The organism is Desulfovibrio sp. JC022 (assembly GCF_010470665.1).
GTDB lineage: Bacteria > Desulfobacterota > Desulfovibrionia > Desulfovibrionales > Desulfovibrionaceae > Maridesulfovibrio.
In genome coordinates this window covers 1-225,879 of sequence record NZ_VOPZ01000008.1, presented here as the reverse complement: position 1 = coordinate 225,879, position 225,879 = coordinate 1, and the positions used below count along the sequence as shown (strand labels likewise).

The following is a 225,879-nucleotide window of genomic DNA, read 5'->3' as shown; positions in this document are numbered from 1 at the left end:
CGAACATAGTCATAGCCGGACAGCCCGAAGGCGTGGTAAAGCAAACTTGTGGACATGGCGGTTCATCCTCCCGATGGTTGGTGGTACTTCCACCGGTTGGACGCCATGTCCTATTTTTTGTCAAAAGTATCCTTGAGCCGGATGAACCATAAAAAAGCTGGGTATCCTTGCGGATTGCCCAGCTTTTAAAATTTCTAGTGTTGGAAGAAGCTATTCCTTCTCCACAACTTCCCGAATCTGGTAAGTCTTAGTCCCCATGACAGCGTCATAGGTGTTAGCAAGCGATTCGAGGATAAATCCGGTGGACATGAAGCCCAGCGAACTCAGGTAGAGCAGGATGCAGCCCATGAATGGCGGGCGGGTGCCCATGTGGACCCCGAAGAAGACTTTTTCATAAAGCAGCCAGACTATGACCAGTGAGGCGAGCATGAACATGACCAGACTGATGCGTCCGAAAAGATAGATGGGACGCTGTTTGAATGAGGACTGGAACCAGAGCATGACGATGTCGAAGAGGACATCAATGGAACGGGACAGTCCGTAATGGCTTTCCCCGGCAAAGCGCGGGGGCGCGGAGATGGGTACTTCGGATGTGGAGCCGCCCATGCCGTAAACCAGTGCGGGGATGAGCCTGTGCTGACCTTCGCGCAGGGTCATGGAGCGGGCCAGTTTGCCTTTGAGTACGGAAAGACCGCCCATATCCTTAACCTGACAGCCGCTGGTCGCGCGCATGAGGTAGTTGGCTATTTTGCTGGGCAGCTTGCGTTTGATCATGGATTCGCCGCGATTGGTGCGGCAACCGGAAACAAGGTCGTAGCCTTTGCGGATTTCTTCGATTAGGGATGGCACTTCTTCAGGCTTGTGCTGAAGGTCTCCATCCATGATAACTACATAGCATCCTTTGCTTTCCTGAATGCCGGCATAGATTGCGGTACATTGTCCACGGTTGCGGGCCAGCATGACTCCCTTAAGGTTGGGGTCATCTGCGGCAAGCTCGCGGATAATGGATTCGGTGCTGTCGGTGGAACCGTCGTTGACCAACAGGATTTCATAGGTGGTATTCATTCCCTGCAATGCGGCGGTTATGCGTTTGTGAAATTCACGCACGCAGCCTTCTTCATTGTGCATGGGAGTGACAATGCTGACTTCTATATCTCTTTTACATTCTTCTGCTTGTTGCATTATTTAATTTCTCCGCTACGGGGATCGATCTGTCCGTAGTTGGCGGGGGTGGCCCCCAGTTCTTTAAATATTTCCAGCCATTCCTTATGCAGCAGGGATTCGGATTCCTCTTTCCACTGTGCTTCCACCCGCATGGGACCGAATTCTGACGGCAGCGGGCCGTCTCCCTCCTGCGGAAGACCGGGATGGCAGACAATTTCAACTATTTCAGGTCGATACATTTCGACGTATTTCTTAAAAAGATACGGATCCAGATTTTCCTTCTGGTCACCAATTCCCCATACGCAATCAGCCGTGCGCGGCTCTTTGCCGGGAAAACTTGCCCCAAGGCAGAGTTGTAGAAAACGGGTACGCAGCATGCCTTTGTCAAAGCGGTTTAAGGGGGCATGTTCAAAGGGACGGCGTATCCATTTGATCCCGTATTTGCAGGCAATCCTGCCTGCCAGATTGTAAAGTCCGGGCCAGGCATGAATATGTTTTTCGCTGTCAAAATGGGTCAGGCGGATCTTGTGGTCGAGTAGATATTCCACCTGCGCGGACCATTCTTTTTCCACTTCGGAAAGCTTGATGCGTCCGGTTGCGTAACGCAGCAGCAGGGATGTGTAGTTGCCGAAAAGCAGCCCGTCATCATCCACAAGACTGGGGATGTGGTCCGGGTTGGAGATGGGTTTGCCGCGCAGCAAATTCAGGTGCGCTCCCAGTCCCAGTCCTTCATGTTTATCCTGCAAAAGCACGGATTCGGACAAATCCGGTCCGTTGGCAAGTACCGTGGACGAGGTTACAACCCCGGCTTCGGCAAGCTGGTCCACTGCCCGGCGTACTGCCGGATGCAGCCCGAGATCATCCACATTGATTACAACTAGCATCATACCTCCGGTTTCAGACCCGGCAGTTTAAATGCATGTGGCACGAAGGTAAAGTAAAATGGTGCGGCAATGCGCGAGATCAGCCGAAACCGCTGATTTTGGCTTCGGAGCGGACCAGATTGATGGCGATCTCGCCGATGGCAGGGCGATAGGTCCCGGCCCGGATCTGGTCGCGGAGTTTGGTGAGCTTTTCCTGCCGTTCAGTCGAGTCTTCTTCATTGAAAGAAGAAGCCTGTTCTTCAGGCGTAAGGGTGCAGGACAGCATAATGCCGTCTATATCAGTCTTGTCGAAAGTCATCTCCCCTCCCGGAGTGTATTTTTCAACTATACTGGTTATGGTTCTTGTGTGTGGTTATAAATCCTATCGTCCGTTTGCCGGGGATATTTAGAGCTGATGGAAAGAAAAAAGCGAAACCGTAAGTGTACGGTTTCGCTTGGTTTTTATTGTGTTGTGGTATGAATGATCGCGCTGCAACTATCTAAAACTATTAAAAGTTTTTGAAGAGTCCAGAGAAACTTTTTCCAAAAAGTTTCTCTGGTCCCCGAAGGGCCGCCGGAGGCATTTTACAATACATCCACCAGATCCAGATCAAGGCCGGATTCTTCCATGGCTTTCTTGCTACCCAGAACCACGACATCTCCATGTTCAGCCACAGACTTGGCAGCAGCACCGAAATTGCGGAAATCCTGTTCACTGCAACCGAGCACCTGATCACGAATAGTCTGCCTGAAAGCAGCATCTTCACCGCTCAGATGGCGTACCATGGAGGTGAAGCCCTTGGCATCGGGAAGCATGTAATTGTCGATCTCCCCGATCCCGCCGAGAACAGCTTTCTCAAGCTCATCGCTGTTTACTTCGAGAGTGTTCAGGTATTCAGCAACTCCGTCGTAGGTATCGAGAGTGCGGTTAAGATTGGGATCGCGGTAGGAAACGAAGCTCAGGCTGCCGGAAGAACGGTCGAACATGGAGAAAGAGCCGTAAGCCCCGCCCTGTACGCGGACCTTGTCCCAGAGATAACCGGTACGCAGATAACGGCTGATTACGTGCGCTGCACCGGAATATTCATAACCGTGTTCATATACATCGGCACCCTTGGCAACATAGTTGACCTGCGCGGGAATGCACAAACCTTCAGCTTTTGAAAAGGAGGTGCGTTTACGCTGGGCAACGGTTTTGCTGCCAGCAGGTAGGGTTCCAAGCATGTCTGCAATGGAATTTTCAACAGAACCGAAGGTCTTGGAGTCAATAGTTACGTTGGTGAGCAGATTGGCCTGATTGAGGATGGTGGCCCGGATTTCTTCAAGATCAGCGACCACGGAATCAAAATCATTATCCATGCGCTGGGCCAGTTCACGCAGGAACTCAAGGCCGGAAATACCGTTCATAAGCTCGTTGATGTATCCGGCTTCGTTGAAGCGGGCTTTCATGCGCGTGGCAGCCATAATGTGCCCGGATGGAACAAGGGCCTGCTCCTTGCGGGCCTTGGATTCAAGTACCAGCTGGCGGATGCGCTCCTTGTTGTCTAAAGATGCTTCACGCAGCAGTTCACCCATGATGGAAAGCAGATCGGCACTGCGTTCGGCTGTGGACTTACCGCGTAGCACAAAGCGGGTGTAACTTTCGTCCACGCCGTGCTTGGAGTTGACGATGGAGGAGGGTGAAATTCCCCCGGTCTTGGCTGCCATGCGTCTGGTCATGGTCACGAAATCGGTGGATTTTGTTCCGGTCTGGACCAATGCCCGCCCGAAAAGAGGCAGGTAAGGGAGCAGCCTGTCTTCCAATCCTGCAAAATCAAAGGCGAGGTCAAGGTAGACAATGGAGTTGGTGTCCAGATCGTGGAAAAGCATTTCGGATTTTTCTTCGCTGACGATTTCCTTTCCTTCCTTGTCGAGATCGGAAACCTTGAGCCGGGGGATGGTATCCAGTGCTTCAGGAGCGTCGTGCGCTTCCTGCTCCTTCTGGAGTTCTTCGGCCTTGGCTACTACGGCTTTGTATTCGGTCTCGTCCATATCTGCACGGGCAGCGGCGAGCTTTGCTTTTTCCCTTTCCTCGCGCTCAGGGCCGACTTTGCTGTCAGGGGTGAGCAGCACAGAGGAACGGTAATTGTTGTTCAGGAAAATTTCTTCGATGAGTGGTTCGAAAATCTTTTCACCTTTTTCAATGCGGGCTTTGAGTTCAGCCAGCGGCTGCTCGTAACGTACATACTCAAGGGGATGTTCATCGTATAACCATGAGGTCATGGAGGTGATCATCACTGAAAGGCCGCGAGGGTAGGAGCCGGTGTTGTTCTCGCGCAGCTGGAATTCAATGGTGTTCAGGGCCGCATCAATGTCTTCACGGGCAATGCCTTTTGCAGCCAGGTCTTTCAGGGTGGTGAAGACCAATTCTTCAACCTTGGGTGCATCTTCAGCTTCAATGCCTTTGAGTCCGGTGGAAAAGTAGAGCTGACGTAGTTCGTTTTCCAGCCCGACCCCGGCCATATCTTCACCAAGCCCGGAATCATTGAGGGATTTGCGCAGAGGAGAGGAGGGCAGTCCGATAAGGATCTGCTCCAGCACGCTCAGCTCAAGGTCGGTCATGGAATCGCGGCCCCGACTGATACCGAAGTTGAGAGTGAACATGGCTTTCTGGTTGCCGTCATCGGAAGCAGCGTATTTCTTTTCTACTGTAACCGGTGCAGAGAAGGGAGTCTGAACTCCGATCTCGGATTTGGGATCAATTTTTTCAAACTGGGAAAAATATTCATCCAGCATAGCCAGACGATGCTGTGGATCATCATCCCCGTAGAAAAATGCGTAAGCATTGGAGGGGTGGTAGTACTTCCCGTGAAAATCCATGAATTCATCAAAGGTAAGCTCGGGGATCACTTCCGGGTCACCGCCGGAATCAAGGCCGTAGGTGATATCCGGGAACAGGGAGTGCTGGGTGGCTTCGTAAAGAAGGCTGTCCGGTGAAGAATACGCACCTTTCATTTCATTGAATACAACACCTTTATAGCTGAGCGTGCCGTCTTCTTCGGGAACGTAATGCCAGCCTTCCTGCATGAGGGTGTTGGGGGTCAGGTTGGGGAAGAAAACCGCATCAAGATAGACGCCCACCAGATTGCGGAAGTCCTGCTCATTAGGGCTGGCTACCGGGTAGACGGTCTTGTCCGGGTAGGTCATGGCATTGAGGAAGGTCTGCAAGGAGCATTTCAGCAGTTCTACAAAAGGTTCTTTGACCGGATATTTTTTTGAACCGCAAAGTACGGAATGTTCTAAAATGTGCGGCAGCCCGGTAGAGTTTTCCGGGGGAGTGCGGAAGCTGATGCCGAAGGTCTTGTTTTCATCATTATTGATTACGGACAGAACCCGTCCGCCGGTTTTTTCATGTTCGTAGATAACGGCCTCGCCGTTAAGTTCATTAAGATATTCGCGTGATATTTCTTTGAAGCCATGTGAATTGGTCATTTATATCTCCATAAGTTTGATGATCAACGGAAATTACCTAAAAAGTTTTCAGTTGGCAACGAACTAAACATTGTTTTCAAAGAAGTTCTACTACATAAAATCAGCTGTTTAAGAATTAATTAGTAAAGATTACGATTATTGTTGACAGGTGAAAAAGATTTTCATAGTCTGCTTTCAACAGATGAGAAAAAAATGTTACTAAAATACTGATTCTGAATTTAACCAATGTAGGAGATAGAAAATGAGCTGCACAGAAATTTTTGAAGAAGTCATTACCACAGCATCCATCGGCGAAACAGTTCCTGACTTTACTATGGAAGCATACGATCCCGAGGATTGCGGTTTTACTGAAGTGAAATTTGAAGAAGTACGCAAGGCGGGCAAGTGGCTGGTACTTTTCTTTTACCCTGCCGACTTTACTTTTGTCTGCCCTACTGAACTTGCTGACCTCGCGGACAAACATGCCGAGCTGGAAAAGCTGGGTTGCGAAGTGGTCTCCGTATCCACTGATACAAAGTTTACCCATCTGGCATGGAAAAATGACGAAAGGCTGCTCCAGAATGTGAAGTATAAGATGGCAGCAGACCCCACCGGTGAAGTTTCAGATTTCTTCGGTGTCTACGATCACAATACCGGTCTGGCCTTGCGCGGAACATTTGTTATCAACCCTGACGGCATGCTGGTTTCTTCTGAAATCAACTTCTACAACGTAGGCCGTAATGCAGAAGAGTTGCTGCGCAAGATCGAAGCCAATGTATATCTCAAGGATCATCCGGAAGAAGCCTGCCCCGCCAAGTGGACTCCCGGTGCAAAGACCCTGACTCCCAGTGAGAAGCTGGTAGGTAAGGTCTATGAAGAATTGAATGGTGAATAGGAAGGAGTTATCCTAGTTAACCCCTCTCTATGAATAAGCATAGTTAACCAATTACAGTCTATCCCAAGGTTAACCTCGAATAAAACATCATACCTAGTTTCCTCATAACTACAGCAGTACGCCCGGATTCCCCCATGATCCGGGCGTACTTGTTTTTTGCTTTACCGGATCATTCTTGCAGTTTATCCTGAAAGGCAGGGTGGAATTGTTCGATTAAATTTGAGGTAAATATGATTTGGGACGGCTTTGACGCGGAAAAATTTGAAACATGGTTCAAAACTTCTGCGGGGCAGTTTGCCCTTGAGCAGGAAGTGAGGCTTATGGACCATCTTATTTCCGGCTGGCCTAGGCGTAAAAGAAAATTGCTGGAAGTGGGATGCGGAACAGGGTTGTTTCTCGATCATCTTTACCGCTGCGGTTTTGATGTGAGCGGAGTGGACCATTCTCCGGTAATGCTCGATGCAGCTCACAAGCGGCTGGGAAACCGTGCTTCCCTCTATCTTTGCAATGGGGAGCATCTTCCTTTTACCGATAATGAATTCGACTTTACCGTGCTCTGGACCGTATTGGAGTTTTGTTCCAATCCAGAAGAAATGTTGCGCGAGGCTGCAAGGGTTTCAGCCGGAGGAATTCTGATTGGTTTTCTCAACCGCCATTCAATCTATTTTTTCACCCATGGCAGGATGTGGCCTTGGGCTTCTTCCTCAACCCTGCGCAATGCACATTGGTTTTCACCTTCGGAAATGCGCAGGGGGGTTAAGGATGCCTGCGGATACAGCCCGGTCATGACCCGTTCCGTATTGCCCGGTCCTATGTGGAGTTGGAAGAACAGGACCCCATTAAAGCAGTTGAATGGAATTATTTATCCTCCGTATTTTGGAGCCTTTACCGGATGCAGAGTTGATTTCCGTAACCGCCGGCCCATGAATCCGCTGCATGCATGGAAGCATATGCCTTCAGCAGCTACTTCCACTAAAAGGAAAACCCTGAAACCGGAATGCTTCAGGGGTTTAAAGTAAATTCGCCAAGGAGATTTCAGATGAAAAAGCTGGTTTCATTGTTGATTGTTTGTATTCTTTTTGTTGCTTCCGGTTGTGCCAATAAAGCCCAGTCCGGTGCCGGGATCGGAGCTTTGGCCGGGGCCACTATCGGTGCCCTTACCTTTAAAAATAAGGCTTCAGGGGCAGCCATCGGTGCGGGAATCGGCGCACTTATGGGTTATGTGGTCGGGAACGAGTGGGATAAAAAAGATGAGCAGCAGGTTTCAAAAACTTTGGAAAACAACCATTCTGGCGAGACTTCCAGCTGGACTAACCCCGATACCGGAAAATCTTACAGTGCCACTCCTTCGCCGGCTTATGTGAATCAGGGTAATGTCTGCCGTGATGTGACCATCACCGAAGACGGCGGCGAGAAGATTATGGCCAAGGCCTGCCGAGGTGAGGATGGGGTCTGGAGGCTGCAAGAATAGCTTTCGAATCTTGATGATAAAAAAGCGCGAATCCAGTGGGATTCGCGCTTTTTCTTAATTTTATAGAGAAGTGAGTGCTGATTATAATTAATAGAATAGGTTGCACTGACATTAAATGGAAGCTAAAGGAAGTGCTTGCTCCTATCCGGTTGGAAAGAAGACCACTCCCTGGGGAAGTGGAAGAATGGAAGCGGTCTTCTTTTCAGCGGAATCCCGCCAACTAATTAACGATCAGCAATTGGACGTCGCAGACGTTAGTGTTGGTGGGGCCTGTTTTATACAAGGCTCCTACCATTTGAAGGAAGTGGTAGGAGTCGTTGTTTTTTAAATATTCGGCAATGGAAATTCCCATTTCGCGGGATTTTTCCAGAACCGCAGAGTCGGCAAAACCTCCGGCCGCGTCAGTGGGGCCGTCGTTACCGTCAGTTGATGCGGCAAGGAAGTGGATGGATTCGCCGTTTCGTTCATCCTGTCCCAGCCGCATGAGAAATTGCAGGGCCATTTCCTGATTACGGCCGCCCTTGCCGTCTCCTTTCAAAGTCACCACTGTTTCGCCGCCTACGATTATGCAGGCCGGTTTCTTTTCCAGCAGTTCCCATTCGCGTTCATCCTGAGCCACAGCCCAGAGCATGTCGGCAGCATCAGCAGCTTCTCCCTGCAAACGGGAGGTCAGCATGCGCACATTGTAACCCAGTTCTTCAGCCTTATCTCGTGCACCGAGCAGGGCGATGCGGTTAGTGCCGATAAGGATGTTCTCGGCTCTGATTTCACTGAATTCATTTTTTTTCAGAGTCTCGAGCAGTTTTCCTGTGTTGCCCAGTTCAAGGGCCCGGACCACATTGGCCGGGATTTTATCCCGCAGTTTGTAATTATCAATGATGGACATAGCATCGCAATAAGTACTGCGGTCATAACTGGTCAGCCCGGAGGCGATGGTATCAAGGTTGTCGCCGACAACATCCGAAAGAATAAAGTTCAGGCTGCGGGCCGGACGTAAACAACGCAAAAGCCGTCCGCCCTTGAGGGATGAAAGATGTTTGCGGATACAGTTGATCTCGCTGATGTCAGCACCGCAGGCCAGCAGGGCTTTGGTGGTGTTCTGTTTATCCTCAAGGGTTACTTCGATTTTTTCTCCGTCCACCTCGGCATGCATGGGGCTGGAGAGCAGGGCGGAACCGCCGCCTGAAATAAGGTTGATAACCAGAGTCTTCTCGGTGGTAGAGCAGGCCAGTTCTTCTATTTCGCGGGCCGCACGGACACTGTTGTCATCCGGTACCGGGTGGGCCGCTTCAATGGTCGTGATAAATTTGAGTTCTTCAGTGTGACCGTATTTTACCGAGATCAGTCCGGATTCAATGCGCGAGCCTAAAATTTTTTCTATGGCAAGGGCCATTTTAGCGGTGGCTTTACCCGCACCGATAACCACAATCCGTTCGAATTCCTGAAGATCAACAACCACATCACCTTCGTCCATGCTGACGGTCAAAATTTCGCCTGCAAGGAATACTTTGTTGGTGATGATTTTATATGGATCAACGCGGTCCAGTGCTTCGGCAAAAATCTGCCGGAGATGTTCCTGTTCGCTGGTCATCATATCTTGTTCCTCAGAATCGTTATTTGCGAAAAGGCAATGCGTGTCCCTGCCTTATTACACAACCTTGCCGCATGCAGGGTTGCAACACCTTCCGGCAGAGAATGCCCGCTAAGCGCGCATTGCCTATTTATTCAAACCGGCATCTCCCAGAGCCTTTAACGCCTCACTAAGGTGAGAAGTCATCAGCCGGGCAGCCAGTTCGCCATCTTTGTTCTTGATCGCGGCCAGAATTTCTTCGTGCTCTTTCAAGCTCTTGTTCGGTTGCCCCGGAATTTTCAAAGGAGCCTTCCAGCCTTCAATCATTGATTTGTACAGCGCATCCATAATGGATGAGAGAACCTTGTTGCCGGTAGCCTTGCCGATGAGTCTGTGAAATTCGGCATCGACCATGATGGCCCGGGGCAGGTCCTCTTCTTCAACTGTTTTTTTGAATTCTTCGTGGGTCTTTAAAAGTTCCTCAAAGTCTTCATCTGAAATTCGTTCCGAAGCCATGCGCGCTGTGCTTGGTTCCAGCAGGGAACGGACTTCGAAAAAATGGCGCAGTGCTTCGTAATTATCTGTCAGCCAGGTGGACAGAGGGCTGAAAATATCCCCTTCGTAGCTTTTTACAAAAGCCCCGATGCCGGGCTGTGTTTCAATGAATCCCTTGATTTCAAGGATGCGCAATGCTTCACGGATAGACCCGCGGCCAACTTGCAATTCCTTCATGAGCTGTCGTTCGGAAGGAAGCGGTTCGCCTTCAGTAAAAGTCTTGTTCTGGATCAGTTCTTCCAATTGCTTGGCTGCTGTTTCCGAAACTCTGACTTTCTTAATGGGTTTAAACATTTTTGCGCACATATAATAATTCTGGCCTGTTACATGTCTTTGAGGCCGGGATTCCTTTTATTGCTGGTCTGACATCTTACTGTCTGCTGGTCCTACCAGTATAACTGAGAGGGGAAATAGTCAAGTAATGCCTCGCTTAAAAGTATGGAATGCCCATAACATTTTTTAAATAGTTCCTTTGGATGGGGCACTGTGTTATGCTTAAAGCATCGTTAAAAGAATGTCGTTCCCGGAGTGGTGTGATTTAGAGGGAAAATTTTCATAGGAGAGTTTGTCATGAGTTGGAAAGATTTGAGGCTGGCCTATAAATTTGCAGTAGGTTTCGGGGCAGTATTATTATTGTTGGTTCTACTTGGAGGTTGGTCCATATCCGGTATCGGCACTATCGTTTTTGATGCTGAAGAAGTTATCGCAGGTAACAAACTTCGTGGCGATTTTGTCCAGAAAATTGTGGATCATTTAAATTGGGCTAATGAAGTAAACAGACTGCTGACCGATAAAGATGTCCATGAAATCGATGTGCAGACCGATCCCCACAAGTGCGGCTTCGGTAAATGGTACTACAGTGAAGAACGCAAAAAAGCGGAAGAGCTGGTTCCGGAAATCAAGCCTCTGCTGGCAAAGATAGAATCCCACCATAATAAGCTGCACAAATCTGCAATTGCGATTGAAGAAAAGTATGAAGATGTAGACCCTACCATGGGCAGCTTTTTAAGAGAGAAGAAGGCGGATCATCTTAATTGGATGATCGCCGTGCTCAAGCAGCTTATGAATCCGGAGTCCAGATCAATAACTGTGCAGGCCAATCCTCATAAGTGTGGGTTGGGTAAGTGGCTTTACTCCGCAAAAGTAAAGGATATGGCCAAACAGCATCCTGAATTCGGTGAACTTTTAGCTAAAGTTTATAAGCCGCATACAAAGCTTCATGAAACAGTTCAGGTCTTGAATGAATACCTTGCTCGCGGGGACCGTGTCGGGGCGCAGAGATATTTTTCTGAGCATGTTGAAAAATTCGCGTTGGAAACTCTGGGCAGGATTGATGCCCTGATTGACTGGCATGAGGGTGAGCTTAAGATTCTTGCCGAGGCAACAAATATTTACGCTACGGTAACAGCTCCCGCGCTTGTTGCTGTACAGGATATTTTGACCGAAGTGCGCGGAGTCGTAGCTGAAAATATCATGACCGATCAGGAAATGCTTGATGCCGCAGCGGCTACAAGGCAGGGGATTGTTGTTGTAAGTGCGGTGGCCCTTATCATCGGTATTCTCATGGCCTGGATTATTGCCAAGGGAATTCTCGGTCCTCTCAATAAGGGATTGGATTTTGTGGCTGAGGTCAGTGATGGTGATCTTTCCGCAGATGTTGATCTACAACGTAAGGATGAACTTGGTAAGCTTGCAGATGGCATGCGCAACATGGTTCACAGGCTGCGCAATGTTGTGGGTGATGTGAATAACGCTTCCGACAGTGTGGCCAGCGGCAGTGAAGAGCTTTCCGCTTCAGCTGAAAGTTTGTCACAGGGGGCTACCGAACAGGCTGCCTCCATTGAAGAGGTTTCATCTTCCATGGAAGAGATGGCTGCCAACATCAAGCAGAATGCTGAAAATGCCGTCCAGACTGAAGGTGTTGCTGAAAAATCCCAGTCTCAGGCTTCTCAGAGTGCCGATGCTGTGGGTGAGGCTGTGTTGGCTATGAAGAGCATTGCTGAAAAGATTATGATAATTGAAGAGATTGCCCGTCAGACCAACCTGCTGGCTCTTAATGCGGCAATTGAAGCTGCAAGGGCAGGGGAGCACGGCAAGGGATTCGCCGTTGTTGCGGCCGAGGTTCGCAAACTTGCCGAGCGCAGTGGGATAGCCGCTGCTGAAATCAGCGAGCTTTCCTCCTCTTCCGTTGTAGTGGCGGAAAAGGCCGGGGGCATGCTTCAGGAGTTGGTCCCCAGTATCAGTAGGACTGCTGAGCTGGTCCAGGAAATCGCAGCAGCCAGCAATGAGCAGAATAGCGGTGTCAGCCAGATCAACAAGGCAATCCAGCAGCTTGATACGGTTATCCAGCAGAATGCTTCCGCTTCTGAGGAAATGGCTTCCACCTCTGAAGAGCTTTCCCGTCAAGGACAGCTTTTGCAGCAGGCCATGTCCTTCTTTAAACTGAGCAGTCGTCCGACCCCCATGCTTCCCGCAGGCAGTTCATCTCCTGAAGATGACGGGTTTGATCGGTTTTAAAATTCCAAAAACTTTTAATAAGCTTCGCCCCGTTAATGATTGGTGTCATTAACGGGGCTTTCTTTTTTGATTTCAGGTTGATTGTCAGACTTTGCCCTATATGCTAGCTTGTAGTATATAGACAATGCGATTGCGGGGAGGGTGATTATGAATTTTGTTCGATTTGTCCGGGAATTTTTCAGGATCATAAAAGATAACTTTTTTTTGATCTTGATATTTTACGGCTTACTTGTCGCTAACTCTTATAGTGATGAGGATGCTATGATGATGGGGTCGGAGACAGGTTCGATAATATCGGTCATGCTTGTTCTGATTTCTACACGCAAAAATTTCTCATTCTGTTTTGAATACTTAGGCATGGTTGTCACCCGCGCTTTGACTGTTGCTTTTGCAATTGTCATTTTGCATGGGCTGGCCTTCGTCGTGGCTTTTTTTACGTCTTCATACTGGGTAGGAGCGGCTCTAGTTCCAGTTCTGCTGTCTTTATTCTCAAGTTTTATTTTTATCGCCACTGCTAAGAATTACGAAGATATTAAAACCGCTCCGATGAAAGGCTGGTCGTGGGTGTTGAAGCTCGTGCTGGCTGTTTTTGCAAATGTTTTGTTCTTTGGCCCTTCAGTCTATCTGATGCTCAAAGAAAAAATTGATTTTATACCGTTTATGGCTGCTTCCATAATACTTGTGGCTCTGACTTATTACGTCATGGGCAAAATTACATATGAAGATGAATTCAAGGAAGTTTACGAAAACTCTCCGCCTCTTCAAGAGTCTGTTAATTGAAGCAATATTGATGGTTAATTAATTTACTCATGTGGTGCCATAGTAAGAGGTGGCTGAAGACTATTGTGGGATAAAAATGTATCTGATTCGATTTTTCGGGGAATTTTTTACAACGATATGGATGAATATCCTCTTGATATTGATTTCCTATGGAACAATTCTCTTAGTTCTTTACTCCTATGAGGATGAAAGCGTAATTCAAATCTCACTTGTCCTTCTAACGGTCTCTGCAATGTTCGTTCTGATCGGTTCCCGGCCGGACGTTTCGCTGAGTTGGAAATATTTCAAGACAGTCATTGGCCGGATCATCTCGGTAGCCTGCCACATTGTTTTTATGTTTTTTCAGGCTGGCTTGGCCGCCTTTTTAACTGGATCATATTGGCTCGGTCTGCTGTTGCTCCCGGTTATATTTTTGTTCAATTCAAATTCTATTTATCTCACCACCTCCATGAGCGATGATGAGATACGGTTTTTGCCGTTGAAAGAAGGCTATTGGCTGGAAAGATTCGTGCTGGCTGCTTTTGCAGGTTTATTCATCTTTATCTTGAAAATTTTTATCGTTATTAAGCCGGTCCTGGCGGCAGGCATTGTGCTTACGGCACTCATCTATTTCATTATGGGTAAAGTTTCATACGAAGAAGGATTGAGAAAGATTTGTGAAAACGGGCCGCCGCTGCCAAAGTTTCTTTGGAAGAAAGCAACGCTGATCGAAAAATTTATTATGTTTATGGAGCATCATGCCAGAAAAGGGGTGGGTGTCTGAAGGCTGATCACAAACAGAAAAAGGGCATTTCATCTTTAGATGAAATGCCCTTTTCTTTCAAAATGGTGGGTCGTGCTGGGCTCGAACCAGCGACTCTCTGCTTAAAAGGCAGATACTCTACCAACTGAGTTAACGACCCATATATTTTAAAGCGCGTCTATCAAGATTAGCAATTGGCTTAATGTCTGTCAAGCTTTTTTTGTAATCAATTTAATGACCGCTGTTTTGAAAGATCATTTCCGCATTTTGCGGAGTGTGTTCGCCGAATGTTAAGTGGTGGGTCGTGCTGGGCTCGAACCAGCGACTCTCTGCTTAAAAGGCAGATACTCTACCAACTGAGTTAACGACCCATCCGTGCGAACGAAGAAGCTTTTATCCAGACAGCATCTTTCTGTCAACAAAAAAAATGAAAAAGTTTATTTTTTTTGTTTTGGTGTTAGAATTATGTTTCCTCAATATACCTTGAGAAAACGTCGTTTTGAGTTATTGTACTGAAATTAATGGATAAAAGTTATGAAAGTTGACAAATGAGTTAATTTTACATATGTTGTCTAAGCTGAGTGGAGTGCCGACTCCTTGCTCAGCAATAAATTATGGAGGAAATCTATAAATGACACGTAAAGACCGTACCGAAGGCATCTACAGCCGTCGCGAAGTACTTGATGAAGGTGAAAGACGCCAATATTGCGCTTTGCAGCTCAAAGAACTTCTGACCTATGCCTACCGTTATTCTGAAGATGTCAAAAAACGCTTCGACAGAGCACAGTTTCAGGTCGATAAGTTTAAAGAACTTGCTGACCTTAAACATATACCTATCTTAAAAAAGAAAGAATTGATCTTTCTGCAATCCATGGGACCCCGTCTCGGCGGACTCCTGACCAAAGATCTCGGTGAACTACGCCGTATCTTTTTGTCTCCCGGTCCCATCTTCGATCCCGAAGACCGTTCCGAAGATTACTGGGGATGGACTGAAGGTTTCTACGCTGCGGGTTTCCGTTCCGGAGACGTAGCCCAGATTACCTTTAACTATCATCTGGCTCCCGCAGGACTCATGTTTGAAGAACCTCTGCGCAATCTGAATTGTGCGGTTGTTCCTGCTGGTCCCGGTTCTACCAACAGCCAGCTTGAAATTATGCAGAAACTGCGCGTTACCGGCTATGTCGGTACCCCCAGCTACCTTATGCATCTGGCTCAGAAGGCGGAAGAAGCCGGTTTGAACCTGCGTAAGGATCTGTACCTTGAAGTTGCATTTGTCACCGGGGAAAAATTCTCCGAGAAAATGCGTTCCGATCTGGAGAAGAAATTCGACCTGATCATGCGTCAGGGCTACGGAACCGCAGATGTCGGTTGTATCGGTTACGAGTGCTACCACAAAAATGGTCTGCACATCACCAACCGTGCTTTTGTTGAAATCTGCCATCCTGATACCGGTATTCCGCTCAAGGACGGCGAGGTTGGCGAAATCGTAATCACCGCTTTCAACAAAACCTACCCGCTGATCAGACTCGCCACCGGCGATCTGAGCTACATCGACCGCAGCCCATGTCCTTGCGGACGTTCCACACCGCGTCTCGGCAATATTGTCGGTCGCGTGGATACCACCGCACGTATCAAGGGGATGTTCGTATACCCCCATCAGGTGGAGCAGGTTATGGCTCACTTCGAAGAAGTCAAACGCTGGCAGATCGAAGTTACCAACCCCGGCGGCATTGATGAGATGACCCTGAATATTGAGGTCTCCAACTTTAAGCGTGAAGATGAGCTGCTGCACATGTTCCGTGAAAAGATCAAGCTGCGCCCCATCCTCAAGGTTCTGACTCCCGGCTCACTGCCTCCGCAGATCAGACCCATTGAAGATAAGCGTAACTGGGACTAGCCCAGTATGGCTTGCAATATAGTTAACAAGTGCGCAAGGACCGTTCTGGTCCTTTGCGCACTTTTTTTTGTGCTCGGCGGATGTGTGAAAAAGAGTCTTCCACCTGAAATGGCTGTCTCATTCCTGCCTTGTTCCGGGGATTATCTTGACCCGGTAGGCGATTCCCTGCCGTTTGATAAGCTCATGGCCGAAGCGTCAAAGGCCGATTACGTGCTTGTCGGGGAAGGGCATACCTCCATCTGTGATCACAAAGCCCAGTTTGAAATTATCGAAGGGTTGACCCGTGGGCATCAAAAGGTTGCTATCGGTCTTGAAATGGTCACTGCACAGAAGCAGGATGTCCTCAACCGTTTCAATCTCGGACAGATTCCGGTCGCGGAACTTTCTAAAGAACTGGATTGGAAAAATGGCTGGCGGTACGATTTCAACATGTTCAAGCCCATTTTCGATTTGGCGGAAAAACGCAGGCTGACTATGGGTGGGCTTAATTTTCCCTTCCGTCTGGTCAAAGAGGTTCGCGAAAAGGGGCTTGATGGTTTGTCCGTTGAAGATAGGGCCATGCTGCCGAGCGAAGTTATCTCTCCCGCGCCTGAACAGGAGGAGGGATTAAAAGAAGTCCTTGCCATGCATCAGGGCCGTGATGCTACTGATTCCAAGCAGATAGAACGTTTCTTTCTTGTCCAGTCCCTCTGGGATACTGGTATGGCTGAAAAAGCTGTTGAGCTGCGCAAGAGTACCGGTAATCCGGTGGTTATACTTGCCGGAGGCGGGCACGTTGAGCATGGCTGGGGGATTCCCCGCAGGCTGAAAACACTTGACCCGCAGGCCAAGGTTATGACCATCATGCCCTGGCGGGGTGGTGAATTTTATCCCACAGCGGCGGATTCTTTTTTTTACTGTCCGCCGTCCTATGAAAGCCGTATGGGTATGACCATTGAAATTCGTCAGGGAAGGGCTGTAATCACCGCTGTGAAAAGGGACCTTAAGGGTTACAAGAAAGGTTTGCGTCCCGGTGATATCATTGCCAAGGCACAGGGGATTCCCGTAACCAGCCTTGCAGCCATGCACATGGCCGGATCAAAAGCCCATAAGGAAGATAAGCCGCTTATCTTTACCATTGATCGTCGCGGCGAACTCTTTGATCTTGATATGGGCCGGCTGACCCGCATGAAGAAAGATAAATAAGATATTTCAGGAAGTGTAAAATGCCAGAATTGCCGGAAGTAGAAGTAATATCCCGTGGTCTTGCCAAGTCTCTTGAAGGCAAGACAATTGAATCTGTTAAAATTCTCAACCACAGTTCTGTGAAAATGCCGTGGTATCTTTTTTCCTCCCGTGTTGCCGGGGAGAAGATTACCCGCATCCATCGCCGGGCCAAGTTGCTTATTATGGATCTTGGCGAAGATCTGCACGTAACCTTTCATCTCAAGATGACTGGACGGGTATTGGCTCATGAAGGTCCGACCACTCCTGAACCGCACACTCGCGTTGTTTTTGGACTCACTGACGGCGGTTCAATAGAATTTCACGATACCCGCAAGTTTGGTGAAGTGCGCGCCCTGAACAATGAAGAGCTTCAGGAATGGGATTTTTACAAAACACTCGGTCCCGAACCGCTTGAAGTAACAGCTGAGGAGCTTGCCGAACGCATCACCGGACGCAAGGCCCAGATCAAGGGCTTGCTGCTCAATCAGTCCGTGGTTGCCGGGTGCGGCAATATTTACGCCGATGAATCCCTGTTTCGTTCCGGTATCCACCCCAAGGCCAAGGCTTCTGATCTTTCGCAGGAATCTCTGATCAAGCTTTTTATTGAATTGCAGGCCGTACTCAAGCTGGCCATTCAGGAAAACGGCAGCTCCATTCGCGATTACGTAGATGCCGGAGGCGATGCCGGGGGATTTCAGAACAGCTTCAAAGTATACGGCAAAAAAGGTGAATCCTGCCCCGATTGCGGTAAAATATTTGAATCCGCTACTGTAGCTGGAAGAAGTTCTACTTATTGCAGTAATTGCCAGAAAATGAGTGATTAGTAATTTATGACAGCTGAATCCAGCAAAATAGTGCGCAATGCCTCGGTAGTAGCCGGGGCAACTTTGCTTTCAAGGGTCCTTGGCTTTGCCAGGGACCTTATTGTTGCGTTCGCCCTTGGTGCGGGCTTGCCTGCGGATGCATTCTTTGTGGCCTTTCGCATTCCTAACCTGCTGCGCCGTTTGTTCGGGGAAGGGTCGCTGACTATGGCTTTTGTCCCGGTTTTCAGCCGGGTGCGCAAAGAAAAGGGCGAAGGCGCGGCCTTTGAAATGGCTAGATCAGCCATGCTTTGGCTGCTGCTCATCCTCGGCGTACTGACCGTGCTTGCAATTGTGGGCGCGAAATATCTGGTCCTGCTCATTGCACCGGGCTTTGGCGACAACCCCGTGTTGATGTCTCTTACAGTTGATCTGGTAAGAGTCTGTTTCCCTTATGTTATTTTTATTTGCGGTGTTGCGCTTTGCATGGGCATCCTGAACAGCATGGGCCATTTTCTGGCTCCGGCACTGGCTCCGTGCATGCTCAACGTGGCCCTGATTAGCTCGGCCTTGATCGGTTATTTTACCGGGAACAGCGTAGCCCTGTTCATGGCTTGGGGTGTACTCATTGGCGGAGTGCTGCAATGGATGCTGCAACAGCCCTATCTCAAGCGTATGGGGCTGCATTGGCGTGGTAAGGCAGAACTGGACAACCCCGGCGTGAAGCGCATGGGCAAGCTCATGCTGCCCACGGTACTGGGCGCGGCGGTCTATCAGATCAACGTGGTTCTCGGTACGCTGCTGGCCTCTTTTTTACCCGTGGGATCGGTTTCCTATCTTTATTATGCCGACCGTCTGGTGCAGTTTCCGCTTGGTGTGTTTGGAATCGCGGTAGGCACTGCAGCCCTGCCAAGTCTGGCAAAGCTTTATGTGGAAGGGCAGCATGATGATTTTGCCCAGACCCTCAAGCAGAGTGTGGGCCTCATCCTGTTCATTTCCCTGCCCGCCATGGCTGGCCTTGTTTCCCTTGCTGAGCCGCTTATAGGATTGCTTTTTGAGCGCGGGGCCTTTGATGCAAAGGCGGTTTCTGCCACAGCGCAGGCTCTTATGGCTTACGGAATCGGTTTGCCGTTCATTGCTATGTCCCGGCCTCTCGTTTCAGCTTTCTATGCGCAGGAAGATACCCGGACCCCGGTTAAGGTTGCTATTCTCTGTCTGCTGGTTAACGTTGGTGTCGGCTATTTTCTCATGCAGCATATCGCCCATGTGGGGCTGGCCTTGGCGGTTTCTTTGTCATCCATGCTTAATTGCTTGTTTCTCGCAATAATTATGGGTCGCAGGACGGGCCTGTTTCCATTGCCGTTTGTCAGCGTGGCAAAGAGTGTGCTGCTCAGTGCATTGATCGGGGCAGGCGCATGGTATTCCACACGGTATGATATTTTATGGTGCGCACTTATCCCGGTCTGGGTGGCGGTGTACGGGGCTGGTTCGCTGTTGCTCAAGTCAGACGATGCCCGCATGTTGATTGGGGCATTACGCCGCAGGCAAGGGTAGGTAGGCCTCCGGCGGCTCTCCGAGGGCCAAAGAAACTTTTTGAAAAAAGTTTCTCTGGACTCTTCAAAAACTTTTGTTAGGGCTTCGCCGCTTTGTTTCGCACAATTTTGCGCTGTAAAAAATATGTCTGAAGAATCAAGAAAATATTTTCCCCGTGGACTTGTGCAGCCTGAAACTGGCTTTCGATTTTCTACTGATTCTCTTTTAATCAGCAGCTTCGTCTCTGTTCCGAAGAATGCCCGAATTCTCGATCTCGGTACCGGAAGCGGGGTTATACCGTTAGGCATCATGCTGTTCCACCCGGATAAGGGGCTGACTATCACCGGACTGGAAATCAACCCGGAAATGGTTGCGGCTGCTGGAGAGAACGTGCGGCGGCTGGGTTTTGCTGAAGAAATCGGCATCGTACAGGGCAATGTCTGTGAGCCGGACTTTGCGCCCGCCGGGAGTTACGATCTGGTTGTTTCCAACCCGCCTTACCGCAGCGAGGGCAGGGGCAAAGCATGCCCGGACGATTCCCGCAACAAGGCCCGCTTCGAGGTTGATTGTGATCTTGATGCGTTTGTCGCTACGGCCTCACGCATGGTCCGTAATCGGGGCAGGGTCTGCTTTGTTTTTCTAGCCGAACGGCTGACCGAATTGGTTAACTCTTTCACCCGCCATAAGCTGGAACCTAAGCGCATGAAATTTATTCACGGGCGTATAGATGCGCCGTCCAAAGTGGTGATGCTTGAAGCTGTGAAGGGCGGCAAGCCGGGCTTGATTATGGAAGCTCCGGTGATTCTATTTGAGAAAGATAATTCTCTGACTGAATCTGCTGTTGAGTATTGTCCATTCATTGCCAAGTAGATCATCCATAGGTAAAGAATTACCAGAACAAATTTTGAAAGCCTCTTTTTCGAAAAGGCCAGAAGCTTAACTAAAACGTCTTTGAAAGAGAGGGGATGGGGTCTGGGGAAGGGGAGAGAAAATCTTTGGGCGTTAGCAAAGTTTTTTCTCCCCTTCCCCAGCCGCCGGAGGCACATTGATCAAAAAAATTCTTCTAGAAAATTTCTTAGCCCATGCGGAAACTGAGATTGAACTCGGTCCGGGCATGACCGTGCTGACCGGTCCTAACAACAGCGGTAAATCTTCCGTTGTTGAGGCTTTGCGCTGCATTGCTACCAACCCGTTGCCCAAACATTTTATTCGTCACGGAGCCAAGAAAGCCCGTGTTGAGCTGGAAATGGACGACGGCGTGCGTGTGGCGTGGATTCGTAAGAAGGCTACTGCCTGGTACGAAGTGCTGCGTCCCGGCGAAGAAGAATGGGAAGTCTATGCCAAATTCGGGCGCAACACCCCGGAAGATATTCTGAATATTTTAAGGCTCAATCAGGTTCCGCTGGAAGGCGGTAAATCGCTGGACGTGCACATCGGTAATCAGCGCAATCCTATTTTTCTGCTTGATCAGCCATCGTCCGTTGCGGCCCAGTTCTTTGCGTCATCATCTGAGGCTTCGCATCTGCTGGCTATGCAGACGGAACTTAAAAATCGGGTCCGGGCTGCTAAGCGTGAAAAGAAATTTCAACAGCAGAAGCTGGATGAAATTCGCGTAGAGCTGGATGAATTGCAAACCCTGCCGGATGTGAATCTGGAACTGGAAACGGCCCGCGAACTCAAAGGGCAGATGGATATTCTGGAGAAGGAAATCCCGGCGGTTGAAGGAGTTTTGCAGCGTAAAGGCGAGCTTGAAAACTATAAAGCCAGCCTCAGCGCGCGGGAAAAAGAGTTGTCGGAATTGCGGGAAGCACCGGAGTTGTTCCCTTCCGGTCCGCTGGAACGGATCGTTTCGGGCATGCAGAATCTACGTGTCCACGGGGTAAGTCTTAAAGCAAGATCTGAGTCTTTGGATAGGTTGGAAGTACCGCCGGAACTTTTTCCGGTACAGCAGTTGGAATCGGACCTAGCGCAGCAAAACCAATTGTCTTTCGCAGAAAAAAATCAGTCCGTACGGCGTAAGATTTTGGAACCACTCGCTTCTCCGCCAGATCTGGAAGACCTTTCGGTTCTTTCTGCAACCATCAGCAACCTGACCCGCAGCCATGCTTTTCGGGAGAATATTTCACGCAGGGTAGATGTTTTGGCTCCCTTGGATGATCCGCCGGAACTTCATGATTTTTCGCCGCTTATGCAGGTTATGGACAATCTTTCTTCTTTACGAAAAGCGCAGGCGGATGCGCAAAAGAATTTGCATGAGCTGGAGCAGTCTGAAACAGAGCTTAAGGAACGTATTGAAGTGCGGCTTACTGAGATCGGCAATTGTCCGCTCTGCGGCGGAGATCTGGATGCGCAGAAAATGATCGGGGACAGCCATGAGTCTTGAAAAAGTTGAAGCTAAAGGGCTTTTCCTGATCGGGGACCCGCATATTGCCTCCACTCCTCCGGGGCAGCGGCTGGGTGATTTTGCGGCAGATGTGCTGGATAAGCTTGAAGCCTGTTTCAAGCGTGCGGAAGAGCTGGATATGGTCCCGCTTATTCTTGGTGACCTCTTTCATTGGCCGCGTGATAACGGCAATTCCCTGCTGGTGGATATGATCGGGTTGTTCGCGCAGTACAAACCGTTCGTGCTGGTGGGTAATCATGATAAATATCAGGCCCGATTCACCCCGGATGTTTCCATGGCAGTACTTGATGCCGCAGGTGTAATCCGGATGGTGAGTGAGCAGGGTCCGGCCTTTGAGCTGCAAACTCCGCAAGGGCTGGTGCTGGTCGGTGCTTCTCCTGATTCCACTCCCATTCCCAAGGAATTTGAGCGCGAAGATGGCAAATATATTAAAGTGGTCTGGGTGACCCATCACAATATTTCTTTTCCTGAGTGCGAGAAAAAACAGCATGCCATTAAAGAAAAATCGGGCATAGATTGGATTATCAACGGGCATATCCATCGCCCGCGTGAATCGATCACCAAAGGCATGACCACGTGGGCCAACCCCGGTAACATCACCCGGCTGGTTTTTTCCCGGTTGGCCCTTGAGCGTAAACCGCAGGGAGCAATCTGGACCCCGGAGTGCGAGGATCTTGAAAAATGGGAAATCCCACACCGCTATTTTTATGAGGTATTCCCGAATCAGGAATTTTTACCTGAAGCTGAAGATGCGGAAGCAGCGGAATCAAAATTTTTACAGGGCCTTGAGCGGCTGGCATGGAAAAGGACCCATGAGGGCGAGGGCTTGAAGCAGTTTTTAACAGATAATATTGACCCGGAAGAGCCGGAAAGCACGCTCATCTGGGAATTGTATACGGAGGTTACCGATGGCAATGAATAACGGTGCAAATCAGCCCGCTAACGGTCTTGAGCAGGAATTGAATCTACTCAAAGAGCAACATAAATGGTTGCATGATAAGAAAATCCGTACTGAGCAGGAATTAGCCAGTACCACCAGCCAGCTTGCCTCTCTCGAAGAAGAAGCCAAAGCGCAGTACGGAACTAGCGACCCGCAGGAGCTTGCCAAGCTGCTGGAAGAAAAAAAGTCCGAAAACGCACGGCTGGTCACCGAATACCGTGCGCACATCATGTCGATTAAAGAGGGCTTGGATAATCTAGAGCAGGGGTAAGAATGCCTCCGGCGGCTTAAACCCTTTTGCAAAAGGGTTTAAGAATCCCAAAACCTTTTGATAGTTTTAATCTCTTTGGTAATGGAAAATTGTGCAAATAAAAACGGCGAAGCCCTACTAAAAGTTTTTGGAGAGTCCAGAGAAACTTTTTCCAAAAAGTTTCTTTGGCCCTCGGAGAGCCGCCGGAGGCATTCATGACAGATATTCCTACTCTTGAATCTCTAGAACGTAGAGCTGACCGTTTAAGCGCTAAGGCTTCGTCACGTTTGGACGATTGGCTATCCTTGCGTGAAGACGGGCGTAAAATCGATGACTTTTTAGAGCTGGCACCGGGTGCGGCTGAGCGGCTGGAAGAGCTTTCTACGGCTCTGTTTGGCGAACTGCTGAGCGAACTGGAGACCAATCTGACTCATGCCATCCGTGAAATTCTGGGACAGGATCGCGAAGTTAAGGCCGTTGCATCTATCCGCGATAAGAAATTGCAGGTCGATTTCCAGATTATGAATCAGGGCGGCGAAGAAGATATTATGGTCGGGCAGGGCGGTTCGGTGTGTAATATTTTGTCCGTGGGGTTGCGGCTCATCGCTTTGTCGAGGCTAAATCCTGAAGCGCATCGACCTTTTCTGGTGCTGGATGAGCAGGACTGCTGGCTCCGTCCTGACCTTGTGCCCGGATTTATGGAGCTGATCAGGACCATTGCCGAGCGGCTGGGTTTTCAGGTGCTGGTTATCAGTCATCATCCGCTGGATCTGTTTTCTGAAAGCGCGGACGGTATTCTGGCTTTGCAACCACAAAAGGATGGCGGACCTATAGTGGAGCGGGTCAAGTAAGGTCCTGAAATTAAAGAGCCGGGCTTTTGCTGGTTGTTTGCGGATTTTTGCTGTATCCTGCCCCCAGTTAATTAAGATTTTTAGTGGAGTTTATATAAATGGCTGAGCAAAGTCTGAAACGTATTCTGGACATCCCCCTTGAAGTTAAGGTTGAGATGGGGCGGACCAAACTTCTGGTCAATGAAATTATCCAGTTCGGTCAGGGTACCGTTATCGAGCTGCATAAGCTGGCCGGGGAACCGCTGGACATGTATGTGGAAGGTCGGTTGGTTGCGCGCGGTGAATTAGTTGTAATCAATGAAAATTTTGGGTTCAGGGTCACTGAGATTATCAAGCCTGAAGACAGGATCAAAAAGCTGGGCCTGTAACTGGGAACAGCCGGAATCCGTGAAAAGATTTTCCTGAATTTTCCGCCCCCTGCTAACGGGGGCTTTGTTTTTGGGCGTATCTGCCGTAAAACGGGCTGTTGTCTTCTCATGCAGCCTCGGATAAGAAGTTTCCTCGCAAGGAGGTCACATTAAGTGTCATCGTTAAATGATTCGTTTAAAAGCAAGCCCGTAATCTGGGCTGTAGCCATAATTTTCATAAGTACTTTTGCCCGTCTCTGGTTTCTGGGAACCGGACAGCTCAACCTTGTGCAGGATGAATCCCAGTATTGGGATTGGACCCGGCACATGCAGCTCACTTATTACTCCAAGGGGCCGCTCATTGCCTGGATTATCGGGCTGTGGACTTCCGTTTTCGGTAATACTGAATTCGGGGTACGCTTCGGCTCGGTGGTCGGTTCATTTTTAACCCAGATTGTGCTTTTCTGGGGCGTCGCCCGGATGTGGAAAAGACCCATCGCGGCAATTTGGACCCTGATCATCTATAATTCCATGCCTGTTTATCTGGCTCTTGGAATCCTGATGACCACGGATAATCCATTTATTCTCTGCTGGAGTTGCGCTCTTTTCGCTTTGTACAAGGCTTCTATTCCGCATCCTCCGGGATTGGAGCGTGATTCCAATGAATCACAGACCAAGCCTTTTGTTCTGATTAGTCTTTTTTTCGGAGTCGGCATTCTGGCTAAGTACACCATGCTCGGTTTTGCCGGGCTTTCGGTTATGTACGGGCTGCTGCTTATGCGTCGGGAAAGGCTGCCACGCGGTTTCTGGCGCAAGCTGTTTCTTTCTCTGGGCGGAGGACTTTTCCTTGGCTTCCTGCCGACCTTGATCTGGAACATGCAAAATAGTTTTGTTGGCTATAAGCATGTGCTGCACCTGATCGGAGCTTCCGGGAATAAGGCTTCGCACTTGCTGCGTTTTGACCGTTTTCTGCCGTTTTTCGGCGAACAGGTCGGTATGGCTACTCCATGGTGGCTGGTATTCATGTTTATCGGCGGATTTGCTGCTTTGTTTTTTGTTCTTAAAGGCAAAGGGCGTAACCTGATGAATCTGAATCACAGGCAGAGTGCTTTGCTTTCTGTTTTTTTTCTGCCGGTCTGGATTTTCTTTTTTGTCTGGAGTTTTCACGCCAAGGTACTCGGCAACTGGGCGGTGATCTCTTATGTCAGCGGCGTAATGATTGCCGGGTTTGCATTTGAGAGCTTCTGGGGCCGCAGAGGACGTTTTCGCTCCCTGTGGATGACCTTGAGTCTTGTGATTTTTGTGGTTCTTCACTTCCAGAATCTGGTACCCCTGCCGGACCACCTCAACCCCACCCATCGCCTTAAAGGCTGGACCGACCTCGGCCAGCAGGTGGTGGAGCTGGAAAAGACCCAGTTTAAAGATCCTTCTAAGGTCTTCGTCATGAGTGACGAGTATGACATGACTGCTGCTCTGGCTTTCTATGTACCGGGCCAGCCGCGCACTTACTGCGCATGGATTGATCGTCGCATGAATCAGTATGACCTCTGGCCCGGTCCTGAAGATAAGATCGGCTGGGATTGCGTATATGTGATCAAAAAATTTCACAGCAATACAAACGAAGAGATGAAGGAGATGTTCGAGCGGGTCAGCTCGCCCATCCATATCCAGACTACTTTTCGGGGAAAACCGGCTCGTAAATTTACCGTTTATCTTTGCTACGGTTACAACGGCAAATGGCCCCGTGATCCTAGATTGAGATTTTAGTATTTATTTGCAGCCAGATGTCTGCATTCTAGGGTGTTTCTGTGTGAGTAAGTTTAATCTGGGTTGATGTTGCGGAGAGCGTATATAGCTTTCACGCGACATCAACCCAAACTATTTTCAAGCGAAAGTGCTGTCTTGACATATCGATAAAACGCGATATTGTGATATCTATGAACATTGACGACACTTTTAGAGCGCTAGCTAACCCTATGCGTCTTAACATACTTAAATGGTTGAAAGAGCCTGAGATTCATTTTGAAAAAATGGAACACCTGCCTGAAGAAGAGCAGGGAAAGGGTTATGTTTGTGTTTCCCTGATCAAGAAAAAGGCGAATATCACACAGTCTACTACCTCCAGCTATCTTGCAATTCTGAAAAAGGCCGGATTGCTTAATTGTAAGCGAATCGGACAGTGGACGTATTATCAGCGAAACGAGGAAGGTATTCAGCAGTTGGCTGGGTTTATTAGCTCAGAACTGTAGTTGGCGGAGTCGTGGCACTCTGTCACACCAAAGAATATCGTTTATTCGCGATATTTGATTATTTAATTGGAGGACATAATGAAATTCATTCACATAAATATGACTACAGCTGTGATCGAAGAAAGACCCGTTCCGAAACAGTATGCCATGCTGGGCGGCCGGGGGCTGACTTCAATCATGATAAATGACTTGGTTCCTGCTGACTGTGATCCTTTTGGCAAGGAAAATATACTTATATTTGCCCCGGGACTGCTAAGCGGTACTCCTTTGGTTAATACGGGCAGATTATCCATCGGAGCCAAAAGCCCGTTGACCGGAGGCATCAAGGAATCCAATGTCGGCGGAACTATGGCTCTGGCTTTGGCTCGGCACGGAATTCGCGGAATTATCGTTGAAGGCCAGCCCGAAGATAGCGGCTTACATCACATAGTTATCGACGAAAAAGGTTCTGTCAGCCTTGTCGATGCCGGGCAGCATGCAGGAATGCATAACTATGCCCTTACCCAAGCGCTCATCAAGCAGCATGGAGATCAAATATCCATTGCATGCGCCGGGCCGGCTGCAGAACGCAGCCTTCATTCAGCTTCCATTCAGGTAACAGACCCCAATGGCAATCCAAGCCGGGCTGCGGCTCGGGGGGGGCTTGGAGCAGTTATGGCTTCAAAGGGGCTGAAGAGTTTGATTGTTTCCCGGCAAGGCAAGTCGATGATGGAAGTAAGCGATGCTGCGCTTATGAATGAAACAGCCAGAAATTTTGTCCGTGGAATACAAAGTGATGGATGGGCAAGTCAGGTCTTGCCGCAGTTCGGAACCGCTTCCATTCTTGCCAGCACCAATGCCGGCGGAGCATTGCCGACTCGAAATGCACGGCAGGGCAGTTTTGAAGGAGCAGACGCGATTAACGGTGACAGTATGGCCCGGATTATCCGAAAACGCGGAGGGCAGACCACTCATAAGGGATGCAGCAAATGCATCATCAACTGCTCCAATGTCTATGTAGATGCTGTTGGCAACGCGATTACTTCTGGTTTGGAATATGAAACCATGTGGGCCATGGGTGCTATGATCGGCGTGGATGACCTTGATGTAGTGGCAAAGCTTGATTTCCTTTGCGACGACATAGGGTTGGACACCATGAATACCGGGACAGCCATTGCGGTTGCTATGGATGCTGGACATCTTGAGTTTGGTGATGGAGCCGGAGCGATTGCTCTTGTGGAAGAAGTTGCTGAGGGGACCAGCATGGGAGACCTTGTCGGACACGGCCCGGAAGCTGTCGGAGCTCATTTCAATCATCCTCGCGTGCCTAGTATCAAAGGGCAATCTATTGCGGGCTATGACCCCCGCGCCATGCCGGGCATGGGAGTGACCTACGCAACTTCGCCACAGGGAGGTGACCATACTGCCGGTTTTGTGGGTGGAGCACGCGGGGCCACGAAAATGCTCATGAATATGTCCGAATCATCTCAGGTCAACATGGCTGCGGTGGATGCCACGGGTATTTGCATGTTCGCGCAATCTGGCGGTCAGGAAAACATGTACAAAGCAATTTCTGCTATCACAGGAAGATCCTTTAATTCTAGTGATTGGGCTCAACTCGGACATCGAATTATGAAGGCGGAGCTTGATTTCAACAGGCGGGCGGGTTTGAAAAAAGAAGACAATGTGCTGCCGGACATGTTTTATGACGAGCCTCTTTCACCCATGTACGATGTCGTTCCCTACAGTAAAAATGAACTGGAAGATGCCTTCTTATCTTTCGAAGGCGGGAGCTGATAATGCGTTCCATTGAACAATACACAGGGGTGGAGCAAGGGCCAATCCGTCCTCCCAGTGAGGCTGGAAGCATGTTGCTCAGGTTGACGCGCAATTGCCCTTGGAATCAGTGCACATTTTGCGGACTTTACAAAGGGACTAAGTTTTCCGTGCGGCCCGTCGAGCACGTGCTGCAAGACATCGACACTATGCGCCGGGCAGTGGATCTTATCGAGGAAGCACAAAAGAGCGGACAGCGCATAACCTATGGAATGTTCGCAGAGTTTGATCAACATGTCGCCCATGCAGCGATGAATTTTGTCAACAACGGTATGATGCGATCCATTTTTTTGCAGGACGGCAACAGTTTGATCATGCCGCCTGATGATCTTATTCAGATATTAGAACATGTTCGAAAATGTTTTCCAAATGTGGATCGTATTACTTCTTATGCCCGTTCCCAATCCATAGCCAAAATCAGCGACGAAGATATGCAACGGATCTCCGATGCAGGATTGAACCGTATCCATATCGGCATGGAGTCTGGTTCGGATGCAGTGCTGAAAGCCGTAAAAAAGGGAGTGGATAAAGCGAGGCAGATAGAAGCGGGGCAAAAAGTCAAGCGTGCAGGGGTGGAGCTTTCCGAGTATTTCATGCCGGGGCTTGGGGGGAAGGAGTTGTCTCGTGAAAATGCTCTGGAAACAGCAGACTGCATGAACCGGATAAATCCAGACTTCATACGGATGCGCACACTGGCTTTGCCGGATTCCACGCCTCTGGCTAAGCAGAATAAAGAAGGATCTTTTCAGAAGATGGGAGAAGTTGATACTGCCAAAGAACTCCTGCTTTTTTTGGATTCTCTGGAGGGGATTACAAGTACGATCCGTAGCGACCATGTTCTTAACCTGTTTTCCGAGGTAGACGGGACTCTTCCCCATGACAAAGATAAAATGACGGAACCTATACGAAAGTTTTTGAGCCTCTCGCCTGAAGATCAGCTTGTTTTTTGTATTGGTCGAAGAACACACTCTCTTTCTACGGTGGCTGATCTCAGTGACAAAGTTAAAAGGTTCCATGCTGAGCAAACTTGCGCAGGTATGGGGGCCACCGTCGAAAACATGGATGAAATAATTGATTCGATTATCAAGCGATTCATCTAGCAACATTGGAGTCGGAATTTACCGTTTATTTTTGTTACGGTTTCAACGGCAAATGGCCCCGTGATCCTAGATTGAGATTTTAAATCTGTCCCTGTGATGGTGCAATTTAGCCCTTTCGGTTCTGCCGGAAGGGCTTTTTTTGCGTGTTTTTAAGAAAAAAGGACAATTTTTTTCGGCAGTGGGTTGCGGATTAATTCAAAGAGGGAACGGTGAGCGCGTTATTTTTTCTGTAATTTCGGTTGATTTGATGCTTGTTGGAGTATTGTTGCAGAAAAGAAGTGACTTGAATGAGTTTCTTTGACATTTTTTGACAAATAGTGTCATAACGTCTACATCGTAGTGTAATTTTGAAAAATCAGGATAAATCTTTGACACCCTCGCCTACGCTATACACGGTACGTGAGATTGCCGACACGCTGAGAATCCACCCAAGAACAGCCTACAGGCTGGTTCAGGAGGGAAAGATTCGCGGTATCAAGGTTGGCAGTCAGTGGCGTGTGCCGGAAAGTTCCCTGCTGGAATATATTGAATCCGGCTTGCAGGCGGCTCCCAAGAAGGGGAAGGACGATAAGAAAGGTTCTGAGCAACTGAAACTGCCCATTTGAGAAAACATCGGTGGACAAGGATCATGAAAAAGTCAGCTGCCCTTAAACGGGTGACTCTGGAAAATGATTTTGGCGGCCAGATTTCCTTTGTCGGAAAGCTTGAAAATGAATCCCTCAACTACAATGAGGACAGCGGGGAGCTGGTCTCGGAAAAGATTTTCAGTACCGAGAAGGGGCGCACAGGATACTCCATTGCAACCAGAAACGGTCGGGAACGTGATAAAAGAGCGTACTTGATGGAAGATCAGGGCGAGACTTGCATTGTTTCCAATGGCTCCATTCTGCTGGGTCTGGATACGGACGTGATGCTTACATTCTGCGCTCAGGCACTGGCTGAGCAGGCTGCTGGAAAATCTGAAAACGAATTGGAATTTGTAAAAAAACAGTTGCAGGTGGTTAACGGTTAAGCCGTTTTTCGCTGCAAAAAGACTTAACAAGCGCGAAAAAATCCCCGGAGTGTACTCACTTCGGGGATTTTTTCGTTGTTAATCCAAGTGGCTATTGGGTGTATAGAGCGGCGAAGCTTTATTAAGAGGTTTTGGGATTCTTAAAACCTTTTGCAAAAGGGTTTAAGTCGCCAGAGGCGAAATTTTTTAATAAAATCGCGAAGCGCATCTAGCTTTTCTTCAGCTCTTTAATAAAGGCGTCGGCCTCATCAATGGAACGCTGCATTTCCTTGATCAGCCTGCCGATGTCCGCTTCAAGGGTGTTCAGTTCAGACTTGAGTGAGGCAATGGCCTGCGCATTCAGATTATGCTTCAGGTAGAGCACCTGATCCCGGAAGACGTTGAGTACGGGGGCGATTTTCTTTTCAGCCTTGCGCATGGCGGAGAGCAGACGCTTGAACTTGCTTTTGGTCTTGGAAAGCTTGACCCGGCTCTCGTTGCGCAGCTTTCTGCTGGTGTACTGGTCAAGTTCAGTATTCCATTCATCAAAAAGGTCATTCCCCACTTCTTCAACTGAGTCGATTCTTTTACGTACTTCCAGAGCCGCGGCTTCGCTGTGCTCGTATTCATCATTGAGGCGTTCGTAAGTTTCCTGAAGGTCGCCACCGTGAAACCCGGTCAGGGCACTGAATTTGTCCAGCGCGCTCTTGAATTGCTCGCTGGCTTCTTCTTGTGATTCACGGGCCTTTTCCACGTTGGAAACAAGGATGTCGCGCTTGTGGTAGCCGAAGCTTTCCATGGTTTTATAATAGGCGGACTGACAGCCTGCCAGCCCAAGAGTCAGGGCGATGATTAGGCAAAGGGGTATTTTATTCTTCAGGTGCATGAAATTCCTCCGAGTGAATTTAGAAGCTTGTAGTATGCACTTACATAAAAGTTCGAGGGGGGGTTGTCAAAAGGTGAGAGCTTAGTGGTTATCGATAACTACTAATTATGAATGAATCACCTACCGTCTTGAGCTCTTCTAATAGTTGCCCGGTAAATTTTGAATTTGACTATCTCAGCAAAGAAATTGCAACTTGGCGTAAAGAAACTTTTTTTTACAGATGGTTAAATATATTGCTGTTCTGGGCTTGTAAGGTGGTTGTCCCTGCTGGAGCTTTACTCGTAGCTATTAATATGGTGTCAGAGTTGGTGGGCGATGGACTAATTAATACGAAACATGCTTCCGTTATAGCGATCATCGTTACAGTCATGGCCAGCTTAGAAGCTCTGTTAAATCCCGCAGCAAAAAAAAGACTAGCGTTTACTCTGAATAACAATCTAAGAGCTCTGGAAATCAAGATTAATATTTGTAAAAATACAATGTGCGAAGAGGAATTCATTAAAGAATTGAATAAGGCAAACGAACACTTCCGAGACCTTCTCAATCATTACTCTGAAAATGGATATTAACTTTTTTTAGGGGCAAAAATATGTGCAACAATCAGAATAAACGTAGCTACGCTTAAAAATACCGAGTTTGTCTGAGGCATAACAGAAACAGTCAACAGTAGTAGAAAGCTCAAAGTCTTCCAGTCTCCAAATATCATTGCTGTTTTAATCAATTTTTTAACTTTAGTTGTGCAAAATTTATTTTTCGCACTCCATTCAGGAGCTTTCTTTCCGCTTATTTTGTACTTGGCTATGGCTGAATCTAAATACTCAAGGACATTAACTCCTTGAGATTTCATTAGTAACTTAAGATAATTGTTCGCATAGTACCGATGTTTGCTGAAATGAATGTATGCACATCTACCAATTTCGATCTCAGCATAAATTTTGTCATTTCTAAAGAATCGAACATGAAGTTCAAGAGAACCTTTACAAAAAGTTTTAATTAATCCTCCTATTTGTTCAGGGTACACATATTGCCAATATGTTTCGCTAAACCCTTTCTTAAGCAATGTGTCGTAAATGCATACCATTCTGTGGTTAGCACCTAGCTCTGAACAAATATAATCTCGCTTACACTGTTTTCTTTTAAAAACACCCCAATTCCACGGTGGTTCCCAGTTGTCATTCATAATTAGTAGTTATCGATAAAGGATTAATGTTATTTAAAATACGCAACATATAGTCTTGTATATTGAATATATATTTTAATCAATAAAAATAGTTCAATGTGTACGAAGGGCAAATGAAAAGCCCCAAAAGTTATACTTTAGGGGCTTTGTTATATAGTTTAGGTCTAATTAAGTCTTACTGCTTGAGCTCTTCAGCCTTAATAATAGTGATTGGTTTTACCGGAACATCATCAAAGTGGCCTTTGCGGAAGGTCACAGTTTTGGCGATCTTGTCGACAACTTTCTTGCCGCCGATGACTTTGCCGAAAACAGCGTAGCCCCAGCCGGAGCCTGATTCGGACTTGAAGTTGAGGAAGTTGTTGTCGTTCACATTAATAAAGAACTGGTCGGTTGCGGAGTGTGGATCATTGGTACGGGCCATGGCTACGGTATACTTGTCGTTATACAAACCGTTGCGGGCTTCATTTTCAATAGGAGCGTGAGTGGGACGTTTCTTCATGTTTTTATCGAAGTTACCGCCCTGAACCATGAACCCGTCAATTACGCGGTGAAAAATGGTTCCGTCATAATGTCCTTCGTTTACATAGCGCAAAAAGTTTTCCACAGTGACGGGAGCTTTGCCTTTATCCAGCTCCAGCACAACGTTACCCATGTTAGTCTGCAATTTAACGAAAACCTTGGACCCGGCAGCATTGGCGGTTCCTGCAAAAAGGGCTACGCAAAAAAGGGCACTGACCAGCAATATTTTGAAAAGTTTCATTTTAAGATTTCCTCCTTGGAAGGGTTTAGTGCGGTTTACCAGAAAGAGTCGGAGCGGGCAAACTTAAGAAAGCAGGAAAGTGTGTTTTTGTTTCATGAAAAATGGTAAGTGAATACTTAAACTTTGTATGAATTTATGGGTCGAAGAGTTATTATCTGAAATTATAAGGAGCAGTTATGCCGATTTTGGAATGGAGTGAGGATCTGTCTGTTGGCGTTCGGGTCATTGATACTGAGCATATGCAGCTTATCAACATGATTAACAAGGCTTACGACTCGGTAAAAAATATGGAAGAGGAGAAGGTTCTCAAAGAGCTGGTAAAGGATATGTACGACTATGCGCTAAGCCACTTTTCCACTGAAGACAGGTTGATGGAGAAACATGGGTATCCTGCTTTAGAGGGACATGGAAAAATGCATCATGACTTTACCATGAAGGCTGAAGCTCTCAATCTGCTGGTAACATCCGGGAACCCTGTTGAGCCGGTCAAGGTGTTCAAATATCTTGCCGACTGGCTGACTGACCATATTTTGAAAACAGATAAGGAATTAGGAAAGTTTTTGAATGAGAAAGGTGTAGAATAGCGATAAATGGAAAGGGCTCCCCGTGGCAAGGGAGCCCTTTTCGAGGGGTGTATGAAGGAGTGAGGCTTTTTTATTCGCTGGTAATATTAATCTTGCGGGGCTGCACTTCCGGCATTTTGGGCAGGAAGAGTTCCAGCACACCGTTTTTTAGATTGGCCTTGATGTTTTCGCGGTCAACAACATCTGCGATGGTGAACCTGCGGGTGTATTCGCCTTCGCAGAATTCCTGATCAATGAATTTTTCGTCTTTACTAAGTACTGCTGCGGCTTTGCCGGAAACAATTAGCGTGTTTTCATCAAGGTCTATTTCAAGCTCTTCTTTGCTTACGCCGGGTAGATCCATGTACATGTAGAAACCCTGTTCGCTTTCAACAATGTCAGTTGCGGGGCTGAATTTTTCTATATTTCTTTCAGTACTCATATTGATCCCCCTTATTCGATAGTAATACCGACTTTTTTGTGTAAGGACGCTTCCATTTTAGGAAGGGCGATGTTTAGTATTCCATTTTTTACAGATGCAGTAACTTTATCAATATCTATAGTTGTGTTGATGGATACTATTCTTTGAAATACTCCAGATGGTCTTTCCTGACGAAAATATCTTCCTTGTGGAAGTTTACGTTCTCCCTTTATGACAAGGTCTTTTGCTGTAATATTAATTTCCATGTCTTCAATGGAAATACCCGGAACTTCAGCGCGAACATATATGTTGTGTCCGTCTTCACTGATGTTTAACGGAGGGTATGAAGCCTTTCTTCTTCTCTGGTGATGAGGATTAAAGACATCGCTAAATATTTTATCAAACTCATACGGAAAGTTATAGAATGAACCAAAGTCGATAACCATAAATAACCTCCTGTTCTGTTCGTCTGAATTACAAATATACATTCAAAATTACTTGTCAACATTCTGGAAAATAAAATTTACATAAAATCGTTACATACACTTCATATCGTCTTGATATAAAAGAAAAATCCCCCGCGCGAAAAATCGTGCAGGGGATTTGTATTCCTGTGCAGGGCGCAAGCCCCATAAAAATTAGGACAGGATTTCAAGCAATTCGATTTCAAAGATCATGGTCTGACCGGCGAGGGGGTGGTTGCCGTCGAGAACAACTTTTTCATCGCTGACGGACTTGATGGTTACGTTGGTTACGCCCTGATCGGTGTTAACCTGAAGCATCATGCCCACTTCGGGGTTGATCTCCGGCGGAATCTGGTTGCGGTCCACTTCAAAAGTGTGTTCTTCATGGTAAGGACCGTAGCCTTCTTCGGGGCTGATGGTTGTTTTTACCTTTTCGCCAGCGGTGAGGCCTGTGACAGCGTCTTCAAAACCCTTGATCAGCATTCCCTGACCGAGAACGATTTCAAGAGGCTCGCCTCTTTTATAAGATGAATCAAATTCAGTTCCATCTTCAAGGGAACCTGCATAATGAACGCGGATTTTGTCGCCGTCTTTGGCTTGGGACATGGAAACTCCTTGTTGTTCGCGGGTAGCCGACTGGCTGTTGTCCGCATTGTTTGTATTTTAAATTATTTGTTTTCCCACTTGTCAGCGGGAACAGCTTCATCAACGAGCATGATCGGAATTTCATCCTTGACCGGGTAGATAACATTGCAGGCATCACATTTAAGGCCTGTTTCCCCGTTCAGGAGTTCCAGCTCGTTTTTGCACTTGGGACAGACAAGTATATCCACCAGTTCTTTATTCAAAGACATAAAGGTACTCCTTGCGCATTGTTTGATCACTACCCTATAACTATAGAAAACAAATTCCTCAAGTCCGCATTTCCCACTGCGCTGAAGATGATTATATAGAGTTAAGGATTATCACTGGAGATCATTATGTCTGCTATTGACCTACATACCCATTCCACTGCCTCGGACGGAACTTTCAGCCCCGCCGAACTTGTCAGGGCTGCGAAAGAAGCCGGGCTGACCGCTATGGCCCTGACTGACCATGATACCATGGCAGGGCTTCCGGAAGCCCTCGAGACCGGAGTGAAGGCGGGAATTGAAGTTATCCCCGGATGTGAACTAAGCGTGGAGAGCATGGTCGGGGTGTTGCATGTTGTCGGCCTTTGGGTGGACCCCTATTCGGAGCGATTAAAACGCGTCTTCGAGCAGGTTCGAGCACGCCGTGTTGAGCGTAACGAGGCAGTGGTGACAAAATTGCAGAAACTCGGCTTTGACATCTCTATGGAAGAGGTGCAGGGTCAGGCCGCCGGAACCATCGGCAGGCCGCATATGGCCCGGATCATGCTCGAAAAAGGGTATGTGAAGAGTTTTGATGAGGCTTTTACTGAATACCTTGGAAAAAAGGGAAAAGCTTATTTTCCCAAGAATAACATGTCAGCCGAAGAAGCCTTCGATCTGCTGCGCTCCACGGATGCGACTCCCATACTGGCCCATCCGTTTTTATTAAGCTCTGATGAAGATGTGCTGGACCGTGAGGTCGGTCGTTTGCAGGAAATGGGCTTGCAGGGAATCGAAGTATATTACAGTTCCCACACTATTGAGATGACCGGGATCGCTAAAGGGCTGGCCCGTAAATATGACCTGCTGCCCAGCGGAGGTTCGGATTTTCACGGCTCTGTGAAACCGGATATCCAGCTCGGCAAAGGGGCCGGAAAGCTCTTTGTGCATCATAGTGTACTTGACGAGATCAAGGCCTTCAGGCAGTCCAGAGGGCTCAAAATTTAACACTTTTTTAATCAGACCATGAATACATCTACTGAAAATAAAACCGACAATCCTGAAATAGCCCGCCCTATTCTTGGCGAAATGCCGGAACTGCTTTGTCCGGCCGGGAATATGGAAAAACTTGAAACTGCCGTCACTTACGGTGCGGATGCCGTATATCTCGGTGCCGGGGATTTGAACCTGCGTTCCGCCGGGGCCGGATTCAAGTGGGAAGAGCTTCCCGCCGCTTTTGAACTCTGCCGCAATAACAATGTGCAGGCTTATTTTTGCGTCAATGCCTACCCCAAGGAAAAGGATCTCGCCAAGGTCCGGGCTGACCTTGAAAAGCTGGCCCAATGCCCCCCGGACGGGCTGATCATTGCCGATCCCGGTGTGCTTATGCTTGCTGCTGAAATCCTGCCCGATATCCCGGTGCACATCAGCACTCAGGCTAATACCGGAAACAGTGAAGCTGCAAAATTCTGGCAGAAATTCGGGGCCTCAAGGGTTAACCTTGCCCGTGAGCTTTCCGCATCCGATGTGTCCGACATTGCTGAAAAATGTCCGGGCATAGAGCTGGAGATGTTCGTACACGGAGCCATGTGCATGGCAATTTCAGGACGTTGTTTCCTGAGTGCGTGGCTCAATGACCGCTCTGCAAATATGGGCCGCTGCACCCATCCCTGCCGTTTTGAGTATAAGGCCACCGGATTGCGCGTTGAAGAAAAGACCCGCCCCGGTCAGGATGTCTGGGAAGCGGTGGAACATGACGGTTATACTGAATTTTTCGCAGCCGAGGATCTTTGTCTTGTGCATTACGTCCGCATGCTGGCCAAGCTGGGTATTGCTTCCCTTAAAATTGAGGGGCGCACCAAGAGTTCTTCTTATCTGGCACAGGTGGTAGATGTTTACCGCACAGTCATCGACAAAGCCAAAGAAGGCGGACCATTGCCCGCAAATACCATGACTGAGCTGACCAATGCCGCCACCCGTCCGTTGACTACCGCATTTTTCAAAAAATCCGGCCCCAGTACCATTGCACTGCCTCCGACCAAGGAAGAGCGCAAACCCGTTGTTGCCCGAGTTTTGGAACAACGCGAAGATGGAAGCTGGCTGCTTTCAGTAAAAGCCCGCTGGGAAAATGATTGCGACGTGCAGATTCTCGTTCCCGGCCTTCAGAGGGCTCTTGTGAAGGCCGGCAGTTATTCCTTTGAGGCAACCAACGGTGAACCCAAGGATGTTGTTCATTCCGGTACGCAGGCTATTCTGCATTCTGATAATCCTGAAATCGCACCGGGACTGTTTTTTCGTAAAGCTTGATCCTCTTTCCCCCGGTGAGGGGATGCATGAATTTAATTCTGCTGCAAAAATGTATAGTCTCTGCATTTTAAGTTTATGATCATTGACCGCAGAGCTTTGTTTATATAATCATATAAGTAGGAAAATGGAGAATTTTAGTATCAAGCGGAATTGAACTGCATTGTTCAACTGATCATCTTATAGAAACATCACAGGCCCACGGCCCCTAAGGAGGTTCCCTATGCTGGTTAAGAACTGGATGTCCAAAGACATTGTCACCCTTACCCATGACCGTTCCATGATGAAAGCAGCAAAGCTGCTTAAGGATAACGACATCAGTAGATTGCCCATCGTTGATGACGAAGGCGTTCTGGTCGGCATAGTTTCAGACAGGGACATCAAGGAAGCTTCCCCCTCAAAGGCTACCACCCTTGATATGCATGAGCTTTATTATCTGCTCTCGGAAATCAAGGTTAAGGATATCATGTCCCGCAAGGTGATTACCGTATCCGTTGAAGATACTGTGGAAAAAGCCGCAGTTGTCATGGAAGAGAACAAAATCGGCGGACTCCCGATTGTAGATGCTGAGAATAAGTGCGTGGGCATCATCACCAATACCGATGTTTTCAAGGTTCTGATCAACATCACAGGTGTTCTTGACGGTGGTGTGCAGGTCGGTCTGGCTCTTTCCAATGAGCCGGGATCGCTCAATGGCGTGCTGGATTACCTCAAGGATAACGGCGGACGGGTCATGTCCATTTTGACCTCCTATGAGCCGGAGCAGGAAAACATGCGCCATGTATTTATCCGCATCCACGACATGGACAAAGCCACCCTGAACAAGATCAAGGAAGGCCTTGCCGAGAATTTCAATCTACTCTTCTGGGTCCGCGATTCCGTTCACGGGCTGACTTCATAAGTCTTAAGAGAAATTTGTTTGAGAAAATAAAACCCCCGTTCCAAGGAACGGGGGTTTTATCATATTCAGACTTGCAGAAGTTTGCGCTTAACCGCAGCACTTCTTGTATTTCTTGCCGCTGCCGCAGGGACAGGGCTCGTTGCGTCCTACTTTCTTATCTTTTTTGATCGGCATGGGAGGTACGATATCACCTTCAAGGTAGAGCCAGTGGCCGTCCCTTTTTTCGAAGCGGCTGGCTTCATGATGGGTGTGGATCGCTCCCTGCTGCCTGAATTTGGCGATGAATTCCACTTCGCCGGTTTCGTCGTCAACAAGACCCTTGGAGGTAGAAACAATTTCAAGGCCGAGCCATGTGGATGTTTCCGCCCAGTTTTTAACCTGATTTTCGTCGTAATCATGCTTGCTTTCCGGGGCGAGGGTATCACCGAGGTAGTCGACATTTTTTACAGCGAATGCACTGTAGCGGGAACGCATGAGTGCTTCAGCAGTGGGTGCAGGCTCTTTTCCTGTGATGTAAGGTTCGCAGCAGCTTTCATAGGCATTGCCGGAACCGCAGGGACATTCATTCATGTTTCTATCTCCAAATATTTATTTGCGGGCTTTGGACTAAATTTTAATTCTAGTGGTTGCCGCAGGAACCGTGGTCGTCGCAGACAGTTGCGGAGTCGGTGATGTTTCCTGCTGCCCATTGGGCAACTGCATCTTTGAGTTCGCCGCCACAACCGCGGATAACCTGAATGCCGTTGTTCTGCAAGAGATTCACTGCTCCCTGACCCATGTTGCCTGCCAACAGGACTTTTACGCCCATTTCAGCGAGGGTGGGCACGATGCTGGATTTGCATCCGCACCCCGGAGGAGGTGTGATTTTTTCTTCTTCGATGATATTTTTGGACTCATCAAGAGTGAAAATGGTGAAAGCTTCACAATGACCAAAGTGACCGTCGACCATTCCATCTCTGGAGGGAAGTGCGATTTTCATAATAGATTCTCCTTGAAAAAAAGTAAGAACGATGCAAGACCCGAAGCATCGTACTTAAAGACTGCGTACGCCACATACGCATACAAAAGACAGAATATCCAGCCGTAAGCTATGATAAGTATCACTCCCGCATTGTCCATACCTGACAGTGAAATTAGTTTTTTCGCCAGTCGCAGTTCCGGTCCCGGCGGACAGCATGTTAACAAGACTTCATCCAAGGTGACTCTTGTGTTTAATGTGCAGGATTCTTCCAGCCTGAGTGACCGCCAGAAGTATTTAATCAAAACCCGGCTGTCCGGGCGCATTAATTCCAGAGGTGAGTTGCATGTTTCCTGCGAAGAACATCGCAGTCAGTTCCGCAACAAGGAAGAGGCTGTTTCCCGTTTTGCCAAACTTATTGCTGATGTTTTGAAGCCGGTGCGCAAAAGAAAGAAAACCAAAGTTCCATATTCTGCAAAGCGTAAAAGGATGGATGGTAAGAAGAAGCGTTCTGATTTAAAGAAGAGCCGTTCCAAACCCGGATATTAAAACAGCCTGAGTCTACATATTTTTACAGCGGTCTCCTGTGGACTGAAACCCTTGCCCCAAAGCTGTGGACAGGGTATTTTAGTACTATCCCTTAAACTTTGTTTGGAGGTCTCCATGAAAAAACTAATTTTCCTGTTCATATTAATTTTTAGTTGCGTTCCTTTTGCCTATGCCGGACAGGACGGCTTTGCTGCGGATTCAGATGACATTCTGCGTATGATAACCGATCCGGGCGGTCGGGCGTTTCTGAAAATTGAATTCAAGGTCAACTCAGCCAAGATCAGCAAGAAGGCTTATCCGGTGGTGGATTCCCTCGGTACAGCCCTTACATCCGGTCCGGGATCGTCCATGCAGGTTAAGCTGGTAGGGCATACGGATTCCGCCGGGAAGAGCGAATATAACCGTTCTTTGAGTCTCAAGAGAGCAGAAGCAGTAAAGAATTACCTTGCGGTCCATTTTAATGTTGATCCCGCCCGTATTGAAGTTGAAGGAGCAGGAGAGGACCAGCCCATTGTTTCCAATGACAGCGCACAAGGCAGAGCCCGGAATCGCCGGGTGGAAGTCATCAATATCAGCAAAAAATCTGATGCGCCCAAGGTTCTTAAGGAGTTAAATCCCAATGATCTGGAACCTGAGGCATTGGACACCAAGGATCTCTGGTAGGATATTTCATTTAAGAAAAATTAATCAACTGATTGACATTTGTTAATCGGATGATTAATTGGGTCTCATGACAAAACGCGAAAAGATTTTCCATGCCGGGGCCAAGCTCTTTGCTGAGCGTTCTTACAATTCAGTTGGAATCAGGGATATTGCCCGCGAAGCTGATGTGAACAGTGCCATGATCTCTTATTACTTCGGTGGTAAGACCGGATTGTTGCGTGAGATTTTTACCTGTTTCAGTGAACGGATGGTTACTGTTATCAGGAATTCCATGTCCGAAGCTAAAGACCACGGAGAGCTGGTTGAACTGAATGTGGCTGCTTTTCTTAATGATGCCCGCCAGAACCGGGATGTGTATCTTGTTGGGCTACGCGAGCTTAATCACGACAGTGAAGAGTTGCAGGATCTGCGGGACACTCTTTACAAAACAGGGTGGGAGTATTTTACGGAATTTCTAGGCAAAACCGGAGCCAAAGCCGAGCATCCCGAGGAAGTGAAAGATATTTGCTTTACTGCGGTCTTGGGTACTATTTTTTCCGACTACCTGCTTGGCGGTGGACACTACATAGATGATGATCAAAAGGTTGAAGCTTACCGGAAGACTGTGACGATTCTTTTAAAGGCAGGCAGCCCTTCACTCTGGAAATAATTTTTTTTACCCAGCGATTAATCAACTGATTGATTAGTAGGTACAAACCAAAAGCAAGAGGGGAGAACCATGCGTAACAAATTGTTATTTTTGATATTGGCTATGATGATTTTACCGGGATGTAAGGAGGAGGTTCATGTTGAACAGCCTGTACGTCCGGTCAGGGTTATGGAAATTTCAGATCAAAATGCGCCGGAATTGCGAAAATTTCCCGGTAAGGTCAAGGCTACCCGTGAAGCAACACTGGCTTTTCGCGTTCCCGGGCAGATTGAGCGTTTTGTGGTGAAAGAAGGGGATTATGTAAAAAAAGGTCAACTCATTGCTGTGTTGGATCAGCGTGATTTTCAGGCCGCAGTGGCCGATCTTGAAGCCAAGCTGATTGGTGCCCGTTCGGTTATGAAGGAAGCCAAACTTAACTTTGAGCGTAATGGAAAACTGCTTGCTTCCGACACAGTAGCCCAGTCTTCCTTTGATTCGGCTCAGAGTACTTTTGAAAGCAGCCGTGCTTCGGTTAACTCATTGATTCAGGAACTGCGCCGGGCCAAGCTGAATTTTCAATACACCCGTCTGGTGGCTCCTTTTAGTGGGACCATTGCTCTTAAGTCCGTGGATAACCATGAATTTGTTCAAGCCAAGGAATCCATTGTCCAACTCGAGGACACCTCAGCCCTAGATGTGGTTGTAGATGTGCCGGAAAGCATCTGGGTTCGCGGATTCATCACAAAAGACAGCCATGACTTCAAGGCTCTTGCAAAGTTTGAGACCTATCCCGGTCGTGATTTCAAGCTGGAGCTTAAGGAGTTTCAGACTAAGGCCAACGCCGAGACCCAGACCTATGAAGTGACCCTGAAGATGGAGAATCCACAGGGGCTGTCCATTCATCCGGGTATGACTGCTGAAGTTGTAGCCAGCATGCCGGAAAATAAAGCTGTGAAAGTTGTTTCCGTGCCTATTTCGGCTGTAGTTGGGTACCCGGATCAGGATAAATTTGTCTGGGTATATGAAAAGGGTGCAGTGAAAAAACGCAATGTTCAGGTCGGCAGGATTGTTAATAGCAATTTTGAAATTCACGAGGGTATCAAGCCCGGTGAACAGGTCGTTGTTTCCGGGGCGCATTACCTGCGTGACGGGCAGGAAGTTAAAATTCTCAAAGGTAGAATCGGGGGCCGCGGATGAGTCTTGCAAGGCTGACTATTGAGAAGAAGACCGTTTCAATAGTCCTGACAATTGTTTTCTTCCTCGGCGGTATAAAAGCGTTTCTGGACATGCCCCGTCTTGAAGACCCGGAATTTACGATCAAGGAAGCACTGGTTGTTACCAACTATCCCGGTGCAAATCCTTCGGAAGTGGCAGATGAAGTCACGGACGTGATTGAAGGGGCTGCCCAGCAACTTAAACAACTCAAGAAGGTAACCTCCATTTCAGATAGGGGACAATCCATTGTCACCGTGGAAGTGCAGGACCAATACGATAAGGAAACCCTGCCCCAGGTCTGGGACGAACTTCGCCGTAAGGTAGGTGATGCCCAGTCCTCCCTCCCCCCAGGGGCAGGGCCTTCCCTTGTTATCGATGATTTCAGCGATGTTTACGGCATGCTGCTCTCGGTAACCGGGGACGGTTATTCTCAGCAGGATTTGCAGGATTATGTGACTTTTTTGCGTAAGCAGCTTCTGCTGGTGGACAATGTCGCAAAGATTTCTGTCTGGGGGGAGCAGCAGGAGACGGTTTTTGTGGAGATCTCACGGGCCCGAATGGCCCAGCTTGGGGTCTCCCTGGATTCTGTCTACAAGACTCTTTCCAACCGCAACCTTGTGGTTAAATCCGGTAACGTGAAGGTTGGCAGGGAGTATCTCGAGATCGCGCCTTCCGGCGGGGTGGAATCAGTTGAAGATCTAGGTGATCTGTTCATCCGTGACGGTTCCGGCAGGCTGGTTCCGCTGCGCGATGTGGCGGAAATCCATCGTGGCTACCAGAGTCCTCCATCCCAGATAATGAGCTTTAACGGACACAATGCCGTAGCCATCGGTATTGCCGGGAATCCTGCTGCCAACGTGGTTGAATTGGGCCATGCAATCAATGCCAAGCTACAGCAGTTGCAGGGCCAGACCCCGGTAGGTGTTAATGTAGAAGAGGTCTATTTCCAGCCCAGCAGGGTGGATAATGCGGTTAATTCCTTTGTTATCAACCTTGCCGAGGCAGTGGCTATCGTCATCATCGTGCTGCTGCTTTTCATGGGTATACAGTCCGGGTTGCTGATCGGGGCCATTCTGCTGATTACTATTTGCGGATCATTCATATTTATTCAGATGGCCGGGGTCGCGCTGGAGCGTATTTCCCTTGGAGCGTTGATTATCGCGCTGGGTATGTTGGTTGATAACGCTATTGTGGTCATTGAGGGTATCCTGATCCGTTACCAAAAGGGTATGGATCGTATTCAGGCTGCTGTGGATGTTGTGGAGCAGAGCAAATGGCCGCTTCTGGGCGGTACCATCATCGCCATTATGGCTTTTGCCGGAATTGGTTTCAGCCCGGATAAGGTTGGTGAATTTTGTCGTTCCCTGTTCATTGTCCTGTTCATCTCGTTGATGATGAGTTGGATTACCGCTGTGACCGTGACTCCGCTGCTTTGCGAGATGTTCCTGCGCCCCAAGATCAGCGAAGAGGGAGATCCTTACGGGGGAATCATTTTCCGTCTCTATCGTGGTATTCTTGAATTCTGTTTGCGTCATAGGGTTCTAACCATGACAACTCTGGTGATTATGTTGGCTGGGTCGATTTACGGGTTCGGATTTGTAAAGCAGAGTTTTTTCCCGGATTCTACTCAGCCCCGTTTTTATATTCACTACTGGCTTCCACAAGGAGCCGACATCCGAGCTACGGCTGATGATGTGAATGAACTTGCCGGAGTGATTCTAAAAGATGAGCAGGTCAAGAATGTGTCTACTTTTACCGGGCAGGGGGCTCCTCGTTTTATCCTTACCTATTCTCCGGAAAAGACCGCATCATCCTACGGCTTGCTGCTGGTTGAAGTGAAGGATTACGAGACTACCGGTGAGGTCATGTCTCGCTATAAAAAATATGTGAACGCTAATTATCCTGATGCGGAAGCTAAGGTTAAAAAATTCAAGCTTGGTCCCGGACGTGCGGCTTCCATTGAAGTCCGTTTCAGCGGGCCAGATACCAAAGAGCTGCGCCGCCTTTCCCGTGAAGCACAAGGCATAATGCTTAGTACCGGACATGCTGAGTCCATCCGCGATGACTGGCGGCAGGATGTGAAAGTTCTCAGCCCGGTTATCATGGAAGCGCAGGCAAAGAGAGCGGGGATTTCTCGCCCGGATCTTGCCAAGGCTATGAACATGTTTTTTACCGGAACCAACATCGGGGTCTACCGTGAAGGAGACAAGCTCCTGCCCATCGTGGCCCGTCCTCCCGCTAAGGAACGATTGGACGTGAACCAGATCGGGGACGTGCAGATCTTCAGTCCGGTTGCCGGACGTATGATCCCGGTGGAAGAGGTTGTTTCAGGGTTTGAAACCAAAATTGAATCAGGCAAGTTGCAGACCCGTAACCGCATGCTGACTATAACTGCATCCTGCGAACCCATTGTGGGATTGCCTTCGGTTCTTTTTAATGAATTGCGACCTCAAATAGAGAACATGAAAATTCCTGCCGGGTATACCATGGAGTGGGGCGGTGAGTATGAGGATTCAAGGGATGCTCAGACCAGCCTTGCAGCCAGCCTTGGCGGGCCGTTTCTGATTATGATCCTTGCAACTGTAATGCTTTTCAACAACCTGCGAATCCCGGCCATTATCTGGCTGACCGTGCCCCTGTCCATCATCGGGGTCAGTTGCGGTCTGCTCACGACCGGGGAACCTTTCGGGTTTATGGCTCTGCTGGGATTTCTTTCCCTTTCAGGGATGTTGATCAAGAATGCTATTGTGCTGCTGGATCAGATCAATATTGAACTTGCAGAAGGCAAGGAACCGTATCGCGCGGTTGTGGATTCAGCTCTCAGTCGTATCCGCCCGGTTGCCATGGCTGCCGGGACCACCATTCTCGGTATGCTTCCGCTGGTGACTGATGCTTTCTTCTCAGCCATGGCAGTAACCATTATGGCCGGTCTGGCCTTTGCCACTGTGCTGACCCTGCTTGTCGTTCCGGTGCTTTATACCATGTTCTACAAGGTTAAGACTCCAGCTTAATCGTTAGGATTACAGCTTAGAAAGAAACCGGGCTTCTGTCGTTATGACGGAAGCCCGGTTTTTATTACATTTTCTGTTCAACCTTTTCGAAACAGGTCAAACACAAGGTACGTCCTGCAAATCTCCGGGAGCGCGATTCCATGTGTATCTCCCCGCAATTTTCACAGGTAAGCGATTGCAGTATTGCCGCAGGGCGGGGCATTTTAATCTGCGGTTCCTGTTTGATGAACATGTCTGCAAGTTTGGCTGCGTAATATTGTTTTTCGCATTCCGCACGGACCTGTGTGCATTGCTCTTTTTCTTCGGCGGTAGGTTCAGCAAGCCCCATGAGTCGGCCCATGTCTGCCCGCAATTCTCCGATAAAATCAGGATTAAGCATGGCCCGGATTCCCTTGCCGTCTTTGCGGCGGTAAAAAGTAAAGGCCATTTTACCGTGATCTTTAAGGATGAGGTTGCCTTTACCCACGGAACATCCGGTCAGGAACTGGATGGCGTCCACTCCGCACATGTCTGTTTCGCAGATGGCGACAATGGGGGAATCATCATGGTGTCCCAGTTCACGCAAGCAGAGTTCTGCCGCACGGATGCCGATGGCAAGGCCGGGGCACTGGTGACCGTGAAATTCAATGGTGCGTTTTATTTGGTCTTTAGAAAAATAAGTAGTCATTGTATGCCTCCGGCGGCTCTCCGAGGGCTTAAACCCTTTTGCAAAAGGGTTTAAGAATCCCAAAACCTTTTATTAGTTTTAATTTTTATTGTGCAGTCTGATGAGTGTGGATGTGCCCATGAGAGTGTTCGTGCTCGTAATCCAGTGCTTCAAGGTCTTCCACTGGATGAATAACCGGACAGCCCTTGCGCATTTCGATTTCCACTTCCACGCCGTAAACCTGCTCGATTATTTCCGGGCTGACAGAGTCCTTACCGCCGCAACCGCAAACCGTGCCGTTCTTGAGAAAGATGAACTTGTCCGCATAACGCAGAGCCGTGTTCAGGTCATGCATGGTCATGATCGCTGAAACTTTATGTCCTTTGACTACTGCACGGACTGTACGCAGGATTTCCAGCTGGTTTTTGAGATCAAGGGAGCTGGTCGGTTCGTCCAGCAAAAGCACTTCCGGTTCCTGCACAAGGGCGCGGGCGATGCTGACTTTTTGAAGTTCCCCGCCGCTGAGCAGATCGATGTAGCGCAGGGAAAGATGGTTCAGGGAAAGCCGTTTCAGGGCCGCATCTACAATACAAATATCATGGTCGCGGACCCGCCACTTGATGTGCGGTTTGCGGCCCATGAGCACGGCATCAAAGACTGTTAAGCGGGCAGGCTCCACCCGTTGCGGCACATAGCCTATCAAACGGGCGATGTCGTCTGAAGCGAGCTTAAATACATCCTTGTCCTTGACCAGTACCGATCCGCCTTCCGGCCTGTGGATAGCGTTCATGCACTTGAGCAGGGTTGTTTTGCCTGCTCCGTTGGGGCCGAGGATTGCCAGCAGTTCGCCTTGCTCTACTTGAAAATCGACCCCTTCAAGAACGGGGGTGTTGTTGTAGCTGAAATTTATACCGTTTACCTTGATGTTCATTTGCTCCCCCTGATGATCAGCCAGATGAAAACCGGGGCACCGAGAAACGCAGTCAGTACCGAGACGGGCAGTACGTTGGGTGCCAGCATGAGCCTCGCCGCAGTGTCCGCAGCAAGCAGCAACACTGCCCCTACAATGCAGGAGGCCGGGAGCAGGAAGCGGTAATCATCCCCGATTATGCGCCGGACCATGTGCGGACAGACCAGCCCCACAAATCCGATAATGCCGAGAAATGAAACAATGACCGCCGTAACCAGTGAGGCCAGCAGCATCCCGGTTAAGCGGACCCTTTCAACTTTGACGCCTAACCCTTTGGCTGTTTCGTCTCCGGCTTCAATGGCATTGAAATTCCAGCGGTTGGCGGTGAACCAGATGTAGGCGATGACTGTCACCGCGCTGATTATTCCCAGTTCGGTCCATGTTGCGCGGGCCACGTCCCCGAAGGTCCAGAAGACCATAGCCGCCAGCTGCACATCATCGGCGAAATATTGCAGGAACATGGTTCCCGCAGTGAAAAGCGCGCCAAGGGCTACCCCGGTCAGGACCATAACCTCCGGCGTGGCCCGCCGGGTGCGCGAAATCGCGATAATAGCGAAGGTGGCGACGAGGCTGAATCCGAAGGCAACCATGGTGGTCAGGTAAGGGGAGTTGATAGTCACCGCCCCTACATTGGAGCTGGCCATGGTGCCGAGGTCCAGCAGCATGACCGATACAGCGGCCCCGAAGGCGGCAGCATGGGAAATGCCCAGCGTAAAAGGTGAACCCAGCGGATTGCGCAGGATAGCCTGCATGACTGCCCCGGCCACGGATAGCCCGGCCCCGGCCGCAAGAGCTGTCAGGGCTTGCGGAAGCCTGATGTTCCAGATGATCAGGTCGAACCGTTTGGAAACAGTATCTCCCAGCAGGGTCAGCAGGGCTTCAGGGGCGGAGATAGAGACCGGCCCCATGCCGATGGAGGTAACCAGCATGGCTCCGGCCAACAGCAGCCCTGCGGCGATAAAGAACGTCTTCTGCCTGATATGCCGTGAATATTCAGCGGGTATCTGCCCGTCGTCAAAATGCATGGCCTAGTTCAGCTCCAGCTTTTCAAAACCTTTTACGCTGAAGGCTTTGGTCATGGTCGCTAAAACCGGCGCGCCAACCATGAAGTTGTAGATATCGTCAGCCTCAGCGGCAGGATCGATATCTTCGAACCTTTCCGGGTAGAGCACCTTACCTACATAGTAGGCATCTGCAATGATGGAGCCGTAGTTTCGGGAATACCAGTTGTAGGGCAGTACAGTGTAAACCTTGTCTGAAGTTACCGCATCAAGGGACTGGTAAGCCGGGTCGGTCTTGATTTCATGGATGGCTCCTGCATTTTCTCCCAGCTGTGAGGTGGAAATATCTACAAAGAGGATTTCCGGGTTCCAGGCCACAATCTGTTCTTTGGAAACAGTGGCATGCTGCAAAGGCTTGCCTTTACCCTTGGGCGGGCAGGCCACGTTTAAAGCATTCACAAAACGGAAGGGCGGATAGGCGGGTTCGGTTGACTGGAAGCCGTGCGGTCCTTTCTTAGCAATACCTCCCACGTAGCAATTTCTGCGTTTGTCTTTGGGGATGTCTGCGGTTCTGGACTTCAAGTCAGTAATCTTGCTTTCCATGAACTCACATACTTCCTTGGCCCGTTCCTGCTTGCCGATGACTTCGCCCATGAGTTGCAGAGATTTGTAGATGGCCTCGCGTTTGGCTGCCAGACTGGCATATGAAAGACAGACGACAGGGATACCTGTCTTGGCCTGAAGCTCGTCCGGGTCGTAACCCATATCTTTGTACGTTTTGAAGATAACCTGCGGCTGCGGCTCAAGTCCGAGAATCAGTTCCGGGTTATCATGTCCCCGGAATTCACCGATCAGGGGCATCTTTTTGAATTGCGGATTGGCGATAGCGTAGGGGCGGGCGTCGAATCTGGTCTTGCGGTGTTCGATGGAGTCCACACCGACGATCATATCCTGTCCTTGAATATAGGTCAGGTAGCGCAGGCAACCGGGACCGGAACAGATCACCCGGTCCACTTTATCTGGAATCTCTACCGTTCTTCCGGCCATATCGGTGATAACCCGTGTTCCTGCAAAGGCTGGCAGTGAGATGCAGAGGGTGATGAGCAGGGACAATAGAGCGGAGAAGAACTTGTTCATAGCTACCTCAAGTTTACGGTTTGGTCAGCGGTTGTTGCGGTATTATTATGTTTCGATATGTGTTTGGTGTATACGGATTAAAAAAACGTGTCAATGTGGATGCGAAAAAAGCCCGCTTGAAGTAATCTTCAAGCGGGCTTTTTCATTGTTATGAAGGGCTATTATGCAGCTTTGTTGACTAGATATGTTGTGCAAGCAACCCGTAGCAGGGACGCGAAGTTGGAGATCTCTCCGTTCAGGCTGTACGCTTCGTTGTGAAGTGATGAAATGAATTTACCGGTACTGGTTTCTTCTTCTACTGCAAGTTCATCTAATATATTCCAGAATCGTTGCTCCAGCCGAATGCTGGTCACTGCACCGTTAATTCTTATGGATTTGGTTACTTGTTCATATTCAGGCGGCGGGGTGGAAGCATATAATTCGCACATTGCTCTACCTCTTGTGTTCGTTTGCTCCCCCCTTTTGTGCATCGCTTGGATGAAGGGATTAACCGATCCGGTCAACCAGCAGGCGCAGCCATTTAGGGTGGGCCGGCCATGCGGGAGCGGTTATGAGATTGCCATCGCAAATGGCATCATCAAGTCCAATTTCAACATACTCCCCTCCGGCGAGACGCACTTCGGGAGCGCAGGCCGGGTAGGCGGATACTTTTTTACCTTTGAGTATTCCGGTTGCAACAAGGAGCTGTGGTCCGTGACAGACTGCTGCAATGGGGCGGTCGGAAAAATCTCGAACCATATCGAGCACTTTTTCGTTAAGGCGCAGGTATTCCGGAGCTCTGCCGCCGGGAATCACCAAAGCAGCATAATCCCCTGTATTCACGCTGTCAAAGTCGGCATTGAGAGTGAAGTTGTGTCCGGGCCGTTCAAGATAGGTCTGCTGGGCTTCAAAGTCATGCACTGCCGTGGCGACCTGTTCTCCGGCTTTCTTTTCCGGGCAGACAGCATCTACATTAAAGCCCATGGCTTGCAGGGCCTGAAAGGGAACCATCACTTCGTAGTCTTCCACAAAGTCGCCAACGATCATCAGAATTTTTTTAGCCATTGTCTGTCTCCTGTTTTGTTGTGTTGATTGGAGCAGATTAACAAACGACACAACGGAGGGGGTAGCATCCCTGTACTACAGGTTTCTAATGTATTGAGAAGGAAGTACTGACGTTGTTCCTGAAAAACTCTGCGATTGGTGCTGGTTATGGTTCTGAGTGCTGGAATGATAATTGCTTTAGTTTTCTTAATGTTTTCTGTCAGGCAATTATTACCGTCCGTTAAGTGCGGATTAACCAGGAGTATTTAGATGAGTATTTCAGGAATTGACGGTCCTGAAAGTTCGCAGCTGAGTGCGGGCTACGCTCCCGATGAATCAAGAATTTCAGAGCAAAGACAGCAGGGTGATTTTCTTGATTCCTTAATGATTTCCAAAGATAAGGATAGCAATGGCGTCCTTAGCTTTGATGAGTCAGGGCTGACCAAGGAGAAGTTCTCCAAGCTTGATGCTGATGGCAATGGTCAGGTTTCTCCTTCTGAAGTTCAGGCTGTTCTTGATAAGCTGCAAAAGGAAAAAGGTGAGCTTGGCAAGCTGGATGTCCAGATGCAGCAGGCGGAAGAAGTTGCCGCCAAGGCCCCTAATCCTGCAGCTCAGCAGATGGTCGGCTTTGAAGAGAGCGGTCTGGATGAAGATACATTCAACATGCTTGATTCAGACGGAGACGGGAAAGTCTCGCAGGCTGACATAGACTCTGTAGTAGGTGAAGAGCAACAGCCAGAGGAGCAGGGGGATGGAAGTTTATTCTCCGAGGCTTTGTCTGAGTTCGAAAAGAATTTTTTCCGCAAGGAAGAAGATGAAGAAGAAAAGGATCTGAATAAAGACGGAGTTGTTTCTGAGGAAGAAGAACTGCAGGCCGAAAAGCTGGCTGGGATCAACGCTGAAAAAACTGATGAATCTGAACAGAAAGAACAGCAGCAAGGTCCTTCTGCAAGACACATGGCGGGAATTCGTGCCTACCAGAATCAGGCTTCGGAATTTTTTGCTGCCGCCTCTCAATCTTCGGTAAAATTCCAATATTAAGCTGATTAATAATTCTTAATGATCTGATCCACAAAGCCCCTGAAGTTCTGCTTCAGGGGCTTTGTGCGTTTTTAGATAAGGTATTGATAAATAAGCCGTTTATTTGTTTTTTCACGGGAATTCACGTGGAAATCTTTTGACAAATTACAAGCCTGAAGGATTTGGTAAAATTGTAGTTTTAAGTGCGGAGGCTGTTTTCGAACAGGTCTGTTTACCAAAGTTTAAATTTGTCTGTCAGGAGTCCCGTTGTGAAAAAGCTGATTCTTTCCCTGATTTTTTTGGGGGTGATTTTGTGTCCCGCCTTTTGCCCTGCAGCCCCTTCGGTGGAATTGCTTAAAAAGATTACTGCCGCTGATCACGATCCGGGGTCGCTCAAAGCTAATGCCAACTATGGGCGTATGTCCGTTATTAGCAATGACACTCTTGTCGTTTCGGCTATAGGCGAAGATATTGCCGGGGAGACTGCCAGAGGTGCTGTTTATATTTATTACAAGGATTCCGGGGGAGCAGGTACTTGGGGATTTTTCAAGAAAATCACAGCTGCTGATCTCGGGATTACGGAAGCGAGTACCAATTTCGGCATGGCTATGGCTTTATCCGGTAACTATCTGATTATCTCCGCCATGGCTGAAGATTATGACGGCACCACCAATGCAGGAAGAGTTTATATTCTCGGCAGGAATAAGGGTGGTGACGATGAATGGGGACTTATGCAGGTTATCAATCCTGTGACTCCTGCCAGTTGGGGTCAGTTCGGGAACAGCGTTGCTGTTTGTGGAGATACAATAGTTATTGGCTGTAGATTATTGGAGGTTGCCACAATAGCGGATGTGGGAAGTGCCTATGTTTATGAGCCTGACCCGGATAATCCCGGACAATGGAAGCTCGACAAGACACTTGTTGCCCAAGATGAAAATGGGGTCGTAGAAAGGGAAGCTTCCTTGCAGTTCGGTTCTTCTGTTGACGTTTCGGGAGATTTGATTGCTGTCGGCGGCCGGGGCAAGGAAGCTGGCGGAAAGGTCGAGGCCGGGGCGGTTTATGTTTTTAGCAGGAATGTCGGTGCTGGCGGATGGGGGATTGTCAAGAAACTTACAGCTCGAAAGGATAATGGCGAATCTGATGTTCTGGCGGGAATGTATTTCGGGTACGATGTTGATTTTTCCGCTGATCTTCTCCTCGTAGGGGCAGCGCGTACGCCCGTAGGCAGTGATAACTATGTAGGGTCTGCCTATATCTTTTCCAAGGATAAGAACGGGGCTGATCAATGGGGCATAGTAAAGAAACTGACCGCAGTGCGCGGGGACGGAACTCAGTATACTTATGAAGGTTCCTTTTTTGGTAAGGAATTGTCTATTTCCGGAGATCTGGCCTTAGTGGCTTCAGATCGCGGAGCATACCTGTTCTCAAAAAGTCAATCCGATGTCGGCTCTTGGGGAATTGTAAAAATTATAAACGATAGCGAGACTGAGCCGGATTCCAAGCTGGCTACAGCTGTATCCATCCACGGAGATTACAGTGTCGTCAGCACAAAATCCAAAACAGAAGAGACTTTCAATAATGCCGGAGCGGCATATATTTTTAAAGCTTCCAACATAGTCAGCCCTGACAGCTGCACTGACAAAACAGTCAGCCCTACAGCAACACAGCCTTCAGGTACCAGTGCGACCGTGACTTCGGTTGCAAAACAAGTGAAGACAACAGCAGAGGTCAAAAAAGAGCACCAGACCCCGGGTATGAATTCCATGCTCGGTGCTAATGTCTATGAATTTACCGCCACCGTTACTGCCGGGAAAGTAGCCTACTTTTGTTTTAACAGTTCCAGTCTCGGTGAGCGCGCAGCAGGGGATGTTTCCCTCTTCAAGCTCTTCCCGGATAAGGAATCCAAGAGCTTTACCTACAGTTCCGGTAAGAATCCTTCGGAAGAAGGTTACTTCTGGATAACCGATGAAGGCAACAGCGGGCAGTATATCGACCCGAAGATGATTCTTGAGGGCGCGCGGACTTACACGGTTAACTACTCCGTAAAAGATAACGGTGACTACGATCTCGATGATACCCCGGGGGTGATTAACGACCCGGTCGTTCCGGGGACTTCCGGTGGATCGGGCGGTACCGGGTGTGTGCTGAATCCGCAGGCGGGATTCTCTGTGGAGCTTTGCATGCTGTTTGTGGTCGGTTTGCTGGGGATCATTGTACGTGGAGTAGGCAGAAAACGTGCCCTAAAAGAGATGGCTTTTTCTTTGTTGCTTTTAGGATTGATCGCAAGTCCTGTCGTTTCTGTGGCTTCTCCCCCGGTAGAGTTGATTCAAAAAATACAATCTAATTCAGCTTTGGCGGCTGATTCTCAGTTTGGGGAAAGGATTGCAATTAATAATGATACGTTAGCAATCTGCGCTCCATTTGAGGATTCAGGAGCTGTCCCAAGAGCCGGAGCCGTATACCTTTATTTAAAGGATAGAGGCGGAACGGGAAAATGGGGATTCCTGAAGAGAATTGTTTTAGCTTCGGAAGAGAGTAATCCTTGGGAGATGTCTTTGGGCAGTGCTGTTGCTATATCAAATAATTATTTGGTCATAACTGCTAAGGGACTTAACTCTGATTTGGATAGGCGTGCTGGGGCCGCGTATGTATTTGGGAGGAATATTGGGGGCAATAATAATTGGGGATTTGTTCAGAAGATTGTTCCACAGTTATCGGAGCATGGTGGAGAATTCGGTAACAGTGTAGTCCTTTGTGACGATCTTATGGTTATAGGTCAAAGCAGTCATGATTATGCAGGACGTGAAAATTCGGGAAGAGCTGAGGTCTATTTACCTGATCAGGAGAATCAAGGGCAATGGAAGCATCATCAAACATTAATGCCGCAGAATGAGGATGGCCTCTTGGAGGCTCAGGACAGCCTGAGGTTTGCAGAATCATTAGCTATAGTCGATAGGAAAATTATCGTAGGTGCCTCAGGTAAAAGAATAGGCTGGGAGAAGATAAGGGCCGGATGTGTATATATTTACTCCAGAGATGCAGAGATAGACAAGGATTGGAAAACAGAAAGAAAGATTCATGCTCAAAATGACGACGGTAGTAGTGATACTACGAAAAATTTACGCTTCGGTTATAGTCTTTCTACTTCAGGAGATCTGCTTTTGGTTGGCTCTCGAGGTTATACAGTTGAGGGTGCTGCCTATGTTTATTCCAAAGATAAAGGAGGGGCGGATCAATGGGGAATAGTGAAAAAGTTTAAGCCCGTGTTGAATGATGGAACTCTTTATTCCTATGCAGATGACGAATTTGGTCACGATGTTTCTCTTTCAGGAGATCTTGCTCTTATTGGATCAGGTAATGGAGCTTATCTGTTTTCCAAAAGTCAATCTGATATAGGTACTTGGGGTATAGTCAAAAGGATTTCAGATGTAGAGACCGAGCCGGGATCTAAAGTTGATTGCGCTGTAGCCATTCAAGGAGATTATTGTGTTGCAGGGGGAGATTTAGCTGTCCCCGATTTTTTGAAGTATGGAAGACATAGAGCTGCATACCTTTTTAAAACGAGCAATATTAGCGGTCCTGATATATGCGCAGACAAAACTGTAAGCCCTGTTACAACACAGCCCACAGGCACCAGAGCAATCGTGACTTCGGTAACTAAAAAGGTGAAGACCGCAGCGGAAATCAAGGATGAGCACCAGACACCGGGCATGAACTCTATGCTCGGGGCAAATGTCTATGAATTTACAGCCTCAGTAACAGCCGGGAAAGTCGCGTATTTCTGTTTCAACAGCTCAAGCCTTGGTGAGCGCAAGGCTGAAGAAGTCGCTCTTTTCAAACTTTTTCCCAATAAAGAATCCAAGAGCTTTACCTACAGCTCCGGCAAGAATCCTTCTGAAGAAGGTTATTTCTGGATCACCGATGAAGGCAACAGCGGGCAGTATATTGACCCGAAGACGATCCTCGTGGGCGCGCGGACTTACACAATTAATTATTCAGTGAAAGATAACGGCGACTACGATCTTGATGACACACCCGGTGTGATTCTTGATCCTGTGGTTCCCGGAACGGTTTCATCTGGTGGATCAAGCGGATCTTCCGGTGGCAGTACCGGATGTGTAATGAACCCACAGGGTGGAATGTCTATGGAGCTTTGCGGATTGTTTTTCGTCGCTTTGTTGGGGATTTGTGTTCGCAGGATAAGCGGATGAAATAGTTAATTTAAGGATTGTGATTAGATGTCGTGATCGGAAATTTTCGGTCACGACATCTTTTTTAGCTGATTGAGATTTTTTTCAAGCTGGGCGGTTGATTCAGCCTTCTGCGAACAATTGCTGATGACGAATTCCGCAGTAGCATAGATGTTTTTCAAGCGCGGGCGTTCGGGCAGGGTCTCTATGCTCAGATAGCGGTCAAGGGTCTGGGTCCGGGCGTATCCGTCTTTCTCAAAGTAGATATTCCAGATTCCTGACTCCGAAGCCAGATCGGCTTTGCTTTTGCCTGTACATTTTTCCCAGCATTCAAGGGATTCATTCATTAGCCGGACAGCCAGATCACGCTTGTCCGGCTTTTTTTCTTCCGTTTTTCGGGCAAGCACATTGGTCAGCTCGCGGTTGACGGCGATGGTTTCTTTCTCCAGCGAGTCGAGCTTTCTGGAAAGGTGTTGCTGGACCATTTTATGATTCTGTTCTTTTTTCTTGTGAACCTCCAATTCTTCGCTGACCAGTTCATAGCGGGACAAGGTCTCTGCAAAGCGGGCCGACATGAGCAGGGAATATGAGAGGATGAAGATAAAAGTGCCGTAGGGCGTGAAGTCAGCCGATCCGAAAATATTCAGGTCAAAGAGGATTTCATCGAATTCTGCCAAAAAAAGAGCCAGATATCCCGGAGCGAGATAGATTGCCCCTTTTCTTTTTCTGCGCAGGTCATTCAGGAAAGATGCAATCAGGTAAATGTACGCCGTCCGGGTAATCAGGAAGTAGGCGAAAGCAGCTGCGGAATATGCCCCCGGCGGGGTGATGAGAGTGTAAACACAATAGATTCCGCCGATTGATGAGTACAACCAGCAGATTTGTTTTCCGTATTTCTGGGGGAAAATTGAGTTATAAAAGACCAGCAAAAGGGGAATGGCCAGCCCGGTGGGCAGCAGACATATTTTTATATACCAGCTCCAGTCTAAGGATAGAATCTCTTCGGCCAGAAAGCCTGAGGGCGGATTAAAAATCGTGGCAATGCACCAGACAAAGCAGAATCCGCCGAAGTAAAGATTTTCCCGGCTGGCCCTACGCATGCTGAAAATTACAAGATGGAAAATGCCCATGATCAGCAATGCGCCGCCGATAATGGCTCCTGAAATGCGCCGGTAATTGATCAGGTCTTCAATCTGTTCATGGCTGCCGAAAAGTATGCTGGAATTGATGCCACCTTCCTTGTTGTGAAAGTTTGATACTTCAATGGCGATATCTACAATTCCGTTGTCGTGAGCAAATGACGGGGTGATAAGATGTTTTTCGGGTTTTTCAGATTGGACATCAGAACCGACTGTCCCGGATGAACCGACCTGTTTTCCGTTTACCAGCACATTGCACACCGAAAGTACCCCTGAAATATAGAACGAATCTGCAATTGATTCAGGGCTAAGTTTTAATTTCAGGCGGTATAGAGCTTTTCCTTTGCTGTGGACAGGGCTGCCCTGTGTTGTTTCGCCTTTCCATAAAGAGGGGATGGAGAAAAAATCTTTTGGAGATGCGTTCTTGTAATCAGATTCGCCAGTAATAAATTCCCATTCCCCGTCAAGTGCGGCAGGCCCTTGTTTCTCGAAATTCCATTCGCTGAGATCAAGACAGCCACTCACTGCTTTAGTTTCGCTCTCGCCCGTTGTCTGGACGCACGCGCTTACCATGAACAATAGGGTAAGGAGCAGTATCTTTATATATGTGGACTTGTGTTCTTGCATTATGCGTGAGGATTGTATGTTTATTAGCGCGTGTATATTGGCTGATTTTTCCAACAAAATAAATGAGAATGATTAAAGGCATAAAAAAACGGCCTTACCCTCAAATTGAATCGGGGGTAAGGCCGTTTAGAGTCTGTGCAGAAACAGGGATTACTCAGCGGGTGCGTTAAATACGCGGGTGCTAAGTTCCTTATCAAGGATGAACATGCCGTTGCCTTCTCCGTTGAGCAGGCGTAGCTTGTTCAGTACTGCGTTCACGCTGTCTTCTTCTTCAACCTGCTCGGTTACGAACCATTGCAGGAAGATGTTGGTAGCGTGATCTCTTTCGTCGATTGCGAGGTTTACGAGATTGTTGATCAGTGAAGTAACATGCTTCTCGTGCTCAAGCACAGCCTCAATGCATGCCAGCGGGGAATCCCATTCGGTTTTGGGAGCTTCGATGGCAGTGAGGAGTACACGGCCGCCGCGTTCATTGATGTAATCGTAGAACTTCATGGCGTGGAATTGCTCTTCCTTGGCCTGTACCCGCATCCAAGTGGCAAAGCCGTCCAGTCCGATGTCGCTGAAGTAGGCGGACATGGAAAGGTAAAGGTATGCAGAGTACATTTCAGCGTTGAGCTGTTCGTTAAGTGCTTTTTCAAGAACCTTGTTAGACATTTCAGTTGTTCTCCGTAATTGGATTCAGTTTGCTAGTAGCCCAGATCTTCGTCGGTGATCTTGGTTGCAAATACTTTATGCATCCAGAACTGGTAACCGATGACGATGGGGACCATGATAAGTGCAACCGTCAGCATGATCTTCAGGGTCAGCTGACTTGATGCAGCATTCTGGATGGTGATGGAATATGCCGGATTGATGCTGGAAGGCAGCAGGGCCGGGAATAGTCCAATTATACCGAACATGGTGGTGGATACAATAAGGACAGCAGAGCAGGCCCATGCTTTCCACCACTTGCGTGCTGCGATAAGGGTGCGAACCTTGACGATTGCAAAGATCGGGATCAACAGGATCAGCATCAGGGCCGGGTAGGCCAAGTAATTGCTGAGCAGCTGAGTGTATACCCCGGTAAGGGCCAGGAAGGCAATATAAACTGCCGCCAGAATCGGCCAGATGGTTGCAGCAAGGTTGCCGGCACGTTCATTGAGTTCACCTTCAGTACGCACTGCAAGCCAGAGGCAACCGTGCTGGGCGAAAAGCAGAACAAAAAGAATACCGCCGCCGAGACCGTAAGGGTTGAGCAGGGTAAACAGGTTGCCCTGAAATACGCCGTTTTCATCGATGGGGATACCCATGAAGATGTTGGCAAAGGCAACGCCGAGGAGCAGTCCGGGCAGGAAGCTGCTTACAACCATGGCTTTATCCCATAATTTGCGGGACCATTCGCTTTCAACCAGTCCTCTGAATTCAAAGGATACACCGCGGATGATCAGGGCGATGAGCAGCAGCATGAGTGCGGTATAAAGACCGCTGAACATTACCGCATATGCCTTGGGGAATGCGGCAAAAGTTACACCACCGGCGGTGATGAGCCATACTTCGTTACCGTCCCAGAAGGGGCCTATGGATTTATAAATTGCTTTTCTGTCTTTTTCGTCCTTGGCCAGAAAGGGCATCATGGACCCCAGACCCAGATCATACCCGTCGAGCATGAAATAGATGGCCCAGAGTAAGCCCCATAACAAGAACCATATGGTTTCTAACATAGTAATCTCCTTGTCTTACAGCTTCTTAAGGCTTGGTGGGTTCAGGGCCTCTGCGGGCAAATCTCGCCAGGAGATATATCTCACACGCTCCCAGAAGAGTGTACAGAGAGGTCAGGGCGATAAAAGAAAATGCTACCTGACTTGTGGCAATGGGCGAAACCGCATCGCTGGTCTTCATTATGCCGTAGACGATCCATGGCTGGCGACCTACTTCTGCAACTGCCCAGCCGGCCCAGATGGCGATGTATGGCAGAGGAATTGCGTAAAGCATGAGGCGCAGGTAAAGCTTATTTTCAAGCAGGTCTTTGCGTTTCATCCAGCCCCAGATGCACAGCAGCGGGAAGAGGGTTCCCAGTCCGACCATGATGCGGAAGGCAAGGAAAGTAATTGTCACAGGAGGACGGTCTTCCTTGGGCCATTCTTTGAGGCCCTTTACCGGAGCATCAAAATCGTTGAAAGCAAGGAAGCTGAGTGCGCCGGGCAGTCCGAGGAATTCAATGGAGTTTTTCTCATTCTTTTCGTCGGGCATTGCCAACAGGTACATGGGAGCGCCGTCTTCATGGGTATCCCAGAGGGCTTCCATGGCAGCGAGCTTTTCAGGCTGCATCTTGGCTACAGTCTGGGCATGGTGGTGACCCTGCGCAGCAACAAGAATGGAAAAGATGAATGCTACGATCAAGCCCATTTTGAAAGACTTGCTGAAGAATTCAACTTCGTTTTTACGCAGCAGGTGATAGGCACTGATACCCATGACAAAGAAGCTGGCAACCATGAAAGCGGCAAAGCCGTTGTGCAGGAACTGGCCCCATGCAAAGGGGTTGGTGATAACTTCTGTGAAGTTGTCCAGTTCCGCGCGGCCGTTTCTGATTACGTAGCCTACAGGATTTTGCATCCAGCCGTTGGCAAGGATAATCCAGATCGCGGAAATATTGGAAGCGATCGCAACAATCCAGATACAGGCTGCGTGCATTTTGGGGGAAAGTTTTTTCCAGCCGAAAATCCAGGCAGCGAGAAATGTTGATTCCATAAAGAAGGCCACTGTGGCTTCAATCGCCAGCAGCGAACCGAAAATATCACCCACGTATTCGGAATAGCGGGACCAGTTGGTACCGAACTGGAATTCAAGTGTGATTCCGGTCACGATTCCGAGAACAAAGTTAATGACGAACAGCTTTCCCCAGAATTTGGTCATGCGCAGGTAAATGTCTTTTTTAGTGCGCACATACATGGTTTCCATAATGGCAACCATGACGGAAAGCCCCAGTGTGAGCGGTACGAAAATGAAGTGGAACATTGTTGCCATGGCAAATTGCAGCCTTGACAGCATCAGAACATCCATCATCCCTCTCCTTGTTCAAGTTGTTGATTTAAACGGAAATTCTTTCCAGAGCTTCCTGTGCCAGCCTTCCCACCGTTACAGACTGCAATAACGAGTCTTTATAAATTTCTATAACAGTATCATTATCCGCCAAAGCTTCAAGCTTTTTAACGGACTTGGCCGCTTTCAAGCCACCCAGAGCCCAACAGGCGGTTCCCTGTATGACCGGGTCAGGGTAGGAAAGAAAACGGATCATATCATCCGTAGCCTGCGCCGCAATCTGCGGGCGGTCCTGCGCCATGCGGGCAACTCCCCAGACCGCACCCCGGAGCAGGGTGGGGAATTCAAGGTAGTTTTCCGGGCCTTCTTCGTCCTCATGGCTGTAGCTAAGCAGAATTTTTCCATATTCGGCACCCATAAGGTCGTTTACAGCAGAGATTTCTCCCATGGCTTCGGGAACACCCCAGGCACACCCTCCTGATTCTTCATTGAGCATCCACATGATTCTGCGCATGACAACGCGAGCTTTGGCTGTGTCTTCCTCCACCATACGGGAGATGACCTTGCCGAAACAGGTTACACCGTGCCAGCGGACCATTACCGTGGTCGCACAAAGGGATGCGAAAAGCGGGGCCACAAGGTTTTGCATGGAATATTTTTCCATTAATTCTTCAAACCTGTTTTCCCAGTTCTCATCAGCCAGTACGGCCATGACTTCTTTTTTGATCCTACGTCCGACAGCCATTTGCGATCCTCCTTGATAAGGGTGACGCTAAAAAAAACTATTATCGATAATATTGTAACAGCTTCCTATTTTTACATTTTCAACTTCTTGATAACATAAAATGAAAGGCTTTGTGAATTAGTTTTTATTTAAACACGATAATCCCCGGACAGACAAAGGCCTGTCCGGGGATATAATTATTTAGCGGTCTTTGCCTTGATAGCAGCGGCAATGGTAACGCCGAGCTGGAAACACTCTTTGAGGGTGTCGTGGTTAGGACGGTTTTTGGCCTTGATCTGGGGTTCGATGATATCGCAGCCCATTTTTTCAAGCCATTCATTGAGGATTTTTACACACTCACCGGACCAGCCGAAAGAACCTACTGCGGCACCAATTTTACCTTGAGGGCGCAGACCCTTAACGTAGGTCAGGGCGTCGGCCATACCGGGCAGAATGCCGTTATTGTGGGTCGGGGAGCCGATGACAACAGCGGCGGAGTCGAAAACTTCGCTCATGATGTCACTGTGGTGGTTGGCCTTAACGGACATAACTTTAACAGAGATGCCTTCGGACACCAGGCCGGAAGCAACTGCACTGATCATGCGTTCGGTGGAGCTCCACATGGTATCGTAAAACAGGGTTGCCTTGTTCTTGGGTTCCTGTTTTGCGAATTCCATGTATTTTTCAAGGGCGAATGCGCAGTCATCACCACGGAACATGAGGCCATGGTCCGGGCAGATCATGTCCACATCAAGGTTAAGGCCTGCAAAAGTCTCGAGGGTTTTGATAACCTTGGAAGAGTAAGGGGTGATGATGTTGGCGTAGTACTGCTGCATGTGATCAGCAACCATTTCTTTGCTCATTTCATCAACCCAGCGTTCACTGGCGGCAATGTTCTGACCGAATGCGTCACTGGTGAAGAGCAGTTTGTCTTCGGGGCAATAGGTGAACATGTTGTCGGGCCAGTGCAGCATGCGGGTTTCGTAAAAGCGCAGGGTGCGTTTACCGATGGAAACTTCTTCACCGGGCTTTACTACGTGTACGGGCCAGTCCTTGCTGTCAAAGAAAGTGGCAATGTTTTTGCCGCCCATGACGGAAACAAAGATTTTCTCGGGTTTGCAAAGTTCAACCATTTTTTCGAGACAACCGGCGTGGTCTGGTTCGAGATGGTTGACCACGATGTAATCAATTTCTTCAGGCTTGGTCAGGTGGGCAAGAGAGCAGAGAAACTGACTCTCAGATCCTTTGGAAACAGTATCTACCAGCACTTTCTTTTCATCTTCAATGTAGAAAGCGTTGTAGGTGGTTCCGTTAGCGGAACGGGCATAGCCGTGAAAGTTACGGCAGTTCCAATCCACTACTCCGATCCAATGTACGCCTTCTTTAATTTCAACAGGTCTCACTTGAATATTCCTAATATAATTTGTTGATTTATTTATGCGCAGAAAGCCGGGCATGCCCGGCTTTCTGTTGTCATTTTCACATTAAACACATCCGTAAAGAGCGGATGCAGCAAGTGATGCGAGCTTATTCTTCAGGCTCGAAATCATCCTTGCCAGCACCGCAGACCGGGCATTCCCAATCTTCAGGGATGTCTTCGAATTTGGTTCCGGGAGCGATGCCGCCGTCCGGGTCGCCTTCAGCAGGATCGTAAACCCATCCACAAATAGTACATACGTATTTCATGTTCCTATCTCCGTATTAAAAAAGTTAGCCAAGAGGCTTGAAAGCTTTTTTACTTGCGCCGCAGACCGGGCATTTCCAGTCTTCGGGCAGGTCGGCAAAAGCGGTTCCTTTGGGGGTTTTGCTTTTGCGGTCCCCCTTGTCTGGATTGTATATGTACCCGCAATTGCTTACCTGGCACTGGTACATGTCTTTTGGTTCAGCCATATTGACCCGACCTTTCTATGCTTTCCAAAGGCCGTGCAGGTTACAGTATGCGCGGGCAGTAACCGGGCCATCATCGAATTTACAGCCGCAGAATTCAGCTTCAGGTGCTTCACCGGGATTGAGCTGTTTGAAGTAGCGATTGTTGCCGGAAACCAGCTCAATCCATTCGATCCAGTGTTTTTCATCCATGGGGTGGGCTACTTCGCCGACTTTGACTTTGTAGCCGCCATCGATTTTTTCGATGACAGGGACATGTTTTTCTTTAGCAGCATCAACAGTATTTTCTGCCATGAGGACCATGTCAGATCCGCAGCAAGCGAGGTTGCCGGGACCGGCATGGAGAACCATAGTGATATTACCGCAAGCTTCACATTTATAAACTTCGTACAATTCAGCCATTTTAAATCTCCACCGGGTTAAGGTTATCGACTACCAGTTCTCACAGACGACTTGAAAATGTGCCTGAGGATGGTCACATGCGGGGCATTTATGAAGAGCATTGTCCCCTTCGTGAGTGTATCCACAGTTCTGACACTGCCAGATAATAGCGGTGTCTTTTTTAAATACTTTGCCGTCTTCAATGTTCTTGGCGAGGGCAAGATATCTTTTTTCGTGAAATTCTTCGGCTACAGCAATTGCGCGGAAAACAGCGGCAATGGCGGTGAATCCTTCTTCTTCAGCAATTTTGGCGAATTCGGGATACATTTCTTCCCATTCATGTCTTTCTCCGCCTGCTGCTTCTTTGAGGTTTTCTACGGTGGAACCGATTACCCCTGCGGGGAAGGATGCGGTAACTTCCACTTCGCCGCCTTCAAGGAGTTTGAACAGCCTTTTGGCGTGTTCTTTTTCCTGATTTGCGGTTTCTTCGAAAACTTTGGAAATCTGCACAAAACCTTCCTTCTTGGCTTTGGAAGCAAAGTAGGTGTAACGGTTGCGTGCCTGTGACTCGCCTGCAAACGCGGTCAGGATGTTTTTTTCTGTTCTGGAACCTTTGAGTTGGGACATGGATATCTCCTTATTGGACTACTTTTTGAGATAGAATTTAAATAGATTGGCACTGTAGTATTTAACAGTTAATAACGCCGCTGTCAGGGTTTTTTGGCAAAAAAATAACATCTCCATATTTAAGTACGGGTATTAAATGAAGATGTTATTTAAAAAAAATTAATGTACTTTTGTCCGGCACTCCGGGCAATATCCGAAGTACTCAATAGAGCATCCTTTTACATCGTACCCTCTGGCTTCAGTTTCGCTGATTTCAGGGGGGGGGGCTTCGTTCATGACATCGTCAACCTTGCCGCACTGCAAGCACCTGATGTGCGGGTGCGGTTCTGCAGTCCCGTCAAACCTGTTCTTGCCGCTTGTTTCTATTTTGAGGATGACTCCGTTGTCCGCCATCAATTCAAGATTGCGGTAAACAGTTCCAAGGCTGATATTAGGGAGTCTTTTACGTACTCTTTCGTATAACTCATCAGCGGTGGGGTGGCAGGTCAGCCCCTTGAGTTCCTCAAGGATGAGTTCTCTTTGTTTTGATCTTCTTTGTCCTATTTTCATGTGCACCTCTCGCACATAAAGTAGTAATAGTTCTCGTTTGTGTCAACTCTTTTAAGCATGCAAAGATAATTTCTTTGTTGTGCGGCAAATTATCACACTCGAAAGGTATGATAAAGAGATATTGTCATGCCGGAAGACTTGCAGTCAGGCAGATTTCAAGCTATCCCTTGAATAATTGGATTAATTGTAATTCCCGGAGATCCTGTTGCCCAGCCTGAAAACCCTGATTCTTCATCCGGACGCCGAGGTCCGTTCCGCCATCCGTGAGGTTCTCAGCGGGGTAAAGCTGGTGCGTGTCCTTGGTGAAACAGTCAGTGCTGATGAAGCTTTGGAATTGCATAAGGCTGTGGGCTACGGGATTATTTTTCTGGGTTTTGAATTTGCTGAAGGCATGAGCGGTGCCGAGTTGGCGCAGGCTCTCGGAGCCAGCAAGCATAAGCCCGGCCTGATCTTCATTGCCGGAGATGAGACCAAAGCCTACGAAGCCTTTGAGCTTGGGGCAGTTGATTACCTTATCTGGCCTCCGGAAGAAGAGCGCATGCAGAAGACGCTGGAGCGCATTGCCCGATTTAAGAGTCATTTCCGGGAGATTCCCGAACCTTCGGATTGGAAGGAGTCCGGCACCGGAGTGGAGACCGGGGAAGAGACTTTGCAGCTTTCCCTTGGTGAAGATGAGCAGGACAAATTTCTTTCCGCCCTTAAGAATGCATGGGATTTCTCCCAGACCCGTCAGCCGGAGATAGAAAAGCTTCCGGTCAACCAGGACGGGCGCATGATACTTATTCCCTACACTCAGATTATCTTTGTGGAAGCCTACGAAGATTACTCCTACGTACATACCGCCAATCAGAAATTTCTCACTTCCCACAGATTGAAAAATCTTGAGGAGCGGCTGGGGCCGCACCGCTTTTTCAGGGTCCATCGCAAATATCTGGTCAATCTGGAAATGGTCACCGAGATCGCATCCCTGCCGGGTAGTAACTTCATGCTCCGTACTGCCGGGCGTACAAGGATTGAGCTGCCCATCAGCCGCAGGCGGATCAGCAAACTCAAGCAGATTCTGGGGATGTGATCATGACTATGCCGTTTACCGATATACCTGCACCGTTTGCCGAATATGGGCTGCTTTGTCCGCGCCGGGGGCGTACATATAAAATCGGACAACCCGTTCTTGGGGTTAAGCAAGTTTTAAATTTCGAGGTGTCTTTGGCTGGATTAACGAACGGAGGGCGTAGTGGATCATAAGGAAACACTGGACAGCCTGCTGCATGAAGAAAGGGTCTTCCGCCCCTTGCCTCAGATGTTAATTGAGGCCGGGGTTAATCCGCAGGACCTGCGCGCTGCGCGGGAACTGGCGGAGGTCGATCTCTGTTCCTATTGGGAGGAAGCCGCCGAAGAGCTGGACTGGTTCACCAAGTGGGAACAGGTCTGTGATATTTCTGATGCCCCTAATTACCGCTGGTTCAGCGGTGCGCGCTGCAACATCGTCTACAACGCCCTTGACCGTCACATCGAGACTGTCAACAAAAACCGTCTGGCCCTGATCTGGGAAGGCGAACCGGGTGATTCCCGCCAATATACCTATTACGAACTTTACCGGGCAGTGAACCGTTTTGCCAATGGGCTGCGCGGGCTTGGCGTAGGAAAGGGCGACCGGGTTGTTCTGTACATGCCCCAGCTCCCTGAAACCGTCATCGCCATGTTGGCCTGTGCCCGTATCGGGGCTGTCCATTCCATGGTTTTTTCCGGATTCTCAGCCCGGCTTTTGCGTGAGCGGGTTCGGGAGGTCAATCCCCGAGTTGTGGTTACTGTGGATGGTTTTTACCGCAACGGTCAGGTTATCCGCCTCAAGGAGGAAGTTGACCGTGCCCTGCTGGATGACCCTGCGGAAGCTTTAGAGTCTGTAGTTGTGGTTCACCGGGCCAATGTGGATGTGAACATGGATTCCGCCCGCGACTGCTGGTACGAGGATCTCGTGCGTCATGAGCGTCCCCATGCCCCGGCTGAAATCATGGCTGCGGACGATCCCCTGTTCATCCTGCACACTTCTGGCACCACCGGGAAACCCAAGGGGCTGGTCCATTCCCACGGCGGTTACATGGTCGGGGTGCATCGGACTTTCAAATGGGTTTTTGATCTCAAGCCTACAGATATTTTCTGGTGTTCCGCTGATCCGGGCTGGATTACCGGGCATAGTTATCTTGTCTACGGCCCGCTTTTGGCCGGGACCACTACGGTCATGTACGAGGGGCATTCCCTCTATCCGCAGGCCGACCGCCTCTGGAATATCGTCTCCAAGTATGGGGTCACAATTTTCTACACCTCGCCCACCCAAATCAGGACCCTCATGCGTTTCGGGCACCGTTACCCGGAACAGCACGACCTTTCTTCCCTGCGTATTCTCGGCGCGGTGGGTGAACCGTTCAATACCGAAGCATGGCTTTGGCTGTATGAGAATATCGGCAAGAGCCAGTGTCCGGTATTGGATACATGGTGGCAGACCGAGACCGGAATGATCATGATCAGCCCCATGCCTGTATCCGTACTTAAGCCCGGTTCCGTAACCCGGCCCCTGCCCGGTATTGATGCCGATGTGGTGGACGGTGAAGGCAACCCTGTGCCGGATGGAAAGGGCGGGCTGCTGGTTATCAAAAAACCGTGGCCTGCCATGTTCAGCGATGTGATCGGAGATCGTCAGGAGGTTATGGATCATTACTGGAAGCGCATTCCGGGTATGTTCTATGCCGGGGATGTGGCCCGCAAGGATGAAGATGGTTATTTCTGGATTCAGGGCCGTGCCGACGATGTTCTCAATATTTCAGGCCACCGCATCGGAACCGCTGAAGTTGAATGCGCATTGACCAAGCATCCGCAGGTTGCGGAAGCCGTTGTGGTCGGGGTTGTGGACAAAATCAAGGGGCAGGTTGCCAAGGCTTATGTGACCCTCAATCATGGTTTTGTGGAATCCGATGAACTGCACCGGGAATTGAAAGAGCAGGTCCGAAGCGAGCTCGGTCCCATAGTGATCGTGCGTTCTATTGAATTTAGGGACGAGCTGCCCAAGACCTCCAGCGGGAAGATTAAGCGGACTGAATTGTGTTGATGGGGAGACGGGTCTTCGCCGCTTCGTTCGAGAATATTTGTATTGAAACAGCCATTGCGGTTTATATCGCGATGGCTTTTTTATCTCCGCTTGTTTGACTTCGCAAAAATAACACAAGGCTTCCCCTGTGCGGGAAGGTATTGACAAAGCTACGGATTCAGAAGCATGAAGCCTCTATTAAATATCTTGTTTAACCCAGATAGAAATAGGGGATTAAAATGACCGCTGCTTATATATATCTTGTTGTGGCAATTGTATTCGAGGTAATTGCTACCAGTGCTTTGAAGGCGTGTGAGGGCTTTACCAAGGTGGGCCCCAGCAGCATCGTGGTTCTCGGCTATATGGCTTCCTTCTACTTTTTTTCCATTGTCCTCAAGACTATGCCCGTAGGGGTGGCTTATGCCATCTGGTGCGGACTGGGAATCATAATGGTCACACTTGTGGGTGTTTTTCTCTATGGTCAGACTCCGGATTTACCGGCAGTTCTGGGCATGGTGCTTATTATGTCCGGAGTTGGCGTGATTAACTATTTTTCAAAAACCATTGTGCATTAATAGATTCTGCTTTTTCAACGATAAAGCCCCTCTCCGCTGGTTCTGCGGAGAGGGGCTTTTATTTTACTGAATATGAATTGTGCTTATCTGGAAATCATAGCCCGCAGCATGTCGGCGCAGGTTTCAGCCTGATGCGCCATTTCGTTGAGGCAATCTACGAAATGGGTGAGCTGGTAGATATCTTTGAAATCCATATCGGAATTGTAGATACGTTTGGAGAGTTCCTTGCGCAGTTCCATGGAACGTGCGTAGTGCTTACGCACTTTGCGGAATTTGTTCTTGGTGCCTTCACGGTCAATGGATTTTCCGTCGTTCAGGGCAATGGTGGCCTTGAGCGCGGGGCCGAGGCTGGTTGTTGTGTCGTTTACTTCGGAGAGCAGCAGGATAAGGTCTTTCTGGTACTCTGCGGGGATGGCTACTTTGCGGATAGCCAGCCAGTGCAGTGCTTCCTGTGCGTAGTCCAGCACGTTGTCCTGACTGCGGGTGTAGTTGAAGAAAAGAACCTTATCCACGGACATGAACATGGAATGCGGCAGGTGGTTGCGGATGGAGCGCTTGATTTTATCAGCCTGTGCTTCAACGGTATCGATCTGTTCGATCAGTTCGGTGAATTCGCGGCAGGTCTCGTTTCCGGCAACATAGCATTCAACGGAATCGTTGATGATGTGAATACACTCGGCGATTTTATCGTAGTGTTTGACCAGCCCGTCCATGGGGTTCTTGTTTACAATAAGGCCTAAGAAAGGAAGACGAAAGTGCATAATGTTCTCCTTGTTTTATCTAAATGAAAGCCCATTTAAGCAGGCTGAAAATGGTTATACTTGTGAATGCGGCTATGGGAACGGTGAGCACCCAGTAAAGCACGATTCTTCCGAGAATTTTAAAGTTGACTGCTGAGAAGCCTCTTGCGAGTCCTACTCCGACCACCGCACCAACAGCTGCGTGAGTTGATGATACGGGCAGCCCCATATTGGATGCTGTCAATACTGTTGTAGCAGCTCCGAAGTCAACGGCAAAGCCTCTTGTGTTGGTAAGCACGGTAATCTTTTCACCAACAGTTGACATTACCTTGTGCCCAAGAAGGGAAATACCGATGGCAATTCCAAGTCCGCCCATGACCAGAAGGCTGATGGGGACATCTGCCTTGGCAAGCAGAACATGTTCCTTGGATATAAGGTAGATTGCTGCAACAGGGCCGATGGCATTTGCTACATCGTTAGCTCCCTGTGAAAGAGCAACATAACAGGAAGTGCCGACCTGAAGTTTGCGGAATGTGCTTTCTACTGCTTCTGCGCCTTCTTCAGGGTCACCGACCAGCTTGTTAACTGCAAGCCTTCCTGCAAACCATACTGCCCCGGCAATGGCAAAAGCCAAAGCTAATGATCCGAAAAAGGGCAGTTCAAGTCCTTTTCCTACCGGTGTTTTGTATAGAAATGATAGGGATATCAGCAGAACAGTCAATCCCATCCAGATTGGAGCCCATTTTTTGGCCTGATGGATAAAATCCTTTTTAAAGAGGATAGTTTTCCTTATGTGGGTGAAGATGGCAAAGGCGATGGTTGCGGCAAAGAATGGTGAAATAATCCATGACATTACAATGCCAACCATTTTTAGCCAGTTGACCACATCAGGACCACCTGCAACGAGGCCGAAACCGAGAATCGCACCGACAATTGAATGTGTTGAGGAAACTGGCAGTGCCGTCAGGGTTGAAATAAGGACCCAGACCCCCGCAGCCAGCAGGGCCGAGAACATGCCGACCATGATAATTTTGGGGTCGGCAATGGCCGCCGGGTTGATGATACCCTTGCTGACCGTTGCGGTTACATGTGAGCCGAGGAACACCGCACCAGCGAAGTTAAGCGTCCCTGCGATGAATACTGCCTGCCGGATGGTGATGGCTTTCGCGCCCACAGCCGAGGCCATGGAGTTGGCAACGTCGTTTGCGCCAAGGTTGAAGGCCATCATGAACCCTGCAAACAGGGACATGTAAAAAAACAGATCGTAAATATCCATTAGAGATAATCCCCTTATTGTGAATCCTGAGCGGATTCAGAAGCTTGTTCAGCTGTTACCGGGAGTTTCACACAAAATGAAGATCCGGTACCTGTTGTTGCGTCAACCGGGCTTTCCACCCAGATGTCGCCGTTAAAGTTTCGTGCAAGACTGCGGCACAGTGCCAGTCCCAGTCCGGAACTGCCGTGTCCCACAGCGTTTTCATCAAGTTTGAAAAATCTTTCGAAAATACGTTCTTTGTCAGCGGTAGCAATCCCCGGTCCTTCATCTACAACTTTGATTATAGCAAACTCATCATCCGTGTCAGCATGGACTACCACTTCGGTGTTTTCCGGTGCATATTTGATGGCGTTTTCAATCAGGTTGTCGAAAATCTGGACCAGTCCTTCTCCGGTTCCGGTGACATTTATCTGCGGTATTTCATCATTGCTCAGGCTGATGTTCTTCTTTTCCGCGAGAGATTTAAGGTTTGCCATGCTCAGTCCAACGCTTTTTTGCAGATCCGTCGGCTTGGTACGCAATTTTTTCCCTGAATATTCACTGCGGGCAAGGGCGAACATGCCGGTAATTACCTTGGACATATGGTCGGCATTATCGCGAATGGTTCCAAGGAAATTTTTGAGTATTTTTTCGTCTTGCGGAGGAGTGTCGATCAGGGTTTCGGCATAGCCTTTGATGCTGGTCAGAGGGGTGCGCAATTGATGAGAGGCATTGGATACAAAGTCGCGGAGTATTTTTTCTATGCGGCGGACTTCGCTGATGTCGTGGAAAACAAGGATAAGTTTGCGGCGGCTTTTGTAATCATTGTAAGAGCAGATGGTCACATTCATGGACCGTCCATCCGCAAGGTCCACAATCAGGGCATCAGAATCCTTTTCGCTACCGTGCTTGATTATTTTATCAACCGCATCCTGGATTTCATGGCGGGTCAGCACTTCCAGGGGCATTCGGCCTACAAATTCCTGAGTGCCTGGAACCAGCCTGGTCATGGATTTATTAACGGATTCGATTTTTCCTTGCGGGTCGAGGACCATGATGCCTTCGGTCATGTTTTCGAACATGGCGTCAAGCTGGTTGCGCTGGTCTTCAATTATGCGGATATGGCCCTTGATTTTTTTAGCCATGGTGTTGATGGAATTGGCCATCAGTTTGTATTCCCCGCCGGGAATGACCCTGATCCGCTTGCTGTAGTCGCCTTCCCCGATAGCCTGTGCAGTGGCGGAGACTTCCCTCACAGCAGAAGTGGTGCGTTTGCCGATGAAAACCAATAATATTGCTGAACCCACAGCCAGCAAAGCGAGAAGTATTGAAAAGTGAATCATGACCCGGTCCAGCCTTTCCCCGATCACCGAGTAGGGCAGAGCCAGTCGGATGAACCCTCCGTTGTTGCCCATGGATTTAGCAACGTAGAGCATACGTGTTTGCAGGGTTTTGCTGTAGCGGGTGTCTTTCCCGGTTCCGCTGGTTTCGGCAGCAATGACTTCCGGGCGGTTGGAATGGTCGTCCAGTTCGGGCAGCCTGCTGGCTTCAACGTCGGAGTCAGCCAGAACCTTGCCGTTCATGATGTATGTAATGCGGATATCGAGATGGGAGCCGAGTTCGGTGATTTCATTTTGGAATGCGGGAGTGCCGGGATTGACCGGGCTGTGGCTGATTTTCCAGCGCACATAGTTCAGGAGGCGGGAAGTGTTTTGCCTGCTGGAAGCGGTCAGTTCTTTTGAAACCGTTCCATAGTAAAACCAGAAGGTCAGCAGCAGGGCGAAGAGCAGTACAGCCCAACCCCAAAGCAGAATCTTCATGTGTAGTGATGTTTTAGGCAAAAAAAGTCCTCCCTGAGGATTTTCCTGAGCAGAAACAGAGTCCCTTTGTCGTTACAGGGGAGTAACAAGCATGATAATATGGTTAGGTCAAGTTTTGTTACAAAAGTGTGTTTTTGTGTTAACTTTTTGATTTTTAATGAAAAATGTCCGTAAAAAGTGTTCTGTGAAACCGAAAATGATTGTTACAATACAGTGACAATTGGCTTTTGTCAGCAGGGTATTCATGTGATGAGTTGAATCATTACGGTATTTTTGAAACGTTAAGATGGTATGTTGAATGGTGTTTCGTTTTAGTTTATTAGTCCACAAACAGATGTGCAAACTGATAATGAACAAGGTTGAAGGTAATGTCTGCAAAAGTTGAAAAAGCAATACAGGATCTGGTTATGAACGGCCCGGTGCCTCTGGAGGAGTTGGCCGAGCGGCTTGGGAAGACTCCCAAAACATTGGCCCGCGAAGTTAATCCGGATGATAAAAAAGCCAAGCTCGGTGCGGAGACTCTGGTAGAGATCATGCGCATTACCGGAGCAGTAGAACCCTTGCGGCTTATGGCTGAAGAGTTGGATTTTACAATTGAATCATCTGGTTAGCGCGATTGTTCTGCTGTGTTTAGCTGTGTCGGTAAGAGCCAGATGTTGCTTTTGTATTTAAAAATTATGGATAGCCCGGTGTAATTATCATATCCGGTGACAATCTTCCTGTTTTCATTAAGATATATTCCCATCATACCTGCGGAAGAATTACTTTCCGGTCCGGCTGTGCTGTTTGACGTGCCGTTCAGTTTGATAGCGGCTCCTTTGAGCTGTTGCGAAATGTTTTTTGCAGCAAATTTCTCTAATGCGTGCATTCTTTCTTCACCGGAAAGTGATGAGACCAGCTTGCCCATTTCAACAACTTCCCCGGCTTCCGGGTAACTGTCCAGAGCTTCATCGTAAAGATCGTCCGCTTCTTCAACTCTGCCCAGTGCGAGATTCACGCAGGCAAGGTTGTTGAGCAGTCTGCCGTTGTTTCCTTCGTTTAAATCCACAGCAAGGGTATACAGAGATTCCGCTCTTTCAAGTGTTGATGCGGAATTTGTATACAGTCCTGCAACCGCGAGGGCGTCCGCTTTCAGGGCCACAGCCTCCTCCCTGCTTTCGGTATCTGAGAAACTGGATCTCCCGGCCTGTTCCAGAGCTTTGGAAAGCTCTGCGGAAGGAGTAAGGGCCATTTCCCGGATCAGCAGATTAAGTTGCAGGAATCTCGGTTTCAACCCGGCCTTAACAGACATGGGCCGGGATATGAGCTTGCGGGCCTCAGTCCTGTCTGTTGAATTTGTGGAAAAGTAAAGGCTGGCCGCAAGAATTTCCGGCTGGTTGCCTGTCTCGGAATCAAGTCTTAAAGTCTGGCGGAACATGTTATCAAATGCTTCTGCCGTACTCATGGCAGGGTAAGCCAGCCATTCTCCGAGAACGTCAACTCCGGCCTTGATCAATTTTGCCTGTGGGCGGTTGAATCTTTCATACCCTTGGGCATATTCCAGAGTTTTAGGCAGGAGGAATCTGGTGGCTGAAGCTTCTTCGGAATTGCGTCCGTCAATCCTGATGGTCGGGAGTGCTTCGGCGATGATCCGTTCCAGCTTGTAGGCCAGAGCCAGTTCGTAAAAAAAACGGTCTTTGTTTTTCATGTGCTCAGCCCTTTCAAGGTAGGGCCTTACTGAGAGCAGATTCTCTGTCCGCTGGAAAGCGAGGCGTCCGAACCCGGTGAAAGGACGTGCGTCATCCGGTCTTAGCCCGTGCAGTTTGTGGAAAAGAGGTTCTGCAAGATCTGGTCGGTCCAGCAGGATTAGCGCATTCCCTTTTTTCAGTTGTAACTCAAAACTATCCTGACCGGTTATGGAAGTGGCTGTTTCACAGAGCTCAGCTCTGCGGGGCAGGGAACTTATTTGGCGGCGCAGTTCACTCTCCAGATCGGGATTGGCCAGCAGTGGTTTTAGCTGGGCCCCGGCCGCTCCCCCGGATTCAATGTCAAGGTTGCTGTATTGGGCCATGGCTGTTGTCAGGAGCATTTCAGGTGAGACCGGAAGTGATGAAACCGCAATGGCTCCGCTCAGCAGGGGGGCCGCACGGGTGATGTCTTCTGCTTGCAGAGCCTGTTCGCCGAGGGAGTACAGAATCCACGGGACAACCGGGGAGTGAATGCGGTCATGAAAAATACGGGAAGAAAGTATTAATTGCGCTTCCTGCGCCGCTCCGTATGCTTGCGTGATAAACTCAATGCGTTCGAGATTTTTTTCAAGAGTGTGCGGTCCTGTTTCAGTCAGCTCAATGTTCTGTTGCAGCTTTTCAGATATGGTACGGATTGTCTGTGAGTCCAGCATGGAGCAGAGTTTCATCAGGATTATGCACATATCACGGCAGGAAGCATCATAAGTGGAGATGTTGTTTCTGATGCTTGCGGCAACGGCAACCAGCTCTTCTACATCGTCTACGTTGAAGCGGTGATCGTTATTGCGCATTCGGGCCAGAATGCTTTCAGCTCTGTAAGCAAGGTATCCTCCGCAGGTGGCGTTGCTCAGGCCGGGAAAACGTTTTTCAGTAATGGCAGGAAATTCGGGCAGGGTGGTGTCTTGGGGACCCAAAATATTATCCAGAACTGCTTTGCCGGGCCCGGGCATGTTGGCGGGTAGAATTGAGTCCCTTTCCCTGACTGATATTTTTACCTTGCGGCCTTCAGGTCCGGGGGTCAGGTAAATGCGGACTTTTTCAAATAAGCCGCAATTCTCAAGGATAATCCGGGCTGCGATGATTTTTTGCGGTGATGCATCCTCGCCGGGCAGGATCTGGGCCAGTGCCATAACCGCATTGGGGGTCATCCGGGAGTCTCCGCTGACTTCAATGGAAGCTACAGACTGGTTGGAGATGAGTTCGGCTGCGGATTCGGCCAGCTCCCTTGCTGCCGGCTTAGAGCTGGTTCCACCTATCTGTTTGCCTTTGATGAAGACATCAGGTTCAAGATGGAAATTGTCGGTCAGTAATGCTGAAAATGAAGTCCCTTTGTCATCCTTAACCATCAGGCCGGAAAGTTTATATCTCGATTTTGGTGATGATTCAGTGCAGTTAGCACAACTGAGTCCGGCTTCAGTCAGTTGTTGTGTAATAACATTTTTGAATTCCGGGGAGGGCATTCCTGAAGGGGTCAGGAAATCACCAATCGATATGAGCGATGGAGATGCGTTTACTGTTGCAGGCAGCAGGGAAATGGTGATTGCTAAAAAAAGAAGTCTTATGGAAATTGAAAAACGCATCTAAGCCTCTTGGTATACAGAATAGGTTATGTCTAATTCAGTAACTCATCATGCCCATTTAATCCAGCCCCGCATATTTCGACTTGCCGGAAGAACTCTGGTACTAGGTGTCTTTCCGCGAAACAAAAACATTATGGATTTGGAATTAAAAAATGGAATATAGACAGGATTCAGGAATAGACGGGTTTTGCCGCAAGAATTGGTTTTTGCTGCTCGGCTTGCTGCTTTTATTTTCCGCCGCAGTTTCCTTTTACGGAACATGGCTGAATTATTTTTATGATATTGATGAACCCAAGTATGCCCGTGCCGTATATGAAATGATCCATAGCGGGAATCTGCTGGCCCCCATGTTTGACGGTATGCCGCGCATGGAGAAGCCGCCGCTGACCTATTGGGTAATGTATCCTTTTGCGTGGCTGGCTTCCCTTGACGGTTTCAGCGGCAATGTTCTTACCCTGCTGCGTTTACCCACGGTAATCTGTTCTGTGCTCATGGTGCTGGGAACCGCACTCACCGGACGTAAACTGTTCGGCCCGGCTACCGGGCTGCTGGCCGGAGTTATCCTGCAAAGTTCAGTGCTTTTCAAGTTCATGTCCGTGATGATGAAGGTGGACGTGGTTTTTGCCTGCTGCGTAACTTGGGCCACGTATTTTTATCTACAGCGTTATCTTGGTGAAAAAAGTGCCCGTGTTGCTCTTGGCGGGGCCGTGCTTACCGCGCTGGGTGTGCTGGCCAAGGGGCCTTTCGCTTTTTTGCCTATGGCCGGGTATGCGCTGGCTGTGGGTATCCGCCACAATGTTAATAAAAAGCATGAATCCGCTGAGCCCGCATCTTTTCTTTCAGCCTTGAATCTCAAAGGGCTGGTCGCTGCCAAGTGGGAAGACCGTAACATCCTGCTGCTCTGGTTTATTGCCGGTTGCGCACCTTTTTTTCTCTGGCTGTATTTCGCGTGGTTAAGCAGCGGTTTTGATTATACCCAAGGGTTGCTCGGGCAGTTTTTCCATAATACTGCCTCCACCAGTACCAAGGTTACGAATAAGTTGAGTCATCTTGATCCTTATTTCGATACCCTGACGGTCATATTCTTCCCTTGGGGAGGTTATGTTTTTGGCACTGTCTACGGAATCTGGCGTTCGGTCAGGGAAAAATTCAATGAAAAGTATGTCTTCATGGCCTGCGTTTTTCTGGTTTACCTGATAGTTTTTACCCTGCTTTTTAAGCTCAAATCCAACCGCTACATGCTGCCGATCTTGCCGCTGCTCTCCATTCTGGTTTGTGACTGGCTGGTCAATGCCAAGCGGGATAAAGCATACCGCACTCTCTTTGAGATGGGTTTTGTCTGGATGTTGTCTATGGCGGCTATGCTCGGTTACCGTTCCTTTAAATCCATGAGTGTTTCGGTGAACCTTGCGGACCGGGTCCCTGTGGGCCAGTATATGGAATTAATGTTTCCTTTTTTTGTCGCCCTTGGTGGTTTTTTTCTGGTGCTGCTTATCGTTAGTATCAGGCAGTCCCAGCGTCCGGCCCTGCACATTGTGGTCGGTTCATTGGCGATTACAGCTGTAATGCCTTTTTATTACAATGCCCTCCCAGCTTACTCCTCCCTGAATGAAAATCGCCCTCTGCCCATACTGGGGCAGGGACTGACTGACAGGATAGTGGAATTTGCAGGCGGGGACACCCTTGTGCTGCACCGCCCGTTTTTTATCAAGACATTCCCCGACGTGGCCTACTATCTTAAAAAGCTTGATAAGGATGGGAACTGCATGTACTCGCTCGGTCTCGGAGTTCGTGCAGGTGATTTGATACAGGCGTTGGCAACACCTCAAATTGCGGCGGAGCTTTTCAAGAAGGAACATCCGGATGCGGAAAAATATCCGGTTTACCAGTACTTGAAAAATAAAGAATTTAAGAATGCGGTTTTGCTGCTTTCTTCAATTGATTATTATAAAGTGAAATCTTTCATAGATTCCCTTCCTCCCATGGTCAAAAATCTTGTGGAAATCGAGGAGCGGGAGTTTTTGACCATAAAATGGATTAAGGACAAGGTTTATATTGTCCGCTTTAATCCCGGTAAAATGAAATAATGTCAGATAAAAATAGAATGATAGACATACTTGATTTGGAATACAGCGAGCTTGAATCCTTTGTCTCGCAGGAACTTAAGGCTCCCCGTTTTCGTACTGACCAGATCTGGCAGTGGCTCTGGCAGAAGGGTGTTGCGGATTTTGATTCCATGACCAATCTTGCCAAGAATCTGCGTGAAGCTTTGAAGAGCAAAGCGGTCATCAATCATCCGCAGGTTGATCTGGTCCAGACCAGCAAGGATGGCACAATTAAGATGCTCCTGCGTCTTAATGACGGTGCCTTAGTTGAGACTGTGCTTATTCCCATGGAAGGGCGTTACACCCAGTGTCTGTCTACTCAGGTGGGCTGTGCCATGGCCTGCACCTTCTGTAGTACCGGACTGATGGGGTTTGAACGCAACATGAGTATGTCCGAGATGCTCGGGCAGGTGTTGGCGGGGCGCAAATACCTGCGTGAAAACAATCTTGATCCGCTCAAGAACCTTGTTTTTATGGGTATGGGCGAACCACTGCTCAACCTTGAAAATCTTATCCGTACCTTGCGAAATCTGAACAATCAGGACGGACTTTCTTTCGTGCCCCGGCGTATAACCGTCTCCTCTGTCGGCTTCGTCAAGCAACTTGAAGAGTTGGGTGAGACCGGGCTGACTCTTCCGGCAATCTCCCTGCATGCCCCTACTCAGGAGCTGCGTGAAAAAATCATGCCCAAGGCAGCCAAGACTCATATTAATGATCTGCTGGCAGCCATGGATAAATTTCCGCTTAAGCCGAGGGAAAAGGTCACCTACGAATATTTGCTGCTGGGCGGGGTTAACGATTCCATTGAGCATGCCAAGCAGTTGGTAAAGCTGCTCGGGCATCGCCGCTGCAAAGTCAACCTTATTGCTTATAACCCCGGTGATGATCCCCTTTATGAGGCCCCTTCGAGGAACAAGGTGCTGGCATTTGAAAAATATCTCTGGGATAAGAAGATAACCGCAACCATCCGCAGGTCCATGGGTCAGGACATAAAAGCGGCATGCGGGCAGCTTAAGGCTGATCAGATAAAATAAATAAAAAAGCGGGGTAGTTAAAACTGCCCCGCTTTTTTTATTATACTTCAATAACCAGCATAGTCTCAGCCTGATCCGGTCGCAGATGCAAGCGTAGACCTTCTTTGGTCATGATGATTATCCGTCCGGCATTACCCATGCGTACGTCTTTGGCCGGTTCCACGGACTCAATGAATATTTCGGCTCCCTTCTTGATCCCGATATCGGTTATAGCCTTGGATGCTCTTGGCCCGCCCAGTATGTTTTTAACAGCAAAAGGGCGTCCTTTACCACAGGTTGCCAGCTGGCAGGATGTTTCGTCACATTCCCCCCAGACTTTTGCGGCCATACCTTCGGTAAGGGAGGCTTGTTTACCGTCTACTACAGCTTTATAGGTCATGGGAGGCAGGCAGCGGATCAGTTCCACGTTATCTCCTTCAGCAATGCCGAGGATTTTGAGACTTTTTTCCAGCTGTGATCCGGCGGTCAGTCCTTCCACGTGGCCTTTTTCACCCGGATTCATTTCAAAGACCGGGGTTTTATGCCCGTCATCGTGGTGGACAATAACTTTGGAAGCCATGCCGGCAGCAAGGAGGACTTCACCTTGCGGACCCTTAACTCTTACCGGGTGCTGTACCGAATCCTCAGACATGATTTCCAGTTCCGAACCTATATGTAGTCCCATGCGTTCAAGGCGGTTTTTCAAGTTGTCGCTGGTTACAGCTTTGAGCATCAGGTTTTTTTCTACAGGCGCGTTTCTTAATGTCAGGGACATTATTGATTCTCCTTTGCGGACTCTTGCGGTTTGTTCGTAGCTGAAGTTTTCATGGCGGCGTAGCCGAGGATACCCACGGTGCTCAGGTTGTGGGTCATGGCCGCAGCAAGAGTTGATATTTTACCCATACCGGCCAGCAGCAGGGTGGCGGAGTTGATGCCTACCGCAGACCACAGGCAGTTACTCAGGGTTTCGCGGTTGGTCAGTGCAATGCGGTGGGCTTCCACAAGGGTGAGCATATCTTCGTTGAGCATGACCACCTGCGCTGATTCACGGGCAAGGTCGGCTCCGGAAGGCATGCAGATGCCTACATCAGCACTGACAAGGGCCGGGGTGTCGTTGACCCCGTCTCCGGCAAAGGCGACTTTGGCCCCGCCGTCCTTGAGTTCTTTGACGATGTCGGCTTTATCTTCGGGCTTGAGTTCCCAGTGCACTCCGTCCACCGGGGGAAGCTGGGCCGCCAAGGCCATAGCTGTGGAACGGTGGTCCCCGGTGAGAATTTCAATACGTTTAATCCCGGCGTCTTTGAAAGCTTCGAGGGCTTCAAGAGCTTCGGGGCGCAGCTCATCGCGCATGGCAATTACTCCGATAAGTTCCTCATCCATGGCTACGAAAAGCAGGTTTTTGCCTGCGTTGCGTAGCTGGCGGGCTTTCTTTTCCATGTAGGAGCAGTCCACATGCTCGTCTTCTTCAACAAAATGCTGGCTGCCCACAAGTACCCGTTTGCCGTCAACGTATGCGGAAACACCATGGGCCACGATAAAGTCGACCCCGCTGACTTCCGGCAGTTCGATTCCCTGCTCTTTGGCTTCGTTAACTACAGCCTTGGCAACCGGGTGGGCATAATGTTCCTCGGCTCCGGCAGCTATTGAAAGCAGCTCTTCCTCTTCATAGAGGGGCATGGGTACGATGTCGGTGACTTTCAGTTCCCCTTTGGTCAGGGTTCCGGTCTTGTCAAAGACCAGTGTATCCACGGCGGCGAGGTTGTCGAGGGCCTGCCCGCCCTTGAGCAGGACCCCGGCTTTGCTGGCGGTGTACATGGACGTACGGGTGGCTACCGGGGTGGAAAGCTTGATGGCGCAGGAGTAATCCACAGTCAGCACCGATGCCGCACGGGCAAGGTCTCCGGTCAGGGCGTAAACGCCAAGTCCGGCCCCGAAGGTCAGGGGAACCAGCTTGTCGGCCAGTTCTGCGGACTGGATCTGGCTCTTGGATTGTGAACGCAGGGAACTTTCCAGATAGCGGTTGATGCGGGCCATGCCTGTTTCAGCACCGACCTTGTCAGCCCTGATCTTGAGGGTTCCCTCTTCAACTACCGCACCGGAAAGGGTTGCGTCTCCGGGTTGCAGGTGCACAGGTACGGATTCCCCGGTGATGGAACTCTGGTTCACAGAGCCGTCGCCCTCGACGATTGTTCCTTCAATGGGGATAAGCTCACCGGGACCGCAAACAACAATGTCACCTACTTGTAGAGCATTAAAGTCGATCTCAAGTTCGCGTCCGTCTTTCTCAATCCAGATTTTTTCAACCTGCGGTTTGAGCAAGGTTTTGAGCAGGTCTGTTGATTTCTGTTCGGACTGGTCTTCAAGGTATTCGCCGAGGCTCAGCAGGGCACCTACGGAGTTGGAGGTGAAGTAGTCACCGCGCAGCAGGGAAAGTGCTTTGACTGTACCATCCAGTACCTCAATTTTGACCCCTCGGGTGAACAGAGTTTCAAGCCCTCCCACAATTCCGGGTATGCCCAGCATCCAGCTTGTTGCCGCCTGTACAGGCAGGGGCAGGAAAGGAGTCGCCGCAGCGGCTGCGGTCCGGGCGCCGACCTCAATCAGGTCGGTATCGTGTTCGCGTTCACTTCCTTTGAGAAAAGCTTCCTGCGGAATGTCGTCCAGTGTCGCAATAATAGCTGCACGGACTTCGGGAGCACCGTCATACTCCACGGCAATGGAAAAGGCCGGGCCGTTGATCCTGACCGATTCAACTCCGCCCAGAGATTCCACGCTGGCTTGCAGATAGTTGTGGTCCAGATCAGGAGTAAGCAGAATCAGAGATTTTAGCCTGATTCTTTTCGGCAGTTCATGAACTATTTTAAATCTTTTTCTTGTATTCGGAGTTCCGATCATCTGGTTGTCCTCTGCGGTTTTCTGGAAACCGCCCAGTGCAAAGCTGTAAAACCGACAAAGGCAAAAGAAGCCCAGAGATGCAATGGCTTCGCACCCTTGAACTTGAGTACACCGGAAGCCGCTGAGGCCCCAAGCGTGGCAACCATTCCGACTTTTGCCGCAGTCTTGGTCTTACTGGGGGTAAGCGGACAGTCTTTACATTGGCGGAATGGCTTTTTGTCTTTGGTTCTGATTCGGTCTGTATTTTCAGGTAAGGCGTTCATCTTAGTAACCCTCCGGGGGCTATGCGTACTCGCACAATCAATCTTGAATAGTGGCGAAGCCCTGCTAAAAGTTTTGGGAGAGTCCAGAGAACCTTTTTTCAAAAAGGTTCTCTGGTCCCCGAAGGGCCGCCGGAGGCTTCTTACTCAGACTGCGCTTCGGCTTTGATATCGTGGATTTTTTCTTTCGCTTCCTCGATGCCGCCCTGAACAGCGGACCATGTTTTTACGGCACCGGAAACAACCGCTTTCTGGACTTTGGGGTTTGAGGCTACCAGAGCCAGCCCTGCACCGATCAGAAACCCTTTCAGGTAACGGGAGTCGGTGACATTAACCCAGCTTTTTACGGAACTGTCCTGCTGTACAGGTGTAACCTGCTGCTGGGAATCAATACGCTGCTGCTCAGTAAGCTGCGGGTCCTGATAATTGTATACGTAATCGTTGTTGTAATCCTGACTCATTATTTACTCCTTTTCCGCTGCTTCTTTGGCAGCCTGTGCGGCCATGTATTCTTGTTCAGCCTTGAGATCTTCCATTCTTTCCATTTCTTCTGCGGACATTTCTTCCTTGCCGCCTCCGGCATTAAAGATGGATCTTACGGTCTTGCTGGTGCAGACAAAGGTGATTCCCGCACCTACGAGCAGCCCTTTCCAGAATCCATCGTCAATGCCGTTAAAAAAACTGAGAAAACTTGCAGGGTCGGCTTTGCCTTCTGCTGTATCTTTGACCAGATCTACAAATTGTTTAACCTGTTCTTCAGATGTGTTGGGGTTGACCGTAGTAGCCTGCTGAACCGGTTGCTGGACGGGCTGTTGAATTGGCTGTTGCAGGGGCTGTTGTACAGGCTGCTGCATCGGCTGCTGGTAAACCTGACCGTATACGGGCTGACCATAGACTGGTTGGCCGTACACGGGTTGGCCGTAATATACGGGCTGCCCGTAAACAGGCTGGGTAGGTTGCTGGGGAGCCTGTTGTGGCGGTTGCTGGTATACGGGCTGCTGTACATTCCCGGCAACAGGGGCACCCTGATAGGGATCACCGGGAGTGGTATAGGAAAAATGGGGCTGGCCCTGATCCGGACCCATTACCGGCTGGGCGGTGTTGGGTTGCTGTGGTGCGGCCTGCTGTGTTTCGGGGGCGGTATTTTCGGTGCTCATTTTTAATAACTCCTCAAATAATGGTATTTCTTAACAATTATTCATCAGCCTGCCGTAGAGGTCGCAGACGATTTGTGCTTTCTTGTCTTTGTCTGTTCCCTGAATCAGTTCTTCAACCAGTTCCGGTTGAATCTGTTCGGGGTCGTATTCAATAACCACTGAGCGGGCGGACATGTTGACCCGGGCATCCCTGATAGCATCGGGCATTTCGGAATGTTCCTTCATTGCCGCCAATGCAACGGGCTTGGTTAAAATGAGAGGGCTGAATTTAATTCTGATCCGGCCCGGTATGTGGTGGGCCACATCAAGATATTTTTCCAATTCAACGATTTTACGAAAGTTCATAAATTTTGCCTTGCTTGGATTCGATTGCTTCAGGTGAATGGCTGAGGAGTCTGGACGAGTTGGCTATAACTCCCATGGTATGCAGAATGTGCAGGAATCCGGCCATAACCGGGGAGAGATATCCGGTCGCGCCCATGATGACTCCCGCTATATTTGAGCCTGTTGCCAGCCAGAAATTCTGGTAGGCGATTTTTACAGTGTCCTGACTGAGTTGCTGGACGTACATGAGACCTTTGAGGTCATCATCGACTAAAGCGATATCTGCCGCTTCAACAGCTACTTCCGCGCCCCCGGTGCCCATGGCGACCCCCACATCGGCCTGCGCCAGAGCAAGGGCATCGTTGATACCGTCACCGACCATCATGACTTTGCCTCCTTCGCTTTGCAGGGTGCGTACAAGGGTGGCTTTTTCTTCCGGCATGGCTGAGGCGTGTATTTCCGGGATGTTTAAGGTCAGCGCAAGGTCGTTGGCGGTTGCGGGTTCATCCCCGGTGACCAGTACGGTGCGTTCGACCCCGCCTGCCCCGAGAGCATTAAGGACTGTTGCTGATTCTTCGCGGATGGTGTTGGCAAAGGCCAGCAATCCGATCGGTCCCTTGTCTTTGACAACGTATAGTACGGTCAGTCCCTTACGTTTGAGGACTGAAACCTGTCTGCTAAGGCTGCCGATGCGCACATCGAACTGTTCGGTAAGTTTTTTGTTACCCACCAAAATTTCCATAGAATGGTTTTCATTTTCAATTAGTTCCGCGCGCATACCCTTGCCTAGGAAATATTCGCAAACAGTGTGAGGCAGAGGGGGCAGTTTCCGCTGTTCGGCTTCATGTTTAATAGCTTGGGCTAGCGGGTGATGGTTGTGGGTTTCCACGGAAACCGCGTAGGTCAGCAATTCACTTTCGCTTACGCCTTCGACGACATGGATATGCTCGAGACTAGGTTCGCTTCCGGTCAGGGTTCCGGTCTTATCAAAGCAGGCCATATCGCAACGGCCAACTTCTTCAAGATACCTTCCGCCTTTGATAAGAATATTGTTTTTGGCTGCGGTACTGATGGCTGCACTAATGGGCGTGGAAGCCGAAAGTACAGTGGCGCAGGGGCAAGCCATAACCAGCAGTACGGTAAAAGCACGCCATGGATCTGCGGTGAGCAGCAGGGTACCTACTGTGCAGGCAAAGCCGATTTTGACCAGTCTTACCGAAAGTTTGTCCGCAGTGGATTCAATGTCCGTTTTGTTTTCGAGGGAGTCTTCAACCTTGTGGAGGATACGGGCCAGATAGGTCTTATCTCCCACTTCTTCAGCTTTGACGTAGATGACGCCCTCGCGCACAAATGTCCCGGCGAAAACCTGATCATCCTGCTGTTTGTGGATGAAATCGGCCCGTCCGGTGATGGGTGCTTCGTTGATCAACCCCTGACCGTCTACAATGGTTCCGTCCACGCAGATCTTTTCCCCGGTATGCAGAACAACAACATCACCTTTGCGGAGATTGTTGATCTCAACTTCCACTTCCACTCCGTCTTTGAGGACAAAGGTATGGTGGGTGGTGTTGTCCAGAATGCCGGAAATTGCCCGGCGGGAACGTTCGGTTATCCATGCGGTAAGCAGTTCCGCTCCGGCATTGATCCAGAGGATTTCAAAGGCGGTCATGGCTTCCCCGGCAATTACCGCAGCCACAATCCCGCCAGCCAGAATACCTTCAAGGCCGAATTTCTTTTCGCGTATTTTGCTGACGGCTTCTTTAACCAGCGGCACCGCCGCAAGGACGGTCAGGAAACCCAGCGGGCTGAGCAGTGTTTGGGCCACGGTAATTCCCAGCAGGGATTCGCTGACCAGCACGGCTCCACCCACAGCGGAGACAAAGGAAAAATAGCGCAGGGCACCCTTAACCTGCGGACATCCGCATTCGTTCTTGTCTTTGATGGGACAGATTTTAGTCGTATGTACGGCGACTATTTCTCTGAGTGTTTCAAAAACATGTTCGGGTGTAATGAACTCGGGGTTGTAGCGAATAACCAGTGTTGCACATTTGTTATTCGAACGGGTCCGGGTGATCCCGGAAATTTTTCCCAAATTTCGCTCAACGGTGCTGCAAAGAATTTTGTTCTTTCTCAGATCCGGCACCTTGAACCTGATCCTGCCCGGTATTGAATGCTTTATGCGTGCATATGTTTTTTCTGTTTTCACGTGAAAGTCCTGTGTTTACTGGATTCTCAGATGGACATCCTGTGAAATTGAAATTGAGTATCAACTCCACAGAAAAGGGAAATACAAATGAGTTATCCCTTTGTCAACGAAAACTTGGTTTTTGCTGAGCGTTGCCATGAAAAGGGCAGCCCTTCGTATATACTTAAGGCTGCCTTATATGCTTAAATAAACAGAGTATGATTAGTTTGCTTCTTCAAGTTGTTTGGGCTGTTTTTTGTCCAGTGCATTGGGAACTGCTTTGTCCCAGAGCATTTTAGCTCCGGTGGCTACTACTGTGAAACCGAGTATTCCGGTCAGTCCGCCAAGACCGAGAATCCCTGTAGCGGCAACTCCGGCAGCAGTGGCAAGGCCGGTTCCTGCTGATTCGCTGGCTACGGTTTTGGCTGCATCACAGCTGCTCATTCTTCCTTCTTTTACGGCAATGGTTGAGCGGACAGCCGCAACTGTGCCGCCCACCAGTGCTCCTGTGGCAGCGGCGGAAGCAGTAATTACCGGAAGGATTCTGGTTGTTGTAGGTGTGGTCATTATTTACTCCTGTCTTTAGACGGCAGGCCGTCGGTTTTTTATCGGGTACAGAGTTAATTACTGTTTTGCTACTTTTTAGAAAGCAGCACAATTGAGTTTCAATTGCATGATTTATCTAATGTGAGTGAGTACTTAGCTCTTGACAATCGTTTTCACTTGAGAATAGTCATCAGTGTCATTTTCACAAAAACCACAATGGAGGAAAGGATGTCAAGCCCGCAAACTCAATTTTTGGAGTATCTCACCAGGAATAAAATGGCTGCTACTGAGCAGCGTCGCGTTGTTCTGGAAGTGTTCTTAGGAACCCAAGGTCATCATTCATGTGAAGAGCTTTATGTGCATGTCAGTAAATGCGACTCTTCAATCAGTCCGGCTACAGTATACCGGACCATCAAGCTCCTTGCAGAGAGCGGTATTGCCGAGTCAATGGATTTCGGCGATGGGGTGACCCGCTTTGAGTGCCGTCATGACCGGGATCACCATGATCATCTTGTCTGTATCCGTTGCAACCGCAGGATTGAAGTTGTTGAAGAACGCATTGAAGAGTTGCAGGATAAACTGGCCAGAAAACATGATTTTGCTGTGAATCGGCATAAAATGATTCTCTATGGTATTTGTCCTGATTGCCGAAAGCAGTAATTGTTAATTGCGAATAATTCTCAATCGCACTGTTTTCCCTTGTAATGCGGATGTCATATTCAGCCTTTAAATCAATTTGTTTTAGGGTTCTTTAAGGAGAATAAAAATGAGTTTCAATATCGGAAAGTTGTTGCTGGTTTCAACAGCAGCAACAGCAGTCGGTGTGGCTGCATATGCTGTTTACAAAGCTGGAGGCGTAAAGCCTGCGGTTACCAAGGCCGTAAAGGGCGGTGTGAAGGCTGGAAGCTGGGCTTCGAAACAGTATGGTTCAGCTAAAGATGAAGTGGCTCGCCTTGTTGATGAAGCAAAGGCGGACATGGCCGGATAGGCGTACGCATATATTAAGGGTCACATGGCTGCGGGCTCTCTTTGTATTGGGCTGGGCTTATAATTTTATCCCGCCCGGTGTTTTTTGCAAAGTACAGGGCTTTGTCAGCAGCAGCAACCAACTGTTCCGCTTCGGTTTCGGGGTCCATAGCCTGATAGCAGAGTTTGGAAATGCCTATGCTTAAGCTGGCCCGGCCCAGTTTAATCTGTGCAAAGCGGTCTCGGATGCGTTCAGCGATTTGTTCACAGCGGGTTGAATCCACGCCGACAAGAATCGCTCCAAATTCGTCTCCTCCGAAACGGAAGGGGAAATCCGTACCGCCTCGAACAGATGAACTGATGATCCGGCCCAGTTCTGCAAGAATTCTGTCTCCCTCCTGATGCCCGTAGATATCGTTGACCTCTTTAAAGTGGTCGCAGTCAATAAGCATAAGGTGGAGTGGAGTTTTGCAGGAAATGCATCTGGAGCATGCTTCCACCAGTTTCAGTTCGAAAAAGCGTTTATTGAACAGTCCGGTAAGATGGTCAGTGTAGGAAAGCAGATTGAGTCTTTCCTTGTCTTTGCGGGTTTTTGCCAGTGATTCCGTAAACTTGGACTCCCGCTTGGCAACTGAGTGGGCCAGCCAGTTCAGGTTATGTTGCAATAGGCACAGTTCGTCAGTGGAGGCAGCTGATTTATTGGAATAAAGTTCCAAGCGTTGATTCAGTTTGCCTTGCTTGAGTTTGACGCAGAAGCTGTTCATTTTTTGCACTTCCCTGTTGACCATCCAGTTCTCAAGCCAGTTTGCAATGGGCATGCACAGGGCAATACACAAACTGAAATGCAGGCAGATGTACATGGCAAGGGAATCTCTGTCCGCGAATTCGGCAGCAGCCATCATGGCCCCGGCAGGCAGGATCAGAATTAGAAGCACAGCAATAAATGATTTTGCCCTCAGTTTGTTCCTGCTGTTGGGTCTACGGTGTAGGTTGCCAGTGTTTTTAAGCTTGTTTTTTATGTAAATAATCAATGTTTTTCCTCCCCGGCAATATCTGACCTGAAGATGCTCCAGCTTACTTTAGGTTCAGAGGGAGCACTGTCAGACTAGGGTTGCCGTTTCCTGTAGTCATCTGTTCGTTAATGAAAACGAATGTCAATATCAAGCATAAAAAGGGACAGTTTGAATTAGTTTGGTAATCGTAGCAAGAGTTTTTAATTCTTGTTGACAAGAGAAATTTGGATCTATACTAATTGATTTCGAAATTCATTTGCAAAATCGAATGCAAAATAAGAGGCAATTAAATGTTAAACAAGTTTGATTTCTTTAACCGTGAGTCTGTTTCCGTAAGGAAAAGGCATCGTGGTGCCGGCGGAAGAAGACAGGGCAAGCCTTGCCATATGCGTGGTAAAAGCCTTCTGGACATTCCCATAGGCGAAAAAGCTGTGATCCGTGGGCACTTTTCAAGTGGCGCGGTAAGGCAAAGATTGCTTGATCTGGGTTTTGTTCCCGGCAGGGAGATCGAAGTGGTCCGTGTGGCAACGCTGGGCTGCCCTCTTGAATTGCGTGTTGCCGGTTACTGCGTAACCCTGCGACGCACTGAGGCTTATCAGATTGAGGTGGAAGATGAACGCTGAGGGGAAAAAGGCACTGAAAGATAACTTTCTCGTCGCTCTTGCCGGGCAGCAGAATGCCGGTAAATCGACAACATATAATATGGTCACCGGTGCCAACCAGCATGTGGCCAACTATCCGGGTGTGACCGTAGATAAAAAGGTCGGCAGCTACCGTGAAGGTAAGACCCGCTACGAGGTGGTTGACCTTCCCGGAACCTACAGCCTGACTTCTTTCTCTCTTGAGGAAAGGGTTTCTCGTGAATTTCTGTTGGAAGAAAAGCCTGATGTGGTTGTAAACGTCATGGATGCGACCTGCTTGCGTCGCAGTCTGTACTTTACCTTTCAGGTTTTGGAGATGAATTTTCCGGTCACCGTTGCCTTGAACATGATGGACGTTGCCGAAAGTCAGGGGCTGTCTATTGATTTGAAAGAATTGACCAAACGTCTCGGCGTGGATGTAGTCGCTACAGTAGGACGAAAAGGCAAAGGTAAACAGGCCTTGAAGGCAGCCATCCGCAAGGCTGTTAACCAGGAGTCCTACACTCGCCCGGTGGTTATTGATTACGGTGATCTCGAGGTACATGCAAAAGCCCTTGAAGAGCAGCTTGCCGCAGATGCCAGCCTTGGTGTGCTTTATCCTTTACGCTGGCTGGCGATCAAGCTTTTGGAGAATGATTCTGAAGCCCGGAAGATTGTTGAAACAAAGCATACAGCCGGTAAGTCCATTATTGAAGATGCGCTTTCCCGCAGGATGGAATTTGAAGATGAGACCGGTGTTAACACCAGTGATTATATTGTTGCCTGCCGCGACAGGGTGGCTGGTGAGATCGTTGATGCCTGCGTGACCAAGGAGGCTGATTCCGGGCAACCCATCTCTGAAAGGATTGACCGCTGGGTTTTGAATCGCGCCCTTGCTCCGTTTTTTCTGCTGGCTACAGTCTACCTTATATATGAACTTTCCATTGTTCAGGGGTACGAACTTACCAAGTACACTTGGCCGTTTCTTGCCAAGTTCAGGGATATTGTAGCCGGAGTTTTGCCTCCGGCAGGATTGATTGAGGATTCGCTGCTGCGCTCCATGGTCCTCTGGATGGTGGATAGTGCCAATACTCTGCTCAACTATGTCCCAATCTTTCTGATCCTTTTTGCACTGATCGCAATACTTGAAGACTCAGGATATATGGCCCGTATCGCTTTTATTCTGGACCGTATCTTCCACAGTTTCGGACTGCACGGGCAATCAACCCTGCCGTTTATTCTGGGCGGCGTATTTGCCGGGGGCTGCGCTGTCCCGGGAATTATGTCCACCAAGGGGATTCCTGATGAAAGATCAAGACTGGCAACGATTCTGACTGTTCCGTTCATGAACTGCCTTGCCAAGATCCCTCTGTACACGCTTTTGGTGAATATTTATTTTGCGGACCACAAGTCATGGGCAATGTTCTTTATCTCGACCATTACCATCATTATGGCTTTGATCATTGCCAAGATCCTGACCACAACAGTCCTTAAAGGTCGTGAAACCGCGCCCTTTATTATGGAAATGCCCAACTACCATGCACCCACTTTCTTCGGTGTGGCCCAGAGGGCTTTGGAAAGAACTTGGGAGTACATTAAAAAAGTCGGTTCTATTGTTGTTGCGGTTTCTCTTTGCGTATTTTCTCTCTTGCAGTTTCCCGGTCTCACCGATGGACGCATGGATTATTACGAAACTGAGATGAGTAAGGCCGTTGCAACTTATGATTCCAAGGTGGCAGGCAATGCATACTCCGGGCTTGCTACAGGCGATAAAATGTTGCCGTTGCTTAATCTTTACGATGATTACAAGCGCGCCCGCATGAACTCATCCGGCAAAGAAGGTGCGGCACGGGTGGACCATTCTTTCAAGAAAGCCAACCCGGAAACCTTTGTTTTGATCAAGCCTCGTGGTGATAAAGCAGCCAAGGTTGTTAACCGTGCTGTGCGTAAGCTTTCATCCAAAAGAAAGTCCCTGCGCCGCAAGATCAAAGAGGAAAAGATCAAGACATCCTTCTTCGGCATGATCGGGCGTTCCCTTGAGCCTGTTACCAAGTATGCCGGTTTTGATTGGAAAGTTAATATCGCTTTGATCAGTTCTTTTGCAGCTCGCGAATCTTCTGTCGCGACTATGGGTGTGTTGTATCAGCAGGGTGCTGATGACAACCAGACCCTTGAGCAGAGAATGGATAATGAAAGCCAGAGCAGCGGTATGAATTCCCTACATGCCCTTGCGGTTCTCCTTTTCTTTGCCCTTTATCCTCCCTGCCTTGCAGCCACCATCATGGTCAAAGTGCAGACCGGGTCTTACAAGTGGATGGCTTTCGCCATTTTCTTTCCCACTGCGGTGGGCTTCGGGGTGGCATCCGCAGTCTTCACTTTGGGCAATGTTCTGGGAGCGAGCGGCATAACCATGATGAAAGGGTTTTATGTGTTTGCCTTGTCCGTGGCTCTGCTTATCGCACTGGCGCACAAGATCGCATCGGATAAGGTTTCGGCTTCCTATGAATATCAACCAAGTAACCAATAAATCTCTCAGGAGACAGCTATGAAAAAGATAATTTCTAAACTCGTTGTGGCTGCCGGATTGATCGTTCTTTCCGCTACTGCTGCTTTGGCCCATTCCCCTTTGTGCAGCTGCTTTGATAACGGTGACGGCACCGTTCTTTGTGAAGGTGGCTTCTCGGACGGTTCTTCAGCTTCCGGCGTAAAAATGTTTGTTCGTGACGATTCCGGTGCAGTTGTTCTTAAGGGTGCTATGAACGAAGACAGCGAATTTGAGTTCAAAAAACCCGCAGGTCACTACACTGTTACTTTTGATGGCGGCGAAGGTCATTCCATTGAAATCGACGGTTCCGATATTGTTGAATAGTTAGTTTTTGCACGTATCGTGAGCGTTTCACGGTGTGTGCAGTTGACCAAAAATAAAAAATTTTCTTTATCTTTTGATAAAGAGGATCAAAGTCATAATCAGGAGAAGTAAAATGAAGATGAAGGTAGTTTTCCTTAACTTGTTGTTGGTTGTTGCTATGGCAGTCCCCGCTTCTGCCCACTTTCAGATGATCTACACCCCCGAAATCGCGAAGAATAAGGGTGCTGAAACCGATGTGAAGCTTGTTTTCACCCACCCCTTTGAAGCAGGGCACACTATGAAGATGGGCATGCCGGAAGAGTTTTTTATGCTGCATCAGAAAGGTGAAGAGGGTAAAATTAAAAAGTACGACCTCAAAAAGTTGCTCAAGCCCATCACCTGGACCAGCCTGACAAATTCCGGTGAAGCTTATGAAGCAAAGCTGCCCAAGAAAATTGTTCGTTCCATGGGCGACTACACCCTGGTTCTGGTGCCCGCTCCCTACTACGAAGGTGAAGAAGACATTTACATCCAGCAGATCACCAAGACTTACATGAACGTCGGCGGCCTGCCCGGTAACTGGGCTGCTCCCGCAGGTCTCAAGACTGAATGGGTTCCCCTTGTTAAGCCTTATGCCATGTGGACCGGTATGACCTTCAAAGCTCAGCTCCTTTCCGACGGCAAGCCCGTTCCCAATGCTGATGTTGAAGTTGAGTACATGAACCACGAGCCCGACATGAAAAACAATGCTTTCAAAAAAGAAGAAAAAGCTCATGCTCCTCACGATGCTTTCGTAACCATGGGTGTTAAAACCGATGCTCAGGGTTACGTAACCTTCGCCATCCCCAAAGCCGGCTGGTGGGGTTTCTGCGCACTGGGTTCCGGTCCTGACAAAGAGTTCAAAGGTAAAGAACTCTCTCAGGATGCTGTAATCTGGATCAAAGCAGTAGATATGTAATTCCTGCTGATTCTTTAGGCATGATAAAAGCCCCGTAGGAGTGATCCTGCGGGGCTTGTTTTGTTCTGATATAAGGCAAATATTATTTACGAAGCGGCGAAGCCTAATCCGTATCCCTGTCGCGTAATCCGATCAGATAGAGAATGGAATCCAGCCCGAAATGGGAGATGGACTGGCGGGCATCCTGTTTGACCTTGGGCTTGGCGTGAAACGCGATACCCAGCCCGGCAATGGAGAGCATGGGCAGGTCATTGGCTCCGTCCCCCACGGCAATGGATTGTTGCAGGCTGATCTGTTCCTTCTCTGCGATTTTGCGCAGCAGTTCGGCCTTCTTGGCACCGTCAACAATATCTCCGATAACTCCGCCGGTCAGTTTGCCGTCTTTTATTTCAAGGCGGTTGGCATAAACATAATCCACGCCCAGTTTTTCTTGCAGCTTTTCTCCGAAATAGGTGAATCCACCGGATATGATGGCGGTCTTGTAGCCGAATTTCTTCAGGTTGGTAATGAGTCGTTCGGCCCCTTCGGTCATGGGCAGGGTGCGGGCGATATCTTCCATTACGGATTCATCAAGGCCTTTGAGGGTTGCCAGACGCTGGCGCAGGCTTTCCTTAAAATCAATTTCTCCGCGCATGGCTGATTCGGTGATCCGGCTGACTATCTCGCCTGATCCGGCTGCCTTAGCCAGTTCGTCAATGACTTCCGCCTGAATGAGGGTGGAGTCCATGTCAAAGGCTACCAGCCTTCTGTTTCTGCGGAAAACATTGTCTTCCTGCAAGGCTATGTCCACCTGATCTTCGGCGGCCATTTCCAGAAAATTTGAGCGCATGCGGTCCAGATCTTCAGGCACACCGCGAACAGAAAATTCAACGCAGGCATGGCGCGGTGCAGGCTCTCCGTTCATGGGAATTCGACCGGACAAACGATGGATCATATCAATATTGAGTCCGTTGTCCGCAATGATCTGTGAAATTCTTGAAATGTGCGCCCCGGTAACCTTGTGGCCCACAAGGGTGGCAATGTGTCTGGGCTTGCCTTGGGCGGCGACCCAGTCCATGTATTTGTCAGCTTCAGTGGGCTTGAATTTGACGTTGACCCCCAGTTCGTAACCCTTGAACATGATGTCTTTGAGCACAGGAGCGGACTCGGCTTCACGGGGAATGCGGATCAAAATGCCAAGCACCAGCTGGCTGTGGATTACACTCTGGCCGATATCAAGAATATCAATGCCGTAGCCCGCCAGAACTCCTGTCAGAGCAGAAGTCAGGCCGGGTTTGTCCTCGCCGGATATTTGAATGAGAATTATTTCGGGCATGGTTGTTTCCCTGAATAGGTTTGATGGCGGACTTTCTCATAAAATGGAGTCGCAGTAAACATTCAGGCTGCGCATAAAGCATATGAACGTTAAGGAGTCGCAAAAAATCATCTTCTGGCTTGCTCCTTTTCCTCCGGGGCCGTATGATACAGGGAAGCCCCTTTCTATATTGAACCCCGGATAGATTGTTATGAGCAGCGAAAATAAAAGCGCAGACGTGTCGTCCTATGAAACAGAAGGTCCGCTGGGAGAAGGATTTCATCTTTCTACCGGTCCGGGACCAGAGAAGATGTTGCAGATACAGCGGCGTATCCATGAGAAAATGGATGACTATAAAGATTACAGCTTTTCTGCAACTGAAAAGCGGGCCTTGATGATTTTTTTTGATCTAGCTCAGGAATTTGATTCCCTTGAGGATTTTTTTGCTGTTTGCACCGCAGTGCCTAGGTCCCTTTTTAATCTTGATTGCAGACTTTATCTGGCCATGGGGCCGGATGAATTCATTCCTGTGGGCCGTACAGAAAGCCGTGCGCCGGTGTGCAGTTCTGTTCCCCTTGAAAAAACTTTCCGTGCCGGACATCTTTTTATTCCTATTCGCGGTAATCTGGAATTGGTGGACCAGCTTCCCTTTAAACCGGCCGGAGATGTTATCGGCTGTTTTGAATTTTACAAAATGGATGATCTTTCCGATCACCAATCTCTATTTTTTGAAAAATTCGTTAACCGGGTCGGTTTTCAGCTGCATAGTAAAATCCTGCGCCGCAAGGGGCAGGAACACTTGGAATTTGTGCGCAATCTGGTCAAAGACGTCGGGCATAATGTCATTGTTCCCAATATGTATTTTAAGCTTTTTTACAACAGATTGCGTGACCGTATTGAAAATATCCGCAAGCTTGAATCCGAAGTAGAAGGAAAGAGCATTCAGGATATCCGCAATGAATTGGAGCAACTTTATAGTGGATTGGTCAGTCAGTTCAATGAAATACACAGCCACTATGAACAGACCAGTCTTTTTTTGGAAACCCTGTTACGCAGGCAGCATTTTGAGGAAGGGCGTTACATTGTAGAGAAGCGGCCTTGCAATCTGCTCAAACAGATCATTGAGCCGCAACTTGAGCGCTACCGTTCCCGGTTTGAGGATCGGGGAATCAGGCTGGATATCAGCATGGGCGGTGTGCCGGACCGTGAAGTGCGCATTGTTGCTGATGTGGGGCTTATTTCACAGGTTTACGCAAATCTTTTTTCCAATGCCGTAAAATACACCCGCAATGAAACAATGTGTGACGGGCGCAGGGATAAATTCGCTGCTTACGGTTGGGATATGGTAAAAGATTATTTCCGTAACGGCTGGGATGGTTTAAAGCTAAACGTTTATACCACCGGGCCGCACATTCAGGAGCGGGACCGGAAGGAGCTTTTCCAGCCCGGATTTCGCAGCGCAAACGTAGGTAATGAGTATGGTTCCGGGCATGGTCTGTTCTTTGTGCGTCAGGTTGTGGAACTGCATGGGGGCGAGGTCGGCTATGAGCCGCAGGACGGTGGCAATAATTTCTTCTTTATTCTTCCGCTGGGCGAAAATTAATATTCGTATTTCTTATTCGAAATAGATTGTTCTGTTTTATGTAGGTTTGTTTTACAATAAAATAGAGTGATTGTTTGGTGTGATGTGTTTTCACCGATGTTTATAATGTGTAAGTTAATATGAAGTACAGTTGTACGCATTCTTTTAGTACATGTGATTAGTTTATCTTGATCGTTTTACATTCTTATTAGTCTGTATCGGAGTGTGTTGTTTTAAAGTTTTGCCAGTTTATAAATTTCATGATAGCCCTTTATTAAATTGATAGTAAAAGAATAGATTGTGTGCATAAAACGATCTTCTTTATAGGGTTATTTGATTTCAATGTGATTAATAGTTGTTTTTGACTTTGCTTTCACAGGAGGTAAGCGTGTCAAAGTGGTTTGATGAAAGCTTGGAGAGAATCAAAAAGGCTACCGGAACAAGAACTCAGGTTCAGCTTGCCGAAATTCTGAATATTAGACAGTCCAGCATCTCCGATGCCAAAAGAAGAAGCTCTATTCCTGCTGAATGGTTCATCAAGCTGTACAGGACCCACGGACTGAACCCTGAATGGCTTTCCGATGGAATTGAGCCTGTCTACCTTAAGCCGGGCAAGGGAAAAATTGCTGCTGACCAGATTCTGAGTGAAACAACTGCTCAGTACGGTCAGGTGCAGTCCAGAGGCAGGATCGTACCGGTCTCGTCCATGGCCGGAGAAGATGCAGGTGCGGAAATCTGGAAACCGCAGCAGGTTTCTGAACTGAATATTCCTGAAACCTACTACCGTTCTTCCCTGGTGGTTCTCAGAGCTGAAGGTTCTTCTATGGAACCGTCTGTACGCAGGAATGCCTTTGTAGGAATCGATGATTCCCAGAAAAGGCTGATGGCAGGTGATATCTATGCCATTCACGTTCCTTATCAGGGAGTGGTTATCCGCAGGGTCTTTTTTGATCCTGAAAATGCCCGTTTTATCCTTCGTCCGGATGATTCGCAGCATCCTGAACAGTATATCCCGGTTGAAAACCACGAAAAGAACGTGGTCGGACGGGTCGTCTGGGTAATGCAAGAGCTTTAATTGTTCTTTATTTTGATTGGTTGAGAGGTCCGGTGTCTGCCGGACCTCTTTTTTTATGCACAATGATATATTTTTCACTAGACTTGATTTAGTTTTATACTGCCCATATCAAGAAGCTGCACCTTAAACCCTTCCTTAATCAGTCCACATTTAATCTGTGAGGAAAAGAATGAAAAAAATTACAGCTCCAGACATCACCGCCCTAAAAGGGCAGCGCAAAATTTCCATGGTAACCGCTTATGATTATCCTTCCGGTCAGATCGCTGACGGAGCTGAGGTGGATATGATTTTGGTAGGGGATTCATTGGGTATGGTTGTACTCGGCTACGAAGACACTCTTTCCGTGACCATGGAAGATATGCTCCATCATGCAGCAGCAGTTTCCCGAGGGGCGAAAAGGGCACTTATCGTTGGTGACCTTCCTTTTATGTCTTATCAGCCTTCGGTGCAGATGGCGGTGGAAAATGCGGGAAAATTCCTCAGCCGCACCGGAGCGCGTGCGGTGAAGCTGGAGGGCGGATTTCCTTTTCTGGAGCATGTGCGGGCTATCATTGATTCCGGTGTTCCGGTGCAGGGCCATATTGGACTGACCCCGCAGCATGTAGCCCGTTTCGGTGGGTTCAAGGCGCAGGGCAAGAATGCCCGTTCCGCTGCCGCTCTTGTTGACGAAGCTTTGGCTCTTGAAGCTGCTGGCTGCTTCTCCATAGTTCTGGAAGCGGTCCCCCATGAAGTGGCGCAGGAGATTACCGCGAGGCTTTCAATTCCCACCATCGGCATCGGTGCCGGGCCGGATACGGACGGACAGGTGCTTGTCTACCACGACATCCTTGGCCTTTTTGATCGTTTTGTTCCCATGTTCGTAAAGAAATTCGCCCAATTGCGTGGGGAAAGCATTGATGCCATCAAGTGCTACATTGCAGAAGTGGGAGATGGATCTTTTCCCGCAGAAGGAAATTTCAGTCGTATGGATATTGAAGAACTTAAGCAGTTTAAAGCCTTGATGCAGGAAAAAGTTTAACAGTCATTCAGCATTGGAATCCTTTTTTTCACTGGCCCTCGGGGCTGTTCAAGTATACTTTCATTGTATCACTAACCAATTAAGGAGGAAGCGATGGCTGTTTCTATTTTTGATCTCGGACTTTCCGTTGAAGCGAATTCACTTTTCCTGCTGATCGAAGGCATGTTGGGCAGTAAGATTGATCCTGACAAAAATTGCAAAGCTGCTCCGGGCAGCGTAACCATCGAAGGCTGTCTTGAAAAATGGAATGGTGAGGAAAATGATTTTCTGGTTGCCATGAAGGAACTCGTTGATGCAGGGGTTGTTGCTGAGAATGATTCTGAACTCAAGGTAGCCACTGTTGAAAATTGGAAGAAAAAGTAGGTTTAATTGTCTCTCGAAATTCTCTGGAATGGTTTGGGCTGGCCTCTGATCAGGCTGGTGCTTTTTATCAGTCTTGGTTTGTTGGTTGGTAATATTGTCGAGGGATTGCGCTGGACACGGGCCATGGGACGGTTGGCAAATCCGCTTATCCGGGCCGGAAGGCTCAAGGAGATCAGCGGGGCCAGTTTTGCCTTGGCCTTTTTTTCCGGTGTAGCTGCAAACTCCATGCTTTCCGAGGCCTATGAAAATGGGGAAATAAATGACCGTGAACTGGTTATTTCCAACCTTTTTAACAGCCTGCCCACATATTTTCTGCATATGCCCACGGTCTTTTTCATTGCCGCTCCGTTTATCGGTCGGGTGGCTTTTATTTATGTAGGTTTGACTCTTCTGGCTGCTTTTGTGCGTACCGGGGCCATTGTGCTTTGGGGACGTTTTTCCCTGCCTGCCGATGGTGGTTGCGGTGATGTTGCCCAGCGGCTTAAGGGTCAGGAACCGAAGTCTTTCCGCGAGGTGCTGGACAAAGCGGTTAAAAGGCTAAAGCGCAGGTTGCCGAGAGTTATCTATCTGACTGTTCCCATTTATACGGCGTTTTTCTTTCTCCGTCATTATGGCGTGTTCACTTCTTTTCAGACCTACCTGAGTGAACATCTTTCTTTTCTTTCGTGGCTTGATCCGCAGGTTTTCGGGATCATTGCTTTTAGTCTGGCAGCAGAATTCATCGCCGGGCTTGCTGCCGCCGGGTCCTTGCTCGGAACCGGTGCTATCGATCCCCGTGGAATTGTGTTGGCTCTTGTGGTCGGCAACCTGCTTTCCACCCCGGTTCGCGCCCTGCGCCACCAGCTCCCGTATTATGCCGGAATCTTCCGGGGCAAAATGGCCCTGAAGCTGATCGTTTACAATCAGGGATTGCGGGCGGCGAGTCTTGTTCTGGTGGGTAGTATTTATTTTGTGCTGACTATGTAGATTTAATTTTACAGACAACAAAAAAGGTGAGGCTGCATTTGCAACCTCACCTTTTGTTTTTTGATGAAAGCTAAAATTACTGCCTAAAAGTGCAGCGGAAATTTCCGCAGGAAATGGTTCCCAATGTTTTACCGGCAGAGCTTTTAAGTACGCACTTTTTGTAGGCGTATCCGCTTGTGGCGTAGAATTCGGTGAGCAGTTTGAAAAGTTTTCGGTTGGCGGAAGTGGATTTCCCGGCAAGGGCTTCATTGCTGATGGTTGCATATAGGGTTGAGCCACGGTTGCTGTTCTTGCTGACCAGTTTTTCGCCTGAAACAGTTCTGAGGTTCAGGAATCTCTGTAATCCCTCTTGCTTGGATTCATATGCGCTCAGCTTTTTGGTGTAAAGAGTGGAGTTGGGGTTGATTTTTTTCAACGCTTTGTAGCCGTTGATGTTCTGCTGCACTTTGAATCCGGGCAGGGACTGAACATGGCGCATGAGCAACTCTTCCTCGTTGGAGTTCAGGAGTTCCTGATACTCAACAGGGCAGCTGGTCTGTCTTGTGTTGAGATCCGCAGTGTAAGCGATGACGCACATTTTCTTTTCCGGTCTCGGAGTTTCCTGTGCAATTTTATCCATGAAAGCTTCAGCTGTCTTGAGGGGTGTATCACCGGCGACCACGAAGAGATAAAAATCCCTTTTGATCTTGAGATTAAGGATGCTCTTGTCCTTGGAAGAATCATTAAGGCAGCGGGCGATGTATTGGGCGCGTGCTTTTACCAGCTCAGCCCTTTTAGCATAATGTTTCTTGCGGGCTTTGTAGTAGTTGTTCTGTGGTGCCAGTTCGGAAAGCTTTTCATATCCCTTCAGGTTTTCTTCAACCTGAACCGGGCTAAGCTTGTAGACGTAGTCGTAAAGAAGTTTAGTCAGTTCGCTCTTAGATAACGATGCTGAAGACTTGCTTTTAATCTGGTCAAGTTCGCTGTCCATGATGGCGACGGCAACACCTGAAAAGTCACATTCACCTGTTTCATTTTTGCGTAGCTTGTTAATATTTGAAACAACGCTGACCGCTTTTTTCCTGCTTGTATCCTTGAGGATGGCAAGAAATCCGCTTTGATTACGGATCACGGTATCTACGCCGGAAATGTTCTCAAGTTCGGCTTTAAATAGGTCCGGGCAGTCTTCCTGTGCAAAAACCGGAAGTGCTGAGATTATCAGAATGCAAAGTGAGAAGAGTATAAATCTGGCTTTCATGGTGATCCTGGTCCTTTCCGGTAGCAAATGTTTACCTGCGAAAAAAAGTTAAAGTACTCCGAGTTCCCGGAATTTAAGGTAAATTTCACGGCTTACCCATGCATCCGTTGCCGCGTAGGTGATCTGTTGCGGTGTCAGTTCCTTGCGGCCCCAGTTGGAGCACTGCACGCCTTTGGAGATGCGGAACCCGAGCAGGTTGGCGGCAAGGTTGCGCAGCCCGTTGGTCTGCATTTCCAGTGATCTGGCAAGGTCGCCAAGATCTACGAACCCTTTGCCTTCAAAAGGGGAGACATCGCGTAATTCTTTGACATCATTGATTACCGCTACCCCGGTTTTGATTATATCGGCAGAAGAAAGCAGTTCTTTAATATGCCCTGAAAGAGAGATGTGGTTGAGGTGCAGCAGATATACACAATCTTCAGTTGCCAATTGAATCAGGGAAGGGGGGTAGGAAACACCTTTGCGGAAGACCGGACGGGTTTCGGTATCAAACCCCAGCAATTCGCAGCGGCTCAGTTCTTCAATAGCCGTAGGGACGTCTTCTTCGCGGTCAATGAGTTTGATCGGCCCTTCATATTGGCGTAGGGGCAGCTCGTTTATTTCATCTTTGGTGAATTTTTTCTTATATTGTTCAGGTACTTGCATATAATATTAAGCCTGGTAGTAATTACATTTCCTTACATGGAAACAAAGAATTCCTACCGGCCCGTGATGCTTCAGGTCAAAATTAAGTCCTGAAAAACCACGGGCGGGCAGGATGAAAGTATCACATCTGAATATTAAGCTATCAAAGCTTCGTCAACCCCCAGACCGTTTATAAAGCACCATCTGCGGCACGATGTTTATCCCGCAAGACTTACAAACAGAGTGAGCGAAGCCCGGTAGGGATTCCAAAGGGCTGCTAGCCCTTTGGTCGCCGGAGGCGAAATCCCATAAAAAGCGCGCAGAGCATCAAATCTTTTTTATTGATGCTCACGGGTTTTGTTAAAAGTAATTTTAGGCCATTCCTCTTCAGCCTGTTGCAGCCGCCACTGGCTGGGGGCGAGGAAGGTCAGGTTGTCATCACCGTCAAGGGCTACGAAGCGGGGATAGCGTTTCTTGATCCCGTCAATTTCGCGGGTTTCCTCACTGCTGAGCCAGCGCGCGGTGTGGTATTCTACCGGTTCATAAAGAGCGGCAACTCCGTACTCGTCTTTCAAACGGGACATGATCACGTCAAACTGGAGCAGACCGACCGCGCCGAGAATTTTGTCGTTGTTGCCCAGCGGCTTAAAGAGCTGCACTGCACCTTCTTCAGCGAGCTGATGCAACCCTTTGTCGAGCTGCTTGCTCTTCAGCGGGTCCTTGAGGATTACGCGGCGGAAATGTTCGGGCGCGAAGTTGGGGATTCCGGTGAATTTCAGCTCTTCCTTGGTTCCGGTGAATGTGTCACCGATCTTGATGGTCCCGTGGTTGTGTACCCCGATAATGTCGCCGGGATACGCTTCTTCGACCCCGGTACGGTCCTGAGCCATGAAGATTGTTGCGTTGGCGATCTGCACATCCTTGCCGATGCGGTGGTGGCGGACCTTCATGCCGCGTTTGAACTTACCGGAACAGATACGCATGAAAGCGATGCGGTCACGGTGTGCCGGGTCCATGTTAGCCTGAATCTTAAAGGCCACAGCGGAAAAATCGGGTTCAAAAGGGGAGACTTCGCGGGAGGTGGTGGCACGCGGCTTGGGGTGCGGAGCCAGTTCCACAAAGGAATCCAGCATTTCCTGTACCCCGAAGTTGTTGATGGCACTGCCGAAAAATACCGGGGTCTGTTTACCCGCAAGATAGCGTTCTTTGTCAAAAGGGTATCCTGCGCCATCAAGCAGCTCCAGTTCCTCGCGCAGCTGGTCGGCCTGATCGCCGAGTAACTCATCAAGGCGGGAGTCGGAAAGGTCTTTGATTACCTCACCCTGCTGGATGCCTCCACCGTGAACAGCGGAGAAAAGGTGCAGTTCCCCTTTGTGTATATTGTAGGTTCCTTTGAAATCAGACCCCATACCGATGGGCCAGCTCAGCGGCGCGCATTCGATCTGCAGGGTATCTTCAATGTCCTGCAAGAGGTCGAAGGGATCGACACCTTCGCGGTCCATTTTGTTGATGAAGGTAATGATGGGGGTGTCGCGCATGCGGCAGACTTCCATCAACTTCTTGGTCTGAACCTCAACACCTTTTGCACAGTCAATGACCATGAGCGCGGAGTCCACAGCGGTGAGCACGCGGTAGGTATCTTCGGAAAAATCCTGGTGACCGGGAGTATCGAGCAGGTTTACTTCGTAGTCGTGGTAATTGAATTTCATGACCGAGGTGGTTACGGAAATACCACGTTCCTGCTCCATGGCCATCCAGTCCGAGGTGGCATGGCGGTTGGCTTTACGGGATTTTACAGTCCCGGCCATCTGGATCGCCCCACCGTAGAGGAGCAGTTTTTCGGTCAGGGTGGTTTTACCGGCATCCGGGTGACTGATGATGCCGAAAGTCCTGCGGCGTTCGACTTCTTTTTTGATATTGGCGTCTATATTCTGGGACATGCTAGTTCCTGCGTCTTGATTATATTTTGATAGTGGCGGCGAACTCTGGTAATGGCTTTTTGCCATTAGTTATAGATGCGTTCACCGCAAGTGCTGGATTGTCCGTATCAGGATTAGCGCAAAGGTCAAGTACAAGATATGTCTCCCCGGTCCCATTTCAGTGGTAATGGATTGTAAAAAACGGTATATTTGACTTTCATCAGCAGTAAAAAAAATAAGGCAGGTATGGGTAATGATCAAAAAAGCCAGTTTGCGTTTATTACAGCGTCCGGCAATGGAAGAGACTGTTCTGCCGGGAGAAATTTATCGTCGGACTTCACTTAATGAGGACCTTGTCGAAGCCGGAGATCCAGCAGTGGAGCTGGACGGGCCTTTGCTGCTGAATATCATGGTTAAATTTTTTCATGCCTATGTTTATCCCGGTTCCCACGAACAGGTTCTTGAGCTTGGGGAAGTCTCGTTGCTTTTCGACCGTTTTGTGCATCGCAGGCTGGGTAGTGATGTGCTGGAGAACTGCCTTAAGTTACGCAAAGAGCTTTTGTCATACGGCTTTGCCCTGTGCATGCTGGCCGATCTGCCCAAGAGTGTTCATCTCTTCAAAGCTATTGCCGAGGCAAAGCCGTTACTGGGCGGGGAACCTTTCACCGGGCTGGATATCGGTTCCGGTACCGGCATTCTCATGCTGGCCATGGATGTGCAGGCCCGGCGTAACGGATTTGAAGGGAGCTCGTTGGTGGGCATTGAGCGCAACCAGATAGTTGCGGAGCGGACCAATGAAGTTCTGGGACACATGGGGCTGGGTAATGTACTTGTTGCCGACGCCAAGAAAGTGGACAGCTACGGATTTCTGGAAGGGCGCAAGCTTCATTTTATCTGCAATGAGACTCTTCCCGGAGCCGGGCGCAGTCTGTGGAAGGAAGATTTTATTTTTATCAGCAAAACCCTTTTTGACGGTTTGAAAGAGCATACTTCAGGAGCTGGATTTTTCCCGGAGGCTGTGCTTGTGGGCCGTTCCCCGGAAGAAATGTTGACCGTGCTGAACAGTTCTACCGGATTTCAGCTGGAAGACGAACAATATCCTCTGCGGCTTATGAAGCCGTTCGCCATAAGCCTGTCCGGAAAAATGACCGGACTTGAGGAAGTCGGGCGGGATTACGAAACACTGGTCCCCGCCAGCTGGCGATCTGTTTTGACCCGCCGCTGGTAGTAGTTAGCGGTTTGTTCCGAGATATTCCTCAAGAGTCCGGAGCAGCTTTTTCTTTTTAACCGGTTTAGCCATATGGGCCGTGCATCCGTAATCAAGTGCGCGCTGTTCATCATCCTGAAAAGCATTGGCGGTCAGGGCCATAATCGGAGTCTGTTCGAGGTTGTTTTCCTCTTCATATTGCCTGATGGCTTTTGTGGCTTCATAGCCGTCCATTATCGGCATCTGGATGTCCATGAGCACGATGCCGTATTTTCCTTCTTTGTACTTCTCAAGACCTTCCTGCCCGTTTTCGGCATAAGTTATTTTGTAAGGGGTTTCTTTGAGGAACAGGTCGATGACCATGCGGTTGTCTTCAGAATCTTCTACCAAAAGAATGGAAAGGTTTTCGGGGGAGACCGATTCTTTTGTCGTTGAATTCTCCATCATCTCAATCTGTTCCGGGTCGAGTTCGTATTCTGTTTCTTCATTGTGTTCATAAGAAGCTTCACAAGTGTGCGCATATCGAATGTCTTCCACAATTGCCTGCGGATGGACCGGACGGTGGACATAAGTTGCGCAAAGCTGTTTGGCCCGTGCTGTTGCGCGCGGCTGGGGCTTTGCCTCCATGATCATCATCAGCTTCCAGCCTTGGCAGGGACCGTGTTTGAGCTTTTTCAGTATTTCGAAACGGTCGTCTTCCCCTTCGGGCTGCCCGACCAGAAGGATGTTGTTTTCATAACTTGAAAGGGAAATCTCCGCTGCATGAGCCGAGGATTCTCCAAGGCTCTCCGCTGGATACACTTTTGCCCCGAGGTCGCTCAGGCTGTGGCTGAGGTAATCCCGGCATATGGATTCGTGATCCACAAGGAGTATGGCGCAGCTTTCGAGTGGGGGAGACTGTTCCGGCTGCATGGGAAATTCCGCGCTGATGGTGAAGACGAAAGCTGATCCTTTCTCCTCTACGCTGGAAACGAAAATCCCTCCGTGCATGCTTTCCACCATGCGCGAGCAGATGGAAAGCCCGAGGCCTGTTCCGCCAAAGTTTCGTGTGGTGGATGAATCTGCTTGCGAAAAGGTGTCGAAAATAGAATTCATTTTTTCTTTGGGGATACCTACACCGGTATCTTTGATCATAAAGCGCAGATATCCGGCTTCAGTTATGCCCGCCTCAAAAGTTATGGTCCCTTTCTCCGTGAATTTTAGTGAGTTACCCACCAGGTTTACGATGATCTGGCGAAGTCTTGTCGGGTCTCCGGTTATTATCCGGGGTACGTCCGGGTCGATATACCAGCAGAAATTAATATTTTTAATCTGGGCTCTGAGAGCGAAGATGGAACCGATTTCTTCAAACAATTCTTCAAGGTTGAAATCAATTTCTTCAAGGTCGATCTGTCCGGCTTCAATTTTTGAGAGGTCAAGAATGTCATTGATTAGCAGGAGCAGGTTTTCTCCTGCATTTCGGAATATTTTTACGTAGTTACGCTGAGTTTTGCTAAGTCTTGATTCCCAGAGCATATCAGCCATGCCTAAAATGGCGTTCATGGGTGTCCTGATTTCATGGGACATGCTGGCCAGAAAGTCGCTTTTGGCTTTGTTGGCCGCGTCTGCCGCAACCTTGGCTCTTTCAAATTCCTGAGCTTTTCTTTTTTCGGTGATGTCTTCAAGGACTCCTTCAAGGCAGTGATTCTTGTTGCCGTCTTTTTCCATTGATACGGTCATGTTCACCCAGATAGGGGTCCCGTCCTGCTTGCGCATGTTGATTTCGCGGTCACGCACGATTCCGCCTTCAAGAAGTTCCCGAACAATATTTTGATGCATTTCATTATCAACATACAAAGATCTGACCTGAGTTTTACGGAATTCATTCCAACCCCGGTAGCCGAATATTTCCGCGAGGGCTCTGTTGGCTTTAAGCAGTAAGCCGTCAGTGTCAGCTTCAGCCCTGAAAACCCCGACATTGATACTTTCCAGCAGGGTGCGGTGCTGGGTTTCCGAGTCTCGCAGGTCGGAATAGAGCCGGGCATTCTGGATGGAGATTGCTGCCTGTGAACATAGCAGGTTCAGTACTTCCAAACGGTCATCAGTAAAGACTCCCGGACTGAGATTGTTTTCAAGGTACAGAACTCCGCGCATAAGCTGCTGGTTGATGACCGGCATGGCCAGAATTGATTTCGGCTTGGTCCTGATGATGTAGCTGTCGATGGAAAATGGTCCCTGGGTCCCGGCATCGCGCAGCACGATATTATCCTTGGAGCGGAGCACATAGTTTACGATGCTCTTGCAGTATAATTCCTGTTCCGGGTCGGGATTGGGCTGGGTGGTGATGCCATGCTCGGAAACAAAGGCATGGGCCGTGAGTTCCAGACTGTTTTTATTATTCAGGAGCAAGGTGGCTTTTTGCGCTCCTGCGTTTTCAATTACAATGCGCATCAATTTGTCCAGCAAGCGGTCAAGGACAATCTCTCCGGAAATGGCCTGCGAGGCTTTGACTACCGCAGAAATATCAAGTGACCGGCTGCCTTTTACTTCGGCAGAGCTGTTATGTGAAAATATATCTTCAGGTGTTTTGCGCAATTGCGGAAATTCATTGAGTATGCGCTGAACCTTGGAGGATGCTCCCCATTCAGTGTAGAAATGGCAGGCTTCTGAAAGCATGGCTATGGCGGATCGGTTTCCGCCGATGCTTAAATGGAATTTCCCGGCCAGTTCGCAGGCAAGGGCTGCAAAATTTTTGTATCCGGCACCGGAGCTGAACCTGATGGCGGACTCATATAAGCCAAGAGCCTTGCTGTTTTCTCCTCTCAGCCTCGCCAGTTCCGCACTGCCGATCAGATACAGGTGGCGGAAATTCTCCGGACAGTTTTTTTCCCATTGTGCCAGCCGGGAAAGGGAATGGTTGATGCGTTTCTGATACAGGCTGCGTTTCTTGGGTGGGGAGTTTTCATAAAGGGCAGCCATATTGACAATGCTGAGCAGGTGAAAGACTGGAACAGCATACATGCCGAAGAGTGCTTCTTCCACGGTGTCATACAATGAATTGACATATTCTATTGCCTTGGCATGGTACCCGAAAAAGGAAAGTGTTATCAGTTTGGAGATGGCTGTCCAGTTTGCAACAACAGCGGAACCTGTGCTTTTTGCAATGCTCAGGAGTTTGCCTTCACGGAAATTGTCATCGTCCAGATAGCCGGGGGTGTATGTTTTTCCCTGCATGCTTTTACACATTTGCAGAGGAAGGTTGATGGCTCCGGAACTCAATGAAGTTTTGTTTTTTTGAATGAAATTAAGATAGCGGTCCGCAAGACTGTATACTTCGGTAAGAGTATGTCCTTGCATAAATTTAAGCTGCACGGCGAAGTAGCCGGCGTAGCGGGCAAAGGTGTTATCCCCGTGCATGATTCCGTTATGGAAGGCTTTATCAAGGGTGCTGATATTCTCTTGCAGGGGAACATGCCAATGGTCATGCATGCCTCCCCGGAGCATGTTGATTTTTGTTTCCAGTTCGCTGTTGCTGAATTTCTTGTTCAGTTCAACTGCCAGCCGTGTAAATTCTCGTGATTTTTTGAATGAAAAGTCCTTGGAGGCCAGAAACATGGCGTAAAACATATAACCGAACGGAGAGAACGGGCTGTTGCCGTTTTTTATTGAGAAACGGATCATCCGCAAGACAATGAAAAACACAAGTGTTTTGTTAAACATGTATGCCGGGGTAATGGTATGCATCAACAAGCGCATGATTTCCAGATTGCTTTCGGATTTCACTTCCGGCAGGTCATATAATTTCTGCGTACTCTTGTTGCTCAGCATTGCTTTTGTTTTCAGCAATTCCGTTGCAATGGAAAATTTCCCCGGATGTTCGGGAATGGTGAGGCCATATTGTTGCAGGGTGCCCAGTCCTATTTTTACAGCTTCGTGATATTTTCCTCGATCTGAGAACAGTTGCAGTCTGGACAGCTGTGCCTTTGTGGTGTCCCTGCGGTTCTGTGAGTGTTCAATCATGGTCTTGAACACATTGTCCGATTGCTTAGCTCCCCCGTTCAGGAATTCGCATTCATACCAATCCAGATGCAGGTCAAAGTTTGCCCTGTAGCTTGTTTCCCAGCCGCTTTCTCCCATCAGGCGTGCTGCGGTGGATAGGTATCCGGCGGCAGTTTCAAAGGCGGAACTCCTTTTGGCCTTACGTCCGGCTTTTAAAAAAATGTAGGATATGTTTTTTCGTTCTTCCGGGTCCTTCAGCGCGCTGATGCAAAGGCTGTATTGGGCTGCAATTTCAAAATAGGCATCATCAATTTCTTCGGCAGAATAGAGGGAAAGCATGGCCCTGCCGATGTCCAGGTGGAGATTGGTTTTAGCTGCGGCATTGAGCATGGAATATGCCGCTTGCTGAACCCGGTCGTGCATGAAGGTAAGGTAGCGGGGGCCGGACTGATTGCTTGTGTCTGTGTCAAAGGAATTTATGCCCTCATCAGAGACGATTAAGCCTTCATGCAGGGCCAGACTCAGGTAATCCAGAACAATTTGAGTGGGCAGCTCCACGATTTCCATAAGAATCCGCAAGTCGAACTTGCATCCTATCCCTGAAGCTGCTTTTAGGATTTCCTGACCTTCGTTGGGTTGGGTCATAATTTTCTCCGCCATCAATTCCACGAGATTTCCGTCCATGGAAATGCTTCTGATGGCGTTAAGGTCCCAATCCCAGCGGTTTTTTTCGTTGTCAAAGGTGATGAGTTCCGCCCGGTACATGTTAAGCAGATATTCGCGGACGAAGAGAGGGTTACCGCCTGTTCGGCTGTAGACCATACGGGCAAGATCTTCAGTTCGCTGGCGGTCTGTCCTTAAGGTTCTGCTGATAAATCCATGAACGTGATGCAGTTTTAATCTGCCCAGCTTCAGGCTGCGTACCTTGGGGCTGGTCTCTTCAATGCTGCTTATCCGGGATTTAATGCCGTCGTTCATAGGCAGGTTGGTTCTGTAGGCGCAGATAAGCATCAGGTGGGAGGTTTCTTGATCCTCAAACAGCCGTTGTAGAAGCTGTAGAGTGGAAATATCCGCCCATTGCAGGTCGTCCAGAAAAAGAACCAGAGGCTTATCTATACTGGGAAAAACCTTAATGAAATTTTTGAATGCTAGATTGAATCTGTTTCGGGATTCCGTAGACCCCAATTCCGTTGGCGGTTGTTGTTTGCCGATCAGGAGTTCCAGTTCCGGGAGAACGTCAGTTATCAGGCTGGCATTTTGCTCCAGAACGCTGGTGATTCTTTTTTTCCAGGCGTTTATGATCGGGGTCGGGCTGGAAAGTCTTTTGCGCAACAGTTCCTGAAAGGCTTGAATCAGGGCACTGTAAGGGCGGTTACGCCTGAACTGGTCGAATTTGCCGGAAATGAATTCTCCTTTTTCTTTGTAGACCTGTTCGCTGAAAGACTGAATCAGGGAGGTCTTTCCGGTTCCGGCCTCACCGCCGATGAAGACTATTTCACAGCTTCCCAGCATGACCTTGCTAAAAGCATCCTTCAATTCAGAAAGTTCATCTTTTCTCCCGAAAAGTTTGCGTGAAAGAGTGAAGGTCTCAGAAATATCCTGATAGCCCGGTGTGAATTTTACAGGGCTTGTTTTGGTTCCTCCCATGATATTGAGGCATGCTTTGAGATCTTGTTTTATGCCGTGGGCGGACTGATAGCGGTCGCCGGGGTTTTTGGCGAGCAGCTTCATGATCACTGCGGACAGTGGAGTGGGAATCTCAGGAGTGATGCTTTGCGGATTCGGCGGTTCTTTGGCCAGATGGCTGTGAATCAGTTCAAGGTCGTCTTTGGCGATAAAGGGTTTACGTCCGGTAAAAAGTTCAAACAGGGTAATCCCCAGTGAATAAAAGTCGGATCTTCGGTCCAGTTCTGTGCTGACCCTGCCGCTTTGTTCCGGTGAAATATAATATATGTTGTCTGCTGAAAGGATTTCCGAGGAAGATTGAGTGTAAAGGTCTGTAATGCGGGTGCTGTTTTGCAGGTTTGTCAGCAAAGCTTCCCTGTAATCCGGGGCAAGTACTATGCTGTCCGGACGGATATTGCGATGCAGGAACCCTTTGGTGTGAATGCGGCTGATGGAGCCGGCTATCTTCAGTGCTATCTTCAATTTTTGTTTGAGATCAGCTTTTGACTCAGGGATAAGTGAACTTAAGAGACTGTACCCCTTATCCTCAAGAATAAGGGCCAGTGAATTGTCGGTACGGTGCAGGGTTACCGCTTGGACTATGGCGGTATTACCGATTTCCTGAGAGGTGGCGTATTCGTTTTTCAGACCGGTTAAGAGTCTGGGGGAGGGTAATTCTGCATTGGGATATTTGATGAGAACCGGAAGGTCATCATATTCTCTGACAGCTCTGCACAGAGTCATGTCATTCCCTTCGTACATGGGGGTAACATTTTCATATCCCACAAGATTAATCATCGTTTGAGATTCTCCCATAGCGAAAACTGGATATATGCCGCGTACTGATAATTTTGCGCATATTTAGCGGTTATCGTATTATTCTGTAGTCCTGTTAGCTGCTCCGTTGTAGGGGGCTGGTTATATTGGTATCACTATTGAGGTAATCTGTCATGGGTGGATTTTAAAATACGTGCAGGTTTTGCCTTCAGGAAATATGCGCAAAAAGCATGAGCAGCCCGAAGCCGGAAATTACCGTTGCTCCGAGCAGTGAGAGTATCGAATAGGCAAGACGTAACCGCCGGGCAAAGGGGCTGCTGTCCATTGCGTTGCGGGCCTTGGCTGCCACAAGGGCAAAAGCTGAGGTGGTTACGGCCATTCCGGTAGCCAGAAAGACCATGGCCGCAAGTCCTGCCGCAAGTATACCGGTGGAGAGGGTGTAAACCAGTATAATGGCTGCTCCCGGACAGGGCACTATCCCGGTTACAAAAGCCACGGTGGCAATTTCTTTAAGTGAGCCGCGGCTTTTGACTTCGCATTCTGCGCGATCATTTTTTTTGAATGAACGCAGGGCTTCAATAATCAGCCAGAATCCGATCACTGCGACCAATCCGTAGCTGGCGGTCTGCAACTGACGGTTGAAATTTTCAAAGCCGGACATACCGCTTTCCAGAAACAAATAGGCAAGGCAGACCGCAACGGTTGCTGAGCCGACATGGACAAGGGTTATGACCCAGGACATGAATGAAGCCGCGAACATGGACCCGCCCCGTGATATGAAATAGGCACAAACCACGGACTTGCCGTGTCCCGGACCAACCGCGTGGACTATCCCGTACATGAAGGCAAAGACTAGGAACATCCAGAGAGATTTGCCGAAAGGATCCTTCTTAATGTCCCGTGCAAATCCGGTCAGCTTGGCCCTGATTTCCTTTTGGAGCAGGGTCACCTTGAGCATGACCATGCTGTAGATTCCACCACCTCCTTTTTTTACAATCTGTTTGGCTGGTTTGGCCCCGGAAAAAGGAGAAGGTGCGGCTTGTGTTGCTGCATTGTCTTTTTTGGGTGAGGACAGGAAAGGGTTGTTCGCCTGTGCATCGGCTTCAGTTGCAACTAATGCGAAAGCGAAAGTAATAGTCAATATCAGAGTAAAAAGGATGCTTATTTTTTTCATGGTGTCCTTACTTGGGGAGCATGGTCAGTACTGCTGCTTCAGGGGTTATCTGGTCATAAAAGTAGGCCATTTCCGCAACAGGTTCCAGCTCAAGGCTGGTTTTGAATTTCTGGATCGGTCCGCGAACCTTGTTCTGGGGATCCATCTGGACTGAAGTGTAAAAGCTTTCATCGTAAATAGCGACCATAACAACATGCTTGGCATCGTCAGTTATGTCGAGGGGAACAAAGAACTCGTAAACAAGGGTGCCGTCTTCAATGGAGGGCTTGAATTCAAGAGCCTCTACAGGGGTGCGTTCATTGCCGTCCACGAGGATACGCGTGAAGTAATTGAAATTCTTCAGATTAACAAACGCCCCGTTTTCAAGGGCCGTAGCTTCTTCCTCATTGAGTTTGTTGTCGTGGTTTTTATCAAAGTCGCCAAGGATCATAGCCGCGAACATTTCATCAAACCACCATTTCTGGCGCACTCCGCTAAGGCCGTTGTCATTGAATTCAAAGGTCAGGGAACAGTCTACAAATACATGCGGATGGGCGGATGCTTTTTGGGGGGCAAGCAGGCAGAAAAGCATTGCGCCCAGCAGTATAAAGAGTGGGAAAGGCGTTTTGGATTTTTCGAAGTAGTGTTCTGGATAGCTTTGCATGCAGGCAAGATGATTTATGAACCGAAAACTGTCAAGTTCAGCAGCAAAAAAGCCGCGCAACCTTTGGGTTGCGCGGCTTTTTTGTAGAAAAAGATGAAGCCTAATCCCTGGCTCGGATGCTGCGGACTACAAAGTCGGTGGTTTCCTCGTAGAGGTTGGGCAGGTCGTAGGGAGAAAGGAATCTGGTCCTGACCGTACCGACAATGTTGGAGTAGACAATAGTGGTGGTGTCATCAACGGACAGGTCACGTATAGAACCGTCCTCAATTCCGCGTTCTACGGATTCGCGGATGACATTCAAGAGCTGCTGAAATTTAACCGCAATGCGTGAGCGGTCCAGTTCGATCTGGACATCAGAGAACGGTGAGCAGCGCAACAGCACCGGGAAGGTGTTGCGATGTTGCAGGGTATAGCTCAGGTAACTGCGCATGAAGGTCTGGATACCTTCCAGTCCATTTGATGCCTTGCGGGTTTCCGCGCTCAGATATTCTGTGAGGTCTTCAACAATGCCTACCCCGGCGGTGATGAAAAGCTCTTCTTTTGATCCGAAATAGTGTGAGACAAGACCGAATGCCACGCCTGCCCGTTCGGAGATCATCTTCACGGTGGTCCCGGCATAGCCGTACCGACCGAAAATCTCCTGAGCCGCATATAGGATCGCGTCTTTTTTGTTTTTACCTTTCATGGCCCCTCGCTGGCACGTTAAAGGTTCACGTTCAGGCTTTATCTTGGAATGGACCGGACAAAGTCTGCCGTCATATGTTTGCTCGCTTGCGGTTTTATAGGCTGGATTGATTGTGCGGTCAAATAGGGGGGGGCGGACCTGAGTCGGGTAACTCAGGTCCGTCCTTATTTGTATCCATTGTTTTTGAATTCGAGGCAATGCGCATGAATCAATGGATTCTGCGCATTCTGGATTAATTTGAACAATGGAGTTTATTTATGAGTTTTAGAAATGATTTTACGCTGCGGCCCAAAAAACGGGAAGATTTGAACCTTGCCCTGCGGATGTATGGCGAAAATGAACCGCCGGAAATGCAGATCGAAAATATGTGGGAGGTTTATTCCCCGTCCACAGGCATGGCCTTGCCGGAACCACTGGCTGATTTTTCGGAATTTTCACGCGGTGACCGCATGTATCCGTCCATGATGAAACCGGAAGTTAAAGTGCGCTGGGAGCAGAAGAACAAAGAATGGGAAATCGAGAAAGAGCGCTACGCATGGCGTAAACGTCTGGCCCATCTGCGTTTCATGCGTGAGAACCCCGACCTGCCGTTGGCGCAGGATTTAGCGCAGACCGACTACGGCAAAGCCCTCATTGAGGAATTTATCCCGGAACACCCCGAACCGCAACAACCGCAAACGGGCACAGGTGAAGACCTGCACGATGAATTCGAGCGTGATGGCGTTGAGTTTGATCCCGAAGATGCAATTCGCGTGACCTCGTTTATTGTGCCGGGTACGGAAGAACCGTTTTCCGTACTGGCAACCGCAAGAGATGAAGACGGGCGCATTGTGGGTAAATTGTGTTCCCTTGAGCCTAAAGATCATCTTCTACAATATGAATATGACGCAGGCGGAAGGCTTTGCAATGTTTGGAAAGATGAACGGCTTATTGAGGAGTACAAGTACGGCAAACAGGGCGAACGTTACTTCGGTTCCACTCCCCAAACTGGGCAATGCCGTTTCACTTACGGTCCGGGGGTACGGCTGGAACGGGCCGGGGAAGTGAAATATTCCTACGACGGCGAGGGCCGCTTGGTCATGAAGCAGGATGGTTTGGATGTGACAACCTACGAATACCATCATTCTGGGCAGCTTGAGCAGGTAAATTTGCCTGACGGTCGTCGTATTTCATACGTTATTGATCCGCAGGGCAGACGCATGGCTAAGTCGGTGAACGGTAAAGTTGCGGAAACTTACAGCTGGTATGATTTCACTACCCTTGCCGTTGTTGCGTTTGAAGACGGGAGCCGTATGGAGTTTGCTTACGACAATGAAGGCGATCCCGTTGCCATGCGCTACAATGGCGAAGTTTACTGCTTCGCTTCCGACCAGGTCGGTACAATTTATATGGTTGCTAACGAAGCTGGTCATGAGGTAAAGCGGATTATTCGCGATTCGTTCGGAAATCTGATTGTCGATACCAATGAGCGCATGAATATCCCGCTTGGTTTTGCTGCCGGACTCTATGACCGCGATACCGGCCTCGTTCATTTCGGTCACCGCGAATACGATCCTTCCATAGGACGCTTCATCACCCCCGATCCCCTCGGCCTTGAGGGCGGCGATGTGGATGTTTACGGGTACTGCCATGATGATCCGGTTAATTTTGTGGATCGGGTGGGGTTGAAGAAGGAGAGTGAACAGGGACATGGTGGGACAGGAGGTAGTAGATCATCAAGTTCCCGTGGTTATTCAGGAGGAGATTTTGGGCTGGGCTATGACGGAACAAGCGGAAGTGCCTACGGCCCCACAAATGGGGGTTGGGGCTACAACACTGATCCGGGAGGCTCGCACTACGGTGGGGGTAATACCCTTGGCGGTGAAGGTCAGAGTCGAAATGCGAGGAATAATGCTCGTTTTGATCAACAAAGTCTACAGTCTTTGGAACAACTGAACAAAGCAAATCAACAACAGGCTCGGAAAACGGAAAAGCGTGCTCAAGAGTTGGCGAATAAACAGACACAATTTGATGCACAGGAGCAGGCGAAACAGGATCGTAGAGATCGTGCTCGTGCAGAGCGTATAGAGGGGCAGCGGCGTGCGGCTGTTGTTGCCAATAAAGATGAGAAAAAGGGAAAGGGATTTTTTGAGAAAGTAGGAAATTATGTAGAAGATGGCATTAAAGAAGCGAGAGATTTTACAGGATATGATAAGGCAAAGGAAATCGCCAGAGAAGAATTAGCTAAGCGGGGCAGAGGAAGTCATAATAATGAAGGAGATGCAATGCGTCATGCTGAATGGAGCAGGCGTATGACTGAAGACCTTGGCCCTGCTAGAGCTTGGGCTTTTGGAACTGCGCATGAAATAGATGGTTTAATAAATAAAAACCAACCATGGAATGAAGCGATGATGGATATACATAATAATGCAGTAGGCAGGGCCGCAGGCAAAGCAAAAAGGGCTGTAAATAATAATAATCTACAAAAAAGTCCTAAGCAAGGTTCTCAAATTAATCCTTACAGCAATTAGAGGTTGTAAATGAAGAAATTTCTTTGCTTTTCATTAATGTTGTTATGTTTATTATTAGGTGCGCTTTTAGGTGAACTTCGTCCTAATAAAAGTCATGGTTTTGTAATTGTTGAAAATAAGTCCAACGAGGTTGTGCATGAAGTAGAAATAAAAATTATGGATTTACAAATTAAGATACCTGAAATGGATATAAATGGTCATGTAGTGGGTCGGTTTGAAATTCCTGGCGATAGTCATTATGATATTCTTGTTTTATTCAAATCAGGAAAAAAAATGGACTTATCATCAGGTTATATGACCAATGGTTTAGATTCATATGATTTATTCGTTATCACTCAGGACGGTATTGAGCATCATTCGATACCTCCATTCAACATAAATAGTAGTTCTATATCGAATTAAACTTCGCTTCCAAAAACAAAAACCCCCGCTCCAAATGAAGCGGGGGTTTCATCATATTCAGACTTGTGGAAGTTTGCGGTTAGCCGCAGCATTTCTTGTATTTCTTACCGCTGCCGCAGGGATAGGGTTCGTTGCGTCTTACTTACTTGTTCTTTTGGATTGGATATCGTGAATACGATCCTTGCCCGCAAAAGCCCTAGCTGCTAGCTTTTGCCAATTACACCACCCTAACAGGAGTACCACCCACATGGACGCATCCACACTCAATATAATCCTCACCGCGATCATCATCCTCGGCGCAACTGTGCTCCCGTTCATTCTTGGCACGAGGCTCCGCAAATCAAGACCGAATGTGCTTTGGATCGGCCTCTTGCTTTGTTTTATCTTCGGCCCTGCGGGACAGGTTTATGTGGCGGGCTGGATTCCGTGGTTTCTGATTGTGCTCGGTGTATGCATCGGCACGCAGCAGTTTCTGTCCCCGGAGATAGCCTTGATTGCCATGGTGGTTTCATCTCCGCTGGTCATGTTTTTCAGGATGCGTAGATAAACGAAGAGGTGAGTTTTGCTGGAAAATTACTCCAGAGTTTCCGGCTTCAGACAAAGCAGCCCGCGTAACATGTTCTGCATTGCTGCTTCCATGCGGTCCCAGCCTACTTCGTCCTGCAGGCTGACTCCGCCGAAATGTTTGGTGTTCAGGGAGCGGATGGACAGATAGGAAATGGCCCCGCCTAAGATGGCTACTGCGGCTGCCAGATCCACGTCATCGGGCACGTCCGGGGTCATGTGTTCGAAAAATTCCAACGCCGTGCGTACCCGCACATCTTCCAGTAATTCCGAAAGCGGGGTGCGCTCCAGCATTTCCCAAGCCAGCAGACGCAGGGTATCCGGCCTTGTTTCCAGAGTCCGGCGCAGCGCGGTGAAAAATGCTGCTACCTGTTTTTCCGGTTCGATCTCGGGGAACTCGGATGGAGCATTGGCCAGCAGTTCCTCGGTGGTAGGCCAGTATATGCCCGATACAGCCAACTCACTCATCAGGTTTTCCAGCCCGTTAAAGTAGCTGTAGAGGGTCTTGCGGGTTACCCCGGCCTTGTTCGTTATTTCATCCACATCAAGATTGTTGAATCCGGTTTTGGCGGCACATTTGTAAGCTGCATGCAGAATCTTTCTGCGTGTGGCGGTGAGGGTATTGATGGGAACTACTTTTAAAGTCATAACGGCGGCCTTTTGCTGAGTGGTGTTGTTTGTATTTGTAATTATACCATATTTTAGAATGTAACTCTCTCTTGATTTTAGTCAAGGAGTCCGGGAACGTAGGGTGTTACTTTTGTTTTTCTCCATTTTAGCACATAATGCGGAAACTCAAACTTGCAGCAAACTTACGGAGATCATGAATGGGTTCGAGAATTCTTGTAATCAATCCCGGATCAACATCAACCAAAGTGGCAATCTTCGACGATGAAAAAGTCTGTTTTGACGCTGAAGTAAGCCATCCCCGTGAAAGTATAGATAAATTTTCCACTGTAATGGATCAAAAAGAGTTCCGCAGTACAGCTGTTATGGAGCTTATTAAAGATGAGCTTGAAAAAGGAACACCGGATATGGTTGTAGGGCGGGGCGGTTTGCTTAAACCCATCCCCGGCGGACCTTACTCCATAAATGATGAGATGATTTCCGATTTGGAAAGCGGTCAATACGGTGTCCATCCCTGCAATCTGGGGGCAATGATTGCCCGTGAATTTGCAGAGCAGTGGGGTGTGCCGTCCATGATCATGGACCCGGTGGTTACCGATGAAATGGACCCTGTCGCCAAGGTTACCGGGCTTCCTGAAATCAAACGGCGTAGTGTTTTTCATGCCTTGAGTCAGCGTGGCGCGGCTCGTAGTGTTGCTGCAAAAATGGGCTTGGAATACGAGCAGGCAAAGTTCATAGTCGGGCATATGGGCGGCGGGGTTTCTATCGGGGCACACAGGGACGGAAAGGTGGTTGATGTCATCAACGCTCTTGACGGCGAAGGACCGTTCAGCCCGGAACGTTCCGGGACTCTGCCTGTCCTTCCTGTACTCAATCTTGTGGAATCAGGTCAGTATACTTTTGATGAAATGCGCAAGGTTGTTACTTCCCGGTCCGGAGTTCTCGGACTGCTTGGAACCAACGACATGCGCGAAGTTCAGGCCCGCATGGAAGACGGGGATGAGGATGCCCGTCTGGTGCTGGAAGCGTTGGTTTACAATGCATCCAAGCATATCTGTTCCTTTATTCCTGCTCTAATGAAGGGCGATCCGCAAAAACGTCCTATCGATGCCATTATTCTCACCGGAGGCGTTGCCCGCAGTGAGCTGCTGGTCAAGGCAGTGGAGGATGTGGTCGGGTTTATTGCTCCGGTGAAGGTTGTCACCGGTCTTGAAGAAATGGAAGTCATGGGGCGCGGCGGTCTGGCTGTTCTGCGCGGTGATATGCAGCCGCAGGAATACATGAATTGATGCGCTACGCGTGTTTGATGAATAGAGTTTGCCTCCGGCGGCCCTGCCGGGGGCCTTAAACCCTTTGAAAAGGGTTTAAGAATCCCAAACTTTTTTAATAAGGCTTCGCCGCTTTTTATCGAAAAGTGTATCGTCTTTTTATGGTTTTAGCGGGTAAGTTCACCTTTCCCCTCTTGTCATTTAAAATTTACAACCTAATATCTACGGTGAAAGTATAAAAAACTTGCTAAGCATGGGCCTTGAGCGTAGAATAAATCATACCAAAATGGTATGAAATTTTGTTGAAAAATAGAAGGCAGACCGTTTTTCTTTCGAAAATATTCGGAAGAGGGTATGCTTAAGATATTTCTTATAAACCTGATTCACGCAATAGAGATGCGGAGGATAATATGTGGGAATATACTAATAAAGTACAGGAACATTTTCTCAACCCTCAGAACGTAGGGGTTATTGAAGATGCGGATGCTATCGGCGAAGTAGGTTCTCTTTCCTGTGGTGATGCCCTGCGGCTCTTTCTTAAGATAGATGATGAAGAGCGCATTGTGGATGCCAAGTTTCAGACTTTCGGCTGCGCCAGTGCTATTGCTTCCAGTTCCGTACTTACAGAACTGATCAAGGGCATGACTCTTGATGAAGCTTCCAAGGTCAGTAACAAGGACATTGCTGAGGCCCTTGGCGGTCTGCCCAAGGAAAAAATGCACTGTTCTGTTATGGGACAGGAAGCCCTTGAAGATGCCATTCGTAAGTATCGCGGTCTTGAAGCTGCGCCCGCACCGGAAGGTGAAATCGTCTGTAAGTGCTTTGGCGTCACCGACGTTCAGATCAAGCGCGCTGTGCAGGAGAACAAGCTGACCACCCTTGAAGAAGTGACCAACTTCACCAAGGCCGGTGGCGGCTGTGAGGACTGTCACGGACGCATTGAGGAAATCATTACTGAAATCCTTACCGGGGAAGCTGCCAAGCCCGCGCCGGAGCCGGAAAAGCCTGCCAGGCTGACCAACATCAAGCGCTTTCAGCTGGTGACCAAGGTTATTGATGAGGAAATCCGCCCGGCCCTGAACAAGGACGGCGGAGATATTGAACTCATCGACATTGATGGTCATAAAGTGATTGTTTCCCTGCGCGGGGCCTGCGTCGGCTGCCCGTCTAGCGGGCGTACTCTCAAGGATTTTGTGGAACGCCGCCTCAAGGAAACCGTGGAACCTGAAATCAGCGTGCTGGAGGGCTAGTCATGTCAGCATATCTTGATAACAACGCTACTACCATGGTGGCACCGGAAGTGCGTGAAGCCATTCTGCCCCTGCTCGGCGATGAGTTCGGTAACCCTTCGTCCATGCACCGTCTCGGCGGACAATCCGGTATGCTCATGGAGCAGGCCCGCCAGAAAATTGCTGCCGGGCTGAATTGCGATCCCGATGAAATTATTTTTACCTCCTGTGGCACCGAGGGTGATAACACTGCTATTTTCTCCGCCCTCGAAGCTCAGCCGGAAAAACGTCACATAATCACTACCCGCGTGGAACACCCGGCAGTACTCAATGTTGCCAAACATTATGAGCGCAAGGGTTACGCTGTGACCTACCTGTCCGTGGATTCCAACGGTTTGTTCGATATGGATCAGTACCGGACAGCGTTCCGTCCTGATACCGCTCTTGTCTCAATCATGTATGCCAACAATGAATCCGGCGTGATTTCGCCCATTCAGGAAATGGCTGAAATAGCTAAGAAGCACGGCGTTCTTTTTCATACTGACGCTGTGCAGGCCGTGGGTAAAATTGCCATTGACCTCAAGACCCTGCCTGTGGATTATCTGGTCCTTTCCGGGCATAAGATTCACGCACCCAAGGGTGTGGGAGCTTTGTTCGTGCGTAAGAATGCGCCGTTCCGTCCTTTCATGCTTGGCGGGCATCAGGAACACGGACGCCGTGGCGGTACCGAGAATCTGCCCGGTATCGTCGGCTTAGGCGTAGCCATGGAGCTTGCGGTTGAGCATATTGATGACGAAAACACCCGCGTGCGGGCTATGCGTGATCGTCTTGAAAAGGGACTTATTGCAGCTATTCCCGATGCCATCGTCAACGGCGATATGGAAAAGAGGTTGCCTAATACTTCTTCTATCGCTTTCAAGTACATTGAAGGCGAAGCCATGCTGCTCATGCTGGACCAGTTCGGCATTGCCGCCAGCTCCGGTTCGGCCTGTACTTCCGGTTCCCTTGAGCCGTCCCACGTACTCCGGGCCATGGGTGTTCCCTTTACTTTTGCTCACGGTTCGCTCCGTTTTTCCCTGTCCACCTACAATACTGACGAGGATATTGATCTGGTGCTCAAAGAGCTGCCGCCGATCATCAGCCGTCTGCGCGAGATGTCTCCCTTCCGTCGCGGTGATGAAGGTTTAGACTGGGTAGACGATCACGATCATTAAGATTTGATGGGTGGAATTTTATTTATTTTAAAATTTCACCCATATTTTGATTTTTGCATTGAATTAAGGCAGGGATTTAGAAAACAAGTGAGTTTAACATGAATATTCATGATTCCATGATTTCTTTAGTGGGTAATACTCCTTTGGTCAGGCTGAACAAAGTCACTGAAGGGTGCGTGGCTAACGTTGTTGCCAAGCTGGAGTTCTTCAACCCCTGTTCCTCGGTCAAAGACCGCATCGGTGCATCCATGATTGAGGAAGCGGAAAAGCGCGGTGACTTGAAACCGGGTGCTACCGTGGTTGAACCGACCAGTGGTAATACCGGCATCGGGCTGGCTTTTGTCTGTGCGGTGAAAGGCTATAAACTATTGCTGACCATGCCGGAATCCATGAGTCAGGAACGCCGGGACCTGCTGAAAGGTTTCGGTGCTGAATTGGTATTGACCCCTGCCAGTGAGGGCATGACCGGAGCAGTTAACAAGGCCAAAGAGATTGCCGACAGCGACCCGGACGCATTTTTGCCCATGCAGTTTGCAAACACCGATAATCCGCTGGCTCATCGCAGGAAAACCGTCAACGAAATCTGGGAAGATACAGACGCTAAAATCGATATTTTTGTAGCCGGAGTCGGCACTGGTGGCACGATCACCGGGGTCGGTTCTGAGCTGAAGAAGCGTAACCCGGCAATTAAGGTTGTTGCGGTTGAGCCTGAGAAGTCTCCGGTTATCTCCGGTGGCAAGGCCGGACCGCACGGCATTCAGGGTATCGGGGCCGGATTTGTGCCTGATGTGTTGCAGACCGAGGTGATCGACGAAATAGTCAAGGTTGCGGACGAGGACTCTGTGGCTATGGCCCGCAGGCTTATGCAGGAAGAAGGTATTTTGTGCGGAATCTCAGCCGGGGCTGCGGCCCATGCGGCTGTGGAGATTGCGAAACGTGAAGAAAACAAAGATAAACTTGTGGTGTTTGTTGTTCCCGATACCGGGGAGCGTTACTTAAGCACTGCATTGTTCAAGGACTGAGGTTTAGAAAATGGTTAGTAAGATCGGCGGCTCCGTGCTGACGAAGGTTGTGGACGCCTTGTGCGAGGAAGAGTCATATCAGACTGTGTATCACATGCCTGAACATGACCGTCCCATGCCTTCTATTACCGCATTGGGCGAGTTTGTGGAAAGGCTGCGGGCGGTTCTGTTTCCCGGTTACTTCGGGGATTCCGAAATCCGGCCCGAGACTATGCGCTACCACATCGGGGGTAATCTTGATGCGGCTTACAGGATTCTGGAAGAGCAGATTCTGCGCGGACATTGTTTTTTCTGCAAGGCCGATGAATTCAATTGTACCAACTGTGAGGCCGATGCCCAGCGCATCGCCTCTGATTTCATGGAAAAGTTGCCGGAAATTCGCCGACTGCTCGCTACCGATGTGCAGGCTGCCTACGTGGGCGACCCTGCGTCCAAGAGTCCGGGCGAGACAATTTTCTGTTACCCCAGTATCATCGCCATGACCCATCACCGCATTGCCCATGAGCTTTACAAGCTTAATGTGGATCTCATTCCGCGCATTATCGGTGAGATGGCCCATTCCAAGACCGGGATTGATATCCACCCCGGCGCGCAGGTGGGCGAGCATTTCTTTATCGACCACGGAACCGGTACTGTTATCGGCGAAACCTGTATTATCGGCCGCAACGTGCGCCTCTATCAGGGCGTAACCTTGGGCGCGAAGAGCTTCCCCTCTGATGATTCAGGGCAGCTGATCAAGGGCATTCCACGTCATCCCATTGTGGAAGACGATGTCATAGTTTATTCCGGGGCCACGATCCTCGGACGCGTAACCATCGGCACAGGTTCGGTCATCGGCGGTAACGTCTGGGTGACCAAGTCAGTTGATGCGGGTGCGAGACTTCTTCAGAGATAGTACTTTCATTTCTTGCAAATATAAAACGGGAGAATCGAGCCATCGATTCTCCCGTTTCTGTTTATTGAGATAGATAAACTAATTCAACATCATATCCAAAACTTCATCACTTTTGTTCTTCTTGGGCTTCGGCCTCGGCTTGGGGGCAGGGGCCGGAGTCTGCTGTTGTTGTGTTGTGGCAGGTTGGCTTGAAGCCTGCGATGAAGATGACGAAGCTGATGATCCTTTACCGGAGAAGTAGAAGTCACCTACCAGCGAGGAGGATTCCCAGGGAACCTGTTTGCGGCTGGTGTCTTTGATTACGCCTTGGCGGACTTTTTTGAAGAATTGCTCAATGGTTACGCCCTTGCGGTTCATGTTGCTGAGCATGTGGGTCACGTAGGGGCTGTTGTTGCCGCGTCCGTCAAGAGCGGTCTTGCCCGGAGCTGTCGCAAAGGCGATAAATGATCCGGTGGGGGCATCCATCTGGGCCAGACCGTTGCGCATGGAGCGGAAGCTGCGCTTGAAGGGGTTGTTGCGGCAGGCATCGAGGATGACGATGTTCATGCGGTTCCCGGCGTCTTCCATTTTAGCCAGCACCTTTCCGGCATCGACTGCTTCATACTGCACATCGGACTGTCCCTGAATGGACATGCCCAGCGGGCAAAGATAGTTGATCCCGTTGACCTGCAATCCGTGTCCTGAAAAGTAAAACAATCCCACATCATAATTTTTGAGCTTGCGCCCGAAATCATCAATCGCTCTGCCCATGGTGGTCCGGTCGGCGTTTTTCACCATCATGACATTGAAGCCCGCTTTTTTCAGTGAGCGGTTCATGGCGACGACGTCATTAACCGGGTTTTTGAGTGCCCCGATTTTTGTGTAAGCCGAGTTGCCGATAAGCAGTGCCAGCCGTTTCTGGGCCAGACAGTCGCTGGCGGAAAGCAGCATGATTGACATAGCTGCCACAAAGAAAGAGCAGAGCAGCTTGAGTGAGAATGCTTTTTTCATTTAGGAACCCCCTTCAAAATGTAAGTGCTTTTTTCTTTATACCATAACTTGATGGAAAGAAAAAATAAAAGCACTGCCAAAGAAAAGGGACATGAAGAAGATCCAGAGCGGTTGCAGGAAAAAGCAGACCAGCCCGACAATTTTTACCCAGCCGTGAACCCCTCCGGTATCACGCATGATTATCGAAGCTCCGCCTACCGGGGCGGTGGATTTGATGGCTCCGATTTTGGCTGTGCTGTCGCGGTAATAGAAAAAATTTGCACTTAAGCCGTAGCCGATCTGGGCAATGAAGTTTCCGAAGGGCAGGAAGCCGACCAAAAAAGTGATTGCAGCCCAGAAGTACATTTTGCGGTACAGGAACCACCAGAACCCGAACAGGAATGCGGGCCAGTGCCATGTTATGGTGAAACCGTCATGCAGCTGCTGGAATTTTGCAAAGTTAAAAAGGTATTTGCCCGCATTGGGGCCGATGTATTCTTGGTAATCCTGTGAAGTGATCATTTCCATAATGTTTAATCTCCTGAGCCTTTAATGCCGCAGCTTGAACTAATTAGCAACCAGACAGCTGATAAAGCACCATCTGCTGCTTAATAGTGAAAAGGTGCATCTGGCTACTTTCTGAGCTGTCTGGAATTTTGAAGCGTGGTCTCACACGGCTGTTAGCTCATAACGCTTTTTGACATTTATATGATAATGGACTAACGAAATTTGGTTCCACGCTCCGTGCCGGGGGCGGACTACCAATATCAGCATTCCCCGGAAATTCGCAAAGAGAAGAGAAATGGCAAAAATACAAAAAATCAAAGGCGTTGCAGACCTCTTTCCAGAGGATAGTGCAAGATATGCGTTCATGGAGAAGACCGCAAGAGATGTTTTCACCTCTTACGGTTTCGGCGAACTGAGGACTCCCATCCTTGAAAAGACCGAACTTTTCTGCCGCTCCATCGGTGAAGAAACCGATGTTGTACAGAAAGAAATGTACACCTTCCCCGACCGCAAGGGCCGCTCTCTGACTATGCGCCCCGAAGCTACTGCCGGGGTTGTCCGCGCTTACGTGGAAAATAAAATCTACCAGCCGGGCAAGGTCAGCAAATTTTTCACCTTCGGTCCCATGTTCCGCTACGAAAGGCCGCAGGCCGGACGTATGCGCCAGTTTCACCAGATCAATGCCGAGGTCTTCGGTGCATCCGAGCCGCAGGCCGATGCTGAAGTTCTGCTCATGCTTTCCGGATTCCTTAAAGGAATAGGTCTGGAAAAACTTTCCTTTGAGCTGAACTCTCTTGGCTGCCCTGAGTGCCGTCCAAAATACAATCAGGCTTTGAAGGATTTCTTCAATTCTCTCGACAAGAGCAAGCTTTGTGATGACTGCCAGCGTCGCGTGGATACCAATCCCCTGCGCGTACTCGACTGCAAGGTCAAGAGATGTAAGGAGCTGACCAAGGATGCTCCCTCCATTCCCGATCACCTCTGCACAGAGTGCCGCGAGCATTTTGATGTGGTTATCGGTCTTATCGATGAAGCAGGACTGGAATACACCCTCAATCCCCGCCTTGTGCGCGGACTTGATTACTACCAGCGGACCACCTTCGAAGTTACTTCCGGTGACATCGGTGCCCAGACTGCTGTTGCAGGCGGCGGCCGTTATGACGGCCTTGTTGAAAGTCTCGGTGGCCCCAAGAAGGTGCCGGGTATCGGCTTTGCCTGCGGAATGGAACGTCTTGCCATGCTGCTGGAAGGTGAGTACGAACCGTCCACTGATTTTTATGTGGCCCTTGTGGACGAAAGGTCTGCCAAGGATTCACTTATCTTCGGCGAGAAGTTACGCAGAAGTGGCCTTAAAGGCGAGGTTGGATTCACTGCCAAGAGCATGAAAGCCCAGCTGCGCCATGCCAATAAAATTAACGCGCAGAAGTGTTTCATCTTCGGTGCGGACGAATTCGAGAACGGAACGGTCACCATTAAGGATATGACCGAAGGCGGCGAGCAGGAAACTGTCAGCCGCAGCGAATATTTTAAGTAGAAAATTTCAAATAATATCGGGAGAGACTAAAAAATGTCTGAACAGATTGAAGAACGCGATTACGACGAATACCGGGTGATTGAATCTCTTGGCGATTGGAAACGTACCCACAGCTGCAACGAGATCACCGCAGCAAATATGGGCGAAAAAGTCCTGATCATGGGTTGGGTTCAGTTCCGCCGTGACCATGGCGGTCTGATCTTCATCGACCTGCGTGACCGTGAAGGTCTTACTCAGGTTGTATTCAGCCCCGAGCACAACACTGAGGCTCACGAGCGCGCTCACGCTATTCGTTCCGAATACGTGGTTGCCATCAAAGGTGAAGTTCGCGAACGCCCCGAAGGCATGCGCAACACCAACCTGACCACCGGTGAGATCGAAATCGTTGTTGACGAGTGGAAGCTGCTCAACACTTCCGAAACTCCCCCGTTTGCCATTGAAGACCGCAGTGATGCTTCTGAAATGCTGCGTCTGAAATACCGTTTTCTGGATCTGCGCCGCCCCAGTCTTGCCAAGAACTTCATCCTGCGCAACAAGGCTGCCCAGTCCGTACGTCGTTACCTCGACAACCTCGGTTTCCTTGAAATCGAAACCCCGGTACTGACCAAGTCCACTCCTGAAGGTGCACGCGACTTTCTCGTACCCAGCCGCATGAATAACGGCGATTTTTACGCCCTGCCGCAGTCCCCGCAGCTGTTCAAGCAGATGCTCATGGTTTCCGGCATGGACCGCTACTTCCAGATTGTTAAATGTTTCCGTGACGAAGACCTGCGTGCCGATCGCCAGCCTGAATTTACCCAGATCGATATCGAAATGAGCTTCGTAAACGAAGAGCAGGTCATGGGCATGGCTGAAGAAATGGTCCGCACTGTATTCACAGAGACCATCGAGACCGAACTTCCCGCATCTTTCCCCCGCATGACTTACGCTGATGCCATGCGTGATTACGGTTGTGATAAACCGGATGTTCGTTTCGATCTCAAGCTTCAGGAAGCTACCGACATCTTCAAGGGTTCCGACTTCAAGGTTTTCGCCAGCTCCGAGCTGATTAAGATCTTGCGTGTACCTAATGGTGCCCAGCTTTCCCGTAAGGAAATCGACGAGTACACCAAATTTGTTGAGATATACGGTTCCAAGGGCCTTGCTTGGATCAAGGTCAAGGAAGACGGCGAATGGCAGTCTCCTATCGTAAAATTCTTTTCCGAAGAAGAATGCGCCAAGCTGCGTGAGCTTACTAATTGCCAGCCCGGTGACATTCTTTTCTTCCAGGCCGGAGCAGCAGACATCGTCAACGCCGCTCTCGCCGCCCTGCGTATCAAGCTTGGTGAACGTTTTGAACTCATTGACGAGTCCAAGTACGCCCCTCTCTGGGTTACCGACTTCCCGCTGCTTGAGTACAACGCCGATGAAAAACGTTACGTTGCCCGTCACCATCCCTTTACCTCTCCGCAGGAAGGGCAGATTGATGAACTTGGTGAAAAGCCCGGCGAAGCTCTCGCCCGTGCTTATGACCTCGTTGTGAACGGTTACGAAGTAGGTGGCGGTTCCATCCGTATTCACACCCCGGAAATGCAGGAAAAAATGTTTGCTGCTCTGGGCATCGACGAAGAAGAAGCCCGCGCCAAGTTCGGCTTCCTCATGGATGCGCTCCAGTTCGGCGCACCGCCGCATGGTGGTATTGCTTTTGGTCTGGACAGACTTATTATGATTCTGTGCGGCGCAAAATCCATCAGGGACGTTATCGCTTTCCCCAAAACTCAGAAAGCCACCTGCCTGATGACCGAAGCTCCTTCCAGCGTCGCCAGCACTCAGCTCAGAGAACTGGGTGTGCGTCTGAGAGAAAAGAAAGAAGCATAAGAATTTAAGAAAGCCTCCGGCGGCCCTGCCGGGGGCCTTAAACCCTTTTGGGAAAAGGGTTTAAGAATCCCAAAACTTTTTAATAGTTTTGTTTTGGGGTAATTTTAAAAAATTGTGCTTGCTTGATATGCAAAGAAAAAGTTTACGCTAACGATGGCGAAGCCCCGATAAAAAGTTTTTTTGGAGAGTCCAGAGAACCTTTTTTTCCCAAAAAAAGGTTCTCTGGTCCCCGAAGGGCCGCCGGAGGCATCTATAATGAAAATGGAAATTTTAGCTTATCCTGAAGCTTCTTTAAAAGAAGTATGTGCCAGAGTTGAGGAAGTCACTCCTGAGTTGAAGGAGCAGATCGATAACATGATCGAGACCATGTACGAGGACGACGGCGTGGGCCTTGCTGCCCCGCAGGTCGGAATCCAGAAACGTCTCATTGTTATTGATCCTTCCGGCCCGAAAGAACGCACTGATTTGCAGGTTATCATCAACCCTGAAATCGTTGAAAAAAGCAGCCAGAAGGTGGATTCCGAGGAAGCCTGCCTTTCCTGCCCCGCTTTCAAATGCGTGATCAAACGTCACGAGACAGTTACCGTCACCGGTACTGACCCTGAAGGTAATGATATCCGCATTGAAGCTGACGATTTTCTCGCTATTGTGCTTCAGCATGAAATAGATCATCTGGATGGAACTCTCATTGTCGACCGTGTAGGCCGCCTGAAACGTGCAATGTACGATAAGAAGGTAAAAAAATGGCTGAAAAGCGCTGGAAAATAGTTTTCATGGGAACACCGGACTTTGCGTCCACCATTCTTGAATATCTTGTAGAATGGGACGGATGTGAAGTCATTGCAGCTTACACCCAGCCTGACCGCAAAAGCGGTCGCGGGCAGAAGGTGCATTGTTCCGCTGTAAAGAATGTTGCTGTAAAGAATGACATCCCGGTTTACCAGCCCTTGAATTTCAAGGACGAAAAGGATGTTGAAGAGCTGCGCGCGCTGGAGCCTGACTTTCTGGTGGTTGCGGCCTACGGGCTGATCCTGCCCCAGTCGGTGCTGGATATCCCCGCTGTCATGCCCATCAACGTGCATGGCTCCCTGCTTCCCAAGTATCGCGGCGCGGCTCCCATTCACCGGGCAGTTGCCAACGGCGACCATGCCACCGGGATTACCATCATGAAGATGGAAGCCGGCCTTGATACCGGTCCCATGCTCGTGCAGCAGGCCCTTGGTATCGCTTGGGATGATTATACCGGGAAAATTCATGATGAACTGGCTGACATGGGCGGCCCGCTGGTTATGGAAACCCTGCTGCGCTATCAGGATGGTCGTTTGACTGTTATGGAGCAGGACGATTCCATTGCCACTTATGCTGCAAAGCTGAGCAAGGAAGAAGGGCTGATCGATTGGGATCTTCCGGTCAAGGAAGTGCACAACAAGATCAGGGGCATGTACCCATGGCCCGGAGCCTTCTACTTCTGGACTCCCGAAGGCAAAAATCCCATCCGCCTCGTTCTTTCTCCCGGCAAACCCGGTGATGAAGAAGTCGGTGATCACGCGCCTGGAGCCATCGTTGGTGAATTTGACGGCATGCTCGGCATTGCCTGCAAAGATAAAATTTACCTCGCATCCAAGGTCAAGCCGGCCGGAAAGAAAGAAATGGACGGCAAGGCTTTTGTCTGTGGTTATTTGAATAAATGCTAACGGCGAAGCGCATCAAATTGGAATTTAATAAATGAGTGTAGAAAAAGATAACAAAAAGCGTCTTTTCATCGGTCTGATCACCGGAACCTGTGTTCTGCTTTGTGCTTTTCTGGGTCTGCTTTGGTACGTTCCATATGCAGGGCTGGATTCTTTTGGTGCGTGGGCCTCGTGGAGCTGGGGACTGTTCATTTTCGCGCTCATCGTGCTGGTCGGCTGGGGGTATGTTGGTCTGCTTACCAACGTTGTGCTTCAGCGGACTTTTCCTTTCTCCCAGAAAGCGCGGGGGCTGAGCGTTAAGCTTTTTTTGCCCCTGATGACCATTCTGGGTCGTGTGTTCGGGCTTTCCAAGCGCAAGATTCGCGGGTCTTTTATCAAGGTCAATAACGAGTTGGTCCTTTCCGAGGTCGGCCGTTTTGATCCTGCAAAGATCATGATCCTGACCCCGCATTGTTTGCAGGCCAGCCGTTGCGATATGCGTCTGACTTACGATATTGATAACTGCAAGCGTTGCGGCCTGTGTACCATTAAAGGTCTGCTTGAATTGCGTGACAAATACGGGGTTCATTTCCATGTTGCCACCGGGGGCACCATTGCCCGCCGTCTGGTTGTGCAGAACCGCCCGCGTATGATCATTGCAATTGCCTGTGAACGTGACCTTGCCAGCGGTATTCAGGATACCTATCCGCTTCCTGTTTACGGCGTGCTTAATGAACGCCCTAACGGACCCTGCCTTGATACGCAGGTTTCACTCATTGATGTAGAGAATGCTCTGCGCCGTTTCATCAAGGAAGATAAGCTTCCTGAAGATGCGGAGAAGAATGTTGCTTTGACTCCTCTTACCGGGCTTTAAGCCGGGATTCCGCTGATGAAAAAAAATATTTTGCCCGGCCCCAGAGGGATTGCTTTTGATTGCGTAACCCGCGCCATTGATGGCGGTGCGGATGCACAGGCTGTTCTGGACGATGCCCTTACAGCTTCGAAGCTGGATGCGCGTGACCGTGGATTTGTTACTGAAATCCTTTATGGTTACCTGCGTATGCGATTGAGGCTGCAATCGGTCCTTAGCTGCTTTCTTTCCCGTCCTGACGGGCTGCCGCAGCCTATAATGCGAGTGCTGGGCATGGCTGCTTATGAGATCCTGCATATGGATGTCCCTCCTTATGCGTCCGTGGACTGGGGTGTGGATTCCGCAAAGCGTCTTTCCCGCGGTAAACTTGGCGGTCTGGCAAATGCTGTACTGCGCAAAGTAGCCAGTCTGGCAGAAGACGGAGCGGATGAAGATTTTTTCCGTCGCCGCTGTGATTCTGAAATAGAATTTCTTTCCGCCTATTATTCCTGTCCTGAATGGATTGTAGAACTTTGGGTGGATAGCTATGGCCGTGATAAGGCTGAGCAGTATCTGGAAGCCCAGATTTGTCCGCCCGCAGCAGGCTTTGTTCTCGATACCACAGACAGCAAGGCTAAAGCTGCAGCCGAGCAGCTGCTGGAAGAGGGCGACCATATCGCATCTGACGGTCAGGCATTTGCTTTCTATTCCGGTTATTGGCCGCTGGCTTTCAAGGAAGTGAAAGAGTTTGTAATTCGTCAGAGTTATGCTGCCCGCGAAGCTCTTGCCGTGCTGGAGCCTTCCAAGTGGCCTGTTCCGGTCTGGGATGCTTGTTCCGGGCGTGGCGGTAAATCAAGATTCCTTCATTCAAAGAAAATTTCACCGATCATTGCCAGTGATCCCCATAAGCGCAGGCTGGCGGCTTTGAAAAGGGATGTTCCTTCGGTGGCGGCTTTCCGTGCTTCGGCTATTAAGCCGCCGCTGGCAGCGGAGTCCATCGGCACAGCTTTACTTGATGTTCCCTGTTCCGGGCTGGGAGTACTTTCCCGCAGGCCGGATACCAAGTTTAAGCGCACCCCGGAAGATGTGAACTCTCTGGTTCAGCTGCAATCCCGCATTCTTGATAATAGCTGGGAAACCATACGCAAGGGCGGTCAACTGGCCTACATCACCTGCACGCTCAACCCGGACGAGAATGAACGCCAGATCGCGGCCTTTCTCAAACGGCACAAGGACGCAGTCCCGCTCAAGGAATGGACCACGCCGCCGGATTCGGAACTGCATGAATTTTTCTATTCAGCTTTGCTGGAAAAGAAGTAGATACGAAAAACTCCCCTTTCATCATTTGATGGAAGGGGAGTTTTCTTGTCTGTGATGTAGTCTCTACGCCTGATCAGGATGATGTTTCTTTAAAAATTCAAGAAATTTTGCAGCCTCTGTGTGGTCTTTGTTCAGGTCGAGGGCTTTTTTCAGGTGGGTGGAGCACTTGTCGAGTACGCCTTTTTCAAAATAGGCACGGGCAATGTTGTAGTGCAGATTTTCGTCGTTGCTGGTCATTTCAAGTGCACGTTCATAGTAATCAATGGCCTGATCCTGCATACCTGTTTTGCGCAGGTTGATGCCGAATTCGTTGAACAGGTGCTTGTGTTCGGTCTGGAAGGCCGCATCAAGCTTGACCAGTCTGTTAAAAATATCGTTGGCCTTGTTGCTTTCCCCGCGTTCCATGTAGGTCAGCCCGAGGCCGAAGTTGGCTTTTACATTCTCTTCATCCACATCCAGCGCGTTCTGGAATTCAAATTCCGCACTGTAGGTGGCTCCGGCCTGTCTTGCTTTTTCTCCACGCTCAATGGTGTTGCCCAGCTCTTTTATCTTGGGATACACAGTAGAAACGTAGAATTCTGGCTCGGGGGAGTATTTGGATAGGAACTCTTCCATGGTAACCACGGATTTGGGGCCGGCAGGTACGTAGCTTGTGTTCAGGGCCTGAACTTCTACATTCTCAGGATTAAGTTCTTCAGCCATCCAGTACATTTTGCTGATGGTCCGGCGCACGGTGGTGCCTGTGCCGATCTTTTGCACATTCTGGCTGGAGAAGACACCTTTTATTGTCTGTCTGTCTGTATTATGATCTGCCGCGGCCATTGATTGTTCCTTTTGATATCCTGAAATTTATGCGCACTATAGATAATATTTACGAAAAATTCTACTAGCAAAATATTGCATCGGCGCACAATTATAACATTCTTTGCCAATGTTGAAAAAAACCTGTTAAGGGCTATTTTTGTTCTTCATTTTTTTTAAAGGAAGATTTAGGCTGACTGCCGCTTTGATGATTGTTAAAAATAAGTGTTTCAATGTTGGTATTGATGACAAATGACCGATATTAATGTAAGTACTCATTTTTAGATTTTTTTCGTAAGTTTATCAAAATGCCGTAAAAACGGGTTCAGACCAGTAGAGGGAGTTATGAGCACAGCAAAAGTAGGACATCGCATTAAGACATTCAGGGAAAAGCAGGGCATCAGTCTTGAAGAGTTTTCCAAACGTACCGGCCTTGGAATTGATTTCCTTGAAGCTGTAGAAGAAAAAGAAAAATACCCCTCTCTAGGTCCCCTACTTAAGATTGCCAGAGCCCTTGGCGTAAGACTCGGCACTTTTCTTGATGATCAGGTCAGCAAAGATCCCCTTATCGTAAAGCTCGGTGAACGTAAGGAAGAGTTCACCATGCATTCTGATCAGGAAAAGACTGCTTCCATGAAGTATTTCTCACTTGCCAAGGGCAAGAGCGATCGCCATATGGAACCGTTCTTTATTGAAATTCAGCCTGAAGATGCCGATCCTAAAATGACCTCCCATGAAGGTGAGGAATTTATCATCGTTGTTTCCGGTAAACTCAAGGTTGTTTACGGTAAGGAAGAGAGCGTACTTGAAGCTGGCGACAGCGTTTATTTCAATTCCGTGGTTCCGCACTATGTTGCTGCTGAAGGTAACGAGAAGTGTGATATCTACGCGGTTCTTTATTTCCCGGAATAAGAGAGGAATTTCATGGAACAATCACATCTCAGGGAAATTACACTCGGAGCGTTGCTGGACGAGGCTGTTGAAAAATGGCCCGATCAGGAAGCCGTTGTTTATGTGGATCGCGATTTCCGCCTGACTTACCGTGAGTTCGGTGAGCTGGTGGATGACCTCGCCATGGGGCTGATGGCTCTTGGGATCAAAAAAGGCGAGAAGGTTGCTGTCTGGGCCACCAATGTGCCTTATTGGGTGGCCTTGCAGTTCGCCACCGCCAAGATCGGGGCCATTCTGCTGACTGTTAATACTTTTTATCGCACCACTGAGCTGGAATACCTGCTCAAGCAGTCCGAGTGCGAGAACCTTGTCATCATCGATGGTTTCAGGGAGATCGATTACCTCCAGACCGCTTATGAACTTATTCCTGAACTTAAAACTCAGGAACGCGGTTACCTTAAGAGCGAGAAATTTCCAGACCTTAAAAGGGTTTTCTTTCTCGGTCAGGAAAAGCACCGCGGCATGTATTCCATGGCCGAGGTGGTTAACCTTTCCGCTGTTACCACTGAAGAAGACTATGAAGAACGTCAGGCGACTCTTGATCCTCATGACGTGGTCAACATGCAGTACACTTCCGGAACCACCGGGTTCCCCAAGGGTGTACAGCTGACCCATTACAACATCGGCAACAACGGGTTCTGGATCGGTGAAAACCAGGCTTTCAAACCCGGTGACCGTCTCTGTCTGCCTGTACCTCTGTTTCATTGTTTCGGTTGCGTTCTCGGCGTACTTGCCGCAGTGAACCACGGAACCACCATGGTCATTCTTGAAGGGTTCGATCCGCTGCTGGTCATGGCTTCAATTGATCAGGAAAAGTGTACCGCCCTTTACGGCGTACCGACCATGTTTATCGCTATTCTCGAACATAAGCTTTTCAGTAAGTTCGATTATTCTTCATTGCGGACCGGGATTATGGCCGGGTCGCCCTGTCCTATCGAGGTCATGAAGAAGGTTATGGACAAGATGAACATGACCGACATCACCATCTGTTACGGTTTGACCGAGGCTTCCCCGGTTATGACCCAGACCCGTATGACCGATAATCTTCAACGTCGTACCGAGACAGTCGGGCAGGCCATGCCTGAAATCGAAGTCGCTATCATCCATCCTGAAACAGGCGAGATGTGCGCGGCTGGTGAAACCGGTGAAATCTGTTGTCGCGGTTACAATGTCATGAAGGGTTACTACAACAACCCCGAAGCCACCAATTCCGCTATCGATATGGAAGGATGGCTCCATTCTGGTGACTTAGGCACCATGGATGAAGAAGGGTACGTTGATGTAACAGGACGTCTTAAAGATATGATCATCCGTGGCGGCGAGAACATCTATCCCCGTGAAATCGAGGAATTCCTCTACACTATGGACGGCATTCTCGACGTACAGGTGGCCGGTGTTCCCAGTGAAAAGTACGGGGAGCAGGTCGGCGCATTTATCATCCTCAAGGATGGCGTGGAAATGACCCAGCAGGATGTAATCGACTTTTGTCGCGGACAGATTTCCCGCTACAAGATTCCTAAGTATATCACTTTCCTTGACGCTTACCCGATGACCGCAAGCGGCAAGATTCAGAAATACAAACTTCGGGATATGGCTGAAGAGCTTTACCCTGACGCATAAAAACGCAAAGGGGCCTTGCTCCCGCAAGGCCCCTTTTTTATAGACCAAACTACCGCCAACAACGGCGAAGCCCTAATAAAAGTTTTTGGGATTCTTAAACCCTTTTTACAAAAAGGGTTTAAGGCCCCCGGCAGGGCCGCCGGAGGCATGGAGGCTTTATGAGTAACGAACAGGCTTATAAGGAAATTGCACCGAGGCTGGCCGGCCTGCGTGATGCAGTGGACATGAGCGTTGAAGAACTGGCCGAGAAGGTTGGGGTGACCCCTGAACGTGCCGCGCAGTATGAATCCGGTACTGTGGAAATCCCGGTCAGTTACCTGATGGATGTGGCTCACCTTTGCGGAGTCAGCCTGACAGTGCTGATTTCCGGCAGCGAGGCCCATTTGACCAATTACGCATTGGTGCGCAACGGCAAAGGATTTAATGTAGATCGCCGCAAGGACTACGATTACAAAAACCTTGCATCCACATTTGTGGGCCGTCGCATGGAACCCTTCATGGTTGAAGTTCCGTCCAAAGAGGTTTCCGAGATGAATTTCACCACCCATCGCGGGCAGGAGTTCATTTACGTGCTCGAAGGACGCCTTGAATTGAGGTTGGATGATTCCATCCTTGAGCTTGAAGAGGGTGATTCCCTGTACTTTGATTCCAACACTCCCCACGCCCTGCGAGGTCTTGACGGCAAATCCGCACGGATGCTTGACGTAATTCTATAGCGTGGCGCCCGTTAAATTCATCAAGATGAATTTAAAAAAAATAAATATGGATTTATTTTTGGACGTCACGCTACAGGTCGCCAGTGTTATACGCGTAATTGCGACACGCGGCCTGCGGTAAAAAGCACGGTTTTTACATTTGAGGATTTACGTCAAACAACAGCAATGGGATGCTAGTGCATCCTCCGTGGAGATATAAGAAAATGGAAAAGCAGAAATACGGCTCTCACGAAGAGTTCTGTGCCGAATACAAGACCGAAGTTCCCGATAATTATAACTTTGCCTTTGATTGTGTGGATGTTATCGCTGCCGATGATCCCAACAGGCTGGCAATGATCCACATCGGACCGGATGGTGCCCGCACTGAAAAAGATTTCGACTTTTTTTCCAAAAAGTCAGCACGTCTCGCCAATGCATTGAGCAAGGCCGGAGTGGAGAAGGGCGACCGGATTATGGTTATCCTTTACCGCCGCATTGATTGGTGGGTGACCATGCTGGCCTGCCACAAGATCGGAGCTGTACCTGTTCCTTCTCCCAATCTGCTTACTGTGAAGGACATTGATTTCCGGGTGAATTTTGCCAAGATCAAGGGAATTATTGCCGAAGATTCCGTGGCTGACCGTGCTGATGAAGCACGCAAAAACTGTCCCTCTCTTCAGGTGATGGTTCAGGCCGGAGAAAGCGAATTGCACGACGGATGGCTCGATTTCGAAACCATTTGTGATGAAGCGTCTGATACATTTCCCCGCCCGTCTGATTGCGCTGGCGGAGATGATTCTCTGCTCATCTTCTTTTCTTCCGGTACCACCGGACAGCCCAAGATGGTCGAGCACACCCACAACTATCCGTTGGGCCACTATGTGACCGGGGCTTACTGGCATGACCTTGAGCCCGGTGACGTTCATCTGACTCTCGCTGATACCGGTTGGGGTAAGGCTGTCTGGGGTAAGTATTACGGTCAGTGGATGGCCGGTGCTGTTGTTTTTGTCTGGGATTTCCGCGGCAAGTTCGAACCTTCCGAGCTGCTCAGGGTTCTTGCGGATAACAAGGTTACCTCTTTTTGTGCACCGCCCACAGTTTACCGTTTCATGATTCGCGAAGATCTTTCAAAGTATGACCTTTCCGCGCTCAAGCATTGCACCACAGCAGGTGAGCTGCTCAATGCTTCCGTGTTTGAAGCATGGAAGGAAGCCACAGGTCTGCCTCTCTACGAAGGTTACGGTCAAACCGAGTCCGTGCTTCAGATCGCAACTTTTCCCAACATGAAGCCCAAGCCGGGCTCCATCGGCAAACCCTGTCCGGGCTGGGATATTGCGCTTATCGACACTGAAGGTAATCTCTGTTCTCCCGGTGAGGAAGGCCAGATCTGCGTGAAGCTTGATCCCCGTCCTGTGGGATTGTTTACTGGATATCTTGACGAACCGCAGAAGACCGAGAACGTCATGGTCGATGGTTACTACCAGACCGGTGACAAGGCTTGGATGGACGAGGACGGCTATTACTGGTTCCTCGGACGTACCGATGACCTGATCAAAAGTTCCGGTTACCGCATCGGGCCCTTTGAGGTTGAATCCGCGCTGATCACTCATGATGCAATTGTGGAAGCCGCCGTAACTGGCGTGCCCTGCGATGTGCGCGGTCAGGCCGTAAAGGCTACCGTCGTTCTCGCGCCTGAATATGAAGGCAGCGATGAGTTGACCAAGGAATTGCAGAATCATGTCAAGAAGGTCACCGCGCCCTATAAATACCCGCGCATCATTAATTACGTTAAAGAGCTGCCCAAGACCATCAGCGGCAAGATCAAGCGTGCCGAGATCCGCGCCAAGGACGAGGCTGACGCCAAGGCTTAAGAATGCCTCCGGCGGCTCTACCGGGAGTTCCTCCGGGGGCTAAAACCCTTTGAAAAGGGTTTTAGAATCCCAAACTTTTTTAGTTGGGCTTCGCCGGTTAGTTTATAAAATATGTCTAGCAAAAAGCCTGCAATATCTTTCGATATATTGCAGGCTTTTCTTATTTCTTAGTCTAGAAAAGCTATATGCGAAGCTTATTGAAAGGTTTTGAAGGGTTGGGGGCTTGGGAAGGGAACTTTTGCAAAAGTTTCCCTTCCCAAGCCGCCGGAGGCATCAAAAAACTCGTTGACCTGTCTATAACTTCATAGTTCATGTTAGGTTTATGGCATAGCTATGCATGGAGTTAATTATGGTTAAAACATCATCAGGTTTGACTGTGGGGCGATTGGCTAAGAAATACGGCCTCTCGCGCAGTACGCTGCTTTATTACGATTCAATCGGGCTGCTTTCCCCGTCCAAACATATGAAAGGTGAATATCGTTCATATGGCGAAGAGGAAGAAAAGCGGCTGGCTCAGATCTGCCATTACCGCAAGGCCGGGATACCGCTTAAGGAGATCAAGGTGATTCTTGATTCTCCGGTGAGCGGCATAAGCGGGGTGCTGCAAGCGCGTCTCAAGGAGCTTAATGAGGAGATCGCCTCGCTCCATGAACAGCGGCAGTTTATTTCCGGGATTCTGAAAAGTTCCCCGGATGTGAAATCCGCAAAGATGGACAAGGCTGCGTGGGTCGAAGTGCTGCGTTCTTCCGGGTTCAATGAAAAGGACATGGAAGACTGGCATAAAGCATTCGAGCGCACCCACCCGGATAGACACCAGCAGTTTCTGGAATATTTGCAGATACCTGATGATGAAATACGCTTGATCCGCAAATGGTCGGCAGGACCGCAACGGATACAGAAAATACAAAAAGCAAGTGAGAGATATATGGAATTATTCTTTGAATTTTTTTCGACACTTTCCAGACTGGGACCGGGCAGTAGTGAGACAACTAGACGGGCTTTGTCATGCGTGAGCGGATTAGCGGACAATGCGCAGGTGCTTGATGTGGGGTGTGGAACTGGTTTGCAGACCCTCGCTCTCTGCGACGGTACGGATTTCGCGGTTACAGCTGTGGATAATTGGCAGCTTGCGTTAGATAAGCTGACAATTAGTGCTGAAAATGCCGGGTTTGCGCAGCGCATTACAGTGCAGCAGGGTGATATGAATGAGCTGGACTATGCGCCCGGTTCTTTTGATCTGATCTGGAGCGAAGGCGCAATTTATCTGATGGGTTTTGAAAACGGAATTTCCAAATGGAAAGAGTTCCTGAAGCCCGGAGGCTGGATGGCCGTTAGCGAAATGACTTGGACCGCAGAAGAACGGCCCGAAGAAGCCGCAGGGTTTTGGAATGAAGGTTACCCGGAAATGAAATCAACTGCCGAGAATGTTGCTATTCTTGAGCAGCAGGGCTTTGAGGTTGTAGCCCGTTTCATCCTTCCGCAAGCTGATTGGTGGGATGTTTTTTACAAGGAAATTGCGGAAGCCACCCCCGCGTTTATTGAAAAACATTCCGGTTCAGCTGAGGCGCAGGCTGTTGTGGATAGCAATGAAAAGGAAATGGAAATTATGCGTAAGTACCATGATTACCTTGGGTATGTTTTTTACATTGCCCGCAAGAAATAAATAAGCAGAAGTGATCTATAGATTAATATAAACCGCAGCCATGCAGGCCACATGGTTGCAGAGCATGAGTAGGACACTAAAATGGATAAAGAAAAATGGACTGAAATTTTCCGTGAGGCTGGATTCAATGACAAGGACATGCACAACTGGCACAAGGCTTTTGAGAAGCTCTACCCGGAAAAGCATCAGGCTTTCTTGGAGCATATCCAGGTGGGACAGGAAGAAATCAACAAGATCAGGGAATGGTCGAAGTAGGTTCGGCTGTTGTTTGAGTGTGAAAAGCCCCGGTGCACATGTGTCGGGGCATTGTTGTTTTGCGTGAATAAGACTTGAAGTTTTTTCGTGATAAGGAGAAAAGGAATAGACTGCTATCTGCAATTATGTGAATGGCAGGTCCATAAACTTTGGAGATAAAAATGAGAACACTTGGAAACATATTATGGTATTTCCCTTTCTTCGGATTCATCAACGCGATTATGTTTTTCCTGCTCGGCTCCCTGCTGGTGCTGACCGTAGTAGCTTCCCCGCTGGGTTTGGGGCTGATCCAGTACAGTAAATTCCTTTTCGCGCCGTTCAGCTGGTCCATGGTGTCCAAAGAGGACCTCAATGTGGAATCCAACCCCGCGTGGGAGGCCTATTCCGCAATCATCATGATCCTCTGGATTCCCTTCGGGATCATCTTCGCGCTGATCACCATCACCCAGATAGTGGGCCTCGCCATATCAATTGTCGGTATCCCGGTGGCCTTGGTCCTGGCCAAGTCCCTGCGGACCATCTTCAACCCGGTCAACATGGTCTGCGTGCCCGCTGTGGTTGCGCAGGAAGTGCAGCGCCGCAAGGATGAGGATGCTATTAACAGGCATATCCGTTAGTTGTTGAAGTTTAGTTGGAGATTTGAAAGCCCCGTACTCGGATGAGTGCGGGGCTTTATGATTGGGAGTGAACGGAAATTAAAGATCAGCAGAGTGCCCGCTGTCGATGCGGTTGGCGATCCATGTCTTGATGACAGCCTGCCTGTTGATGCCGAGCCGTTCAGCTTCGCGATCAAGAGCTATAACCATCCATGCGGGGAAGTCTACATTTACCCGTTTGGTGCTTTTGTTGGGTCTAGTCGCTTTTGCCATATCCAGATGCTCAGTGATGTCCTGATCAGATTCAAATGCTTCATCAAATTCCTTAGCTTTCATAGAGTTCCACCTCCTTCTTTCTGGAGCGGCGCACCAAAATTATACGAATAGCTCCATTGCGGGGAGTTGTTACGGCAGACCAATGTTTGCCGTTAATCATGCCGATATAAAAATTGCGCGGTTCATCCTGAGTGCGGGCCGGGATTTTTAATAGGTTCGGGTCCTTCCACAGAGCTTGCGCGTCTTCGAAATTAATTCCGTGTTTTTCTAGATTGGTTGCGCTTTTGTTTTCATCATATTCAAATGGCATACTCATATTGTATATTGTGAGGAGAAGTTGTCAAGTTGATCAGAAGTTGACGAAGTAGAGTTGCCCTAATTGAGTTGGTCCGTTTTAGGATTGATTGCCCACCATAGGCTAAGCAAACAGTTTGTGATAAACAAATGTACATGACTGCTGATTACCTAAAATCCGAATCCCTGACCGCGTTGCTTGGCGAAATTGACGAGCGTAAAGCGCAGCTTGACGCCTGCCGCGATACCGTCAGTTCCCAAATCGTGGACGCCCTGAACATAGAATACACCTACGACAGCAACCGCATTGAGGGAAACACTCTTACTCTGCGCGAGACCGACCTTGTAATCAATAAGGGGCTGACCATCGGCGGCAAGTCCATGCAGGAGCATCTTGAAGCGGTAAACCATTACGAAGCCATTCAGTACGTTCGTGAGTTGTCCGCAGAATCCATTTTTTCAGAGAAGGTCATCAAGGACATTCACGGCATCATCTTACAAGGCATAGACCGCGAAAACGCAGGCAGGTACCGCAGTGTTCCGGTGGCGATTTCGGGTAGTCGTCATATCCCTCCGCAGCCGTGGCAGGTTCCGATATTAATGGAGCAGCTGGTCGCATGGTACGATAAGAACGAACCTGTTCTGCATCCCGTTGTGCTTGCTGCGGAAGTGCATGAACGTATCGCCACAATTCACCCATTCATTGACGGCAATGGTCGTACTGCTCGGTTAGTAATGAACTTAATTTTGATGCAGCGCGGCTATTTGGTCGTTAACATTGCCGGGGATACTGATAGTCGTCTGGCTTATTATGGAGCATTGGAGAAATGTAATCTTGAGGACGAGAAGGGCGATTTTATTGAGTTGATTGCCGGGTATGTTTTGAAGAGTTTGTGTGGGGTTTTGGAGCGGGTTAAATAAATATTAATTAGGTTTGGTGCTATATGGAATCAATTACAACGAAAGCTATTGCGAGTGCGCTCGGTGGAATTAAAAGTGCTATCGATATAGCCTCGAAATTAAGTGATGCCAGCGAGGCAATTAAGCAGGCTGATTGGAAATTGCAGCTGGCGGAATTGGTTGAAAAATTAGCTGATGCAAGGATTCAAATTTCAAGAGTTAAAGCGGAACTTAATGACAAGGAAGAAGAGATAAATGAACTGAAACAATCTTTAAAAATGAAAAAGAAGCTGAAGTTTAATGAGAAGTATGGGCTATATGAGGCTGAAGAAGACGGGAAAACTGTGAGATATTGTACAAAATGCTACGCAGAAGAGAAGCTCGTTCCTGTTCGTGAAGAAGAGCGTCTTTTTGTGTGTAAAAGGTGTGAGCAATTTTATCATAGGCCAGAGTATAAAAGTAAAAACGAAGGGCCACCTAGAATTGTTTCTCGACCAATGAATAGGGGTAATTTGTGGTGATTTAAAAAGCTGGTCCTCCTCACATCATAATTCATATCTGTAACCTCTTCACCACCTCAAATGAGATTGAAACTCCTCATGGTTTTAGCTATATTTATCCAGTAAGAAGGAGCCATATAATGATTGACCTTACCACCATTACTGATCAGGCCCTGCAACTGGCACCTGTGCAACGAGCAGAGCTGATTGAGGCTTTACTGGCCAGCTTTGATTCAAGGCGTAAGTCCATTGACAGCAAATGGGCCGTTGAGGCTGAAAGCCGGATAGATGCTTATGAGCAGGGGAAAATTGATTCAGTTTCTGCTGATGAAGTCTTTGACCGCATTGGACGGCAGGAATAATGATCAGATTTCTTTCCTGTGCGCAGCAGGAATTAAATGAAGCAGTCTCTTGGTATAATGAGCAGAGTGCCGGGTTAGGATTTGATTTTGCGGCTGAAGTCAAGCGTGCTCTTTCCCGCATGGAGGAGCATCCTGAAGCCTGGTCTTTGATTTCAAGAAGAACACGGCGGATACGTATTTCACGATTTCCTTATGGTGTCATTTACCAAATTCGGGAGGACTGTTTGTTGGTAGTAGCCATTATGCATATGAGCAGAAATCCCATACACTGGAAAAGTCGTATTTAATCAAAGCAAAAAAAAGCCGGGCCTCCTCACGGAGACCCGGCTTTCATCATTAATATCTTCAACTATCTACAACCGAAACTATTCAGCCTTATCCTCACCGGATTCAGCTTTTTTCTCTTCGGCAGGAGCAGATGTTTCTTCAACATCCTTCTTAGCGTGAATCATGTCCTTGCGATCAACATGATACTTGTCAGCTGCGGGCTTGCCGCGATTCTGACGCTTTTTCTTGGGCGGCTCTACGCTCATTTCGCAACCAGCCATGTTACGGGCGAAGACGAGGAAACCGGTGTGACCGACCATGCGGTCTTCGGGGCGTAAGCGTTCTGCAACGGGCTTGTAGTTACGTACGAAAATTTCACAGACTTCCTGCTCTTCGAAGGGCATGTCTTCCATGGCCTTGAGGAGATCGCTGACCTGATTGGTGGTCGGCAGCAGGAAACCGCACATTGCGCCGGGGATTACTGCTTTGGGAATGTGGTGCAGGTAGTCCCACGGGTTGGGTACGTCGAGGAAGAGGGCATCGCAATCGCTGGCGAGGAAACCGTCTTCGATGTTCAGGTTGAACTGTTCAACGCGGTGCTCAAGTCCGGCCCATTCAAGGTTCTTGCGGACCAGCTTATAAAATTCGGGGCGTTTCTCGTGGGTGTATACCTTACCGGTATCACCTACGTAGTAGGCCAGTGCGGTGGTCAGGCCACCGGAACCGGAGCCGGATTCGACCACTCTTGTGCCGGGACCGATACCCAGTTTGAGCAGCAGGTAGCTGATCTCTTTGGGGTACATGATCTGGGTCTGGCGTTTCAGACCCTTGATGATATCGTATATGGTGGGTTTCAGAATCTGGTATTTGTGGCCCAAGTGGGTTTCCACAACCTTTCCGAACCCGCCGGCGAGGATGTTGTCGGTCAACATCATGCCGTCATGTGTGTGTATTTCTTCCCCGGGATTGATCATGCGCAGGTAGCGCTTGCCCTTGGGGTTGATAAGCAAAATTAATTGTCCAGCTTCAAGCATTAGACTTCCTCCTGAATTGATCTATCGCCCGATTACGGATGAAACAGCATAAAGTCAAGGTCGCATACAAAGCACCATCTGCGTCATCATATATAACTTGAGTTTTTTGACATTTAAGCATAAGTGCTTAACTACCGCATTGAATGGAATTTATCTTCGCGCAGCTATTTTTACACATCTCCCGCAAAAATCACAGTTGGAATTATGACAGGTCATTCTTTTGTTTGTCCTATATCCCAGCAATTAGGGATTCCAAAGGGGCTTAGTCCCTTTGGCCGCCGGAGGCGAAATCAGATCAAAAACCGCGAAGCGCATCAAATTTAATTGATTTTTTTGCTTCTTGATGAGGCCGTTATGGGTTATAGCTATATCTTCGGGCCGGTTTTTTCCGGCAGAATAGGGCGTTCACTGGGGCTGGACCTGCTTGGACGCAGGGTTTGCTCCATGGATTGTGTATATTGCGAAGTGGGCAAGACTGATCTGCTCACCGGTGAACGCGATGTTTATGTACCTGCGGCTGATATTCTTAATGAACTTGAGAAATGGAAGCAGGAGGGGCATCAGCCGCCCGAGGTGATTACCCTTGGAGGACTCGGGGAACCGACCCTCAACTCTGAAATGCCCGAAATTATTCGCGGCGTAAAAAAACTTTTCCCGTCCATGCCTGTGGCCGTGCTGACAAACGCGACCGCCATGACGGACACCGAAGTGAGAAAGGAACTGCTGGAAGCCGATGTGGTGCTTCCTTCAATGGATTCCCTTGTTGCTTCGGAATTCAGGGCCATAAACAGACCTTGTAGGGGAATTGACCCTACTTCGATTGCTAAAGCCCTGATCGAATTCCGCAAGGAGTTCAACGGTAAGATTTTTCTGGAAGTGCTCCTTTCACGGGGATACAACGATTCGGATGAAAACCTAACTCTTATGAAGGAATTCTGTACCGAACTTGCCCCGGACCGCATTGATGTGGTCACTCTTTCGCGTCCAGGTACTCTGGAGAAGGCCGGTCCGGTTGATTCCGAGACCCTAGGCCGCTGGAAAAAGGTTCTTGATGCCGCGCCCTGTAAAGATAGGGATTGCGAACCAGATACCGACGCAAAGAAAAGGAGCGGTGATGAGACCATAGCCCATGTGCAGGGCGATGGCTCCCACGCATTTGACCGGATTCAGGCTTCTATCATGCGCAGGCCGCAGACAGCGCAACAGCTCGCCGGAGCACTTGATATTCCCTTGGAGAGGGTGGAACAGGTACTCACGGAACTGGAAAAAAGCGGCAGACTGCACGTCAAGCAGACAGGAAATGAGATCTATTACGATTGCAGGCTTGACGGAGATACATGATTCCAGCTTCTGGGTCCGGAGAAAATTTACAACTTTTCTTTGGATTAGAACATGACAGGTAAAAAAATTAAGAAAAAAGAGAAAATGTTTATCAGCGTTCTCCCCGGTGAACAGGTGGAAGTCGCGCTGACTCAGGAAGGTCAGGTCATTGAGTATTACGTAGAAATGCTCCATCAGGCCAAGACCAAAGGTAACATTTACAAAGGTTACATCCACAATATCGATGCCGCATTACAGGCGGCTTTTATCAACTACGGAGCCGAACGTAACGGTTTTCTGCAAGTTGATGAGGTGCATCCTGAATATTATCAGGGCACCTACAAGCTTAAGAAAGGACATCGCTACCCCCTGCTCCAGAAGGTTTTAAAACCGGGGCAGGAAATTTTTGTGCAGGTGGTTAAAGAACCTACCGGCAAGAAGGGTGCATTTCTTTCCTCCTATCTTTCCATTCCGGGCCGCTATTTTGTGCTGACCCCCGGACGTGAGCAGATCGGTATTTCCCGTAAGATTGAAGATGAAAAGGAACGCGAAAGGCTTAAGGAACTGATCGATGAGGTCAATCCCGGAGCCGGGGTGGGCGTTATTGTACGTACCGCCAGCAAAGGCCAGAGCAAATCCGCTCTGCGGCGCGATTTCAAATTCCTGACTCGTCTCTGGAATGATATCCGCGAAAAAGGACAGGATGCCAAGCCGCCGTCCCTCGTTTACGAAGAAATGGGACTGGCTGCCCGTTCCGTGCGTGATTACCTTTCTTCTGACGTTGTTGAAATTTGGGTTGATGACAAGGAAACCCTTGAGCAGGTTAAGAAGCTTGCTACACTTTCTTTTCCCCGGCGCAATAATCTGGTCAAACTGCATTCCGATACGGATAAGTCCCTTTGGGAACGGTTCAATCTGGTCAAGCAGATCGAGCAGATCTACGGCCGCGAGGTCAACCTGCCTTCCGGCGGACGTCTTGTTTTTGACCAGACCGAAGCTTTGACCGCAATCGACATCAACTCCGGTAAAATAGGCGGCGAGCGCAATTTCAAGGAAATGGCTCTCAAGACCAACAAGGAGAGTGCCGAGATGATCGCCCGTCAGCTCAAGTTGCGCGACCTCGGCGGTCAGGTGGTTATCGATTTTATTGAAATGAAGGACCCCAAGCATTGCCGCGAGGTTGAAAAGACCATGCGCGCCGCGCTTAAGGGTGACCGTGCCCGTACCGATGTGGGCCGTATTTCCCGTTTCGGACTCATGGAGCTGGTCCGCCAGCGTCTGGGATCATCCGCAATTGCGGTATCCACTGAATCCTGCCCCTGCTGTGATGGAACTGGTATCCGCCGCAATATGGAATGGCAGTCCATGCAGGCTCTCAAAGAAATTTATCGCATGCTTAGAAAGCCGGGTAATGAATCCTCACTGGTCTACGAGGCTGAAGAGGAACTCGCGCTCTACCTGCTTAACCACAAGCGTGACGCAATCATTGAGTATGAAAAGATGTTCGATACCAAAATCAACATCGAGATTCAGTGGAACGAATAGTTTTTTGGCCTCTGGCAGCCCTGCCGGGGGCCTTAAACCCTTTTGTTAGGGCTTTGCCGGGGAATGCTTGTTCAGTCCCCGGAGGGATATATGTCTAAAAGAGTACTTCTTCACGCCTGTTGCGGTCCTTGTTCTATTACCACTATCGATGCTTTGCGTGATCAGGGCTTTGAAGTTTCCGCATTTTTCTACAATCCCAATATTCACCCCTTGCAGGAATACCTGCGCCGCCGCGACGGCTTTCTCGAAGTCTGCGAGAAGATGAACGTAAAGGTCATCGGCAGGCTGGATGAGTACGATTCCAAAAAATGGTTCCGTAATGCAGCTTTCCGCGAAGCCAACCGTTGCTTTCATTGCTATGCGGATCGTCTGGAGCGAACCCTTTCCCTTGCCAGACGCGGCAACTTTGATTTCTACACCACGACTTTGCTCTATAGTAAATTCCAACAGCATGAGCGTATTGCCGAACTCGGAAAAGATATGGCCGGGAAAAGCAAATGCGAGTTCTATTACTATGACTTCCGTGAAGGCTGGAAAGACGGCATTGAACGCTCCAAGGAAATGGGTATCTACCGCCAGCAGTACTGCGGTTGTTTGTTCAGCGAAAATGAGCGTTATGAGAATGATTTGAAAAAATCTTAGCTTGTTTAATTTTTTTACAGTGGTTATCTTGTTCTAAGCTTCTGTATTTAAAAAGCAGTACTCCTGCTTCTTGCTATATTTCGACAGCAACAGGATAAGGTGAACATGGAAAAGCATCTACTGGTTTGTGTTCGTGCGGATTGCACCGCGTCATATGCGGTCAGATTTATAAAGAATTTTTTTCATTCTCCTTGTGATGTGCGTATCACCCTTTTTAATGTTGCCCCCCCGAAGAGCTCATGGAGTAAGGGGGCACTGGGCAAGGGACGCAAACTTCTTGAAGAGACTCGTCAATGGTTCATTGATCACAGCTTTTGCGCAGAAAGCCATATCGATATCAAGAGCATCTACTCGCGGGGCAATACCGCTCGCGAGATAGTACAGGAAGGGCATAAGGGCATGTATGACGCTGTCATACTGGGGCGGCAGTCTCAGTCCGTGCTTGAAGAGTTTTTCGATTACAGCGTGGGGTCTAAGGTTATCTGGGAAGAAGTTGATTTTCCGCTCTGGTTCTGCAAGTGTCCGCAGGAGATTCCGGGTAAGGATGTCCTGCTCTGCGTGGATGAGGATGCCCCTTCGCAGAGGATTGCGGATCATGTGGGGTTCGTGCTTGGCGATAATCCCAACCATGACATAACCATGCTCCATGTACATGATTCCAGAGAGAAGGGCGCAGCGACCTCGGAAGATATTTTTGAGATTACTCGTCAGCACCTTGAAGATAACGGCGTTGCGCCGGAGCGCATCAAAGAACTGGTTGTAGACGGTGATGATGTTGCCAAGGCCATTCTGGAGCAGGTCGCCAAAAAGCCCTACGCCGCAGTTGCAGCAGGGCGCGGCAAGCACGACAAGACCGCAATTGAAAAGCTGTTTCCCCGTTCGCTTAGTGTGAAATTATTGCACCAGCTCGAAGGGGCGGCTCTCTGGGTAAGCAGGTAGGTCTTTTAAGAGTAAATTTTTGCTAGTGCTTTTTTTTAAAATGACTGTTTGTAATTAAATACGGCGAAGCCATAATAAAAGTTTTAGGAGAGTCCAGAGAACCCTTTTTCAAAAGGGTTCTCTGGTCCCCGAAGGGCCGCCGGAGGCAAAATCATTTTATCCAAAAGCGCAAAGCGCATCCAATAAGGTTTTCATATGGGAATGCCCCCAGCTTTTTTCAATGCCCCGCTGCTGCGCGGTGACGGCAGTGAGGCCAGAAACCTCCTGCTCTACATTCATGTGCCTTTCTGCAAACGCAAATGCAACTATTGCGCGTTTCATTCCCAGCCGTTCGAGCAGGTCAGTTTTGCATGGTACATGAAAACCCTGCTGTCCGAGATTGAGCTTTGGGGCAAGCGGCTCAAGAACCCCAATATCGGTACAGTCTATTTCGGCGGCGGTACTCCCAGTCTGATTCCGCCGTTTCAGCTTGAGCTGATCATGGATGCCCTGCGCAAGAATTTCAGCTTCACCAAGGGTATGGAAATTACCCTTGAAGCCAATCCTGATTCAGCCAATGATCTTTCCTACTTCAAGGCCCTCTACGATATGGGCATCAACCGGCTCAGTCTCGGCTTCCAGTCTCTAGACGACCGTAACCTTGAAACCCTCGGTCGTCCCCATTCCGCAAGGCAGGCAACTGAATCATATTACGTGGCCCGCAAGGCCGGGTTCGGCAACATCAGCATTGATTTGATCTGGGGACTGCCGCGCCAGAAGGTCAAGGATTGGAACGATGAATTAAAAGCTGTGGTCCAGCTTAAGCCGGAACATATGTCTTGTTACGGTTTGTCCATTGAACCGGGTACTGTCTTCGGACAGCGGGCCAAGGATCTGGATATGGAACTGCCGCCTGACGGGGAGCAGGCCCGCATGTTTATCTACGGGGCTGAATATCTGGAATCCATGGGCTATATTCAGTACGAGATTTCAAATTTCGCGCGTATGGGTTTTATTTCCCGCCATAATCAGGGCTATTGGGATCGCATGGATTACCTTGGTCTCGGGCCTTCCGCAGTATCCACAATCGGTAATCGCAGGTTCACCAATCCGCGCTATATGGATGAGTATGACGCAGCTGTACGAGGAGCTTTTGCCGGGGAGGATTTCGAGGAACTCACTGATGAAATCAAGGCACAAGAGTTGATTATGCTCTGTTTGCGGACATCAAAGGGACTTAAACTCTCTGACTATACGGAACTCACCGGGCGTGATCTGACCAAGGAAAAAGGGTCCGTCATAAGTGCCTTGCATAAGAACGGACTGGTGCGCATGAGCGCGGGCTACCTGCGCTTGACCAAGAACGGTATGTTGGTTTCCAATTCTATTTTGGAGTCCCTTGCGTTTGATTAGAGATTATCACAAAATTCCAGCGCAGCCAGTACGGCCTTGTCCATATCATAATATTTGTATTGGCCCAGCCTGCCGAGGAAGTGCACATTCTCCTGCTTTCCGGCTTTAATCTGATATAGCTCAAGTCGTTTGCGGTCGTCGTTTGTATTGACCGGGTAGTACGGCTCGTCACCCTGTTTCCATTTCATGGAGAATTCGCGTGCAGTTATGCTCCTGCCGCTTGTGTTCTTCCTTTCCGGGTGTAGGTGCTGGTATTCATGAATACGGGTGTATGGAACGTCAATATCGGCGTAATTCATGACCGATGTACCTTGATAGTCATCCACATCTTCCACCTGATAATCAAAGCGCAGGGAACGCCATGTAAGTTCCCCGTGGCAGTAATCAAAATACCGGTCCACCGGGCCAGTGTAGTAGATATTGCAATCTTTGGGGATAATTCGTTTCAGGTCAAAGAAATCTGCGTTCAGTTTAGTCTCGATTAATTCGTGGTCCAGCATGCGTTCGAACAGTTTCGTATAGCCGTTCCATGGCAGCCCTTGATAGCGGTCGGTAAAGTAGTCGCATTCATAGGTGTGCCTGAAGGGCAGACGGGTGATAATTGATGCATCCAGCTCTTTGGGATCGCATTCCCATTGTTTGAGGGTGTAGCCCTTAACAAAAGCTTCGTACAATTCCCGCCCGATGAGGCTGATAGCCTTTTCTTCAAGGTTCTGTGGGGCAGTGATGTTCTCTTGCGCGCTTTTACTTTGGATGAAGTCTTCAACCTCGTGCGGTTTCAGGCTGATCCCGAAGAAAGAATTAATGGTCTGCAAGTTGACCGGCATATGGAATGTGCGGCCTTGATAGGTGGTCACAACTTTATGCCTATAGCCGTTGAATTCTGTGAAGCGGTTCAAAAAGTCCCAGACTCTGCGTTCTTTGGTATGAAAAATATGGGTGCCGTAGGTGTGGACTTCAATGCCCGTTTCTTCATTGATGCGGCTGTGGCAGTTGCCGCCGATGTGGCCTCGTTTGTCAATGACCAGCACTTTTTCATTTAAGTTGTCTGCAATGTGTCTGGCAACGGTACAGCCGGTAATCCCGGCACCGACGATAAGATGTCTGCAATTTTCCATATGAAGCCTCCAAAAATAAAGCCCGTAATATCTCGTGAGATACTACGGGCTTATTAGTGTCATGTCGAGTTTGCTGAGAAACTACTTCATATACTTTAAGAACGGGTTGTCCTGTGAGAGGATCAGCTTCGTTTTTCCAGCCCTGAATCCTTTTTCGTAGGCTTCGAGAGATTTCTGGAATTCATAGAAGCGCGGGTCTTTGCCGAAGCTTTCGGCATAGGTTTTGGTCGCGATTGCATCACCTTCACCACGCAGGATGTCGGACTTGAGGTTCGCATCAGCAAACAGGATGGTTCTTTCCTTGTCAGCCTGTGCTGTGATGCGGGCCGCTGCTTCGCTACCCTGTGAGCGGTACTGCTTGGCCATACGTTCACGTTCTGCCCTCATACGTCCGTAAATAGCACGGGCGTTTTCAGGCGGCAGATCGGTACGCTTGATGCGAACATCAAGGACTTCAATACCGTAAGGCTTGAGCAGACTGTTCGAGGTATGGCTTACCTCTTCCATGATGGAAGTACGGTCACTGGAGATGATCTCGATCAGCGTGTAGCGACCAAGGGCAACGCGCAGTTCCGCGTAGATAATATCATCCAACCGTGCCTGAGCGCGGGGGATGGAACGTACGGTGCGGTAAAACAACAAGGGGTCGGCAATGCGCCACTTGGAGTAGTTATCCACAACCATGTTTTTCTTGTCTTTGGTCAGGATTTCAGCCGGGCGGGCATCATATTCCAGAAGTCGTGAATCAAAATAGATTACGTTCTGGACAAAGGGCAGCTTGAAATGCAACCCCGGTCCCATTGGCCCGGATTTGGGCTTACCGAGCTGAAGCACAATGGCCTTTTCGGTCTGCTTTACGATATATGCACTCTGTGCAATCCCCAGTACGGCAACAATGATCAGAATTGCCAGGGGAGCGGAACTTTTTTTGAGTAAACTCATATTCTTATCCCCTATTTTTTACCGGTTTGAATGGGAAGAGCCTTTCCGTCCAGAGAAAGGAAAGGAAGTGTTTTCTGAGCCGCATCATCGGAAAGAATCACTTTCTCTATGCTCGGATAGGAAAGGATGTTCTGCATGGTTTCAAGGTACATACGTTTAACAGTGATGTCCTTGGCATTTTTGTATTCCTTGTACACAGCCATGAAACGCTTGGCCTGACCTTCTGCAAGGCGGATTTTGGATTCCTTATAGGCTTCCGCTTTGTTAACCATGACCGCTGCTTGACCTCTTGCTTTGGGCAGGATGTCATTGCGGTAGGCTTCCGCTTCGTTGATGTAGCGGCTCTTGTCCTCACGGGCGGAGGCTACGTCCTTAAAGGCGTCCACAACCTCGTTCGGTGGATGCACGTTTTGCAGCTGCACTGCCAGCACATTTACTCCGAGTTTGTAGCGGTCCACAATTGTCTGTAACAGATCACGTGTTTCAGTCTGAATCTGGAGTTTACCGGTGGTCAGTGCCAGTTCGATCTTGGTTTTACCGATGATCTCACGCATGGCCGCTTCGGCAGCATCCTGAATGGTCTTAGGCTGGTTGCTGACTTCAAAGAGATAGTTCACCGGATCTTTGATCTGGTATTGTACGATGAATTGAACATCAACGATGTTTTCATCACCGGTCAGCATGAGAGATTCCTCGGGCACATTACGCGACTGACCTTGGGTAAAGGAGCGCGAAGAGCCATAGGAACGGAAACCCACTTCCACACGTCTGATCTGTGTGACTTTAGGCTTCATAACCGATTCAATGGGAATCGGAAGGTGGTAGTGCGGTCCGGGGGTCGTGGTGTCCACGTACTTACCGAATCTGGTTACCACACCGACTTCATCCGGTTCTACAATGTAGACCCCGGAAAGAAACCAGAGCAGGATGATGCCGATGATTAAAAATTTTCCGCCCGGCAAGCCGGTTCCGCGGAGTTTTTTGATTGTGGAGTTGATATCGTCCACATTCGGCGGTTTCGGAGCACCTCCGCCGCCTTTGTTCCTCTGCCGTTGTTCGGATAATTTGTCCCAGTCCCAGTTCATGTAAATTTGATAGGTGAGATAGACCGACATATCAAGGAAAATCGGATATGCAGGTCAATATGTTAATGAAATAATAACTTCCGCACGAACGTTTTGTAGCAGCAAGCGGGGAGAGTTATCCGGTCATCCTGTAACGCATTAATAAATATACACAGATTAGATCAATTTCTGTTAAAGATAAAACTTTTTCTGAATATTGAATCCTGTTCAGGATGGTTTTACCTGTCGGCGCACCAGATCAAGGAAATATTTGGCCTCTGCATTATCCGGGTCCTGCTGCAAGGCGGCAGAGAATGCTTCAAGGCTTCCGGTTAAATCTCCGTGCTGTGAGGCAATGAGACCCTTGATTACATTAATTTGCGGCTGTTCGCCGTAGTTGTTGCGGATGAATTCGGTTCTGTTTTGCGCGTCCGCAAAACTTTCCTGAATGATCATGTTTTTGGCCAGATTGTAGTGGTAGCTGATTTCATAATCCGTATTAAAAGGCTTATGACCCTTTTCCACTTTCCAGCCTACCGATGGGGTGCGGTCGGAAAAATTGCAGTAGGAGCAGGCTTCAAGGGGATAGCGGGACCGCCAGAGCACAAAATCGTTGTAATCAAAATTTTTAAGGTCGTAGGACATGTGCGGGCAGTTTTTAAAGCCATCACTAAGCATTTCGTCAGGGGCAAACCGTTGGTACCCGCCGGCTCCGCAGCGGTGTACGGTCATGTCGCGCAGCAAAGCCATGCAATGTGAGTTGCCGCAAAAACGTTTTACTTCCCTTGGCTTTGCAAAGGTCTCAAGTTTGTTAAAAACAGCCTTCTGTGGGAATTCAATCCTTACATGGGGGTTGTATTCTTTGATCAGCATGGCTATGCGATAGGCTTCATCGTATCCGCCGAGCTGTTTCTCAATGGTCGGGTAGCGGGAAATTTTGACCAGTGCCATGAGCTTCCAGAGGTCTTTGTAGGCCCGCACAGCATCTTCGGAAAGCCAGAATCCGTTGCTGGTGATGACAATGGGGCTTTCATATCTTTCCCAGATATGGAAAGCAAAGCGGGTTATGTCAGAATGCAGAAATGGTTCCCCGCCCATGAGTGAAATGGCCCCAAGATGGAAGTTGTCTCCGTTGAGGATATCAAGGCCGGGGAAATAGTCACTGGCCTCATATTCCTTTTCCGGGCAGAAAGGGGAGTAGTTGTGGCACCAGCGGCAGTTGTTGTTGCAATGGTCGACCGTATGTACTTCAACGTATGGAATATTAAACATGGCTTGCTGTGTGGTTCTCTTTTTTATAAATTATAGAGTGATACCTGCTTTAGACTCATACTCGCAATCTGTTCTTACCGCAAGAATGGGTTGATTCTTATGAAGCCGGAAAAGAATTATGGTTAACGGAGAAGTGTAATGAAGGAAATCAGGAAAGAGATATTTAGGGCTTACGATATCCGCGGGGTTGTGGATCAGGATTTTGATGAAGAGTGGGTTGAACGGTTAGGGCGGGCCTGCGGAACATGGTTTCGTGCCAAGGGCTGGGACCGGGCCGTACTTGGTCATGATTGCCGCCACAGTTCTCCTGCCTATCAACAGGCCGTGGGGCGGGGGCTGAATAAATCCGGTGTGGATGTGCTTTTCCTGAACCTTATTCCCACCCCTGCATTATATTTTGCCGCAAAAAAGCTGGGTTATAAAGCCGGGGTAATGATCACCGCCAGCCACAATCCCCCGGAATTTAACGGGTTTAAGGTCTGGGGTGGCGAGACCACTATCCATACCGATGATATTCAGGAAATCTACAACATAATGGAGTCCGGTGATTTCATTGATGGAAGCGGAATGGCTTCTTATCATAATATTGTTCCCTATTATATCGAAGATCTGCTTTCCGGCATTAAGCTTAAACGTCCCCTCAAGGTGGTTCTGGATGGCGGTAACGGGGCCGGGGGGCATATTGCTCTTGAAATGCTCCGTCAGGCCGGGGCCGAGGTCGTCCCCCAGTATTGTGAACCGGATGGGGATTTTCCCAACCACCACCCGGACCCGGTGGTTGCAGAGTACATGGGCGACCTGTTCAAAGCCGTGGTTGAACATGGTGCGGAAGTGGGTATCGGCCTTGACGGTGATGCCGATCGTATCGGGGCGGTGGATGAGCTGGGTAATCTTGTGCCCGGAGATAGGCTTGTGGCTCTGTATGCGCGTGAAATGTTGGAGCGCAAACCCGGTGAAACTGTGGTGGCCGATGTAAAGTGCAGCCATCTCCTTTTTGATGATATTTCCAAGCACGGCGGCGAACCGCTTATGGCCCGCACGGGTCATTCGGTCATGAAGGCCAAGATGATTGAAACCGGAGCCGGACTGGGCGGCGAGATGAGCGGGCACATTTTCTTTTCCGACCGTTTCTACGGATTTGACGATGGCCTTTATTCCGCCTTGCGGTTGTTGGAGATTTTATCCGCTACTGAAGTTCCGCTTTCGAAAATGTGGGATGAATGGCCCCGGACTTTCTTTACCCCGGAGCTGCGTGTTGAGTATCCCGAAGAAATTAAGTTCAAGCTGGTTGAAAATGCGGCGCAGGAGCTTGCCAAGGATTATGAAGTTATAAGCATCGATGGCGTACGTGTTGTTTTCGAGGGCGGCTGGGCCCTTGTGCGGGCGTCCAATACTCAGGCTGCTCTGACACTTCGTTTTGAGGCTTCCTCGCAAGAACAGCTCTCTGAAATAAAGAATACTGTGGAAGCCTTGCTGGAGCGGCTGGCTGCGGAGCTTTGCTCATAGTTGCCATTTTTACATGAAAGCAAATACTTGATACCATCGGCCCATACAGGTAAACGTTCTATCCTGTTTTAAATTCATCAAGCAGCACAAGGTATGAATCATGGCATTGTTTATAAAACCACATGGTAAGACTGGATCGGAACGGTTTTTCAGAATGATCGGGATGGTCATAATTCTCGGCCTCGTAATCTATGCGTTCTGGATGAACAACCAGTCAACACTGGAAAAGATTCAGGCCCGTAACGCTCTCTGGGACCAGACCAAGATTTTGGACCGTTCCGAGCGTGATTACATTCAGGGTTTTATCAGGAGTATGCGCAATGAATTCGGGGTTAAGGTTCGGATTCAGATCATTCTCGACCCGATCACGGAACAGGAAGTAGATCCTAAAGAACTTCTGATTGTTCTTTCTCCTCCTCAGCAGGAGGTAGGAATGTATTTTCCCGGTCTTGTGCGTCATGCCTTGGGAAATGAATTTATTTCCGAGCTTGAGAATAAACATTTTGAAAATCATTTTGCTGATGAGGAATGGCCCGCATCGCTTATGACATCTCTGTCCATGATCTGGGAGCGATTGGTTAATGTTGAATCCAAACAGCCCGTTCCTGAAGTGCACGCAGAGGAAAACGACAGTCAGCCTGATCCTGAATCATCAGCCCACGAGGAATAAAGTAATCAATGTCTAAAAAGCAAATGACCATTTATACGGACGGTTCCTGTCTCGGTAATCCCGGCAAGGGCGGTTACGGTGCGGTTCTTCTGTTCAACGAACACCGCAAGGAACTTGCTCAGGGCTACAAGAGAACAACCAACAACCGCATGGAAATGCGTGCGGTAATCGCAGCCCTTACCGAACTCAAAGAGCCTTGTGAGATTACCCTGTATACTGACTCCCAGTACGTGAAGAACGCCTTCACCAAGAAGTGGATCGACAATTGGCAGAGAAACGGTTGGAAGACCGCAGCCAAGAAGCCGGTTAAAAACAAGGATCTCTGGTTGCAGTTTATCCCCCTGCTGGAGAAGCACGATGTAACTTTTCGCTGGGTAAAGGGGCATTCCGGTGACCCGGAGAACGAACGTTGCGACGATCTGGCCCGCAATGCGGCCTTGTCCGGTGATTTGATTGTAGATGAGGGGGCTTAAGCTTCGCATATAGTTTTAAAAAGTGTCTTATCAATAAAGGCCGCAATACCTTGATAGATATTGCGGCCTTTGTTTGTGGGTGAACTTGGAAAGCTAATTGGCGAAGCCCTAACAAAAAAGTTTTGGGATTCTTAAACCCTTTTCCAAAAGGGTTTAAGGCCCCCGGCAGGGTCGCCGAAGGCTTATTTAACTATATTTGATATATCGTTGTAGATTGAAGTCTGCTTCACAAAGCGGGGCTTGCCGTCGAGGCTGCTGTCTATGGCGGATGCATCCACAAAGTCTATGCCCGGTAGATCGGCATTGTTGACCACGTCTCCCAGCCTTACCCCGTTACGCTGCTTGTGCGCTAGGGCCAGTTTGTCATCCCGGCTGGAGGTGTAGACCGTGATGCGTGCTCTGGTATTATGCAATTTGGGAAAGATCTTTTCGGCAAATTTATTGCGGTTGATGTCCGGGGTAATGAGGATCAGTTCTTTGATGCGATCCATATCCTCAGAGCTTAAATTCAGATCTGCAAGGGCTTCACAAAGCGGCTCACAACCCATGCTGCTGCCGATGAGGTAGATATTTTCCGCAGTGGATTTTTCCGCCACTTCTTTCAGAAATTCAGTGAGCTGTGGGACGGTGTGATCCGCTCTCTGTTCATCCTCAAGATAATCAAGTTTGTCGCCTTGTGCCGGCCAGCTGAAAAAGAGAGGTGCGCCCTGATATTGCAGCTGGTAGCTCATGCGTGCGGTGAGTACGGCTGCTTCTTCAAATGAGTTGTTGAATCCATGCACGAAAATGAGGGCAGAATTGTCGGGATTGCCGTCCAGACGTTTTGGCAGGGTCGTTCCAAATGAGCGCAGAGGAAGTTGGCGGATATCTGTAATTTTGTATCCGCAGGCCGGACTCAACCCGTAGGAGGTCATGGTGAAGTGTGATTTTTGCAGGTCTTTGATTTCTTTATCGTAGGGAATGGTGACCGAGCAGGCTCCCCAGCTCAGCTTCCCTTGTTCATCGCCAAAGGCTTTGTCCGGAACAGTGCTTCCTGTGGCCTTGCGGTCAGTTGCATAGAAAAGTTCGATTTCCTGAAAGGGTCTTTCGGTGGTGAGAGCCTTGGTCAGGTCATCGCTCCATTTGTTGAACGTGTCGGTACTGTTTTTGGAACAGCCTGCGGCAAGCAATAATGAGAGAAAGGTCAGTGCAATTAATGCTGTTTTGGAAAGGTGGAATTTTTTCATGCCGGAGCGACCTCCTTGAAATGTACGAAAAAGGATCAGATTTATATGTCTGATCTTTATAGCATAACCAAGGAAAGTCGCAACCGGACTTAAAAAGAGTGCTTATTCGTAAGTCGCCAGCCAGTTGTGAGGGATGGACCAGCAGCCGTCCTGCGCGGAATCCACAAGGGCGTCCAGAAGGCGGGCAACCCCGTATTCATTACAGGCCGGAATATGCAGATCTGCTGCGGGCAATGCTTCGGGAGCTGCGTTGGCAACCACTGCGCTTAAACCCACATGGCCGAACATGGTCAGGTCATTTTCGCTGTCGCCGATGGCAATGGAGTTGAGGTCTGACCAACCTGCTTCTTTCATGATCTGCATCATGGCGGAGTGTTTACCGTGATCCGCTGGGCCGATTTCAAGGAAATCTTCACCTGTCCGAACACAGCTCAGACCATACTTTTCCGCAAGGCTGCGTACAAGTTCGCACTGCTGGGTCTGCTCACGGCTGGAAAAGGTCAGGATCTTGATGGCTGTCTTTTCTTCCGGGGTTTCACCTGTCCGGGGCAGGGTTTCACCTACTTTTACAAAATCATTAATTTCTTTGTCCGTGAGTTCGGCCTGAGTCCAGATTCCGTCACTTACATAGGTTGTGTAGTTTACTCCGGCATCAAGCAGGGTATCTTCAATGGCTTTGAACGGCCCTACATCTTCCCCGAATACTTCCAGCTTACCGTTGCGCGCGATGACCGATCCGTTGACCCCGGCGTGGGGTGTCTGGCTGCCTACGCTGCTGATCAGGTGCGGTAAGCTGATCAGGTGTTTCCCGGTGATAAGTGAAAAGTGGCCGCCAGCTGTGGTGTAGCGGTTAATGGCGTTGAGTGTGCGGCGGTCGATACTTTCACCGGGGGTGATCAGGGTGTTGTCGATATCGCAGAATACCCAAGGCAGACTTTTGTTCTGTGCGCAGGCAATGGTTCTTGCAAAATCGTGCTGGTTCTTGCGGGAGTAAGGCAAGGTTTTGCGGGCGATAGCCGGAGGCACGGAGTCTGTGCCGAATCTGTTTTCAAGTTCCACTATGCGTTGCCCGAAAGAATAAGATTCTCCAACGGGAGAGGTGCGGAAATCACAATAAGCCACAGCTTTATGTATGGGGCAATCGTAATTTGGGCCGGGGAACTGGGAGTAGATTTCCTTCATTTCAGGCATACTCTCAATCTCTACCGGTGTGCTGGAATGCCAGAGAACGGCCCTGATCAGGTCTTCGGGAGCATTGCAGTGGGCGAGGTAGGCCGCACCGTCAAGGGGATGGAATCCTGTCTTGTTCAGCTTTTCAGAATACCCCACATCATGGAAGAGGGCTGCGGTGATAATTTTCCGGGCTGTTTCAGCATCATAATCTATCTGGGCAGTCAATCTGCGGGCAGTACTGCCGGCCTGACGCATGTGAGCCAGTCTGGTTGAGTCTGCCGGGAAAAAGGATGCTGCCAGTTCATCGGTCAGGTTTTCGGAAACCGGGCCGAGTGGTTCAGGGAATATTTTTTTCAGAATAGAAGATATTTTCACGGAAAGCTCCGTTTGGGCTGGTTGATGATTCATGGAGTAAGTAGGTAGTCTTTGAGAAGCTAAAGTCAAGCAACATTTGGGTCGCTGAAAGAAACAGGCCGCATGGGAAACTCCCAAGCGGCCTGAAATATTTGTATTTGAGTTTTCGTTTCTATTTAACTTTTTTTTCAGTTTCGAAAACAAGCTTATCAAAAACTCCGTCAATATCGAGTCTTGTCGTATCTACGATAATGGAATCTTCAGCGGGTTTGAGCGGAGCCACCTTGCGGTTGCGGTCCTGATCATCACGGGTGCTGATCTGTTCAATTAGTTCTGCCATTTCTGCGGGTTTGCCCATTTCTTTAAGCTGTTCGAACCGCCTGCGGGCACGTTCTTCAAGATCAGCATCAAGAAAGAATTTACAGGGGGCCTGCGGGAAGATGACCGTACCCATGTCGCGTCCTTCAGCAATGAGTGATGTTGTTTCACCTATTGCCCGCTGGGCGATTTTCTGGAGTTCGCGCACTGCCGGTATTTTAGCCATGTTGGAGGCCCACATACCCACGGTCTCGGTGCGGATTTCATCAGTGAGCGGTATTCCGTTCAGGCTGAGAATGGAATTACTACCGCTGCCGGAAAGGGTGAAATCGAGTCCTTTCAAAGCTTCGTTAAGTTGTTCCGCTTCCCAATCCCATGAACCTTCGCCCAGTTTCCAAGCTGTGCCGCGAAACATGGCCCCGGTATCGAGGTATGCTATTTCAAAGCGGTCAGCCAGACGTTTGGCAAGGGTGGATTTCCCAACACCAGCCGGGCCATCAAGAGTTATGATAAAAGGTGTGTCCATTAAAGGACCTCCTTGAGTGTTTTCAGAAATTTTTTGTTTTCCTGGTCAGTGCCCATGTTGACCCGGATGTATTCGCCAAGGCCGAAGCTCTTCAGCGGGCGGACAATTATGCCCTGTTTGAGGAGTTGCTCAAACACTTCCATTGCATCTCGGGTCGGCTTGAACATAATGAAGTTGGCTTGGGAATCAAGTACTTCGCAGCCCATTTCGCGGATTGATTCCGTGAAAAGTTTGCGTCCGCGCAGAACAACATCCATGGTGGTCTGGAAGAATGCTTCATCTTCCAGCACCGCGATGGCCGCTTCTTCTGCCAGCAGGTTAACGGTAAAGGGTGCGCGGGCACTCTTGATGTATCCGGCCAGTTGCGGACTCATTATACCGTAACCGATGCGCAGTCCGGCCAGTCCGTAAGCCTTGGAGAAGGTGCGGGTCAGCACTATATTAGGAAATTCGTCGAGCAGGCCGCGCATATCGTATTTTTTAGCGGGGCGGGCAAACTCTATGTACGCTTCATCAATGACCAGCAGGGTCTGTTCGGGGATGGAGGCCGCCATTTCTCGTACTTCATCAACAGTTACCGCCAGACCGGTGGGGTTATCCGGGGAAGTCATGAACACGATGGCGGTCTTTTCTGTAACTGCTTCAGTCAGGGCTTTCAGGGGCTGTTTGTGTCCTGCATCGCGGGGAATCTGACGAAAATTGATGGCGCAAAGATGGGACATGAGCCGATACATGCTGAAGCAGGATTCGTAGGTCAGCACTTCATCCTGACCGGGATTGGCTTTGATGCGCACCAGCAGGTCGAGGATTTCATCTGAGCCGTTACCGCTGATAATCTGGTCTTCAGACACGCCTGTGCGTTTGGCAATGGCTGTGTTTAAGCGAGGGTTGCCGTTGTGCGGATAGCGGAAAACTGAGGGCGCGTGACGGGTGATGGCTTTTTGGGCCATGGGAGAAGTGCCCAGCGGGTTTTCGTTGCTGGCGAGTTTAATGACAGTATCGAGACCGTATTTTTCTTTGATTTCTTCGATGGTCAGGCCCGGTGCATAGGGCTTTGAATTCATCATATCAGAGCGGACTTTGATGGCGGACATGCTGGAATCCTTATTTGAATTGATGCGCTGCGCGCTTTGATTATTTGATTTCGCCCCCGGCGGCTACAGGAGATAATCCCTATAGGGCCTCGCTCTTGGCGCAGTAAAGACAGGGACAAATTTAAAAGGAAAGCACGGTTTTATTAGTTTGGAACGAAGAATTTGTCAAAATTAATGCTGTTGACAAGGCATATTCATGGAAGTATGAATTTCCAAAATAAGTGATAATTCTTTTAAGGAGTTTTTATGTTGATGAGATCATTGGAGATTGTGCCGCACGTTGCCGACAACGGGTAATAAGCCGGTAGCAGGATGATCTGGTTCTGCCTTGCGCAGAACCCCCACTCCATCTGAGGAGCTTTTCTGTTTCCTTCTCGGCTTACGCCGTATCGGACCTCTATTCAGAGTTCCGCCTCTATTGCTGTTCCCAATTTTTGTCGGTGACATACCATTCGCTGTTATTCATGACCTGTATGTATCGTTCAGGTTGTCGGACTCTTGCATCCTTTGCGTGCGTCCGTAACCAGATACATAGATTTAAATGAACATTGCTTGATCTATGACGGTTTTGTTGTGTCTGAACTGTCATGGGTCAGGTTATTAATAAGATGGTAATACCAAATGAAAATTTTTTACGAATTAGCAGAATCTTTCTCAAGTGATACGAGCCTTAAAGCCTTGGGCTGGGCTGAGTTTTTTCAGGAAAATATAAGGGACACAGACGTTCCCGCTCGCGTTGTCAGCGTAAACAAGGACCTGTTTCTTTTGAATCAGGGTGGTAAGGATTTACAGGCCACCCTTTCCGGCAAAGTCCGTTACAATGCAGGTCTGCCGTGTTCAGGGGAATTGTTCCCTGTTACGGGAGACTGGGTGCTTATCCGGGACTCGGTCATCACGAGGGTTTTGCCGCGGCGTAATACCTTATCGCGCGGTGCTGCCGGGGGGCGCGGCAAGAATAATGACGCAGCAACCGAAGAGCAGATTATGGCTGCCAATCTTGATACTGTGCTCATTGTTTGCGGTCTGGATCGTGATTACAATGTCCGTCGTATCGAGCGTTATCTAACCTTAGTTTACAATTGCAATTTGACCCCCGCTATAGTCCTGACCAAGGCCGATTTGCATGAAGATCCACTAGGCTGCGTCGACGAGGTGGAGGGAGTTGCTTTCGGTGTTCCTGTACATCTCGTTTCTGCTGAGGATGAAAGTGGAGTTCTGGAGTTGGAGCAATATCTGTTACCGGGAAAGACCGTATCCATGATCGGGTCATCCGGTGCGGGTAAATCAACGCTTTTAAACAGGCTTTACGGCGAGTCCGTGCAGCAGACCGGGGCTATCAGCCAGAGCGTGGGGAAAGGGCGGCATACCACTACGGGACGTGATTTGATTCGTATGCCCCAAGGCGGGATGCTGATAGATAATCCGGGTATCCGTGAAATCGCCTTTTACACTGATGACGGCGGCATGGATAACGCTTTTGCTGATATAGAACAATTCGCGCGCTTCTGCCGTTTTTCGGATTGTGATCACCTTAACGATCCGGGATGCAATGTGTTGGAAGCTGTTGCAAGTGGAGAGCTTTCAGCTGAACGTCTTGAAAGTTATTATAAGATGAAACGTGAATTAGGTTATCTCTTGCAGCGGGAACATAAATCTGCTGACCGAGTGGAAAAAGAACGCTGGCGTGATGTTGCTCTGCATATAAAGAAGATGAAGAAGATTCGGAAAAAAGGTTAAGATCAGCCCTTTGTTCATGGTTGTCACACTTGAATAAATCACATTTATTCAAAAAAGAATAAAGTCAGCACCGCGTTCATGCTTGTAATATTTGAGTAAACCTAGTTTAGTCAGAAAATAAATAAAATTAGCCCCCCGTTCATGGCATGACGGGGGGCTTTTTGAGGTTAGTGAGGTCGACCTTCAGACCGGGGTGCTGGTCTTCAGGCCAGTTATGAGGTTATTCTTAGGAGGGTCTTACTGTCAGAACCGGACTCTTGGCGGACTTAACCACCTTTTCTGCTACAGAACCGAACAGGATGCGGTCAATTCCCGCACGCCCGTGGGTGCCCATGACGATCATGTCCGCGTTCTCGCTTTCGGCAATGGCGAGGATCTCCTCGGCTGCATAGCCGGTGACGACCTTGCCGTCGGCAGGTACGTCCTTGAAGTTTTCAGTGATGAAAGTTTCCATTGTTGAATCCGCACCGGTTACAATTTCACCGACAAAGTTTTCAATGGAGCTGGGCGGTACATGGAAACCCACGTACTGATCCAGCGATGGAGCCACGTAGAGGCAGATAATGTCAGCACCCAGTGTCTTGGCAAGGGTGCTTGCGTATTCTGCTACAACGGGGCTGTGATCCGAAAAGTCCACTGCACAGAGTATCTTCTTGATTTCAGCCATATCCATACCTCCGTAATTCAAGGGTTGTGCATGGAAAGAAAGTGCATTCTTAAAATTTCTTACTTCCAATATTATCCGATTATTGCCACCATGGACAAGCTTTTTCTTATACTTTATCCTGCAGGAGGAAAAAATGTCTCATTAAGGGCTGAGTTCCGGTGGATGTGGCATTATTTTCCGAGTACTTAAGAATTCTAAAGTTAGTTAAATCAGCCTATTGAGCGAAAGTCTAGACTTTGGCAAGGTCATTGCATAGTCTGATGTGAAACCAAAGGCTGAGGAGTAAAATATGAAGATAAGTCCTGAACAGATTGAAGCCTTAAAGCTGCAACAGCAGCAGGAAAACAAGGCAAAGAAGGTTGACGGGGCAGCGTTCGGCGAATTCCTGAATCAGGAAGTTCAGCAGGGCGGCGCGCAGCAAAGCGGCGCAGCTTCTGCACCGCCGGTGCCGGGTCTTCAGGCCATGAATCCCCTGTTGCAGGTGCAACAGGCCGCTCAGGTTCAGCAGACCTCTAAGGTCAGCGAGAATGAGTTTGTCGGCAAGGTGGAAGACCTTTTCGGAAAGCTTGAAAGTTACGCACAGCAGCTCGGTTCCTCCGGTGAGGGCGGACTGAAGCAGGCCTATTCGACTCTTGAAGGCATTCAAGGTGGAGTTGAGTCCCTCAAGAAGGATTGGCCCGGTGTACAAAGCGAGAATCCGGAACTCGGTTCCATCGTATCCGAACTGGAAACAGTGGCCGTGACCGAACAGATCAAATTTAACCGGGGAGACTACGTATAGTCGCTCATACGTAGTCTTCCCGCGTAAGAATTTTTCTTACGCGAGAAAGCCGCACATCTTTAGGCTGTGCGGCTTTTTATTTGATTAAACGGGTCTGTTCTTATACGTAAAGATCGATAACTGACGAGCTTGATTTTCGTTAACTGGCGTTGTTTTTTTATTTGTTTGTTGAGTCGGATAATGTTTGCTTGTTCACGGCTATTATGTTTGCCGATGATCAAAAAGAAGCCCCCTGCCTCGTAAGAAGCAAAGGCATTACTGATTATTCAGCTTTTCTGCGTAATTCTGCCCGCCGTAAAAGACACCCAAGATTGCAACCCGTTCTTCGAAAACAGCGTAAGCGATGCTCGTTCTCTTTTTATAATGGATTACCCTCAAATCTTTGCTGATGTCGTCTCGTTTATTACCACGAAAAGGTAATTTTTGAAGGCTTTCGCAGAAATCAATAATAGCATTTGTGAATTTTGCCGCAATTTCAGCAGATTCAACCTCAGAGATGTAGTGGTATATTTTTAGTATTTGATCTTCTGCTTCGGGAGCAAAAATAACATGGTAGGTTATTTCCTTATGAGTCTCCGACTTCCTGCATAATTTTAGCCTTGAGGTCTTTTGTGTTGATGCCCCGTGCGGGATCTGCCTTCATTGCATCGTAGGCTGGACCTACCTGTTCTTTGAGCCAGCTGTTTACTGCTTTGTCACGCGCAAGCAAGGCACGCAGTCCATCGCGGATGACTTCACTTTCAGTGGCGTATTCCCCGGATGCGACTTTGTCTTTGATAGCCTTAGCCATTTCCAAGGGCAGAGTTATGCTCATTTGTTTAGTTGATCTCATCTTTCGACTCCGTTTTTGTGTGTAGGATTAAATCCTACTCTTTAAAAACAAGCGGTGCAAATGTTTTTGCACTAAGCGGAGAATCCCTATTGAAAAGGCTTGATAGGGCCACCGGCCAAAAGAAGCCCCCTGCCTCGTGAGAAGCAGGGGGCTTTCAATTTCGGTAAACCGATACTGACTAGTCTTCGGTAGTCAGCTGGCCGGTTTCGCGCTTTACGTCTGTGGCAATCTTGTAAAGGAATGTCAGAGTAAGTGCGCCGAGTGCGTAAACCATGAAGGAAATCATGAGCTCTTTACCGGTGGGCCAGTAAACAGTGATTTCGTTGAAGGGGTTCGGTGTTTGACCACCGATCAGCAGACCGAGGCCCTTATCAATCCAGGTTGCAATAACGAGGATAGCGAGGGACCAGGGCAGCAGCTTCTGGTTGTAACGCAGTTTGGGCGGGATGAGCAACGCAAGGCTGATAATAGCGAAGGTTGCAGCTGTCCACATCCAGGGCACCAGTTCGTGGTGGCCGTGGCTGCCAGCGAAGAGGTATGCGATGGAGTGGATATGACCCGGCATATTGGAGTAGAATGCGGTGAACACTTCAAGCATGAAGAAGAAAACGTTCACGCACATTGCGTAAGTGATAATAGTTGTGAGTGTGCCGATTGCGCCTTTGCCCGGCTCGTATTTGGTGATCTTGCGAACAAGGAAAACCACGAGGAGCAGAATTGCAGGTCCGGAACAGAACGCAGAAGCCAGAAAACGGGCAGCCAGAATAGCGGTGAGCCAGTAATGGCGGCCGGGAAGGCCTGCGTACAGGAACGCGGTAACGGTGTGAATGGAGAACGCCCAAATAATGGAGGTATAAACCAGAGGCTTAACCCAATTGGGGTGAGACACACGCTGACGGTCACATTCAAGACAGGTCCAACCGATAACAACGTTCAGGATCAGGTAACCGTTAAGAACGATCATGTCCCAGAACAGGATAGAGTTAGGGGTCGGGTGGAATATAATGTTGAGCATGCGCTGAGGCTGTCCGATGTCTACGATAATGAAACCGAGACACATGACAACTGCTGCGATAGCCATGAATTCACCCATGATTACCATGCCTTTGAACTTCTTGTAATGATGGAAGTAGTAAGGCAGCACGATCATAACACCGGAGGCGGCGAGACCGACTAAGTAGGTAAACTGGGCAATATAAAAGCCCCAGGCAACATCGCGGCTGAGACCGGTGATGGTCAAGCCTTCCTGAAGCTGTCCAATGTATGTGCAGAAACCGGCACCGATGATGAGCAGCAGGAAACCAATCCAGGCCCAGTACTTCGGTCCGCCTTTTAGAGCTTTTTCGAGCATATCAAGCTTCCCCCCTAGATGATGTAGTAAACGCCCGGCTCGGTGCCTGCGGCAGGTTTCCTACGGATGGTGAAGTTCTCACGCAGAGCCTTTCTCACGTTGGAGTCAGGGTCTTGCAGATCGCCGAAAACAATAGCGCCACCGGATTTTTCCGCACATGCGGGCATTTCACCCACAGCCAGACGTTCAACGCAGAAGTTGCATTTTTCTACAACACCGCGCATGCGGGTGGGGAACTTCTTATTGATGTTGTCCATGTCCAGATGAGGTCTGGGGTCCATGAAGTTAAAACTACGTGAACCGTACGGACAAGCAGCCATGCAGTAACGGCAACCGATGCAGCGATGGTAATCCATTGCTACGATGCCGTCGGGGCGTACGAAAGTCGCCTTTGTGGGGCAGACACGTACACAGGAGGGATGCTCGCAGTGGTTACAGAGCAGGGGGAACCTGCGTTTTTCCTGCGCTTCGGAGGGGAAGTTGTTTTCCTGTTCGGGAAAGACTTCACCATAGGTTCCGCTCCACAGCCATTTGATGTCCTGATCGGAATCAATAGTGGGCACGTTATGGATGTGGTGGCAGGTTTCAGCCAGAGCTTCAATTGCTTCTTCAGTATTAAGCTTGCGGGTGTCAACGACCATTGCCCAGCGCTTAGCATGCTTGGTATTGGCGTTCACTTCATAATGGGCTCCACCGCTGGGTCCACCGGATGCCATGACAGCGGTGGGTGCGATGCAGAGTCCGGCAGCGGAAAGGCCTGCAAACTTAAGGAAGTTTCTTCTACTCTGTTTCATTATTTAGCCTCCTTGGGAGGTACGTGGCAATCCCAGCAGTAGGGAGTTACACTCGCATCAACGTGGCACTTGTCGCAGAACTGTTCCTTGCTGGTGTGGCACTGCATACAGGTGTTCTGAAGGCTGATGGTGTATTTATCGCCTTTAGCACTGATGTAAGTCCTTTTGCCTTCACGAAGAGCCATATCTCTCCACTCATCAAGAAGCTTCATGTGGTTCTCACGCATGTTCTGGGTGGGAGCAACACATACTTTAGCGTTCTTGGGCAGTTCAACCTTCGGCTCTTCATAGCTTCCGCCGATGTTGAACCAGAAAGGCATGGATACCAGGCCAAGGAAGATGACCAGTCCGGTTATAATTTTTCCACCGTAGTGCATGATTTAACCCTCCTTCCCGGGCAGAGGATTGAAGCGAAGGTCTGTTTCCCTTTCCTTTTCGCCGTTAAGAATGAGGGCGTTACCAACCAGTTCATGAACACCGCAGACGTCTACGCCGGGTGCCCAGTAGTTGGCCAGGGGAAGCAGGGTTGCACGGTCGATAGCGCAGATACAGGAAAGCATGTTTACATCGTGCTGTTCCTGAACTGATTTCAGTGCGTTACCACGGGGCAGCCCGCCGCGCATACGAATTTCCATGATCTCGTCTGTGTTCAGACCGGAACCACCTGCGCAGCAGAATGTTTGTTCACGGATGGTCTGTTCAGGCATTTCAAAGAAGTTCTTAACAACGTTCTTGATAACGTAACGAGGCTCGTCCATGAGACCCATGGCACGGGCGGGGTTACAGGAATCGTGGAAGGTTGCGCGGATATGGTCGTTTCTGCTGGGATCAAGCTTCAGCTTGTTGTGCTTGAGCAGGTCAGCGGTAAACTCGGTGATGTGAACCATCTTGGTCTGGCGTGCGTTTTCGAACACGGTACCGGTGATGGGGCTCTTGGGAACTTCGAGGAAGTTCGCGGGGCCGTTCATGGTATCCATGTACTGGTTGATTACACGCCACATGTGACCGCACTCACCGCCCAGAATCCATTTTGCGCCGAGGCGTTCAGCTTCAGCGTACATCTTGGCGTTCAACTTCTTCATCATGTCCGCAGATGTGAACAGACCGAAGTTACCGCCTTCAGATGCGTAGGTGGACAGGGTGTAGTCAAGACCGATGTGATCGAAGAGCATCAGGTAACCCATGAAGGTGTAGATGCCCGGATCCGCGAAAACGTCACCGGAAGGAGTGATGAAGATAACTTCATGACCCTTTTCGTTGATGGGAACGTTGATGCGTTTACCGGTAATTTCTTCGATATCGTCAACCATGAAGTCGACGATGTCTTTGAATGCGTGGGGCTGGATACCGAGGTGGTTACCTGTACGGTTACAGTTGGAAACCGGTTCGAGAATCCAGTTGATGTTCACACCGCAGAGGTGCAGCAGTTCACGCGCCATCATAGTGATTTCCGCTGTGTCGATACCGTAAGGGCAGAACAGGGAACAACGGCGGCACTCTGTGCACTGGTAGAAGTAAATGAACCATTCTTTGAGAACATCTTCGGTCATGACTCTGGACCCGGTCAGGGTGGAGAGAATCTTACCGGCCATGGTGAAGTCCTTGCGGTAAATGGAACGCATAAGTTCCGCACGCAGGACGGGCATGTTCTTGGGATCACCGGAACCGATGAAAAAGTGACACTTGTCTGCACAAGCACCACAACGAACACAGATGTCCATGAATACTTTCAGTGAACGGTATTTATCGAGTCTTTCCTTAAAACCTTCGTGGACAATGTCCTGCCAGTTTTCAGGAAGTTTCCAATCCACGTCAGCGGGATTCCACTCACGGGGGTTGGGCATACCTAAGTACTCGAGTTTTTCCGCTTTAGCGGGATAACACCAGTTACCCGGAGAGGTATCTACCGGGGTGTCCATCCACCCTGTGGACGGCGGTGTATAATTAATGCTTTTAAAAAGCTCATCAGCTTTTGGGAGGTCAGCCATGTCAACTCCTCATCAAAAGATATTTAAGGTCTGTCCGGCATAGGTCTTAAAAGACCTCTATGCCTTTTTGTCCACCGGGAGACCCGCTTCAATCATTGGCTCCCTGAACTCATCTTCATAAGCCTCATAGCTGTGGGGCTTGATGTTAGGATCGTTCCAGGGGTTCTCGTGATGGTTGATACGGGTATCGTTGGGCATGTTCCTTGTGGGAGACAGGAATACGCCGCCCGCATGCATCAGTTTGCTGAAGGGGAAGTACATCAGCAGCACGCAAACGAGGAAGAGGTGGATATAAAATACCACACTGATTCCTGCGGGAATGACGGGGCTGAAGGTTACAAGACCCATGCTCAGCTTCTTGATGGCAATGATATCCACGTGCGCGAAGTAGCGCATGTAGATGCCGGAAAGGGCTATGCCGATGATGAGAAGCAGCGGGAAGTAGTCGGTTACCAGAGAAATGTAACGCAGTTTGGGGTCCTGAAGTCTGCGGCTGAGCAGGAAGCCGAGGCCGGCAAGAATCAGGAGGTCTGACATGTACAGTCTGGGAACACCGATCTGCATAATACCGTCGAGCATCTCAACGAAAGCAATACATTCGGGAACCGGTTCGAAGAAGAGTCTCATGTGCCTGATCACGATGAGCAGGAATGAGTAGTGGAAGAGCAGAGAAAACAGCCACAAGAATTTTGATGAGGCGTAAGTTACTCTTCCGTCCCTGAGTTCTACTTTGGTGTTCCTGAAGAGGGAACGAAAGCAACAGATCTCAAGGATCATACGGATAAAAGTTTGACCCGGGGTCACGGGGTTGTCAAAGCGGTCATGCTGGATGAAATCCAGTGACTTCTGCTGTCCGCCCGTGGTCGGGATACGGAAAGGAACCGGGCTTTTGGCCCAGCCAATAATCCGGCTGGCAAAGCCTGCCAGAAATACGGCAACTGCTACATACGGTAACAGCGTGCCGAACAGTCCTGCCATGTGTGCGGAACCCACTCCGAAGAGTGCGATGAGCACCAGGGCAAAAACTAAAACGAGTGAGTACAAAGCGTTCATCTACCTTCACCTCGCTTATAACGTTTGGCTTCCGGGGAAGCCGGCCACTACACCTGTCCGGCCCCTTTGGCCGAAGCGTCCTCGATTTTGTTGACCCGCCGAAGGAGCATGTGATGAGATCTTTTGACCTCTTCAATTCTCATTTGCGCAATCAAATCCCTATTCTTGGTATAGATGTCGAACGCGATAAGTCCCAGATTATCAATCCGGGCCTCAAACGCGAGCAACTCATCAAGTTTACCTTCACTTTTCAGTTCCTCCATGAACTCGTCTCTCAGGAGTTTCTTAAAAAGGAAGACAAAGCTTAAAGCTTTAGATGGTGCAAAGTCCTGAACGGTCCTGATTTTGATCAGTTCCTCAAGGGACTTGGCAAGATCGTCGGCACTTTTCCATTCAAGGATCAGGTCAAAAAGTTCACCTGCGACCTTTTTGATGGTGACGCCGACAGGGTTTGTGAACCGATCTTTATTGGATCTCCATACATCCTGAGTTTCTTTAGGATATGAAGAAAGAATCAGTTCGTACCATTTTTCTGTCAGGTCTTCTTTTCTTTCCGACAATTTTTGTACAAGACTCATTTTAATACCTGTCTTTGTAAACAATAATAAATTTCAGGCCACTGCATCACTTTGGTGCAGGGTCCGGAAATTGAGAGCGGCTTTCAAACAAAGCCAAAAATGTGAATTCTGTCACACTGTGACTAACAGGACGATATTCCAGATACCTAGTGATTCGTCAAGGGGTTTTAGCCCTTAGTTCGGCTATCAGATGGCATGAAAATCATTGTCAAACCAAGCTTTATTGCAGCATATGAAAGTGCTGCTCCGCTGGTTGTGAAAGTTCAACCTTCCCCTTAACAGGAAGCAACCCTCTTTGATTCTTAGCTTTGTTGCCAGACAAATGTTAAGGCGGCCCGTCCCTGTAAAGCTATAATCACATACGGAAAGGAATGTAAAATGTCAGAACCGTTAATATTTTATCCGCAAGGATGCCGCAGGGCTATTTTCATACGCCGCTATAAACGTTTCACCGTAGAAGCCATGCTCGATGGTGAAGTTGTCGGTGTGCATACGAATAATACCGGTTCCATGCTCGGACTGCTGCGGGAAGGGCAGGAAATCTATATTTCTCCGGCTCAGAATCCTAAGCGCAAGCTTAAGTGGACTCTGGAAGCAGTCCTGCCGTTTGGTGAAATGATCGGAGTTAATACTTCCGTACCTAACAAGATGCTGCAAGCTGCGTTCGAGGCTGAGCAGCTCGCTGAAGCCGAGGGGTATACATCACTCAAGCGTGAGGCCAAAGTGGGCAGCAGCCGTCTCGATGGTCTTTTTACGGATGATGCCGGCAAGCTCCCCAGGTTATGGGTAGAGTGCAAAAACGTAACCCTTGTGGAAGACGAGGTGGCCTGTTTTCCCGATGCCCAGACCGAGCGCGGGCGCAAGCATCTCATGGAGCTGATGGATTTGGCGGCCAAAGGTGACCGGGTCGCGCTGTTCTTTTTTGTGCAGCGCAGTGATGGAAAATGTTTCGGGCCTGCTGATTTTATCGATCCCGAATACGCGGAGCTTTTTTACAAAGCCCTTGATGCCGGAGTTGAGTGCTGGGCCTATGAAGCTGCTCTAAGTGAACAAGGGATAGGGCTGGGACGCAGGATGCGGCTTGTTTCAAAGCCGTAGGCAGCTGCTAAGCTAGTTGGTACTGAACTTGTATTCACGACGCAGTTTGTAGTATTCTTCAATCAATTCTTCATCCAGCCAATAGGTATAATATGATGCAAATATATCCGTGGCATTGGTCTGTTCCAAAAGTTTATTGATTTTGCGAACCATGCTGTAGCCGAATTTGTTTTGAGGCGCGCCAAAGTATACCGGGGTGATCGGCGGCATGTCGGCTACTTTGCAAAATACGAGTTCTTTGTTCAAGCGAGCGTACTTAATTTCAACGGGAAATCCGAAAGCTGCGTCCACTCTTTTTCGCTTTAGCATTTTGAGAACGCCGAGATGATCCGATGATAGCCTGATCGTAAATGTCCGACCATAGTTGTATTTTTGTATTATCTTATCGATGACACCGGAGTATGAGCGGCCCGAGCTTATGCCTATGCGGAATCTCTTTGATTTGCAGAGGGCTTCAAGGTCTATTGTGCCGTCCTTGAGCAGGAATGGAGAGTACTTCTTTTTGTCAGTCCGGTTGAATATAATTCCATTGGAAAAGACAAAATAGCTTGGACGTGATGTGTAGCGTACAAACTTTTCTCTTGCCGTGGTCTTGAAGAGCGGCGTGATTATACCATGGGTTCCTTTTTTGAGTTCTTCAAGTATGCGGCCATAGTTGGCTGTTTTGAACGAGGAGGCATTCATGGAGAGATGTTCAGATACATACTCGATTATGCGGTTATCGATACCGAATTTTTTGTCCGCCCCTTTAGTGATGGCGTATGGCGGGAAGTCGGGCTGGAACCATATTGTCGGTTCCGCCAAAACAGCAGTGTTGCCGAACGCGATAAAGAGGATGAAAAATATGAATTGCAGATAGTGTCTGTTTGGCATTTACTTTGTTGCTTTTAGTGAGTCTGGTGAATGTCTTCTTCAATCGTACTTTATAATGGCATAATTTGCATAATGTTTTTGTCTTGTAAGCAGAATAAGCGTGGAAAGCCCCCTCATGCGAACGTTCACATGAGGGGGCTTTCCGGCCTTTACGGTGTTGAAAAAGGGCGAGGCGTCCGGCCGGGACCGGGTTAATCCCGGTCGGACGCCCTAGGAGCAGGATGCCGAAATTTTTAGCCGGGAGGGTGGAGCTCCCGGCCAGAAACCAGACTCGGAGTAGCTTGCAATCTGCTGGTAGATGCAATCAGTACGGATTCGGCTGACTTCGGACGTAATCCGTGCTGTTCGAGCTGTGTATGATGAGATTTATTCTCTGCTCCCGTTCTGCGCTGCTGAAGCGGTTTCCCGCATTTTTTCTTCCTTGCGCATAGCCCGTCTTTCCGTGGCTTCCCTGTTGCGCCTATGGTCCACACCGGTCTCAAGGATCAGGGATGGAACCGGGGAAGGTTTACCGTTTTCCCCCATGGCGACAAAGGTAAGATAGGCAGAGTTGGTGTGCCTTATCTCGCCGGTTAAAAGATTTTCCGCTTCAACCCGGACCCCGATTTCCATGGAGGTCCTGCCGACCATATTAACGTTGGCATGCAGGTTGATAAGCTCTCCTACATAAGCGGGTCGCAGGAAGTTCATGCGGTCAATGGAAGCTGTAACCACCGGCTTGCGCGCATGGCGCATGGCACAAGTGGCAGCGACCAGATCCAATTGCTTCAGCAGAACTCCGCCGTGCAGGTTTCCGGCAGGGTTGGTGTCCTGCGGTAAGACCCGGTAGGTCATTAAGGTTCTGCTCTTGCTGATCTTTTTTGCTTTCATAATGGCAACCCTGATCTTTGGTTTTGATCGAATATATTGTGTAATACGTTTTGTTTACTTTTTGTATTACGAAGATAAAATCTATTTGATTTTACCATACTCGACTCTGGCTTCCCATATCATTTTAGCAATTCTCTTTCCCAAATCCAGTTGCCTTGTCTTGATCAGGGCTTCCGCTGCATCACGGTTGCCTTCTTGTTTCAGCAAAGTGGCAGATTCAAGGTCTCTGAGGTAGTTCTCAAATTCCCTTATCAGTTTGGAAAGATTCAGAGTTTCCAGTTCAAGGGGAACTCTCACGGATTTAACTTTTCTGCTCATTTTGCCTGTTTTACCTGTTGTGTTTGAAATGGATCTTACTGTTTAAAAGACAAATGTCAATACATTTGTATTACAAAATGAAATTAAATAAATAGTGAGTTCTACTTGGTTAAGAGTCGAAATTGAAATTTAATTTATATCGATTAGAAATACAATTGTAATACGTTTGTAGGTCAAAAGAATATCGTAAAGTAATAATTAAATAAAAAAAGCAGTTAAAGATTGGGAGAGCGGGAGTGAAGGTTGTTTTTAGTTGCTACTCAAATCTGAAGGATTGTACTTCCGGGCTGCTGGCAGTGATAAAAGCCGGGAAAAGAACCAGCGCGCACGCAGGGTGATAGAATAGCGGAGAGAAGAATCCACAGAGAACAATGGTCGTGAGTAGTCCTGCCAGCATGTTTGAGGGAAACCGTCTGTAGAAAGCAGTTCCCGCTGCGGCGGCAAGGCAGGGGCCGGCAAGTCCCCAGGCGCTGAGCAGATGCAGCCAGAAGGGCAGAATATGAAACATGTATATGCCTGAGCCGGTCCATACGTGCTGCTGTCCGTGCCAGATGGTCCACAATGAAGCCGGAACATTAAGGGGCAAGGGTACGGAAAGAGAGAAGCCGCTGAGCAGCAGTTCCGGGTTATTTGTAAACAGTTCCAGTATGGAGAACCACAGCCAGTAGGAAGGAAGGTCCTGCCTGTTCATAAAGGTCATTTCCTGCACTTGTAGAGAGAGGTAGCTGAAAAAGAGCATGCAGAGAATCAATAGAAATTTCTTCAGGCCGCCTTTGGGGCCGGAGATAAGCAGGATCAGCACAGCGGTTAAGGCAATGTCCCGGCCGAGAGAGCAGAATATCCCGGCCAGAATCAGCAGTCGGGGAAACGTACTCTTTTCGGAATTGTGCAGGGTGGCGCATAGCCCAACCAGAAGGATTGGGCCTGTAATGCTTGATATGCCTGAAAGGGATGGCATTGCCGGCTCGTGAAGCAGGAAAAAGCGCAGCCCGAATTCAGCGCAGATGAGCAGGGCCAGCCAGCTGGCCCAGAAGGAAATTTGTCTGGGCTTCGGCGGAGGGAATAGGTTCAGCCAAAGGACGGTTACCAGCAAGAAAAGCAGGGGCTTTGCTTCCATGAGCAGTGGTAGTTGGTCAAGCAGTGGACGGGTTAATCCGGTAAAGCACTGGAATGAAATCCAGGTGATGAGCAGGGCTGGTATTCCGGCCTTGAACCAGATTGGGGCAACACTGTCATCGTCACCGCGAAGAATTTCGAGGAGCAGACCCAGTACAGCCAGTCCGGTGGCAAGAATCACTGCCAGATTGTCGGGAACTCCGTATCCGCTGAGGCTGAAAGCTGCCATGGTTAAAGGCAGTCCCAGACTGAACAGGGCAAGAGGGAAATCTGAGGCCGTAAAGGTGGTATTGTCTGAACTCATTAGCAATTGTGTTACATGGATATGTTCAGGATTAGAAGGTCCGGAGTTAAAAAAACGTTTGATTGTCATCGCCTGCTGAATCTGACGATTAAACGGTTGAGGTAATTGAAAGGAAAAACAACAGGCTTCGGTATTCTTTTGCGCTTAACCAGCAGCAGGTCCAGCACATGGGCGGTCGGATACTTGAAGCCAAGAAAATTAACGCATCCCGCGCAATAGGTAACCATGGGCACCCCTGTTCTCTGGGCTTCGGTTATTCTTTTGCGTGACCAGTATTTGGCGTAGGCTTTTCTGTAAAAATGAGTTGCTCCGCCCTCGCCGCAGCAAAGGGTTTTTTTACGGTTGTGACGCATTTCTACAACCCTGATTCCGAGAGACTTAAGCAGGGTGCGCACATGTTTGTGCATTTCTGTTTCATCACGGATCACACAGGGGTCATGAACAGTGACCTCTTTTAAGTTCGGCCTGACCGGGATGAACTTCGAAAAGCGCAGCCTTTTATATATAGAAATGATTTCCAGCTTGGAATTGAATTCCTTGAATGTCACGTGGCAGTTGGGGCAGGCTGTCAGGATTTTTTTTATTCCTTTGCGTTCCAATCTGTTGATGAGTCCGGCAAGAGCTTCTTCGTGCCTGCTTTTACGGCCCAGCATTTTGGATGGTTTGGAGCAGCAGTTCAGGATCAATCCCATAGCGGGATCTTCGCGTTTAAGAATTTTATAGGTGATTCTGGTGGCGTCCGGGTGCATGGCCGGGAGGGTGCACCCCGGAAAAAAAACGGTTGTGCAGTTATCAGGAATAAATTCGCCCTTGAACGGGAAGCGTTGGCCGAGCCGTTCATAGTTGAGAAGCGGTTCGTATTTGTCCAGGCGGAAAATGGCATTGGTCTGGGCGTGGTTGCGCAGTTCCTTGAACATTCGGTCCGGTTCTGCTGCCACCGGGCAGATAGCCGAACATAGTCCGCAGGTGGAACAGGCGTATGAGCGAATCGCAACGCTGTCCGCATCTTCATCAGATGAAAGTGCCCGCAGGGCAATTGAAACGGGTGAGCCGCTTTCTGCTAGAAAACGGCACTTCGTCATACATTTACCGCAATCAATGCATTCGTCAGCTGTGTGCTGTAGTTCTTTTTTTAATTGCTTTGATACTGGCATAGGCGTTTATGAAGACTCCGGCCTATAGTAGTTGGCAACCCCAGATTTTGACTCTCTTGTTGACGTATTCAGTGCATTTTCCTTTGATGCGCACTTTTACGCCCGGCTTGAGGTTGCTGACCACCGGAATCTGATCTTCGGTAAAATGACAGATTACTTCGGCGGTAAAGTTGGAAATTCCCTTGAGTCCTACGTGCAGGTCGCCGAATCCTTTAGTGGAAACATCTACTATTTCGCCGGAAACTTCAATTACTTCATTCTGATACTTGCCGCTGGCCATGGTGTTGTTCTCCACAAAATCGATGTAGAGTTTGTATGAACCGACATGCAGTTTGGACTGGCTCAGCTTGACTTCGTTTGCTATGCGCGCGTGCCATGCTCCTAATGTTTCTTTTTTGTGCGGAGCTACATTCTGGTGGGCGGTGGGGCCGAGTTTGACGTTTTTTTGCAGGTCGACCCGATTGTTCAACTGTCCTGTGGAATCGTAAATGTCAGCTACTACTCTTCCTTCATTTGAAATATATATTTTTGATCTTAATCTTCCCATGGGGTCAACAAGATGAAATTCTTCTGCCTTGACGATGTTGGGCATTTCTTTTCTCCCTGCGCTGTATAAATAAAGTTATGTAAGAATATACAATTAAACGGTTCATTGCTGAAAAAAGCAAGGAATATTGCAAGTAATTTTTTCCGGGTGTACGATAAGTGTTTGTGATTTTCCAAAAAGTTGATATGAGTCTTCTCTTGACTTGGGAAAATAAAAGCTTTAACAGACAATCCCTTTCTTTACGCAACCAGCATCAATCGAGGAAAGGTGGAGCTTTTGAGATTTTTGCGCGTAAAAATGCTTAGCCGGCGGAGTAAGAGAATTGTTCGACAGCCTATCAGATAGACTTTCCGAAGCCTTTAAGAATTTCAAGGGGCAGGGACGGCTGGATGAGAAAAACATCCAGGCCGGAATGCGTGAAGTGCGCCTTGCTCTTCTCGAAGCAGACGTTAACTACAAGGTCGTTAAAGATTTTGTGGAGAAGGTAAAGGAGCGTGCTCTCGGGCAGGAGGTCCAGAAATCACTTTCTCCCGGTCAGCAGGTAATCAAGGTCGTTAACGAGGAGCTTACCGAGCTGCTCGGTGGCGAACAGGAAGGGTTGCAGCTCACCAAGGGCAAACTTTCCAAGATCATGATGGTCGGCCTTCAGGGTTCCGGTAAGACCACTTCTTCAGCCAAGATAGCCTTATATCTGCGGCGCAAGAAGTTCAAACCCTACCTTGTCCCTGCCGACGTCTACCGTCCCGCTGCAATTGATCAGCTTCATGTGCTGGCCAAGCAGCTGGATATGCCGGCTTACCCGTCCACAACGGAAATGAACCCCGTGGACATCTGCCGTGACGCTATGGTCAAGGCGGAAGAAGCCGGATGTGATGTTCTGCTTTTCGATACAGCCGGACGACTGCATATTGACGAACCCCTGATGGATGAGCTTGCCTCCATCAAGGAAGAATGCACTCCGGATGAAATCCTTTTCGTGGCAGACGCAATGACAGGGCAGGACGCTGTCAATGTTGCTTCCACTTTTGACGACAAACTTGATGTTACCGGTGTAGTCCTTACCAAGATGGATGGTGATGCCCGAGGCGGTGCGGCGCTCTCCATCAAATCCGTCACCGGTAAGTCCGTTAAGTTTGTTGGTGTGGGTGAAAAGCTTTCTGAGCTTGAACTCTTCTACCCGGACAGGGCCGCTTCAAGAATTCTCGGTATGGGGGATGTACTTTCCCTGATCGAGAAAGCCCAGTCTGTGATGGATGAGGGAGAGGCTGAAAAGCTGACTGAAAAGTTTCGCAAGGCCGAATTCGACCTTGAGGATTTTCGCACCCAGATGCGCAGAATGAAGAAGATCGGTTCCATGGGTTCGATCATGAAAATGATCCCCGGACTCGGCGGGCTTACTAAACAGCTCGGCGATATGGAGATTCCGGATAAGGAACTGAACAGGATAGAAGCCATCATCTCGTCCATGACCATGGAAGAGCGCAGGCGGCCCAAGCTTATTAATCCCAGCCGTAGGCAGAGGATTGCAAAAGGGTCCGGCGTGAAGCTCGAAGAGGTCAATCAGATGCTCAAGAATTTTGAGCAGATGAGCAAGATGATGAAGAAAATGATGGGCGGCAAAGGCGGAAAGGGCAAAATGCCCAAGATGCCGAATCTGCCCGGAATGCCCGGACTTGGCGGCGGCGCAGGAATGCCGGGAATGCCCGGTATGGAAGGATTGGAAGGCATGGAAGGCATGGAAGGAATGGGCGGAATGGCCCAGCCTTCAAAGGCCAAAAGCAAAAAGACCCTTCAGGCCCGCAAAAAGAAAAAGCTTAAAAAGCAGGCTCGCAAGAAAAAGAAGAAATAGTTTTTTTGTGGGCATTTGCTTGCAATTTATTAACGAACCACTTAATTTAAGATTATATGGGGGAAAGTAGACAATGGCTATTAAACTCAGATTGACCCGTATGGGCTCCAAAAAGCGCCCTTTTTACAGAATCGTAGCAATTAACAGCGAAACCAGACGTGACGGTCGTCCTTTGGACTTCTGCGGTTATTACAACCCCATGGTTGAGCCTGTTGAAGTGAAAATTGACAAGGAAAAAGTAGAGAAGTGGCTTGAGAGAGGCGCAGAGCCTAGCGACACTGTTAAATCTCTCCTCAAAGCAAATTCCTAGGGTTCGTATCTCACCAGGTTCGAATTCTTCTTCACTACTCACGGTACACACTCGAAATCAGAAGCGGAGGTTGTTGGCATGTTGAAGGATTTAGTAGAGTACATCGCGAAATCGCTTGTTGACAATCCGGATGAAGTAGTTGTCACCGAAATCGAAGGGGAGCAGACTTCCGTAATCGAACTCAAGGTCGCTAAAGAAGATCTTGGTAAGGTTATCGGCAAGCAGGGCCGCACCGCGCGTGCCATGAGAACCCTGCTCGGTGCTGCATCAACCAAGGTGAGAAAACGCTCTGTTCTGGAAATTCTGGAATAAGAGTCCTCGAACCTGACCATACCTACAGGCTGCTATGGAAATGCTCGTAGTCGCCGAGGTGGTCAAACCACATGGTCTCAGGGGGGAAGTTTGCATTGAATCTCATGCGGACTCCCCTTTTCTGTTCGACGAGGTTCCCTGTCTTTATCTGGCAAAGAAAGGACAGAAGCCCCGGCGTTTTGTTGTGCGCTCTTCACGAAAGCACAAAGGGCGCATGCTGATTACTTTTAAGGGTATTGAAGGTCGTGATGAGGCGGAAAGCCTGCGCGGCATGGAAATACTCGTGCGTGAAGCGGATCTTCCCGAAGTCGGGGATGATGAAGTCTACATGCACGATCTTGAAGGTATGAGCGTCGAGCTTGAAGACGGGACTGTGGTTGGCACCATTTCGGATTTTATTCTTGCCCCGGGGCAGGAAACTTGGGTGATTTCTTCTTCAGAGGGTAAGGAAATCCTTTTCCCTGCTGTGGAGGAATTTGTTTTGTCTGTTGATCTGGACGCGGAAAAAGTTGTTGTGGCTCCCCCTGAAGGGTTGCTCGACATCTATCTCGTCGAGAGCAGTCAGAAAGATAACGGGAAGAAAAAGAAATAGGGCAGAGTGCCGCTTTTTTAAATTCCAAGGCTGGACATAGTGAAATTTAATCTGGTTACACTCTTTCCGGAGTTCTTTGATTCCCCGCTGTCTCACGGGCTCATGGGTAAAGGCGTTGAAAAGGGCATAGTCTCTTTCAATAAAGTCGATCCCCGCGAGTTTACAACAGACCGCCATAAATCCGTTGATGACCGTCCCTACGGAGGCGGGCCGGGCATGGTCATGTTTATTGACCCTATTGCCAAGGCTCTCGATTCCGTAGGTATACGTCCTTCAAAGGAAGGTGGCTGCCCCAAAGGTAAAAGGCTGATCATGCTTTCGCCCAAGGGTAAACCTCTGACTCAAAAGCTGGCTGTGGAACTTTCCAAAGAAGAGGAGCTGACTCTCGTCTGTGGAAGGTACGAAGGAATCGATGCCCGCTTTGAAGATATTTTTCCCGTTGAAACGGTCTCCGTAGGGGATTTCGTGCTTAACGGGGGTGAAGCCGGGGCCATGTGCCTTGTTGAAGCTGTAGCACGCCTGCTGCCGGATTTTATGGGCCATTCCGATTCCGGCACTGAGGAGAGCTTTTCTTCCGGTCTTCTGGAGTATCCGCACTACACCCGTCCCCCGGAATTTGAGGGGCAGGCCGTGCCGGAAATTCTCTCTTCAGGGAATCACGCCCTGATCGAAGAATGGCGGAGAAAAAAGTCTCTGGACGAGACCTTGGAAGGGCGTCCGGAGCTTTTAGCTGAAGCAGAAGGGCTAAAAAAAGATGATGTGCGTTATTTGCGCACAATACCCCGAAAACGTTTGGGAAAAAATCTTTATATGGCTCTGGTGCACTATCCGGTGCTAAATAAATTTGGAGAAAAGGCCGCCGTTTCTTTGACAAACCTCGATATTCACGATATGTCCCGCGTTTCCCGCTCGTATTCACTTAGTGGATTTTTTGCGGTGACTCCCATCGAGGATCAGAAGAAACTGGCCGAAAGGATTATTTCTCACTGGACCTCGGGACCGGGCAGCAAGTTCAACCCGGACAGAGCCGCAGCTTTTTCCAAGGTAGGTGTGAAAGATTCCCTGCAAGATGTGGTGGAGCATATTGAGTCGGGAACGGGTAAGAAGCCGATACTGGTGACCACCAGCGCACGGGGCGCGGGCAGTACGACCATGAACAATGTTCGTGAAATGCTGCAAGAAAATCCCGTCCTGCTTGTCTTCGGTACCGGTCACGGGTTGGCTCCCGAAATTCTGGACATGGCAGAAGGCAGCTTACGGCCTATCAGGTTCATGGACGGATACAACCATTTATCAGTAAGAAGTGCGGTGGCGATCACGGTTGACAGGCTATTGGGAGACGCCTGGTAGAGTCCGCCTTCGGGTGCCGCATAAGAATTTATATAAGGAGTAGCGAAATGAGCAACGTAATTGCAAACATCGAACGCGAACAGATGCGTGTTGATATGCCCGCTTTCAAAGCAGGCGACACAGTAAAGGTACACCTGCGTATTATCGAAGGTGAAAAAGAACGTATCCAGGTTTTCCAGGGTGCTGTTCTGCGTTACCGTAATGGTACCACCAACTCCACCTTCACCGTCCGCAAAATTTCTGACGGTATCGGCGTTGAGCGTGTTTTCCCCGTACACTCCCCCTACATCGAGCGTGTAGAGGTAGTTGCTGAAGGTAAAGTACGCCGCAGCCGCATCTACTACCTGCGTGGCCTTAAAGGTAAGGCTGCACGTATCAAGTCCAAACAGGCTTGGTAGGCCACGAAGCTTTATGCTTCGCGGTTACGCCCGGAAGGACTTACAGTCCGCAACGGGTACGCAATATAGTGTTGAAAACCGTCATTCCCGGACTGAATCAGTTCGGGTATGGCGGTTTTTTACTTTTTTAATGCCTCCGGCGGCTTAAACCCTTTTGCAAAAGGGTTTGTTTCACTGTCGCTATCTCTAAGGCTCACGGGAAAACGCTCGCCTAAGAGCTAGTGCAAGAATCCCAAAACTTTTTATTAAGGCTTCGCCACCTATGTCTGAAAATATGTTGCCGGGGATGGAAACACAGAGCCTCATTACTGCTGGTATCGACGAAGCCGGGCGCGGTTGCTTGGCTGGTCCTGTCGTAGCCGGTGCGGTGATTCTGCCCGAAGAATATGATCTGCCGGGGCTGACTGATTCCAAGAAATTGGATGAAGCTGCGCGGGATCGGCTTGCTGTTGAAATTAAGAAGCAGGCCGTCTGCTGGGCACTCGGTATGAGCCGTGCGCAGGTTGTGGATCAGATAAATATTTTGCAGGCCACCTTTCGGGCTATGGGCCGTTCTGTTCTTCATCTCAAGGTCAAGCCTCAAATGCTGCTGGTCGACGGCAACAAGACCATCCCTGCGCCGCATTTGAATGGTGTAGCAGGGTTCAGGCAGGAAGCGGTGGTCAAGGGTGACTTGAAAATTCCGGCAATCTCGGCTGCTTCCATTCTGGCCAAGACTTTTCGGGATAAGCTCATGGTGCAGCTGGCCAAGCGTTATGCTGATTATGGATTTGAAATTCATAAGGGGTACGGCACCAAAGTTCATCTGGATGCTTTGAAAGAGCACGGCCCTTGCGCGGTGCACCGTATGACTTTTAAAGGCGTGCTGCCTGAAAAGAAGAAGCCCAAGCAGGAGCGTATGTGTCTGCCCGGCATTTAGATTTCGGTCAGGCGGGCGAGGATTACGCGGTTCGTTTTCTGGAAAATCGCGGTTACTCAGTGCGGCAGCGCAATTGGCGCTGGAAGCAGTGGGAGCTGGATATTATCTGTGAAAAGGGCGATGAACTTATTTTTGTGGAAGTGAAGACCAGAAGGGGTCGCAATACCCGGTCCGGCATAGAAGCGGTGACCCCGGCCAAACAGAAGAAACTGATCAAGGCTGCGACCCGCTACCTTTCAGCATTTGGTTATTGGGAGCGGCCCTGCCGATTTGATTTAATTATTGTAACCGACGACGGAACCGGATTCCGGGCGGAGCACATAGAAAATGCATTCGACCTCAACTCTATGGGTGGTGGCAACACCGCTTGGCAACCTTGGTGATATCACCGAGCGGGCTAAAAAAATTCTGGCTTCTGCCGACCTCATTTTTGCGGAAGATACCCGTCGCACAGGCAAGCTGCTCCAGTCGCTGGATATCTGCGGCAAGAGTTTCGTCAGCCTGCATGAGCACAACGAGGAAAAGCGCATCAAAAAAGTGCTGGCTCACTTTGATGATGGCAATGACGCAGCTCTTGTCTCCGATGCCGGAACCCCGCTTATGAGCGATCCCGGTTACCGGGTGGTTCGGGCCTGTCGCGAACATGGTGTGCGGGTTGTTCCTGTTCCCGGTCCCAGTGCCCCGGTCACGGCTCTTTCCGGCTGCGGTCTGCCGCCGTACCCGTTTTCCTTTCTCGGTTTTCTGCCGCGTAAGGAAGGGCAGATGCGCAAACTCTTCGAAGTCTACGGCCAGACCGGAGCCACAATAGTTTTCTTCGAGCGTAAATCCAGATTGCGGGAAACCATGCATCTGGCTTATGAATCCCTCGGTAACCGCGAATTTTCCATCTGCCGGGAACTGACCAAGGACTACGAGGAGTTCATCAACGGCAACCTCGAAGACTGGGCGGAAGTATCCGAAGAGCTGCGCGGCGAAATCACCGTGGTCATCGGCCCTCCGGTAAATGAAGGTCCGGCTTCCGAAGAAGATATTTTTCAGATGATCGACGCGGAAATGGAGTCCGGCGACAAGCCGAAAGTCATTGCCAGACGCATCGCCGAAAAGGTCGAAGGCTGGACAGCTAAAGCGGTCTATGAAAAGGTAACTGAAAGGAAAAAGCGCACTTAGACGTTGTGCGTCAGCAGTGGCGAAGCCCTAATAGAAGTTTTGGGGATTCTTAAACCCTTTTTACAAAAAGGGTTTAAGCCGTCGGAGGCGAAATCTTTTAATAAAAAGCGCGAAGCGCATCAAATAATTTAAATGGATAAAGCAGCAGAACAGAAACCATTAGGTCTGGCCTTTGCCAGATGCTTTCTGCGTTCCTATTTTGTAGGGGCGGGCTTCAACACCCGCGGCTTGCAGAATATTGGCTTTTCCTATGCTATGCAGCCCGGTCTTGAGGCTATTTATGACGACCCGGCAGAGCTGTCCAAGGCTCGCAGGCGTTATGTGAAGCATTACAATTCGCATCCGTTCTGGGCTCCGCTGCTGGTGGCGATATTCCTGTCTGTGGAAGTGCAGATCAGGGACGGGCGATTCCCGGTCCAATTGCTGGACAAGTTGAAAAATACCACCAGTTACACACTTTCAGCCATCGGCGACTCGGTTTTCTCCGGCAGCGCGTTGATCTTCTGGGCTTTGGCGACAGTGAATATGCTGCTGGCTGGTCATCATGTGCAGGCTATGCTACTCGGTTTAGTGTCGTTTGCGGTGCTGCAATCTTTCAAGGCATTCACCTTCTGGTCCGGTATTAATAAGGGGCTGGGATTCTTGGATGAACTTAAACGATGGGACTTGATCAACTGGGGAGAGCGGCTTAAGTACGCCAACGCTTTCCTTGTGCTGCTGATCTGGTTTCAGCTCTGGCCCCGCCCGTTACATGGATTTGAATGGTACGGGGGGACCGCGGTTCTTGGAGTGCTGGGCTGGCTGGTAGCCACCGGCAAAATTGCCCGTGAAATAGTTGCGGTTCTGGTCGTTGTTATCGGACTGCTGACTTTGCATATGCTGTGATTTTTTCTTTTGAAAAAATAAGATATAAGGATTAATGAGAAATGACTGAAGAGAGCGCGCTTCGCGAAGGAGCCCCGGTAGACGGGGAGGTCGTAGCCCGGACAGTGGTTGTGACCAACCAGTTGGGGTTGCATGCCCGTCCGGCAGCCAAACTTGCGCAGGAAGCCCAGAATTTTGCAGCGGACATCATGGTTGTCTGCGAATCTCAGGAAGTGGACGCCAAAAGCATTCTGGATGTGCTTACTCTGGCGGCAGCGCAGGGCTGTGTCCTTGAACTGCGGGCTGATGGCTCTGATGCCTCAGCTGCCCTTGATTGTCTTGAGGAACTTTTTAAAAACAGATTCGGCGAGGAAAAGTAAGTGGCCAGAGCGGTCGTCAGCGGAATTTCCGTCTCAACAGGTATAGCCATAGGCAAGGCCTTTTTTCTTAACCGCAGCATCTCGTCCAGACTGCCGAGGCAGACTGTGCCCACCCATATGGTGGAGGGCGAGAAAGAGCGGATGAAAAAAGGGTTCAGTGATGCCGTGGAAGAGCTTGCAGCTATCCGGGAAAAGGTGCCTGAAGAGCTTAAGGAACACCAGCTGATCATCGATTCCCATCTGATGATGCTCAAGGATCCCAAACTTCAATCCTCGGCCCTGAAATATATTGACGAGCTCAAGATCAATGCCGAATGGGCAATGGACAAGGCCGTAAATGACCTTGGAAAAGCCTTTGGCGCACTTGAGGACGTCTACATCCGTGAACGCATGCAGGACGTGCGTCAGGTAGCCCTGCGGGTGCAGGCCAAGCTCATTGGCGGCGAAGCCAACCTGCGTCCTGTGGAAGGGCGTGTGGTGCTTATGGCCCATGACCTTAGCCCCGCAGATACTATTGAGCTTGAAGTAAACAAGCTTATGGCTTTTGTGACCACCCTTGGCGGTAAAACCTCACATACAGGTATTCTGGCCCGTACCCTCAATATCCCCGCTCTGGTTGGGGCTGAGGAGCTGGAAAATTCCGTTGTGGACGGCGATCTGGTCATTATTGACGGTCTGGCCGGAAAGGTGCTGGTTGATCCCACTGATGATGAGCTTGAGCACTATTACACCCTTGAAACCCAATTTGATGATTACCAGCGGACCATTATCCGCGGTTGTCAGCTTCCGGCTGAGACAGAAGACGGCTACCGGGTTCAAGTCAATGCAAATATTGAACTTTTCGAAGAGGTTGCGGCGGTTATAGACAACGGCGGTGAGGGTATTGGTCTGTTCAGGACCGAATATGCCTACTTGAACCGCACCGATCTGCCCACTGAGGATGAACTGGCTGAAAAGTATTCAGAACTTGCGGCGATTATGTCCCCGCGTCCGGTTACCCTGCGTACTCTTGATCTCGGATCGGACAAATTCATGTCCCATTTCGGAGCACTTGATGAAGCCAATCCGGCTCTGGGATTACGGGCCATGCGCTTTTGTCTCAAGCATGAGGAGCTTTTCAAGACCCAGCTTAGGGCCATGCTTAGGGCCAGTGTCCACGGCAATGTGTCCATGATGTTTCCCATGATCTGCGGACTGAAAGAAGTTTTGCAGGCCAAGAGTGCCCTTGCCCGAGCACAGCAGGAGCTGCGTGAAGAGGGTATCCCTTTTGATGAAAATATGCCCATCGGGGTCATGATTGAGCTGCCCGCAGCGGTTATGATTGCCGAAATTCTGGCGCAGGAAGTGGATTTCTTCAGCATCGGCACCAATGACCTGATTCAGTACAGTCTTGGTATTGACCGTACCAACCCGCATGTTTCTTATCTTTATCAGCCGCTGCATCCGGCGGTGGTGAGATCTATTAAGTACGTTGTCGATGCCGGGCACCGGGCCGGTATCGGGGTCAGCCTCTGCGGCGAGGTGGCTTCCGATCCTTATTGCGTACCCATCCTGATGGGTATGCAGATTGACAGCCTGAGTCTTACCCCGCAGGCTATCCCCGGCATCAAGCGTATCCTCCGGCAGCTTAATATGCAGGAATGCAAGCAATTGCTTAAAGACGTACTCGGTTGCCGCACTGTAAGCAGAATCAACCGTCTTGTTACGGACAATATTTATAAAAAGTATCCCGAAGAGTTGACCTTTTTTGCGTCGCTTCTGGATAACGAAGAGATCACAGGTTAATCATAAATCATGGCTAGAAAGAAAAAGAAGAAGAGCCCTTCTTCCATTGCGCTCAATAAACAGGCCCGCCGTAATTACGAATTCGTGGAAACCATGGAAGCCGGGCTGGTGCTCAAGGGAACCGAGGTCAAGTCCCTGCGTCAGGGGCAAGTTAGTTTCATGGACGGCTATATTAATTTTAAGGATGGAGAAGCATGGTTGATCGGCATCCATATTGCTCCTTATGATCACGCAGGCCACACCCAGCACGAGCCGGACCGCCCGCGTAAGCTGCTGCTTCACGCACGTGAAATAGAAAAATTGCAGACAAGAGTAGACCAGAAAGGCTTGACCGTTGTTCCGGTGAAGCTGTACTTCTCAAGAGGGAAAATCAAGCTTGAGATCGCTCTTGCCAAGGGCCGCAATGTCCATAACCGCAAGGAAGAACTCAAGCGCAGGGATATAGCAAGAGATACGGCCCGTCAGCTGGCTAATTACTAGCCGGCCAACGAGCCGCATAAAGTTCTCATCCACCCCTTGCCGGTGGGTGGAGAAAGCATGATAAGGGTATAGTAACCTTAATGAATCAAGGCTTGTTTACTGGAGACCGGAAACAAGAATGGTGAAAACCATTGCTGCGCCGACCCAGAAAATTGTTTTAACCGTTCCGGTTACGGGGTCGAGTTTCCTTTCGCGGCCAACTTCGCTGTTTTCAGGGGTGAAAATCTCAGTCATAAATGCGCTGATGCTACTCATGGTCGTTCTCCTGTATGCGTGATCAAGATTATAAAATCACGTGGTCGATGAATCCTTATTGCCCGTTTTCATGTTTTCAATCCAATGGGAATAATCGAACCCTCCCTTTAAAATTTCTGATACCATTTCCCGGTTATTGAAATGGCGCAGTTAAGTGGCTAAAAAATATGGAACTATATCAGATTAAGACATTCGTGGTGGTGGTTGAAGAGGGGAATATGACCCGTGCGGCTAAACGGTTGCACGCCAGCCAGTCCACCATCAGCCTGCATATCAAGTCCCTTGAAGAAGAATTTGACGTGCGCCTTTTTCTACGCACCCCCAAGGGCATGCAGCCTACAGCTGAAGGCAAGCTGTTATTGGAAAAAGCCCGTGATATTCTAGATTCTGTTGAGAAATTTGAATCCGAGGCCCTGAGCCTGAAGGGGGAGCTTTCCGGTGAAGCCCGATTAGGCTTGCAAACATCTCCAGTGTATCTCAGGACTCCGCAGCTCATTAAATTGATCAAGGAAGAGTTTCCGGGTTTATCTGTGCGTCTGGTGCAGATGCCCACTTGGACAATCCGCAGTGATATTGCCGCCCGCAAGCTTGATGGCGGCTTTTTTTATTCCAATTGCGCGCCCGAAGAGGTGGACGGTATTCTGCTGGAGAACACCATGTTGCACGTGGTCGGTCCGGCTTCATGGAAGGATCGCATGGCCGATGCCAATTGGGAAGACCTTTCCAAACTGGACTGGATCTGGACCCCGGAAGAATGTTCTTTTAACGTCAAGCTCGAAGAAACTTTTTCCTCCCGCGATCTCGAAGTTTCCAAGTCCATGATTGCTGACAGCGAAGATACCCACAACGCGCTGGTCAAGTCCGGTAACGGCATTACCGTCATGCGCGCTGACGAAGCCGCCGAAGGGGTCGAAAAGGGCGAATTTTTCATTTGGCCCGGCGGGCATATCGAAGTGGGATTATATTTTGGTTTTCCACGCAATAAAGCGGACGATCCGGTTGTTAGAGCGTTATTGGATTGCGTTGAAAAGGTTTGGGAAAAGGCGTAGCCCTAATAAAACGTTTTGGGATTCTTAAACCCTTTTGGAAAAGGGTTTAAGCCGCCGGAGGCCAAACATATGAAACAATATCCAGAACAATTATCCCGTTCCCATAAAAGATTTCTCAAAAATCTATTCCCCGGCAGGGAATCGAGCTTTGATGACGGAACTTTGCTGGCCTGCGGCGTGGATGCCAGCCAGAGACACGCAAAACCGCTGGCTTTGGTGCGTCCGCAAGATACCGCACAAGTTGCGGAGCTACTCAAGTGGGCACAGACAGAACGGGTGCCGATTTATCCGCGTGCACGGGCGACCAATAAAGTTGGCAACTGCGTTCCGGTCCACCACGGGGTGGTGGTCTCTATGCTTGATATGAATTCTATTCTGGATATTGACGGGCGTGATTTTGTCGCTGTTACCCAGCCGGGAGTGATTACCGCTGACTTGCAGAGGGCTGTGGAAGCGCAGGGGCTGTTTTATCCGCCTGATCCGGCAAGCATGAAAATTTCTACCATCGGCGGCAATATATCCACTTGCGCCGGGGGGATGCGGGCCGTGAAATACGGAGTGACTCGCGATTACGTGCTCGGCCTTGAAGTTGTCCTGCCCGGAGGTGAAGTCATTCGCACTGGAGGCCGCACCCAGAAGAATGTAGTCGGGCTGGACCTGACCCGGCTTATGGTCGGCTCTGCCGGAACATTGGGGTTGGTTACCGAGGCAACCCTTAAGCTGTTGCTCCTGCCGGAAACATCGGCATCTGTGCTGGTGGGATTCAAGGATCTTGATGGCTGCCTGAATGGAGCTGAGGCTGTGTTCGGTTGCGGAATTCTGCCCACAGCCATGGAGCTCATGGACCGCAATACCATCCGGGCCTTGGAGATGCATTCGGATATTCCGTGGCCTGAAGGAACCGGGGGATTGCTTCTGCTTAAAATCGACGGTTCTGCGGAGTCTGTGAAAACCGATCTTTTACGCATTGAAGAGGCTTTGCGGAATGTTGCGGTTACCTTTGTGGAAAAAGGCGGCGGCGAGGATCAGGAACGGCTCTGGGAATTGCGCCGGGTCATCAGTCCGGCGGCGTTTAATCTTGCTCCCAACAAGCAGGGCGAAGATGTTGCCGTACCCCGCGGACGAGTTGCCGAGGCCATTAAGGGCTACCATGCCATTGGGGAGCAGCTTGGGGTTGTTGTTCTCTGTTTTGGGCATCTGGGAGACGGCAATATTCATGTCAGCACCATGTATGACAAAAACGCTCCCGGACAACAGGAGAACGCACTCAAAGCCAAGCAGCAGATTTTCAGCCTGACCCTTGATCTGGGCGGCACTCTTTCCGGTGAACACGGTATAGGGTTGACCAAGGCCCAATATATCAACATGCAGCTGGATAAAACTCAGCAGCGGCTCATGAGTGGTATTAAGAAAACTTTCGATCCTTTGAAGATCATGAATTCCGGGAAGGTGGTCTGATGGCTGCCCCTAAAAGTTGCGTACAATGCGGAAAATGCCTTGAGGTTTGCCCTTTATTCAAAGTTACCGGGCGTGAAGAACTGACTCCACGGGCCAAGTTCTTTCTTGAGTCTCTTGATTCGGAGGAAGGGCTTAGTGAGCGGGATTTTAAGTCTCTTGCTTCGCTTTGTTTGTCTTGCGGACGATGTGAAAAGAATTGCCCTCAGAATATGTCCGGCCCGGAACTGGTTTCCGACCTGCGCGCTAAATCAAAAGGTTTTACTCAATCCTGTTGGGATTTGTGGCTGAAAAGTCCCGGCCTTCTCTGGCCCATGGCTGCTGCGGTCTCAAGGTTCTCCCCTGAAATTTTACCGGAACCTTTCGGTTCGGCTCGGAAACGGATGGAGGCCCTTTTTGCCAAGAGCCCTGAACCGTGGGTGGAGTTGCTGCCGCAGGTTAAATTTGAAAAGCGCAAAGTGATGTTGTTCAAGGGCTGTGTGGGCCGTTTCGCCCGCAAGGATTGGACAACAAAGGCTGAGCGTCTCATGGATTCCATGGGTTTGATCCGGGCCGAAGGCGGGCAGTTCTACTGTTGCGGTTCTTCCTATGGCAGTGCCGGACTGCTGGAGCGTCAGGCCGATTCTCGGGCGAAAAATATTGAAGTCTGGAAAGATGCGGACTGTCCGTTGCTGATTATATTTTGCGCTACTTGCTTGAAGGGTTTGAAAGAGTATGCTCTGAATGATTTTGCGGGGGATGAGGAGCTTTATGCTCGTTGGCAAGAATCCCTGACCACATTATCCTTTCTGTTACTCGATGCGGAAGTTGCGTTGCTTGATAATGCTCCGTCTCAGGTTGCTTATCATAAACCCTGCCATGCTCCGGAAGTCGATTCAGACCGCAAGCTGGTTGAATTGATAGCCGGGGAGAGGCTGCTTCCGGTGCAGGGCGATCTTTGCTGTGGTTTCGGCGGGATCATGCAGTTGGGCGCACCGGAGCTTTCAAGGCAGGTGGGAAAACACTGCCTTGAGCAGCTGACGATGAACATGCAACCGGGCGGGCAGATTGTGAGTGGTTGCTCTGCCTGCGTGATTCAACTTGCCACTCTTGTAAAAGATGATTATTTTGCCTGCCATTGGCTTGATATTTTGAAATAAAGCCTTATTAAATATCATCCGCTACTAAAAAATATGCCTACTTGATGGGCTTTTTTAAAGAAATTAAATATATAGGGATTCCAAAGGCCCATAGCCGTTAGGTGAGAAGTTGTACTTCTAGTCTTACGGATATGGAGAGCAGAGCTGCTTGATCCTTTGGCTGCCGGAGGCGAAATTACCCGGCAAAAGCGCGTCGCGCATCAAATTTTCTTGCATACGAAATAAGGAAAAGATTTAGATGTTTAATTTGATTGTTTCCAAGATCTTCGGTTCACGAAATGAAAGATTTATTAAAAAGCTGAAACCGCAGATTGATCAGATAGCGGCCCTTGAGCCGGAAATGCAAAAGCTCACCGACGAGCAGTTTCCGCAGAAGATTGCTGAATATAAAGAACAGGTGGCCGCAGGCACTTCTCTTGATGACATCCTGTCTGAAGTTTTCGCCCTTGTGCGCGAAGCCGGTATTCGTTCCCTTGAAATGCGCCATTATGACGTACAGATGGTCGGTGGTATGGTGCTGCACAGCGGACGTATCGCAGAGATGAAAACAGGTGAAGGTAAAACCCTTGTGGCGACCCTTGCCGCTGTTCTGAACGCCCTATCCGGTAAAGGTGTGCACCTGATCACTGTTAACGATTATCTCGCCAAGCGTGATGCCGAGTGGATGGGCAAGCTTTACAATTTCCTCGGCCTGACTGTTGGTGTCGTTGTGCACGGGTTGACTGATGAAGAGCGTCAGGAAGCTTACGGCTGCGATATTACCTATGGTACCAACAATGAGTTCGGTTTCGATTACCTGCGCGACAACATGAAGTTCTACAAGGAACAGCTGGTTCAGCGCGAACTTAATTTTTGTATTGTGGATGAAGTTGACTCCATCCTCATTGATGAAGCCCGCACTCCGCTCATTATTTCCGGTGCATCTGATGATGCTACCTCCATGTACGGCCGGGTCAACTCCATGATTCCCCTGCTTAAGCGGGATGAGGATTTTGAGGTTGACGAAAAGGGCCGTTCCATCACCATGACCGATGACGGGGTCATGAAATGTGAACAGATTCTGGGCATCGACAACCTCTACGACTCCCAGCATATCTCTTTCCAGCATCACATCATGCAGGGCATTAAGGCCCACCATCTTTTTGGTCGTGATGTTGATTACATTGTCAAAGACGGTCAGGTGGTCATTGTTGACGAATTTACCGGACGCCTCATGCCCGGACGCCGCTTCTCCGATGGTCTGCATCAGGCCCTTGAAGCGAAAGAAGGCGTAAAGGTCGAGTCTGAGAACCAGACACTGGCTTCAATTACCTTTCAGAACTATTTCCGCATGTACAACAAATTGGCCGGTATGACCGGTACTGCGGATACCGAATCTGTTGAATTTGCACAGATTTACGAGCTGGAAGTAATCGTCATCCCCACCAACACCGCAATGATCCGTAAAGACCATCCTGACTCTATCTACAAGACTCAGCAGGAAAAATACAACGCCATTGCTGATGATATTGCCGCCAAGTACAAGAAAGGTCAGCCTGTGCTGGTCGGTACTGTTTCCATCGAGAAGTCGGAACTTGTTTCCAATCTGCTCAAGAAACGCAAGATTCCCCATAATGTACTTAACGCCAAGCATCACCAGCAGGAAGCTGAAATCGTTGCTGAGGCCGGGTTCAAAGGCCATGTAACCATCGCCACCAACATGGCCGGTCGTGGTACTGATATCAAACTCGGTGAAGGTGTTCTTGAGGCTGGCGGGCTGCATATTATAGGTACTGAGCGTCATGAATCACGCCGTATTGATAACCAGCTGCGCGGTCGTTCCGGTCGTCAGGGAGACCCCGGTTCCACTCGCTTTTATCTTGCTCTTGATGATGACCTTATGCGTCTGTTCGGTTCCGAGCGTATCGCCGGGATCATGGACAAGCTGGGCATGGAAGAAGGCGAGCCTATTGAGAACGGCATGGTCACCAAAGCCATTGAGAACTCGCAGAAGAAAGTTGAAGGCCATAACTTTGAAATCCGCAAACAGCTCCTTGATTACGATAACGTTATGAACCAGCAGCGTGAGGTTATCTACTCCCTGCGCCGTGACGTGATGTATTCTGAAGACATGAGCGAAATGACTGCCGAGTTTGTGGAAGAACTTTTTGACGACGCTTATTACCCGGTTGAAGAAGCCAAGGGTAAGCCCCTTGATGAAGAGACCGAGGAAATGGTTCGTGTCCGTCTTGATGAACTGTTCGGCTTCAGCCGCAATGATGAGTTTAAGGAAAAACTGCCTGCCCGTGAACAGGCTGAAGAATGGGTCGGTGATATTCTTGGCACCCTTAAGGAAAGTGCTGGCGATCATTACCATGAAATTCAGCGTTATTTCCTGCTTGAAGCTCTTGATCGTAACTGGAAAGAGCATCTGCTGAATATGGACCACCTGCGTGAAGGTATCGGACTGCGCGGTTACGGTCAGAAGGACCCCAAGCATGAGTATAAGAAAGAAGGTTTCGAACTTTTCCGCGAAATGCTTGACCGTCTCAAGGAAAATACTGTGCGCGCTCTCTGCCACCTGCGTATTGAAACCGAGGTCCGCGAGGACGAGTTCCAGCACAAGGAAAGCAAGTCCGACCTTGAGTATTCCGATTCCGAGAATACCGAAACCAAGAAGAAACCCAAACGCCGCAGCGAACCCAAAGTGGGCCGTAACGATCCCTGCCCCTGTGGTAGCGGCAAGAAATACAAGAAGTGCTGCGGTAAATAAGTCCGGCAGTCATAAGTAAATAAATTAAGCCCCCCGACACACTGTGTCGGGGGGCTTTTTGAGTGTGCGTCAACCTCAATTAAAACTTTTTAAAATCACTGTCTGCGAAATCATTACCCATATCCAGAGCCAGTCCTGGTGAAGAAGCGGGTTCTGATTTCTGATTGTATTCATCTTGAGCAGAAGCGGGCAGGGCGCGGGGTATGTGGGCATTGCCATTGTTGTTGACCCTGAAGAACCCCATAGTCTGTTGCAGTTCTTCGGCCTGACTGGAAAGCTCTTCAGAAGTGGAAGCCATTTCTTCGGATGCTGAGGCATTCTGCTGGGTAACCTGATCAAGTTGCTGCACGGCTTTGTTAATCTGCTCCGCTCCAGTAAGCTGCTCGCTGCTTCCCGCAGTTATTTCCTGAACCAGTTCCGCTGTGCGTTTGATGTCCGGGACCAGTTGGACCAGCATTTCCCCGGCTTTTTCCGCTACACTGACAGTGCCGGAAGAAAGGTCGCCTATCTCTCGAGCAGCTTCACCGCTGCGCTCGGCAAGTTTGCGCACTTCTGCGGCGACAACAGCAAAGCCCTTGCCGTGTTCTCCCGCTCGAGCAGCCTCGATTGCAGCATTCAGGGCCAGCAGGTTCGTCTGGCGGGCGATTTCTTCAATGATGGAAATCTTTTCTGCAATATTTTTCATGGCTTCCACGGCCTGTGTCACTGCTTTTCCGCTTTCTTCTGCCTGCTGAGCGGACTGGACCGCAATGCTTTCTGTCTGCTGGGCATTTTCCGCGTTCTGCCTGATATTACCGGTCATTTGCTCCATGGATGAAGAGACCTCTTCCACATTGGCGGCCTGTTCTGTGGAGGATTGTGAAAGAGATTCTGCTGTGGCAGAGAGTTCTTCGCTGCCGGAAGCCACGTTCTCACTTGCACTGCCTACTTCACCGACAACCACGGAAAGACGGTTGACCATGTTGTTTAGGGCTGCGGCAAGGATGCCCACTTCATCTTTCTGGTCAATATTAAGTGTACGGGTAAAGTCGCCTTCAGACATACGTTGTGCAAAGCGAACCCCCATTTGGATCGGCCCGGTGATGGCTCTGGTTAGGACGAACGCGATTAATATACCGATAAGAAGGGCAATCAGTGTGCCGCTGAAAAGAATTGCGGTGGAGGTTTCCATTTGGCTTAGCATTTTAGCTTTCTGGTCCGCCCGTGCCGCACGGCATTGCGCGTCGGCAGCTCTTGCTGATTCAACCATATTTTTTTCAGCATCAACCTGTAGGGCCATCAATTCGGTATAGTTTTGGAAGTTGCCGAAGTAACCTGAAATGCTCGTAAGCACTCCCTGAACCTGTGCAATATTGGTTGGATTGTTGAATCTCTGTTTGAGGTCCTTAATGAGTTCGTCAATCCGTACGATGTCGGATTTTACCATTTCAAGATATTTGGGATTTGATGAAATTATGTATTCTTTCTCATTTTTCCGGGCGGTGATAAACCATTTGATGGCCCTGTTGGCATCATCTGCTTTGGCCAGCTTGTCTTCAATGTTCTGTTGGCCTGCGTTGTAAAGCGCGCCGATACTTTGAAATTCAGATCTGCCGATTCCGTTCATGATATTCATTTTGGTATTAACAAGTATAGATTCCAATTGTTCTTTTTGCTCGGAACGCACTTTCTCCAGTTCTGCGAGAGCCGTTCGTGCATCAGTGCGCATCAGCTCCATGGTCTCAGACCGTTTTTTGACCAAGTCCACATAGTTTTCAAAGGCTTTGTTATAATTCTCTACAGCCGTATTCAGCTCGGCCATCTGGTCATGGTTTATTTTTTGAGAGAATTTTGAGTTAGTGTTTTTCACCTGCGACTCGAGAGTGCTGATCAGTTCCTTATGTTTTTGCAGGTAGGAGTCATCAGAACGCAGCATGTAGTTTTTTTCACTCATGCGGGTCTCAAGAATTATGCGTACCATACGGTTGACGTCATCAGCTTTATCAACGCGATCTCCGATGCCTGCCATGCCGTTATGCCCTACATAGGCCATTGCAACGGCCAATAAGATCATTATGGCAAAACTCAGTCCTAACTTCATTGCCAGTTTCAGGTTTTTAAGCATATGAACCTCTCCGAATGTAAATGGGTGTGTTATGGTAGTTATAGCTATGGTGCTTCGTATATTAGTAACATAGCTCAAAAGTAGAAAGAAAGGGGAATCGCAAAGAAACAGATTTTATATTGGATATCGCAAAGGCTGGAAGAATTTTGTTTTGGGTTAAAATTATGTTGATTGTCTAATCAATGAGCGTTAAAGAGCTGCATCAATTTTGAACAACAGGTGATTTTACCTTTTAATAATCAAAAATTTAACAGTGAGTTAAAGCCATGCTCGCAACATTCTTTCAAACTTATTTAAAGCTGTTCTTTGTTTTGACCCCGTTTTTTGCTATCTCAGCGTTCATATCCCTGACTCAGGAGATGAGTCCTGCTGAGCGTAAAAAAACGGCAGTGAAGGTCACTGTGGCGGTTATTGTCAGCTCTGTGATACTTTACCTTTATGGTAGGTACATTTTCGATCTGTTCGGTATAACTCTTGATGCGTTCAGGATCGGTGCCGGTGCGGTTCTATTTCTTTCCGCCCTGAACATGGTCAACGGGGGCGGTAAGAAATTCGATCCGGGCAATGAGGATGACGATATTGCCGTTGTCCCGCTGGCTATCCCCATTGTGGTCGGTCCGGGGACCATCGGCGCGTTGCTGGTTATGGGCTCTTCCGTGCAGGGTTATCAGGATATGCTTCTGGCCTGCGGTTCTCTTGTTGCCGCTGTATTAACTGTAGGAATTCTGTTATTCATATCCTCAAGCCTAAAACGTCTTTTGGGAAGAAGGGGGCTTAACATAATGAGTCGTTTGACGGGACTTTTTGTCGCGTCCATCGCTGCCCAGATATTCTTTACCGGGGTGCGGAATTTCATGCTCAATTAGTTGATTCAGACAGGAGGATTTGCATATGGCAAGAGTAAAGAAGCTGACCGAAAAATTTCTGGTAGCACTGTTCAAGAGAGGCAAGGCCGATTATCTGCCACCGTCCTATTTGAAGATGGAAGGCGGGAAGGTCCTTGCTCCGGGCGAAAGCGATAAGCTTTTGAATATGCTTGCCGAAATGGCCGGGAAAGGAATTGTCGAGGAAAAGAACGGGGAATATAAACTGCTTACTGATCCATACGCATAATCAAACCATAATTTTTATTTCACAAAAAAAATGGGGTGTAGAAGTTTTTACTTCTACACCCCATTTTTTTGAAATTTATGATTAATCTACAGGTACGAAAGAGCATTCCATGTTCTGTTCCTCATCGACTTCCACGATCGCTACGCAGGGAGGCCGTTCATCGCGGGGCGAAGTGAGGCTTCCGGGATTGAGCATCTGCACGCCGCTCACAATGGACCAGTCCTGAATATGGGTGTGCCCGTAACAGACCAGATCAAAATTCGGCCCAAAGGAGTCTGCTACGTTTCTGGACACTTGTGAACGTGATCCCCAGCCGTGGGCTATGCCGATGCGTAATCCGTGGAAATTTACGGATTCCAACGGTTGCAGGTAGTCGGAAAGTGCCCATTCATCGCAATTGCCGAGGGCTGCATGAAAATTGGGATGCTGGCAGAAGAACTGCCACATGGAAAAAGAGGTCATGTCCCCGCAATGCAGGAGCAGGTCCGCCTCTGCGAGGTACTTATTAAAAACCTCCGTGAGCCTTTGATCAGGCTCACGGAGGTGTGTGTCAGATATAACTGCGATTTTCACGGGAATTACTTCTGCGGAGCTGCATCCGGGTTGGTAGTCATCTGCGGCTTGGGTTTATTGGGGTCTATCTTGGCGTCCCTGACCTGTTTGGCCCGGTAGCTAAGGTATGCATCTCTAAGAGCGAGATACGGATCAATGGAGCCTTCCTTGAGGGATTCATACTCCCCGATGTGAAATGAAAGTTTGTTGATCTGGTTGTAAGCACCGGCGGATGCGGAGTAGTACCAGGGAATGCCGAACCACCAGAAGGGGTTGAGCACAAAAGTGTCGATTCCAAGGCCCACTGAATCACGGATAGTGGAAGGGCCGAAGAAAGGCAGCACAAAGTAGGGGCCGTTAGGAATGCCCCAGACACCGAAGGTCTGACCTAAGTCTTCATCACCGAGGTAGAGGGGCATGGTGGATTGTGCTTCACCTACAACATTGCCGAGTCCGCCCATTCCGAAGAGAGAGTTGGCAATGAATTTGGATGTTTCAGCACCGGCTGTATAAAATTTACCCTGTAGCAGACAGCTTGTCAGACGTACGGGGTAAAGCATGTTCTGGAAAAAGTTGTTGGTCCAGGTTCTAGGTCTGAGAGGAACCGCCCACATGTAGCCTTTAGTTATGGGCTTCATGATGTTGAAGTACAAGTAATCGTTGAACTTGAACATGGCACGGTTGTAGCCCTGCCACGGATCAGAGGCGTAAGCCTCTTCGTGGTGTTCGGAATCGCCCCACATATCCTCACTGAATTCATCGTCGGGGTATTCTTCAGGATTGTTTTTTACGGCCCCGATCACACCGGACCCGACCTGAGCTACCATTACCGGGTTCTGCGTATCCGCTGATCTAACCTGTGAAGGGAAGGTCAGCAGGATCATTGTCAGAACCAGAAAGGCGAGAATTGTTGTGGAGTAGTTCCTGGTCATGGTTATTTTCCGTTATTCAATGCCGTTATCAGTAGCGGCTTTGGGGTTAGCTTTAAGTTCAGCACATTTTTTCTCAAGGCGTTTGAAAAGTTCTTTCTTGCCTGCCTCGAGTGTTTTGTCGTTTGTAGTGTCGAGAATGCCGGTAAACTGAGTGCGGTAGTTTTTGACCAGACTTACGCCCTCGATTTTTACATCATAAACATCCCATTCGCCGTCAGTCAGCTTCATGCGGTAGAATACAGGAATATCCTGTTTACCGGTCAGCAAACGTGTGTCGACCTGAGCATATTTTCCCTTAATAATGGTCTCTTTGTCAAATGCGACCTTTTCGCCGGAATATTCTCCGACACGTCCGAGGTAAGTCTGCTCCAGCAGGTTGGTGAAAAGAGATACGAATCTTTCCTTTTCTTCAGGGGTGAACTTGAGCCAGGGACGGCCTACTGATCGCTTGGATAATTCTTCGAAATTAAAAAAATCCTTTATGGTTTCACGGATTTTGTGAGCTTTCTCAGCTTCCATGGCAGGGTCGCCTTTGTACTCAGGGTCGTTGAGAATTGCAATTACTCCCTGAATTCCCGAGCGCAAACGGACCATAGGGGAATTCTCTGCTGCAAATCCGGCTCCGGCTGAAAGACAGAGGAGCACGACTATAACTAATATTGATAATGTTCTTTTCATTTTTGAGAACCGATTATTTATTTTGTTCATTTTTAGATTTTGCCAAAAACATAGTTGCTGATCAAGTCTTCAATATCAATTGCGGACTCAGTTTCAATTATAACTCCACCTGGTTCAATGGGATCACCCACTCCGCCGGGAGTTATCTTGATATATTTGTCCCCGATCAAACCGCTGGTTTTTACCGAAGCAATGGCGTCATCAGTAAGGCTGAGACGTTTTTCAATGCTCAAGGTCAGCACGGCTTTCTGTTTTTCAAGATCAAGATCGATTTTATTCACATAACCGATAGGAACGCCCATCATTTCAATAGGTGAATTCACCCTTAATCCGGTCACGTCGTTAAAGCTGGCAGTCACATGGTAATGGTCGTCCGAAAACATATGCACATCACCAAGTTTTACGCTCATGTAAATAATACAGAGCAGGCCGAGAATGACAAATATGCCGACTGCTGTTTCTTTGGGGTATTTTTTCATGCCGGATTCCGTATCAATTTAATTGCTGTTCAAGTCGCCAATGTATTTGGCGCAATTCATTTTCATAACCGAAGGATCTAAGGGAGCCATGGTCAGGCGTGGGTTTTCACGCTTTTCCCCTGCTCGATCCAGAAATTGACGCAGGTAAGGTTCATCGGTTGTCAGAAGTTCTTTCTTCTGTCCCTTGAAAAGTGTTTTGCCTTCGCCGAGAACAACAACGTAATCGGCAATGGTTTTCATGCTGGCCAGATCGTGGCTGACCACCACTATGGTCATGTCGAACCTTTCCTTGAGTTCGAGAAGCAGCCCGTCAAGTTCCGCCGAGTTGATGGGGTCAAGTCCTGATGTAGGTTCGTCGCAGAAAAGGATATCCGGGTCCATGACCATGGCCCGGGCCAGTCCGGCCCTTTTGCGCATGCCTCCTGAGAGTTCGTTGGGATAGTAATCCATAAACTTTTCGAGTCCCACGAGGCTGAGCTTGGCCTTGACCACTTCGTATATTTCCGGCTGCCCCAGCCGGGTGTGTTCACGAAGCGGCAGAGCCACATTATCAAAAAGATTCAGGGCTCCGAGTAGTGCCCCGTCCTGAAAAAGCACGCCGATGCGCTGCTTGAGGCAACGGAAAGCCTTGCGCTTGAGTTCGTAAATATTGTGCCTGCCCAGGTAGACTGCACCGCCCATGGGAGTATTCAGTTTGAGGATGTTCTTGAGCAGGGTGGACTTCCCGCAGCCTGAGCGTCCGAGGATAACAGAAATTCCTCCGCCGGGAAGGGTGGCGTTGATATCGGTAACTACAGGATTGCCATCATAGCCGATGGTCAGGTTCTCGATTTTGATATCCGGTGCTGTTGAACTCATGCGATACCTCTAGAGAAGTAAGGAGGTTATGATGTAGTCTGCTACGAGAACCAGCACACAGGACATAACTACTGCGGTAGTAGTTGCCTGACTTACGCCTTCGGGGCCTTTACCGTCTTTACGGTGGTGGGTGAAATAACCCTGAAAGCAGCATACGGTACAGACCAGCACTGCAAAAACAAGGGATTTGTTGAACCCTGCGGAAATATCATCCCAGCCGAGGGCGGTGTGCACCCGGTGCCAATACACTCCTGCATTGCCGCCCATCAGGCTTACTCCGGTCATGTAGCCGCCAGCTATGCCGATCAGGTCAAAAAGTGCGGTCAGGATGGGGAAGGAAATGATTGAGGCCAGCAACTTGGGGCTGACCAGATAGTTCATGGGGTTTATATCCATGAGCTCAAGAGCGTCGATTTGTTCAGAAATACGCATAACCCCGATTTCTGCAGTCATGGATGATCCAGCTCGTCCGGTGAGCATTATGGCGGTAAGGACAGGCCCGAGTTCGCGCACAAGTGAAAGAGCAACAGCAGCCCCTAAAAAACCGTCGGAGCCGAATTTGGATAGGGCATACTGGGTTTGAAGGCCGACAACCATGCCTGTGAAAAGGCCGATCAGGGATATTACGGTAATGGACTTCACTCCGATGAAGTAAAGTTCCTTGATGGTTTTGTTGAAGATGCCCAGAGAGCTGAAAATATGAAGCAACCCGTCCATGAGGAAAATGAACATGGCTCCTGCTTCAGCAAGGATATTCATGCAGCACTTACCGATCATATTGAACGGGAGAAGTAATTTATTTTCAGTTTCAGCTTGGGACATCGTCAGTTGATTACCATAAAATTTAAAATATATTATTAATGAAAAAGCAGCCTAAACGATACACTTAGCACAATGATCTGCAAAATAAAAGAGTGAAAAGGTTCCGGGAGCAGTATTAAATCTTGCTCGGCTGATTTTATGCGGTCTTGTTTCAATCTTCGTCATCAAGGCCGTTTTTGTTTTCCCACCAGCTGGGCGGCGGTCCGAGATACCACCAGTCCTTGTGATCGGTCTCAGCTATTTTATCGGCCAGTTTCTGGCCTTCTTCAGTGCGCAATCTCTTTAATGCCGATTCCAGCCATTTCCCGGCATAAGGATTGCCCATATCAAGTTCTTCTTTGAGGTTGAGGATGAAGTCCAGCTGGTCAGCGTCCTGAGCCAGTTTGGATTCAATTGTTTCGCATTCTTCAAGCTCTTCCCAATGGGGAAAGACTTTGTCTTCCAGCCCCGTCCCGGCCAGTGTGTGACGCAGGGCTTTATCACGGTAGCTGCGGTTGTATATCCGGTTTACGTAGTTGAAGTCTCCGGTACGGGCTTCGTGCAGGTCATGGAAAAGGCACATGAAAACAGTGCGGGCCATATCAGCCCCGGCCATGTCGGCCAGCACATACCCCAGTACCGCCACCCGGTAAGAATGGTCGGCAACAGATTCAGAGCCTGTGCCCAGAAACTGATATCCGGTACGCGGTGTTTTGCGCAGCATGCCGACCTCAAAGAGGAAGTCGGCAAGTCTGGTCATCTTGTCGCGGTTTTTAAGGTTTTTCATCATATAAATATCTGGTTGTATCTTAAAATTGTAAGATTGTTACGATCTGTAATCGGCGTTGATGCTGATGTATTCGCGGGTCAGGTCGGAAGCCTGAAGCACGGAAGAACCATTACCGTCACCGAGGGTGATGTTCACTTCAACATCCTGTTTACGCATGATTGGTTCGAGCAGGGCGTCCATGTCCCCTTCGACGGGTTTTCCTTTTTCAAAGACGACGATTTTGCCGAAACTCAGGGTCAATTTATCAGGGTCGAATTCAGCGCCGCTGCGTCCGGCTGCCGCGACAATTCTGCCCCAGTTGGGGTCTTCGCCGAAAAGAGCTGTCTTGACCAGCGGAGAATTGCCCACTGCGCGGACCATGAGTTCCGCATCTTCATCTGAAGTTGCTCCGCTGACATTTATGTGCATGACCTTGGTTCCGCCTTCGGCATCCTGCACGATCATGTAGGAAAGCTGTTGGCAGATATCAAGCAACAGGGCTTCTATTGCAGCTTTTTTTTCGTCGGTGTCAGCTTTGACTTCGGAAGTACCGTTGGCAAGGGCCATGACTGTATCGTTAGTGCTGGTGTCGCCGTCAACTGTTACGCAGTTGAAGCTTTTGTCGATGCAGCGGTGCAGGGTTTCCTGCCACCATTTGGGATCTACTTCAGCATCGCAGGTAATGAATCCGAGCATAGTGGCCATGTTCGGGGATATCATGCCCGCGCCTTTGCACATGCCGAGCATGCGCAAGGGTTTACCGTCGCATTCAATCTCACCCCAGGCCAGTTTGGGAAATTTGTCGGTGGTCATGATGGCCTTAGCCGCCTTGACCGGATCGTTTTCAGCAAGTGCACCTTTTAGTTTCGGTGCTGCTTCACGCCATCTATCCATATTAAAGCGCGGGCCGATGACCCCGGTGGAGGAGGGGAGCAGGTCACGGGAATTCAAGCCCAGATACTTTGCGACCAGCACAAGACTTTCCCGGCAGTCTTCAATTCCTTCAGCCCCTGTGCAGGCATTAGCCAGACCGGCATTGATTATGGCACCGCGGACAGTTTGAGATTCAGCAAGAATTTCCTTACCAACAGTTACCGGAGCGGCTTGAAATTTGTTCTTTGTGAAAACCGCAGCGGCGACCGCAGGCATATCACTTAGGATCAGGGCCAGATCATTCCGGCCGTGGTACTTGAAGCCAGCCTCAAGGGCTGCAAATTTATATCCTTTGGGAGTGTTGAGCATGGTCTGTTATCCTATGAAATCTCTGCCAGTATAGCTGTGACAGTAGTTTTTAGTTGTTACTCTGTAGGAAAAAACTGTGCAAGATAAAAGAGGTGTTTAAAACAAAGATATGTACGTAACGAAAAAAAGGGTCTGTTCCCGCAAGAACAGACCCTTTGATTTAATCTGAGTGTGTTCAGACTAGTTCAGGAGGTCCTTGCGGACGTACTCAACCTGAGCTTTGGATCGCAGTTCAGCAAGGAATGCGTTGAACACTTCGTTGGCACGCTGCTGGAACAGGGCGTTCATGACCATCTCTTTCTGGGTTTCCCAAGCTTCTTCTTTGGGAGGAATACGGTCATCAACACGGGCAACAATGAATCCGCCGGGAAGCTCGAAAACATCAGACATCCACTGGTCTTGCTTGGTTGCAAAAGCAGCCTGAGCCAGTTTGGGGTTCATCCCCAGACCGGGAACAAAACCGTCACGACCGAAAGGTTCGGAGGTCTTGAGATCTTTCTTGATGGATTTGAGTTCCTTGGCAGCAGTCTTTTGGTCCGCAAGTTTAGCCCTGATGGCCATGGCTTTGACTCTAGCCAGCTGCATGGCTTTCTGCTGAGAAAGGAAGCTTTCGATGTCCTGTTTCTGATCCTTGAGCGGGCTCAGGGTCGGGGGAACATCTTCCTCTTTCTCAACGAGGATGTAGCCGCCGTCAATGGCAACAGGCATTTCAGTTGCGCTGCCTTTAGGCAGGGCGATGATGGTCTGAGCTGCGCTTTCGGTCATGCCGAAGGCACGGGAAAGGTTCTGCACAGTCGCCTGTTCGCTTTTCTTGAATGCTACGCCGATTTCTTCTGATACTTTGTCCAGTTTGAGGCCGGAAGCAAGAAGGTCGATGGCGTGGTCAAGCTTGTCAGTGATGGAGTCAGCAGCTTTTTCCTGAGCGATCATGGAGCTGATTTCATCCTTGACCTGATCAAGTTTTTTCTGACCGGCTTCGCGTACATCATCAATTTTGATCAGGTGCCAGCCGAAGCGGGTACGGACGGGTTTGCTGACTTCACCTTTTTTGAGTGCGAATGCTGCATCTTCAAAAGGTTTAACCATGGCACCGTGTCCGAACCAGCCCAGTTCGCCGCCCTTAGAGCTGCTGGGGCCTTCGGAGTATTTCTTTGCCAGTTTGCCGAAATCCTGACCGGATTTCGCTTTGGCGAGAACTTTTTTGATTTTCTTTTCCGCAGCAGCCACGTCCTTTTCCGCAGCATTTTCATCTACAGCGATAAGGATGTGGCGGGCCTTAAGCTGTTCTTCCTGCTGGAAAGATTCCTTGTTTGCTGCGTAGTAAGCATTGATTTCTTCGGGAGTTACAGTTTCGTTGATGGAGAGTTCTTCCGGTGTGAAAGCAATGTACTTTACAATAGCGCGTCCCGGAATGGTGAACTTGTCCGGGTTGGCTTTGTAGAAATCTTCAATTTCCTTGTCGCTGATTTTCATGTTTTTAACGAAATCAGCACCGGAAACATAGTAATAGTCGATCTGAACTTTCTCAGAAGCGGAGTCGAATAGGGCACGGGCTTCGGCTTCAGTGGGTTTGACCGGCAGGGTCACATATTCCTGAAGTTTCTGAATCAACGCGCTGTTACGCATGTCGTTTTCAAAGGTGGCAGCGGACATTTGTCTGCTTTGCAGGAAAGCCTGATAAAGATTCATGTCGAATTTGCCGTCTTGGTCAGCAAATGCGGGAATCTGCCTGATGCCGTAGGAAAGTTCGCTGTTGGAAACAGAAAGACCGAGTTTCAGTGCTTCAGCTTCCAGAAGTTTTTTGCTGACCAGCTGCTCAAGAACTGCTTTCTTGAATTCAGGTGCCTGAAGCTGATCGGAGTCAATGGTGGGATTCTGGGCCCGTAATGCTTCAGCGGTTTCGCGGTAGACCTGCATGAATTCCTGAGTGGGCACAGGCTGGTCGTTAACATAAGCGATTACCGGGTCGGTGTTGCCGTTGAAACCGCCGGCGCCGAAGGCAAAAATAAAAACTGCGATAATGATACCGAAAGCGATTTTGATGCCCCAGCTCTGGGCATTTTGGCGCAGAATGTCCATCATGGCTTCTTCCGTCTCCGTTTGCAGCAGGTGCTGCTTTCTAATGTTGATTCTATTTACACTGGCAGGGCCAGCGCACAAGCGCAAGCCCTGCCATACTCATTTACAATAGGTTGCCGACGTAGTTAAGCAGGCCGCCGGCCTTGATTATATCCAGTTCTTTTTCCGAAAGGTCATTCTTGACTTTGATTTCAGCACCGTCAGCCACTGCGACACTTTCGCCGCCGGGGGTGATGGAAGTGGTATCGAGGGTCAATTTACTACCTTCCGACAGTATGTCGTAATCACTCTTTTCAGAGAGTACAAGGGGTAGAATGCCAAAATTGATAAGATTTGCACGGTGAATGCGTGCAAGAGACTTGGTGATAACGGCAACAACCCCGAGATGACGGGGGCCGAGAGCAGCATGTTCACGGCTGGAACCCTGTCCGTAATTTTCACCGCCGAGGATGATTCCGTTGTCGGATTCTTTCATGCGACCCACAAATCCTTCATCAACCCGGCTGAAAATGTATTCGCTGATTGCCGGGATGTTGGAACGGAGTGCTGTGATCTGCGCTCCGGCAGGAAGAATGTGGTCGGTGGTGATGTCATCTTCGACCTTGAGGCGGATTTCCGAAGAAATTTCATCCGGCAATGCGGAGAAGCTTTCAAGGGGGATGATGTTTGGTCCGCGTACAATTTCAATTGCCTCACCGTTTTCAGGGGGAAAGATGAAAAGATGGCGGATAGAGGGAACATCGGACGGGAATTCGATCTTGGCAGGAGGGGTACCCCAGGTTGCAGGATCAGTGAATTCCCCGGCAAGAGCCAGTTTGGCAGCGGTCTGAGGGCTGGCGAGGTAAACCTGCGCATCCTGTGTTCCACTGCGTCCTTCAAAGTTGCGGTTGAAGGTACGTACGCTTACTCCGGCAGAGGTGGGGGAACCGCCCATGCCGATGCAGGGGCCGCAGGTACATTCGAGCAGTCTTGCTCCTGAATCAAGGAAATTACCGATCAGCCCATCTGAAGCAAGCATCTTGAGAACCTGCTTGGAACCGGGGGAGATCATTAGGTCCACACCTTCAGGCAACTGCTGATCTTGCAGGATCAGTGCAGTCGTCTTCAGGTCGGAGTAAGAGGAGTTGGTGCAGGAACCGATGGCAGACTGGTTGACCTTAAGTCCCGCAAGGGATTTAACGGTCACGACCCGGTCCGGCATATGCGGCTGGGCCACCAAAGGTTCAAGTTCGGAAAGATTTATTTCAACGACTTCGGCGTAGGTTGCATCTGCATCGGCGATAAGTTCGGACCAGTCCTCTTCACGGCCCATGGCCTTAAGAAAAGTTTTGGTATTTTCATCACTGGGGAAGATGGATGTGGTCGCACCCAGTTCCGCGCCCATATTAGTGATAACTGCACGTTCAGGAACGGAAAGAGTTTTTACGCCTTCACCCGCGAATTCAAATACAATGCCCACTCCGCCTTTGACTGTTTTGAGTTCAAGCAGCTTGAGGATTATATCTTTAGCAGAGGCCCAGCCGGTCAGTTTGCCGGAAAGCTCCACTTTGACCACTTTGGGCATGGGAATGGAGTAAGGCTGTCCGGCCATAGCCAGAGCAACTGAGAGGCCGCCCGCGCCCATGGCCAGCATGCCGAGTCCGCCTGCTGTGGGTGTGTGGCTGTCGGAGCCGATCAGGGTTTTGCCGGGTTTGGCAAAGTTTTCCAGATGCAGCTGGTGACAGATACCGGTTCCGGCAGGGGAGAAGACTACGCCGTGCTTGGCTGCAACAGTACGCAGATACTGATGGTCATCGGGATTGCGAAAACCCATTTGCAGGGTGTTATGGTCCACGTAACTTACAGAAAGTTCGGTCTGGACTTTATCGATCCCCATTGCTTCAAATTGCAGATAAGCCATGGTGCCGGTGGCATCCTGAGTCAGAGTTTGATCAATTCGTAGCCCGACTTCTGTTCCCGGCTTCATTTCGCCGTCCAAAAGATGTGCTGATATGATCTTTTCAGTAATATTTAAACCCATGATTCCTCCGGTGTGATTGTGCTTTTCATAAGCTGATTTGAAACTAAGTGTCCTGTTGTACGTAGCTATCCCGCGTACTTCATAAAGTGCCCGCTAAAGCTGTTATGAGGACGGGATTCTGTTATCCTTCCATTCCGAGGCGCATTCGGTTTATTTTCCGTTGACGGATGTCAATTTCTGCTTCCAGACGCAGTTTACCCTGCTTGGATTCGAAGATTTCTTTGGCAAAAAAGATCCCTTCAGAAGGATCTTCACTTTCCATCAGCGTTTTTACCCGCTCTTTGCAAAGTGTAAGTTCCTTCTTAAAGTTCTCAATTTCTACTTCGATCTCAGGGATACTAATCGATTTTGATTCTTCTTCGGGTTGTTGATTCATCTTTTTTCCTAATCTCTGGGTCTTTTAGTCCGTCGACTTCCGGCAGGCTGTTGTAGAGGGTCCAGTAACGAGGCCAGAGTTCTGTTAGATCGCCGGGGTTTTCAATGGCAATACCCGGACGAATCCAGGCCATAAGACCGAGAGCAATACCGAAGAAAGGAGATGGTGCGGACCATGCTTCATCCCATTTGAGTCTGCCGGGAATAACGGTCAGTTCATCATCTCCACGTTCGTATCTGATGCCGAGGCGTTCGAGAAGTTCAATACCTTGTTCGAACATAACTGCGTCAGCAATGTTGCTGATTTTGCATTCAGAGCGGGAGTTGACCGCGAGGGCCAGGCCAATGGGGAAGAGGCCATTTGCATTTCCGAAATCAAAAAAAGCTTCAGTCGCGGTTTCACCCTTGGTTGCGGTGATGCTTCCTTTGGAAATTTCAATATCAACACCACCAGACTTCAATGTCTTGAGTGCATCTTCGGCTACAACGTTCTTCGGCCAGTCACCATTAATGGTAACCTGTCCGCCACTAAAGGCGGGGATTGCCAGCAGAGCGGCGCAGAGTTCAGGTTCCAGTGCAATGACAGGCTGTTCAGGAACTGAAATTTCTTTTGTGGCGGGAACGCTACATTCCGTATTATTCAGTTTCGCTTTTATGCCGCATATTCCTAGAACTTCCACAACCTCCTGAAGGAGATACATACCATGCCAGCCTTCAGCGAATTTAATGGTCAAGCCCTGCGGATAGGTCCATGCAGCAAGCGCGAGAGCAGCAACAAATTCCGCAGGTGTGTCTTCAGAAATTTCAATAGAGGAAGCCATGCGTCCGCCGCATTCAAGGCGTGCAGGTAATCCGTGGCTCTGCAGATCAAGAGTATTAAGTCTTGCTCCCAGCGGAGAAAGGATTTCTGCCAGAGGACGGGAATCATATTGCTTGAGGATCGGACCTCCGGCAATCTTGAATTTGCCCACTGTTTTAAGACCAAAAGCAATGGCCAGATACATGGTCATGGGATTGTCACCGGCAAAGACGAGTTTTTCCTCAAAGTCGATTCCGTCTCCGGCGCGGGATTCAATGGTTTCACCATCCCATGAGATATGGGCACCGGACTGGTTGAAGGCTTTGATCAGTTCGGTGATCTCATCGTTGACGCACAGGGGGCCCATCTGAGCTTCAGCTCCGGCAGCAGCACTGAGTGCGATCCAGAGTTTAGACTGAAAAAGCGAACCGGGGCCGTCAAAATTGACATTAACCGGCTTTTGGGGCGGAGAAAGAACATATGTAGAAAGCTTGCGGTTTTCGGGTTTGGCAACTCCTGCGTAAGCAAGGTTGTTGAGCTGATCGAAAACACGACGTGCAGTTTTAAGGTCGAATTTTTTGCTACCGGCTTCAGCGGTCCATGTTTCAAAGATGCGTCTTTCCATATCCGGGTCACCAAGGGGCAAACCTTTCTGTTTGCGCTTGGATGCAGCTTTACCCATGAGGTAATTTCTGCGGGATACGATGGAAAGAAGTCTTGCGTCCAGCTCTTTGATTTCGTCGAGCAGGGACTGTCTACGCGGTGCGGAACCGCCGGAACGGTCAAATTTTTTATATTCGGGCATTATTTTTGTTTCCTGAAATGTGATATAGAGAAGTCCACCTTAATAGCGCGATTTTATATAATGAGCAACCCCTCTGTCTGGGGGTGAAAAAGCTTCTCTATCCGCCAGTAAAAAAACAAAAAAAGGGAGGAAGCGTTGCCGCCTCCTCCCTGAATATGCAAGTAGTGATACTACTTTAATTACATTGCGTCGCCGGAAGCTGCGCCCTGCATTTTGACTTCAACCTTTTCGGTGAGGCCTTCGTAGTATTCACGGAGCTGTACGATTACTTCGTCGCGACCGAAGTGGTCTACGATTTCAGCACCGTCGGAGAGAGCTTTACGCAGTTTGGTACCGGAAAGGATTACGCGCTCTTCTTTGTTGTGAGGGCAGGTTCTCAGGGAAGCCATGCCGTCACATTTGTAGCAGTAGAAAGTCCAGTCAATTTTCATGGGCTCGCAAAGCAGTGCTTTACCGGGCTCAGGACAAGCTTCGGTTGCGTAAGGAATCTTGTTGAAGATATCCTGAGCTTCGAACAGACCGTAGAAGTCACCAACACCAGCGTGGTCACGACCGATCAGCATGCGGTTAACACCGTAGTTCTGACGGAAGGTAGCGTGGAGGAGGCCTTCACGGGGACCTGCGTAACGCATATCAAGGGGGTAACCAGCCTGGATAACGTTTTCTTTAACAAAGTAGTGCTCAACGAGAGTGTCGATAGCTTTAACACGTACTTCAGCAGGAATGTCTCCGGGCTTGAGGTTACCGATCAGGGAGTGGATCAGACAACCGTCACAAACTTCGATGGAGATCTTTGCGAGGAACTCGTGAGAGCGGTGCATGGGGTTACGGAGCTGGAGAGCGGAAACTGTGGACCAGCCTTTTTCGTCGAACATGGCACGAGTTTCTGCGGGGCGCAGGTAAACGCCTTTGTACTGCTCGGGGTATTCGCCTTCGGAGAGGACTTTAACGGGACCAGCGAGGTTGTATTTCTTCTGAGCCATAACCATCTGAACACCGGGGTGATCTTCAAGTGCGGTCTTCCAGAAGATGGAATCTTCAGATTCTTCGCCTTCGCCTTTGAATACTTCGTAGCATTCCCATTTTTTGTCTTCTTCGGTCATTTCGTATTTTTCAGTGATCTGCATGGTAGCATATACTTCACCGTCATTTACGAGAGCGATTTCGTCGCCGACTTTAACGCTTTCGTCGTCGGAATCGAGGGTAACCGGAACAGGCCAGAAAGTGCCGTCTTCCATGAGAAATTTTTCGCAAACGCCTTTCCAGTCTGCTTTACCCATGAAACCGTTCAGGGGAGAGAAACCACCACAACCCATCATGATGAGGTCGCCTTTAGCGCGGGCGGAAATTTCGATTTTGGGAAGATCAGCAGCTTTTTTCTGTTCTGCTGCGAGTTCTGCGCCTTCGAGAAGGCAGCATACGAGACCTTTACCACCGTGAGGGGCTACGAGCTTAGACATGTTTACGTCTCCTTGTAGTAATTATTTTTTCAACACCTTGGCCCTTCCGCAAGACCTCCGGAATCTAGTCTTCGGCCTCCGGGTTTTGGATGGAGGCAACGCTTCAAATAAATATGAAGCGGGTCTGCGGAACGAAATATCGTAAAAACCAATATCATGGAGTGAGCTTGTGGGATAGTCCAAAAACTCAATTTCTCCATAAAGCTTAAGAGGGGTTATGAATGGTTTGTGAAAGAAATGTCAAGGGCAAAATTGAAATGGAGTGAAATTTTTCACGTTCTCTTTTGTGTTGGAGGGATTTCTGGGGGAGATTTGCAGGAGAATCGTGTGGAATTGTAGTGTCTTGTATTGGATGGAGCAGGGTTCGAAGCTGGTTTGCTGATAAATGGGGTGGGTTGGTTTGGTCTGCTATTAAGGTCTGCTTGTGTGGTCTGAGTGCTTACTTGCATATTTCATGTTGGGTCGCTGTTTGAGGGTAACATATAAGATTGGGGTTGAATTCGGAGTTAGTCTAGAGAAAATCCGGTGAAAGTCTATGGTCTTGCCTTGTAAAATCGGTTTGTTAGAACAGTTGTGAAGAAAATCCCACAATATGAAAAAAAGGCTTGCAATTAAAGGCTAGATTGAACTAAATACCAATCCATGATGGAACACATTATTGTTTTGTCGCAATAGTTCGAGTCTGTTTATAAGTACTCGGAAAGTTTGGCGGCGGTGTTTCAGAACCATTTATATAGCGGATTTGAAATTAGCTTGTTCTAAATTTCACTTTCGCCTTGACACCGAGAATCGGGCTTGATAGTTACTATTTTCACGAGCCTGAAATATTAGGCTGTTATGAATGGTTTTTAGGATGTCGGTGATTGATAACATTAAACCCTTTTAGGAGGACTAGGTATGCCGACCTTTGTCAATCCGGAAAAGTGTGATGGCTGTAAAGGTGGAGAAAAGACCGCCTGCATGTACATCTGCCCTAACGATCTTATGATCCTGGACCCTGAAGAAATGCGCGCTTACAACCAGGAGCCTGAAGGCTGTTGGGAGTGCTATTCCTGCGTAAAAATTTGTCCTCAGGGCGCTATCGAAGCTCGCCCCTACGGTGACTTCGCACCCATGGGCGGTACTTCTATCCCCATGCGTTCTGCTGAAGACATCATGTGGACTGTGAAGTTCCGTAACGGTGACGTTAAGCGCTTCAAGTTCCCCATCCGTACTACACCTGAAGGTTCCATTAAACCTTATGAAGGTAAGCCCGAGCCTACTGACCTCGACAACGAACTTCTCTTCACCGAGACTGAACTTACTACTCCTAAAGAAGTAGTTGGTCTTAAAGTTGATGTTGCCGATGCAGACAAGACTACTGCTTGGAAGGATCTGGATTAATTAACTCCCCTTCTCTAAATTTGAAAGAAGTCGGACTTATTAATTCGTGCAATCAAAAACCTAAGTAAGGAGGAAACATGCCTCTTCTCCCTAGTAAAGAAGCCTCTAAAGGTGTTGCTCTCGCAGAACCTGAGCTTATAGAAAAAGACGTGGACCTGCTCCTCGTCGGTGGTGGTATGGGTAACTGCGGTGTTGCTTATGAAGCATGCCGTTGGATCGAAAAAGTTGGTGGCGACCTTTCCATCATGCTGCTTGATAAAGCTGCTATGGAACGTTCCGGTGCTATCGCACAGGGTCTGTCCGCTATTAACACATACCTCGGCGAAAACGATGCTGATGACTACGTACGCATGGTTCGTACTGACCTCATGGGCCTCGTTCGCGAAGACCTTATTTATGACCTCGGCCGTCACGTTGATGATTCCGTTCACCTTTTTGAAGAGTGGGGCCTGCCTTGCTGGATCAAAAAAGACGGTAAAAACCTCGACGGTGCAGCTGCTAAAGCAGCTGGTCTCTCCCTGCGTAACGGCGACGCTTGCGTTCGTTCCGGTCGCTGGCAGATGATGATTAACGGTGAGTCCTACAAGTGCATCGTCGCTGAAGCAGCTAAGCTTGCTCTCGGCGAAGACAACTACATGGAACGTATTTTCATCGTTAAAATGCTCCTCGACGCTAATGAGCCTAACCGCATCGCTGGTGCAGTTGGTTTCTCCACACGCGAAAACAAAGTATACGTTTTCAAATGTAACGCAGCTGTTGTAGCTTGCGGTGGTGCTGTAAACGTTTACCGTCCTCGCTCTACTGGTGAAGGTCTCGGTCGTGCATGGTACCCCGTATGGAACGCAGGTTCCACCTACACCATGTGTGCTCAGGTTGGCGCTGAAATGACCATGATGGAAAACCGTTTCGTACCCGCTCGTTTTAAAGACGGTTACGGTCCTGTTGGCGCATGGTTCCTGCTTTTCAAAGCAAAAGCTACCAACTACAAAGGCGAAGACTACTGCGAAACTAACCGCGCAATGCTCAAGCCTTACGAAGATCGCGGCTACGCTAAAGGTCACGTTATCCCGACCTGTCTGCGTAACCACATGATGCTCCGTGAAATGCGTGAAGGCCGCGGCCCCATCTACATGGACACCGCTACCGCACTGCAGAACACCTTCAAAGAGCTGTCCCCCGCTGAGCAGAAACACCTCGAGTCCGAAGCTTGGGAAGATTTCCTCGATATGTGTGTTGGTCAGGCTAACCTCTGGGCTTGTCAGAACATCAAGCCTGAAGAGTCCGGCTCTGAAATCATGCCTACCGAACCTTACCTCCTCGGCTCCCACTCCGGTTGCTGTGGTATCTGGACTTCCGGTCCTGATGAAGAATGGGTTCCCGAAGATTACAAAGTGAAAGCTGACAACGGTAAAGTCTACAACCGTATGACTACTGTTAACGGCCTCTGGACATGTGCTGACGGTGTTGGCGCTTCCGGTCACAAGTTCTCCTCCGGTTCTCACGCTGAAGGTCGTATCGTTGGTAAGCAGATGGTACGCTGGTGTGTAGATCACAAAGACTTCAAGCCGACTTTGAAAATTGACGGCCCTGCTCTTTTGAAAGAAATCTACCAGCCTTGGTACACCTACGAAGAAGGTAAAGCTCTCTCTACCGACCCCGTAGTTAACCCCAACTACATCACTCCTAAGAACTTCATGATGCGCCTGATGAAGGCTACTGATGAATACGGTGGTGGTGTTGGTACCATGTACGTGACTTCCAAGTCCCTGCTGCACACTGGTTTCCACCTCCTCGAAATGCTCGAAGAAGATTCCAGAAAACTGGCAGCTCGTGACCTCCACGAACTCATGCGTTGTTGGGAACAGTTCCACAGACTGTGGACTGTACGCCTGCACATGCAGCACATTGAATTCCGTGAAGAGTCCCGTTACCCCGGTTTCTACTACCGTGGTGACTTCATGGGTCTCGATGACTCCAAGTGGAAATGCTTCGTCAACTCCAAGTATGACGTAGAAAAAGGCGAAACTAACGTCTTCAAAAAAGCATACCACCAGATCATCCCCACCTAAGCCGGGAATGACTATATGCGGCTGCGGGCTTAATGCCCGCAGCCGTTCTTTCTCGGAATGCATTGAAATGGTCTGAATCCGAATTGCGACCGAGACCGGTCGGTGTCCGGGTTTGGGCCATTTTATGGCTTGGGCCTCAAAGAGTTCAGGAGGATAGAGAATGTCAAATAGCATACTTGTCGTGGGCGGCGGGTTCAGTGGGATTACCGCTGCACTCGAAGCCGCTGAAGTAGGCCATGAAGTCTTCATCGTGGAGAAGGCGCCTTATCTGGGTGGCCGGGTGATGCAGCTGAATAAATATTTTCCGAAGCTGTGTCCTCCTTCCTGCGGACTGGAGATTCAGTTTCAGAGAATCAAAAACAATAAGAACGTTAAGTTCTTTACCTTGGCTGAAGTGGAATCCATTGGCGGTTCCAAAGGCAATTACGAAGTCAAGGTTCGCATCAAACCCAGATATGTTGGTCCCGGTAGTGTTGATCTCACAGAAGTCATCGAGAAATTGTCTAATGACATTACCGATGAATTTGAGTTCAAACTCTGTGACCGCAAGGCTCTTTACATGGACGTTCCTTTTGCGTTTCCCGCAAGGTACGTTCTTGAAAAAGAAAATTGCACCGATGAAGACCTCAAGATCCTTGGTGATATCGATGCTATCGATCTCAAAGAAGAGGAAAAGGTCATCACACTTAACGTGGGTTCCATCGTCTACGCTACCGGCTGGAAGCCTTACGATGTTACCAAACTTTCCAACCTCGGCGCAGGTACTGTAAAGAACTGTATTTCCAACATGGCGATGGAAAGACTTGCAGCTCCAAGCGGACCTACCGACGGTCAGATTGTGCGCCCCTCAGACGGTGCACAGCCCAAAAACATCGCATTCGTACAGTGTGCGGGTTCCCGCGATGAAAATCACCTCAATTTCTGTTCATACATCTGTTGCATGGCTTCTTTGAAGCAGGCCGCTTATGTTCGCGAACAGTATCCCGATGCAAAGGTCACTATTTACTACATCGATCTGCGTACTCCGGGACGTTACGACAAGTTTGCCAAGCGCATTCTTTCCGATGACAGGATCAACGCCGTTAAAGGTAAGGTCGCTGATGTTATCGAAGAATCCGGTTCCGGCAATGTTCTCGTCACTGTTGAGGATGCTGAAACCGGTATTAAGGCCCAGAACGAGCATGATCTCGTAGTACTGGCTACCGGTATGCAGCCCAGCCTGGCAGGTACTCCGGTTCCCTCCGGCGTACAGGTTGACGATCAGGGCTTTATTGTCGGCGGTGAGGAACAAGGTATTTTCGCTGCCGGGTGTGCAAAGCAGCCTCTGGATGTCATGAAGACAGCCCAGTCCGGTACTGCTGCCGCTCTCAAAGCGATTCAAACGGTCATAGGGAGGTAGTCGACATGCCCGAAAAAATCGGTGTTTATTTCGACCAAGCGAGCGTATCTCCTTACCTGAACGCTGAAGAAATGGCTGAACTTGTCGGTCGCGTTTACGCGAACGAATGTCCGGTCGTAAAGGTGCACCCGCGTCTTAACAGCGAGGAAGGAAGAAAGCTCATTCAGGAAGATATCGACGCTGGCAGCGTTGACGCAGTATGTATCTGCGGCACTAGCCCTCGCGTTGACTGGGATATTTTCGACTTCGACGGTGTCGCAGTCGAACGAGTCAACCTGCGTGAACAGTGCATCAAGGTTTTCAGGAATCCCGACGGCACCATGCCTGATCCTAACGGCGAAATTCCTGAGCTCCTCACAATAATGGCAAACGAATACGTCAAAATGGGTGTTACCAAGCTGCTCAAGACTAACGAGCAGGAATCTCAGGCTTTTGATGCCAATAAGGTAGTCATGGTCATGGGTGGTGGTTTCACCGGTCTTACCGCAGCTATTTACGCTGCCAAGACCAACCACGACGTAATTCTGGTGGAAAAGGAAGCCAACCTCGGTGGTAAGGCTGCTGGAATGTACAAAACATTTCCCCTTTCCTACCCCTATACTGAAGCACATGAAACCGGAATCGAGGCTCTGATCTCTGAAGTTCAGTCCAATTCCAGAATCAAAGTGCTCACCTCCGCACAGCTCGAAGCTCTCGAAGGCGCTCCCGGACAGTACACTGCTAAAGTGAAAGTCGGTGGAAGTGTTGAAGAGATGCCCGTCGGTGCATGTGTTCTGGCTACCGGCTGGGTACCTCAGGATACAAAATACGTAGAGCCCATGGGTTACGGTTCTTCCAAGGTTGTGACTGCAGCTGAATTTGAAGCGATAGTTAAGGAAGGCAAAATGACAGCTAAGTCTGTTGCCTTTGTTCTTGATACCCGCCTCAGTGAAGCAGAATTCGCAGCTCAGGAAGACGCATACGCAAACCGTTCCGAAGAAGAGGTCGCAGCGGCTGATGCTGCCGCAGCTGAAGCAGCTGAAGGTGAAGAAGAGGAAAAATTTGTCTATGAAGACATGGAATCCTACAAGCACCTTCCCTATACTTCTGAGCTGAGCAGTTTGGTAGCCCTCAAACAGGCTAACTACGTTCGCGAAATGAATGAAGACGCTATTGCTTACATCATCTACGATCACATGATGGTCCCCGGTGTAAACGAGCGTTATTACCGTGCAGCACAGGATAATCCCGGCGTAATGCTGACCAAGGGTACCGTTACTTCCATTAAGGAAGAGGGTGCCGGAATGGTTATCGCCGCGGATAATACCCTGCTGGGCGAAAATATTGAAATCGAAGCTGAACTGGTTGTTGTTCCTACCGGTATGGTACCCACCACCGCGCACGATCCGACCATCAACCTCGTATACAGACAGGGTCCTGCATTCCCCGATCTCCAGCAGTTCGATGGATACGCAGACTCCAACTACATCTGCTTCCCCTACGAAACACGCCGTACCGGTATTTACGCCGCCGGTTGTGTCCGTCAGCCCATGTCCATGGGTCTGGCCCGTGAGGATGCAGCAGGTGCTGTGCTGAAAGCGATCCAGTGCATCAACTCCGCTAACCACGGCGTTGCTGTCCACCCCCGCTCCGGTGACAACACCTATCCTGTTTTCAACTTCATGCGCTGCACACAGTGTAAGCGTTGTACCGAGGAATGTCCCTTCGGCGCACTTGATGATGATGAAAAAGGAACACCAATGCCGAATCCTTCCCGTTGCCGCCGTTGCGGTACCTGTATGGGGGCCTGCCCTGAGCGCGTAATCGGATTCGACAACTACAACATCGATATGATCGGTTCCATGATCAAACAGGTCAACGTACCTGATGATATGGAAGCTGACGGTCCCCGCTTTATCGTTCTTGCTTGCGAAAACGATGCCTACCCGGCACTCGATATGGCAGCTATGCGCGGTAAAGGCTGGTCTCCTTACGTTCGTGTTGTTCCCGTCCGTTGCCTCGGCTCAGTGAATACCATCTGGATTGCTGATGCAATGTCCAAGGGTATTGACGGAGTTCTGCTGCTCGGTTGTAAGTACGGTGAAGACTATCAGTGCCACTTTATGAAGGGGTCTGAGCTTTGTAACCGCCGTATGGAAAACGTCGCTGATTCTCTGAACAGACTTGGCGTTGAACCCGAACGTGTTGTACAGGCTGAACTTGCCATCGACGAATATGACAAAGTACCCGATATGATCGATAACTTTGTTAATGAGATGATTAAGATCGGTCCTAACCCGTTCAAGGGCTACTAGGAGGTAGACGCGACATGGAAAAAGATATTCGCATTAAACCGGATCTGCAATTCATCAAAGAATTGCAGGAAGTCGGTGGCGAAAGCCTCAAGAAGTGCTATCAGTGCGCAACTTGCTCTGTAGCCTGTCCCCTCTCGCCTGCCGACAACCCTTACCCGCGTAAGGAAATGGTCTGGGCTCAGTGGGGCCTTAAAGATAAACTCGTAAATGACATCGATATATGGCTGTGTCACAACTGCGGTACCTGCTCCGACCTGTGCCCCCGCGGCGCTCGTCCTGCTGATCTGCTCGCAGGTCTGCGTAACATGGCCTATCAGAAGATGGTAACCCCCTCCATTATCGGTAAATGGATGGCTTCTCCCAAGCACCTGCCCAAGCTTATTGCTATTCCGGCAGCTATCTACATGGTGATCTGGTTCATCATGGCGGGAGTTCGCGGTTCCTTCTTCCCTCTTAAAGATGGTAAAATCGTCTACGGACACCTGTTCCCCGGCGACTTTACTATTGACCCGATCTTCATGATTGCTTTCGGCTTCATGGTTTGGACCTTCTACAAAGGAGTGAAGAACCTGATCGCATCATTCGCTGATCAACCGAAGGTCTTTGCTGTAGGTGACAAAGCTGAAAAGCCCAGCATGCTGGAGTGCTTCATCGACGTTTGCAAAAACGAACTGCTGACTCACTCCAAGTGGAAAGAATGCGGTGAAACCGACGAAGCTGATGAGCAGAAGTTCAACGGCCACCGTTTCATCATGGTTGCATTCATCTGCCTGATGGTTGTTACCGGTGTGGTTGCTGTAACCCACTGGGGTGGAAAGATTATTCCTTTCCTCGGCCCCATCGGCCATACTCCCATGCCGCTGTGGCATCCGGTTAAGATTCTGGCCAACGTCGGCGCGGTACTGCTGGTTTACTCACTGGTGCTGCTCACCAAGCGTCGCCTGAATCAGGACCAGGGCGTACACGGTTCCAGTTATTATGACTGGTATCTGCTCGGCCTGATCTGGACTATCGCCGTTACCGGTATCATGTGCGAAATCCTGCGTCTTCTCGGCGTAGCATCTCTCGCATACCCCATGTACTACGTGCACTTGATCGCCGTATTCATGATGTTTGTCTATCTGCCGTGGTCCAAGCTCGGACACCTTGTCTACAGGACCGCAGCTTTAACTTATGCAAGATACATCGGCCGTCTGCCCATGCCGGTCCGTGAAGAAAAGACTTTTACTCTGTAATAGAGCAAGGAGGAACTAACCATGTCTGAAGCACGCAAAACTTTCCCCATGAGCACTTTTGTGTCCTATATTAAGGGTGGCGAAAGCAACAACTCTGTTCAGGAACTTCTGGGTTACATGACTCAGAAAGACATTGATGCTGAATTCGAACCTTTTGCAGCAGCACTTGCAAAAGCTTGGATTTACGAACAGCATCCTGAACTGGCTAAAATGAAAACCGGTCAGGTTTCCGGTCTCGGCGAAAACGTATCCGTTGGCGCTCTTCCCGGCGACGTGATGGGTCAGGTTGACGCAATCTTCGAAAAGCTCGCTGGATACCGTGCATCTGTTTCCGAACAGGCTGCTAAGATTCAGGATCTCGAAACCAAACTTGCTGCAGCTGAAGGCAAACTCGGTGAAACCGAAAAAGCCATGGCTGAATACAAAGGCAAGTGTGAAGCTTTTGAAGCTGCTGGTAAAGACGAAGGCGATAAAGTCATCGTTACTTCCCAGGAAAAAGTTGAAGAGTACATCGGCAAGGTTGATGAGCTCCTCAAGATGATCGAAGACGTTAAAAAGCACGGTGTTGTAACCGTAGCTGCCGGTGCTGTTGCTGAAGGCGCAGCTCCTGCTGATGCTGGTTCCGCCGGTGCCCCCGCAACTGGTGGTGCACCTGCTGAAGACTTCGGTTTTGGTTCCGACCCCTTCGCTGACGAAGGTTGGTAGGCCGCTTAAGCCTGTAGCTTCATTTAATTGAAGAATGTGAGACCCTGTCCGCTTGGCGGACAGGGTCTCTTTTTTTGCATAAGGTATGACAGAATAAAATTTTTTTATGGAAAAATTACATAAGTGAAAAGTTATTTACTGCTGTATTAATAGTGATATGATTGAATAAATGAAAATACTCGAACTTAATTCATGAAAAAGACGTTTTGAGTGGACAAATGTCAGCTAAAGTCAAAGGTGTAATGATTTCTCTCAAAATTAGCCAATTATGGAAAATAGTGCTAAATCTATGGACAATTTTGTAAGCAAGAAAAGACTTTTATTAAGCATTATAATCTGTATGATTAAATGCGAATCAGCAGATGTAGATACTAATGTTAGTGAAAAATACTAGAACGCAGAACATAGTTATATTTGTTTTCTGCTGTACTTTGATCAGGTGATCAACTGTATTGCTGTAAACTTAGTTGTGTACTGATTCTGCAATCAGCTGGATATTTTAATTCACAGTAAAACATTGTTGTTGCGAATATTAATTCTTTAGATCGAGTTAGTAAGGAATAAAAATCGTCTTCTATCTTGATCTTAAGAAGAATAATGTGTATAGGTATGTCCAATATGGCAGAACTTCATTTACACGACGTGAGCGTCCGCTTCGGTGGGCTGCAGGCTTTGGCAGAGGTTAACTTCTCTCTCATGCCGGGAGAGATTGTGGGGCTTATCGGTCCCAACGGTGCTGGCAAAACTACAGTCTTTAACGTGATAACCGGGGTCTATTCGGCTTCCGGGGGGCACGTGGAGTACAACGGCGAAAACCTAACCGGTCTTAAGCCGTATCAGGTGCTTCATAAAGGCATTGCCAGAACCTTCCAGAATATTCGTCTGTTCCAGAACATGACCGCCCTTGAAAATGTAATGGTCGCCCAACACTCTCGCTCATCATGCGGAGTTTTCGGTGCTGTTTTCCGCACCCCGGCTCAAAAAAGGGAAGAGGCGCGGATCAAGGAGAAGGCCATGGAGGAACTCCGTTTCGCGGAGCTGGACGAATATGCTGACGAGGTTGCGTCAAGTCTTCCATACGGTCATCAGAGACGGCTTGAGATAGCCAGAGCACTGGCTTCAGAGCCCAGCTCTATTCTGCTTGACGAACCCGCTGCCGGCTTGAATCCGGCGGAAAGTTCAGAGTTGATGGAAACTATCCGTAAAATCTCTGAAAGGGGCATCAACGTGCTTATGGTTGAGCATGACATGAAAGTTGTCATGGGTATCTGCCAGCGGCTTGTAGTCTTGGATCACGGAGTGATGATTGCAAAGGGTAACCCTGAAGAGATTCAGAAAAATCCTGCTGTAATTGAGGCATATCTGGGTAACTAATCTAATTTACTTTAGGGAGGCTCATTCTATGAAACGTTTGTTTACGACTGTTCTGCTTACCGCAGCTATCATGATGCTCGGTTCCGGCATGGTTTTCGCGAAAACTCTTAAAATTGGCACAATGGGACCTTTGACCGGACCTTATGCTGCTGATGGTAATGACATCAAAAATGGCGCACTCACAGCTGTTGAAGTTGTCAAAGCTAATGGCGGAATCCCCGGATTCGACTCTATTGAAGTTTTGCCTCAGGATACAGCATGCGAACCTCGTCAGGCTGTTGCTACTGCAAACAAACTTATTAATGAAGAAGTGAATGGTGTTGTTGGAGCTTATTGTTCCAGTTCTACTCTGCCTGCTTCCGAAGTTCTGGATGAAGAGTCAATTGTCATGATTACTCCTGCCTCCACAAATGAGAAAGTTACCTCTCGCGGTCTTCCATACATGTTCCGCATGTGCGGCCGTGATGATGATCAGGGCGCGATTGCCCTTAAGTTTATGCTTGATAAACTCGGTGCTAAATCCGTTTATATTGTAGATGATAAAACTGCATACTCACAGGGTCTTGCTGACGGCGTTGAGAAAATCGCTAGTGAAGCAGGTATTAAGGTCCTCGGGCACGAGCATGTTAACCAGGGCGACAAAGACTTTTCAGCTATCCTGACTAAAGTTAAAAACACTAATCCTGACGTCTTCTACATGTCCATGCAGAACTCTGCTACCGGTGCGCTGATGCTTATTCAGGCTAAGCGTATGGGAATCAAAGCAGCACGTCTTGCACAGGATGCTGTTTACCATCCGCAGTTGATTGAAATTGCTAAAGACGCAGCTGATGGTGTATATCTTACTTTCGGCTATATTGATGATAACGCTCCTGCGTACAAAGAATTTTATGCAAAATACCAGCCTAAATTCGGTAGTCCCGGAGCATATTCCGGTTATGCTTATGATAGTGCCATGGCTTACATGAAAGCTGTTAAAGCAGCTGGTTCTACCGATCCTGAAAAGGTTAAAGCTGAACTCATGAAGCTTGATTACGATGGTGCTACAAAGCATATCAAATTCAAGCCGAATGGAGATTCCGGTTCTAACTACATTATCCGTAAAGTTGAGGACGGCAAGTTCGTCAACTACTGGAACCCCGCAACCGGTAAGCTCTACTAGAAGTCAAATCATGTCGGTCCCTGCCCGTTACGGGCAGGGACCATTACGTACAGCCCCCGGAAATCCATGGAATATTTTTTTCAGCAACTCATCAACGGTATTACCCTCGGCAGTGTCTATGCACTGATCGCATTGGGCTATACCATGGTGTACGGCATCATTCAGCTCATTAACTTTGCTCACGGCGAGTTTTTTGCTGCTGGCGGTTACGTCGGTGTTATCTTCATGAGCTACCTGCTCGCACAGGGTGCTCCGGCATGGGTCTGCCTGTCCGGTTCACTTATTCTGGCCATGGCCTACTGTGCTATGCTGGCTATGGCTGTGGAGAAAGTGGCTTATAAGCCTTTGCGCAGTTCTTCGAGACTTTCAGTGCTCCTTTCAGCACTGGGTATGTCTATTTTCTTGCAGAACGGCTTGATGCTTACACAGGGTGTCTATGACAGACCCTATCCCACCGAACTGACTCAGGGCGGATTCGAATTCGGAACAGTAATGCTGTCTTACATGCAGCTTTTTATTGTCAGTTTGACCGCTTTTCTGTTGGTGGCCCTCAATTTTCTGGTCTTCAAGACCCGCATCGGGAAAGCCATGCGTTCCACTGCTCAGGATAAGATTATGTCTGCGCTGGTGGGGATTAATTCCAATCGCATTATCAGCCTTACTTTCGCCATCGGTGCCGGTTTGGCTGCTGCGGCAGGGATCATGGTCGGTCTGTACTACGGATCGGTGCGTTACGATATGGGTTTTGTGCCGGGGATCAAAGCTTTTGCCGCCGCTGTACTGGGCGGAATCGGCAATATAACCGGGGCCATGATCGGCGGATTTATCATCGGCATGGTTGAGATTTTTGCTGCCGGTTATATTTCTGGTGAGTACAAAGATGTGTTCGCATTTTTGATCCTTATCGGAGTGCTTTATTTCAGACCTTCAGGAATCATGGGAGAGAACGTTGACGATACCAGAGTTTAAAAAGCACTGGACTTCTTTAGGCGTTGGGATGATCTGGCTCTTCGTCCTGCTCTGGCCTCTGCTGGGGATCAAGCCTGAAGGACTGGAAGTGGCAAGAACTTTTTCTGTATGGTGGAAGATTGCCGCCGGGTGTTCGTTTCTTCTTGTATTGAGACAGCTGAACAGTATCGGTGCATTCAATTTTATTACTAAACCTGCGGGCGCGGCTGTCGGCGGAGTTAAAAAGGCGACTTCGACTCTGCCATTTGCGGTCTGGGCTTTTGTCATACTTGCTTTTGCCTGTGCTTACCCGCATCTCTTCGGACGTTATGCGCAGGATGTGGCCATTAACTGCATGATCTACATCTGCCTCGGCCTCGGTTTGAATATCGTGGTTGGACTCGCTGGTATGCTTGATCTCGGTTATATCGCCTTTTACGGGCTCGGTGCCTATACTTATGCTTTGCTTTCGGTTTCCTACAAGTTGGCCTTTTGGATCTGCCTGCCCATAAGTGCGGCTGTTGCCGGACTGGGGGCCTGTATTATCGGTTACTGTTCTATGCGTATGCGCGGTGACTACCTTGCGATTGTCACTCTCGGTTTTGCGGAAATCGTGCGTATGGTTTTTAATAACTGGATGAGTTTGACCAACGGTCCTAACGGAATTACCGGGATCAAAGCACCGGGCATATATTGGCCTGACTTTGCTAACGGCATGACTTTGGAGCATCTCTGGCTCAAGAAACTTTCCCTGATTTACTACGTTATTCTCGCTCTGGTGGTTTTTACCATTATCGCAGTCTACCGTTTGAATCATTCCCGTATCGGACGCGCATGGGAAGCTATTCGCGAGGATGAGACTGCTGCCGAGGTTATGGGAATCCCCACATTTTATATGAAATTACTGGCTTATTGTTCCGGGGCCTGCTTCGGGGGCCTGGCCGGGGCTTTTTATGCTGCCCGTATGCGCTTTGTCAGCCCGGAATCATTCACCTTCCTTGAATCGGCAATGGTTCTTTCCATGGTTGTTCTCGGTGGTATGGGGTCAATCCCCGGTGTTATCCTCGGCGCGCTGGCCCTGATTGCTCTGCCGGAGATTTTCAGGGATTTTGAACTCTATCGCATGCTGGTTTTTGGTGGTGTCATGACCCTGATGATGCTCTTCAGACCGCAGGGTTTGTTGCCTCCCAAGCGTAGAATGAAGGCAAATAAGGATTAAGCCATGTCAGAACCTATCTTAGAACTTCGTGATGTCCATGCTGGATATGGCAGTATCAAAGCCCTGAAAGGTATCAGCATCAAGGTAATGGAAGGGGAAATTGTTTCCATCATCGGTGCCAATGGTGCCGGGAAATCCACAACCCTGATGACCATCTGCAATATCGTCGAGGCCACCGCCGGTGAGATTTATTACAAAGGCGAACGTATTAATAAAGTTGCGTCCGACCGTTTGCCTGCCATGGGACTCTGTCAGGTTCCTGAAGGAAGGCGCATCTTCCCGCGGCTGACCATTGAAGAAAACCTCGATATGGGGGCTTTTTTCCGTAGCGATAACGAAATCGCTGATGATATGGAGCGGGTTTTTGCAATGTTTCCCATCCTGCGCGAAAGACGCAGGCAGGCCGGAGGAACTCTTTCCGGTGGGGAGCAGCAGATGCTGGCTATCGGAAGGGCTCTTATGAGTCGCCCCAAGGTTTTGCTGCTTGATGAACCTTCCCTTGGTCTTGCACCTCTTATCGTCAAGCAGATTTTTGATATTATTAAAGAGATCAATAAGCTTGGGACGACGGTAATTCTGGTTGAGCAGAACGCCAAGGTTGCTTTGAGCATGGCCCATCGCGGCTATGTGCTTGAGACCGGGAGTGTGGTTATGGAAGATGAAGCTTCAAAGCTTCTTGATAACCCGGATATTCAGAAGGCGTATCTCGGCGAATAGCGGTTTTAAAATATGTTATGTTAGGCCCCCGCAGTGTTTTGCTGTCGGGGGCTTTATTTGAATAACGAGAGAGTAGCGCTGTCTTTGAGTGGTTAGTCGCTTGAGTTTAAGAGGGTGTATTAGGCTACCAAGGCAGGATACCAACAATAATTCAAAAACCCCTTGACCCCGGTCCTAGTTTTCTCTAGAACCTCTTCCTCGGCTGTTGAAGCCGGGAAGTTGATGCGCTTCGCGCTTTTGATAATTTGATTTCGCCTCCGGAGGTCAAAGAGACTAAGCCCCTTTGGAATCCCTGACTGGGGCTTAGTTTTTAGCTTTGAAGTTGTGGCAGTAATCCTGAAGGGAGCACGACAGCGGAAGGGCGGATTTATGAAGAAGTTAAGATTAAGAAGCTTTGAAAGAGTTGTTGACATTCGGATCGGGTTTGCATAGATTCCCAATCCGCGCTTAGCGAAAGCAAGGCACTGAGATCATTGAAAAAATATTTTGCGAGAACATGAAAATTAATGATTGACAGCGGCGGCTGAGTTGATTAGCTTCCGTCTCCGCACTG

215 protein-coding genes, 2 tRNA genes and 2 pseudogenes are annotated in these 225,879 nt (G+C 49.1%); 118 read left to right on the top strand and 101 right to left on the bottom strand.

Features of this window, described 5'->3' with window-relative positions:
• Positions 1 to 210: 210 nt before the first annotated feature.
• The 4 genes from FMS18_RS15295 to FMS18_RS15280 form a co-directional block, all read right to left on the bottom strand.
• On the bottom strand, positions 211 to 1,182 hold the full coding sequence (locus FMS18_RS15295) for a glycosyltransferase family 2 protein (RefSeq protein WP_163295542.1): 972 nt from the start codon (positions 1,180 to 1,182) through the stop codon (positions 211 to 213).
• Positions 1,182 to 2,051 carry a ChbG/HpnK family deacetylase gene (locus tag FMS18_RS15290; RefSeq protein ID WP_239061056.1) on the bottom strand — a complete coding sequence of 290 codons (870 nt, stop codon included), beginning with the start codon at positions 2,049 to 2,051 and terminating at the stop codon, positions 1,182 to 1,184. The genes FMS18_RS15295 and FMS18_RS15290 overlap by 1 nt, the downstream gene beginning before the upstream one ends.
• A gap of 76 nt (positions 2,052 to 2,127) precedes the next feature.
• Positions 2,128 to 2,346 (bottom strand): flagellar biosynthesis anti-sigma factor FlgM, encoded by a 219-nt coding sequence (locus tag FMS18_RS15285; RefSeq protein WP_163295541.1) that lies wholly within the window; start codon positions 2,344 to 2,346, stop codon positions 2,128 to 2,130.
• 266 nt (positions 2,347 to 2,612) lie between these two features.
• Positions 2,613 to 5,498 (bottom strand): insulinase family protein, encoded by a 2,886-nt coding sequence (locus FMS18_RS15280; RefSeq protein WP_163295540.1) that lies wholly within the window; start codon positions 5,496 to 5,498, stop codon positions 2,613 to 2,615.
• 241 nt (positions 5,499 to 5,739) lie between these two features.
• Here FMS18_RS15280 and FMS18_RS15275 point away from each other — a divergent pair, with 241 nt between their 5' ends.
• The 3 genes from FMS18_RS15275 to FMS18_RS15265 all read left to right on the top strand — a co-directional run bounded on the left by FMS18_RS15275 (position 5,740) and on the right by FMS18_RS15265 (position 7,843).
• A complete protein-coding gene (locus FMS18_RS15275) occupies positions 5,740 to 6,372 on the top strand; it encodes a peroxiredoxin (RefSeq protein ID WP_163295539.1) in 633 nt (210 codons plus the stop codon).
• A gap of 230 nt (positions 6,373 to 6,602) precedes the next feature.
• Complete coding sequence (locus tag FMS18_RS15270; RefSeq protein ID WP_163295538.1) at positions 6,603 to 7,391, top strand: class I SAM-dependent methyltransferase; 789 nt, start codon at positions 6,603 to 6,605, stop codon at positions 7,389 to 7,391.
• Between the two features lie 20 nt (positions 7,392 to 7,411).
• Complete coding sequence (locus tag FMS18_RS15265; protein ID WP_163295537.1) at positions 7,412 to 7,843, top strand: RT0821/Lpp0805 family surface protein; 432 nt, start codon at positions 7,412 to 7,414, stop codon at positions 7,841 to 7,843.
• A gap of 220 nt (positions 7,844 to 8,063) precedes the next feature.
• Here FMS18_RS15265 and FMS18_RS15260 read toward each other — a convergent pair whose 3' ends face one another.
• Both FMS18_RS15260 and FMS18_RS15255 read right to left on the bottom strand, forming a co-directional pair.
• The gene (locus FMS18_RS15260; RefSeq protein WP_163295536.1) at positions 8,064 to 9,437 is read right to left on the bottom strand and encodes a glycerate kinase; all 1,374 of its coding nucleotides are present in this window, start codon (positions 9,435 to 9,437) and stop codon (positions 8,064 to 8,066) included.
• Between the two features lie 123 nt (positions 9,438 to 9,560).
• Positions 9,561 to 10,262, bottom strand: a complete 702-nt coding sequence (locus tag FMS18_RS15255; protein WP_239061055.1) for a FadR/GntR family transcriptional regulator — start codon at positions 10,260 to 10,262, stop codon at positions 9,561 to 9,563.
• Between the two features lie 276 nt (positions 10,263 to 10,538).
• Between FMS18_RS15255 and FMS18_RS15250 the strand changes: the two genes are divergently transcribed.
• The 3 genes from FMS18_RS15250 (at position 10,539) to FMS18_RS15240 (ending at position 14,028) form a co-directional block, all read left to right on the top strand.
• Positions 10,539 to 12,485 carry a methyl-accepting chemotaxis protein gene (locus FMS18_RS15250; RefSeq protein WP_163295534.1) on the top strand — a complete coding sequence of 649 codons (1,947 nt, stop codon included), beginning with the start codon at positions 10,539 to 10,541 and terminating at the stop codon, positions 12,483 to 12,485.
• 147 nt (positions 12,486 to 12,632) lie between these two features.
• Positions 12,633 to 13,265: a hypothetical protein gene (locus FMS18_RS15245; RefSeq protein ID WP_163295533.1), complete on the top strand. Its 633-nt coding sequence runs from the start codon at positions 12,633 to 12,635 to the stop codon at positions 13,263 to 13,265.
• A 49-nt stretch (positions 13,266 to 13,314) separates the two neighbouring features.
• Positions 13,315 to 14,028 carry a hypothetical protein gene (locus FMS18_RS15240; RefSeq protein ID WP_163295532.1) on the top strand — a complete coding sequence of 238 codons (714 nt, stop codon included), beginning with the start codon at positions 13,315 to 13,317 and terminating at the stop codon, positions 14,026 to 14,028.
• Between the two features lie 63 nt (positions 14,029 to 14,091).
• Here FMS18_RS15240 and FMS18_RS15235 read toward each other — a convergent pair.
• Positions 14,092 to 14,167: transfer RNA gene (locus FMS18_RS15235), tRNA-Lys, on the bottom strand.
• Positions 14,168 to 14,302: 135 nt separating this feature from the next.
• A tRNA-Lys gene (locus FMS18_RS15230) sits at positions 14,303 to 14,378 on the bottom strand.
• Between the two features lie 260 nt (positions 14,379 to 14,638).
• Between FMS18_RS15230 and FMS18_RS15225 the strand changes: the two genes are divergently transcribed.
• The 16 genes and pseudogenes from FMS18_RS15225 (at position 14,639) to FMS18_RS15150 (ending at position 30,411) form a co-directional block, all read left to right on the top strand.
• The gene (locus tag FMS18_RS15225; RefSeq protein WP_163295531.1) at positions 14,639 to 15,904 is read left to right on the top strand and encodes a phenylacetate--CoA ligase family protein; all 1,266 of its coding nucleotides are present in this window, start codon (positions 14,639 to 14,641) and stop codon (positions 15,902 to 15,904) included.
• A 6-nt stretch (positions 15,905 to 15,910) separates the two neighbouring features.
• Positions 15,911 to 17,089, top strand: a complete 1,179-nt coding sequence (locus FMS18_RS15220) for a ChaN family lipoprotein (protein WP_163295530.1) — start codon at positions 15,911 to 15,913, stop codon at positions 17,087 to 17,089.
• A gap of 20 nt (positions 17,090 to 17,109) precedes the next feature.
• Complete coding sequence (mutM, locus tag FMS18_RS15215) at positions 17,110 to 17,934, top strand: bifunctional DNA-formamidopyrimidine glycosylase/DNA-(apurinic or apyrimidinic site) lyase (RefSeq protein WP_163295529.1); 825 nt, start codon at positions 17,110 to 17,112, stop codon at positions 17,932 to 17,934.
• A gap of 6 nt (positions 17,935 to 17,940) precedes the next feature.
• Entirely contained in the window at positions 17,941 to 19,464 is a 1,524-nt protein-coding gene (gene murJ, locus FMS18_RS15210) for a murein biosynthesis integral membrane protein MurJ (protein WP_163295528.1), read from the top strand.
• Between the two features lie 123 nt (positions 19,465 to 19,587).
• Positions 19,588 to 20,313, top strand: a complete 726-nt coding sequence (locus tag FMS18_RS15205; protein ID WP_163295527.1) for a tRNA1(Val) (adenine(37)-N6)-methyltransferase — start codon at positions 19,588 to 19,590, stop codon at positions 20,311 to 20,313.
• 175 nt (positions 20,314 to 20,488) lie between these two features.
• Positions 20,489 to 21,826: an AAA family ATPase gene (locus FMS18_RS15200; RefSeq protein WP_163295526.1), complete on the top strand. Its 1,338-nt coding sequence runs from the start codon at positions 20,489 to 20,491 to the stop codon at positions 21,824 to 21,826.
• A complete protein-coding gene (locus FMS18_RS15195; protein WP_163295525.1) occupies positions 21,816 to 22,769 on the top strand; it encodes a metallophosphoesterase in 954 nt (317 codons plus the stop codon). The genes FMS18_RS15200 and FMS18_RS15195 overlap by 11 nt, the downstream gene beginning before the upstream one ends.
• The gene (locus FMS18_RS15190) at positions 22,756 to 23,058 is read left to right on the top strand and encodes a hypothetical protein (protein WP_163295524.1); all 303 of its coding nucleotides are present in this window, start codon (positions 22,756 to 22,758) and stop codon (positions 23,056 to 23,058) included. The genes FMS18_RS15195 and FMS18_RS15190 overlap by 14 nt, the downstream gene beginning before the upstream one ends.
• Positions 23,059 to 23,252: 194 nt before the next feature.
• On the top strand, positions 23,253 to 23,888 hold the full coding sequence (locus FMS18_RS15185; RefSeq protein WP_163295523.1) for a hypothetical protein: 636 nt from the start codon (positions 23,253 to 23,255) through the stop codon (positions 23,886 to 23,888).
• A gap of 122 nt (positions 23,889 to 24,010) precedes the next feature.
• Positions 24,011 to 24,256: pseudogene (fliN, locus tag FMS18_RS15180) on the top strand (flagellar motor switch protein FliN); the annotation flags it as partial.
• 153 nt (positions 24,257 to 24,409) lie between these two features.
• Complete coding sequence (locus FMS18_RS15175; protein WP_163295522.1) at positions 24,410 to 26,002, top strand: glycosyltransferase family 39 protein; 1,593 nt, start codon at positions 24,410 to 24,412, stop codon at positions 26,000 to 26,002.
• A gap of 209 nt (positions 26,003 to 26,211) precedes the next feature.
• On the top strand, positions 26,212 to 26,484 hold the full coding sequence (locus tag FMS18_RS15170; protein WP_203544666.1) for a helix-turn-helix domain-containing protein: 273 nt from the start codon (positions 26,212 to 26,214) through the stop codon (positions 26,482 to 26,484).
• A gap of 78 nt (positions 26,485 to 26,562) precedes the next feature.
• Positions 26,563 to 28,260: an aldehyde ferredoxin oxidoreductase C-terminal domain-containing protein gene (locus tag FMS18_RS15165; RefSeq protein WP_163295520.1), complete on the top strand. Its 1,698-nt coding sequence runs from the start codon at positions 26,563 to 26,565 to the stop codon at positions 28,258 to 28,260.
• Positions 28,261 to 28,262: 2 nt separating this feature from the next.
• On the top strand, positions 28,263 to 29,399 hold the full coding sequence (locus FMS18_RS15160) for a radical SAM protein (protein ID WP_163295519.1): 1,137 nt from the start codon (positions 28,263 to 28,265) through the stop codon (positions 29,397 to 29,399).
• A 368-nt stretch (positions 29,400 to 29,767) separates the two neighbouring features.
• Positions 29,768 to 30,004 (top strand): helix-turn-helix domain-containing protein, encoded by a 237-nt coding sequence (locus FMS18_RS15155; RefSeq protein ID WP_136674780.1) that lies wholly within the window; start codon positions 29,768 to 29,770, stop codon positions 30,002 to 30,004.
• 23 nt (positions 30,005 to 30,027) lie between these two features.
• Positions 30,028 to 30,411, top strand: coding sequence for a hypothetical protein (locus tag FMS18_RS15150; RefSeq protein WP_163295518.1), 384 nt, complete (start codon positions 30,028 to 30,030; stop codon positions 30,409 to 30,411).
• Positions 30,412 to 30,619: 208 nt separating this feature from the next.
• Here the strand turns inward: FMS18_RS15150 and FMS18_RS15145 are convergent, their stop codons facing one another.
• Positions 30,620 to 31,276, bottom strand: a complete 657-nt coding sequence (locus FMS18_RS15145; protein ID WP_163295517.1) for a DUF2959 domain-containing protein — start codon at positions 31,274 to 31,276, stop codon at positions 30,620 to 30,622.
• A 107-nt stretch (positions 31,277 to 31,383) separates the two neighbouring features.
• Between FMS18_RS15145 and FMS18_RS15140 the strand changes: the two genes are divergently transcribed.
• Positions 31,384 to 31,845, top strand: a complete 462-nt coding sequence (locus FMS18_RS15140) for a hypothetical protein (RefSeq protein WP_163295516.1) — start codon at positions 31,384 to 31,386, stop codon at positions 31,843 to 31,845.
• On the opposite strand, the gene FMS18_RS15135 is transcribed toward FMS18_RS15140, so the two are convergent.
• A complete protein-coding gene (locus FMS18_RS15135; RefSeq protein ID WP_163295515.1) occupies positions 31,842 to 32,456 on the bottom strand; it encodes a hypothetical protein in 615 nt (204 codons plus the stop codon). The genes FMS18_RS15140 and FMS18_RS15135 overlap by 4 nt on opposite strands.
• 175 nt (positions 32,457 to 32,631) lie before the next feature.
• Positions 32,632 to 33,216 carry a peptidylprolyl isomerase gene (locus tag FMS18_RS15130; protein WP_163295514.1) on the bottom strand — a complete coding sequence of 195 codons (585 nt, stop codon included), beginning with the start codon at positions 33,214 to 33,216 and terminating at the stop codon, positions 32,632 to 32,634.
• Positions 33,217 to 33,392: 176 nt separating this feature from the next.
• Between FMS18_RS15130 and FMS18_RS15125 the strand changes: the two genes are divergently transcribed.
• Positions 33,393 to 33,800, top strand: coding sequence for a bacteriohemerythrin (locus tag FMS18_RS15125; protein ID WP_163295513.1), 408 nt, complete (start codon positions 33,393 to 33,395; stop codon positions 33,798 to 33,800).
• Between the two features lie 70 nt (positions 33,801 to 33,870).
• Here the strand turns inward: FMS18_RS15125 and FMS18_RS15120 are convergent, their stop codons facing one another.
• From FMS18_RS15120 to FMS18_RS15105, 4 genes are all read right to left on the bottom strand, one after another.
• Positions 33,871 to 34,221 carry an Hsp20/alpha crystallin family protein gene (locus tag FMS18_RS15120; protein ID WP_163295512.1) on the bottom strand — a complete coding sequence of 117 codons (351 nt, stop codon included), beginning with the start codon at positions 34,219 to 34,221 and terminating at the stop codon, positions 33,871 to 33,873.
• An 11-nt stretch (positions 34,222 to 34,232) separates the two neighbouring features.
• Positions 34,233 to 34,646, bottom strand: coding sequence for an Hsp20/alpha crystallin family protein (locus FMS18_RS15115; protein ID WP_163295511.1), 414 nt, complete (start codon positions 34,644 to 34,646; stop codon positions 34,233 to 34,235).
• A 192-nt stretch (positions 34,647 to 34,838) separates the two neighbouring features.
• On the bottom strand, positions 34,839 to 35,270 hold the full coding sequence (locus tag FMS18_RS15110) for a peptidylprolyl isomerase (RefSeq protein WP_163295510.1): 432 nt from the start codon (positions 35,268 to 35,270) through the stop codon (positions 34,839 to 34,841).
• A gap of 62 nt (positions 35,271 to 35,332) precedes the next feature.
• Positions 35,333 to 35,518 carry a Trm112 family protein gene (locus tag FMS18_RS15105; protein WP_163295509.1) on the bottom strand — a complete coding sequence of 62 codons (186 nt, stop codon included), beginning with the start codon at positions 35,516 to 35,518 and terminating at the stop codon, positions 35,333 to 35,335.
• A 126-nt stretch (positions 35,519 to 35,644) separates the two neighbouring features.
• Here FMS18_RS15105 and FMS18_RS15100 point away from each other — a divergent pair, with 126 nt between their 5' ends.
• The 3 genes from FMS18_RS15100 (at position 35,645) to FMS18_RS15090 (ending at position 38,699) form a co-directional block, all read left to right on the top strand.
• Positions 35,645 to 36,502, top strand: coding sequence for a PHP domain-containing protein (locus FMS18_RS15100; protein WP_163295508.1), 858 nt, complete (start codon positions 35,645 to 35,647; stop codon positions 36,500 to 36,502).
• 18 nt (positions 36,503 to 36,520) lie between these two features.
• Positions 36,521 to 37,801 (top strand): peptidase U32 family protein, encoded by a 1,281-nt coding sequence (locus tag FMS18_RS15095; protein WP_163295507.1) that lies wholly within the window; start codon positions 36,521 to 36,523, stop codon positions 37,799 to 37,801.
• Positions 37,802 to 38,021: 220 nt separating this feature from the next.
• Positions 38,022 to 38,699, top strand: a complete 678-nt coding sequence (locus FMS18_RS15090) for a CBS and ACT domain-containing protein (protein ID WP_163295506.1) — start codon at positions 38,022 to 38,024, stop codon at positions 38,697 to 38,699.
• Between the two features lie 87 nt (positions 38,700 to 38,786).
• Here FMS18_RS15090 and FMS18_RS15085 read toward each other — a convergent pair whose 3' ends face one another.
• Both FMS18_RS15085 and FMS18_RS15080 read right to left on the bottom strand, forming a co-directional pair.
• A complete protein-coding gene (locus tag FMS18_RS15085; protein ID WP_163295505.1) occupies positions 38,787 to 39,269 on the bottom strand; it encodes a YchJ family protein in 483 nt (160 codons plus the stop codon).
• A 49-nt stretch (positions 39,270 to 39,318) separates the two neighbouring features.
• Entirely contained in the window at positions 39,319 to 39,678 is a 360-nt protein-coding gene (locus FMS18_RS15080; RefSeq protein WP_163295504.1) for a NifB/NifX family molybdenum-iron cluster-binding protein, read from the bottom strand.
• Positions 39,679 to 39,789: 111 nt separating this feature from the next.
• Between FMS18_RS15080 and arfB the strand changes: the two genes are divergently transcribed.
• The 5 genes from arfB to FMS18_RS15055 all read left to right on the top strand — a co-directional run bounded on the left by arfB (position 39,790) and on the right by FMS18_RS15055 (position 45,723).
• Entirely contained in the window at positions 39,790 to 40,206 is a 417-nt protein-coding gene (gene arfB, locus FMS18_RS15075; RefSeq protein WP_163295503.1) for an alternative ribosome rescue aminoacyl-tRNA hydrolase ArfB, read from the top strand.
• 114 nt (positions 40,207 to 40,320) lie between these two features.
• On the top strand, positions 40,321 to 40,869 hold the full coding sequence (locus tag FMS18_RS15070) for an OmpA family protein (RefSeq protein WP_163295502.1): 549 nt from the start codon (positions 40,321 to 40,323) through the stop codon (positions 40,867 to 40,869).
• 67 nt (positions 40,870 to 40,936) lie between these two features.
• Positions 40,937 to 41,518 (top strand): TetR/AcrR family transcriptional regulator, encoded by a 582-nt coding sequence (locus tag FMS18_RS15065; RefSeq protein WP_163295501.1) that lies wholly within the window; start codon positions 40,937 to 40,939, stop codon positions 41,516 to 41,518.
• Positions 41,519 to 41,587: 69 nt separating this feature from the next.
• The gene (locus tag FMS18_RS15060; protein WP_163295500.1) at positions 41,588 to 42,694 is read left to right on the top strand and encodes an efflux RND transporter periplasmic adaptor subunit; all 1,107 of its coding nucleotides are present in this window, start codon (positions 41,588 to 41,590) and stop codon (positions 42,692 to 42,694) included.
• A complete protein-coding gene (locus FMS18_RS15055) occupies positions 42,691 to 45,723 on the top strand; it encodes an efflux RND transporter permease subunit (protein WP_163295499.1) in 3,033 nt (1,010 codons plus the stop codon). Before FMS18_RS15060 ends, FMS18_RS15055 begins: the two co-directional genes overlap by 4 nt.
• Positions 45,724 to 45,787: 64 nt before the next feature.
• Here FMS18_RS15055 and FMS18_RS15050 read toward each other — a convergent pair whose 3' ends face one another.
• From FMS18_RS15050 to FMS18_RS15025, 6 genes are all read right to left on the bottom strand, one after another.
• On the bottom strand, positions 45,788 to 46,390 hold the full coding sequence (locus FMS18_RS15050; protein ID WP_163295498.1) for an FmdE family protein: 603 nt from the start codon (positions 46,388 to 46,390) through the stop codon (positions 45,788 to 45,790).
• Between the two features lie 85 nt (positions 46,391 to 46,475).
• The gene (locus FMS18_RS15045) at positions 46,476 to 47,300 is read right to left on the bottom strand and encodes an ABC transporter ATP-binding protein (RefSeq protein WP_163295497.1); all 825 of its coding nucleotides are present in this window, start codon (positions 47,298 to 47,300) and stop codon (positions 46,476 to 46,478) included.
• The gene (locus FMS18_RS15040; RefSeq protein ID WP_163295496.1) at positions 47,297 to 48,364 is read right to left on the bottom strand and encodes an iron ABC transporter permease; all 1,068 of its coding nucleotides are present in this window, start codon (positions 48,362 to 48,364) and stop codon (positions 47,297 to 47,299) included. Before FMS18_RS15040 ends, FMS18_RS15045 begins: the two co-directional genes overlap by 4 nt.
• Before the next feature lie 3 nt (positions 48,365 to 48,367).
• Entirely contained in the window at positions 48,368 to 49,477 is a 1,110-nt protein-coding gene (locus FMS18_RS15035) for an iron ABC transporter substrate-binding protein (protein ID WP_163295495.1), read from the bottom strand.
• Positions 49,478 to 49,638: 161 nt separating this feature from the next.
• Positions 49,639 to 49,905: a ribbon-helix-helix domain-containing protein gene (locus FMS18_RS15030; RefSeq protein ID WP_163295494.1), complete on the bottom strand. Its 267-nt coding sequence runs from the start codon at positions 49,903 to 49,905 to the stop codon at positions 49,639 to 49,641.
• A 58-nt stretch (positions 49,906 to 49,963) separates the two neighbouring features.
• Positions 49,964 to 50,521, bottom strand: a complete 558-nt coding sequence (locus FMS18_RS15025; RefSeq protein WP_163295493.1) for a DJ-1/PfpI family protein — start codon at positions 50,519 to 50,521, stop codon at positions 49,964 to 49,966.
• Positions 50,522 to 50,770: 249 nt separating this feature from the next.
• Between FMS18_RS15025 and FMS18_RS15020 the strand changes: the two genes are divergently transcribed.
• Entirely contained in the window at positions 50,771 to 51,541 is a 771-nt protein-coding gene (locus tag FMS18_RS15020; protein ID WP_163295492.1) for an EF-hand domain-containing protein, read from the top strand.
• A gap of 248 nt (positions 51,542 to 51,789) precedes the next feature.
• A complete protein-coding gene (locus FMS18_RS15015) occupies positions 51,790 to 55,731 on the top strand; it encodes a hypothetical protein (RefSeq protein ID WP_163295491.1) in 3,942 nt (1,313 codons plus the stop codon).
• 50 nt (positions 55,732 to 55,781) lie between these two features.
• Here FMS18_RS15015 and FMS18_RS15010 read toward each other — a convergent pair whose 3' ends face one another.
• The 11 genes from FMS18_RS15010 to FMS18_RS14960 form a co-directional block, all read right to left on the bottom strand.
• Positions 55,782 to 57,374: a 7TM diverse intracellular signaling domain-containing protein gene (locus FMS18_RS15010; protein ID WP_368854175.1), complete on the bottom strand. Its 1,593-nt coding sequence runs from the start codon at positions 57,372 to 57,374 to the stop codon at positions 55,782 to 55,784.
• A gap of 252 nt (positions 57,375 to 57,626) precedes the next feature.
• Positions 57,627 to 58,133, bottom strand: coding sequence for a ferritin (locus tag FMS18_RS15005; RefSeq protein ID WP_163295489.1), 507 nt, complete (start codon positions 58,131 to 58,133; stop codon positions 57,627 to 57,629).
• 32 nt (positions 58,134 to 58,165) lie between these two features.
• On the bottom strand, positions 58,166 to 59,179 hold the full coding sequence (gene cydB, locus FMS18_RS15000; RefSeq protein ID WP_163295488.1) for a cytochrome d ubiquinol oxidase subunit II: 1,014 nt from the start codon (positions 59,177 to 59,179) through the stop codon (positions 58,166 to 58,168).
• Between the two features lie 25 nt (positions 59,180 to 59,204).
• Positions 59,205 to 60,518, bottom strand: a complete 1,314-nt coding sequence (locus FMS18_RS14995) for a cytochrome ubiquinol oxidase subunit I (RefSeq protein WP_163295550.1) — start codon at positions 60,516 to 60,518, stop codon at positions 59,205 to 59,207.
• 28 nt (positions 60,519 to 60,546) lie between these two features.
• Positions 60,547 to 61,242 (bottom strand): DVU0298 family protein, encoded by a 696-nt coding sequence (locus tag FMS18_RS14990; RefSeq protein ID WP_163295487.1) that lies wholly within the window; start codon positions 61,240 to 61,242, stop codon positions 60,547 to 60,549.
• Between the two features lie 176 nt (positions 61,243 to 61,418).
• The gene (locus FMS18_RS14985; RefSeq protein WP_163295486.1) at positions 61,419 to 62,624 is read right to left on the bottom strand and encodes an FprA family A-type flavoprotein; all 1,206 of its coding nucleotides are present in this window, start codon (positions 62,622 to 62,624) and stop codon (positions 61,419 to 61,421) included.
• A 124-nt stretch (positions 62,625 to 62,748) separates the two neighbouring features.
• The gene (rd, locus tag FMS18_RS14980) at positions 62,749 to 62,907 is read right to left on the bottom strand and encodes a rubredoxin (protein WP_163295485.1); all 159 of its coding nucleotides are present in this window, start codon (positions 62,905 to 62,907) and stop codon (positions 62,749 to 62,751) included.
• A 24-nt stretch (positions 62,908 to 62,931) separates the two neighbouring features.
• Complete coding sequence (locus FMS18_RS14975) at positions 62,932 to 63,111, bottom strand: rubredoxin (protein ID WP_163295484.1); 180 nt, start codon at positions 63,109 to 63,111, stop codon at positions 62,932 to 62,934.
• A gap of 15 nt (positions 63,112 to 63,126) precedes the next feature.
• The gene (locus FMS18_RS14970; protein WP_163295483.1) at positions 63,127 to 63,510 is read right to left on the bottom strand and encodes a desulfoferrodoxin; all 384 of its coding nucleotides are present in this window, start codon (positions 63,508 to 63,510) and stop codon (positions 63,127 to 63,129) included.
• Positions 63,511 to 63,540: 30 nt separating this feature from the next.
• Positions 63,541 to 64,116: a rubrerythrin gene (rbr, locus tag FMS18_RS14965; protein ID WP_163295482.1), complete on the bottom strand. Its 576-nt coding sequence runs from the start codon at positions 64,114 to 64,116 to the stop codon at positions 63,541 to 63,543.
• Between the two features lie 159 nt (positions 64,117 to 64,275).
• Positions 64,276 to 64,665, bottom strand: coding sequence for a transcriptional repressor (locus FMS18_RS14960; RefSeq protein ID WP_163295481.1), 390 nt, complete (start codon positions 64,663 to 64,665; stop codon positions 64,276 to 64,278).
• Between the two features lie 205 nt (positions 64,666 to 64,870).
• Between FMS18_RS14960 and FMS18_RS14955 the strand changes: the two genes are divergently transcribed.
• The 3 genes from FMS18_RS14955 to FMS18_RS14945 all read left to right on the top strand — a co-directional run bounded on the left by FMS18_RS14955 (position 64,871) and on the right by FMS18_RS14945 (position 68,322).
• On the top strand, positions 64,871 to 65,737 hold the full coding sequence (locus FMS18_RS14955; protein ID WP_163295480.1) for a LytTR family DNA-binding domain-containing protein: 867 nt from the start codon (positions 64,871 to 64,873) through the stop codon (positions 65,735 to 65,737).
• Between the two features lie 162 nt (positions 65,738 to 65,899).
• Complete coding sequence (gene acs, locus FMS18_RS14950) at positions 65,900 to 67,768, top strand: acetate--CoA ligase (RefSeq protein WP_163295479.1); 1,869 nt, start codon at positions 65,900 to 65,902, stop codon at positions 67,766 to 67,768.
• A 218-nt stretch (positions 67,769 to 67,986) separates the two neighbouring features.
• Positions 67,987 to 68,322 carry a multidrug efflux SMR transporter gene (locus FMS18_RS14945; RefSeq protein WP_163295478.1) on the top strand — a complete coding sequence of 112 codons (336 nt, stop codon included), beginning with the start codon at positions 67,987 to 67,989 and terminating at the stop codon, positions 68,320 to 68,322.
• Positions 68,323 to 68,405: 83 nt separating this feature from the next.
• Here FMS18_RS14945 and FMS18_RS14940 read toward each other — a convergent pair whose 3' ends face one another.
• From FMS18_RS14940 to FMS18_RS14930, 3 genes are read right to left on the bottom strand one after another with little or no spacing between them, the layout of a single operon-like run.
• On the bottom strand, positions 68,406 to 69,083 hold the full coding sequence (locus FMS18_RS14940) for a DUF47 domain-containing protein (RefSeq protein WP_163295477.1): 678 nt from the start codon (positions 69,081 to 69,083) through the stop codon (positions 68,406 to 68,408).
• 19 nt (positions 69,084 to 69,102) lie between these two features.
• Positions 69,103 to 70,338: an inorganic phosphate transporter gene (locus FMS18_RS14935; RefSeq protein WP_163295476.1), complete on the bottom strand. Its 1,236-nt coding sequence runs from the start codon at positions 70,336 to 70,338 to the stop codon at positions 69,103 to 69,105.
• Between the two features lie 14 nt (positions 70,339 to 70,352).
• Positions 70,353 to 72,158, bottom strand: a complete 1,806-nt coding sequence (locus FMS18_RS14930; RefSeq protein ID WP_163295475.1) for an ATP-binding protein — start codon at positions 72,156 to 72,158, stop codon at positions 70,353 to 70,355.
• A gap of 347 nt (positions 72,159 to 72,505) precedes the next feature.
• Between FMS18_RS14930 and FMS18_RS14925 the strand changes: the two genes are divergently transcribed.
• Positions 72,506 to 72,748 (top strand): phage regulatory CII family protein, encoded by a 243-nt coding sequence (locus FMS18_RS14925; RefSeq protein ID WP_163295474.1) that lies wholly within the window; start codon positions 72,506 to 72,508, stop codon positions 72,746 to 72,748.
• On the opposite strand, the gene FMS18_RS14920 is transcribed toward FMS18_RS14925, so the two are convergent.
• Positions 72,745 to 75,444, bottom strand: coding sequence for a cyclic nucleotide-binding protein (locus tag FMS18_RS14920; RefSeq protein WP_163295473.1), 2,700 nt, complete (start codon positions 75,442 to 75,444; stop codon positions 72,745 to 72,747). The genes FMS18_RS14925 and FMS18_RS14920 overlap by 4 nt on opposite strands.
• Positions 75,445 to 75,596: 152 nt before the next feature.
• On the opposite strand from FMS18_RS14920, the gene FMS18_RS14915 reads away from it, so the two are divergent.
• Both FMS18_RS14915 and rlmN read left to right on the top strand, forming a co-directional pair.
• Positions 75,597 to 77,531, top strand: a complete 1,935-nt coding sequence (locus FMS18_RS14915; RefSeq protein ID WP_163295472.1) for a glycosyltransferase family 39 protein — start codon at positions 75,597 to 75,599, stop codon at positions 77,529 to 77,531.
• Between the two features lie 17 nt (positions 77,532 to 77,548).
• Positions 77,549 to 78,583 carry a 23S rRNA (adenine(2503)-C(2))-methyltransferase RlmN gene (gene rlmN / locus FMS18_RS14910; protein WP_163295549.1) on the top strand — a complete coding sequence of 345 codons (1,035 nt, stop codon included), beginning with the start codon at positions 77,549 to 77,551 and terminating at the stop codon, positions 78,581 to 78,583.
• 40 nt (positions 78,584 to 78,623) lie between these two features.
• Here the strand turns inward: rlmN and FMS18_RS14905 are convergent, their stop codons facing one another.
• The 8 genes from FMS18_RS14905 to FMS18_RS14870 form a co-directional block, all read right to left on the bottom strand.
• The gene (locus tag FMS18_RS14905; protein WP_163295471.1) at positions 78,624 to 79,337 is read right to left on the bottom strand and encodes a FeoA family protein; all 714 of its coding nucleotides are present in this window, start codon (positions 79,335 to 79,337) and stop codon (positions 78,624 to 78,626) included.
• Positions 79,337 to 81,457, bottom strand: coding sequence for a heavy metal translocating P-type ATPase (locus FMS18_RS14900; RefSeq protein ID WP_163295470.1), 2,121 nt, complete (start codon positions 81,455 to 81,457; stop codon positions 79,337 to 79,339). The genes FMS18_RS14905 and FMS18_RS14900 overlap by 1 nt, the downstream gene beginning before the upstream one ends.
• Positions 81,454 to 81,720: a hypothetical protein gene (locus tag FMS18_RS14895; protein WP_163295469.1), complete on the bottom strand. Its 267-nt coding sequence runs from the start codon at positions 81,718 to 81,720 to the stop codon at positions 81,454 to 81,456. The genes FMS18_RS14900 and FMS18_RS14895 overlap by 4 nt, the downstream gene beginning before the upstream one ends.
• 140 nt (positions 81,721 to 81,860) lie before the next feature.
• A complete protein-coding gene (locus FMS18_RS14890; RefSeq protein WP_163295468.1) occupies positions 81,861 to 82,178 on the bottom strand; it encodes a YtxH domain-containing protein in 318 nt (105 codons plus the stop codon).
• 3 nt (positions 82,179 to 82,181) lie between these two features.
• Positions 82,182 to 82,874: a hypothetical protein gene (locus FMS18_RS14885; RefSeq protein WP_163295467.1), complete on the bottom strand. Its 693-nt coding sequence runs from the start codon at positions 82,872 to 82,874 to the stop codon at positions 82,182 to 82,184.
• Between the two features lie 30 nt (positions 82,875 to 82,904).
• The gene (locus tag FMS18_RS14880; protein WP_163295466.1) at positions 82,905 to 83,219 is read right to left on the bottom strand and encodes an HMA2 domain-containing protein; all 315 of its coding nucleotides are present in this window, start codon (positions 83,217 to 83,219) and stop codon (positions 82,905 to 82,907) included.
• A complete protein-coding gene (locus tag FMS18_RS14875; RefSeq protein ID WP_163295465.1) occupies positions 83,206 to 85,404 on the bottom strand; it encodes a cation-translocating P-type ATPase in 2,199 nt (732 codons plus the stop codon). Before FMS18_RS14875 ends, FMS18_RS14880 begins: the two co-directional genes overlap by 14 nt.
• Positions 85,405 to 85,605: 201 nt before the next feature.
• Positions 85,606 to 85,950 (bottom strand): magnetosome protein MamC, encoded by a 345-nt coding sequence (locus tag FMS18_RS14870; RefSeq protein ID WP_163295464.1) that lies wholly within the window; start codon positions 85,948 to 85,950, stop codon positions 85,606 to 85,608.
• A 207-nt stretch (positions 85,951 to 86,157) separates the two neighbouring features.
• Between FMS18_RS14870 and FMS18_RS14865 the strand changes: the two genes are divergently transcribed.
• Both FMS18_RS14865 and FMS18_RS14860 read left to right on the top strand, forming a co-directional pair.
• Positions 86,158 to 86,589 carry a Fur family transcriptional regulator gene (locus FMS18_RS14865; protein WP_163295463.1) on the top strand — a complete coding sequence of 144 codons (432 nt, stop codon included), beginning with the start codon at positions 86,158 to 86,160 and terminating at the stop codon, positions 86,587 to 86,589.
• Positions 86,590 to 86,695: 106 nt separating this feature from the next.
• Entirely contained in the window at positions 86,696 to 86,917 is a 222-nt protein-coding gene (locus FMS18_RS14860) for a hypothetical protein (RefSeq protein WP_163295462.1), read from the top strand.
• A 13-nt stretch (positions 86,918 to 86,930) separates the two neighbouring features.
• Here FMS18_RS14860 and FMS18_RS14855 read toward each other — a convergent pair whose 3' ends face one another.
• Positions 86,931 to 87,926, bottom strand: a complete 996-nt coding sequence (locus tag FMS18_RS14855) for a GGDEF domain-containing protein (protein ID WP_163295461.1) — start codon at positions 87,924 to 87,926, stop codon at positions 86,931 to 86,933.
• Positions 87,927 to 88,198: 272 nt separating this feature from the next.
• Here FMS18_RS14855 and FMS18_RS14850 point away from each other — a divergent pair, with 272 nt between their 5' ends.
• The 4 genes from FMS18_RS14850 to FMS18_RS14835 all read left to right on the top strand — a co-directional run bounded on the left by FMS18_RS14850 (position 88,199) and on the right by FMS18_RS14835 (position 92,334).
• Complete coding sequence (locus tag FMS18_RS14850; protein WP_163295460.1) at positions 88,199 to 88,531, top strand: FeoA family protein; 333 nt, start codon at positions 88,199 to 88,201, stop codon at positions 88,529 to 88,531.
• The gene (feoB, locus tag FMS18_RS14845; protein ID WP_163295459.1) at positions 88,521 to 91,055 is read left to right on the top strand and encodes a ferrous iron transport protein B; all 2,535 of its coding nucleotides are present in this window, start codon (positions 88,521 to 88,523) and stop codon (positions 91,053 to 91,055) included. The genes FMS18_RS14850 and feoB overlap by 11 nt, the downstream gene beginning before the upstream one ends.
• 18 nt (positions 91,056 to 91,073) lie before the next feature.
• Positions 91,074 to 91,397, top strand: coding sequence for a hypothetical protein (locus FMS18_RS14840; protein WP_163295458.1), 324 nt, complete (start codon positions 91,074 to 91,076; stop codon positions 91,395 to 91,397).
• A gap of 112 nt (positions 91,398 to 91,509) precedes the next feature.
• Complete coding sequence (locus FMS18_RS14835) at positions 91,510 to 92,334, top strand: DUF4198 domain-containing protein (RefSeq protein WP_163295457.1); 825 nt, start codon at positions 91,510 to 91,512, stop codon at positions 92,332 to 92,334.
• 103 nt (positions 92,335 to 92,437) lie between these two features.
• Here the strand turns inward: FMS18_RS14835 and serB are convergent, their stop codons facing one another.
• Positions 92,438 to 93,649, bottom strand: a complete 1,212-nt coding sequence (serB, locus tag FMS18_RS14830) for a phosphoserine phosphatase SerB (protein ID WP_163295456.1) — start codon at positions 93,647 to 93,649, stop codon at positions 92,438 to 92,440.
• A gap of 190 nt (positions 93,650 to 93,839) precedes the next feature.
• Here serB and FMS18_RS14825 point away from each other — a divergent pair, with 190 nt between their 5' ends.
• From FMS18_RS14825 to FMS18_RS14805, 5 genes are all read left to right on the top strand, one after another.
• Entirely contained in the window at positions 93,840 to 95,231 is a 1,392-nt protein-coding gene (locus FMS18_RS14825; protein ID WP_163295455.1) for a sensor histidine kinase KdpD, read from the top strand.
• A gap of 367 nt (positions 95,232 to 95,598) precedes the next feature.
• Positions 95,599 to 96,285: a S24 family peptidase gene (locus tag FMS18_RS14820; RefSeq protein WP_163295454.1), complete on the top strand. Its 687-nt coding sequence runs from the start codon at positions 95,599 to 95,601 to the stop codon at positions 96,283 to 96,285.
• Between the two features lie 169 nt (positions 96,286 to 96,454).
• Entirely contained in the window at positions 96,455 to 97,303 is an 849-nt protein-coding gene (panB, locus tag FMS18_RS14815; RefSeq protein WP_163295453.1) for a 3-methyl-2-oxobutanoate hydroxymethyltransferase, read from the top strand.
• 93 nt (positions 97,304 to 97,396) lie between these two features.
• Positions 97,397 to 97,666 carry a hypothetical protein gene (locus FMS18_RS14810; protein WP_163295452.1) on the top strand — a complete coding sequence of 90 codons (270 nt, stop codon included), beginning with the start codon at positions 97,397 to 97,399 and terminating at the stop codon, positions 97,664 to 97,666.
• Between the two features lie 6 nt (positions 97,667 to 97,672).
• Positions 97,673 to 98,632 carry a hypothetical protein gene (locus FMS18_RS14805; RefSeq protein ID WP_163295451.1) on the top strand — a complete coding sequence of 320 codons (960 nt, stop codon included), beginning with the start codon at positions 97,673 to 97,675 and terminating at the stop codon, positions 98,630 to 98,632.
• Positions 98,633 to 98,708: 76 nt separating this feature from the next.
• Here the strand turns inward: FMS18_RS14805 and FMS18_RS14800 are convergent, their stop codons facing one another.
• The 3 genes from FMS18_RS14800 to FMS18_RS14790 form a co-directional block, all read right to left on the bottom strand.
• Positions 98,709 to 99,869 carry a hypothetical protein gene (locus tag FMS18_RS14800; protein WP_163295450.1) on the bottom strand — a complete coding sequence of 387 codons (1,161 nt, stop codon included), beginning with the start codon at positions 99,867 to 99,869 and terminating at the stop codon, positions 98,709 to 98,711.
• Positions 99,870 to 99,917: 48 nt separating this feature from the next.
• Positions 99,918 to 100,514, bottom strand: coding sequence for a 3'-5' exonuclease (locus FMS18_RS14795; RefSeq protein WP_163295449.1), 597 nt, complete (start codon positions 100,512 to 100,514; stop codon positions 99,918 to 99,920).
• A 317-nt stretch (positions 100,515 to 100,831) separates the two neighbouring features.
• Positions 100,832 to 102,421 (bottom strand): peptide chain release factor 3, encoded by a 1,590-nt coding sequence (locus FMS18_RS14790; RefSeq protein ID WP_163295548.1) that lies wholly within the window; start codon positions 102,419 to 102,421, stop codon positions 100,832 to 100,834.
• A 244-nt stretch (positions 102,422 to 102,665) separates the two neighbouring features.
• Between FMS18_RS14790 and FMS18_RS14785 the strand changes: the two genes are divergently transcribed.
• Complete coding sequence (locus tag FMS18_RS14785; protein ID WP_163295448.1) at positions 102,666 to 103,640, top strand: hypothetical protein; 975 nt, start codon at positions 102,666 to 102,668, stop codon at positions 103,638 to 103,640.
• 3 nt (positions 103,641 to 103,643) lie between these two features.
• Here FMS18_RS14785 and FMS18_RS14780 read toward each other — a convergent pair whose 3' ends face one another.
• From FMS18_RS14780 to FMS18_RS14765, 4 genes are all read right to left on the bottom strand, one after another.
• The gene (locus FMS18_RS14780) at positions 103,644 to 110,060 is read right to left on the bottom strand and encodes an AAA family ATPase (protein WP_163295447.1); all 6,417 of its coding nucleotides are present in this window, start codon (positions 110,058 to 110,060) and stop codon (positions 103,644 to 103,646) included.
• Positions 110,061 to 110,247: 187 nt separating this feature from the next.
• A complete protein-coding gene (locus FMS18_RS14775; RefSeq protein WP_163295446.1) occupies positions 110,248 to 111,213 on the bottom strand; it encodes a nickel/cobalt transporter in 966 nt (321 codons plus the stop codon).
• 7 nt (positions 111,214 to 111,220) lie between these two features.
• Positions 111,221 to 111,784 (bottom strand): DUF1007 family protein, encoded by a 564-nt coding sequence (locus FMS18_RS14770; protein ID WP_239061053.1) that lies wholly within the window; start codon positions 111,782 to 111,784, stop codon positions 111,221 to 111,223.
• A gap of 172 nt (positions 111,785 to 111,956) precedes the next feature.
• Entirely contained in the window at positions 111,957 to 112,541 is a 585-nt protein-coding gene (locus FMS18_RS14765) for a TetR/AcrR family transcriptional regulator (RefSeq protein WP_163295444.1), read from the bottom strand.
• Between the two features lie 257 nt (positions 112,542 to 112,798).
• Here FMS18_RS14765 and FMS18_RS14760 point away from each other — a divergent pair, with 257 nt between their 5' ends.
• Both FMS18_RS14760 and FMS18_RS14755 read left to right on the top strand, forming a co-directional pair.
• Positions 112,799 to 115,051 (top strand): RHS repeat-associated core domain-containing protein, encoded by a 2,253-nt coding sequence (locus FMS18_RS14760; protein WP_163295443.1) that lies wholly within the window; start codon positions 112,799 to 112,801, stop codon positions 115,049 to 115,051.
• Between the two features lie 9 nt (positions 115,052 to 115,060).
• The gene (locus FMS18_RS14755; protein ID WP_163295442.1) at positions 115,061 to 115,453 is read left to right on the top strand and encodes a hypothetical protein; all 393 of its coding nucleotides are present in this window, start codon (positions 115,061 to 115,063) and stop codon (positions 115,451 to 115,453) included.
• Between the two features lie 79 nt (positions 115,454 to 115,532).
• On the opposite strand, the pseudogene FMS18_RS20930 reads toward FMS18_RS14755, so the two are convergent.
• Positions 115,533 to 115,589, bottom strand: a pseudogene (locus FMS18_RS20930) (SEC-C metal-binding domain-containing protein); the annotation flags it as partial.
• A gap of 111 nt (positions 115,590 to 115,700) precedes the next feature.
• Between FMS18_RS20930 and FMS18_RS14745 the strand changes: the two are divergent.
• Positions 115,701 to 116,000: a hypothetical protein gene (locus FMS18_RS14745; protein ID WP_163295441.1), complete on the top strand. Its 300-nt coding sequence runs from the start codon at positions 115,701 to 115,703 to the stop codon at positions 115,998 to 116,000.
• 26 nt (positions 116,001 to 116,026) lie between these two features.
• Here FMS18_RS14745 and FMS18_RS14740 read toward each other — a convergent pair whose 3' ends face one another.
• Positions 116,027 to 116,665, bottom strand: a complete 639-nt coding sequence (locus FMS18_RS14740; RefSeq protein ID WP_163295440.1) for a TetR/AcrR family transcriptional regulator — start codon at positions 116,663 to 116,665, stop codon at positions 116,027 to 116,029.
• A 179-nt stretch (positions 116,666 to 116,844) separates the two neighbouring features.
• Here FMS18_RS14740 and buk point away from each other — a divergent pair, with 179 nt between their 5' ends.
• The 5 genes from buk to epsC all read left to right on the top strand — a co-directional run bounded on the left by buk (position 116,845) and on the right by epsC (position 122,272).
• Positions 116,845 to 117,933 (top strand): butyrate kinase, encoded by a 1,089-nt coding sequence (gene buk / locus FMS18_RS14735; RefSeq protein WP_163295439.1) that lies wholly within the window; start codon positions 116,845 to 116,847, stop codon positions 117,931 to 117,933.
• A gap of 389 nt (positions 117,934 to 118,322) precedes the next feature.
• Positions 118,323 to 119,162, top strand: coding sequence for a Fe-S cluster assembly protein NifU (gene nifU, locus FMS18_RS14730; RefSeq protein WP_163295438.1), 840 nt, complete (start codon positions 118,323 to 118,325; stop codon positions 119,160 to 119,162).
• Between the two features lie 2 nt (positions 119,163 to 119,164).
• Positions 119,165 to 120,355 carry a cysteine desulfurase NifS gene (gene nifS, locus FMS18_RS14725; protein WP_163295437.1) on the top strand — a complete coding sequence of 397 codons (1,191 nt, stop codon included), beginning with the start codon at positions 119,165 to 119,167 and terminating at the stop codon, positions 120,353 to 120,355.
• 98 nt (positions 120,356 to 120,453) lie between these two features.
• The gene (gene cysK / locus FMS18_RS14720; protein ID WP_163295436.1) at positions 120,454 to 121,377 is read left to right on the top strand and encodes a cysteine synthase A; all 924 of its coding nucleotides are present in this window, start codon (positions 120,454 to 120,456) and stop codon (positions 121,375 to 121,377) included.
• Between the two features lie 10 nt (positions 121,378 to 121,387).
• Positions 121,388 to 122,272, top strand: coding sequence for a serine O-acetyltransferase EpsC (epsC, locus tag FMS18_RS14715; RefSeq protein WP_163295435.1), 885 nt, complete (start codon positions 121,388 to 121,390; stop codon positions 122,270 to 122,272).
• 78 nt (positions 122,273 to 122,350) lie between these two features.
• Here the strand turns inward: epsC and FMS18_RS14710 are convergent, their stop codons facing one another.
• Positions 122,351 to 123,262: a caspase domain-containing protein gene (locus tag FMS18_RS14710; RefSeq protein WP_163295434.1), complete on the bottom strand. Its 912-nt coding sequence runs from the start codon at positions 123,260 to 123,262 to the stop codon at positions 122,351 to 122,353.
• A gap of 36 nt (positions 123,263 to 123,298) precedes the next feature.
• Positions 123,299 to 123,769 carry a DUF2628 domain-containing protein gene (locus tag FMS18_RS14705; protein ID WP_163295433.1) on the bottom strand — a complete coding sequence of 157 codons (471 nt, stop codon included), beginning with the start codon at positions 123,767 to 123,769 and terminating at the stop codon, positions 123,299 to 123,301.
• Positions 123,770 to 124,043: 274 nt separating this feature from the next.
• Between FMS18_RS14705 and hisS the strand changes: the two genes are divergently transcribed.
• The 6 genes from hisS to FMS18_RS14675 all read left to right on the top strand — a co-directional run bounded on the left by hisS (position 124,044) and on the right by FMS18_RS14675 (position 130,979).
• Positions 124,044 to 125,282: a histidine--tRNA ligase gene (gene hisS, locus FMS18_RS14700; RefSeq protein ID WP_163295432.1), complete on the top strand. Its 1,239-nt coding sequence runs from the start codon at positions 124,044 to 124,046 to the stop codon at positions 125,280 to 125,282.
• A gap of 33 nt (positions 125,283 to 125,315) precedes the next feature.
• Complete coding sequence (gene aspS, locus FMS18_RS14695) at positions 125,316 to 127,139, top strand: aspartate--tRNA ligase (RefSeq protein WP_163295431.1); 1,824 nt, start codon at positions 125,316 to 125,318, stop codon at positions 127,137 to 127,139.
• Positions 127,140 to 127,394: 255 nt separating this feature from the next.
• Entirely contained in the window at positions 127,395 to 127,907 is a 513-nt protein-coding gene (gene def, locus FMS18_RS14690; RefSeq protein WP_163295430.1) for a peptide deformylase, read from the top strand.
• Positions 127,883 to 128,833: a methionyl-tRNA formyltransferase gene (gene fmt / locus FMS18_RS14685; RefSeq protein WP_163295429.1), complete on the top strand. Its 951-nt coding sequence runs from the start codon at positions 127,883 to 127,885 to the stop codon at positions 128,831 to 128,833. Before def ends, fmt begins: the two co-directional genes overlap by 25 nt.
• A 31-nt stretch (positions 128,834 to 128,864) precedes the next feature.
• Positions 128,865 to 129,683 carry a DUF116 domain-containing protein gene (locus FMS18_RS14680; protein ID WP_163295428.1) on the top strand — a complete coding sequence of 273 codons (819 nt, stop codon included), beginning with the start codon at positions 128,865 to 128,867 and terminating at the stop codon, positions 129,681 to 129,683.
• A 15-nt stretch (positions 129,684 to 129,698) separates the two neighbouring features.
• A complete protein-coding gene (locus tag FMS18_RS14675; RefSeq protein WP_163295427.1) occupies positions 129,699 to 130,979 on the top strand; it encodes a transcription antitermination factor NusB in 1,281 nt (426 codons plus the stop codon).
• Between the two features lie 63 nt (positions 130,980 to 131,042).
• On the opposite strand, the gene FMS18_RS14670 is transcribed toward FMS18_RS14675, so the two are convergent.
• A complete protein-coding gene (locus FMS18_RS14670; protein ID WP_163295426.1) occupies positions 131,043 to 131,801 on the bottom strand; it encodes a lipopolysaccharide assembly protein LapB in 759 nt (252 codons plus the stop codon).
• Between the two features lie 324 nt (positions 131,802 to 132,125).
• Between FMS18_RS14670 and FMS18_RS14665 the strand changes: the two genes are divergently transcribed.
• From FMS18_RS14665 to FMS18_RS14635, 7 genes are all read left to right on the top strand, one after another.
• Positions 132,126 to 132,692 (top strand): helix-turn-helix domain-containing protein, encoded by a 567-nt coding sequence (locus FMS18_RS14665; protein ID WP_163295425.1) that lies wholly within the window; start codon positions 132,126 to 132,128, stop codon positions 132,690 to 132,692.
• A gap of 12 nt (positions 132,693 to 132,704) precedes the next feature.
• Positions 132,705 to 134,351: an AMP-binding protein gene (locus tag FMS18_RS14660; RefSeq protein WP_163295424.1), complete on the top strand. Its 1,647-nt coding sequence runs from the start codon at positions 132,705 to 132,707 to the stop codon at positions 134,349 to 134,351.
• Between the two features lie 158 nt (positions 134,352 to 134,509).
• Positions 134,510 to 135,067: a helix-turn-helix domain-containing protein gene (locus FMS18_RS14655; RefSeq protein ID WP_163295423.1), complete on the top strand. Its 558-nt coding sequence runs from the start codon at positions 134,510 to 134,512 to the stop codon at positions 135,065 to 135,067.
• Between the two features lie 203 nt (positions 135,068 to 135,270).
• Positions 135,271 to 136,917 carry an AMP-binding protein gene (locus FMS18_RS14650; RefSeq protein WP_163295422.1) on the top strand — a complete coding sequence of 549 codons (1,647 nt, stop codon included), beginning with the start codon at positions 135,271 to 135,273 and terminating at the stop codon, positions 136,915 to 136,917.
• A 349-nt stretch (positions 136,918 to 137,266) separates the two neighbouring features.
• Entirely contained in the window at positions 137,267 to 138,580 is a 1,314-nt protein-coding gene (locus FMS18_RS14645) for a MerR family transcriptional regulator (protein WP_163295421.1), read from the top strand.
• Between the two features lie 81 nt (positions 138,581 to 138,661).
• A complete protein-coding gene (locus FMS18_RS14640) occupies positions 138,662 to 138,835 on the top strand; it encodes a hypothetical protein (RefSeq protein ID WP_163295420.1) in 174 nt (57 codons plus the stop codon).
• Positions 138,836 to 138,996: 161 nt separating this feature from the next.
• Positions 138,997 to 139,452: a YccF domain-containing protein gene (locus FMS18_RS14635; RefSeq protein ID WP_163295419.1), complete on the top strand. Its 456-nt coding sequence runs from the start codon at positions 138,997 to 138,999 to the stop codon at positions 139,450 to 139,452.
• Between the two features lie 78 nt (positions 139,453 to 139,530).
• On the opposite strand, the gene FMS18_RS14630 is transcribed toward FMS18_RS14635, so the two are convergent.
• A complete protein-coding gene (locus FMS18_RS14630; protein ID WP_163295418.1) occupies positions 139,531 to 139,767 on the bottom strand; it encodes a CopG family transcriptional regulator in 237 nt (78 codons plus the stop codon).
• Complete coding sequence (locus tag FMS18_RS14625; RefSeq protein WP_306774087.1) at positions 139,757 to 140,023, bottom strand: BrnT family toxin; 267 nt, start codon at positions 140,021 to 140,023, stop codon at positions 139,757 to 139,759. Before FMS18_RS14625 ends, FMS18_RS14630 begins: the two co-directional genes overlap by 11 nt.
• Positions 140,024 to 140,157: 134 nt before the next feature.
• Here FMS18_RS14625 and FMS18_RS14620 point away from each other — a divergent pair, with 134 nt between their 5' ends.
• The 4 genes from FMS18_RS14620 (at position 140,158) to FMS18_RS14605 (ending at position 142,050) form a co-directional block, all read left to right on the top strand.
• A complete protein-coding gene (locus tag FMS18_RS14620) occupies positions 140,158 to 140,922 on the top strand; it encodes a Fic family protein (RefSeq protein WP_163295417.1) in 765 nt (254 codons plus the stop codon).
• Between the two features lie 23 nt (positions 140,923 to 140,945).
• Positions 140,946 to 141,422 (top strand): hypothetical protein, encoded by a 477-nt coding sequence (locus FMS18_RS14615; RefSeq protein ID WP_163295416.1) that lies wholly within the window; start codon positions 140,946 to 140,948, stop codon positions 141,420 to 141,422.
• A 119-nt stretch (positions 141,423 to 141,541) separates the two neighbouring features.
• A complete protein-coding gene (locus FMS18_RS14610; protein WP_163295415.1) occupies positions 141,542 to 141,763 on the top strand; it encodes an addiction module protein in 222 nt (73 codons plus the stop codon).
• Positions 141,763 to 142,050, top strand: a complete 288-nt coding sequence (locus FMS18_RS14605; RefSeq protein WP_203544661.1) for a type II toxin-antitoxin system RelE/ParE family toxin — start codon at positions 141,763 to 141,765, stop codon at positions 142,048 to 142,050. Before FMS18_RS14610 ends, FMS18_RS14605 begins: the two co-directional genes overlap by 1 nt.
• A 78-nt stretch (positions 142,051 to 142,128) precedes the next feature.
• On the opposite strand, the gene FMS18_RS14600 is transcribed toward FMS18_RS14605, so the two are convergent.
• Positions 142,129 to 143,064: a tRNA (adenine-N1)-methyltransferase gene (locus FMS18_RS14600; RefSeq protein ID WP_163295414.1), complete on the bottom strand. Its 936-nt coding sequence runs from the start codon at positions 143,062 to 143,064 to the stop codon at positions 142,129 to 142,131.
• Positions 143,065 to 143,418: 354 nt separating this feature from the next.
• Here FMS18_RS14600 and FMS18_RS14595 point away from each other — a divergent pair, with 354 nt between their 5' ends.
• The 5 genes from FMS18_RS14595 (at position 143,419) to hemW (ending at position 148,902) form a co-directional block, all read left to right on the top strand.
• Positions 143,419 to 144,405 (top strand): radical SAM protein, encoded by a 987-nt coding sequence (locus FMS18_RS14595; protein WP_163295413.1) that lies wholly within the window; start codon positions 143,419 to 143,421, stop codon positions 144,403 to 144,405.
• A gap of 51 nt (positions 144,406 to 144,456) precedes the next feature.
• On the top strand, positions 144,457 to 145,929 hold the full coding sequence (locus FMS18_RS14590) for an Rne/Rng family ribonuclease (RefSeq protein ID WP_163295412.1): 1,473 nt from the start codon (positions 144,457 to 144,459) through the stop codon (positions 145,927 to 145,929).
• A 90-nt stretch (positions 145,930 to 146,019) separates the two neighbouring features.
• Positions 146,020 to 146,571 carry an epoxyqueuosine reductase QueH gene (locus tag FMS18_RS14585; protein ID WP_163295411.1) on the top strand — a complete coding sequence of 184 codons (552 nt, stop codon included), beginning with the start codon at positions 146,020 to 146,022 and terminating at the stop codon, positions 146,569 to 146,571.
• Between the two features lie 105 nt (positions 146,572 to 146,676).
• A complete protein-coding gene (locus FMS18_RS14580; RefSeq protein WP_163295410.1) occupies positions 146,677 to 147,510 on the top strand; it encodes a universal stress protein in 834 nt (277 codons plus the stop codon).
• Positions 147,511 to 147,705: 195 nt separating this feature from the next.
• Positions 147,706 to 148,902 (top strand): radical SAM family heme chaperone HemW, encoded by a 1,197-nt coding sequence (gene hemW / locus FMS18_RS14575; RefSeq protein WP_163295409.1) that lies wholly within the window; start codon positions 147,706 to 147,708, stop codon positions 148,900 to 148,902.
• On the opposite strand, the gene glf is transcribed toward hemW, so the two are convergent.
• From glf to FMS18_RS14555, 4 genes are all read right to left on the bottom strand, one after another.
• Positions 148,899 to 150,020: a UDP-galactopyranose mutase gene (gene glf / locus FMS18_RS14570; protein ID WP_163295408.1), complete on the bottom strand. Its 1,122-nt coding sequence runs from the start codon at positions 150,018 to 150,020 to the stop codon at positions 148,899 to 148,901. The genes hemW and glf overlap by 4 nt on opposite strands.
• An 81-nt stretch (positions 150,021 to 150,101) precedes the next feature.
• A complete protein-coding gene (hflC, locus tag FMS18_RS14565; RefSeq protein ID WP_163295407.1) occupies positions 150,102 to 150,962 on the bottom strand; it encodes a protease modulator HflC in 861 nt (286 codons plus the stop codon).
• 11 nt (positions 150,963 to 150,973) lie between these two features.
• Positions 150,974 to 152,077, bottom strand: coding sequence for an FtsH protease activity modulator HflK (hflK, locus tag FMS18_RS14560; RefSeq protein ID WP_163295406.1), 1,104 nt, complete (start codon positions 152,075 to 152,077; stop codon positions 150,974 to 150,976).
• 177 nt (positions 152,078 to 152,254) lie between these two features.
• Positions 152,255 to 153,298, bottom strand: coding sequence for a radical SAM protein (locus FMS18_RS14555; RefSeq protein ID WP_163295405.1), 1,044 nt, complete (start codon positions 153,296 to 153,298; stop codon positions 152,255 to 152,257).
• Between the two features lie 138 nt (positions 153,299 to 153,436).
• Here FMS18_RS14555 and FMS18_RS14550 point away from each other — a divergent pair, with 138 nt between their 5' ends.
• The 3 genes from FMS18_RS14550 (at position 153,437) to rnhA (ending at position 155,947) form a co-directional block, all read left to right on the top strand.
• On the top strand, positions 153,437 to 154,804 hold the full coding sequence (locus FMS18_RS14550) for a phosphomannomutase/phosphoglucomutase (protein ID WP_163295404.1): 1,368 nt from the start codon (positions 153,437 to 153,439) through the stop codon (positions 154,802 to 154,804).
• Between the two features lie 100 nt (positions 154,805 to 154,904).
• Positions 154,905 to 155,474: a TPM domain-containing protein gene (locus tag FMS18_RS14545; RefSeq protein ID WP_163295403.1), complete on the top strand. Its 570-nt coding sequence runs from the start codon at positions 154,905 to 154,907 to the stop codon at positions 155,472 to 155,474.
• Between the two features lie 8 nt (positions 155,475 to 155,482).
• On the top strand, positions 155,483 to 155,947 hold the full coding sequence (rnhA, locus tag FMS18_RS14540; RefSeq protein WP_163295402.1) for a ribonuclease HI: 465 nt from the start codon (positions 155,483 to 155,485) through the stop codon (positions 155,945 to 155,947).
• A gap of 182 nt (positions 155,948 to 156,129) precedes the next feature.
• Here the strand turns inward: rnhA and FMS18_RS14535 are convergent, their stop codons facing one another.
• The 4 genes from FMS18_RS14535 to hisC form a co-directional block, all read right to left on the bottom strand.
• The gene (locus tag FMS18_RS14535) at positions 156,130 to 157,173 is read right to left on the bottom strand and encodes an alpha/beta hydrolase (RefSeq protein WP_163295401.1); all 1,044 of its coding nucleotides are present in this window, start codon (positions 157,171 to 157,173) and stop codon (positions 156,130 to 156,132) included.
• A 102-nt stretch (positions 157,174 to 157,275) separates the two neighbouring features.
• Positions 157,276 to 158,721, bottom strand: coding sequence for an HAD-IIB family hydrolase (locus tag FMS18_RS14530; RefSeq protein ID WP_163295400.1), 1,446 nt, complete (start codon positions 158,719 to 158,721; stop codon positions 157,276 to 157,278).
• Between the two features lie 151 nt (positions 158,722 to 158,872).
• Positions 158,873 to 159,544 carry a (d)CMP kinase gene (cmk, locus tag FMS18_RS14525; protein ID WP_163295399.1) on the bottom strand — a complete coding sequence of 224 codons (672 nt, stop codon included), beginning with the start codon at positions 159,542 to 159,544 and terminating at the stop codon, positions 158,873 to 158,875.
• Positions 159,544 to 160,638, bottom strand: a complete 1,095-nt coding sequence (gene hisC / locus FMS18_RS14520) for a histidinol-phosphate transaminase (protein WP_163295398.1) — start codon at positions 160,636 to 160,638, stop codon at positions 159,544 to 159,546. The genes cmk and hisC overlap by 1 nt, the downstream gene beginning before the upstream one ends.
• Before the next feature lie 621 nt (positions 160,639 to 161,259).
• Here hisC and rsgA point away from each other — a divergent pair.
• Entirely contained in the window at positions 161,260 to 162,375 is a 1,116-nt protein-coding gene (gene rsgA, locus FMS18_RS14515; protein WP_163295397.1) for a ribosome small subunit-dependent GTPase A, read from the top strand.
• Positions 162,376 to 162,601: 226 nt separating this feature from the next.
• On the opposite strand, the gene FMS18_RS14510 is transcribed toward rsgA, so the two are convergent.
• On the bottom strand, positions 162,602 to 163,042 hold the full coding sequence (locus tag FMS18_RS14510) for a universal stress protein (protein WP_163295396.1): 441 nt from the start codon (positions 163,040 to 163,042) through the stop codon (positions 162,602 to 162,604).
• A 289-nt stretch (positions 163,043 to 163,331) separates the two neighbouring features.
• Between FMS18_RS14510 and FMS18_RS14505 the strand changes: the two genes are divergently transcribed.
• Positions 163,332 to 163,823, top strand: a complete 492-nt coding sequence (locus tag FMS18_RS14505; RefSeq protein ID WP_163295395.1) for a hypothetical protein — start codon at positions 163,332 to 163,334, stop codon at positions 163,821 to 163,823.
• Positions 163,824 to 164,078: 255 nt separating this feature from the next.
• Here FMS18_RS14505 and FMS18_RS21085 read toward each other — a convergent pair whose 3' ends face one another.
• From FMS18_RS21085 to FMS18_RS14465, 8 genes are all read right to left on the bottom strand, one after another.
• Entirely contained in the window at positions 164,079 to 164,369 is a 291-nt protein-coding gene (locus FMS18_RS21085; protein WP_368854176.1) for a type II toxin-antitoxin system RelE/ParE family toxin, read from the bottom strand.
• A 19-nt stretch (positions 164,370 to 164,388) separates the two neighbouring features.
• Positions 164,389 to 164,655 carry a type II toxin-antitoxin system ParD family antitoxin gene (locus tag FMS18_RS14495; protein WP_163295394.1) on the bottom strand — a complete coding sequence of 89 codons (267 nt, stop codon included), beginning with the start codon at positions 164,653 to 164,655 and terminating at the stop codon, positions 164,389 to 164,391.
• A 178-nt stretch (positions 164,656 to 164,833) separates the two neighbouring features.
• The gene (gene dsrP / locus FMS18_RS14490; protein ID WP_163295393.1) at positions 164,834 to 166,006 is read right to left on the bottom strand and encodes a sulfate reduction electron transfer complex DsrMKJOP subunit DsrP; all 1,173 of its coding nucleotides are present in this window, start codon (positions 166,004 to 166,006) and stop codon (positions 164,834 to 164,836) included.
• A gap of 14 nt (positions 166,007 to 166,020) precedes the next feature.
• Positions 166,021 to 166,800, bottom strand: coding sequence for a sulfate reduction electron transfer complex DsrMKJOP subunit DsrO (dsrO, locus tag FMS18_RS14485; protein ID WP_163295392.1), 780 nt, complete (start codon positions 166,798 to 166,800; stop codon positions 166,021 to 166,023).
• Positions 166,800 to 167,177, bottom strand: a complete 378-nt coding sequence (gene dsrJ, locus FMS18_RS14480) for a sulfate reduction electron transfer complex DsrMKJOP subunit DsrJ (protein ID WP_163295391.1) — start codon at positions 167,175 to 167,177, stop codon at positions 166,800 to 166,802. Before dsrJ ends, dsrO begins: the two co-directional genes overlap by 1 nt.
• 3 nt (positions 167,178 to 167,180) lie before the next feature.
• The gene (dsrK, locus tag FMS18_RS14475; protein WP_163295390.1) at positions 167,181 to 168,788 is read right to left on the bottom strand and encodes a sulfate reduction electron transfer complex DsrMKJOP subunit DsrK; all 1,608 of its coding nucleotides are present in this window, start codon (positions 168,786 to 168,788) and stop codon (positions 167,181 to 167,183) included.
• Positions 168,789 to 168,845: 57 nt separating this feature from the next.
• Positions 168,846 to 169,841 (bottom strand): sulfate reduction electron transfer complex DsrMKJOP subunit DsrM, encoded by a 996-nt coding sequence (gene dsrM, locus FMS18_RS14470; protein WP_163295389.1) that lies wholly within the window; start codon positions 169,839 to 169,841, stop codon positions 168,846 to 168,848.
• Positions 169,842 to 169,888: 47 nt separating this feature from the next.
• A complete protein-coding gene (locus tag FMS18_RS14465) occupies positions 169,889 to 170,419 on the bottom strand; it encodes an RsbRD N-terminal domain-containing protein (RefSeq protein WP_163295388.1) in 531 nt (176 codons plus the stop codon).
• Positions 170,420 to 170,797: 378 nt separating this feature from the next.
• Between FMS18_RS14465 and sfsA the strand changes: the two genes are divergently transcribed.
• Positions 170,798 to 171,517: a DNA/RNA nuclease SfsA gene (gene sfsA, locus FMS18_RS14460; protein WP_163295387.1), complete on the top strand. Its 720-nt coding sequence runs from the start codon at positions 170,798 to 170,800 to the stop codon at positions 171,515 to 171,517.
• A gap of 12 nt (positions 171,518 to 171,529) precedes the next feature.
• On the opposite strand, the gene FMS18_RS14455 is transcribed toward sfsA, so the two are convergent.
• The 6 genes from FMS18_RS14455 to FMS18_RS14430 form a co-directional block, all read right to left on the bottom strand.
• A complete protein-coding gene (locus tag FMS18_RS14455; protein WP_163295386.1) occupies positions 171,530 to 172,390 on the bottom strand; it encodes a transporter substrate-binding domain-containing protein in 861 nt (286 codons plus the stop codon).
• A gap of 366 nt (positions 172,391 to 172,756) precedes the next feature.
• Positions 172,757 to 173,260 carry an acyl-CoA thioesterase gene (locus FMS18_RS14450; protein WP_163295385.1) on the bottom strand — a complete coding sequence of 168 codons (504 nt, stop codon included), beginning with the start codon at positions 173,258 to 173,260 and terminating at the stop codon, positions 172,757 to 172,759.
• Positions 173,261 to 173,341: 81 nt separating this feature from the next.
• On the bottom strand, positions 173,342 to 173,578 hold the full coding sequence (locus FMS18_RS14445) for a hypothetical protein (RefSeq protein WP_163295384.1): 237 nt from the start codon (positions 173,576 to 173,578) through the stop codon (positions 173,342 to 173,344).
• A 256-nt stretch (positions 173,579 to 173,834) separates the two neighbouring features.
• A complete protein-coding gene (locus FMS18_RS14440; RefSeq protein WP_163295383.1) occupies positions 173,835 to 174,998 on the bottom strand; it encodes a hypothetical protein in 1,164 nt (387 codons plus the stop codon).
• Between the two features lie 65 nt (positions 174,999 to 175,063).
• Positions 175,064 to 176,152 carry a (Fe-S)-binding protein gene (locus FMS18_RS14435; RefSeq protein ID WP_163295382.1) on the bottom strand — a complete coding sequence of 363 codons (1,089 nt, stop codon included), beginning with the start codon at positions 176,150 to 176,152 and terminating at the stop codon, positions 175,064 to 175,066.
• 22 nt (positions 176,153 to 176,174) lie between these two features.
• Positions 176,175 to 176,744 carry a hypothetical protein gene (locus FMS18_RS14430; RefSeq protein WP_163295381.1) on the bottom strand — a complete coding sequence of 190 codons (570 nt, stop codon included), beginning with the start codon at positions 176,742 to 176,744 and terminating at the stop codon, positions 176,175 to 176,177.
• Between the two features lie 277 nt (positions 176,745 to 177,021).
• On the opposite strand from FMS18_RS14430, the gene ffh reads away from it, so the two are divergent.
• From ffh to smpB, 13 genes are all read left to right on the top strand, one after another.
• On the top strand, positions 177,022 to 178,548 hold the full coding sequence (gene ffh, locus FMS18_RS14425; protein ID WP_163295380.1) for a signal recognition particle protein: 1,527 nt from the start codon (positions 177,022 to 177,024) through the stop codon (positions 178,546 to 178,548).
• A gap of 73 nt (positions 178,549 to 178,621) precedes the next feature.
• On the top strand, positions 178,622 to 178,858 hold the full coding sequence (gene rpsP / locus FMS18_RS14420; protein WP_012765791.1) for a 30S ribosomal protein S16: 237 nt from the start codon (positions 178,622 to 178,624) through the stop codon (positions 178,856 to 178,858).
• 78 nt (positions 178,859 to 178,936) lie between these two features.
• Positions 178,937 to 179,170: a KH domain-containing protein gene (locus FMS18_RS14415; RefSeq protein ID WP_012765792.1), complete on the top strand. Its 234-nt coding sequence runs from the start codon at positions 178,937 to 178,939 to the stop codon at positions 179,168 to 179,170.
• Positions 179,171 to 179,204: 34 nt separating this feature from the next.
• On the top strand, positions 179,205 to 179,762 hold the full coding sequence (gene rimM / locus FMS18_RS14410) for a ribosome maturation factor RimM (RefSeq protein WP_163295379.1): 558 nt from the start codon (positions 179,205 to 179,207) through the stop codon (positions 179,760 to 179,762).
• Between the two features lie 39 nt (positions 179,763 to 179,801).
• Positions 179,802 to 181,112: a tRNA (guanosine(37)-N1)-methyltransferase TrmD gene (trmD, locus tag FMS18_RS14405; RefSeq protein WP_163295378.1), complete on the top strand. Its 1,311-nt coding sequence runs from the start codon at positions 179,802 to 179,804 to the stop codon at positions 181,110 to 181,112.
• 47 nt (positions 181,113 to 181,159) lie between these two features.
• Positions 181,160 to 181,510, top strand: coding sequence for a 50S ribosomal protein L19 (gene rplS / locus FMS18_RS14400; protein WP_163295377.1), 351 nt, complete (start codon positions 181,160 to 181,162; stop codon positions 181,508 to 181,510).
• Between the two features lie 262 nt (positions 181,511 to 181,772).
• A complete protein-coding gene (locus tag FMS18_RS14395; protein ID WP_163295376.1) occupies positions 181,773 to 182,429 on the top strand; it encodes a ribonuclease HII in 657 nt (218 codons plus the stop codon).
• Complete coding sequence (locus tag FMS18_RS14390) at positions 182,411 to 182,812, top strand: YraN family protein (protein WP_163295375.1); 402 nt, start codon at positions 182,411 to 182,413, stop codon at positions 182,810 to 182,812. The genes FMS18_RS14395 and FMS18_RS14390 overlap by 19 nt, the downstream gene beginning before the upstream one ends.
• Positions 182,757 to 183,596, top strand: coding sequence for a 16S rRNA (cytidine(1402)-2'-O)-methyltransferase (gene rsmI / locus FMS18_RS14385; RefSeq protein ID WP_163295374.1), 840 nt, complete (start codon positions 182,757 to 182,759; stop codon positions 183,594 to 183,596). The genes FMS18_RS14390 and rsmI overlap by 56 nt, the downstream gene beginning before the upstream one ends.
• A gap of 132 nt (positions 183,597 to 183,728) precedes the next feature.
• On the top strand, positions 183,729 to 184,481 hold the full coding sequence (locus tag FMS18_RS14380; protein ID WP_163295373.1) for a PTS system mannose/fructose/sorbose family transporter subunit IID: 753 nt from the start codon (positions 183,729 to 183,731) through the stop codon (positions 184,479 to 184,481).
• Positions 184,482 to 184,522: 41 nt separating this feature from the next.
• On the top strand, positions 184,523 to 184,840 hold the full coding sequence (locus FMS18_RS14375) for an HPr family phosphocarrier protein (RefSeq protein ID WP_163295372.1): 318 nt from the start codon (positions 184,523 to 184,525) through the stop codon (positions 184,838 to 184,840).
• The gene (ptsP, locus tag FMS18_RS14370) at positions 184,841 to 186,625 is read left to right on the top strand and encodes a phosphoenolpyruvate--protein phosphotransferase (protein ID WP_163295371.1); all 1,785 of its coding nucleotides are present in this window, start codon (positions 184,841 to 184,843) and stop codon (positions 186,623 to 186,625) included.
• A 9-nt stretch (positions 186,626 to 186,634) separates the two neighbouring features.
• A complete protein-coding gene (smpB, locus tag FMS18_RS14365; RefSeq protein ID WP_163295370.1) occupies positions 186,635 to 187,105 on the top strand; it encodes an SsrA-binding protein SmpB in 471 nt (156 codons plus the stop codon).
• A gap of 96 nt (positions 187,106 to 187,201) precedes the next feature.
• Here the strand turns inward: smpB and FMS18_RS20490 are convergent, their stop codons facing one another.
• Positions 187,202 to 187,360, bottom strand: coding sequence for a hypothetical protein (locus tag FMS18_RS20490; RefSeq protein WP_203544659.1), 159 nt, complete (start codon positions 187,358 to 187,360; stop codon positions 187,202 to 187,204).
• A 167-nt stretch (positions 187,361 to 187,527) separates the two neighbouring features.
• Here FMS18_RS20490 and FMS18_RS14360 point away from each other — a divergent pair, with 167 nt between their 5' ends.
• From FMS18_RS14360 to secA, 4 genes are all read left to right on the top strand, one after another.
• Positions 187,528 to 188,409 carry a LysR family transcriptional regulator gene (locus FMS18_RS14360; RefSeq protein ID WP_163295369.1) on the top strand — a complete coding sequence of 294 codons (882 nt, stop codon included), beginning with the start codon at positions 187,528 to 187,530 and terminating at the stop codon, positions 188,407 to 188,409.
• 69 nt (positions 188,410 to 188,478) lie between these two features.
• Entirely contained in the window at positions 188,479 to 189,867 is a 1,389-nt protein-coding gene (locus tag FMS18_RS14355) for an FAD-binding oxidoreductase (protein WP_163295368.1), read from the top strand.
• Entirely contained in the window at positions 189,867 to 191,003 is a 1,137-nt protein-coding gene (locus FMS18_RS14350) for a (Fe-S)-binding protein (protein WP_163295367.1), read from the top strand. The genes FMS18_RS14355 and FMS18_RS14350 overlap by 1 nt, the downstream gene beginning before the upstream one ends.
• A 238-nt stretch (positions 191,004 to 191,241) precedes the next feature.
• A complete protein-coding gene (secA, locus tag FMS18_RS14345; RefSeq protein ID WP_163295366.1) occupies positions 191,242 to 193,755 on the top strand; it encodes a preprotein translocase subunit SecA in 2,514 nt (837 codons plus the stop codon).
• 79 nt (positions 193,756 to 193,834) lie between these two features.
• On the opposite strand, the gene FMS18_RS14340 is transcribed toward secA, so the two are convergent.
• The gene (locus FMS18_RS14340; protein ID WP_163295365.1) at positions 193,835 to 195,859 is read right to left on the bottom strand and encodes a methyl-accepting chemotaxis protein; all 2,025 of its coding nucleotides are present in this window, start codon (positions 195,857 to 195,859) and stop codon (positions 193,835 to 193,837) included.
• A 266-nt stretch (positions 195,860 to 196,125) separates the two neighbouring features.
• Here FMS18_RS14340 and FMS18_RS14335 point away from each other — a divergent pair, with 266 nt between their 5' ends.
• Complete coding sequence (locus tag FMS18_RS14335) at positions 196,126 to 196,725, top strand: MarC family protein (protein WP_163295364.1); 600 nt, start codon at positions 196,126 to 196,128, stop codon at positions 196,723 to 196,725.
• 25 nt (positions 196,726 to 196,750) lie between these two features.
• The gene (locus FMS18_RS14330) at positions 196,751 to 196,972 is read left to right on the top strand and encodes a hypothetical protein (protein ID WP_163295363.1); all 222 of its coding nucleotides are present in this window, start codon (positions 196,751 to 196,753) and stop codon (positions 196,970 to 196,972) included.
• A gap of 81 nt (positions 196,973 to 197,053) precedes the next feature.
• On the opposite strand, the gene FMS18_RS14325 is transcribed toward FMS18_RS14330, so the two are convergent.
• The 13 genes from FMS18_RS14325 to sat all read right to left on the bottom strand — a co-directional run bounded on the left by FMS18_RS14325 (position 197,054) and on the right by sat (position 210,821).
• The gene (locus FMS18_RS14325; protein WP_163295362.1) at positions 197,054 to 197,545 is read right to left on the bottom strand and encodes a YfcE family phosphodiesterase; all 492 of its coding nucleotides are present in this window, start codon (positions 197,543 to 197,545) and stop codon (positions 197,054 to 197,056) included.
• Positions 197,546 to 197,550: 5 nt separating this feature from the next.
• A complete protein-coding gene (locus tag FMS18_RS14320) occupies positions 197,551 to 198,456 on the bottom strand; it encodes a VacJ family lipoprotein (RefSeq protein ID WP_163295361.1) in 906 nt (301 codons plus the stop codon).
• A 12-nt stretch (positions 198,457 to 198,468) separates the two neighbouring features.
• On the bottom strand, positions 198,469 to 199,134 hold the full coding sequence (locus tag FMS18_RS14315) for a phospholipid-binding protein MlaC (RefSeq protein ID WP_163295360.1): 666 nt from the start codon (positions 199,132 to 199,134) through the stop codon (positions 198,469 to 198,471).
• A 32-nt stretch (positions 199,135 to 199,166) separates the two neighbouring features.
• Positions 199,167 to 199,613: an outer membrane lipid asymmetry maintenance protein MlaD gene (gene mlaD / locus FMS18_RS14310; RefSeq protein ID WP_163295359.1), complete on the bottom strand. Its 447-nt coding sequence runs from the start codon at positions 199,611 to 199,613 to the stop codon at positions 199,167 to 199,169.
• Positions 199,614 to 199,631: 18 nt separating this feature from the next.
• A complete protein-coding gene (locus FMS18_RS14305; RefSeq protein ID WP_163295358.1) occupies positions 199,632 to 200,471 on the bottom strand; it encodes an ABC transporter ATP-binding protein in 840 nt (279 codons plus the stop codon).
• Positions 200,472 to 200,480: 9 nt separating this feature from the next.
• A complete protein-coding gene (locus FMS18_RS14300; RefSeq protein ID WP_239061052.1) occupies positions 200,481 to 201,293 on the bottom strand; it encodes an ABC transporter permease in 813 nt (270 codons plus the stop codon).
• Positions 201,294 to 201,444: 151 nt separating this feature from the next.
• Positions 201,445 to 202,062, bottom strand: a complete 618-nt coding sequence (locus FMS18_RS14295; RefSeq protein WP_203544658.1) for an HD family hydrolase — start codon at positions 202,060 to 202,062, stop codon at positions 201,445 to 201,447.
• Between the two features lie 36 nt (positions 202,063 to 202,098).
• Positions 202,099 to 203,283, bottom strand: coding sequence for a bifunctional glutamate N-acetyltransferase/amino-acid acetyltransferase ArgJ (gene argJ, locus FMS18_RS14290; protein WP_163295357.1), 1,185 nt, complete (start codon positions 203,281 to 203,283; stop codon positions 202,099 to 202,101).
• 180 nt (positions 203,284 to 203,463) lie between these two features.
• Positions 203,464 to 205,365, bottom strand: coding sequence for a peptidylprolyl isomerase (locus FMS18_RS14285; RefSeq protein ID WP_163295356.1), 1,902 nt, complete (start codon positions 205,363 to 205,365; stop codon positions 203,464 to 203,466).
• Positions 205,366 to 205,465: 100 nt separating this feature from the next.
• Entirely contained in the window at positions 205,466 to 207,382 is a 1,917-nt protein-coding gene (locus FMS18_RS14280; RefSeq protein ID WP_163295355.1) for an aconitate hydratase, read from the bottom strand.
• Positions 207,383 to 207,503: 121 nt separating this feature from the next.
• A complete protein-coding gene (locus FMS18_RS14275) occupies positions 207,504 to 207,758 on the bottom strand; it encodes a hypothetical protein (RefSeq protein WP_163295354.1) in 255 nt (84 codons plus the stop codon).
• On the bottom strand, positions 207,721 to 209,361 hold the full coding sequence (locus tag FMS18_RS14270; protein ID WP_163295353.1) for a chorismate mutase: 1,641 nt from the start codon (positions 209,359 to 209,361) through the stop codon (positions 207,721 to 207,723). Before FMS18_RS14270 ends, FMS18_RS14275 begins: the two co-directional genes overlap by 38 nt.
• A gap of 179 nt (positions 209,362 to 209,540) precedes the next feature.
• Positions 209,541 to 210,821 (bottom strand): sulfate adenylyltransferase, encoded by a 1,281-nt coding sequence (gene sat / locus FMS18_RS14265; RefSeq protein WP_163295352.1) that lies wholly within the window; start codon positions 210,819 to 210,821, stop codon positions 209,541 to 209,543.
• A gap of 897 nt (positions 210,822 to 211,718) precedes the next feature.
• Here sat and aprB point away from each other — a divergent pair.
• The 11 genes from aprB to FMS18_RS14210 all read left to right on the top strand — a co-directional run bounded on the left by aprB (position 211,719) and on the right by FMS18_RS14210 (position 225,326).
• On the top strand, positions 211,719 to 212,204 hold the full coding sequence (aprB, locus tag FMS18_RS14260; RefSeq protein ID WP_136675921.1) for an adenylyl-sulfate reductase subunit beta: 486 nt from the start codon (positions 211,719 to 211,721) through the stop codon (positions 212,202 to 212,204).
• 77 nt (positions 212,205 to 212,281) lie between these two features.
• The gene (aprA, locus tag FMS18_RS14255; RefSeq protein ID WP_163295351.1) at positions 212,282 to 214,273 is read left to right on the top strand and encodes an adenylyl-sulfate reductase subunit alpha; all 1,992 of its coding nucleotides are present in this window, start codon (positions 212,282 to 212,284) and stop codon (positions 214,271 to 214,273) included.
• Between the two features lie 160 nt (positions 214,274 to 214,433).
• Complete coding sequence (locus tag FMS18_RS14250) at positions 214,434 to 215,672, top strand: CoB--CoM heterodisulfide reductase iron-sulfur subunit A family protein (RefSeq protein ID WP_163295350.1); 1,239 nt, start codon at positions 214,434 to 214,436, stop codon at positions 215,670 to 215,672.
• Positions 215,673 to 215,677: 5 nt separating this feature from the next.
• Positions 215,678 to 217,966, top strand: coding sequence for a hydrogenase iron-sulfur subunit (locus FMS18_RS14245; RefSeq protein ID WP_163295349.1), 2,289 nt, complete (start codon positions 215,678 to 215,680; stop codon positions 217,964 to 217,966).
• A gap of 14 nt (positions 217,967 to 217,980) precedes the next feature.
• The gene (qmoC, locus tag FMS18_RS14240; protein WP_163295348.1) at positions 217,981 to 219,201 is read left to right on the top strand and encodes a quinone-interacting membrane-bound oxidoreductase complex subunit QmoC; all 1,221 of its coding nucleotides are present in this window, start codon (positions 217,981 to 217,983) and stop codon (positions 219,199 to 219,201) included.
• 21 nt (positions 219,202 to 219,222) lie between these two features.
• Positions 219,223 to 219,906, top strand: a complete 684-nt coding sequence (locus FMS18_RS14235) for a hypothetical protein (protein ID WP_163295347.1) — start codon at positions 219,223 to 219,225, stop codon at positions 219,904 to 219,906.
• Positions 219,907 to 220,524: 618 nt separating this feature from the next.
• On the top strand, positions 220,525 to 221,280 hold the full coding sequence (locus tag FMS18_RS14230) for an ABC transporter ATP-binding protein (RefSeq protein ID WP_163295346.1): 756 nt from the start codon (positions 220,525 to 220,527) through the stop codon (positions 221,278 to 221,280).
• A 28-nt stretch (positions 221,281 to 221,308) separates the two neighbouring features.
• Positions 221,309 to 222,442 carry a branched-chain amino acid ABC transporter substrate-binding protein gene (locus tag FMS18_RS14225; protein WP_163295345.1) on the top strand — a complete coding sequence of 378 codons (1,134 nt, stop codon included), beginning with the start codon at positions 221,309 to 221,311 and terminating at the stop codon, positions 222,440 to 222,442.
• Positions 222,443 to 222,508: 66 nt separating this feature from the next.
• A complete protein-coding gene (locus tag FMS18_RS14220) occupies positions 222,509 to 223,411 on the top strand; it encodes a branched-chain amino acid ABC transporter permease (RefSeq protein ID WP_012765830.1) in 903 nt (300 codons plus the stop codon).
• A gap of 28 nt (positions 223,412 to 223,439) precedes the next feature.
• Positions 223,440 to 224,609, top strand: a complete 1,170-nt coding sequence (locus tag FMS18_RS14215) for a branched-chain amino acid ABC transporter permease (RefSeq protein WP_163295344.1) — start codon at positions 223,440 to 223,442, stop codon at positions 224,607 to 224,609.
• A 3-nt stretch (positions 224,610 to 224,612) separates the two neighbouring features.
• Positions 224,613 to 225,326 carry an ABC transporter ATP-binding protein gene (locus tag FMS18_RS14210; RefSeq protein ID WP_163295343.1) on the top strand — a complete coding sequence of 238 codons (714 nt, stop codon included), beginning with the start codon at positions 224,613 to 224,615 and terminating at the stop codon, positions 225,324 to 225,326.
• Positions 225,327 to 225,879: the final 553 nt, after the last annotated feature.

What these genes read in the sequence shown, in the direction of transcription:
- FMS18_RS14990 (WP_163295487.1), bottom strand. Translation starts at nt 61,242, where the DNA reads ATGGCTGTCGGACGTAGGATCAAAAAAGAAGTCATGGCCGTACTGGCT.
- murJ (WP_163295528.1), top strand. Translation starts at nt 17,941, where the DNA reads ATGACAGCTGAATCCAGCAAAATAGTGCGCAATGCCTCGGTAGTAGCC.
- FMS18_RS14610 (WP_163295415.1), top strand. Translation starts at nt 141,542, where the DNA reads ATGATTGACCTTACCACCATTACTGATCAGGCCCTGCAACTGGCACCT.
- FMS18_RS14375 (WP_163295372.1), top strand. Translation starts at nt 184,523, where the DNA reads ATGACTGAAGAGAGCGCGCTTCGCGAAGGAGCCCCGGTAGACGGGGAG.
- FMS18_RS14505 (WP_163295395.1), top strand. Translation starts at nt 163,332, where the DNA reads ATGAAGATAAGTCCTGAACAGATTGAAGCCTTAAAGCTGCAACAGCAG.
- FMS18_RS15060 (WP_163295500.1), top strand. Translation starts at nt 41,588, where the DNA reads ATGCGTAACAAATTGTTATTTTTGATATTGGCTATGATGATTTTACCG.
- FMS18_RS20490 (WP_203544659.1), bottom strand. Translation starts at nt 187,360, where the DNA reads ATGAGTAGCATCAGCGCATTTATGACTGAGATTTTCACCCCTGAAAAC.
- FMS18_RS15080 (WP_163295504.1), bottom strand. Translation starts at nt 39,678, where the DNA reads ATGAAAATCGCACTTCCCTCCAGAGATGGAATGGTCGACGGTCACTTT.
- FMS18_RS14300 (WP_239061052.1), bottom strand. Translation starts at nt 201,293, where the DNA reads ATGTCCCAAGCTGAAACTGAAAATAAATTACTTCTCCCGTTCAATATG.
- FMS18_RS14795 (WP_163295449.1), bottom strand. Translation starts at nt 100,514, where the DNA reads ATGCAAGTACCTGAACAATATAAGAAAAAATTCACCAAAGATGAAATA.
- FMS18_RS15295 (WP_163295542.1), bottom strand. Translation starts at nt 1,182, where the DNA reads ATGCAACAAGCAGAAGAATGTAAAAGAGATATAGAAGTCAGCATTGTC.
- FMS18_RS14680 (WP_163295428.1), top strand. Translation starts at nt 128,865, where the DNA reads ATGAGTGTAGAAAAAGATAACAAAAAGCGTCTTTTCATCGGTCTGATC.
- FMS18_RS14915 (WP_163295472.1), top strand. Translation starts at nt 75,597, where the DNA reads ATGGAATATAGACAGGATTCAGGAATAGACGGGTTTTGCCGCAAGAAT.
- FMS18_RS15150 (WP_163295518.1), top strand. Translation starts at nt 30,028, where the DNA reads ATGAAAAAGTCAGCTGCCCTTAAACGGGTGACTCTGGAAAATGATTTT.
- FMS18_RS14770 (WP_239061053.1), bottom strand. Translation starts at nt 111,784, where the DNA reads ATGCTTTTCTGCCTGCTTGCCCCCCAAAAAGCATCCGCCCATCCGCAT.
- hemW (WP_163295409.1), top strand. Translation starts at nt 147,706, where the DNA reads ATGGGAATGCCCCCAGCTTTTTTCAATGCCCCGCTGCTGCGCGGTGAC.
- FMS18_RS14335 (WP_163295364.1), top strand. Translation starts at nt 196,126, where the DNA reads ATGCTCGCAACATTCTTTCAAACTTATTTAAAGCTGTTCTTTGTTTTG.
- FMS18_RS15160 (WP_163295519.1), top strand. Translation starts at nt 28,263, where the DNA reads ATGCGTTCCATTGAACAATACACAGGGGTGGAGCAAGGGCCAATCCGT.
- FMS18_RS14630 (WP_163295418.1), bottom strand. Translation starts at nt 139,767, where the DNA reads ATGAAAGCTAAGGAATTTGATGAAGCATTTGAATCTGATCAGGACATC.
- FMS18_RS15185 (WP_163295523.1), top strand. Translation starts at nt 23,253, where the DNA reads ATGACAGATATTCCTACTCTTGAATCTCTAGAACGTAGAGCTGACCGT.
- FMS18_RS14970 (WP_163295483.1), bottom strand. Translation starts at nt 63,510, where the DNA reads ATGGCTGAATTGTACGAAGTTTATAAATGTGAAGCTTGCGGTAATATC.
- FMS18_RS14305 (WP_163295358.1), bottom strand. Translation starts at nt 200,471, where the DNA reads ATGAGTTCAACAGCACCGGATATCAAAATCGAGAACCTGACCATCGGC.
- rimM (WP_163295379.1), top strand. Translation starts at nt 179,205, where the DNA reads ATGGAAATGCTCGTAGTCGCCGAGGTGGTCAAACCACATGGTCTCAGG.
- FMS18_RS14940 (WP_163295477.1), bottom strand. Translation starts at nt 69,083, where the DNA reads ATGCACTTTCGTCTTCCTTTCTTAGGCCTTATTGTAAACAAGAACCCC.
- mutM (WP_163295529.1), top strand. Translation starts at nt 17,110, where the DNA reads ATGCCAGAATTGCCGGAAGTAGAAGTAATATCCCGTGGTCTTGCCAAG.
- FMS18_RS14620 (WP_163295417.1), top strand. Translation starts at nt 140,158, where the DNA reads ATGACTGCTGATTACCTAAAATCCGAATCCCTGACCGCGTTGCTTGGC.
- FMS18_RS14225 (WP_163295345.1), top strand. Translation starts at nt 221,309, where the DNA reads ATGAAACGTTTGTTTACGACTGTTCTGCTTACCGCAGCTATCATGATG.
- dsrO (WP_163295392.1), bottom strand. Translation starts at nt 166,800, where the DNA reads ATGAAACAGAGTAGAAGAAACTTCCTTAAGTTTGCAGGCCTTTCCGCT.
- FMS18_RS15040 (WP_163295496.1), bottom strand. Translation starts at nt 48,364, where the DNA reads ATGCATTTTGACGACGGGCAGATACCCGCTGAATATTCACGGCATATC.
- hflK (WP_163295406.1), bottom strand. Translation starts at nt 152,077, where the DNA reads ATGTCGGTCTATCTCACCTATCAAATTTACATGAACTGGGACTGGGAC.
- FMS18_RS15030 (WP_163295494.1), bottom strand. Translation starts at nt 49,905, where the DNA reads ATGTGCGAATTATATGCTTCCACCCCGCCGCCTGAATATGAACAAGTA.
- FMS18_RS14245 (WP_163295349.1), top strand. Translation starts at nt 215,678, where the DNA reads ATGCCCGAAAAAATCGGTGTTTATTTCGACCAAGCGAGCGTATCTCCT.
- FMS18_RS14235 (WP_163295347.1), top strand. Translation starts at nt 219,223, where the DNA reads ATGTCTGAAGCACGCAAAACTTTCCCCATGAGCACTTTTGTGTCCTAT.
- hisS (WP_163295432.1), top strand. Translation starts at nt 124,044, where the DNA reads ATGGCAAAAATACAAAAAATCAAAGGCGTTGCAGACCTCTTTCCAGAG.
- FMS18_RS14465 (WP_163295388.1), bottom strand. Translation starts at nt 170,419, where the DNA reads ATGAGTCTTGTACAAAAATTGTCGGAAAGAAAAGAAGACCTGACAGAA.
- FMS18_RS15190 (WP_163295524.1), top strand. Translation starts at nt 22,756, where the DNA reads ATGGCAATGAATAACGGTGCAAATCAGCCCGCTAACGGTCTTGAGCAG.
- FMS18_RS14640 (WP_163295420.1), top strand. Translation starts at nt 138,662, where the DNA reads ATGGATAAAGAAAAATGGACTGAAATTTTCCGTGAGGCTGGATTCAAT.
- FMS18_RS14860 (WP_163295462.1), top strand. Translation starts at nt 86,696, where the DNA reads ATGAGTTTCAATATCGGAAAGTTGTTGCTGGTTTCAACAGCAGCAACA.
- FMS18_RS14925 (WP_163295474.1), top strand. Translation starts at nt 72,506, where the DNA reads ATGTCTGCAAAAGTTGAAAAAGCAATACAGGATCTGGTTATGAACGGC.
- FMS18_RS14775 (WP_163295446.1), bottom strand. Translation starts at nt 111,213, where the DNA reads ATGAAAAAAATAAGCATCCTTTTTACTCTGATATTGACTATTACTTTC.
- FMS18_RS14600 (WP_163295414.1), bottom strand. Translation starts at nt 143,064, where the DNA reads ATGCTTGAAGCTGGACAATTAATTTTGCTTATCAACCCCAAGGGCAAG.
- FMS18_RS15120 (WP_163295512.1), bottom strand. Translation starts at nt 34,221, where the DNA reads ATGAGTACTGAAAGAAATATAGAAAAATTCAGCCCCGCAACTGACATT.
- FMS18_RS14780 (WP_163295447.1), bottom strand. Translation starts at nt 110,060, where the DNA reads ATGATTAATCTTGTGGGATATGAAAATGTTACCCCCATGTACGAAGGG.
- rsgA (WP_163295397.1), top strand. Translation starts at nt 161,260, where the DNA reads ATGAAAATTTTTTACGAATTAGCAGAATCTTTCTCAAGTGATACGAGC.
- FMS18_RS14380 (WP_163295373.1), top strand. Translation starts at nt 183,729, where the DNA reads ATGGATAAAGCAGCAGAACAGAAACCATTAGGTCTGGCCTTTGCCAGA.
- feoB (WP_163295459.1), top strand. Translation starts at nt 88,521, where the DNA reads ATGAACGCTGAGGGGAAAAAGGCACTGAAAGATAACTTTCTCGTCGCT.
- FMS18_RS14935 (WP_163295476.1), bottom strand. Translation starts at nt 70,338, where the DNA reads ATGGATATTTACGATCTGTTTTTTTACATGTCCCTGTTTGCAGGGTTC.
- FMS18_RS14870 (WP_163295464.1), bottom strand. Translation starts at nt 85,950, where the DNA reads ATGACCACACCTACAACAACCAGAATCCTTCCGGTAATTACTGCTTCC.
- dsrP (WP_163295393.1), bottom strand. Translation starts at nt 166,006, where the DNA reads ATGCTCGAAAAAGCTCTAAAAGGCGGACCGAAGTACTGGGCCTGGATT.
- FMS18_RS14635 (WP_163295419.1), top strand. Translation starts at nt 138,997, where the DNA reads ATGAGAACACTTGGAAACATATTATGGTATTTCCCTTTCTTCGGATTC.
- mlaD (WP_163295359.1), bottom strand. Translation starts at nt 199,613, where the DNA reads ATGAAAAAATACCCCAAAGAAACAGCAGTCGGCATATTTGTCATTCTC.
- FMS18_RS14655 (WP_163295423.1), top strand. Translation starts at nt 134,510, where the DNA reads ATGAGTAACGAACAGGCTTATAAGGAAATTGCACCGAGGCTGGCCGGC.
- FMS18_RS14595 (WP_163295413.1), top strand. Translation starts at nt 143,419, where the DNA reads ATGGGTTATAGCTATATCTTCGGGCCGGTTTTTTCCGGCAGAATAGGG.
- FMS18_RS14615 (WP_163295416.1), top strand. Translation starts at nt 140,946, where the DNA reads ATGGAATCAATTACAACGAAAGCTATTGCGAGTGCGCTCGGTGGAATT.
- FMS18_RS14840 (WP_163295458.1), top strand. Translation starts at nt 91,074, where the DNA reads ATGAAAAAGATAATTTCTAAACTCGTTGTGGCTGCCGGATTGATCGTT.
- FMS18_RS15050 (WP_163295498.1), bottom strand. Translation starts at nt 46,390, where the DNA reads ATGACTACTTATTTTTCTAAAGACCAAATAAAACGCACCATTGAATTT.
- fmt (WP_163295429.1), top strand. Translation starts at nt 127,883, where the DNA reads ATGGCTGAAAAGCGCTGGAAAATAGTTTTCATGGGAACACCGGACTTT.
- FMS18_RS14455 (WP_163295386.1), bottom strand. Translation starts at nt 172,390, where the DNA reads ATGCCAAACAGACACTATCTGCAATTCATATTTTTCATCCTCTTTATC.
- FMS18_RS14660 (WP_163295424.1), top strand. Translation starts at nt 132,705, where the DNA reads ATGGAACAATCACATCTCAGGGAAATTACACTCGGAGCGTTGCTGGAC.
- FMS18_RS14275 (WP_163295354.1), bottom strand. Translation starts at nt 207,758, where the DNA reads ATGAATCAACAACCCGAAGAAGAATCAAAATCGATTAGTATCCCTGAG.
- FMS18_RS14550 (WP_163295404.1), top strand. Translation starts at nt 153,437, where the DNA reads ATGAAGGAAATCAGGAAAGAGATATTTAGGGCTTACGATATCCGCGGG.
- FMS18_RS14580 (WP_163295410.1), top strand. Translation starts at nt 146,677, where the DNA reads ATGGAAAAGCATCTACTGGTTTGTGTTCGTGCGGATTGCACCGCGTCA.
- secA (WP_163295366.1), top strand. Translation starts at nt 191,242, where the DNA reads ATGTTTAATTTGATTGTTTCCAAGATCTTCGGTTCACGAAATGAAAGA.
- FMS18_RS15100 (WP_163295508.1), top strand. Translation starts at nt 35,645, where the DNA reads ATGTCTGCTATTGACCTACATACCCATTCCACTGCCTCGGACGGAACT.
- hisC (WP_163295398.1), bottom strand. Translation starts at nt 160,638, where the DNA reads ATGTCCGCCATCAAAGTCCGCTCTGATATGATGAATTCAAAGCCCTAT.
- FMS18_RS15255 (WP_239061055.1), bottom strand. Translation starts at nt 10,262, where the DNA reads ATGTTTAAACCCATTAAGAAAGTCAGAGTTTCGGAAACAGCAGCCAAG.
- FMS18_RS14605 (WP_203544661.1), top strand. Translation starts at nt 141,763, where the DNA reads ATGATCAGATTTCTTTCCTGTGCGCAGCAGGAATTAAATGAAGCAGTC.
- FMS18_RS15125 (WP_163295513.1), top strand. Translation starts at nt 33,393, where the DNA reads ATGCCGATTTTGGAATGGAGTGAGGATCTGTCTGTTGGCGTTCGGGTC.
- FMS18_RS14320 (WP_163295361.1), bottom strand. Translation starts at nt 198,456, where the DNA reads ATGACCAGGAACTACTCCACAACAATTCTCGCCTTTCTGGTTCTGACA.
- FMS18_RS14585 (WP_163295411.1), top strand. Translation starts at nt 146,020, where the DNA reads ATGTCTAAAAGAGTACTTCTTCACGCCTGTTGCGGTCCTTGTTCTATT.
- FMS18_RS14810 (WP_163295452.1), top strand. Translation starts at nt 97,397, where the DNA reads ATGGCTGTTTCTATTTTTGATCTCGGACTTTCCGTTGAAGCGAATTCA.
- FMS18_RS15095 (WP_163295507.1), top strand. Translation starts at nt 36,521, where the DNA reads ATGAATACATCTACTGAAAATAAAACCGACAATCCTGAAATAGCCCGC.
- FMS18_RS14995 (WP_163295550.1), bottom strand. Translation starts at nt 60,518, where the DNA reads ATGGATGTTCTGATGCTGTCAAGGCTGCAATTTGCCATGGCAACAATG.
- cmk (WP_163295399.1), bottom strand. Translation starts at nt 159,544, where the DNA reads ATGGACACACCTTTTATCATAACTCTTGATGGCCCGGCTGGTGTTGGG.
- FMS18_RS14270 (WP_163295353.1), bottom strand. Translation starts at nt 209,361, where the DNA reads ATGCCCGAATATAAAAAATTTGACCGTTCCGGCGGTTCCGCACCGCGT.
- aspS (WP_163295431.1), top strand. Translation starts at nt 125,316, where the DNA reads ATGTCTGAACAGATTGAAGAACGCGATTACGACGAATACCGGGTGATT.
- FMS18_RS15070 (WP_163295502.1), top strand. Translation starts at nt 40,321, where the DNA reads ATGAAAAAACTAATTTTCCTGTTCATATTAATTTTTAGTTGCGTTCCT.
- FMS18_RS14760 (WP_163295443.1), top strand. Translation starts at nt 112,799, where the DNA reads ATGAGTTTTAGAAATGATTTTACGCTGCGGCCCAAAAAACGGGAAGAT.
- FMS18_RS15290 (WP_239061056.1), bottom strand. Translation starts at nt 2,051, where the DNA reads ATGATGCTAGTTGTAATCAATGTGGATGATCTCGGGCTGCATCCGGCA.
- FMS18_RS14850 (WP_163295460.1), top strand. Translation starts at nt 88,199, where the DNA reads ATGTTAAACAAGTTTGATTTCTTTAACCGTGAGTCTGTTTCCGTAAGG.
- FMS18_RS14900 (WP_163295470.1), bottom strand. Translation starts at nt 81,457, where the DNA reads ATGATCGGAACTCCGAATACAAGAAAAAGATTTAAAATAGTTCATGAA.
- FMS18_RS15135 (WP_163295515.1), bottom strand. Translation starts at nt 32,456, where the DNA reads ATGAATGACAACTGGGAACCACCGTGGAATTGGGGTGTTTTTAAAAGA.
- FMS18_RS14445 (WP_163295384.1), bottom strand. Translation starts at nt 173,578, where the DNA reads ATGAGCAGAAAAGTTAAATCCGTGAGAGTTCCCCTTGAACTGGAAACT.
- smpB (WP_163295370.1), top strand. Translation starts at nt 186,635, where the DNA reads ATGGCTAGAAAGAAAAAGAAGAAGAGCCCTTCTTCCATTGCGCTCAAT.
- FMS18_RS15085 (WP_163295505.1), bottom strand. Translation starts at nt 39,269, where the DNA reads ATGAATGAATGTCCCTGCGGTTCCGGCAATGCCTATGAAAGCTGCTGC.
- FMS18_RS14975 (WP_163295484.1), bottom strand. Translation starts at nt 63,111, where the DNA reads ATGGCTGAACCAAAAGACATGTACCAGTGCCAGGTAAGCAATTGCGGG.
- FMS18_RS15130 (WP_163295514.1), bottom strand. Translation starts at nt 33,216, where the DNA reads ATGAAACTTTTCAAAATATTGCTGGTCAGTGCCCTTTTTTGCGTAGCC.
- FMS18_RS14865 (WP_163295463.1), top strand. Translation starts at nt 86,158, where the DNA reads ATGTCAAGCCCGCAAACTCAATTTTTGGAGTATCTCACCAGGAATAAA.
- hflC (WP_163295407.1), bottom strand. Translation starts at nt 150,962, where the DNA reads ATGAGTTTACTCAAAAAAAGTTCCGCTCCCCTGGCAATTCTGATCATT.
- FMS18_RS14250 (WP_163295350.1), top strand. Translation starts at nt 214,434, where the DNA reads ATGTCAAATAGCATACTTGTCGTGGGCGGCGGGTTCAGTGGGATTACC.
- FMS18_RS15020 (WP_163295492.1), top strand. Translation starts at nt 50,771, where the DNA reads ATGAGTATTTCAGGAATTGACGGTCCTGAAAGTTCGCAGCTGAGTGCG.
- rlmN (WP_163295549.1), top strand. Translation starts at nt 77,549, where the DNA reads ATGATAGACATACTTGATTTGGAATACAGCGAGCTTGAATCCTTTGTC.
- FMS18_RS15205 (WP_163295527.1), top strand. Translation starts at nt 19,588, where the DNA reads ATGTCTGAAGAATCAAGAAAATATTTTCCCCGTGGACTTGTGCAGCCT.
- FMS18_RS15285 (WP_163295541.1), bottom strand. Translation starts at nt 2,346, where the DNA reads ATGACTTTCGACAAGACTGATATAGACGGCATTATGCTGTCCTGCACC.
- FMS18_RS15065 (WP_163295501.1), top strand. Translation starts at nt 40,937, where the DNA reads ATGACAAAACGCGAAAAGATTTTCCATGCCGGGGCCAAGCTCTTTGCT.
- FMS18_RS14210 (WP_163295343.1), top strand. Translation starts at nt 224,613, where the DNA reads ATGTCAGAACCTATCTTAGAACTTCGTGATGTCCATGCTGGATATGGC.
- FMS18_RS15280 (WP_163295540.1), bottom strand. Translation starts at nt 5,498, where the DNA reads ATGACCAATTCACATGGCTTCAAAGAAATATCACGCGAATATCTTAAT.
- FMS18_RS14295 (WP_203544658.1), bottom strand. Translation starts at nt 202,062, where the DNA reads ATGATGAAAAACCTTAAAAACCGCGACAAGATGACCAGACTTGCCGAC.
- FMS18_RS14495 (WP_163295394.1), bottom strand. Translation starts at nt 164,655, where the DNA reads ATGAGATCAACTAAACAAATGAGCATAACTCTGCCCTTGGAAATGGCT.
- FMS18_RS15225 (WP_163295531.1), top strand. Translation starts at nt 14,639, where the DNA reads ATGACACGTAAAGACCGTACCGAAGGCATCTACAGCCGTCGCGAAGTA.
- FMS18_RS14835 (WP_163295457.1), top strand. Translation starts at nt 91,510, where the DNA reads ATGAAGATGAAGGTAGTTTTCCTTAACTTGTTGTTGGTTGTTGCTATG.
- cydB (WP_163295488.1), bottom strand. Translation starts at nt 59,179, where the DNA reads ATGTTAGAAACCATATGGTTCTTGTTATGGGGCTTACTCTGGGCCATC.
- FMS18_RS14215 (WP_163295344.1), top strand. Translation starts at nt 223,440, where the DNA reads ATGATCTGGCTCTTCGTCCTGCTCTGGCCTCTGCTGGGGATCAAGCCT.
- FMS18_RS14230 (WP_163295346.1), top strand. Translation starts at nt 220,525, where the DNA reads ATGGCAGAACTTCATTTACACGACGTGAGCGTCCGCTTCGGTGGGCTG.
- FMS18_RS14450 (WP_163295385.1), bottom strand. Translation starts at nt 173,260, where the DNA reads ATGAAAGCAAAAAAGATCAGCAAGAGCAGAACCTTAATGACCTACCGG.
- FMS18_RS15245 (WP_163295533.1), top strand. Translation starts at nt 12,633, where the DNA reads ATGAATTTTGTTCGATTTGTCCGGGAATTTTTCAGGATCATAAAAGAT.
- FMS18_RS15090 (WP_163295506.1), top strand. Translation starts at nt 38,022, where the DNA reads ATGCTGGTTAAGAACTGGATGTCCAAAGACATTGTCACCCTTACCCAT.
- FMS18_RS14945 (WP_163295478.1), top strand. Translation starts at nt 67,987, where the DNA reads ATGACCGCTGCTTATATATATCTTGTTGTGGCAATTGTATTCGAGGTA.
- nifS (WP_163295437.1), top strand. Translation starts at nt 119,165, where the DNA reads ATGTCAGCATATCTTGATAACAACGCTACTACCATGGTGGCACCGGAA.
- FMS18_RS14665 (WP_163295425.1), top strand. Translation starts at nt 132,126, where the DNA reads ATGAGCACAGCAAAAGTAGGACATCGCATTAAGACATTCAGGGAAAAG.
- FMS18_RS14220 (WP_012765830.1), top strand. Translation starts at nt 222,509, where the DNA reads ATGGAATATTTTTTTCAGCAACTCATCAACGGTATTACCCTCGGCAGT.
- cysK (WP_163295436.1), top strand. Translation starts at nt 120,454, where the DNA reads ATGAATATTCATGATTCCATGATTTCTTTAGTGGGTAATACTCCTTTG.
- FMS18_RS14920 (WP_163295473.1), bottom strand. Translation starts at nt 75,444, where the DNA reads ATGCGTTTTTCAATTTCCATAAGACTTCTTTTTTTAGCAATCACCATT.
- rnhA (WP_163295402.1), top strand. Translation starts at nt 155,483, where the DNA reads ATGTCTAAAAAGCAAATGACCATTTATACGGACGGTTCCTGTCTCGGT.
- FMS18_RS14625 (WP_306774087.1), bottom strand. Translation starts at nt 140,023, where the DNA reads ATGAGTATGCCATTTGAATATGATGAAAACAAAAGCGCAACCAATCTA.
- FMS18_RS14670 (WP_163295426.1), bottom strand. Translation starts at nt 131,801, where the DNA reads ATGGCCGCGGCAGATCATAATACAGACAGACAGACAATAAAAGGTGTC.
- FMS18_RS15265 (WP_163295537.1), top strand. Translation starts at nt 7,412, where the DNA reads ATGAAAAAGCTGGTTTCATTGTTGATTGTTTGTATTCTTTTTGTTGCT.
- FMS18_RS14340 (WP_163295365.1), bottom strand. Translation starts at nt 195,859, where the DNA reads ATGCTTAAAAACCTGAAACTGGCAATGAAGTTAGGACTGAGTTTTGCC.
- buk (WP_163295439.1), top strand. Translation starts at nt 116,845, where the DNA reads ATGGGTTCGAGAATTCTTGTAATCAATCCCGGATCAACATCAACCAAA.
- qmoC (WP_163295348.1), top strand. Translation starts at nt 217,981, where the DNA reads ATGGAAAAAGATATTCGCATTAAACCGGATCTGCAATTCATCAAAGAA.
- FMS18_RS14890 (WP_163295468.1), bottom strand. Translation starts at nt 82,178, where the DNA reads ATGAGTCAGGATTACAACAACGATTACGTATACAATTATCAGGACCCG.
- FMS18_RS14825 (WP_163295455.1), top strand. Translation starts at nt 93,840, where the DNA reads ATGAGCAGCGAAAATAAAAGCGCAGACGTGTCGTCCTATGAAACAGAA.
- def (WP_163295430.1), top strand. Translation starts at nt 127,395, where the DNA reads ATGAAAATGGAAATTTTAGCTTATCCTGAAGCTTCTTTAAAAGAAGTA.
- FMS18_RS15115 (WP_163295511.1), bottom strand. Translation starts at nt 34,646, where the DNA reads ATGGTTATCGACTTTGGTTCATTCTATAACTTTCCGTATGAGTTTGAT.
- FMS18_RS14430 (WP_163295381.1), bottom strand. Translation starts at nt 176,744, where the DNA reads ATGCCCAACATCGTCAAGGCAGAAGAATTTCATCTTGTTGACCCCATG.
- FMS18_RS14395 (WP_163295376.1), top strand. Translation starts at nt 181,773, where the DNA reads ATGTCTGAAAATATGTTGCCGGGGATGGAAACACAGAGCCTCATTACT.
- arfB (WP_163295503.1), top strand. Translation starts at nt 39,790, where the DNA reads ATGATAAGTATCACTCCCGCATTGTCCATACCTGACAGTGAAATTAGT.
- dsrM (WP_163295389.1), bottom strand. Translation starts at nt 169,841, where the DNA reads ATGAACGCTTTGTACTCACTCGTTTTAGTTTTTGCCCTGGTGCTCATC.
- FMS18_RS15270 (WP_163295538.1), top strand. Translation starts at nt 6,603, where the DNA reads ATGATTTGGGACGGCTTTGACGCGGAAAAATTTGAAACATGGTTCAAA.
- FMS18_RS14435 (WP_163295382.1), bottom strand. Translation starts at nt 176,152, where the DNA reads ATGCCAGTATCAAAGCAATTAAAAAAAGAACTACAGCACACAGCTGAC.
- aprA (WP_163295351.1), top strand. Translation starts at nt 212,282, where the DNA reads ATGCCTCTTCTCCCTAGTAAAGAAGCCTCTAAAGGTGTTGCTCTCGCA.
- FMS18_RS15110 (WP_163295510.1), bottom strand. Translation starts at nt 35,270, where the DNA reads ATGTCCCAAGCCAAAGACGGCGACAAAATCCGCGTTCATTATGCAGGT.
- FMS18_RS14650 (WP_163295422.1), top strand. Translation starts at nt 135,271, where the DNA reads ATGGAAAAGCAGAAATACGGCTCTCACGAAGAGTTCTGTGCCGAATAC.
- rd (WP_163295485.1), bottom strand. Translation starts at nt 62,907, where the DNA reads ATGAAATACGTATGTACTATTTGTGGATGGGTTTACGATCCTGCTGAA.
- FMS18_RS14510 (WP_163295396.1), bottom strand. Translation starts at nt 163,042, where the DNA reads ATGGCTGAAATCAAGAAGATACTCTGTGCAGTGGACTTTTCGGATCAC.
- FMS18_RS14280 (WP_163295355.1), bottom strand. Translation starts at nt 207,382, where the DNA reads ATGGGTTTAAATATTACTGAAAAGATCATATCAGCACATCTTTTGGAC.
- FMS18_RS14755 (WP_163295442.1), top strand. Translation starts at nt 115,061, where the DNA reads ATGAAGAAATTTCTTTGCTTTTCATTAATGTTGTTATGTTTATTATTA.
- FMS18_RS14880 (WP_163295466.1), bottom strand. Translation starts at nt 83,219, where the DNA reads ATGAACTTTCGTAAAATCGTTGAATTGGAAAAATATCTTGATGTGGCC.
- rbr (WP_163295482.1), bottom strand. Translation starts at nt 64,116, where the DNA reads ATGTCCCAACTCAAAGGTTCCAGAACAGAAAAAAACATCCTGACCGCG.
- FMS18_RS14535 (WP_163295401.1), bottom strand. Translation starts at nt 157,173, where the DNA reads ATGAAAAAATTCCACCTTTCCAAAACAGCATTAATTGCACTGACCTTT.
- FMS18_RS15005 (WP_163295489.1), bottom strand. Translation starts at nt 58,133, where the DNA reads ATGTCTAACAAGGTTCTTGAAAAAGCACTTAACGAACAGCTCAACGCT.
- FMS18_RS14315 (WP_163295360.1), bottom strand. Translation starts at nt 199,134, where the DNA reads ATGAAAAGAACATTATCAATATTAGTTATAGTCGTGCTCCTCTGTCTT.
- serB (WP_163295456.1), bottom strand. Translation starts at nt 93,649, where the DNA reads ATGCCCGAAATAATTCTCATTCAAATATCCGGCGAGGACAAACCCGGC.
- FMS18_RS15165 (WP_163295520.1), top strand. Translation starts at nt 26,563, where the DNA reads ATGAAATTCATTCACATAAATATGACTACAGCTGTGATCGAAGAAAGA.
- FMS18_RS15260 (WP_163295536.1), bottom strand. Translation starts at nt 9,437, where the DNA reads ATGATGACCAGCGAACAGGAACATCTCCGGCAGATTTTTGCCGAAGCA.
- FMS18_RS14675 (WP_163295427.1), top strand. Translation starts at nt 129,699, where the DNA reads ATGAAAAAAAATATTTTGCCCGGCCCCAGAGGGATTGCTTTTGATTGC.
- FMS18_RS14740 (WP_163295440.1), bottom strand. Translation starts at nt 116,665, where the DNA reads ATGACTTTAAAAGTAGTTCCCATCAATACCCTCACCGCCACACGCAGA.
- sfsA (WP_163295387.1), top strand. Translation starts at nt 170,798, where the DNA reads ATGTCAGAACCGTTAATATTTTATCCGCAAGGATGCCGCAGGGCTATT.
- FMS18_RS15170 (WP_203544666.1), top strand. Translation starts at nt 26,212, where the DNA reads ATGCGTCTTAACATACTTAAATGGTTGAAAGAGCCTGAGATTCATTTT.
- FMS18_RS15025 (WP_163295493.1), bottom strand. Translation starts at nt 50,521, where the DNA reads ATGGCTAAAAAAATTCTGATGATCGTTGGCGACTTTGTGGAAGACTAC.
- rpsP (WP_012765791.1), top strand. Translation starts at nt 178,622, where the DNA reads ATGGCTATTAAACTCAGATTGACCCGTATGGGCTCCAAAAAGCGCCCT.
- epsC (WP_163295435.1), top strand. Translation starts at nt 121,388, where the DNA reads ATGGTTAGTAAGATCGGCGGCTCCGTGCTGACGAAGGTTGTGGACGCC.
- FMS18_RS15195 (WP_163295525.1), top strand. Translation starts at nt 21,816, where the DNA reads ATGAGTCTTGAAAAAGTTGAAGCTAAAGGGCTTTTCCTGATCGGGGAC.
- FMS18_RS14710 (WP_163295434.1), bottom strand. Translation starts at nt 123,262, where the DNA reads ATGAAAAAAGCATTCTCACTCAAGCTGCTCTGCTCTTTCTTTGTGGCA.
- FMS18_RS14330 (WP_163295363.1), top strand. Translation starts at nt 196,751, where the DNA reads ATGGCAAGAGTAAAGAAGCTGACCGAAAAATTTCTGGTAGCACTGTTC.
- FMS18_RS14360 (WP_163295369.1), top strand. Translation starts at nt 187,528, where the DNA reads ATGGAACTATATCAGATTAAGACATTCGTGGTGGTGGTTGAAGAGGGG.
- FMS18_RS14285 (WP_163295356.1), bottom strand. Translation starts at nt 205,365, where the DNA reads ATGATGGACATTCTGCGCCAAAATGCCCAGAGCTGGGGCATCAAAATC.
- FMS18_RS15035 (WP_163295495.1), bottom strand. Translation starts at nt 49,477, where the DNA reads ATGAACAAGTTCTTCTCCGCTCTATTGTCCCTGCTCATCACCCTCTGC.
- FMS18_RS15145 (WP_163295517.1), bottom strand. Translation starts at nt 31,276, where the DNA reads ATGCACCTGAAGAATAAAATACCCCTTTGCCTAATCATCGCCCTGACT.
- FMS18_RS14800 (WP_163295450.1), bottom strand. Translation starts at nt 99,869, where the DNA reads ATGAAAGCCAGATTTATACTCTTCTCACTTTGCATTCTGATAATCTCA.
- FMS18_RS14555 (WP_163295405.1), bottom strand. Translation starts at nt 153,298, where the DNA reads ATGTTTAATATTCCATACGTTGAAGTACATACGGTCGACCATTGCAAC.
- FMS18_RS14590 (WP_163295412.1), top strand. Translation starts at nt 144,457, where the DNA reads ATGACAGGTAAAAAAATTAAGAAAAAAGAGAAAATGTTTATCAGCGTT.
- argJ (WP_163295357.1), bottom strand. Translation starts at nt 203,283, where the DNA reads ATGCTCAACACTCCCAAAGGATATAAATTTGCAGCCCTTGAGGCTGGC.
- FMS18_RS15220 (WP_163295530.1), top strand. Translation starts at nt 15,911, where the DNA reads ATGGCTTGCAATATAGTTAACAAGTGCGCAAGGACCGTTCTGGTCCTT.
- rplS (WP_163295377.1), top strand. Translation starts at nt 181,160, where the DNA reads ATGAGCAACGTAATTGCAAACATCGAACGCGAACAGATGCGTGTTGAT.
- FMS18_RS14355 (WP_163295368.1), top strand. Translation starts at nt 188,479, where the DNA reads ATGAAACAATATCCAGAACAATTATCCCGTTCCCATAAAAGATTTCTC.
- FMS18_RS14960 (WP_163295481.1), bottom strand. Translation starts at nt 64,665, where the DNA reads ATGAAAATAGGACAAAGAAGATCAAAACAAAGAGAACTCATCCTTGAG.
- dsrK (WP_163295390.1), bottom strand. Translation starts at nt 168,788, where the DNA reads ATGGCTGACCTCCCAAAAGCTGATGAGCTTTTTAAAAGCATTAATTAT.
- FMS18_RS14545 (WP_163295403.1), top strand. Translation starts at nt 154,905, where the DNA reads ATGGCATTGTTTATAAAACCACATGGTAAGACTGGATCGGAACGGTTT.
- FMS18_RS15105 (WP_163295509.1), bottom strand. Translation starts at nt 35,518, where the DNA reads ATGTCTTTGAATAAAGAACTGGTGGATATACTTGTCTGTCCCAAGTGC.
- FMS18_RS14645 (WP_163295421.1), top strand. Translation starts at nt 137,267, where the DNA reads ATGGTTAAAACATCATCAGGTTTGACTGTGGGGCGATTGGCTAAGAAA.
- FMS18_RS14895 (WP_163295469.1), bottom strand. Translation starts at nt 81,720, where the DNA reads ATGAACGCCTTACCTGAAAATACAGACCGAATCAGAACCAAAGACAAA.
- FMS18_RS14765 (WP_163295444.1), bottom strand. Translation starts at nt 112,541, where the DNA reads ATGAAAGGTAAAAACAAAAAAGACGCGATCCTATATGCGGCTCAGGAG.
- FMS18_RS14705 (WP_163295433.1), bottom strand. Translation starts at nt 123,769, where the DNA reads ATGGAAATGATCACTTCACAGGATTACCAAGAATACATCGGCCCCAAT.
- FMS18_RS14350 (WP_163295367.1), top strand. Translation starts at nt 189,867, where the DNA reads ATGGCTGCCCCTAAAAGTTGCGTACAATGCGGAAAATGCCTTGAGGTT.
- rsmI (WP_163295374.1), top strand. Translation starts at nt 182,757, where the DNA reads ATGCATTCGACCTCAACTCTATGGGTGGTGGCAACACCGCTTGGCAAC.
- FMS18_RS14785 (WP_163295448.1), top strand. Translation starts at nt 102,666, where the DNA reads ATGATCAAAAAAGCCAGTTTGCGTTTATTACAGCGTCCGGCAATGGAA.
- glf (WP_163295408.1), bottom strand. Translation starts at nt 150,020, where the DNA reads ATGGAAAATTGCAGACATCTTATCGTCGGTGCCGGGATTACCGGCTGT.
- sat (WP_163295352.1), bottom strand. Translation starts at nt 210,821, where the DNA reads ATGTCTAAGCTCGTAGCCCCTCACGGTGGTAAAGGTCTCGTATGCTGC.
- panB (WP_163295453.1), top strand. Translation starts at nt 96,455, where the DNA reads ATGAAAAAAATTACAGCTCCAGACATCACCGCCCTAAAAGGGCAGCGC.
- FMS18_RS15275 (WP_163295539.1), top strand. Translation starts at nt 5,740, where the DNA reads ATGAGCTGCACAGAAATTTTTGAAGAAGTCATTACCACAGCATCCATC.
- FMS18_RS15045 (WP_163295497.1), bottom strand. Translation starts at nt 47,300, where the DNA reads ATGAACATCAAGGTAAACGGTATAAATTTCAGCTACAACAACACCCCC.
- FMS18_RS15140 (WP_163295516.1), top strand. Translation starts at nt 31,384, where the DNA reads ATGAATGAATCACCTACCGTCTTGAGCTCTTCTAATAGTTGCCCGGTA.
- dsrJ (WP_163295391.1), bottom strand. Translation starts at nt 167,177, where the DNA reads ATGCACTACGGTGGAAAAATTATAACCGGACTGGTCATCTTCCTTGGC.
- nifU (WP_163295438.1), top strand. Translation starts at nt 118,323, where the DNA reads ATGTGGGAATATACTAATAAAGTACAGGAACATTTTCTCAACCCTCAG.
- FMS18_RS14745 (WP_163295441.1), top strand. Translation starts at nt 115,701, where the DNA reads ATGGACGCATCCACACTCAATATAATCCTCACCGCGATCATCATCCTC.
- FMS18_RS15055 (WP_163295499.1), top strand. Translation starts at nt 42,691, where the DNA reads ATGAGTCTTGCAAGGCTGACTATTGAGAAGAAGACCGTTTCAATAGTC.
- aprB (WP_136675921.1), top strand. Translation starts at nt 211,719, where the DNA reads ATGCCGACCTTTGTCAATCCGGAAAAGTGTGATGGCTGTAAAGGTGGA.
- FMS18_RS14885 (WP_163295467.1), bottom strand. Translation starts at nt 82,874, where the DNA reads ATGAGCACCGAAAATACCGCCCCCGAAACACAGCAGGCCGCACCACAG.
- FMS18_RS15250 (WP_163295534.1), top strand. Translation starts at nt 10,539, where the DNA reads ATGAGTTGGAAAGATTTGAGGCTGGCCTATAAATTTGCAGTAGGTTTC.
- FMS18_RS14905 (WP_163295471.1), bottom strand. Translation starts at nt 79,337, where the DNA reads ATGTCCCTGACATTAAGAAACGCGCCTGTAGAAAAAAACCTGATGCTC.
- FMS18_RS14415 (WP_012765792.1), top strand. Translation starts at nt 178,937, where the DNA reads ATGTTGAAGGATTTAGTAGAGTACATCGCGAAATCGCTTGTTGACAAT.
- FMS18_RS14440 (WP_163295383.1), bottom strand. Translation starts at nt 174,998, where the DNA reads ATGAGTTCAGACAATACCACCTTTACGGCCTCAGATTTCCCTCTTGCC.